Raw genomic sequence first — 198,484 nt, forward strand, 5'->3', positions numbered from 1 at the left:
CAGTTTCGATCCGCGCCCCCGTGAGAGGGCGACCCCGGCGCGCGGCGCGGCGATGCTGGTGGGCATCGCGTTTCGATCCGCGCCCCCGTGAGAGGGCGACCCCCGGCACACTAACCACTTGCGCTAAAAACGAAATACGACGATTCCGCGCGAACGTCCCAAGTTAGGGGCGGCCCGGGCCGCGGCGGGAACAGGCACGATGCCGGAAACCTCATCACCGCAACGGGTTCTTCGACGCGCGAATGCTGTGGGGAGAAGGCTGTGCGCTCGAGGTTCGCGCACATGGCTAGAAGAGCAGTGGGCCATCGAGATCGAGGATCGGCTTGGCGCCGACATGCTCGATTCGGCCGCGCGCATCGGAGCCCAGACGGTAGAAGCGGAGTGGGTCGTGCCCCGGGTCGATCTCGGCGACGAGGCGGGCACGCAGCTCCGTCCACTTGGCGGGCTCGACCTCGCACTCAAAGACCGAGTTCTGCACCCGCTGGCCGTAATCGAGGCAGGCCCGGGCGACGCGGCGCAGACGTCGCCGTCCCGCGGCGGATTCGGTGTTCACGTCGTAGGCCACGAGCATCAGCATGGCGCAGCATCACTTCCAGACAAAGGCCGGGTAGCCGTCGAGGTCGCCGCGCAGGTGCCGGGCGAGCATCTGCGCCTGGGCGTGGCAAACGAGGCCGAACGGCATGGTCTCGCCGAGGAAGGGGTGGCGCAACTCCTCGCGCTTGCGCTCTTGCCAGGCGATCAGGACGCGCTTGCGCGCCGCGTCGGTGAGGCGCACGCCGCCCGCTTCCTCGACGGTGAAGTCCTCCGCGCCGAGCTGCCGACGGTTGACGAGGCTGAGGGCGAGCCGGTCGGCCTGGACCGGGCGCAACTCCTCCATTAGGTCGAGGGCGAGGCTGGCGCGACCTGGGCGGTCGGCGTGCAGATACCCGACCTGCGGGTCGAGGCTGTGGGTCTCCAGTGCCGACCGGCAATCGTGACCGAGCAGCGCGTAGAGGAACGACAGGAGTGCGTTGATTCGATCGAGGGGCGGCCGCCGGGAGCGCCCGCCGAACGAGAGGGCCGGATCGTCGACGCGGATGAGATGCCGGAACATGGCGAAGTAGTGGGCGGCCGCCTCGCCCTCGAGCCCGCGCAGGCCTTCGACATCGTCTGCCACCAACGCGCGTCGTGCGATGTCGGTCAGGCGAGCTTCCGCCGCCGACAGGTTCGCCGCCGCCTCAGGCGTTAGGCGCTCGCCGTGGTCGCGCAGGGCCCGCCGCAGAACGGCCCGCTGGTTCGCGGTCTTGGCGGTGACGATGCCGCGCACGATCAGGGCGGCGCGCGGCGCATCGTCGGCGGCGCGATACTGGGCGCGGCGCAGCAGCACGTTGCCGCTGCGCGGTCCCTCGACCCGGGCAAGGAAGCGGCCGTTCGGGTCCAGATGCGAGACCGTGATCCCGGCCTCGGCGCAAGCCGCCAGCAGAGCCGGCGAGGCACCCGCTCGCCCGAAGCTCACGACTCCGTCGATCATGTGCAGCGGGGCGCGGCCGCGTTCGCGGCCTTCGACCTCGACGACGACGTTGGCGCCATCCTTGCGCAGCCAGGCATCCTCACTGGTGACGTAGATCGTGTTGCGCATCCGGCGCATGATGGACGTCCTCAGTTTGCGATCTGGCCCGCCAGCCACCGGGCGACCTTGGGCGGCTTCTCCAGGATGTGCGGTTTGCACAGTGATTCGAGCGAGCAACGGCGGCAGGCGGGCTTACGCGCCGGGGCCGGCGTCACCCCGCTGCCAATCATCGCATGGGCCGCGGCGGCGACCTCGGCAGTGATTGCGCGTAGGCCCTCGTCGAACACGACGCGCACGCGACGCCGCGTCTGGCCGTAGAATAGGAGGCCCTCGAGGATCGCAGTGCCGAACATCTCCTCCAAGCAGATCGCCTGGGCGCAGAGCTGAACCTCGTCGGCGCGATGCGCTTTCGGCTTGCCGCGCTTATATTCCACGGGGACGGGCCGCGCCGGCCGGCCCCGAAACTCCACCGCGTCGGCCCGGCCGGACACGCCGAGCGCGAAGGAGCGCAGCGCGACGCCGCGTGCGATGCGCAATCCTGGCCGGCTCTCGCACTTACCGGAATCGACGCGCTCGTGCAGGAGGCGCCCTTCCGCCGTCGCCTCGTCCTCGGCCCAGAGCTGCTCGACATGGATGAGCGCGCTCTGGCGCGGGCAGAACAGGTAGTGCTGGAGCGCCGAGAGCGGGATCAGCCCGTCCTCGGCCACCGCGGAGAGCGGTCGCGCTGTCATCCCGGACCTACGCGCTATTGCTCGATCACCTCGACCCCCGCCGGCAGCGCCTCCCGGTCTACCGTGACGCGGTAATCCGCGAAGCTGCGGGCAGGGGGACAGTTGTCGGTGGCGTCGGCGCCGATCTCGTGCGCCTCGCCCTTGTGCACCCGCAAGGTCCGCACCCGATCGAACAGCGCATGGGCAGGCGCGTTGCCCAAAGCCGTGGCGTGACGGAAGATCACCAGCTTGCGGGTAGCCATCTCACCGCGGGCGGCCGAGCGGTCGTGGTCGAACATCTGCCCGAGCGCCTCGAACAGCAATGCAAGGTCGTCGTCCGAAAACCCTGTGCCCTTCACCGGGTGCGAGGCCAGTGGCGCCGAGACGAAGCCGTGGGCCCGGTAGAGGCCGTAAGGCACGATGTGTTTGCGGCCCATTGTGCGCCCGCCCTTGGCGTCCGCGTCGGCCTCCGTGGTGGCGGCGAGCCGGGTGATGGCGATTTCGAGCGGCAGGACTGGCTCGACAGAGCGCGCGAAGGCGAGCTGCACCGGGCCGCGCACCTGGCCGGCATTGACCCCAGTGGTCATCACCGCCCCGAACGCCCGGATGTCCCAGAAATTGGCGCACATCCAGCGTGTGAGCTCACGCGCCTTGGCCTCCTTCGGCAGCTTCTTCTGATCCTCGGGCTTCGCCTCCGGCATCACGGCGGTCCAGGCCCGCCGGTGTTCGGCGTTCAGGGTGGCGCCGTCGCGCATGTAGATCTCGTGGCCCGGTGCGTCGGGACGCGCCAGCGCGACGTAGTTGCGGATCTTGCGCTTGAGGGCGACGTCCGAGACGAGGCCCTGATTGGTCTCGGGATCGAGCCGCGGCAGGTTGCCGGCATCCGGGTCTCCATTCGGGTTGCCGTTCTGCACGTCAAAGAACAGCACGAACTCGTGGCGGCGGGTCACGCCGACGGCCTCAGACGTCATCCTGGCTGTCCTCGATTGGGCTGTCTTGGTTCTGGCTATCTTTGGTCTCGTCGGCCTCGACGGCCGCGGCAAGGGCTGGCCTGCCGGCGAACTGCGCGTGGCGCTGGTGGTAGTAGCCGATGGCGAAGCGCCCCTGCGCCTCGAGGCGCAGCACACGGGGCAGCACGGGCGGCAGCCGCTCGACGATTTCGCCGATCTCGCGCTCGATCCAGTAATCCTTGCGGTCCTTGCGCAGGCGCCCGATGTGGTTTTGCGCCCCTCGCAGGAGCAGTGGGAAGACGCCCGCCGGCGTCGCCGAGGCCGCCCCGAAGTAGCGGTCGCGGATGGTCGCGTTGATCCCCCGGCCAAGGGCGAGGCGCTGAGCGGTTTCGAGTGCCGCGAACAGGCGCCCGAGCTGGTAGGCGGGGCTGGGATCGTCCTTGTCGAGGCTCACCGGAATCTCTCCTCGGTCTCCGTTCAGGCGCAGATCGCGCGTCAGGCATGCGCGGATGGCGGCGGCGTGCCAGCCGGTCGTGGGATCGTCCCCTGCTCGCAGCCGCACCAAGGCGGCGGTAAGCCAGCTGCGTGGATAGCGCGTGCCGGCGAGCACTGCCCGGGCGACCTCGCCGGCCAGCAGGGGCGGGATGTTGTCGAACTTCTCCTGCAGCGCCGTGGTCTTGACGAGTAGGCGTCCGATCGCGGGCGGCTTACCCCAGCCGCGGGGGCGGGGGGCGAGCGCGAGGTCGGCGTGGTGCTGAGCCAGGCGCCGTGCGAAGACCTCGAAGGAATCCTCCAGCCAGAACCGCACCGAGAGGCGCGCGGCGTTGGGTGCCAGCCCGAGCACGTGCAAGCGGGTGCCAGGCGCGACCTTGGGTGCCACCGCCTCGACCGGGCGGCCTGCCGCTAGGGTGGCGAGGGCATCGCGGATCAGCGCGGCCTCCGCAGCGTCTTGATCGGGAGCCGGGCTCGGGGGCGGATCGAACCACGACGCGAAGGCCTCCTCCGCTGCGGCGGCTGCCTCCTCACCGACCGTGGCCGAGGTGTCGGCCCAGAACACCACCGTGGCGTCGCCCAGCGGCCTACGCAGGCGGTTGCGGCTGTTGCGGTCGAGCATCCGGTTGAGGGCCGCGCCGTAGCGGAAGCCCGCCTCCGCCGAGACCGGCGCGTTGTCGCCCTGCACCTTGCCGTAGGACGTGAAGGCGTCCTTGTTGAAGGAGACGAGCGCGGCGCCGGAGGGTTGCGCGCCCTCCACGCCCTTAATGGTTGGATGGAGCCGCAAGGGGGCGGCGGGTCGGCCGGTGATGAGGCAGACCGGGCCGGTCGCGTCCGTGGACGGGGCACCTGTCACGAGGAGCCGAGCCGCGGACCGGTCGTGGATGTAGATGTGCTCGCCGGCCAGCCGGAAGACCATGTTGGCGTCGAGCATCTCCGGCTCGAACGGTGCCGCATCGAAGGCGGTCGGGTCCCATGATTCGAGGAAGCGGGCGAGTGCGAGGAGACCCGGGTCGTCAACGTCCGCCAGCAACTCGCGGTGCAGCGTCTTGAAGGCGGCGTGCTCCTCGGCCGTCCGACGGCCTGGGCCGGCAGTGCGGCCGAGAACGTAGGCGGTCTTGTCCCACAGCCGGTTCGGCAGAATGCCGGCGGTGCGCTTGACCGCGGCTGGAACGTCGAGGAGCCGGGGGTGGCGCTTGCGGCCCACAGTCTCGCGCAGGTCAATTACCTCTGTGACGGCGCCATCCGGCGTGAGCACGAGGCAGAAGCCGATCTTCTCGCGGGAGAAGCCCGGCGCCTCCGCCTCGCCTCGCGCCGCCATGCGGTCGTAGTAGCGGTCAAGGGCCTGCAGGACAGTCACGTCACTGTCCCTTCGGTGAGGCACGCCTGCACGTCGAGCACCCCACCTGTGAGGCGGGCGCGGAAGAACTGCGACACCCGCTTCGGCCCAACGATGTCGTGGAGCATCCAGCCAAGGTCACGATCGTGCTGCTCGGCGGGCAGCGTGCTCGCCGGCAGCGCCTCGTCATCGGCAATCAAGGCGAAGTCGGCCGGAAATTCGCGAGTGCCGAGGCAGGGTCGATGGAAACACTGACCCGCTGCCGCGCGGCGGTTGAACATGCTCAGATACTTGGCCGGTGTGTCGTCGCGGCCAGCCTTGTCGGTTAGCGCGAAATGCGCCTCGATGATGTAGGCGACGTTCGTAAGCAGTGTCGCGGCTCGCTGCTGGCGCTTCTCCTCGACGACAAGGCCGAGCCCTTCCGTCGAGCCCGCCTGCATGGCGCGCTCGGCGAGGGCCGACGACACCTTGTCCTCGACTTCGTTCCGCCGCAGCGACTGGAAACGAATCGGCCTGAGCACGTGGATGCGGTCGACGATCCAGCACATCTGCGGCTTCCAGAGAATAGACTCGAGAATACCGCGTGCGGCGGAGGGCGTCATGACGTCGTAGGAGACGCGTTCTACCTTCATTTCAGGTCGCGTGAAGCAGGCTCGATCACCCCAGACGTGAATCTTGATGCCGTATCCCACGCACGGTCTCCAATAAACCTAATGGTGCGTCTTGATTGCGATGTCCAGCCACTCGCCCAAGAACTATGACTCGCTGGCACATTTTACTGGATGATGAGCGTCGGCTGCTCATAGACCGGTATCGCGGACCAAATCTATCATTGGAGGCTTTGCCCCGCTACGAGTGTCACTAGGGCTAGGACTAAACGCGCCCGAATGCTAGCCCCTTGTAGCTCGTTGGATCGATGATTTTGGTTCGAGTGCCAAAGTTGCAACCCCAACAGGAGGCGCCGCTGTAAAATCTATGCCGTCTTGAGTGCCGCGACCCACTGCTCGGCCGGCTGCGCGCCGGAGACCGCCCACTTGCGGTCGATGATGAAGAACGGCACGCCCGCAACCTGCATCTCGGCGGCCTGCCGCTCGACGGCTTCGACGAGCTGTTGCAGCTGCTCGTTGCCGAGCGCGTCGTCAACGACGTCTCGCTTGAGCCCCGCTGCGACGCCGATCTCGCGCAGAACGTCGAAATCGCCGACATCCCGGCCCTCCTCGAAGTAGGCGCGGAACAGGGCGTCCACGACCGGGTCGGCCCGTCCGTGCTGCGCCGCGGCCGCGATCAACATGTGAGCGCGCCGCGTGCTCGGCGTGCGCGTCATCCGCTCGAACGCGAAATCGATGCCCTCCTGCCGCCCGATCTCGGCCATCTGCGCGTCGAGCTGCGCGCTGCGCTCCGCCCCGAACTTGCGGGCGCGATAGATGGCGCGTTCCATGCCGTCGGGCGGCATGGTTGGGTTCAGCTCGAACGGCAACCACTCGATGGCGGTGCTCTCGCGCAGGCCGAGTTGGTCGAGAGCGCGCTCGAGCCGGCGCTTGCCGATGAAGCACCAGGGGCAGATCACGTCGGAGAACAAGGAGATGGTCAGCGGCATGGTGTGACTTTGAGTTTGCATCATGCTTTTCGGAAGTGGGTAGCTGAACAAGAGGGGAGGGTCACGCCCGCGCGCCCATTCTGTCGCCCGTCTAAGCACACGCCGCGCGAGCCATGCATCAGTGACCATGTCCGCACGGGTATACCCTAGCGGATTTTGAGCGTCGTCTTGGGCCGCTTTCGACCCAAAGCGGTCGTATCTAATGTATGTGCACGGCTCGCTAGGAGGCGTTACCTGCTGCTTTCCGCACTTCACCCAAGAGGAAGCGGCGCTTAGAGGGGTCTTTGATCTGGAACCAAAGGCGTAGTAATTCCGACGTCTCGTCGCTGAACGTGCCTTTTTTCGCGTCCTCGATCAACGTCTCCGGTGACACCCCAAGGGCATCCGCAACCCTCTGAAGCGACGCGCGCAATCGCACCTGCCGCTGGGCAGACGCACCAATCATCAACGGCTCACACATGATCGATGCCTCAGACCCTTGATGAATCCTATGAAATGTAAACGCTGATTGTGCTCTAATTGCATCCGTGCAACAGATGAATGGCGTCAGCAGCCGCGCGTATCGGCGTGCCCCCAGAGGCCCCGATCATGACACAAGCTGAACTCGATGACATGACCACCAAGTGCATAGAGGCACATGAGGTGGTAATGGAGCATGGCACATCGGACATGCAGGCGTTTTCTACGGCGTTGATGCGTGCCCTCGCGGCTTTAATCGCCAGTGACATCCTTGGGTTGGCTGACGGCCACGGCATCGAGTGAGAAGGTCTATGGCCTAAGCGCCCGGGAGAAGCCACGGTCGCGGTGGACAGCAGGTTCACAGAACCCAAATCCACAAACAATCCGTTACGGATCTATGGTGCGAAATCATACCGAACATCAATCACCTTGGAGCGTTGGGGTCTAGGTGATCACAGCAGGGGACCCATGGCCCGCTACTACTTTGACATCCACGATGGGCAGCACCTGTCCCGAGACAACGTAGGCACCGAGTGTAGCGGTCAAGATGCCATTAGGGCTGAAGCCATGACAGCCCTTCCTGCGATCGCGCGAGACACCATTCCGAAGGATGGAGATCGGCAGGCGTTGACGGTCATCGTCCGAAACGCGAGCAACCTGACCGTCTATACGGCGACCCTGACCTTCGCGAGCATCTGGTTGGGAGAAGAGGTGCCGCCTGCGCTCGAGGACCCCGATTGAGCGGAGCACCAGCCTCTTCTCTGGGACTGGTGACCCACCTCGGCCGTCTGCTTTCCACCCGTAGGAGACCTTCGAAGGAAGTCCGCCTACGTCACCTTATGGCTTGACGGGCTCGACTTTCACGACGCCGGGGTGCTTTCGAAGGCGATCGGCGATCTCGTTGACCGAGGTGCGCGACAATCTCACGAACGAGATGCTGACCTCATCCATCTCCGGGTCCTCCTCGCTCTGCCGCACGATGAACTGGCGCACCCGCGACGAGCGGGGTCCGGCAACCTCTTGCAGCGCATCGATCGACAACGAGCCGCGTCGTGCTGTGAGGGTGATGGGTAGGGTCTGGAGGCGATCACGGTATCGCTCCTCAAGCGGCTTCACGCCCGCGAGAATGACAAGCACGATGACGGTCGTGGCGACGCCAGCCACGTAGAGGCCGCCGCCGATCGCCAAACCGATCCCGCCGATCGCCCAGAGGCTCGCGGCCGTGGTGAGGCCCTTCACCACCTCGCCGCGCAACAGGATGGTGCCCGCGCCGATGAAGCCGATGCCGGACACGACCTGCGCGGCGACGCGTGAAGGATCGAGCACGACGCCTTTCTGGCCGAGCACGTCGTTGAACCCGAAGGCCGACACCAGCATGATGAGGCAGGCACCGACGCACACGAGCATGTGCGTGCGGATGCCCGCGGCCCAGAGCAACCGCTCGCGCTCGAACCCGACCGCGCTGCCGAGCACGGCCGCGAGGGAGAGCCGTAGGATCAACTCGCCATTGCCCAGCATGGAAGGAGGCTCCTCATCTTTGTAGGTAAGCTCATTTCCAACGTGGCCTTGCCACCTCACATCCGGACCGATGGCAAAGAGCAAACGCGTCGCGCACCTTGTGCAGGTTGTCAGCAGGATCAATGGCTCGTCTGATAATGGCGAGCGCACGTTCTACGCGGTCCTGACGGCGAACGCTGATGACGCGCTCCGACAGGTGCAGGAGTTGTGCGGAGAGGGGGAGGAGGCCAGTCTTGCTCATGGCTTCCTCTCTGCTGCTACGGCTCGCGCACTGCGTCTAATATCTGACGAGCCGCATCGACTGTAGTGTATCAGTTCTCGGTCTTAGGCACGGACTTCGTGATGCGACCTGTCTTGGCATCCGCGTGGAACTCGACGATGCGGCCATCCTTGACGGCCTCGCCTTCCCAATGACCGTCGTCGGCTCCGACTACGATGGCGCTGTAGCCCTCGCTCTCCATGTGCTTCTTCAAGTCCGCCTTGGTCATCCAGTCCGCGCCGGGCTGGTCCTTGGCGAGGGCAGCGCCGCTGAAAAAGAGGCTGGCGACCAGGGCGAGAGCAAGGGATCGGTTCATCATCGTCTCCCGGCTGGGATTGATGATGGCGAAACGCACCAAGGGGCAGGCTTGTTTCGCTGGGTCAGATGCTGGTCCGCTTTCCACCCTGAGCGGACCGCAGCGTGGCGCTCCGAGGTCTGTTCGTTATTCCGGCCGTCCATAGGGGCATACCGCAGCGGACACCGCCTCAGTCGTCCGAAACGCCGTCCGTTAGGGTTGCTTTCGATCAACGGACATGTTTATATACGGACATTACCCCAGCGGACGGTTTCGCTTGATGTCCATGACTTTCTTCTACGCCCGCGTCTCCACCACGGACCAGACGGCCGCTCACCAGCGCATCCAGGCAGAGAAGGCGGGTTTCACGATCAACGAGGTGGTCGCGGACGAAGGCGTGAGCGGCGTCAGCACCAAGCTCGCCGATCGGCCGGGCGGGAGCCGGCTGCTCGGCAAGCTCCGCGAGGGTGACACCCTCGTGGTCCGGTGGGTCGACCGGCTCGGCCGCGACTACCAGGATGTGACGGACACCATCCAAGCTCTAATGAACCGTCGCATCGTCGTCCGCACCGTCATCAACGGGCTAGTGTTCGACGGCGCCGCCGCGGACCCGATGCAGCGGGCCGTGCGGGACGCCCTCATCTCGTTCATGGCCGCGACGGCGCAGGCGCAGGCAGAGGCGTCGAAGGAAGCCCAGCGCGCCGGTATCGCCCACGCCAAGGGCCGGGACGACGCCTACCGGGGCCGTAAGCCGTCCTACAGCCGCGCCCAGCTCGAAGCCGTGCGCGCACAGCTCGCCCAGGGCGCCAGCGTCTCCGCCATCGCCAGGGACACCGGCCTGTCGAGGCAGACCGTCTACCGCATCCAAGAGGATCCCGCCGAAGCCGAAGCCGCCCTGGCCCGGTGGAGTGCATGACCATGAAGGACAACGCCACCATGTCGAACGCCGCGGCCGGCAAGCGCCGCTACATCAAGCTCTCCGAGGATCGGTGGGTCGAGGTCGAGGCGCTGTGGTCGGCCGGAGCCGCGACGCTGGCAGAACTGTCGCAGCGTTTCGGCGTCACCGAGCGCACCCTTCAGGCGCGGTTCGCACGCCGCGGCATTGAGAAGGGCGCCAGCGCCAAGGCCCTCGCCATCGAGGTCACCGCCCGCGTCCAGGCCGAGCGGGCTGCCGACGTGGAAGACCTGACCACGAAGGCACGGCAGATCGGGGACGCAACCTTCGCTGCGGCCGAGAAGGTCGAGCGGATGATCGTCGTGAGCATCGATGCGGCTGCCGCTGATCCAGGCCAGATCTACGCCGCCGCTGCGAAGGTGAAGATGCTGACCAACGCCGCGGCTGCCCTTGAACGCCTCCACGCCTTGAAGAGGAAGTCGCTCGGCATCAACGACGATGACATGAGCAATGCCGATCTGCCGGTCTTGGTCATTCAAGACCTGTCAAAGGCCGCCATCGAGAGGATCCAGCGGGGGCACGACACCGACGATGCGGACTTCGCAGATACCGATGAGAACGACGTGATTGTTGAGGAGAAGTGAATGCACCCCATTGCGCGCTCGAGATCTGCTCCACGAAATCGTGCCATCGTGCTTTAGCGAAAGGCCGAAGTCCTAGAAAAAACGGCCCTTTTGCGAAGGGGGACAGCACTGTGGCCGGACCGATTTTTCGACCACGAAATTTAACTACGGCATGGATTTTCACTCCGATAAGAAAAAGGGGGAGCTAGGAACCCCCCTTTAGTAGATCAGTATCACAGGTCTGATCAGGCTATGTCGTTCTCTTTCGGGTTGAACGGCTTCCCAGCTTCATTACCCGGTGATTGTGCGTCTGGATTGAGGCGCCCGTCGACTAGGTCATTGTTCTCCGTAGTGCCGTCCACCTCGTGGCCTTGTACACGAGACCCACTCCTTTCGACCACAGGGCCGGCATTGCCCATGTCATTGCCACGCTTGGTAGTCCCAGTCCTTTCGACGATGGGGCCAGCGTTACCCATGTCGCCGCCGCGCTGGGTGGTCCCGGTCCTCTCGATCGTCGGGCGTGCGTTGCCCACGTCGATGCCGCTGGTGTGATGGCGCTCCTGGGTATCCTTGTTCTCGGCGTCGGTTATGGTGATCTCCTCAAGGCAGGAGAAACCATCTCCGAGCCCAAGAAGATCCGTCTCGGCCGGTAGCCTTTATGTGCCGCTACCCGCAGGCCTGAGTGGAGAAGCACCTCAGGTAACCGACACCTTCGTCGCCTGCGGCATCCCACCACACCCCAGATTGAGCGCATGCCGTCCCCTCGGCGCTATGAGGGCTGCATCGACATGAGGTTCTGGAAAGTCGAAGGGTGAGGCCCCGGCATCCGCGCCGGGGCCTTTATGCTTTCCCTTGTCTATGCGCCGCCGCGAGGCGCCCGCGAGACCTTCCGAGGACTTCCGGAAGGGGCTGATTTCGGTTCCACAAGGCCGCTTACGTGTCGCGTTAGAGGTTGTGCGAGAAGCTCGCGTGCAATACAATTGCCTTAGGCTTACCCTTGGCAATTGGATTGCTTGATGACCTCCCTCGAAATCACCACCATCTCGTCCCCGGCTTCCACGATCACGCTCCCGGCCGAGCGCCTCGAGCAGCTTCGCATGATCGCTGCTAGGCGCGGCGTGACGCTCGTCGGTCTCCTCGAGTCCGTGATCGCCGAGGCGATCGACTACGACGAGATCCCCGACACGCTGCCGACCTTCGACGTGCACGCCCATGACGATCACGTCGTCATCGACATGCGTGGGTGGGTGCTTCCCATGTTGCGCCGCGAGCAGGCCATCATGGTCGCCCACGGGCTCGAGGCCGCGGCCGGGAAGACGCCGCTCGTGCTCGATACGGGCGTGATGATGCCGGTCGGCCGCGTCGTGGGCTTCGCCATCCGCGAGGGCGACGCCCTGCACGAGCTCACCTTCGGCCGGCACGGTCGCGGCGTTTCTATCGGCTTCCGCAACAAGATCACGGGCGAGGCGACGAAGACCGCCCTCTCGCCGAGCATCGCCGTCGACCTCGCCCGGATCATCCGCAACCAGGCCGCCACGATGATCGTGCGGCCGTCCGACCTTGAGCAGGAGCTCGAGGCCGGCGCCGTCCACTCCTAACACGAAAAGGCCGCCGCGGTCGGGACACCGCGGCGGCTCGTCAACATTGATGGAGTGGCTCTATGAATAGCGATTGCTATGAATATTCACAAAGTGAATTTCTTGCCGCATCGGCTGAGCGGCTGTGGTTGCAGGAGACTTTTGCCGAGCTCGACGCCGTCATGGTCGAGCCGGCGCACCGCGATGTGCCAGCCGCCCCCGCGCCGGTTGTGTCGGACCTGCCGCCGGAGGTGCTGCGTATGACACTCGAGCACGGCCGAGCCTGGCAGCAACGGTTTGAGGAGGAGAAGGAGCGGAAGGCGCGCGAGCGGAAGCGTGACCGTGCCGAGGCCGAGCGGAGAAGAGAGGCGAAGAAGGAAGAGGCTCGCGAGCGCACCAAGGCGCGCAAGCGCTTGGAAAAGCGGACGCAGCGGGAGCGGGAGCGCGCCGCCCGCGTGGAGGCACAGCGCGCCGCTCGCGCAGATGTGCCCGCGATCCTCGCCAGGCTCGACGTGCCTCAGGTCGATGAGGCGCAGCTTGCCCGCGAGGCCGCAGTCCTCGAGACCTTTCTCGCGAGGCCGGGGCGTCGTCAGGGTGCGCTGAAGGGCAAGAACGGCGCGACGCTGAACGACCTGATGGAGACGCGGCGCCTCTACCTGGCCGCCTTCGCGATCGGCAATCCGGGCTACGGCGAGCTCGCGAAGCTGTTCTCGGCGAAGACCGGCCGGTCGTGGAGTCGGGACCAGGCGCGGCGGCGTGTGCAGTTGTTCCGGCAGCTCGAGGCGCCGGGCAGCCCGTGGACGTGCGGTGACAAGTAGGTATGCGGGTCTTTGGCAACCCGCGGACGTGGGCCAGTGACAGGCGGGTGTGCGGGTCTTGCCGGTGTGTGGGTCTTAGAGCCGAGCCGGGAAAAGCCGAGGCCGGAGCGTGGTTTAGAATGGAAATGACCAACCCACGGCCGGAGGGCTTCGGCCAAAGACCCGCACATCTGCCTGTCACCGCTGAGCTATATATAGAGAGATATAGTTTCTCTTCCTTCTCTCTTAGACATGGCTCGGCGGCGACAGGTAGGTGTGCGGGTCTTTCTCCCCACCTCCCGGCACAGGGTTCCCAGTTCCGAAGTTGGGAACGCCCCGGCCATGTGCTGCCCGGGTTTTCCTCGAGGGAACCCAGAGACCGCGTAGGAGACCCGCTGGGACTCGTGCGGCCTCTGCCATCTGAGTTTCTATCCTAGCGCCCGCCGGTGACGGTCGTGTCCCTTGGAGTGGTGTAGCTGGCCGAGAGCGGGAGAGCCCGCCTGCGCGCCCTCCACAGCGCTGTAGCAGGCGGGATCTCACGCGGGGGTGGCCATCGGCGGTGACGGGTTAGGATCGGGTTGCGAGCACCAACCCCGAACCCGGGAGACCCCCGATGACCGATGCCGTTATGAGCCTGCGGGCGCTGGCTGAGAAGAGCGCCGACGCGGACGTGCTGCGCGAGATGATCGGCTTTGCCGCGCAGCGTCTGATGGAACTGGAGGTGGCCGGTCTGACCGGTGCCGCCCACGGCGAGAAGACCCCGGAGCGCTTGGCGCAGCGCAACGGCTATCGTGACAGAGACTGGCAGACACGGGCCGGCACGGTCGAGCTGCGCATCCCGAAGCTGCGGACGGGCAGCTACTTCCCCAGTTTCCTGGAGCCCCGGCGCATGACCGAGAAGGCGCTCACGGCCGTGATCCAGGAGGCCTACATCCAGGGCATCTCGACCCGCGCGGTCGACAATCTGGTCCAGGCGATGGGCGGGACGGGCATCTCCCACAGCCAGGTCAGCCGGCTGTGCCAGGAGATCGACGAACGGGTGAACGCCTTCCTGGAGCGGCCGATCGAGGGCGAGTGGCCCTATCTGTGGATCGACGCCACTTACGTGAAGGTGCGCCAGGACCACCGCATCGTCTCGGTGGCGGTGATCGTAGCGGTCGGCGTCAACGCGGACGGACGGCGCGAGGTGCTGGGCCTCGACATCGGCCCGTCCGAAGCCGAGACCTTCTGGACCGAGTTCCTGCGTAAGCTGGCCCGGCGCGGTCTGCGCGGGGTCAAGCTGGTGATCTCGGACGCCCACGAGGGCATCAAGGCGTCCGTCGCCAAGGTGATGACCGCCTCCTGGCAGCGGTGCCGGGTGCACTTCATGCGCAGCGTTCTGGCCCATGCGGGTCGCTCGGGCCGGCGCGTCGTCTCGGCCTTCATCGCCACCGCCTTCGCCCAGGAGGACGCCGAGGCCGCCCGCCAGCAATGGCGGCGGGTGGCTGACCAACTCCGCCCCAAGGTCCCGAAGCTGGCCGCCCTGATGGACGCGGCCGAGACCGACGTCCTGGCCTACATGGGCTTCCCGGCCGCCCATCGCGCCAAGCTGCACTCGACCAACCCGCTCGAGCGCCTCAACGGCGAGATCAAGCGCCGCACCGAGGTCGTCGGCATCTTCCCCGACGAGCGCTCGATCCGCCGCTTGGTCGGCGCGATCTTGCTCGAGCAAAACGACGAATGGGCCGTGCAACGCTGCCGCTACATGACCCTGGAAAGCATCGCCCCAATCGGCGATGATCCCCTCGTCAGCCTGCCAACCTTGGCCGTCTGACCAGTCCGGCCCGGCCGGTCATCGTGGTGGACCACACTCAGCTACACCACGTCCTGGGACACGATCGCTGGTGACCCCTTTGAGGCGATCTAAAGGGCATCCCGTGGCTTACGCCCACCTGTCGAGATGCCGACACTGCCGGTCGCCGGCCGAGCCGGTTAGCGCAGCTCCTGCGATTTCCCCAATCTTTCTGCGATTTTCTGCGCGCAAATCCTCAGTGAGTTCGGCATCTGGAATGGGCCTACTCACTCAGGAAGCCCGATGGCTCACCACTTCTTGAGCTGCGGAACCTCGCTGTCTCATCAGAGGCGCGGGCAAGACGCCTCAAACAGCGCGCACTGAAAAGTTTTTGCTCGCAGCTGCCCGCATACCCGCCGAGCAAACGCTATAACTAAGGCAGAGTTGATGACCGGCAGGGTCGTCGGCAAAAATTGGGGACTTGATATGAACATCATCCATTTCGCCAGATATAAGAAGAATATTTCCGATAAAAAGGGAGCGGCAAAATTCACTTACGGCTCAAATGTCAGACCTCTTCCGCCGCTTAAATTCGATGGTGAGGCTTTAATTAGAGATATTAGAGATATATTTGGATCTAAATCAAATATGTTTGAGCATGACGCGGATTATAAATTCCTTGATGAGAAAATTTGAAAGCCCATAATCAATATTATCATGTCGAATTATTCGACATGACGTTATATATGTAAGTCAGCGGATTTTTTGCGCTGGCACACGCTCTAAGATTGCTTCTGGCGCTGGATCGAGAAGAACGTGTTCGAGATCCTGATGCGGGCTCCGGTCCGCCGCTAGTGTCGCCGCTGTGGTCACTGCTCGCAGCCGCGACTAGCAATCGCGGTGATGCGCACGGCGCCGATCGCGGTCGATGCGGCCTGGACGACGGGGACCAGGAAGCCGCTGGCCACGGCCCGCAGCTCGGCGCCCAGGCTGCCCGGCCGCAGCTTGGCGTCCTCGCCGTCCAGGTCGTGCCAATCGTGGCCTGAGACCGCCTGCAGTCAGCGCTGAATGAGCAACGCGCGCGGGGACCGCCCTCAGCGCGTTCGCACCCGGCCCTGATCAAACGCTTGCTCAAAGGCGAGGTCTCCGAACACAAACTGACCGCGTTGGCCGTTGCTGAGCGCCACGATGGCCGATCCGGTCATGAAGCCAGCCTGCCGCGTCACGATCGCCTCACCCCGCACCCGGGCGCCGCACGTCACCGGGATCACGATCGTGGGATTGGGATCACGCACCGACCACGAGCCGGTGCAGCGGATCGACCCCGGAAACGCCACCCAGAACTCGCCGACGCCGTTGTTGTAACCCGTGGCCTGCCCGGCCGCGGCTTTGCCGTTCGTGAGCTGCCCGGTGATCGGGATGGCGAAGATCGGTGCCGGCTGGGCGTTCGCCGCGCCGGCAAGCAGCGCAGGCAAGAGATTGAGGAGTGCGAGCTTCTTCATCTGGCGCGGGTAGCGAGCGGCGTTCAGGTTGTCACCGCAGCGACAGGAAAATCCTGTGAGCTGCCCGCGTGCCAAGCTGTGGGTATGGGTAGATCGTCCACCGCCGTCGTGATGTCGGCTTTGGGAGCGAGGAGAGCAGCGAGCACCCGCGGCCCGGTCTCCGCATAGTCAGCCCTGAAAGGTTCGGGAACCGCGCGCAGTAGCCGATCCGCATCGCGCTCCGGAGCAGGATCAAACACATGGGGAATGATGCCGTAACAGTAGGGGCAAAGAGGCCGTTGTGCTCCGGCCGTGGCACACGCCTGACTGTTACGACTGGGCGTCTCCAGAATCTCGCTAATCTGGCTTAAGTGCTTGATTCTTGTGAACAAAGCGCAAAGTGGCTGGGGCGCCAGGATTCGAACCTGGGAATGGCGGTACCAAAAACCGCTGCCTTACCGCTTGGCGACGCCCCAACGCGCGGCTGGCGCTTCCATAGCCGGGTGGGGCGATGCTGGCAACCGGGGCATTGCGTGTGCGGGGCACGGCCGGTTGTTGGAGGGGCTTTCGGGCTCGTGTATGCCGGGCCCTGCGAACGGTGCGGAACGCCGCAACCGTCAACGACCGAACGGCGCGAAGCGCCGCAACGACCACCGACAAGGGGAGGAGAGGGCCGATGAGCACGCAGAAGGTCGCGCTGGTGACCGGGGCTGGTTCGGGAGTGGGCCGCGCGGTGGCGCTCGGGCTGGCGGAGGCCGGCTACGACGTGGTCCTGTCGGGGCGCCGTCCCGAGCCGCTGCAGGCGGTCGCCGCCGAGATCGAGGCCAAGGGCCGGCGCGCGCTCGCGCAGCCGACCGATATCGGCGACGAGGCCTCGGTGGGCGCGCTGTTCGCCCGCGTCGAGGAGACGTTCGGCCGCCTCGACGTGCTGTTCAACAATGCCGGCATCGGCGCGCCGCCGGTCGAGCTCGACGAACTGCCCGTCGCGACCTGGAAGGCGGTGGTCGACACCAACCTCACCGGTGCCTTCCTGTGCACCCAGGGCGCGTTCCGGCTGATGAAGAAGCAGCAGCCGCGCGGCGGGCGCATCATCAACAACGGCTCGATCTCGGCCCACGTGCCGCGGCCGTTCTCGGCGCCCTACACCGCCACCAAGCACGCGATCACGGGTCTCACCCGCTCGACCTCTCTCGACGGGCGCGCCCACGACATCGCCTGCGGCCAGGTCGACATCGGCAACGCCGCCACCGACATGACCGTGCGCATGCAGGCCGGCGTGCCCCAGCCCGACGGCTCGACCCGCCCCGAGCCGACCATGGACGCCAAGCACGTCGCCGACGCGGTGGTCTACATGGCGAGCCTGCCGCTCGACGCCAACGTGCAGTTCATGACCGTGATGGCGACCAAGATGCCGTTCATCGGCCGCGGCTGACGCGGGCAGGGGCTCCCTCGGGACGCCCGGGGCCTCTGGCCCTCCGGCGCCGGCTTGGGGTAGAGAGGCGGCGTGGGCGCTGACGCGGCGCCCGCGCCTCCCCATATCGGGGATTCATCTCCTCACCGACGACCGGGCCCGACGGACCCGAGACGGCAAACCCGGGTCCGGGCCAGACACCTCCCATGCTGATGCAGACAGACGCCCCGCGCGCCCCCGCCGATCCGGTCGCCCGGCGCCGCACCTTCGCGATCATCTCGCACCCGGATGCCGGCAAGACCACGCTGACCGAGAAGCTGCTCCTGTTCGGCGGCGCGATCCAGCTCGCCGGCGAGGTCAAGGCCAAGCGCAACCGCGTCTCGACCCGCTCGGACTGGATGGGCATCGAGAAGGAGCGCGGCATCTCGGTCGTCACCTCGGTGATGACCTTCGAGTACGGCGACTGCGTCTTCAACCTGCTCGACACGCCGGGCCACGAGGACTTCTCGGAGGACACCTACCGGACGCTGACCGCGGTCGATTCCGCCGTGATGGTGATCGATGCGGCGAAGGGCATCGAGGCGCGCACCCGCAAGCTGTTCGAGGTCTGCCGCCTGCGCGACATCCCGATCGTCACCTTCGTCAACAAGCTCGACCGGGAGGCCCGCGATCCCTTCGACCTCCTCGACGAGATCGAGAAGACGCTCGCCCTCGACGTGGCGCCGGTCACCTGGCCGATCGGGCGCGGCCGGAGCTTTGCCGGCACCTACGACCTGCTGCGCCGCCGGGTGCGCCGGCTCGACGCGGCGGACGATGCCGGCACGGTGCCGGTCTCGGGGCTCGACGACCCGCTCTTCGACACCCTGCTGCCGGAGGCCAATGAGGCCGCGACCTGGCGCGAGGAGGCGGAGCTTGCGGAAGGCGGCTGCAAGCCGTTCGACCTCGACGCGTTCCGCGAGGGCCACCTGACCCCGGTCTTCTTCGGCTCTGCGCTGCGCAATTTCGGCGTGCGCGACCTGATCGACGGGCTCGCCGAGGTGGCGCCGCCGCCGCGCGGCCAGGACGCCGACACCCGCGCCGTCTCGCCGACCGAGCCGAAGATGACCGGCTTCGTGTTCAAGATCCAGGCGAACATGGACCCGAACCACCGGGACCGCATCGCCTTCATGCGGGTCTGCTCCGGCAAGCTCAGCCGCGGCATGAAGGCGCGGCTGGTGCGCACCGGCAAGCCGATCTCACTGTCCTCGCCGCAATTCTTCTTCGCCCAGGACCGGGCCATCGCCGACGAGGCCTATGCGGGCGACGTCGTCGGCATCCCCAACCACGGGACCCTGCGCATCGGCGACACGCTGACCGAGGGCGAGGAGCTGGTCTTTCGCGGCGTGCCGAGCTTCGCCCCCGAGCTCCTGCGCCGGATCAAGCTCACCGACGCGATGAAGGCCAAGAAGCTGCGCGAGGCGCTGCAGCAGATGGCCGAGGAAGGGGTGGTGCAGCTCTTCCTGCCGCAGGACGGCTCGAGCGCGATCGTCGGCGTCGTCGGTGCGCTGCAGCTCGACGTGCTCAAGGAGCGGCTCCAGGCCGAGTACGGCCTGCCGATCGACTACGAGCCGACCCGCTTCACCATCTGCCGCTGGATCGAGTCGGAGGATCAGGCCGAGCTCGACAAGTTCGTCGGCTCGCACGGCTCGTCGATGGCGAGCGACCTCGACGGGGCGCCGGTCTTCATGGCGACCACCGGATTCTCGCTGCGCTACGAGGAGGAGCGGGCGCCGGCGATCCGCTTCACCGACGTCAAGGACTACCAGAAGCGGCGGGCCTGAGGCCCGCCCGGTCCCGCCCCGTGACGGGGCGGCGCCGGTTGCCTAGAGCTTGCCGAGCAGCGGGAAGTCGACGTTGAGGCTCGAGATCGGGCCCACCGGCGTCTCGCGCTTGCGCGGCCGGCCGTTGAGCACCTGCTTCAGCTTCGTCTTCAGGAGCGACAGGTCGAACGGCTTGAGGATGAAGGCGTCGGCCCCGGCGAGGTGGGCGACGTTGATGTCCTCGAAGCTGAACGACGTCTCGGTAAGAATGAACGGCATGTTCATCAGCTGGTCGTCGGCCCGGATCTCGCGCAGGAGCTGGATCCCGTCCATCGGCTCCATTTCGAGGTCGGAGATCACCAGCCCGTAGCGCTTGACGCGCAACTGCTCGAGCGCCTGCGTCCCGTCGACCACGCCGTCGACATCAGGGAAGCCGAGGCGGCTCATCAGCTCGGTCACCAGGCGGACGAGTTTGACCTGGTCGTCGACGATCAGGATCGGAGGTGCTTCGCTCATCGGAACCAGCCAGCGGAATGAGGTTTCATGACGGATCACCGGGGGTTCCCGGCGGCCCCCGAACAGGCGCCTCGCGAAAATCGGTAGCCGGCTTCGCGACAGCCTGCGACGAAACGAGAAGCTGAGCGGACGGCGCGTGAGGCGTCCCCTGCGGGGCTGCCGATGCGGGCCGCTCAGACGAACAGATGGTCGATCCCCTGCTTGGCCATGGTGTCGGCCTGGAGGGCCTGGGCGAGGGCGTGGATCGTGCTCGCCTTCGGGGTACCGCGCTGGAGCATCGGCGCCAGGTTGGCCTTCTGGAACAGGGCGTCGTTGGCCGGCGTGCGCAGCACGTAGGCGAACGAGGTCACGAACTCGCGCTTGGCGATCTCGCGCCACTCGACGATGTGCACGTCGCGGTGGCGGATATCGCCGCCGATCCGCTGGAACGTCTCCTGCACCGACATCCGCTCCCCTTCGAGGATCTGGATGAAGTAGCCCTGATCGACGATCAGGATGCTGGTGATGACCGAGAACTCGTTCTTCTTCTGCGCGTGCCGGGCGATGTCGTTGACCTGGCGCGCGCGCTCGCGCGGCTCGGCGGAGAGCTGGGCGCGCGAGAAGTAGATCAGGTGAATGAGGCTGCTTCGCTTGCTCGTGCGCATGTCCCTGGTCCCATCGCGGTCCAGAAGGGCAGCTAAGGGCAAGAGCTTCAACAGCGCGTAAACACGACCCCTCGCATCCCACGGCAGATTTTGCCGCAGGTGACCGGACGCACCCGGCGGGTTTTGCCGCGCGGGGGCCATAGCTTCCAGCAAAATCAAGGACTTGAGCCTTGGCACACGGCTTGCGGACCCTCCCTCCGAGTGATCCTGACGGGATTTTCGGAGAGCTGGGGAAGATGGACGTTTTCAGCGCGCTGCAGACCTCGGTCTCGGGCCTCAAGGCCCAGGCCTTCAGCCTCGAGAACATCTCGGGCAACATCGCGAACTCGCAGACCGTCGGCTACAAGCGGATCGACACCGACTTCGTCGACATGCTGACCGAGCAGCCGGCCAGGCAGCAGGCCGCCGGCGGCGTCGCCGCCTTCTCGCAGCTGACCAACAGCCTGCAGGGCGGCGTGGCGGCCACCGGCGTCTCCACCAACATGGCGCTCAGCGGCGACGGCTTCTTCACGGTGCAGACCGCCGGGAGCAACGGCGGCGGCACGCCGACCTTCTCGGGCACCAACCTCTACACCCGCCGCGGCGACTTCTCGGTCGACCGCGACGGCTACCTCGTCAACGGCGCCGGCGCCTATCTCACCGGCCAGAGCCTCGACCCGGCGACCGGGCAATCGACCGGCACCGGGCCGATCAAGGTCTCCGACGCGACCCTGGCGGCCAAGCCGACGACGAGCATCGCCTACGCGGCGAACCTGCCGAGCAATCCGACCACCACCTCGGGCTCCTCGCTCCTCGCCACGCTGCCCGGCGGCGATCCCCGGGTGCTCTCGGGCACCGCGACGACGCCCCCGACGATCGCGGCGTCCGACTCGGCCGGCTTCGTCAATTCCAGCGTCGCGGGCGGCGAGCTCACGGCCTATTCGGGCACCGGCACCCCGGTGAGCGTGCAGATGCGCTGGGCCAAGGTCGCGAATGCCGACGCGACGGCCGGCACCGGCGACACCTGGAACCTGTACTACGCCAACCAGACCGCCACCGGCACCAATGCCGGAACCTGGCAGAACGTCGGCACCGCCTTCACCTTCAACGGCAGCGGCCAGCTCACCGCGCCGACCGGCACCAGCCTCAGCATCCCCGACGTGACGGTGAACGGGACCAATCTCGGGGCGGTGGCGCTGAACTTCGGCGCCGGCGGCCTGACCCAGTACGGCTCGTCGACCGGCCAGGTCACCACCAACACCCTGCAGCAGAACGGGTACGCCGCCGGCACCCTCAACTCGCTCGCGGTGACGAGCGACGGCAAGCTCACCGGCACCTATTCCAACGGCAGCAACGTGGCGCTGGCGCAGGTCGGGGTGGCGCGGTTCAACGCGCCCAACGCCCTCAAGGCGGTCTCGGGCGGCAACTACGCCCAGACGGCGGAATCCGGCGAGCCGCTGACCGGGCTGTCCGGCACCACGATCATCGGCGGCAACGTCGAGCAGTCGAACACCGACACGGCCGGCGAGTTCTCCAAGCTCATCGTCACCCAGCAGGCCTACTCGGCCAACACCCGGGTGATGTCGACCGCCCAGCAGATGATGTCCGACCTGATCAACGTCATCCGCTAGGGCAGTATCCCATCGCGCGGCCTTCGGGCCATGCTCAAGTTTATCGGTTTCGCTGCTTCGATTGCAACGGACCGTTAGCAACTTCGGTGAATACTACAAAAGGTAGGTTTCGCGAAGTGAGATCGTCGGGTTCGCGGCAAAAGGCTGCGGCACGACAGCAATCCGGGCGGAAGCGCATCGGCGTGCCGATGCGGATCCGCCTCGCGGCGGGCCCTCGTGCTCCGCCGCCCCGGACCCGTTCGGCCGCAAAAGGCGGCCCGGCCGGTTCCGGCCCGCCCGCGAGATGCCGGCCCGCGCGAGCCAGCCCCAAAACGGGGTGCGGCGGCGCGACCCGGCTCTCACCTCCCCACCCGGGATATCGACCGATGTCGCTCAACGCCCTCAACACCTCGACCGCCGGACTGCAGGTGACGCAGGCGGCGATCGGCCTCGTGTCGCAGAACGTCGCCAATTCCGGCACCGCCGGCTACGTCAAGCGCGTCCTCACCCCCGTCTCGACGCTCGGCAATTCCGGCGTCGCCACCGGCACGATCAGCCGCACCCTCGACGCGGTCTCGCTCAAGCAATTGCGGCTCGAGACCGCGGGGGCGTCCTATACCGGGCTGTCGGCCAAGGTGCAGGGCCAGCTGGACGCGCTCTACGGCACCCCGGGCAGCAGCTCCGCCCTCGACGGGGTGATGAACAGCTTCACGCAGTCGCTCCAGGCGCTGACGAGCGACCCGACCTCCGCCGCCTCGCGGGCGACCGCCGTGAGCGGCGCCAGGACCCTCGCCACCACGATCTCCGGGATCGCGCAGGGCGTGCAGGACCTGCGCACCGGCCTCGAATCGCAGCTCGGCGGCGACGTCGCCGCGGCGAGCGCGCTCCTGTCCAAGGTCGCCGGCCTCAACGGCAAGATCGCCGGCGCCTCGACGAGCGACCCCGGCACCGCCGACCTCCTCGACCAGCGCGACCAGGCGATCAACACGCTGTCGCAGTATCTCGACGTGCAGGTCAGCGACCAGCGCGACGGCTCGGTCACCCTGCTCACCGCCTCGGGCGCGACGCTCGTCGACCACACGGCCGCGGCGAGCCTGTCCTTCGACGGCCGCGGGACGTTGAGCGCCGAGGCACAGTACTCGGCCGATGCCAGCACCCGCGGCGTCGGCACCGTGACGGCGACGACGCCGGCGGGTGCCACGATCGACCTCGTCGCCACCGGGGCGATCCGCTCCGGCTCGATCGCCGCCGCGGTCTCGCTGCGCGACGACACCCTGGTCCAGGCGCAGCGCCAGCTCGACGACCTCGCCTCCGGCCTGTCGCGGGGGCTAAGCGACCGCACGGCGACCGGAACCGCCGTGTCCGACAACGGGCTCACCGGCTTCGACATCGATCTCACCGGGCTCCAGGCCGGCAACGCCGTGACGCTCGGCGTGCGCAACGCCGCGGGCGTCGGCCGCAACCTGATCCTGATGCCGACGAACGGCGCGGCGCCCGATCCCATCGACCCTGCGCTCACCGACGACCCGACGGCGCTGGTGGTGCCGGTCGACATCTCGGGCGGGTCCTCGACCTTCGCCGACAAGATCGGCGCGGTGCTCGGCACCGGCTTCACCGTCTCGGCCACGCCCGGGGGTGCCGCCGGCGCGGTGCGGATCCTGTCGGATCCGGCGAGCCTCGCGCTCACCGGTGCCGGCGCCTCGGTGACGGTGCCGACGAGCGCGTCCGACACGAAGACCGGCAGCAGCCAGTTCGCGCTGTTCGTCGATGCCGGGGTCGGCAACGGCGTGTTCACCGGCTCGTTCGAGGGCGGCTCGCACCTCACGGGCTTCGCCCAGCGCCTCGCGGTCAACCCGGCGGTCGCCGCCGATTCCTCCACCCTGGTGGATTACTCCGGCACCACCGCCTCGGGCGATACTGCTCGGCCGCAGGCCCTCGTCGACGCGCTGACGAGCGGCACCCGGACCTTCTCGGCGGGAAGCGGCATCGGCGGCGTCAGCGCCCCGCGCGTCGCCACGGTCGTGGGCTTCGCCCAGTCGGTCGTCGACGCCCGCGGCGCGGCCAGCGCCGAGGCGCAGCAGCTCGACGAGGGCCAGCAGATCGCCCTGTCCTCGGCCCAGAGCCGGTTCGGCAAGGAATCCGGCGTCAGCGTGGACGAGGAGATGTCCCGGCTCATCCAGCTCCAGACCGCCTACAGCGCCAATGCCCGGGTGCTGACCGCCGCCCGCGACATGCTCGACACCCTGCTCCGGATCTAGAAAGACCGACCGCGATGACGATCGCCCCCTTCGCGGCCGGCACCGCCGCCGCCGACCTCAACACCCAGCGCCTCGTCGCGATGAAGACGACGCTCGGCACGCTGTCGAACCAGATCGGCAGCGGCCGCACCGCCGAGACCTATGGCGGCCTCGGCACCGGGCGCACCCAGAGCCTGTCGGCCCACGCCCAGATCAGCGCGCTCGACGGCTACATCGTGGCGGCCGGCACCGGCGCGACCCGGGTGGCCCTGGCCTCGGCCAGCGTGCAGCAGATCGCGACCCTCGGTTCCTCGGCCTGGAACAGCCTCGTCAGCGCCCGCACCGGCGCCGGCACCACCGCCCGCTCGACCCTGCAGCAGGACGCGGCGGGCAACCTCGGCGGCGCCCTCGACGCCCTCAACCAGAGCACCGGCGGCCAGTACATCCTGGGCGGCCGGGTCACCGACCGGGCGCCGGTGGAGACAGCCTCCCGCATCCTCGACGGCGATCCGGCGTCGGGCCTCGACGGCGTGCGCACGGTGATCGCCGAGCGCCAGGCCGCCGACCTCGGCGCCGGCACGCCGAAGACCGGGCGGCTCGACCTCTCAGGCACGGGCGCGAGCATGAGCCTGTCGGAGAGCCAGTCTCCCGGCGTGCGGGCGAATTTCGGCTTCACGATCGCCCGAGCCGTCAGCTCGAACCCGGCCGGCCTCGCAGTCGCATTCCAGGCCGGAGCGCCGGCCGCTGCCACGCTGTCCTTCGCCAGCCAGCCCAAGGACGGCGACATCGTGCGGGTGAGCGTCCAGAATACGGACGGCAGCCAAGGCTTCGTCGATCTCACCGCCCGGGCGGCGGGCAGCGGCGGCGACGGCACCTTCACGATCGGGGCCGACGCGGCGGCGAGCGCGCAGAACCTCACCGCGGCTCTGGGGGGCAAGACCGTCACCGGCGTGCAGAGCGCGAACCCGCCGGGCGCGAGCGCGGCCCTGTCCGGCGGCATTCCGGCCTCCGCGACCGTGACGGTCGGGGCGGGGCTCCAGGCCGGCGACAGCGTGCAGATCACCGTGGGCTTGCGCGACGGCACCAGCCAGACGATCAGCCTGACGGCGTCCGCCGACGGCAAGGCCACCGGCTCTTTCGCGATCGGCGCGAGCGCGGACGACACCGCCACCAACCTCAAGGCGGCGCTCGCCACCGCGCTCGACGCCAGCGCCGGGACCGACCTCGCGGCGAGCTCCGCCACGCGGGCGGCGAGCGACTTCTTCGCCGGCTCGTCCTCGCCGGGCTTGAGCCCGCGTCGCGTGGCGACGGACGCATCCGGCAACGCGACCGGCTACGTCGCCGATCCGAGCGGCCGCACCCTGATCTGGTACAAGGGCGACGACACCTCCGCCGATCCGCGCCGGACCGCGACCGTGCCGGTCTCCGGCGACCGGTCGGTGGCGATCGGCGTCCAGGCCAACGAATCGGCCTTCCGCGGCACGCTGAGCGGCCTCGCGGTCCTGGCCACCACGCCGTTCGACGAGACCGACACCGACAACGCCCGCTTCGACGCCTATTCGGGCCGGGTGCAGACCCTGCTCAAGCCCGCCGACGGCCAGCCCTCCGTCCAGGGCATCGCCTCGGAGCTGAGCCTCGCCTCGGCCCAGATCGACACCCAGACGACCCAGAACAAGGCCACCAAGGCCGTGCTGCAGAAGACCGTGGACGGCGTCGAATCGGTCTCGACGGAGGAGGCGGCGACCAAGCTCTTGAGTTTGCAGACGCAGCTGCAGGCGAGCTATCAGGCGACGTCGATGCTGTCGAAGTTGACGCTGACGAGTTATCTGTAGGGTTTCGTGGGGAAGACTATCCCGGTCATCCCGGGGCTCGATGCAGTTGGGAACCGAGATCCATAACCGCTGACGCAGCCTGAAAGGACGGGCAGCGTTCCACTTCATCCTGCACCGTTAGTGGTTATGGATCCCCGGTTCCGCTGCGCGGCCCCGGGATGACACCGAGGGTAGCAGGATCGTCGGGCGAGTCGAACAGACCGTCAGTGAACCATGAATCGCATGGCCGCGATGAGGATGCCGGCGAAGGCCGCGAGCATCGCACCGAGCTTGATCGTCATGCGCTGCTCAAGAAGCTTCATCTCCGACCGGATGGCCGCGAACTCGTTCCTGACATCCTTCTGGTTGGCAGAAGACTCGGCCCGGATGGCCGCGAACTCGTTCCCGACATCCTTCTGGTGAGCTGAGGACTCGGCCCGAATGGCCGCGAACTCGTTCCTGACATCCTTCTGGTGGGCTGAGGACTCGGCCCGGATGGCCGCGAACTCGTTCTTGACATCCTTCTGAAACGCCGAGGCTTCCGCCCGGAGTGCGGCGAATTCCATCTTCATATCCGTCCGGAGCACTGCGATCTCCGACCGAACGGCAGCGAACTCGGCCGCCGTCTCGGATTTCGCCGGGACGTTGTCCTGGACGGCCGAGGAGATCGCCGCGGCCAACCCCTCTGCCTGCTCCGACGAGAAGGCGGCATTCTCGCGCAGGTCGCGAGCGAGCTTCAGTGTGTCGAAGGCGAACATCGGCGACGGCAGCTCCTTCCGCAGAGGATAGGGGGCAGCCGGGGAAAGGGGAAGCGTTGGAGCAGACGGTCAGACGGTCAGACGGCCTCCGGCGACGACGCGGATCCCTCAGCATGCCCACCCTTCACCCGCGCCAGCACCAACTCCGTGAAGATCCGCGGATGCGGCATCTCCGGCGCCGGCTGGCGCACCAGGGTCATTGGCGCGACTGGGGCCGGGCCGCGGATCTCGCGGTAGCGCACGCCCTCGGTCGCGAGACGCGCCATCGAGCGCGGCACGATGGCGAGCGCGATGCCGGTCGCCACGAGGTTGACCACCGAGGCGAGCTGGGGCGCGTTCTGGGCGATGCGGGGCGAGAACCCGACCGCCGCGCAGGCCGCCATGATGCCGTCGTAGAGCGCCCGGCCGTTGCGGCGCGGATAGACGATGAAGCCCTCGTTCGCGAGAGCGGAGAGCTCCACCCCGCCGGTCCCGGCGGCCAGCCGATGCGTCGCCGGCAGGGCCACCACCATCGGCTCGTCGAAGAGGTGGCGGGCCCAGAAATCGTCGACCTCGCCCTCGTCCGGGCGCATGAAGGCGACGTCGACCCGGCCGGCCCGGAAGGCGGCGAGCAGGCTCGCGGTCGTCTCCTCCAGAAGCTCGACCTGCACGTCCGGATAGGCGCTGCGGTAGTCGCGGATCGCCCCGGTCACCAGGGGGTGGAACGAGGCCGAGGAGGTGAAGCCGATGCGGATCTGGCCGACATCGCCGGTGGCGATGCGCCGGGCCCGGATCGTGGCCGCGTCGACCGCGGCGAGCACCGCGCGGGCATCGTCCGCGAAGGCGCGGCCGGGCTCGGTCAGCGCCACCCCGCGCGACAGGCGCTGGAGCAGAACAGTGCCGATCTCGGTCTCGAGGCTCTTGATCTGGTGGCTGAGCGCCGGCTGCGCGATGTTCAGCCGCTCCGCCGCCCGGGTGATGCTGAGATCGTCGGCCACCGCGACGAAGTAGCGAAGATGGCGAAGCTCCATCGCGCCGGTTTCCCCCTGATCCCCGGTTCCCGCCGGTGCCGACGGAGTCATGTCCGTCAGCCCTACGATAGAGGAGATCCGGGGGGACCGCATGGCGCGCGTCGGGAACGGCTTATCCGCGCGGCACGGTGTCCCGCACCGAGGGACGGTCGCCGTGCGCGTCGCGGAAGGCCGCGACCGTGGGGCAGAGGCCGCGCCAGTCGTGGTCGGGGAAGCGGAACACCAGGTAGTCCAAAGCCGTGATCGCGGCGATCGCCGGCAGGTCGAAGCCCTGGCTGCCGTCGAACGCTGCATCGAGGCGCCGCAGCCCCTCCTGCATGGTGCGGTAGCGCTTCCTGCCGACGAGGCCGGTGTCGAAGTCCGGCGCCGACTTGCGCCCGATGATCACCGCCACCGCGGCGTCGAACACCCCGATCGCCACCCCGGCGGCCGAGAGCGCGGCGGGTCCGCCGGCCAGCACGGCCGGCTTCGTGCCGGTCGCGTCGAGATGGCTGAGGATCAGCAGCGCTTCCGTCAGCCGCGCGCCGTCGTCGGTGACCAGCGTCGGCACGCGGCCGGCCGGGTTGGCGTCCAGGAAGGCCGGGTCGTCGGCCCAGGCATCGACGAAGGTGGTGTCGACGGCCTCGTTCAGGCCCTTCTCGATCAGTGCCATGCGGACGATGCGCACGAAGGGCGAGGTCGGGTTGGCGTAGAGCTTCATGATCGCGGATCCGGTCAGCCGGCGGTGGTCAGGGGGCAGCCGCTCTTGTCGGCGGGGGTGAACAGCTTGTCCCCGGGGATCGTTTCGATGACGCGGTAGAGATCGGCCTTGCTCTTCGAGTCTTTCGGGCTCTTCACCTCGACGAGCATCATGTCCATCACCACCCGGCCGTTGGCTTGGATGCGCGGGTTGCCGTAGAAGCCGTCGTCGATCGGCAGCTCCTTCATCGCCTTGTTGACGGCGCCCGCCTCGTCGGTGCCGGCCTTCTCGACGGCTCTGAGATAGTGCCTCACTGAGGAGTAGGCGGCGGCGTGGCCCATGGTCGGCACCACGTTGCCGTTGCGGGCCATCAGGCGCTTGGCCCAGGCGCGGCTCGCCTCGTTGGCATCCCAGTAAAAATTCACCGCCATGCGGATGCCCTGCGCCACGTCGAGGCCGAGCGCCACGGTGTTGTTGGTGAAGACCAGCATCGCCACCACCTTCGAGGTGATGCCGAATTCCCGCGCCTGCTTGATGGTGTTGACGAGGTCCGGCCCGGCATTGGCGAGCCCGATCACGTCGGCGCCGGAGGACTGCGCCTGGATTAGCTGCGAGGAGAGGTCGGTGGCGCCCAGCGGATGGCGGATGTCGCCGACCACCGTGCCGCCCGCGGCCTTCACCGCCTTGCCGGCATCCGCCGCGAGGCCGTGGCCGAAGACGTAGTCGGCGGTGATGAAGTACCACTTCTTGCCGCCGCTCTGCACCACGGCGCCCGCCACCGCGTTGGCGAGCTCGCCGGTCGAGGGCACCCACTGCGTGCCGTAGGGCGAGCAGCCGGGGCCGGAGAATTGCGAGGCGTAGCCGCCGGTCACCATCGTGGTGATCTTGCGCTCCCGGGCGTAGGCCTGCACGCCGAGGCCCACGGAGCTCGCGCCGCCGAGCACGAAGGCGGTGACGCCGCGCTGGTCGACGAGCTGGCGGGCGAGGCCGGAGCCGATATCGGGCTTGTTCTGGTGGTCGACGCCGATCACCTCGATCGGCCGACCCAGCACCTTGCCGCCGAAATCCTCCGCCGCCATCGTGGCGGCGAGCACCATGTTCGGCCCGCCATTGCCGGAATACATCCCCGACAGGTCCTCGATCACGCCGATGCGGAGCGGCGTCTCGGCGGCGATGGCGGGTGCGGTCAGGGCCGTGGCGAACAGGCCGGCGACGGCGAGGCGTCGCGTCAGGGGCGTGCGGAGCATGGGGCGTTTCCTCGGCAATCGCATCGGTCTTCTGGCGCCCGGCGAGGGGTGTCGGAGCGATGCTTGATGATGACCGGTTTATCGCGCCCCGGCGCAGTTGCCGTCCAATAGTTTGCGCATCGCTCCGCCATCGTTTCCCGGTATGGCAGGGCGTGACCTTGCGGACCTTGGCGGTGAGGACTCGGCGGGTGCGGCGCGCCGTCATCGTCGCCGGCTATGGCTGGCGCCCGATCTTTGTATTGGACGGCACGCCCGCCCGCGGGCGACACCGCCGGCACGACCGCGAGGGTTCGCATCGAAGCGCCCCGCACCCCGAGGAGACGCCCGCATGATCACCAGCTTCTACATGCCGACCCGGATCGTCTCAGGGTCCGGCGCGCTCGCCACCATCGGCACGCTCGCCCGCGACCTCGGGATGACGCGGGTGCTGGTCGTGTCCGATCCGGTCATCTCGGCGCAAGCGTTCCACGCCGACGCGCTGGCGGCCCTGGAGGGCGCCGGCCTGAAGGTCGCGCGCTTCGACGAGTGCGGGATCGATGCGCGCTGCTCGCACATCGATGACCAGGGCGAGCGGGTGCGTCGCGAGGGCATCGACGGGGTGGTGTGCATCGGCGGCGGCTCGGTGATGTGCACCGGCAAGGGCATCGCCATCGTGGCGACGAACCATAAACCCATGGCGGAGTGCACCGGCGTCGGCCGGTTCGACCGCAAGGCGCTGCCGATGATCATGGTGCCGACCACCGCCGGCTCCGGCTCGGAAGTGTCGCAATGGACCATTGTCAAGGACGAGGTGCGCCACCTCAAGCTCCTCGGCGGCGGCCCCTTGAGTTTTCCCGACGCGGCGATCCTCGATCCCGTGACCCTGCGCTCGCTGCCGATGCACGTCGCGGCCTTGCCGGCGGTCGACGCGCTGACCCACGGCGTCGAGGCCTATTTGAGCGGCATCGCCTCGCCGCTCACCGACGCGGTGGCGCTCGCCGCCGTGCGGCTCCAGGCCGCCTCCTTGCGCGCCTCGATCAATTCCGACGACGACCGCGCCCGCGAGGACAACCTCGTTGCCTCCTGCATGGCCAACATCGCCTGCGGCAATGCCCGGCTCGGCCACGGCCACGCCCTGTCGCTGCCGCTGGAGGGCCATCTCGACCTGCCCCATCCCTACGGCGTCGGGGTGCTGCTGCCGCACGTCATCGCGTTCAACCTCGCGGTGCTGCCGGCCAAGGTACGCCCCCTCGCCGAGGCCTTGGAGGTAGAGACCACGGGCCTGTCGCGCCAGGAGATGATCGCATCTTGCGCCGACGCGGTGCGGGCGCTCTACGCCGATATCGGCTTCCCGGAGCGCTTCACCCCTGAGCAATTGCCCCGCGACCGGGTCCGCGAGATGGCTTTGCGCGCCGTGCCGGGCCTCTATGCTGGCATTGCCGCCAAGGATTTCAACCCGGCGAGCGCCAACGACCGCACGATCATCGCGAGCCCGGCGGCGCGCAAGATGACGGTGAGGCAGGCGGAGGAGATTTTTGAGCGGTGCGTGGGGTGAGGGCTCGGCTCGCGCTGCGGATCTGAAACCCTCCGCGTCAGCCCGGGTCCGACAGAGCTGTATCCTGGCGGCGGACGAGATGGTTCAAGCTCCCCCTTTCCTGGACGACTGAAGCGACAGCGGAAGGAGATCCGGGATCCATCACAGGACGTGCCGCGAAGCGGCTCTGAATGCTGCACCGTTGCAGACACACGGACGCTTCGCGAGTTCTTGCGCTGGATCCCGGATCTCCTTCCACTTCGTTTCAGTCGTCCGGGAAAGGGGCAGCTTAGACGAAGTGACCGCTCAGCAGTACAGGCACCCGTTTGTGTTGCGTCGGACGATATTCGCGCACCAGGCAGGCTGATGAGTTCCCGCCCCAAGCGTGTCCCCCACGCCCTGGCGCACCATCCCCCGCCATGCTTCTCTCCACCCCGAACGGGAGGTTAGGCCTTGCGCACGACATCGATGATTTTGGCGGTCGCCGCCCTGTTCGCGGCGTCCTCCGCGGCCCTGCCGGCCCACGCGCTCGACGTGCGCGACCTCCCCATCGCCAAGGCGCCCGAGGCCTGCCCGCACGAGGGGCCCGGCTTCACCCGGGTCGTCCCCGGTGGTCCGTGCATGCGGATCAGCGGCCGGGTGCGGGCCGAGGTCGGCACGCCGGTCCCCGCCCGCCCCGGCGCAGGCCTGGACGGGGCGGCCCGCGGCGTGGTCAGCGCCTCGGGCCGGGTCGCGATCGATACGAGGACGCAGACCGAGTACGGCCCGGCCCGGGCCTATATCCGCCTCGGCACCAGCCACTAAGCAGAGTTGCCTGGCGCAACTCCGCTTAGTTTCTCGATTTTGCATCATTTTTGCCGCCGAACCGGTGACCACTTCGGCGAATGATGCTTAGCCTACAGGCTGCGCGACAGCACCAGCGGCGCGCTGCGGCGGTGGCCGTAGGGGGAAGGGGCCGGGCGGCTGCCGTAGCCGGACCCATAGCCCTTGGGCTCGGCGTTGCGGGTCAGCTCCGTCGAGAGGTTGCGCAGCAAGCCTTCCGAGATCGCCCGGGCGGTCGCCAGCACCGCCTGGTTGGCCGCGACCGTCTCCGAGAAGCGGCCATGCGCCTCGCGGAGCGCCGCGACGCCGTCGGGCGCGAAGCGGGCGAGCGCCACGGCATTCGCCTTCACCGCCTGCAGGCCCTGGAGGTAGGCGCCGGCGAGCGCCGTCTTCTGCGGGGCCTCGGCCAGGCCCTCGGCGAGGCGCCCGACCCGGATGTGGTCGCTCTCGCGACCGAGCAGGGTCTCGAGTTCGCGCATGGTGCTCAGCGTCTCGGCGACGAGGCGCTCGGCGGCCGCGGCATCCGCGACCGGGGCGGGGCGGGCGGCCTCAGCCATTGGCGCCCCCCTGGAGCCGCAGCATCTCGCGCATCACCTGGTCGCCGATGCCGATGCCGCCGCTCTTCACGATCGACTGGGCGTATTCCTTGTTGAGCATCGAGCGGTAGACGCCGCCGCCGGTGCCGTTCTCGCCGAGCGGACCGTCGGTGCCCTGCGAGCGGTTGAGCACGTCGAGGCTCTGCTCCAGGAACATCGCCTCGAAATCCTTGGCGGTCTTCTGAATCTTGGTCTTGTCGCCGGTGGGCGACGCCGTGTTGCCGGTGAGCGCCGACAGGCCGGAGGCGGCGGCCCCGGCGAGGGCCTGGCCGACCGCCATTCCGGCGGAGGCCGCGAGGGGAGCGAGGGGAAGCATCGGCGTTCAGTCCTCGGGTTCGACAGAAGAAGGGCAGGGAGGGGAGGCCGGCGTCACATCACTTCGATGTCGGCTTGCAGCGCGCCGGCGGTCTTGATCGCCTGGAGGATCGAGATCAGGTCGCGCGGGCCGATGCCCAGGGCGTTGAGCCCATCGACCAGCTCGCGCAGGGTCACGCCCTCCTTGACCAGGGCGAGCTTGTTCTTCTCGCCGGCATCGACCTTGAGGGCGGTGCGCGGCACCACCACGGTCTCGCCGTTGGAGAACGGCGCCGGCTGGCTCACCTGCGGCTGCTCGGTGATGGTGACGGTGAGGTTGCCCTGGGCGACCGCCACGGTGGAGACCCGCACGTCGCGGCCCATCACGATGATGCCGGAGCGCTCGTCGATCACCACCCGGGCGGTCTGGTCGGGCTCGACCTTCAGCTGCTCGACCTCGGTGAGCAGCCGGATCATGTTGCCCTGGTAGCGCGCCGGCACCTGCAGGGTGACGGTGGAGGGGTCGGTCGGCTCGGCGGTGTCGGCGCCCATGAAGTCGTTGATCGCCGCGGCGATGCGCTTCGAGGTGGTGAAGTCGGGGTTGCGCAGCGAGAGGCGCAGGCACTTCTGCTCGTTGAGCTTGAAGGCAATCTCGCGCTCGATCACCGCCCCGTTGGCGATGCGCCCGTTGGTCGGCACGCCGCGGGTGATCTTGGCCGCGTCGCCCTCGGCCTGGAAGCCCGCGATGGCGAGCGACCCTTGCGCCACCGCGTAGGCCTCGCCGTCGGCGGCGAGAAGCGGCGTGACCAGCAGCGTGCCGCCCTGGAGCGACTTGGCGTCGCCGAGCGACGACACCGTGACGTCGATGCGGGTCCCCTGCGCGGCGAAGGGGGGGAGGTTCGCCGTCACCATCACGGCGGCGAGGTTGGCGGTGCGCATGGTGGCGCCCCGCGTGTTGACGCCGAGCCGCTCCAGCATCGCCTGCACCGATTGCTTGGTGAAGGGCGCGTTGTTGAGCGTGTCGCCGGTGCCGTTGAGCCCGACCACGATGCCGTAGCCGATGAGCTGGTTGCTCCGCATGCCCTCGACGCTGGCGAGGTCCTTCACCCGCGACAGGGCGAGGGCGGGGCCGGCCGTCAGGAGGACGGGCAGAAGGCAGGAAAGACAGGCGAGGACGAGGAGGCGAAGGCACATGACGGGGTCCCGAAACTCAGGAGAGAGGATTGCCAGGACCGTGCCAGCCCCCGGACCACCCGTAAGTCTCTGGTAAGGTTACCGATCCGTTTCTCGGAGAGGCCGCCGGCGGGCGGTTCCGGCCCCGGTCGTTTTCGCCTCGCGGCAAGATCTGCCGCCTCGTTTACGGCGCATTCACCATACCGGGGCGAGGTTTGCGGGACAGAAGCGAACCTTCGTGACCCGGACCCGATCCCATGCGCGTCGACACCCGCCTCGCGGCCACCCCCCTGTCGGGGGCCGGCTCGCGCACCCTGCCGGCAGGCGGCGTGTTCACCCTCGCGACGGAGGGCGCGCGGGGACCGACCAGCGCCGGCAGCGCGATGCCGCTCGCCAACCTCAGCGCCATCCTGACCCTCCAGGGCCAGGACGAGATCGCCGCCGACCGTCGCCGCCGGGCGACGAAGCGCGGCCACGACCTCCTTGATTCCCTCGACCGCCTCAAGGCCGCCCTGCTCGGCGGCCGCGTCGCCGCGAGCGAATTACAGGCCATCGCCGGCCGCCTCGCCGAGCGCAACGGCACCACCGGCGACCCCCGCCTCGACGACCTGATCGGCCAGATCGAGCTGCGAGCGCAGGTCGAACTGGCGAAGCTCGGGATGGCGGGGGGGTGACGAGCCGACTGGCGGCGGGACACAGACCGTCCCCGCCCGGGCGGCGCGGGATGCCAAGGGCATATTGTCATCGAATAAGATTGTGTATAATTACACAAGAACGATCTCGGCGAGGCTGCGCTCCGTTCCCGTTCTGGAGAGGTCGAGCGATGTCACGCCGGTCGCGCAGCAACAAGGCGCGGGACGTGCTCGGAGCCTTGCGCGTTGATGGCTGGCAGCTCGTCCGAAAGGGGCCGGGTGACCACCTGCAGTTCCGGCACCCGATGAAGCCCGGCAAGGTGACGGTCGATACAGGAGAACCGGAGATCCCGAGTGGCACGCTTCGCAGCATCTATCGTCAAGCTGGCTGGGAGTGGTGAACGGGCGACAGGCCAGCGATAGGAGAGAGCGAATGACTCGCCTCGTCATGCTGATCCACGAAGAGAATGGGGTCTATGGCGCCTCATTCCCGGATTTTCCGGGCGCCACAACCGTCGCTCCGGATCTCGATACGCTCTACGTCAAGGCGGCGGAGATGCTGGCGTTCCACGTCGCCGGTATGATCGAGGACGGGGATGCGCTGCCGCCCCTGCGCAGCTTGCGGGAGATGCAGGCCGATCCGGCGTTCCGCGAGGATTCCGCCGGCGCGATGATCGGGCTGCTCGACGTCGAGCTTCCCGGCAAGGCCGTTCGGGTCAACATCTCGGTCGAGGAGAGCATCCTGCGCCGGATCGACCAAGCCGCCGCTCTGCGAGGCGAGACGCGGTCCGGCTTCCTGGTGGCTGCCGCCAAGGCGCGCCTGGCGGAAGGGGCGGCCCCCGGCCGTTGACGCCTCAACGCCGATCTCCCACAACGGCGCCCGTTCGAAGGCGGGCGGCCTTGCTGTCGCCGGATCCCCGCGTCACCCCCGGCCGCGATGCTGTTCAACTCCTTTCCGTTCCTGCTCGGCTTCCTGCCGGTCGCGCTCATCCTCCACGCCGTCGTGGCCCTGCACCGGCCGGGCTGGCGGCTGCCGCTGCTGGTCCTCCTGTCGCTCGTGTTCTACGGCTGGTGGGACCCGCGTTTCGTGCCGCTGCTGATGGCGTCGATCGGGCTGAACTGGCTCGTCGCGCGCTGGTTTGCGAGACGTCGCGCCGCCCTGCTGATCCCGCTCGCCATCGCGGCGAACCTCGCGGTGCTGGCCCTGTTCAAGTATGCGGGGTTCCTGGCCGGCCTCGCGGCGTACTTGCCGGGCCTCCACGACCTGCCCCGGCCGAGTCTTGCGCTGCCGCTCGGCATCTCGTTCTTCACCTTCCACCACGTGATGTACCTGACCGACCTGCGTGCCGGCCGGGCGCCGCAGATGGACCTGACGCGCTACGCCCTCTACATCGCGTTCTTCCCCCAGGTGCTCGCCGGGCCGCTGGTGCGCTGGAGCGAGATCCTCCACCAGTTCGACGAGAAGCCCTATGCCCGCCCCGACGCCGCCGAGCGGATCGGGCGCGGGCTGATGCTGCTCTGCATCGGCCTCGCCAAGAAGGTCTTCCTCGGCGACCCCCTCGCGGCCTACGCCAACCCGGTCTTCGAGGCCGCCGCCGCCGGCCAGGGGGTGAGCGTGGCGGAGGCCTGGCAGGGCACGCTCGCCTTCACGTTCCAGATCTACTTCGATTTCTCCGGCTACACCGACATGGCGCTGGGTCTCGCGCTGCTGTTCGGGATCGTGCTGCCGCAGAACTTCGACGTGCCCTACCGCGCCACCTCCCTGCGGGAATTCTGGCGGCGCTGGCACATGACCCTGTCGCGCTTCCTGCGCGACTACCTCTACATCCCGTTCGGCGGCAACCGCCGGGGGTTTGGCGTCCAGATCGCCGCGCTCTTCGCCACCATGACGCTCGGCGGCCTGTGGCACGGCGCCGGCCTGACCTTCGTCGCCTGGGGGGCGGCGCACGGCGCCGGGCTGGGGGCCGGCACCCTGTGGCGCCGGGCCGGGCTGCCGATGCCGGCGCTGCTCGGCTGGGCCCTCACCTTCGCCTTCGTGGCGCTGACCTGGGTGCTGTTTCGCGCCACCAGCTTCGAGGCGGCGGTCGCGGTGTTCAAGGGGCTGTTCGGCCTCGCGCCGGTCGGCCACGGCTTCAAGTGGCGCGCCTTCGTGCCCGCCGCCCTGGTGGCCCTCGTCGGGCCGACCGCCTGGGCGGCGGTCCACCGGCTGCCGCCGCGGCCGGCCCTGGCCCTCGCCTTCGCGGTGCTCCTCGTCGCGGTGCTGCTGCGCATCGGCGACGACGCCAATTACGAGTTCATCTACTTCCAGTTCTGAGGGGGCCGATCCGATGCGCGCTGACCCTCCCGCCTCGGCCGAGGCCGCGTGGCGCGGCTTTTCCGTCCGCCTCGTCGCCGCAGCCGTGCTTCTCCTCCTCGGGTATCTCGCGCTGGCGCTCGCGGTCGATCCCTACGACACCGGCCGGCCCCGGCTCCTCGACCGCGACGGCGTGCGCCCGCAGGGGCCGCGCACCGCCACGGCGAGCCGCGGGCGCGACCCCGCCTACGCGGCGGCGATCGTCGGCAACTCGCACATCCAGCTGATCAAGCCGGCGAACCTGCGCGAAGCGACCGGCCTCCCGTTCGTCCAGCTCGCGGTGCCGGGCACCGGCCCGGGCGAGCAACTGCTCATCGCTAATTACTTCCTGCGCCACCATCCGCGGGCGCGGGCCCTGGTGATCGGGGCCGATTCGTTCTGGTGCACCGGCGATTCCGCGCTGCCGATGCAGCGGCCCTTCCCGGCCTGGCTCCTCGCCGAGGACTGGGCGAGCTACCTGCGCGGCCTCCTGCGGGTGCGCGTCGTCGGCGAGGTCGTCAACCGCATCGGCTGGGCCCTGCGGACCGCGCCGCGCCGGGCCGCGCCGGACGGCTACTGGGATTACGAGCCGGATTACCTCGCCCTCGGCGATCCCGACATGCCGGCGCGGGTCGCCTCGCGCGCGAAGCAGGCCCCGGCCGATCCCGATCCGGGGGAGGGCGGGCCCGACTTCCCGGCGGCGGCCTCCTTACGCGCCCTGGCGGGGCGCTTGAGCCCGGACACGGCGCTCGTGCTGGTCTTCCCGCCGGTCTTCGCGGCGACGAAGGCCCGGTCCGGCACGCCCCGGGCCGCGGCGGAGGCCGCCTGCCGCGCCGCGCTCGCCGGCGCGGTCGCCCCGCGGGGCCGCGTCGTCGACTGGTCCGGCGACCGGCCCGAATCGCACGATTCCTCCCTGTTCTTCGATGCCAGCCACTACCGCCAGCCGCTCGCCCGCCGCATCGAGGCCGACATCGCCGCCGCCCTGCGGGAGGCGGGGGCGACCGGTACAGATGCTCCACGACCGTGACACGTTTGCAGCAGGGCGCCGGCGTCCCCTGGTCCGGTCCTTGCGTGCCGGTGCAGGGACATTGTGATGTCGTGCAGCCTCAATTATAGGGCTGCGCCAAGTGGGCCGCGGCCATGATGCCGGCTGCGGTCAGGACAACAGCGGTTTTCCGAGGGGCGCGATGGCGAAGATCGTGATCGAGGAGGGTTATGCCCCCAATGACGCCGAGCCCTTCATGAACGAGCGTCAGCGGGAGTATTTCCGGCGCAAGCTCCAGGGTTGGAAACAAGACATTCTGCGCGAGGCCCAGGACACCCTGGTGGCGCTGCAGAGCGAGAACGAGAATCACCCCGACCTGACCGACCGCGCCTCGTCGGAGACCGACCGGGCGATCGAGCTCAGGGCGCGGGACCGGCAGCGCAAGCTGATCGCCAAGATCGACTCCGCGCTCGCCCGGATCGAGGACGGCTCCTACGGCTATTGCGAGGAGACCGGCGAGCCGATCTCGCTCAAGCGCCTGGAGGCGCGGCCGATCGCGACCCTGTCGCTGGAGGCCCAGGAGCGCCACGAGCGCCGGGAGCGGGTGTACCGGGACGATTGAGACGACAAGATTTCGTCTCGATCGGTCCAATCAGGGCGCCGCGCATGAACCCTCCCCCCCTCTGCGGGGGAGGGTGCCCCACGGAGTGGGGCGGGAGAGGGGCAGCGCGACGCTGATCCAGGTGGCGCCCTTCACGAAAGGCGCGACCTCTCCGGAAGCGTGGTTCCCCTCTCCCGGCCCCTGCTGACGCAGGGACCACCCTCCCCCGCAGAGGGGGAGGGTTCATGCGCGGCGCCCGCGCGATTCATCCGTTTTGCACTGAGAAACGAGAGCGGCCCCGGCGGGGAGTGCCGGGGCCGCGCCGCGTCCGGGCGGCTCAAGGGGGGAGCGGGCCGACCGGTGCGGGATCTCTGGCGACCGCTCGTCAGAACGGCAGCACGATGTCCAGGAATTGCTGGCCGTAGCGCGGCTGCTGCACGTCGGTGATCTGGCCGCGGCCGCCATAGGCGATGCGGGCCTGGGCGATCTTGCTCGAATCAATGGTGTTGTCGGACTCGATGTCCTCCGGCCGCACCACGCCGCCGACGATCAGTTCGCGCACCTCGAAGTTGATGCGGATCTCCTGGCGGCCTTCCAGCACCAGGTTGCCGTTCGGCAGCACCTGCGTGACGATCGCCGCCACGTTGGTGGTCACCGTCTCGGCCCGCTGCACCGAGCCGGCGCCGTCGTTCGAGGTGGTGGAGTCGGTCGTCAGCATCTTCGCCGGGTCGACGCCGGCCAGAAGCTTGGTCTTGGTCTCCAGGCCGAAGGCGTTCGGCATCCCGAACGATTCGCTGTTCGAGCGCGAGCGCTTGGTCTCGTTGTTCAGGTTCGCCTTGTCGGTGACGTTGATCTTCACCGTGACGAGGTCGCCGACCTTGGCGGCGCGCTGGTCCTTGAAGAAGGCGCGCGAACCGGTGCGCCAGAGCGAGTTCGAGGCGTAGGAGACCGGCTGCACGTCCGGCATCGGCAGCCGCACCGGGCGGTAGCCCGGTTGCGCAGTCGGATCGTCGATCGCCGAGAGCACCGGCGTCGCGCCGATATTCGTGAGCCGGTCGGCGGTGTTGCAGCCGGCGAGCAGGCCCCCTGCCAGGCAGAGGAGGGCGAGGCGGGTCACGGTCATCGTCAACCTCCTCATGGCCGGGCCGAGGCGAGCCGGGCCGGGGCGGCCGGGGCCGCCGCCGCCACGGGCATGATCGGCGCCACGGTGACGCGGCCGGGGCCGATCACGGTGGCCTGGATCACCTTCTTGGAGACCGGGTTGATCACCCCGATCACCGCCCCGAGGGGACCGCCCTCGCGGGCCTGGCCGCGCAAGGCCAGGGCCACGCCGGGGGTCTCGTACACGATGGTGACCGCCTCGCCGCGGGCGACGAGGTCGGGCCGGTTCAGCTCGCCGGCGCGGAGCGCGGTGCCGGCGCCGAGCGACTTCTGCGCCACCTGGCCGATGAAGGCGGCGGCATCCGCCGCGCTGTCGGCCGGCAGGCCCTCGCGCGGGCGGCGCTCGACCGCGATGTCGGGGGCCGACAGCGTCTCGCCCCGGTTGACCGCCCGGGTGAGCACCGCGACGTCGGCCATCTCGACCACCTGGCCCGAGACCCGCAGCGAGGCCTGGCGCTCGCCCACCACCACCAGGGCGGAGACCCGGCGGCTGCGCGGATCGTAGGTGACTTCCTGCGCGGTCACCGCCGCGATCAGGTCCGGCGGCACGGTGAGCAGAGGCGGCTCGCCCTCGAAGGCGACCGTGACGAAGCCGGCATCGAGGCCGCGGACCTTGGCGAGCGCCGCCTTCACGGCGCCCTCGATCTCCGGGGCGGCGATGCGGCGGGCCGCGCGCTGGACCGAGATCTGAAGCCGGCCGCCGCTCTCCGGCGCGTCGAGCCCGAGCCCGGCCGTCGCCTCGACGATGCGCCGGACCTGGATCGTCCCGGAGGTGCCGAGCGCCGGCGCCCGGAACAGCGCCTTCTGGGCGAGCGCGGGAGGCGCCCCGGCGACGAGGTCGCCCAGCGTGATCACGTCGCGCTCGGCGGTGATGTCGCCCTTGAGCGCGAGGCGGGCGCCTTCCGCCAGCACCGGCAGGGTGAGGAAGCCGAGCGCGAGCAGCGTGAGCGCGGTGCGCGACAGGATGCCGGCCCCGAGCAGGGCGCGGCGGCCCTCGCGGGCGACCGGAGCGCGGACGGCGGGAGCGAGATCGATCATCGGGGCGCTCATCCGCGGAACATCTGCGAGGTGGTGGAGAGCATCTGGTCGGCGGCGGTCACGACCTTCGAGTTCATCTCGTAGGCGCGCTGCGCGGCGATCAGGGAGGAAATCTCCGAGACCGCGTTGACGTTGGCCTCTTCGAGGTAGCTCTGCTGCAGGTTGCCGAACCCGTCGGTGCCGGGATTGCCGGTGATCGGCGGGCCGGAGGCCAGGGTCTCGACGAACAGGTTGTCGCCGATCGATTCCAGGCCGACCTTGTTGACGAACCGGGCCATCTGGATCTGGCCGAGGTTCTGCGGCGCGGTCTGGCCCGGGATCTGCGCCTGCACGATGCCCGAGGCGCTGATCGTCACGCCGGTGGCGTTGTTCGGCACCGTGATGTTCGGGTTCATCAGGTAACCCTCGCGGGTCACGATCTGCCCCTGCGCGTCGAGGTCGAACGAGCCGTCGCGGGTGTAGGAGGTGCGCCCGTCCGGCATCGTGACCTGGAAGAAGCCCTCGCCGCGCACCGCGATGTCGTAGGTCTTCTCGGTCGAGGTGAGGGTGCCCTGCGACATCACCCGGGCGGTCGAGGTGGTCTTCACGCCCGAGCCGAGGGCGAGGCCCGCCGGCAGCTGGTTGTTCTGGTCCGAGGTCGCGGTGCCGGCCCGGCGCAGGTTCTGGTAGAGCAGATCCTGGAAATGCGCCTGCTGGCGCTTGTAGCCGGTGGTGCGCAGGTTCGCGATGTTGTTCGAGATGACCTGGACGTTGAGTTCCTGGGCCGCCATGCCGGTGGCGGCGGCGTAGAGCGCGCGCATCGTTCAGGCTCCCGTTTACGCGTTGCCGACGTCGGCGAGGCGCTGGATCGCCTGGCCGCGCATCGAATCGAGCCGCGAGACGGTGTCGGAGACGAGCTGGTAGACCCGGCTCACCTCCAGCATCCGGGTCATCGCCAGCACCGGGCGGACGTTCGAGCGCTCGAGCGCGCCGGGCTCGATCCGCCCCTGGGGTCCCGCCGGTTGGGCCGGCGTGTTCGATGAATAGAGGTTGGCGCCGGCATTCGTCAGCGCTTGCGGATCCGCGAAGGTGACGAGACGCAGCTTGCCGCGGGTGCCCTGGTTGGTCGAGACCGTGCCGTCCGGCCCGATCGCGAGCCCGGTCTCCTGCTGGCCGATCTGGATCGGGCCGCCGTCGCCGAGCACGGCGTAGCCGTCGCTCGTCACGATCTGCCCCTGCGCGTTCATCTCGAAGGCGCCGTTGCGGGTGTAGCGCTCGCCCTGCGGCGTCTGCACCGCGAAGAACGCCTCGCCGCGGATCGCCGCGTTGAGCGGGTTGCCGGTCGGCTCGATCGGCCCCTGCTGCAGGTCGAGGGGCGTCGCCGCGTCGATGACGTAGGACACCTTGCGGTCGGGGCGCTGGAAGGTCTCCGCGCTCGCCTTCGGCATCAGGTATTCCTGGAAGCGCGTCGAGCGCGCCTTGAAGCCCGTCGTGGTGACGTTGGCCATGTTGTTGGCGATGACCTCGAGCTCGCGCCCGAGGGCCATCTGGGACGAGAGCCCGATCAACTGAGCATTCTGCACCGGCTACTCCCCGACGATGCGTGGTGACGGGCCACCCCGCTCCCCAGCGGCGGACCCGGGAGAGTGATCGCAGGCTCCGTGCCAGGCCGGGGCGCCGGGATTTCTGCTGTCATGGCAAATGCTTGGTTAATCGCCGGCAGCGCCCGGGCCGGGCGGTTCGTGCCGACCCGGCAGGATCGACCGGGCAGAAATTGCCGCCTTAACGCGGCGTTAACCGTCTTCGCACACTCTCCGGCAACGGTCCGGTGACGGATTCTCAAGGGTTGGACGGCGGGCGATGGCCAAGAAGCCGAAGAAGGCCCCGGCTCCTGAGGCCGAGGGCGAAGGCGAGGAGGGGGCGGTCGCCGCTCCCAAGAGCCGGAAGAAGCTGATCCTCATCGGCGCCGCGGCCGTGCTGCTGGCGGCCGGGGGCGGCGGCGGCTTCATGGTGATGCGCAGCCGCGCGGCCCATGCCGAGAAGTCGGCCGCCGAGCAGAAGGTGCCGGTCGCGTTCATGGACATCCGCGAGATGACCATGAACCTGATGCCCGAGCCCGGGCAGACCCAGCCGCGCTTCGTGCGCCTGAAGATCGCGCTGGAGGTGCGGGACGCGAAGGTGGCCTCCGAGATCCAGCCGCTGATGCCGCGGGTGGAGGACACCTTCCAGGTCTTCGTGCGCGACCTGCGGGTCGGCGACTTCGAGGCCGCCGGCGGCACCTACCGCCTGCGCGAGGAGCTGCTGCGCCGGGTCAACGTGGCGGTCTACCCCGCCAAGGTCGACGCCGTGCTCTTCAAGGACTTCATCATCCAATAATACCCTCGAGCGGGATTTGGTGCTTCCGTGGCCGGACCTGACGACAACGACGACGACTGGGCCGCGGCCCTGATGGAGCAGGGCGGAGGCGGCGACGCCTCGCTCGCGGAGGAGTGGGGCGCGGCCCTGGCCGAGCAGGGGACCACCGCGCAATCGAGCGACATGGCGGCCGAATGGGCCAACATGATCGACGAGGGCGAGTCGGAGAACCTGCCCGAGCTCGCCGGCAACGACCGCATCCTGAACCAGGAGGAGATCGACCAGGTCCTCGGCTTCTCGCTGCGGGAGCTCTCGGCCTCGGGCGCGGGCGGCATCCGGGCCATCGTCGATTCGGGCGTCGTCTCGTACGAACGCCTGCCGATGCTCGAGATCGTCTTCGACCGGATGATCCGGTTGTTGTCGACCTCGCTGCGCAACTTCTTCCAGGACAACGTCGAGGTCACGCTCGACAACATCACCTCGGTGCGCTTCGGCGACTACCTGAACGCGATCCCGCTGCCGACCCTGCTCGGCGTGTTCCGGGCCGATGCCTGGGAGAATTCGGGCATCGTGACCGTGGAGTCGAACCTCGCCTACTCGACCCTCGACCTCCTGCTCGGCGGCAAGCGCGGCGGATCGAGCATCCGCCTCGACGGGCGGCCGTTCACGCCGATCGAGATGCAGCTGGTGCGGCGGATGGTCGAGATCATCCTGACCGACCTCGAGGCGTCGTTCCAGCCGCTCTCGCCGGTGCGCTTCCTCATCGACCGGATCGAGACCAACCCACGCTTCGCCACCATCACCCGGCCGGCCAACGCCGCGATCCTGATCGACCTCAAGCTCGACATGGAAGGCCGCGGCGGCCTGCTCCAGATCCTCTTCCCCTACGCGGCGATCGAGCCGATCCGCGACCTGCTGCTCCAGAGCTTCATGGGCGAGAAGCTCGGCCGCGACCACATCTGGGAGAGCCACCTCGCGACCGAGATCTTCCAGGCCGACGTCGCGGTCGAGGCGGTGCTGCACGAGATGTCGCTGCCGCTGCGCCGCGTGCTGTCGCTGGAGGTCGGCGACACCATCATGTTCGACGCCAAGCCCGCCGACCTCATCACCCTGCGCTGCGGCGACTGGGGGATGACGCAGGGCCGGATCGGCCGGCTCGAGGACAGCATCGCCGTGCAGGTGACCCGTCCCTTGCGCCGCGCCCGCACCACCCTCGCGGCCTTCGAGGCCTCGATGCAGAACCGCAACGACGGGTGACGCGCGTCATGCGTCCCGTCACCTCCTTCTTCTCCCGCAGCGAGGCCGTTTCGTGAGCCTGATCGTCAGCATCCTGGCCGACCTGCTGGTGGCGGTCCTCCTCGTCGCCTGCATCGCCACGTCGGTCAGCCTCGGCCGCCGCATCACCCGCCTCAAGGGCGACGAGAGCGCGATGCGCCAGACCATCGGCGACCTGATGGTGGCGACCGAATCCGCCGAGCGGGCGATCATCGGCCTGCGCACCACGCTGGCCGAGTGCGACCGCACGCTCGCCGAGCGTCTGCGGCTCGCCGAGCGCACCAATGCCGACCTCGCCGCCCAGCTCCAGGCCGGCGACGAGGTGCTCTCGCGCATCGGCCGCATCGTCGCCCAGTCCCGGGCGGCCATGCCCGGCGAGGCGGCGCCCCAGCCCGCCTTCGCGCAAGCGGCCTTCGCGCAGGCGCCCGTCGCGCCGCAGGCCGAGGCCGCGCCGGCCTACGCCGCGCCCGCGGCCCCCGTCCCGCCGCCCGCGCCCGAGCCGCGGCCGGTCTCCACCGGCGAGCGCCTCGGCGCCGCCGCCGCCGCCGCCCGCGCCCTGAGCGAGCGGGCCCTGAGCCGCCTGCAGGCCCAGGCCGCATGACCCTCGCGCTGCTCCTGCGCCGCTTCGCCGGGCTGCCTCCGACGGCAAGCCCGCCCGCCGCCACGGCCGGCACCACGCCCGGGGCTGCGGCACCGAAGGCCGCCGCCGCGGATCCCAGGGCGGCGACGGCTGCGGCACCGAGCGCCGCGGTGGCGAGGCAGGCGGGCGCCGGCTCCCCCGGTCCGGCCGCCGCGAAGCCCGCCGGCACGCTGCCCGCCCGGGTCCCGCAGGCGCCCCCCTCCGTCGCCGTGCTGGTGCAACGCCTGCTGGCGAACCCGGTCTGGCGCGGGCCGACGATCCGCCTGCGCCTCGTCGACGCCGTGGCGGTGGCGGCCGCGGGGCTGCTGCTCCTGAAGGTCCTCGCCCTCCTCGAGGCCGGGCCGTCCACCGGCGCCCGCTTCGCCGAGTTCCTGGTCCATGCCCGCTCCGGCTACGAGCCCCTCGACCCGACCATCACCGGATCGCTCTCACCGAAGGAGGCCGCGCCGGCGCCCGCATCCCCGCAGCCGGAGGCGCCCCGGCCGGCGCCCGAGCCGGCCTCGTCCTCCGAGCGGGCGATCCTGGAGAAGCTCGGCGCCCGGCGCGACGCCCTGCAGCAGCGCTCGCGCGACCTCGAGACCCGCGAGCAGCTGATCGAGAATGCCGAGCGCAAGCTCGAGACCCGCATCAACGACCTCAAGACCCTGGAGCAGAAGGGCGACGACGCGGCCGCCAAGCGCGCCGAGGCGGAAGCCGCAGGGCTCAAGTCCCTGGTGACGATGTACGAGACGATGAAGCCGAAGGAGGCCGCCCGAGTCTTCGACCGGCTGAAGCTCGAGGTGCTGGTGCCGGTGGTGGTCGGCATGAACCCGCGCAAGATGGCCGAGGTGCTGGCGGTGATGCAGCCCGAGGCGGCCGAGCGCCTGACCGTGGCCCTCGCCCAGCGCGCCCGCGGCGCCGGCGGGCCGAAGGCCGCCGCCATCGCCCCGGGCCTGCCGCCCGGCGAGCTGCCGGCGATCGACGGCGCGCGCTAGAGCGCCCCGGGCCCCGGGCCCCGGGATTAAGCGCTCATTAGCCCTGTGGCGGCATGGTACCGGCCTGAAGATGTACTCGGGCGGGTGCGATGGGTTCGACGGGCAGGAGCCGCCGCGCAGCGGCGCTGATCGCGCTGGCGGCTTTGGCCGTCGGGGCGGGCGCGGCCGACGCGGCGCAGCTCGTGGCGATCCAGGGCAGCGAGCAGAAGAATTTCGGGCGCATCGCGCTCACCTTCGACCACGGCGTGAAGGTCACCGCCAAGGTCACCGGCGGCGTGCTGGTGGTGAATTTCCGCGAGCCGGTGACCGGCCCGCGCGAGCGCCTGGCCGCCGAGATGCCGGCCTACGTGGCGCAGGTCCGGCGCGATCCGGACGGCGCCGGCCTGCGGGTCGCGCTCCAGGCCTCCTACAAGGTCAACGTGCTGGAAGCCGGCGAGCGGGTCTTCATCGACCTGATGCCCGAGGGCTGGACCGGCCTGCCGCCCGGTTTGCCGCCGGAGGTGCTGGCCGACCTGTCCCGCCGGTCCGAGGAGCTCAGCGAGCGCCTGCGCCGCGAGGCCGTTCGGACCCGGCGCACGGCGCTGCGCCTCGAAGTGGCGACCCTGCCGACCCTCACCCGCCTCTCGGTCCGCCTGCCGCAGGAGGCCGAGGTGGCGCTGGAGCGGGCCGGCGCGGAGGTCCGTCTTCGCATCCCCGGCGCCTACACGATCGACGCGACCGAGGCCCGCGCCGCCCTGCGGCCGGCCGCGACGGCGCTCGCGGCCGAGGCCGGGACCGATGCCGCCCGCCTGGCCGTGACGCTCGGCGAGGGTTTTACGGCGGAGGGCTACCGCGAGGACGATTCCTACGTCCTCGACCTCGTCAAGCCGGCGGGCCGCAAGCCGGACGACCGAAAGGCCGACGACAGGAAGCCGGACGACAGGAAGCCCGCGGCGGGAGCGCCGGATCCGTCGCCCGTCGCCGCGGTTCCGGCCGAATCCCGGCCTCAGGCCGCGTCCTCCCCGGCAACCGAGACGCCGGCACCCGCTCCGGCGGACCTGCCGGCGGGCCCGGTCCAGGCCCGGGTCGTCCGGGCGGTACAGGGAACCAGCCAACAAGGAACCAGCCAGGGCCTGCGGATCGCCTTCCCGTTCGCAGCCCGGCCGCCGGCGGCCCTGTTCGAGCGCGGCGGGGTCGCCACCCTGGTCTTCGAGTCCAATGCGGCGATCGCCCTGCCGTCCCTGCCGGCGGGGGCGCCGGCGAGCGTCGCCGAGGGACCGCGGGCCGAGGGCGCGTTCACGGTCTTGCGCCTGCGCCTCGAAGTCGGCGTGCTCGCCCAGCTCGCGGCGGGGGAGGGCCAGGGCTGGGACCTGGTGCTCGGCGACGCCGCCCTGCCGGGGGGCGACGTCCTGGCGCCGCAGCGCAGTGCCGATCCCACCGGCCGGCCGGCGGTGACGGTGCCGCTGGCGCGTCCCGGCGGCACCCTGTGGCTGGAGCGCGACGGCGAGCGCATCGCCGTGGCGACCGCCCGCGGTCCCCGCATCGCCGGGTTGCCGAAGCGCGGCCGCTTCGTCGAGTTCGAGCTGCTGCCGACCCGCCAGGGCGTCGCCGTGCTGGCGGCGGCGGACGACCTTGCCGTGCGCCAGGGCCTGGCCGAGGTGACGATCACCCGTCCCGGCGGCCTGTCGGTCTCCCCGACGGTGGTCGAGACGCCGGACGCCGCCCAAGCCGCCCAGGCCTCCGACCTGCTGGTGCAGCCCGACCGCTGGCGCGAGGACCAGCGCGGCGACGTGCGCGCGCGCCTGCGCGCCGCCGAGGCCGCGGCCGCCGCGGCCGAGCGGCCGGCCCGCTCCGCCGCGCGCCTCGACCTCGTCCGGGTGCTCCTCGCCAACGACTTCGCGGCCGAGGCCGCCGGGGTGCTCGCCCTGGCGGTCCGGGAGGATCCGCCTTTCGCCGCCGATCGGGCGGTGCGGCTCCTCTCGGCCATCGCCGCCCTGCGCCTGAACCAGGACGCGCGGGCGGCCGGCTTCCTCACCCCCGACGGCAAGCGGGCGCTCGATCCCGAGCTGCGGCTGTGGCGCGGCGTCGTCGACGCCCGCGGCCGGCGCAGCGCCGCGGCCATCACCGCCTTCAAGGCCGGGCTGCCGCTGATCGAGGCCTATCCGGACGACCTGCAGGTGGTGTTCTACCTCGCGGCGGTGGAGGCTGCCCTCGACGCCAAGGACCCGGCCTTCGCCCAGCGGGCGCTCACGGCGGTCGCGCCCCTCGCCGATTCGGGCCAGGCCCGCGACCGGCTGACCTTCCTCAAGGCGCGCTTCGCCGAGGCGATCGGCCAGGACGGCGAGGCGCGCCACGCCTACCAGCAGCTCGCCGAGACCGCGGCGCCGGCCATCGCCGCGGAGGCGACCCTGCGGGCGGTGGATCTCGGCCGGGCCACCGGCACGATGACGCCGGAGGCGGCGGTCGACCGGCTCGAGCGCCTGACCCTGACCTGGCACGGCGAGGCCGAGGCCGAGGCCCTGGCCCGGCTCGGCCGGCTCTATGCCGGGGTCGGCCGCTGGCGCGATGCCTTCGCGACCGCCCGCAAGGCCAACCGCCTCTTCCCCGACCACTCGGCGACCCGCGGGCTGCACGACGACACGGTGGCGTTGTTCTCCGCCCTGTTCCTGTCCGACAAGGGCGCCAGCCTCGGCAAGATCGAGGCCCTGGCCTTGTTCTACGACTTCAAGGAGTTCACGCCGATCGGCCGCCAGGGCGACGAGATCGTGCGGCGCCTGGCCGACCGCCTCGTCGCCCTCGACCTCCTCGACGCCGCCGGCGACCTGCTGCAGCACCAGGTCGACCACCGCCTCACCGGCGCGGCGCGGGCGAGCGTGGCGGCGCGCCTCGCGACCGTCCGGCTGATGGAGGGCGAGCCGCTGAAGGCCCTCAAGATCCTGCAGAACACCCGCCTGCCGGAATTGCCGGCACAGATCCGCGACGCGCGCCTGCTGCTCGAGGTCCGCGCCCTCTCCGACCTCTCGCGCACCGAGCTCGCCCTCGAGCTGCTCGAGGGCAACGCCACCCCGGAGGCGGCGCATTTGCGCGGCGACATCCTGTGGGGCGCGCGGCGCTGGCGCGAGGCCGGAGAGGCGCACGAGGCCCTGCTCGGCACCCGCTGGCGCGAGCCCGGCGCCTTGAGCGACGCCGAGCGCGGCGACGTGATGCGCGCGGCCATCGCCTACGCGCTGGCCGAGGATCCGCTGAGCCTCGACCGCCTGCGCACGAAATTCACCGCAAAGATGGCGGAGAGCCCGGACGCCCGCACCTTCGGCCTCGTCGCCGCGCCGAACGCCTCCGGCACCGCGGCCTTCCGCAGCCTGGTGCGCCAGGCGACCAGCGCCGAGACGCTGACCGACTTCCTGCGCGCCTACCGCGCCCGCTACCCCGAGAGCGCCGCGCCGGAGCGGCCGAAGCCGGAGGCGAGCCCGGCCCCCGCACCCGAGGCCCGCGGCGCTGGCGGGCCGTCGCCGGGCTGAGCCACCCCTCGGGCGCAGCCCTCTCCGGACGGTCGATGCGGGGCAGGCGCTGGCGGGCAGCCGGTCGTTGCGCGCATTCCAGCCGGGGCAGGGCCGCGATCCGGTTCAGCCGAGCCCGGATCGCCGGATGGCTCGTTGCGAAGTCGTCGTTGCGAAGTCGTCGTTGGTCCCGTCGGCCGGGTCACCCGAGCGAAACCTGTCCAGACCGGATTGGATGCTCCGCCGCACGGAGCCAGCATCAGCGCCAGCGTGTCGCTGTCGCCGGATTCGAGACAACTGTTGAGGTGGTGACGGCTCAGGGGCGAGTCTCCGCGTCGGATGGGCGGAGACATAACCGCGCGGTGGGGATCGTCCAGATCAGACCTCACCCTCGCCCGCCGGAGCCGGCCGGGGCCGCGGCTCGTCGCCGGTCGTGCTGGTGCCGGGATCGAGGGCATCGGGCTTGCGGGCCGCGTCGTGGTCGGCCGGGGTCACGCCGGCCTTGGCGGCGGCCGCGTCCTCGTCGCGGCGGGTCAGGTGCGGGCGGGCGGTGAGCAGGTCGTCGCGGCGCTCAGTCACGGGCGGATCCTCCGATGGGCGCAAGCCAACGCGAGGCAACCCCGACCGGTTCGCCGCCTCGCATAGCGTCGATCGCCTGCGGTGCCGAAGTCTTGTTGGGTAAGAGCGATTTCGCTGTGAGATCGTCTCGTGCCCCGCTCGGGGCCGGCATCAACACCGCTTGAGGGTGTTGGTGCCCAGGAGAGGACTCGAACCTCCACGGCTTGCACCACTGGTACCTGAAACCAGCGCGTCTACCAATTCCGCCACCTGGGCCCGAAGCACTGCTTGGCAGCGCCGCGGTGACAGTCGTTTAGAGGGCGGCGGGGGCGGCGTCAACGGGATTGAGCATCGTTCGGGAGGGGAGGGGTGTTTCATGATTGCGCCCCTCGGTCGATGGGCGGGGTGCGCTCGACCCGGCCTCGCCGATGACCGGCCTGCTCCAATCCACGACCTCACCCTGAGCTGCCCGGGCAGACCGGCAGGCCAGCATCACTCAGCGTCATCCCGGGGCTCGCCAACGGCGAGAACCCGGGATCCATAACCGCTAACGATCCCGGAAAACGCTGAGCCGGGATCCGCCTCATTCTCCAGCGTCAGCAGGTATGGATCCCGGGTTCCGCTGCGCGGCCCCGGGATGACGCAGCGGGTTCGGACTCGTTGGCGAGCTCGAACGGACGTCCGGCACCATCCGCTCGACAATCAGGCCATCGATCGAGGTTTCTGGGGGCTAAGGCGAATTCTCGACACGAACGTGAGAGCCGCCGCTCAATCACATCAACTGTCAAAAAAATCAGGATCGTTTCCGCGAACCGAAACTTTCGCGGACGGCATCAACACCGCTTGAGGGTGTTGGTGCCCAGGAGAGGACTCGAACCTCCACGGCTTGCACCACTGGTACCTGAAACCAGCGCGTCTACCAATTCCGCCACCTGGGCCCTAGAGCGTCGCGTTGGCGGCGCCCCGGTGTCAGTCGTTTAGTCGGCGGCGGAGCCGGCGTCAACGCCGAACTCCGCCGTTTCATGAGACGGGCTCAAACGCGACGTCTCAGGCTCCCTTGGGCCACTCGCGGATGTCGACGAAGTGGCCCGCGATGGCGGCGGCGGCGGCCATCGCCGGGGAGACGAGGTGCGTGCGGCCCTTGTGGCCCTGGCGGCCCTCGAAGTTGCGGTTCGAGGTCGAGGCGCAGCGCTCGTGGGGCTTGAGGCGGTCGGCGTTCATGCCGAGACACATCGAGCAGCCCGGCTCGCGCCAGTCGAAGCCGGCCTCGATCAGGATCCGGGCGAGGCCCTCCTCCTCGGCCTGCTGCTTCACCAGGCCCGAACCCGGCACCACCATGCCCGACACGTTCGGGTGGATCTTCTTCCCCTCGACCATCCGGGCGACGATCCGCAGGTCCTCGATCCGGCCGTTGGTGCAGGAGCCGATGAACACCTTGTCGAGGGCGATGTCGGTGATCCGCGTGCCGGGGGTCAGGCCCATGTAGGAGAGGGCCTTCTCCTTGGAGGAGCGCAGGTTCTCGTCCTCGATGGCGGCCGGATCCGGCACCCGACCCTGGACCGAGATCACGTCCTCAGGCGACGTGCCCCAGGTCACGATCGGCGGCAGGTTCGCCGCGTCGAGCCGGATCTCGCGGTCGAAATGCGCGCCCTCGTCCGAGACGAGGTTGCGCCAGTAGGCGACCGCGCGCTCGAACGCCTCGCCCTTCGGCGCCTTCGGCCGGTCCTTGATGTAGGTGAAGGTGGTCTCGTCGGGGGCGACCATGCCGGCGCGGGCGCCGCCCTCGATCGACATGTTGCAGATCGTCATCCGGCCCTCCATCGAGAGGCCGCGGATCGCCTCGCCGGCATATTCCAGCACGTGGCCGGTGCCGCCGGCGGTGCCGATCTCGCCGATGATCGCCAGGATGATGTCCTTGGCGCCGACGCCGGCGGGCAGGCGCCCGTCGACGACGGCGCGCATGTTCTTCGCCTTCTTCTGGATCAGCGTCTGGGTGGCGAGCACGTGCTCGACCTCCGAGGTGCCGATGCCGTGGGCGAGCGCCCCGAAGGCGCCGTGGGTCGAGGTGTGGGAATCGCCGCAGACGATCGTCTGGCCCGGCAGGGTGAAGCCCTGCTCCGGCCCGATGATGTGGACGATGCCCTGCCGCTTATCCAGCGCGTCGTAGTACTCGATGCCGAACTCGCGGACGTTCTCGGCCAGCGTGTCGATCTGCGTGCGGCTCTCGGGATCCTCGATGCCGAGGCTGCGGTCCGAGGTCTGGACGTTGTGGTCGACGACCGCCAGCGTCTTCTCCGGGTGGCGCACCTTGCGCCCGGCGAGACGAAGCCCCTCGAAGGCCTGGGGAGAGGTCACCTCGTGCACGAGGTGGCGGTCGATGTAGAGGAGGCAGGTGCCGTCCGGCTGACGATCGACGACGTGGTCGTCCCAGATCTTGTCGTAGAGGGTGCGGGGGGCAGTCATCGGGGTTCTTGCCTTGTCACGAAGACCTGTCGTGGAAGCCGGGCGCATGGCGTTCGCACCCGGCGGACCCGTCATGTAACCGGCTCGATCGCCGACGGGTAGACCCCTCGGCGCCGCAAGGGGATGCAGGCCTCGCAGGCATGCGGAATCTTGGCAGCGCGCCCCCGGACGCGGCGATCCGGGGGCGCAGGTTCCGTTACTCCTTCACCGCCCCGGTCATGGCCGAGACGTAGTGCTCGACGAAGAACGAGTAGAGGATCACCAGCGGCAGCGAGCCGACCAGCGCCCCCGCCATCAGCGAGCCCCAGCGGTAGATGTCGCCGTCGACGAACTCGCTCACCACCGCCACCGGCACCGTCTTGTTCTGGGTCGAGGACAGGAAGGTCAGCGCGTAGATGAACTCGTTCCAGCACAGGGTGAGCGAGAAGATGCCGGCCGAGATCAGCCCCGGCACCGCCAGCGGCAGGATGATCTTGAGCAGGATCTGCCAGCGGCTCGCCCCGTCGATGAGCGCGCATTCCTCCAGCTCGTAGGGGATGGTCTTGAAGTACCCCATCAGGAGCCAGGTCGAGAACGGGATCAGGATGGTGGGGTAGACCAGCACCAGGGCGAAGGGCGAATCGTAGAGCCCGTAGGCCTGGATGATGGTGGCGAGCGGGATGAACAGGATCGAGGGCGGCACCAGGTAGGCGAGGAAGATCGCCGCGCCGACCGCGACCGCGCCCTTGTAGCGGATTCGCACGATCGCGTAGGCGGCGAGCACGCTGGCGAACAGCGACAAAGCGGTCGCCGCCACCGAGATCATCATCGTGTTCCAGAGCCACAGCGGATAGTTGGTCTGGAACAAGAGCTTCGAGATGTGCTTGAGCGTCGGCGAGACCACCCAGAACGGGTTGTAGGTCTCCATGTCGATGAGCTGGTCGTCCGGTTTGATGGCGGTCAGGGCCATCCAGTAGAACGGGAAGAGCAGCACCACCAGGATGACGAAGAGCGGCAGGTAGACCGTCACGACGCGCTTCGGCAGCGTGTCGAGATAGGCCATGCCTTCGCTGTTGTCGGGGGTGTCGGCGGTCGTGGTCGCGGCCATTGTTGATGTTTCCTTTTCAGCCGGTCTGCCACTTGCGGTTCTGGAGGCCGAACCACGAGATCCCGATGGCGAAGATCAGGAACGGCACCATCGCGGTGGCGATGGCCGCGCCCTCGCCGAGATTCCCCGAGAGGATGCCGCGCTGGTAGGACAGGGTCGCCATCAGGTGGGTGGAGTTGACCGGGCCGCCGCGGGTCATCGCCCAGATCAGCTGGAAGTCGGTGAAGGTGAACAGCACCGAGAAGGTCATCACCACGGCGATGATCGGGGTGAGGAGCGGCAGGGTGATGTGGCGGAAGTTCTGCCACGGCGTCGCGCCGTCGATCGTCGCCGCCTCGTAGAGCGAGGGCGACACGGTCTGCAGGCCGGCCAGCAGCGTGATGGCGATGAACGGCACGCCGCGCCAGATATTGGCGAAGGTCACGCAGATCCGCGCCATCGTCGGATCGCCCAGGAAGTCGATGTTGCGGTCGAGCAGGCCGAGATGGCGCAGCGACCACGAGATGATCGAGAACTGGCTGTCGAAGATCCACCAGAAGGCCAGCGCCGACAGCACCGTCGGCACGACGAACGGGATCAGCACGATCGAGCGGATCAGCGCCTTGAACGGCAGCCGCTTGTTGAGGAGCAGCGCCAGGTAGAGGCCGATCCCGAACTTCGCCACCGAGGCGAAGCCGGTATAGACCAGCGTGTTGAACACCGAGAGCCAGAAGACGCTGTCGTCCGAGAGCCACTCGTAGTTCTCGAGCCCGACGAAGTTGCCGCCCCGCCCGATGCGTGTGTCGGTGAGCGAGAGCCAGATGCCCTTGCCGAGGGGATAGGCCAGGAACAGCAGCAGGATCGCGGCTGCCGGCAGCATGAACCAGAAGCCCAGCCAGCCGCGGCTCGTCCGCAACCGGCTCCAGGCCGAGCCGGTCGTGGGCGCCGCCGCGGCGGGGCGGGCGAGGGCGATATCGGCCACGGGGAGCCTCCTCCGGGTGTTGTTTGTATCTTGCCCCGCGAAAGGGGAACGAAAACAAAATTTCAGGAGCTGTAAAGCGTCCTCGACTGCATGGATGCAGGATAGACACTTACCTTCACGCTTCACAGGGTCATTCCGGGGCCGCGAAAGCGGAGCCCGGAATCCAGAAACTCAGGTGGTAGAGAATCGAACGGGACGCCGCTCGCCTTGGCCTGAGCCACCTGAGCGTCTGGGCGTGCCTGCGGCACTCCGGACTCTCGCCTTCGGCGAGCCCCGGAATGACGAGGAGGGTGTGAGATCCGTCGAGACCTCCGAGCGGGTTCTCACACCCTTGCACGGCCTAGCTCGGCGTCTCTCCCTGCTTGACGGGCAGAGACAGAGACTCCGTTTCCTCAGGCCGACCGGAAGATCCGCTGTGCCTGCCGCTCGGCCGTCTTGATCGCGCTCTTCAGGTCCTCGCGGCCGGTGCAGTAGGAAGCGAACATGTCGACGACGACGAAGTCGGCGAGCACGGCGGCCACCTTCTCGCTCACCGGGGCGAGGCCGCCGGCGGCCAGCGTCCGGGTCGAGGCCTCTCCGAAGACCTTGTTCTTCGGGTCGGCGGTCCAGATCGGGTTGTTGGCGTAGGCCTGGAGCGGGTGGCACAGGTAGCCCTGCGACGCCTCGAGCCAGGCATTGTAGTTCTGGGCCTCGAGCGCGAAGGCCATGAAGGCCTTACAGGCGTTCGGCGCCTTGGTGTAGGTGTAGGCCAGGATCGGGAAGGCGAGCTGGAACTCGGTCGGCTTGCCGGACTTGCCGACCGGATAGGCGGCATGGTCCATGTCCGCCGCGATGTCCTTCTTCTCGTTCTTGGCCGCGGCGTAGATCGAGATGCCGTTGTTGGTCAGGTACAGGTCGCCCGACAGGAACGCCTTGTTGTTCGACGAGTCGTTCCACGACACCGTGCCGGGCACGAAGGTCTCGTAGAGCGCCTTGACGTATTCGAGCGCCTTGGCGGTCTCCGGCGAGTTGATGACGATCTTCTCGTTGGCGTCGACCAGATAGGCGTCGTGCGACCACAGGGCCCAGTGGATCCACGAATTGGCGTCGCCCGTGGCGTGGCCGAGGGCGAAGCCGGCCGGCGTGTTGTTCTTCTTCATCGCCTTGCACAGTTCCAGGAAGCCGGCATGGTCCTCCGGGAACTTGGTGAAGCCGGCCTTGTTCATGGCCGAGATGCGGTAGTTGAGATAACCGCCGTTGAACGCCATCGGGATGGCGATCCACTTGCCCTTGACCTTGCCGTAGGCCTCGGCCGCGGGCAGCCAGCCGCCGTACTTCTTGCCGAGATAGTCCGCGACGTCGCCGACCTCGATGCATTTCGACGGGAACAGGGCCGGGAAGGAGTACAGGCCCCAGACCATGTCCGGGCCCTGGCCGGTATTGGCCGCCACCGAGGCCTTGGGCTGGATGTCGTCGAAGGACTCGCTCGTCACCGTCACCGGCACGCCGGTCGCCCTGGTGAAGGCGTCGACGAGGCGCATGAAGGCCTCGTCCTCGGACGGGATGAAGCGCTTCCAGCGCAGGAGCTTGAGCGAGGCGCCCTGTTCCGGCTTCCACTGGTTCTCCTGCGCCCAGGCGCGGGCGAAGCCCTCCAGGCCGGTGGCGGAGGCGAGGCCGAGGGCGGCACCCGCCTTGAGGAACTGGCGACGATCGAAGGCTGACATCGTGGCGTCTCTCCCGGGATGGTCTTTGTCGTTGATGCGGGCCGGCCGGCGGCGGGATGGCGTCCCGCCGCCGGCCGGGCAGGCGTCGTCAGTTCAGCCTGCGGCCGTTCTCGGCGTCGAACAGGTGGACGAGGGCGGGATCGGCCGTGATGTTGATCCGCTCGCCCGGGCCGGCGCCGATGCGGTCGCGGAACACGCAGGCGATGTCGCGCGCGACCTCCTTGGCGATGTCCTGTGCGCCGCCGCCCGGCGGGCGCACCAGCACCATGGTCTCGGAGCCGGTCGGCTCCACCACCGCCACTTCCACCGGCACGCCGTTCTCGGCGAGGCGCACGTGCTCCGGCCGCAGGCCGTAGACCGCCGGCATGCCGTCGGCGGGCCGCGCCCCGCGGGTCGGCAGCGGCAGGGTCAGGCCGCCCTCGGTGCGGAAGGTCTCGCCGGCGATCTTGCCCTTGAGGAAGTTCATCGCCGGCGAGCCGATGAAGCCGGCGACGAACATGTTGTCGGGCCGGTCGTAGAGCTCGAGCGGCGCGCCGACCTGCTCGACCACGCCGTCATGCATCACCACGATCTTGTCGGCCATGGTCATGGCCTCGATCTGGTCGTGGGTGACGTAGACCGTGGTGGTGCGCAGGCGCTGGTGCAGTTCCTTGATCTCGGCCCGCATCGCCACGCGCAGCTTGGCGTCGAGGTTCGAGAGCGGCTCGTCGAACAGGAAGACCTGCGGGTCGCGCACGATCGCCCGCCCCATGGCGACGCGCTGGCGCTGGCCGCCCGAGAGCTGGCGCGGGTAGCGGTCCAGAAGCTTCTCGAGGCCGAGGATCGCCGCGGCGCGGCCGACCCGGCTGTCGATCTCCTCCTTGGCGGCCTTCCGGAGCTTCAGCGAGAAGGCCATGTTGTCCCGCACCGTCATGTGCGGGTAGAGCGCGTAGTTCTGGAACACCATGGCGATGTCGCGCTCCTTCGGCGGCACCGCGTTGACGACGCGCGATCCGATCCGGATCTCGCCCGCCGTGATGTTCTCCAGCCCCGCGATCATGCGCAGCAGGGTCGACTTCCCGCAGCCCGAGGGGCCGACCAGGATGACGAACTCCCCGTCCTGAATGTCGATCGAGACGCCGTGCAGGATCGGGGTGGCCCCGAACGATTTGCGCACGTTCCTGATTTCCAGCCCGGCCATCGGCTCCTCGTTGTCGTGTGTCGATTCAGAATGGGGTCGCTCGCGGCGCGCCGACCGAAACGGCAGCGCTGCCACAGGCAAATGACGAACACACGACAGGCGGGCCCTCGGAGGGGCGTCTGGCGCTCATCTGGGTTGTTTCCTCGACCCGTAAGAACGGGGCGGCCTGGCTTGCCGCCTCTCGTGTTGGCGGCCATCATCGGGCGCGCGGGGCGCAAGATCAAGCGCCCTCGCCATGCGTCCATCGTCGGATGCGCGAGAAACGACCGGGAGACGGGTTTGAAGTCCACAGACGTGCTGATCATGCGGCCGATGATGCCGCTGGTGACCGACAGCCTGGAGAGGCTCTTCACCGTCCACCGCGGCGACAAGGCCGACGACAAGGAGCGCTTCCTGGACGAGGTGGCGCCCAAGATCCGCGGGATGGCTGTGAGCCATGTCCACGTGAACGACGCGCTGCTCGACCGGCTGCCGAACCTTGAGATCGTCGCTAATTTCGGCGTCGGCTACGACACGATCGACGCGGCGGCCTGCGGCCGGCGCGGCGTGATGGTGACCAATACGCCCGACGTCCTGACCGACGAGGTCGCGGACCTGGCGGTCGGCCTCCTGCTCGCCACCGTGCGGCAGATCCCGCAGGTCGACCGCTACCTGCGCCAAGGCAAGTGGCTGGAGAAGCCCTATCCGCTCACCGGCACCCTGCGCGGGCGCAAGGTCGGCATCCTCGGCCTCGGCCGCATCGGCCGGGCGATCGCCCACCGCCTCGTCGCCTTCGGCCTGCCGATCGCCTATCACGGCCGCACCAAGCAGGCGGACGTGCCCTACGAGTACTTCCCCTCGCTCATCGAGATGGCGAAGGCCTGCGACGTGCTGATGGTGGTCGCCCCCGGCGGCCCCGAGACGAAGAACATGATCGGCCGCGAGGTGCTGGAGGCCTTAGGGTCGGAGGGCGCGCTGATCAACGTCGCCCGCGGCACGCTGGTGGACGAGGACGCGCTGGCCGCGGCCCTCGCCGACGGCACGATCCAGAGCGCCGGCCTCGACGTGTTCGCCGAGGAGCCGAAGGTGCCCGACGCCCTGATCGCCCAGGAGCATGCGGTTCTCCTGCCGCATGTCGGCTCCGCGTCGCATCACACACGCAACGCAATGGGCCAACTCGTCGTTGATAACTTGACCTCCTGGTTCCAGGGCAAGGGTCCGGTGACGCCCGTGGCCGAGACTCCCTGGAAGGCCTGACCTTCGAGAGCCACGTCCATGCGCCTGCGCCGCCTCCTCCCGCTCCTCGGTCTCGCCGCCTGGGCAGGGAGCGCGGCGGCGCAGGAGGCGGCGGCACAGGAAGCGGCTCCCGCGCGGGACGCCGCCGGGCCGTGGGAGCTCGCCCTCGACGGCAGCTTCCGCCGCTGCGGCCTGATGCTGGCGGCGGAGCCCGGCCCGGTCGGCCAGGCCCTGCGCTTCCCGGCCGGCTGCCGGCGCGCGCTCCCGGTGGTCAACGGCATCGCAGGCTGGCGCGTCGAGGGAGGCCTGATCCAGCTCCTCGACCGCGAGGGCCAGCCGCTGCTGGCCTTCGCGGCCCCGGACGGCGAGGGCATCCGCAGCGCGGAGAGCCCGAGCGGCGAGCGCTACAACCTGGCCCAGGCCGGCACCCGTCCCGCCGCCGCCGAGACCCCGCTGGTGACCCAGGCGGCGCTCACGAGCCCACCGGGCCCGCGGGAGGCCTCGCGAGACAATTGGGCCGGCGCCCCCGCGACCGCGGCCGGAGTGACCGGGCTCTACACCCTCGACCGCTTCGTCGAGAAGGACGTCTGCCGGGTGATGCTCCGGGCCGAGGCGGCGCAGGTCCAGGAGGGCTGCCGCGACCCCGGTCTCGCCCTGTTCGATCCGACCGCCTGGCACTACGAGGCCGGCCGCCTCGTCCTCGTCGCAAGGCGCGGCCACAGCGTCGAGCTGGTTCCGGTGGGGGAGGGGCGCTGGCGCCGCGATCCGGAGATCGGGACGACCTTCGTGCTGCGGCGGGTGGAGCCGTGAGGGGGTAGGGCGGTTTCGCATGGCACGCCCTCTGCTCCACGCGATCGTGTCAGCGGAGGGAGGCTCCCGCTCCCTTGCTGATGCCCTCGCCGGTGGCGAGTGTATCCAGGACGGCACCCGGGGTCCCTTGCCAGGGGTGCTCCGCCGTCGGACAACCGGGGGATCAGCGACAGCGACCGGATTCCCCCATGCAGGCCTACCGCGCCCTCGAAGCCACCTTCGCTCGCATCAGCGCCCTCGAGGACGCCTCCGGCATCCTCGGCTGGGACGCGCAGACGCAGATGCCCGACGGGGCGGCGGAGGGGCGGGGCGACCAGATCGCGGTGCTGCGCGGGCTTGCCCACGACCTCCTGACCGATCCCGCCACCGCCGACCGGTTGGCGGCGGCCGGCGACGAGGAGGGCCTCGACGCGTGGAGCCAAGCGAACCTCGCCGAGATGCGCCGGGCCTACACTCATGCCGCGGCGGTGCCGCGCGACCTCGTCGAGGCGAGCTCGCGAGCGGTGTCGCGGGCCGAGATGACCTGGCGCGAGGCGCGCCGCACCAGCGACTTCGCCCTGCTGCGGCCCGACCTCGCCGAGGTGCTGCGGCTCCAGCGCGAGATCGGCCGGGCGAAGGGCGAGGCCTTGGGTCTCTCCCCCTACGACGCCCTCCTCGACAGCTACGATCCGGGGCTGCGGCAAGAGGCGATCGATCCGCTCTTTTCGGTGCTGGAGGCCGAGCTGCCGGGCTTGATCGCGCAAGCCGAGGCGCGTCAGGCGGCGGCGGGGCCCGCGGCGAAAGCCGAGGGTCTGTTCCCGGTCGAGACCCAGCGCCAGGTCGGGCTTACCCTGATGCGGGCGGCGGGGTTCGACTTCACCCGCGGCCGGCTCGACGTCAGCCTGCACCCGTTCTGCGGCGGCGCCACCGACGACGTGCGCATCACCACCCGCTACGACGAGGCCGACTTCGCCCGCGCCCTGATGGGCGTGCTGCACGAGACCGGCCACGCCCTCTACGAGCAGGGCCGCCCCGCTGCCTGGCGCCGCCAGCCCGTGGGGGCGGCCCGCGGCATGAGCCTGCACGAGAGCCAGTCGCTCACCCTGGAGATGCAGGCCGGCCGCAGCCGCGACTTCGTCGCCTGGCTGGCGCCGCTGGTGCGGGAGGCCTTCGGCGGCACCGGCCCGGCCTGGGAGGCCGAGGCTCTCTACCGGAACTACACGCATGTCGCGCCGGGCTTCATCCGGGTCGATGCCGACGAGTGCACCTACCCGGCCCACATCCTGCTGCGCTACCGGCTGGAGCGGGCGCTGATCCGGGGAGAGATGGAGATCGGCGACCTGCCGGGCGCCTTCAACGATGGCGTGCACCGGCTCCTCGGGCTCACCGTGCCGGACGATGCGCGGGGCTGCCTGCAGGACATCCACTGGCCCGGCGGTGCCTGGGGCTATTTCCCGACCTACACCCTCGGGGCGATGATGGCGGCGCAACTGTTCGACGCCGCCTGCCGGGCCGAGCCGGACCTGCGCCCCGGCCTCGCGCGGGGCGATTTCGCGCCGCTGGTCGGCTGGCTGCGGGCGAACGTGCACGGCAAGGGCAGCGCGTTCGGGACCCAGGAGATCCTGGAGGCCGCGACCGGGCGGCCGCTCTCGGCCGAGATCTTCCTCGGACACCTGCGCCGGCGCTACCTCGACGCGTGAGCGGCCCGGCCCGTCGCCGGGCCGGCCCTCAGGCCGCGGCCTTGAACCCCGTCTCCCCCGGCCCGACCACCCGCACCGGCTCGCCCGGGCGGGCGATGAGCGTGCCGCCCTTCGGCACCTCCGACCAGCCGGCGCGCAGGCCGTCGATCGGCTCGGAGACGACCGCGAGGCCGGTGCCGATCTCGCGCCAGTACAGGCTCGGCGGGCGGCCGTCGCAGGCCCAGCGATAGGCGGTGAGGCTCTCGCCGTCGGTGAGCACGCCCGTGAAGCGCAGGGGCTCGTCGATGCCGGCCTCGCGCATCAGCCCGCGGGCGGCCGACACGCTCGCCGCCATGCCGGCGACCGGGTCGCGGTCGAGGCCGTGCGCGAGGGCGAGGAGGAACAGGGCCTCCGAATCGGTGGTGCCCTGGCGCGCCTCGTAGAGATTGTCCGGGATCATCGCCTCGAGCCGCCGGCGGATGCGGGCGTAGCCGCCGATCTGGCCGTTATGCATGAACAGGTGGCGGCCATGGGCGAAGGGGTGGCAGTTCGCCCGGGTAGTCGCGGTGCCGGTCGCGGCGCGGACATGGGCGAAGAAGGTGCGGGCGCGGATCTGCCGCGAGAGGCTGCGCAGGTTCTCGTCGGACCAGGCCGGCCGCACGTCGCGGTAGAGCCCAGGCTCCGGCCGGTCGCCGTACCAGCCGATGCCGAAACCGTCGCCGTTGGTCTCGGTCTGGGCTTCCGTCGCGTGCAGCGACTGGTGCACGAGCGAGTGGGTCGGCGCGCAGACGAGCTCGTCGAGATAGACCGGGTCGCCGTGGTAGGCGAGGAAGCGGCACATCGGCTCTTCACCTCCCGCGGCGGGTGCCGGTCCCGCTCCGGGCCGTGCCTCGTCCGCCGCCTTCATCGAACGGTAACATTCTGCCTGAGACGGTGAACAGCCCGTTAATGCACCGCACCATGCGAGAAAGTTCCTCATTTGCCCAAGGCTCATGCCCACGGTGCGGGCAATGGCGTAGGGTCAGGAGGCGACATGCGTGTCGCGCATCGGTCGCCCGCACGAGGTAGACCTTTTGCCGGGATCAATGTCAGGATTGAGTCGTTGATGCTCACGCAGGCGTGTTCGCGTCGCTGAGTTGCGTCCCGTTCCGGCACGCGTGTCACGCTGCGCTCGGTTTTCCGTTCCCTCGGCCCCGCTCGCCCCCTGTGCATCCACATCGGGGAGCCTGCGGCGATTCGGCGGGCGGCCGATCGGCTCCGCATCAATCCCGAGCACTCACGAGGATCCGGGAATCAATAAGACCCTCAGGACATAACAGGAGGCTTCATGGGCAGAGCAGCACCCACCGCGCCGATCGCCGTCGTGGTGGAGGACGATGAGTCCGTTCGGGACTTCGCCGCGGCGATCCTGGAGGAGACCGATCTCGACGTGATCGCCTGCGACAGCGCCGCCGACGCGCTGGCGGTGATGCGGGAGCGCGGCTCCGAGGTCGCGCTGCTGTTCACGGAGATGCAGCTCTCCGGCGAGATCGACGGGGCGACCCTCGCCCGCACGGTCGAGCGGGATTGGCCGGACGTGCGCCTGGTGGTGACCTCGCGGCCGGGGGAGGCGCAGGCCGTGCCGGACCACGCCGTCTACATGCAGAAGCCCTGGCGGCCCCTCGACGTGCTGGTCGAGGCCGAGCGGGCGACCTACGCCGCGGCGGCCTGAGAAACGACAAGAGCCCGCACGCCTCGCGGCGTCGGGCTCACGTCTGGTCTGGAGCCCCGCCGGTGAGAGGCGGGGCGGGACCGGTCGCCGCTTACGCGGAGGCGGCCGGAGCGGCAGCCGGGGCCGCGGAGGGGGCCGGGCCGGGACGGCGGGGAGCGCCGACGCGCGGCTTCGGCTTCGGAGCGGCGATCAGACCCTCGCGGATGGCGGTCTTGCGGGCCTGCTTGCGGGCGCGGCGGACGGCTTCCGCCTTCTCGCGGGCCTTGCGCACCGACGGCTTCTCGTAGGCCTTGCGCTGCTTCATCTCGCGGAAGATGCCCTCGCGCTGCATCTTCTTCTTGAGGACGCGGAGAGCCTGATCGACGTTGTTGTCCCGAACGAGTACCTGCAAGGGTGTATGTCCTCTTGTCTAAATCCAGAATCGTGGCCGACCTTGCGCGGAACGCGCCCGGATGGCTGCCTGCCCGGCCAACCGAAATGCGCCCCGCGGCCCGGACCTGGAAGGACCGGGAGGGGCTTGGGTTGCATCGCGGTCGCACCGGAGCCCGGCGCAAGCTGTCGGCGCACGGTATGCGCCTGATCGGGGCCTTACACCACTCCGCTACGACTTCCAACCGGGGAGTGGTCGCCTGACCGAAATTTGAGCGGCAAAGCGTCCGGGCGGAGCCTCGTGCCGGGAGCCTCGTGCCGGGAGCCTCGTGCCGACGGTCTCCCAGCTAGGCCTGCGGCCTCGCGGATCAAGCGTTGGCCTGGATGAAATTGCGCACCAGGGGGTAGGTCTGCGCCTCCCACTTGCGGCCGGAGAACACGCCGTAATGGCCGACCCCGGCCTGGAGGTGGTGGCTCTTGCGGAAGGGTTTGAGGCCGATGCAAAGGTCGTGCGCCGCCACCGTCTGGCCGACGGCGCAGATGTCGTCGCGCTCGCCCTCCACCGTCATCAGGGCGGTCCTGCGGATCGCCCGCGTGTCGATCGGCGCTCCGCGGAAGGTCAGCTTGTTCTGCGCCAGCGTCGCGTCCTGGAACACGGTCTTGACCGTCTCGAGGTAGAACTCCGCTGCGAGGTCGAGGACGGCGAAATACTCGTCGTAGAAGGTCTCGATCTGCGCCGCCTTCGCCTGCGCCTCCCTGTTGGTCTCGCCCTCGGCGAGATGCCAGTAGAGGTCGAGATGGCCGTGCATGTGGCGCGCGGCGTTCATCGACATGAAGGCTCCTACCTGCATGAAGCCCGGATAGACCCGCCGCCCCGCCCCGGCATGGCGGCGCGGCACGGTGGCGATCAGGTTCTTCTCGAACCACGCGATCGGCTTCGAGGTGGCGAGCTCGTTGACCTTGGTCGGGTTGATCCGGGTGTCGACCGGGCCGGCCATCAGGGTCATGCTCGCCGGGTGGGCCGCGTTGCGGCTCTCGGCCATCACGGCGGCGGCGGCCAGCGCCTGCACGCAGGGCTGGCACACCGCCACGAGGTGGGCGCCCTCGCCGATCGCCTCCAGGAACTGCACCAGGTGGGCGACGTAGTCGTCGAAGCCGAAGCGGCCGGCGCTGAGCGGTACGTCGCGGGCATTGTGCCAGTCGGTGATGTAGACGTCGTGGTCGGCGAGCAGGGTGCGGACGGTGCCGCGCAGGAGCGTGCCGAAATGGCCCGACAGGGGCGCCACCACCAGCACCCGGGGCTGCTCGCTGACCAGGTCCTTGCGGAAGCGCAGCAGCGTGCCGAAGGGCGTCGAGAGCACCGGCTCTTCGGTCACCGGCACCTCGCGGTTGCCGGTTCCCACCGTCTCGATCCCGTAGGAGGGCCGCGCATGGGTGAGGCCGGCCCGCATCATCATCCGGGCGGCGGCCGCGACCCAGGTCGCCGGCGCGCCGTAGCCGGCCCCGATCCAGGGAGCGGCGCCCTCGTGGAGCACCCGCCCCCAGGCGCGCGTCGCGGCGGCGGCGTCCGACTGGACCTCGAAGGCATCGTACAGCATCGGCCCGGGCTCTCCCTCACGGACACGCGCGGGATTCGGCCCGCCGGCAAGCGTACGGCACGGCTTTCCCCACCCGCGACCGGACTTTCGGCGGAACGGCGGCAGCCATCCCCTGCGCTCGCGGGATGCGACCCTCGTGCCAAGTTTCTGTCCTCTGCAGTCTAGCTCCGCGCGACTTGTGCGAAGATTGCGCCCCGGCATCCTCGCGCCGAGGCCGACCGGCACGAGTCTTGGATCGCGGGGCCGTGAACCCAGGGGCAGACGGGCCGCGCGATGACGGCCCGGGGAGGACCGGATGGCCGAGGCGACGCTGACGATCTCAATCCGCAACTACTCGTCCTGGTCGCTGCGCGGCTGGCTCCTCTGCCGCATGGCGGGGCTCGACCTCGCCGTGGAGGTGCTGTCGGGCGATCCGGCGAGCCGGGCCGAGCTCCTGCACCTCTCGCCCTCGTTCCTGGTGCCGCGGCTGACCCACGGGTCGGTGCGGGTCTGGGACGTGCTCGCCATCGCCCAGTACCTCGCCGAGGTACGGCCGCAAGCCGGCCTCCTGCCCGCCGAACTCGCCGCCCGCGCCTGGTCGCACTCGATCTCGGGCGAGATGCATGGCGGCTTCGTCAACCTGCGCTCGGCCCTGCCGATGAACCTGCGCGCCCGCTACAACGACTTCAAGCTCTGGGGCGGCGCCCGGGCCGACATCGCCCGGGTGGTCGAGATCTGGCAGGAGGCGCTCCGGGCCCACGGGGGGCCGTTCCTGTTCGGCGAGCGGCCGGTGGTGGCGGACGCGATCTACGCCCCGGTCTGCACCCGCTTCGTCACCTACGGCGTCGACCTGCCGCCGGACTGCGCCGCCTACCGCGACCGGATCATGGACTGGGACCTGATGCGCGACTGGGTCGCCGCGGCGGCGGACGAGCCGGAGGAGATCGAGGAACTCGACATGGAGTTTTGAGGGCGGGCGCCGGAATTCTCTCCCTGCTTTTGTGTCTCAGAGTCCATTTGATCGATATCGCTCCCGATTTCCACATTCTCCGCGTCATTCCGGGGCCGCGAAGCGGAGCCCGGAATCCAGACACTCAGGTGATGCAGCACGAAGCGGCATGCTCTCCGCTTTATTCTGGACGACCTGAGGATCTGGACTCTGGGTTCCGCTGCGCGGCCCCGGGATGACCCGGAGGACGTCGATGCGGTCGAGGCTATCGACCATGCTCTCAGCGTCGTTCCTGTCTTTATCGCGCAGCCTGCGATGACGGTTGCACTCGGAAGCCTCGGTCTGGCGCCGGAGCGTGACGCGACGTGGTGGGCCGTTCCGGCGAACGATGCCCATCCGCGCGCCAACCCCGTTGTCGCCTAATCTCTGAGCATCACACCCCTGCCCATTCTCCATCCACCAGCCCATCATTTGTGCATCGCACCAATCGGCCAAGCCGCCCCACGATCTACCCCAGCCAAGCCGCGAATCGTTTCAATTCCAATGACTTGAACTGGCCGCCCGGCAGTTGGCACGGAACCTGCTTTTCCTCTCTCGTCCGTCAGCGTCGACGGACACCGACCGTCAGCAGAGCCGCTGACCCGAGTTCCCCTGTGGGCCCGCAACCGCGCGGCCGGCGGAAGACCTTGGGCAGCGGTTTTTTGCGTTTCGGCACCGGAATCCGCGCCACGACGGCGCAAGCGGCTTGAGGGCACGGCAAACGATGAGCAGCGTTGAGCACACCACGCGTCGCGGCATCCTCAAGGGGGCGGCGGGCGCCCTGTCCCTGGCGGCGGCGAGCCGCGTCGCCCTGCCGGGCGGCGCCTTCGCGCAGGGTGCGGGCCCCGAGGTGAAGGGCGCCAAGCTCGGCTTCATCGCGCTCACCGACGCCGCCCCCCTCTTCGTCGCCAAGGAGAAGGGGATCTTTGCGCGTCACGGCATGCCCGACGTCGAGGTACTGAAGCAGGCCTCCTGGGGCACCACCCGCGACAACCTGGTCCTCGGCTCCGAGGGCAACGGCATCGACGGGGCCCACATCCTGACCCCGATGCCCTACCTGATCAGCGCCGGCCGGGTGACGCAGAACAACGTGCCCGTCCCGATGTACATCCTGGCGCGGCTCAACCTCGCCGGGCAGTGCATCTCGGTTGCCAAGGAGCATATGGGCGACAAGGTCGCCCTCGACGCCAAGCCCTTCAAGGCGGCCCTGGAGCGCAAGAAGGCGTCCGGCAAGTCGGTGAAGGCGGCGATGACCTTCCCGGGTGGCACCCACGATCTCTGGATCCGCTACTGGCTCGCCGCCGGCGGCATTGATCCCGACAAGGACATTGAGACCATCGTCGTGCCGCCGCCCCAGATGGTGGCGAACATGAAGGTCGGCACGATGGATTGCTTCTGCGTCTGCGAGCCGTGGAACGAGCAGCTGATCACGCAGGGCATCGGCTACACCGCGCTGACCACCGGCGAGTTGTGGAAGGACCATCCGGAGAAGGCGCTCGGCATGCGCGCCGCCTGGGTCGACAAGTACCCGAACGCCGCCAAGGCGCTGTTGGCCGCTGTGATGGAGGCGCAACAATGGTGCGACAAGCCGGAGAACCGCGACGAGCTCGCCGGCATCGTCGCCAAGCGCCAGTGGATCAACGTCCCGGCCACCGACGTCGTCAAGCGGATGAAGGGCGAGTTCGATTACGGCGACGGCCGCAAGGTGTCGAACAGCCCGCACATCATGAAGTACTGGGCCGACAACGCGTCGTACCCGTTCAAGTCGCACGACCTGTGGTTCCTGACCGAGGACATCCGCTGGGGCAAGTTCGATCCCCAGACCGACACCAAGGCCCTCATCGAGAAGGTCAACCGCGAGGACATCTGGCGCGAGGTGGCGAAGGGCATGGGCGTCACGGCGCCCGCCTCGACGTCGCGCGGCAAGGAGACCTTCTTCGACGGCAAGGTCTTCGATCCGGCGGATCCCTCCGCCTACCTCAACAGCCTCGGCATCAAGAAGGTGGCGTGAGATGGCGCTCGGATTAAGCCTCGGGCGCCTCGGCGCCGCCAAAGCCGAGGGGGTGAAGCGCCCCCTCGTCACCCGCGCCGCCCTGAAGGGCTTGGCGCTCCGCATCGTGCCGCCGCTCGTCGTGCTGGCGGTCTTCCTGCTGCTCTGGGAGGTTTTGTGCCAGCGCCCCGGCGCCGGCCTGCCGCCGCCGTCGCGCGTCGTCACGGAAGCCTGGGAGATCATCGCCCACCCGTTCTACGACAATGGCGGCACCGATAAGGGCCTGTTCTGGCACATCTCGGCCAGCCTCCAGCGCGTCGCGCTCGGCTTCACCCTGGCGGTGATCGCCGGCGTGATGCTCGGGACGCTGGTCGGCCAGTCCGAATGGGCGATGCGCGGGCTCGACCCGATCTTCCAGGTCCTGCGCACCATCCCGCCGCTCGCCTGGCTGCCGCTCTCGCTCGCCGCCTTCCGGGACGGCCAGCCCTCGGCGATCTTCGTGATCTTCATCACCTCGATCTGGCCGATCATCATCAACACCGCGGTCGGCATCCGCAACATCCCGCAGGATTACCGCAACGTCGCGGCAGTACTTCGCCTCAACGCCTTCGAGTTCTTCGCCAAGGTGATGCTGCCCTCGGCGGCCCCGTACATCTTCACCGGCCTTCGCATCGGCGTCGGCCTGTCCTGGCTCGCCATCGTGGCGGCGGAGATGCTGATCGGCGGCGTCGGCATCGGCTTCTTCATCTGGGACGCCTGGAACTCCTCGCATATCAGCGAGATCATCGTGGCCCTGGTCTATGTCGGGGTGATCGGCTTCGTGCTCGACCGCCTCGTCGCCGGCCTCGGCCACCTCGTCACCCGCGGCACCGCCACGGCCTGAGGAGGCCAACCATGACCCATCTCAGCCTCGAACAGGTCGGCATCAGCTTCACGAGGGGCGGCCGCACCACGGAAGTCCTGCGCAACGTCAACCTGAAGATCGCCAAGGGCGAGTTCGTCTCGCTGATCGGCCATTCCGGCTGCGGCAAGTCGACGGTGCTCAACATCGTGGCGGGCCTGCTCAAGGCCTCGGCCGGCGGCGTCCTCCTCGACGGCAAGGAAGTCAACAGCCCCGGCCCCGAGCGCGCCGTGGTGTTCCAGAACCACTCGCTGCTGCCTTGGCTCACCGTGCGCGAGAACGTCGCGCTCGCGGTCGACAAGGTGCTGAAGTCGAAGAAGAGCCGGGCGGAGCGGCGCGACTGGATCGAGCACAACCTCGCGCTCGTCAACATGACCCACGCCGCCGAGAAGCGCCCGCACGAGATCTCCGGCGGCATGAAGCAGCGCGTCGGCATCGCCCGGGCGCTCGCGATGGAGCCGAAGGTGCTGCTGATGGACGAGCCCTTCGGTGCGCTGGACGCGCTGACCCGGGCGCATCTCCAGGACCAGCTGATGGAGATCCACCTGCGGCTCAAGAACACCGTCATCATGATCACCCACGACGTCGACGAGGCGGTGCTGCTCTCCGACCGGATCGTGATGATGACGAACGGTCCCTCGGCCACGATCGGGGAAGTCCTGACGGTGCCGCTCGCCCGGCCGCGCAAGCGCCTCGAGCTGGTCGAGGACCCGACCTACACCCATGCCCGGGCCGAGGTGCTGGAATTCCTCTACGCCCGTCACGCCAAGCCCGCGATCGCGGCCTGATCCCATGACCGAGCGTCTCGTCGTCATCGGCAACGGCATGGCCTCGCTCCGCTTCCTGGAGCGGCTGACCGAGGCCGCCCCCGGCCGCTTCGCGGTCACCTGCGTCGGCGCCGAGCCGGTGGCGGCGTATAACCGGGTGCTGCTGTCGTCGTTGCTCGGCGGCGAGGTCGACGAGGCGGCCTGCACCTTCCGCGGCCTCGACTGGTACGCCGAGCACGGCATCACCCTGGTCACCGGCGCGCCCGCCACCGCGATCGACACCGCGGAGCGCGTCGTGACGGTCGGCGAGGGGCTGGTGCTGCCGTTCGACAAGCTGGTCCTCGCCGTCGGCTCGGTGCCGATCCGGCTGCCGAAGCCCGGCATGGACCTGCCCGGCGTCATCACTTTTCGCGATCTCGCCGACGTGGCGGCGATCCGCCGGGCGGCGGTGGCGGGCGCGCGGGCGATCGTGATCGGCGGCGGGCTCCTCGGGCTCGAGGCGGCGGTCGGGCTGGCGCGGCTCGGCGTAGACACCACGCTCCTGCACGTCATGGACCGGCTGATGGAGCGCCAGCTCGACCACGCCGCCGCAGGGCTGGTGCGCGAGGCGATGGAGGCCCGCGGCGTCCGGGTGATCCTGAAGGCCGACACCGCCGCGATCGAGGGCGAGGGCAAGGTCGAGCGCCTTGTTCTCTCCGACGGTACGGTGCTGCCGGCCGACCTCGTGGTGATGTCGGTCGGCGTGCGCCCCTCGACGGCGCTGGCGGCCAGCGCCGGGCTCGATATCGGCCGCGGCATCCGGGTCGACGACACGATGACGACCTCGGTTCCGGGCATCTACGCGCTGGGCGAATGCGCCGAGCACCGGGGCCAAACCTACGGTCTCGTCGAGCCGGCCTACGAGCAGGCCGAGGTGCTGGCCCGCCACCTCTGCGGGGCCGACGCCGCGTATGCCGGCACCTCGCTCGCGACGAGCCTGAAGGTTTTGGGTCTGCCGGTCTTCTCCGCCGGTGCGGTCGACGTGCCGGACGGCGCCGAGGCCGTGACCTGGAGCGATCCGGCCGCGGGCCTCTACCGCAAGCTCGTGATCGACGGCGACCGCCTGATCGGCGCGGTCTTCGTCGGCGACGTCGCCGAGCAGGGCTGGTGCAAGACCCTGATCCGCACCGGCGACCCGATCGGTCCCGACGACCGGGACGACCTGATGTTCGGCCGTCCCGTCCCCCAACCCCTCGCAGCGTGAAGGAGCCCGCGATGGCCGACGACTTCAACGCCGAGCAGAAGCGCTACCTCGAAGGCTTCTCCCACGGCATCGCCGCAATCCGCATGACCGGCGGCCTCGCCGCCGGGGGCAGCGCCTCGGCGCCCGCCGCCGAGCCGACTGGGCCGGACGCGATCCACATCAAGGCGCAGGACCGCACCGTGAAGAACGGCGGCAAGCTCGCCGAGCAGGAGAAGTGGAAGCGGGCCGAGAACCCGTTCGACGGCCACAACCGGCTGATCGCCGAGGCCGAGACCGGCAAGGCCCCGAAGCCCGAGGACAATTTCCGCTGGCGTTATCACGGGCTGTTCTGGGTCGCGCCGGCCCAGAACTCCTACATGTGCCGGCTGCGGATCCCGAACGGCATTCTGCACCACTGGCAGTTCGCCGGCATCGCCGATCTCGCCGATGCCCATGGCGGGGGCTACAGCCACGTCACCACCCGGGCGAACCTCCAGGTCCGCGAGATCTCCCCTGAGCACGGCCAGCCCTTCCTCGACGGGCTGGTCGATCTCGGCCTCACCGCCCGGGGCGCCGGCGCCGACAACATCCGCAACGTCACCGGCTCGCCCACCGCCGGCATCGACGCCCAGGAACTGCTCGACACGCGGCCGCTCGCCAAGTCCTGGCACAACCACATCCTCAACGACCGCTCGCTCTTCGGCCTGCCGCGCAAGTTCAACGTCGCCTTCGACGGCGGCGGCGTGCTGCCGGTGCTGGAGGAGACCAACGACATCGGCTTCCAGGCGATCGAGGTGATGGAGGGCGCCGCGGTCGAGCCCGGGATCTGGATGCGTCTCGTGCTGGGCGGCATCACCGGCCACCGCGACATCGCCCGCGACACCGGCGTGGTGCTGCGGCCGAAGGAGTGCAACGCCGTCGCCGACGCGATCCTGCGGGTCTTCATCGAGAACGGCGACCGCACCAACCGCAACAAGGCGCGGATGAAGTACGTCCTCGACGCCTGGGGCTACGACAAGTACCTCGCCGCCGTGGAGGAGAAGCTCGGGCGCAAGCTGGAGCGGGTCGATCCGGCGCACGTGAAGCCCCGCGGCGGCTTCGACCGCTACGCCCATGTCGGCGTGCATAGCCAAGTGCAACCCGGCCTCAACTGGATCGGCGTGGTGCTCCCCGTGGGCAAGATGACCACCGACCAGATGCGGGCGCTCGCCGAGATCTCCCGCGAGTGCGGCGACGGCCAGATCCGTCTCACCGTCTGGCAGAATTTTCTCTTCTCCGGCGTGCCCGACGACAAGGTGGCGGAGGTCGAGGCCCGCGTGGCGGCCCTCGGGCTCTCCACCAAGGCGTCGAGCATCCGCGCCGGCCTCGTCGCCTGCACCGGCAACCGCGGCTGCAAGTTCGCGGCCTCCGACACCAAGGGCCACGCGCTGCTCATCGCCGACCACGTCGAGGCGGCGGTGCCGGGGCTCGACGTGCCGGTCAACGTCCACCTCACCGGCTGCCACCATTCCTGCGCCCAGCACTATATCGGCGATATCGGGCTGATCGGCGCCAAGGTGGTAGTGAGCGAGGAGGGCGACACCGTCGAGGGCTACGACATCGTGGTCGGCGGCGGCTTCGGCGAGGCGGCCAAGATCGGCACCGAGATCTGGAAGGCCGTGAAGGCCGAGGAGTGCCCCGGCCGGGTCGAGACCTTGCTCACCGATTACCTCCGGCACCGCACCGGCCCGGAGGAGACCTTCCAGGCCTACACCGCCCGCCGCGGGCCGGAGGCGCTGAAGGCCTTGGCCTCCGAGCGGATGCTCGAGGCTGCCGAGTAAGGCACCCTTTTCCTCTCCCCGCGGGCGGGGAGAGGGCTGCGTCCCCGTCCAGGGGATGCAGCGAGCCCGCAGGGCGAGGGTGAGGGGGTGTCTCCGCGTGAGACTCCTCCGGAAAGACCCCCTCATCCCCGCTCCGGCTTCGCCTCCGCTTGCTGTGTTCCCTGGATGGGAACACAGTCCTCTCCCCGCCCGCGGGGAGAGGAGACGGCCGGTGCATCACCGGCGGAACGCCACTCTTCTTCGGTAATCTCTCCGATGACCCAGCACGTCGCTCCCCCGCTCGTCCTGATCCCCGAATCCGCCCCCTTCAACACCGACCAGCGCGCCTGGCTGTCGGGTTACTTCGCGGCCCTGCTCGGGCCGGCGGTCGAGGGCGCGACGGCGCTTCCGGCCGGCGAGGCACCCGGCGGGCCGGCGCTGGCCGACAACGGCGATGCGCCTTGGCACGACCCGTCGATGGGCCTCGACGACCGCATGACCCTGGCCAAGGACCGCTCCGAGCCGCAGAAGCTGATGGCCGCCATGGCCCAGCAGGATTGCGGCCAGTGCGGATACAACTGCGCCGACTATGCCAACGCCATCTTCCTCAAGAAGGAGGAGCGCCTGAACCTGTGCCAGCCCGGCGGCAAGGAGACGCTCCGGATGCTGAAGAAGCTGGAGGCGGAGTTCGGCACCGAGGCCCCGGCCGGCGCGGCTGCCCCCGCCTCCGACAATGCCCCGAAGGCGGAGGCGCCGCTCGGCCCCTACGGTCTCTGCCGCGAGAACCCGGCCGAGGCGGTGTTCCTGTCGCGCCGCCGCCTCAACGCGCCGGGGGGCGAGAAGGAGACCTGGCACGTCGAGATCGATCTGACCGGCACGGGCATCGACTACGTCGTCGGCGATTCGCTGGGCCTGTTCCCCGCCAACGCCCCGGCTTTGGCGGATGCGGTGATCGCCGAGCTCGGTGCCCGGCCGGAGCGGATCATCGCCACCAAGCTCGGCGAGAAGACGCTGCGCGATCATCTCCTCACCAACTACTCCCTCGGCGGCGCGCCCGACGGGCTGTTCCAGCTCCTCTCGCTCCTCACCTCCGGCGCGCAGCGCAAGAAGGCCCAGGCGCTCAGCGCCGGCGAGGATCCGGACGGCGACGCGGCCTATCTCGACGTGCTCGGCGCGCTCCATAAATTCCCGGGCGCCCGGCCCGACGCCGAGGTCTTCCTCGAAGCCCTCGACGAGTTGCAGCCGCGGCTCTACTCGATCTCGTCCTCGCCCAAGGCCGATCCGGGCCGGGTCTCGCTCACCGTCGATGCGGTGCGCTACAGCCATCGCTCGCGCCTGCGCCTCGGCGTCGCCTCGACCCATCTCGGCGAGCGCCTCGCCGAGACCGCCAAGGTGAAGGTCTATCTCCAGAAGGCCCACGGCTTCGGCCTGCCTTCCACGCAGGAGACCCCGGTGATCATGGTCGGGCCGGGCACCGGCATCGCCCCGTTCCGCGCCTTCCTGCGCGAGCGCGCCGCCGTCAAGGCGCCGGGCAAGAACTGGCTGTTCTTCGGCCACCAGCGCCAGGCCTCGGACTTCTTCTACCGCGACGAGCTGAACGCGATGAAGGACGAGGGCGTGCTGACCCGCCTGTCGCTCGCCTGGTCGCGGGACGGTGGCGAGAAGACCTACGTCCAGGACCGGATGCGCGAGAACGGCCGCGAGCTGTGGCGCTGGCTTGAGGAGGGCGCCCACTTCTACGTCTGCGGCGACGCCAAGCGCATGGCCAAGGACGTCGAGCGCGCGATCATCGACGTGGCGGCGGCCCACGGCGGCAAGAGCGCGGAGGAGGCGGTAGCGTATCTCGCCGCGCTGAAGAAGGCGAACCGGTATCAGGCGGACGTGTACTGAAATCGTCCGAAACTTTATTCGTTGCTCCCCGCGCCAACCATCATCCTCCGCGTCATCCCGGGACCGCGACAGCGGAGCCCGGGATCCATAACCGCCGACGAAGCAGGAGGAAGCGGACCGCGTTCCGCCTGATTGTGCATCCTCGGCGGTTATGGATCCCGGGTTCTCGCCTTGCGGCGAGCCCCGGGATGACATGGAGGGTGGCAATTCTGTCGGATTGATCGATCGCAGGCTGGCGCTACGCAGCGTCACCCGATCGATCGTCTCAGGTGACCTGCGATCCGCCGGAGACGACCCGCGGCTTGAATATTGCTTGTCTCGGCCGACCGGCCCTCACCCCCACCCCCGGCGAAAGGCTCTTCCCATGAACCTGCACGTGCCGGCCCTCACGCCCGAGGCCGCTCCCGTCCGGACCACCTGCCCGTATTGCGGCGTCGGCTGCGGCGTGCTCGCCCGGCCGGACGGGCAGGGGGGCGCCAGCGTGGCGGGCGATCCGCAGCACCCGGCGAATTTCGGCCGGCTGTGCTCGAAGGGCTCGGCGCTCGGTGAGACCCTCTCCCTCGACGACCGGGTGCTGCACCCGCAGATCGCCGGGCGGCGGACGACCTGGGACGAGGCGCTGGACGCCGTGGCGGACGGTTTCAAGCGCACCATCGCGGCGCACGGGCCGGACTCGGTGGCGTTCTACCTCTCGGGCCAGTTGCTCACCGAGGATTACTACGTCGCCAACAAGCTCGCGAAGGGCTTCATCGGCACGCCGCACGTCGACACCAATTCACGCCTGTGCATGTCGTCCTCGGTGGCGGCCCACCGCCGCGCCTTCGGCTCCGACACCGTGCCGGGCTGCTACGAGGACCTCGACGAGGCCGACCTCCTGGTGCTGGTCGGCTCCAACACCGCCTGGTGCCACCCGATCCTGTTCCGCCGCATGCTCGACGCGCGGGAAAAGCGCGGCACGAAGATCGTCGCCATCGACCCCCGTCGTACCCAGACCGGCGAGGAGGCCGACCTCTTCCTCGGCCTCAAGCCCGGCACCGACACGGCCCTGTTCTCCGGCCTCCTGGTCCACCTCGCGGATCACGGCGCCCTCGACCCGCGCTACATCGCCGAGCACACCGCCGGCTTCGACCTCGCGCTCGAGCGCGCCCGCCAGATCGCCCCGAGCGTCGCCGCCACCGCCGCCGCGACCGGTCTCACCGAGGCCGAGGTCGCGACCTTCTTCGAGCTGTTCCGCGGCACGACGCGGGTCGTCACCGCCACCTCGCAGGGCGTCAACCAGTCGGCGCAAGGCACCGACAAGGCCAACGCGATCATCAACTGCCACCTCGCCACCGGCCGCATCGGGAAGCCCGGCATGGGCCCGTTCTCCCTCACCGGCCAGCCCAACGCCATGGGCGGGCGCGAGGTCGGCGGGCTCGCCAACATGCTGGCGGCGCATATGCACTTCACCCCCGAGGAGGTGGATCTGGTGCGCCGGTTCTGGAACGCGCCGAACATCATCACCGGCGAGGGGATGAAGGCGGTGGCGTTGTTCGAGGCGATCGAGCGCGGCAAGATCAAGGCGCTGTGGGTGATGGGCACCAACCCGGCGGTCTCGATGCCCCGGGCCGACCGGGTGCGGGCGGCGCTCCAGAAGCTCGATACCTACGTGGTCTCCGAGGTGGTGGCGGACACCGACACGGTGCGGGCGCGCAACGCGATCCTGCTGCCGGCCCTCGCCTGGGGCGAGAAGGACGGCACGGTGACCAATTCCGAGCGCCGCATCTCGCGCCAGCGCGCTTTCCTGACGGCCCCGGGCGAGGCGCGGGCCGATTGGTGGATCATGGCGCAGGTCGGTAAGCGGCTGGGCCATTCCAAGGCCTTCGCCTGGCCGAGTGCCGCCGCGGTGTTCCGCGAGCACGCCGCGCTGTCGGAATTCGAGAACCGCGGCACCCGCGACTTCGATCTCGGCGGGCTCTCCGACATCACGGATGCCGCCTACGCCGCCGCCGCGCCGGTGCAGTGGCCGCTGACCCGCAAGGCCAAGGCGCCGCAGACGCGGTTCTTCGCCAATGGCGGCTTCTTCACCCGCGATCGCAAGGCCCGCTTCGTCGCGGTGCAGAAGCCGGTCCTGGCGCAAGCGACCAGCGACGCGCTGCCCTTACGCCTCAATACCGGCCGGGTGCGCGACCACTGGCATACCCTGACCCGCACCGGGAAGAGCCCGCGCCTCTCGGCCCATCGCGCCATCCCCTTCGTCGAGATCCACCCCGACGACGCGGCGGCGGCCGGGCTCACCGACGGCGACCTCGCCCGGGTGCGCACCGCCCACGGCGCCGCGGTGCTGGAGGTGATGGTGACGCCGGGCGCCCAGCCCGGCATGCTGTTCGCCCCGATGCACTGGAGCGAGGCCAACACCTCGGACGGCCGCGTCGGCGCGCTGGCGCAGGGGGCGGTCGACCCGGTCTCGGGCCAGCCGGAGCTCAAGGCGACCCCGGCCTCGATCGCCCCCGAGCCCTACCGCTCCCGCGGCTACCTCATCACCCGCGAGAGCGTGGCAGCGTCCTTCGGCTGGTGGTGGGCGCGGGCGACGCTGGACGGCGCGACCGGCCTGATCTTCGCTGCCCAGGACGGCCCGAGCGAGGCCGCCGCCCTGATGCGCGAGCTGTTTGCCGGCGCCACCTTCAGCGAGTACGCCGATCCGGGCCGCGGCCGGTACCGCGCCGCCGCCTTCCGCGACGGGCAGCTCCTCGGCGTGATCGCCCTGGCGCCGGCCGCCGAGCGCCCGACCTGGGACGCCGCCAAAGCGTTCTTCCGCACCCAGGAGCTGCTGGAGCCCTCTGCGCGCCGGGCGCTCATCTCCGGCCGGGCGGAGAGCGCCGGCACCGGCCCGCTGGTCTGCGCCTGCCACACCGTCGGGCTCGACACGATCCGGGCGGCGATCAAGGGCGGGGCGCACGGGGTCGAGGCGGTGGGAGCCGCCTGCAAGGCCGGCACCAATTGCGGCTCGTGCATCCCTGAGATCCGCAAGCTGCTGGCCGCCGAACTTGCACCCGCTTCCGCATAGGCGCATCTGATGGCGCAGGATTTCCCGAGACTCGTGTCAGAAGCTTCCCTTTCCATGCGTACGCCCCGCGCTCCCCGCGAGACCCGCTCCCCGGGCCTCGAGCCCCTGGCCGTGCTCCCGGTCTTCGTGACGCTCACGGGCAAGCGCGCGGTTTTGGCCGGGGCCAATGGCGGCGCGGCCTGGAAGGTGAAGCTGCTCGCCGCCGCCGGCGCCCATGTCGACGTGTTTGCCCCCGAGCCCACCGACGAGATGCGCGGCGCCCCCGCCGAGGCGGTCGCCGGCAAGGTCGTGCTGTACGAGCGCGACTGGTCGCCGGCCGACCTGGTGGGAGCGGCCTTCGCCATCGCGGCCTTCGAGGATGAGGGCGAATGCGAGTGCTTCGTCGGCGCGGCCCGCGCCGCGGGCGCCATCGTCAACGCCATCGACCGGCCGCATCTGTGCGACGTCTCGTTCGGCGCCATCGTCAACCGGTCGCCCCTGGTCGTCGGCATCTCGACGGAGGGCGCCGCCCCGGTCTTCGGCCAGACCGTGCGGGCGCGCATCGAGGCGATGCTGCCCGCCGGCTTCAAGGCCTGGGTCGGGGCCGCCCGCGACTGGCGCGCCGAGGTGAGTGCGCGCTACCACGCCTTCGGCGAGCGCCGGGCGTTCTGGGAGCGGTTTACGGATCGTGCCTTCGCCGAGCCGGAGCGGGCGCCGGTCCGCGCCGACCTCGACGCGCTGCTCGCCGAGAACGACGCCGCGCCGACGGGCGGCAGCGTCGTCCTGGTTGGTGCGGGGCCGGGCGACGCCGAACTCCTGACCCTCAAGGCCCTGCGGGCCCTGCGCAGCGCCGACGTGATCCTGTACGACGACCTCGTCGCGCCGGAGATCCTCGATTACGCCCGGCGCGAGGCCCGCACGATGCTGGTCGGCAAGACCGGGCACGGCCCGTCCTGCCGCCAGGACGACATCAACGCCCTGATGGTGTCGCTGGCAAAGAGCGGCAAGCGGGTGGTGCGGCTCAAATCCGGCGACCCCCTGGTGTTCGGCCGCGCCGGCGAGGAGATCGATGCCTGCCGCGAGGCCGGAATCCCGGTCACGGTGGTGCCTGGCGTCACGGCGGCACAGGGGGCGGCGGCCTCGCTGGGCATCTCGCTCACCCACCGCGACGCAGCGCGGCGCCTGCAATACGTCACCGGCCACGACCGCCGCGGGGCGCTCCCCGACGACCTGAACTGGAAGGCGCTGGCCGATCCCACCGTGACCACGGTGGTCTACATGCCCAAGCGCACCCTGCGCAGCCTCCTCGCCCAGGCCGTGTCCGAGGGCCTGCCGCCCGCGACCCCGGCGCTGGTGGTATTCAACGCCACGCGGCCCGATCAGGCGGTGGTGCGCGGTGAGGCCCGCGACATCGCCGACCGGGTCGAGGCGGCCGGGCTCGAGGGGCCGGCGATCGTGATGGTGGGGGATGCCCTCGGGCGGGGCGTGCAGGCGGACGAAGTGCCAGTCATCCCGCCCGCGGTCCTGGCGGCGGCGGAGCGGGCGAGCGTCTGAGCGAGCGCCTGTTTACGCTGGCAAACCGAACTGAAACCCTCAATGTCATCCCGGGGCCGCGCAGCGGAACCCGGGATCCATAACCGCTGAGGTTTCAGGATGAAGCGGCACGCCGTCCGCCTCGTTCGGCACCCTCGGCGGTTATGGATCCCGGGTTCTCGACTTCGTCGAGCCCCGGGATGACGTTGTGGTTCTTGAGATCTTCGCTCGGACGCACCAGTCGATCGCAGCCGCGCCAAATTCGCTTTGTCTGATTGTTTGGCGGCGCCGCACATCGACAGTTGAGGGCATTGATGGCGCCGCCCCCACCCCTCAGCGGAGAAGGGACGGGGGCAGCGTCCGCACTGACGGGGATGACCCGTACGCGGCGTCAGCGCTGTTGCGGCTGCGGCGGTTGCTGCTGAGCCTGCTGCTGCTGGATCAGCGGGGTGATGCGTCGCACCGTCACCCGGCGGTTCTCCCGCGAGGCACTCTGGGTGTTCACCTTCAGGTACTGCTCGCCATAGCCCTGCGTGGTCAGGTTCTCGGGCGGCACCTTGAAGTCGCGGGTCAGCACCTCGGCCACTGACTGGGCGCGCCGGTCGGAGAGCGAGAGGTTGTCGACGTCGGCGCCGACCGCGTCGGTGTAGCCCTCGATCAGGAAGACCTCCTGCGGGTTGTTCTGGATCGCCTGGTTGATCGCCGCCGCGATGGTGGCGAGGCGCTGGGCCTGATCCGGCGTGACCTCCCACGAGCCGGTGTCGAAGGTGATCGTGTCGATGTCGACGCTGCGCATCCGGGCGCGCAGGGTCGGGCTGTAGCGCACCTGGTCGAGGGTGTAGCGCCGCTCGACCGGCGCGACCGGCGGGGCGGTCAGCGCCTCGTAGATCGCACCCTGGTCGGCCCGCTCCGCCTCGACCACGTAGCGGTCGCGGGGGATGCGGATGTCGGGCGGCGGCAGCACGACCACGTCCTGCTGGATCGACCGCGGCGGGCCCGCGTAGGAATTGTCGATCAGCACCACCTCGCGCCCGTCCGGGCCGCGGCGGTAGCGCCGCAGCAGCCGGCCGTCGTCGTCCACCACCGTGAAGACCTGGTAGCCGCCGGGGCGGTCGATGATCGTCACCGTGTCGCGGCCGCGGCGCTCGATGCGGGCGTCGCGATCGAGCAGGCGGAAGCGCTCGGTCTCGTCGTGGCGCAGGAAGTAGCGGTCGTCGTCGCGCACGATCACCCGGCCGGGCTCGCGGATGATCAGGCGGCCGTTCTCGTTGTACTCGCGCCGGGCGCGGCGGACGTCGTCGTAGCTGCGCACGTCGATATCGCCGCGGCGGAAGCCGCCCGGGACGTAGTCCGGCGCATCGCGGCGATAGCCGCCGGGCAGGTCGCCGCGGTCGTCGGGGCCGCGCCGGTCCAAGTCCCGCCGGTCCAAGTCCCGCCGGTCGAAGTCCCGCCGGTCGTCGCCGCGGCGATCGAAGTCGCGTCCGTCGCGACGGTCAAAATCGCGGCCGTCCCGCCGATCAAAATCCCGCCGGTCCTGATCGCGCGGATCGCGACGGTCGAGGTCGCGGCTGTCGGGCGGTGCGCCGGCTCCGCCGGGGACGAAGGGCCGGCCCGGCACGCCGGGCTGCTGGTTCGGCGGCAGCGGTGCGCCGTTCGGGCCGGCGCCGGGGGCGTCCGGCCGACTGGGTCCGCGACCCGGAGCACCCGGCAGCGGCTCGCCGGGCGCCGGCGGAGCCGCGCGGCCCGGGGCAGGGGGCTGGCCGGGAGGGGGTCCTTGACGATCGGGTCCTTGACGATCGGGACTTTGACCCGGCGCGGGCGGCTGGCCCGGGCTGCGCTGGCCCGGCCCGTCGGGTCCGCGGCGCTCGTCGCGTCCATCGGGGCGGTCGTCGCGGCGATCGGGCCGGGCGTCGGGCCCGCGGCGCTCGTCACGTGCATCGGGACGGTCGTCGCGGCGATCCGGCCGGGCATCGGGGGCAGGGCGCTCCCGCTGGTCGGGACGCGCGGCGGGGCCGCGATCCTGCTGCGGGGCCGGCGGACGGCCGGGCTCCTCGCCGCGCGGGCCGCGCGGCTCCTGGCGATCGGGGCGCTCCGGGCGGTCGGGACGGTCCGGCCGCTCTTGGCGATCAGGGCGCTCTTGGCGATCGGGCCGATCCGGACGGCCCTGCGGCCCGCGCTCCTGCGGTTCGGGCCGCTCCCGTTGCTGGGGCTCGGGCCGCTCGCGGGGCGGCGCCGGGCGCTCGCGCGGCTCCGGCCGCTCGGGACGTTCGCGCTGCGGCTCGGGCCGCTCCTGCCGAGGCTCGGGGCGTTCCTGTCGGGGTTCGGGCCGCTCGCGGGGTTCGGGTCGCGGCGCCTGCCGCTCCTGCCGGGGTTCGGGCCGCTCTTGCCGGGGCTCGGGGCGTTCGCGCGGCTCCGGCCGCTCGGCCGGGCCCCGCTCCGGGCGCGGGCCACCACCCGGGCCGCCGGGGCCACCTTGGCCGCCATGTCCGCGCTCGCCGCCGGGACCTCCGGGTCCGCCCGGACCACCGGGGCCTCCCGGCCCGCCAGGCCCCCGCTCTCCCGGTCCGCCCTGGGCCAGCCGGATCACGTCGTCGCCTCGCGCCGCCGACGGGCCAGCAAGGGAGTGGCCGGCAAGAGCTTGGCCGGCGAGAGCCTGGCTCGCCAGAATCGGCTGGAGCAGCAGCGCCGGCAGGATCGTGCCGGTCAGCAGCAGTGCGCGGGCAGGGCGCATCGGGTGGAACCTCTCGTCCGTCGTCGGTCCCTTCGAACACCTTGACGGCGAGTTGGTTCCCTGCGGTCAACCGGCCCGGGGCGCTCGCGCCGGGCGGGGCGGCGTCACGGGGTGGCGACGGGAGCGGCGCCCGGAGCCGGGACCGACGCCACGGCGGCCTGCGGGCCGTCCGCCTTGGCGGTGAGCGGCACCGGGATCAGGTTCGGGGCGATGATCCGCACCGCGGGACGCTCCTCGGGGGTGGCCGGGCGGGCGGAGTCCGCAGCCTCGGCGGTGCCGTCCTCGACCCGGGTGGCGGCGGTGGCCGCCAGGGTCGCGGCGGCCCGGTCGGCGCGGCCGACCAGGGTCAGCCGAACCTTCGGCCGCGACATCGCCTCGGCCTGGGCCGGGGTGACGAAGATGTCGCCCTTGTGGCGCACCAGCATGCTCTCGGCCTTGACCAGGGCCTGCGCCCAGGTCTGCGTGCCCTTGCACGAGCAGTTCGGCACGAAGGTCTTCTGGAACTTGAAGGCGTTCGCCAGAGCCGAGTAGGAGCGCTTGGTCTGGATCGCGGCGGCCTGGGTCAGGCCGCCGTCGCTCGGCGGCATCGAGTAGGCGGCGGCCTCGGCGCCGGGGCAGAGCGCCTGGCACATCTCGTCGGCGCCCTCCCGCCCGTCGGGCAGGTTCGGCATCGGGAAATAGGCCCCGTCGCACATCCGCACGCAGATCACCTGCGAGCCGCCGCGCCCGAACCCGTCGGCGGGCTTCGGCTGGGAGGCGGCGGCGCTCTGCAGGCCGGTGCAGGCGTCCTTCACGGCGGCGATCAGCTGCTCGCGGCGGGCATTCGAGACCTCGCGGGCGCCGGCGCCGTAGCCGGCATTGAGGGCGCGGATGCGCTGCTCGACCTGCGCGCATTGCGGCGGCCGCATGTCGAAGAACAGGAAGCGCCCGCCCTCGCAGCCGATCGACTGGCGGTAGGCGACGAGCTGCTGGATCTCCTCGATCTGGCCGCGGTTCGAATCCCGCTGCAGGCCGGCGAGCTCGGCGCGGAAGCGCTGACAGGCGGCTGCGTTGGGCTCGGCCAGGGCAGCCTGGCACAAGGAAAGGGTCGCAAGGACACCGGCGATGAGCCGGACCGTGAGGCGAAGCAGCGTCATGGCGTTCGGGAACCGGCCGTGATGCGAGGACGATCCGCCCTTGAGAGCAGGGCGGCGGACGAAAACGAGCCGCCCCGCGGGCGGGGACGCCAAGCGTGGCAGGACGGGACGGATCCGTTCTAACCGCCCTCGTCGCCGTGCGACAGCCTCCCTACATACGTTAAGCTTCTTCAAGGAAAGGTTGATGCGATGGTGTGGCGGCGGGGTCTCAGGGCTCTCTGCGGGGTCGCCTGTCTCGGGCTGGCGGCGGGCACGGCGCTCGCCCAGGAGCCGGACCGGATCTTCGACAAGTCGACGGTCTGGCGGCCGCTCACGCCCAACGACAAGCTGGTGGTCTACGGCATCGACGATCCTGACGTGGACGGCGTCGCCTGCCACTACACCCAGCCGGAGAAGGGCGGCATCAAGGGCACGCTCGGCCTCGCCGAGGAGGTCTCCGACATCTCGCTCTCCTGCCGCCAGGTCGGGCCGGTCAAGTTCAAGAGCAAGATGAAGCAGGGCGAAGTGGTGTTCAGCGAACGCCGCTCGCTGATCTTCAAGAGCATGCAGATCGTGCGCGGCTGCGACGCCAAGCGCAACACCCTGATCTACATGGTCTACTCGGACAAGGTGGTGCAGGGCTCGCCGAAGAACTCGACATCGACGGTGCCGCTGATGCCGTGGGGCACCGAGCCGCCGCCGAAATGCGGCGATTTCCTCGGCTGACGTTCCGCGCCGCCGCTTTCTGCTGATTCATATCCGGGCCCGCGCTTGCGCGGGCCTTTTTTTCGTGTGCGCCGAACTGTCGGCCTCGGGACCGGGACCGCCGCGCCTGTGCCCCGCCGGCCCGTCTCGCGGCGATTCCGGCCGGTTCGAGGCGGCATTAACGATCCGGTAACCATGCTGCGCGCTTCATGGCGTCCGGTAACAACTCGTCAACCGCCGTGACCAGCATCAGCCTCACTCGCCCCTCCCTCCCGCTGCGCGGCCGCTCCTTCCGGGCGCTCGTGCTCGCGCCGGAGACGCCGCTCGGCGACTGGTTCTCGCACCTGGATGCCCTGGTGCAGCGCTCGCCGACGCTCTTCTCCGAGCGCGCCGTGATTCTGGACGTCTCGGGCCTGGCCAAGGACTCCCTCCGGGGGGATGCGGCCGGACCCGAGGCGGCCGAGCCCGCCGAGGACGATCACGATGCCGCGGCGGCGACGCCCGACATCGCCGGCCTCGTCGACGAGCTCAAGCAGCGCGGCATCCGCATCATGGGCGTCGAGAAGGCCGAGCCGGCCTGGCTCGGCCCGGCGCTGCCGCCGCTGCTCAGCGGCGGCCGCCCGGCCGCGATGGCGGAGCCGGACGCCGACGTCGCCGAGGCCAAGGCACCGGAACCCGTCAAGCCGCCGGAGCCGCGCAAGCCGAACTCCCTCGTCCTGGAGACCCCGCTGCGCTCCGGCCAGTCGGTCTACCACCCCGAGGGCGACGTGACGGTGATGGGCTCGGTCGCCTCGGGCGCCGAGATCCTGGCCGGCGGCTCGATCCACGTCTACGGGGCGCTGCGCGGCCGCGCCATCGCGGGGGCGGGCGGCAACCCCCGGGCCCGGATCTGCTGCCGCAAGTTCGAGCCCGAACTGATCGGCATCGACGGCCTGTTCCGCACCGCCGACACCACCGACCCGAAGCTGCGCAAGAAGGCGGTCCAGGTCTGGCTCGAGGGGGAAACCCTCCGCATGGCCGCCCTCGACTGACGACGACGACCGGACGGGACGTCGCGGGCGCCTTGCGCGTCCCGGCCCGCCCGACCGACACGCCCGAACACGACACTCGAACAACCCCGTGAGCGCGCGACCCGGCATCCGGGGCGCCGCATCATCCCGATTGCTCGGGGGGAGCATTGTCCATGGCCAAGATCATAGTGGTGACGTCCGGCAAGGGCGGGGTGGGCAAGACCACCACGACCGCGGCCCTCGGGGCCGCCCTCGCCCAGGCCGGGCAGAACGTCTGCGTGGTCGACTTCGACGTCGGCCTGCGCAACCTCGACCTCATCATGGGCGCCGAGCGCCGGGTGGTCTACGACCTCATCAACGTCGTCCAGGGCGACGCCAAGCTGACCCAGGCGCTGATCCGCGACAAGCGCCTCGACACCCTCTCGCTGCTCCCCGCCTCGCAGACCCGCGACAAGGACGCGCTCACCGACGAGGGCGTCGCCCGCGTCATCGGCGAATTGCGCGAGAAGTTCGACTGGGTGATCTGCGACAGCCCGGCCGGCATCGAGCGCGGCGCGACGCTGGCGATGCGCCACGCCGACATCGCGGTCGTCGTCACCAATCCCGAGGTCTCCTCGGTGCGCGATTCGGACCGGATCATCGGCCTCCTCGATTCCAAGACCGAGCGCGCCAAGAACGGCGAGCGGCTGGAGAAGCACCTGATCCTCACCCGCTACGACCCCAACCGGGCCGAGCGCGGCGAGATGCTGAAGATCGACGACGTGCTGGAGATCCTGTCGATCCCGCTGCTTGCCGTGATCCCGGAGAGCGAGGAGGTTCTCAAGGCCTCGAACCTCGGCAGCCCGGTGACGCTGAACGCACCGCAGAGCGCGCCGGCCCGCGCCTACACCGACGCGGTCCGCCGGCTCAAGGGCGAGACCGTCGAGATGACCGTCCCGACCGAGAAGCGCTCGATCCTCGGCAAACTCTTCACCCGGAGGGCGGCATGAACCTGCTGAGCTTCCTGTCGCGGCGCGGCACGGCGCCGGTGGCGCGCGAGCGGCTCCAGATCCTTCTCGCGCACGAGCGCAACGGCTTCGGCCGCTCGGACCTGGTGGCGGTGCTGCGCGAAGAAATCCTGGCGGTGATCGCCAAGCACGTCGCCATCGACCAGGAGAAGGTGAAGATCACCATGGAGCGCGGCGACGCCGTCTCGACCCTGGAGATCGACGTCGAGCTGCCGAAGGCGGTCCACCGGGCGGCCTGATCCCCTGGGGATGGCCCCGGGGTCTTGCGCTCACGGCCGGCCCGGGCGATTCAATCGCCGACGGGCCGGACGGAGCGAGCTGTTGGCGGACGCCTTCCCACTGCACGACAAGCTGGCCCTGGTCACCGGGGCCGGCAGCGGCATCGGCGCGGCCCTGGCTCTCGGCCTCGCCCGGAAGGGGGCCCGCCTCGTCCTCGTCGACCGCGACCCAGACGGTCTCGCCCGCAGCGAGGCCGCCGTGCGGGCGCTCGGGCGCGACGTCGGCACGCATGCCTTCGACATCACGGATTTCGCGGCGGTCGCCGCGCTGCCTGAGGCGGTCGCCGCCCGGCACGGGCCCCTCGATCTTCTCATCAACAATGCCGGCGTGGCGCTCGCCGGCCGCTTCGCCGATGTCGAGCTCGACGATGTCGACTGGCTGATGGACGTCAATTTCCGCGCCGTGGTGCGGATGACCCGGGCCTTTCTCCCCGTCCTGGAGAGCCGGCCGGCGGCGCAGATCGTCAACCTGTCGAGCCTCTACGGCATCGTTGCCCCGCCGGGCCAGGCGGCCTACGCGGCGAGCAAGTTCGCGGTGCGCGGCTTCTCCGAGGCGCTGCGGCACGAATATGCCGGCACCAACCTCGGCGTGAGCGTCGTGCATCCGGGCGGCGTGGCCACGGCCATCGCCCGCAACGCCCGCGTCGGTCCGCGCCTCGATCCCGCCGAGGTGGCGAGCGGCAAGGCCGCCGTCGAGCGCCACCTGCGTCTTCCCCCCGAGGCGGCGGCGGCCCGCATCCTGCGCGGCATCGCCCGGCGGGAGCCCCGCATCATCGTCGGCCGCGACGCCGCCCAGGTGGCGCTGATCCAGCGCCTGATGCCGGTGCGGTACTGGTCGCTGATCGCCCGCGCCATGGAGTAGAGCATGCCGAGCCTGCGCGCCCACGTCTTCGACTGGATCATCCGCTGGCAGGTTCGGCCGAAGGTCGCCCGCGCCGGGGGCGACGTCGCGGCGATCCGCCGGGTCCTCAACTCGGGCAGCTTCCCCGAGCCGCCCGGCCTCGTCTTCCGCGAGGGCAGCGTCGGCGGGATCGCGGGCGAGTGGATCGAGCGCCCCGGCCTCGCGCCGGACGCCCCGCGGCTGTTCTACCTGCATGGCGGCGGCTTCATCGCCTGCTCGCCCCGCACCCACCGGCCGATCACCGGCGCCTTCGCGCTCAGGGGTTTCCGGGTGTTCTGCCCCGATTACCGACTCGCCCCCGAGCACCCCTTCCCGGCGGCCCTCGACGACGCGGCCGCCTGCTGGTCCGCCTTCGCGGCCTCGGGGCCTGCGGGGATCGCGGGCGATTCCGCCGGCGGCAACCTGGCGCTCGCCTTGATGCTGCGGGCGCGCCGGGACGGCCTGCCGCAACCGCAGGCCGCCGTTCTGTTCTCGCCTTCGACCGATATGCTGGGCGAGGGCGACTCGATGCGCAGCAATGCCCGCCGCGACGCGATGTTCGATCCGACGAAGCTGCAGCACCTCGTCGACCTCTATCTCGGCGGGCACGACCCCGCCGACCCGCTCGTCTCGCCCTTGCGCGGCGACCCTGCCGGGCTGCCGCCGCTGCTGTTCCATGTCGGCGCCCGCGAGGTTTTGCGCGACGATTCGGTGCGCTTCGCCGAGAAGGCCAAGGCCGCGGGCGGCTCCGCCACCGTGACGGTCTGGCCGGTGGTGCCGCATGCCTGGCAGCTGGCGCAGTCGTTCCTGCCGGAGGCGCGCCGCTCCCTGTCCGAGGCCGCCGCCTTCCTGAAGAGCCACGCCGCCACGCCGGAGGCGGTCCGGTGACGGACACGCCCGCCGCGCCGCAGCCGGCGCCCTGGCCGGACAAGCCCCTCGCGGTGCTGGTGATCGGGGCCGGCTTCTCCGGCCTCGCCATGGCGATCCGCTGCCGGCAATCCGGCATCGACGACCTCTTCGTCGTCGAGAAGGCGGACGCGGTCGGCGGCACTTGGCACGAGAACACCTATCCGGGCGCGGCCTGCGACATCCCGGCCCATCTCTACGCCCTGTCCTTCGCCCCGAAGTCCGACTGGACCCGCACCTTTGCCGGCCAGCCGGAGATCGCCGCCTACCTGCGCGAGCTGGTCGCGCGGTTCGATCTCGCCAAGCACATCGCCCTCTCCACCGCCGTCACCGGGGCCGTCTGGGACGGGGGACGCTCCCTGTGGCGGGTCGAGACCGATCGCGGTCCGCTGGAGGCGCGGGTGCTGGTCTCCGGCATGGGGGCGCTGCACTACCCGGCGGTCCCGGCGATTCCGGGCCTGCACACCTTCCTCGGCCCGCTCTTCCACACCGCCGCCTGGGATCACGGCGTCCCTCTGAAGGCCAGGCGCGTCGGGGTGATCGGCACGGGGGCGAGCGCGATCCAGGTCGTGCCGGCCATCGCCCCGGAGGTCGAGCGCCTGGTGCTGTTCCAGCGCACGCCGCCCTGGGTCATGCCGCGCAACGACCGGCCGATCGGCCCGCGGATGCAGGCGCTGTTCCGCCGCCTGCCGCCGGTGCGCCGCCTGTTGCGCGAGATCCAGTTCCGGGTGCGCGAGGCGCGGGCGGCTCTCGGCTTCACCCGGGTCTCCGGGCTCACCCGCCTCGCCGAGGCCGCGAGCCGGCACCACCTGCGCCGGCAGATCGCCGACCCCGCCTTGCGCGAAAAACTCACCCCGCCCTACCGCCTCGGCTGCAAGCGGGTGCTGATCTCCGACGAATTCTATCCGGCCCTGACGCGGCCGAACGTGACGCTGGAGGCCGGCCCGATCCGCGCCGTCACCCCGGACGGCGTGACGATGCAGGACGGCCGCCACCACCCCCTCGACGTGCTGGTGCTCGCCACCGGCTTCGACACCACCGCGTCGCTTGCCCGGGTGCCGGTGGTCGGCCGCGACGGGCTGATCCTCGCCCGCGCCTGGGGCGAGCGGGTGGCGGCGCATCGCGGCGTGGCGGTGGCGGGATTTCCCAACTTCTTCATGCTGCTCGGCCCCAATACGGGGCTCGGCCACAACTCGGTCGTGCTGATGATCGAGGCGCAGGTCGAGTACGTGCTCGCCTGCCTCGCCGAGATGAAGACCCGCAACCTCGCGGCGATCGAGCCCTCGCCGGAGGCGCAGGCGCGCTACCTCGCGGATCTCGAGCGGCGGCTCGCCGGCAGCATCTGGCAGCAGGGCGGCTGCGCCAGCTGGTACCAGGACGCGGCCGGGCGCAACATCGCCCTGTGGCCCGGCACGGTGCTGGCCTACCAGCGCGCGATGCGGGTGCCGGACTGGGGCGAGTTCGTCCTCACCCCGGCATAGGCCTGGTCCCGGCTGCAAGAGTCGTTGGACGCATCGCTGCGCTGCGGCGATAGCGCTTTGCGCCCGTCACAGACGCGTGCTATCGGCCGGTGCCAACTCAATCCAGGCTTTTGCCAGGCATTTGCCACGCAAATCGCCCGGGGCGACCCCGATTTGGCGGCTTCCGCAAGGGCCGCACGCACGAGGAGTTGGTTCATGGCCCGCATCGGCACCGACACGATCATCGAGGGCCTGACCTTCGACGACGTCCTGCTCCGCCCCGCCGCATCCTCGGTGATGCCGGCCGAGGTGAATCTCGGCACCCGCCTCACCCGCTCGATCCGGCTCAACATGCCGATCATCGCCTCGGCGATGGACACGGTGACCGAGGCCCGGATGGCCATCGCGATGGCGCAGAACGGCGGCCTCGGGGTGATCCACCGCAACCTCGAGCCGCCGGAGCAGGCCGAGCAGGTCCGCCTCGTCAAGAAGTACGAGTCCGGCATGGTGCTCAACCCGATCACCATCCACCCGGACGAGACCCTGGCCGACGCCTACGGGCTGATGCGCCAGCACGGCATCTCCGGCATCCCGGTGGTCGAGCGCGGGCCCAACGGCTCCCGCGGCAAGCTCGTCGGCATCCTGACCAACCGCGACACCCGCTTCGCCACCAACCAGGGTCAGCCCGTCGCCGAACTGATGACCCGCGACCGGCTGATCACCGTGCGCGAGGGCGTGACCCAGGACGAGGCCAAGCGCCTGCTGCACCAGTTCCGCATCGAGAAGCTGCTCGTCGTCGACGACCACTATCGCTGCATCGGGCTGATCACCGTCAAGGACATCGAGAAGCAGGTCGCCTACCCGAACGCGATCAAGGACGAGCAGGGCCGCCTGCGGTGCGCCGCCGCCACCACCACCGGCGACGGCGGGTTCGAGCGGGCCGAGCGCCTGATCGATGCCGGCTGCGACGTGATCGTGGTCGATACCGCCCACGGCCACTCGGCCAAGGTGCTGGAGAGCGTGCGCCGGGTGAAGACCCTGTCGAACGCCGTGCAGGTCATCGCCGGCAACGTCGCGACCCGCGAGGGCGCCCAGGCGCTGATCGATGCCGGCGCCGACGCGATCAAGGTCGGCATCGGCCCGGGCTCGATCTGCACCACCCGCATCGTCGCCGGCGTCGGCGTGCCCCAGCTCACCGCCATCATGGAGGCGGTCGAGGCCGGCAACGAGGCCGACGTGCCGGTGATCGCCGATGGCGGCATCAAGTATTCCGGCGACCTCGCCAAGGCGATCGCCGCCGGCGCCTCGGTGGCGATGCTGGGCTCGCTCTTGGCCGGCACCGACGAGGCCCCGGGCGAGGTCTTCCTGTACCAGGGCCGCTCGTACAAGAGCTACCGTGGCATGGGCTCGGTCGGCGCGATGGCGCGCGGCTCGGCCGACCGCTACTTCCAGGCCGAGGTCAGCGACACCCACAAGCTCGTGCCGGAGGGCATCGAGGGCCAGGTTCCCTACAAGGGCCCGGTGGCGGCCGTGCTGCACCAGCTCTCGGGGGGCCTGCGCGCCGCCATGGGTTATGTCGGCGCCCCGTCGATCCCCGAGATGCAGGAGAAGGCGCAGTTCATCCGCATCACCAATGCGGGCCTGCGCGAGAGCCACGTCCACGACGTGACCATCACCCGCGAGAGCCCGAACTATCCGGGGCGGGTGTAAGCGTAGAGGTGGCCGGCGGACCCGCGCGCAAAGCGAGTCCGCCGCACTCGATCGTTTTGAGATAAGATATACGGCACTGCCGGACGAGATATGTCGGCAGTCAGGCTATCACGAGCCACTCCCCTTTCCCGGACGACTGCAGCGTCAGCGGAAGGAGATCCGGGATCCAGGGGACAAGTGCCGCGAAACGGCTCTCTATGTGGCAACGGTGCAGACACAGAGACGCTTCGCGACTTTTTGCGCTGGATCCCGGATCTCCTTCCACTGCATTTCAGTCGTCCGGGAGAGGGCGGCGTGACTCTCGAAAAACCATTCGCGCGCGGCGCGCGGCGGGGCCGAGGAGTTCAAGCTCCGCGTGAGCCGCAGCCGGTCGCCCGACGATCCATCACGGCTTCTCCTCCGCCGGGCCGTGCTTCTGCGGACGGTGACCGTCCTGGCCCGGATGGTTGTGCTTGTTGTGGTCGCGGCTCTCCTGGTGGGCGGAGGGCGGCCGGGTCGGATCGGCGCTGGTGCGGATGCGGGCGCCGCCGCCGGCCGGGACGTTGGGTCCGTCCTTGCCCTCGATCAGGCGGATATTCTGCGCGTGGGTCTTGTCGCCGTGGGGCTTCTCGCCGGCCATGGGCTTCTCCTGTCGCGGATGAGCCCGGCCAACCCCCGCCGACTGGCCCTGTTCCTCACCAGGCCGGCGCGGCGGCGCCGAGAGGGCCGGCGGGCCGGTCCCAGGCCACCGGCACGCCGTCGAGGGCAAGCGGCGGGCGCAGGCGCAAGGCAGGGCCCCAGCCGGTCGGCTCCAGCGCCTCCGCGAAATCCGCCCGTCCGGGAGCGGCGGGCGCTTCCTCGGGTAGGGGCGCCGGCGCCGCCGCCAGCAGGGCGGCGGTGCGGGCGAGCGACAGGCGCGCCGTGGCGCCGTGCCCGGTCGCGAGGCGCCGCGCCAGCCCGTGCAGGCAGGCGGCGGCCATCAGGTACCCCGTCGCGTGGTCGAGGGCCTGGACCGGCAGCGGCACCGGCGTGTCGGCGCCGGCGCGGACCATCCCGGCCTCGGCGAGGCCGCTGCTCATCTGGACCAGGCTGTCGAAGCCGCGCCGCCCCCGCCAGGGCCCGGTCCAGCCATAGGCGTCGAGGCTGACGTCGATCAGGCCCGGCCGCAGGCGGGCGCGGGCCGCTGCGTCGAGCCCGAGGCGGGCCAGAGCGTCCGGCCGGTAGCCGTGGACCAGCACGTCCGCCGTCGCGAGCAACCCCTCGAACCGTGCCCGCCCGGCCGGGTCCGTCAGGTCGAGGCGGGCGCAGGCCTTGCCGAGGGTCGTCTCCGGCACCACGCCGGGCTCCTCCCAGCCCGGCGGGTCGAGGCGCAGCACGGTCGCACCGAACCCGGCGAGGAAGCGGGTCGCCACCGGGCCGGCGAGCACCCGCGTCAGGTCGAGGACGCGCAAGGAGGCGAGGGGGCGGTCGGGCCGCGCCTCCGTCAGCCCGGACTCGCCGGCCCCGCCCGCCTCCCAGGCGACCAGGGGCTCGGCCGCCACCGCCGCTCCCTGCGGATGGGCGGCCCAGGCCGCGGCCGTGCGCATCGCGGCGGCGCAGCCGCCGGCCGCGACGACCGCCGCCTCGAGCTCGTCCGCCCGCCACTCCGCCACGGCACCCGCCACCGCCTCCCGCTCCGGCGCGGTGCCGAGCACGGCCAGGGCCGCGTCGCGGTGATGCGGCGCGTTGGTGTGGAGGCGGATCCAGCCATCCGCCGCCCGGTAATCCCCCGCCACCGGGTCCCAGGGCGGCGGCAGCGCCCATCCGCGCGGGTGGAGCGAGCGGGCGAACCAGAACGCGGCGAGGCGGCGGTCGACCGTCACGCCCGGCTGCCGGCCGAAGCGGGTCTCCATCAGCTCGGCCAGCGCCAGCCCCGCCGCCGCGACCGAGGCCGCCGCGAGGTCGCTGACCGGGTAGGCCGACGGGAGGGCGCCCGCCCCGGTCACCGTCACCGGCGGCGCGGCCCCGGCGCCGAGGCCGCGCCGGATCGCCTCCAGGATCGCCGCGAAGGCTGGATTGCCCGTCCCGCTCGTCATCACCCGCTCCCGCATTCGCCTGTCGTGACAGGAGCGCGCCGACGGGGTCAGATCGTCAATCTTGATTACCCGAATCAACGTCACGTCCGCGAGCAGTCCCGTGACCGCCACCCTCACCGCCGCCGAGGCGGCCGCCCGCCTGGGGGTGAGCCGCCAGACCCTCTACGCCTATGTCAGCCGCGGCCTGATCGAGGCGCATCCGACCGCCGACCCGCGGGTGCGGGCCTACGCGGCGGACGCGGTCGCCCGCCTCGCCGCCGCCCGCCACCGCGGCCGGCGTCCGCGGGAGGTCGCCCGCGCCGCCCTCGACTGGGGCCTGCCGGTCATGGAGACCGCCGTGACCCTGATCCGCGACGGCCGCCTGTACTATCGCGGTACCGACGCCGTGGCTTTGTCGCAGACCGCGACCCTGGAGGAGGCGGCCGCCCGGCTCTGGGCCCTGCCGCAGGACGCCGCCTTCGGGCCGGAGGTTTTCGGAGCCGCGCCGCCCGGCGGCGACCTCGGCGGCGCCTTCGCGGGTGCGACGGAGGACGCGCCGACGGCGTCCTGGCAGCAGGATCCGGCCCGGCTCGCCGCGGGATGCGGCGCCCTGGTCCGCACGCTCGCGGCCTGCGTCACCGGACGCGCGCCGGACGCCGCGCCGCTCCACCGCCAATGCGCGACGGCCTGGGGCCTGGATCCCGCCGGGGCGGAGGCGGTCCGCCGCGCGCTCGTCCTGTGCGCCGACCACGAGCTGAACGCCTCGGGCTTCACCGCGCGCTGCGTCGCCTCAGCGGGGGCGAGCCTGCGCGCGGCGGTGATCGGCGGCCTCGCGGCGCTGAGCGGCAGCCGCCACGGCGGCATGACCGCGCGGGTGGAGGCCCTGTGGGACGCGATCGACGGCCCCGATCCGGCGGCGTCCCTGCGCCGCCAGCTCGCCGGCCGCGAGGCCCTGCCGGGGTTCGGCCATCCGCTCTATCCCGCCGGCGATCCGCGGGCCGCCGCCCTGCTCGCGCCGCTCCTCGCGGAGGATCCGCGCCTGCGGGCGATCACGGCCGCGGCCGAGGAGCTGACGGGCGCGAGGCCCGCCCTCGACGTCGCCCTCGTCGCCCTGCGCCGGCGGCTCGGGCTGCCGCGGGGCAGCGCCTTCGGGCTGTTCGCGCTCGGCCGCTCGGCCGGCTGGATCGCGCAGGGGCTCGAGCAGCGCGAGACCGGCGGGCTGATCCGCCCGCGGGCGGTCTATGTCGGGCCCGAGCCGTGATGCGGCGCGGTCAAGCGCCACCAAGGGGGAAGACCATCGACCATCGCGCCTGTGCTTAAAGGTCGGCCGTGCTTGACTTTCCGCCCCGCGGAAAAACACTTTGGCCCCAGGATCGAGGATGCGGGGGCGGGCGATGGTGCGCGGCGGAACCGGACGCTCCGCGTCGCGAGCGGGCGCGGCCCTCGCGGCCTGCCTGATGGCGGCGACGCCGGCCCGGGCCGAGATCCAGGTCCTGGCGGCGCGGATCACCGCCGGCGAACTCTGGGTGCTCGGCACCGCCGACGAGGCGGACACGGATGTCAGCCTCGACGGCCGCTTCACGGCACGCGCCGATTCCCGCGGCAAGTTCGAGTTCCGCCTCGTCTACCACCCGGCGACCTGCATCGTGACGCTGCGCGCCGGCCGCCAGGAGCGCGGCGCGGTAGTGGGCGAGTGCGGCCAGCAGGGACCCGCGGGCCCGGAAGGCCCCAAAGGCGCGGCCGGTCCCGAGGGCCGGGCCGAGGTCAGGACCGTGGCGGGTCCCCCGGGTCCCCGCGGCGAGGCCGGCCCACCGGGGCCGCGGGGCGAGGCCGGCGCGCGGGGCGAGGCCGGTCCTCCGGGGCCCGCCGGGGCGCGCGGCGAGGCGGGATCGCGCGGCGAGCCCGGCCCGGCCGGCACTCCGGGAGAGCCGGGCGCCCGGGGTGAGGCGGGTCCCGCGGGCGAACCCGGACCGCGCGGCGAGCCCGGCCCTGCGGGCGAGGCGGGACCGCGCGGCGAAGCGGGCCTGCCGGGCGCGCCGGGGGGGCGGGGCGAGACCGGTCCGCCGGGTCCGGCCGGCGCCCCCGGCAAGCCGGGTCCGCGCGGGCCGGCGGGCCTCGCAGGACCGCCCGGCCCGCGAGGGCCCGCGGGTCCGTCAGGCCCGGCCGCCCGCGCACCGGCTGCCGCGGCACGCCCCCAGGCCCCTGCCAGCCGAGCGGCGCCTGCCGCCGCCCCGGCGGAGGGCGACGTCTACTGATATCGACGGCCTACGCTACCGATGCACCGGGCCGTGCGGGCGGCCCGGGCGGGGGAGACCGGCCGGCGGGTGGACACACCGATGCGGCATCCGGCGCACCGACGTAAGACCGGTCCTCACGGCCGCGCTTTGGTGCTGTCGTACGCGTCGTTGGCCGCCTCGATCGCCGCACCGTGGTCGAGCGACCACGCGCACAGCGCCTCGAAGGGCTGGCGGAGCGAGTGGCCGAGCGGGGTGATCGCGTACTCGACGCCGATCGGTGCGGTCGGCAGCACGGTCCGGGTCACCAGACCGTTGCGCTCCAGCCGCTTCAGCGCGTCCGCCAGCGCCTTGTGCGTGATGCCGTCGAGCCGCCGCTTGATCGCGTTGAACCGCGACGGCCGCGGGCACAGCACCGTGAGGATCAGGATCGTCCACTTGTCGGCGATCTTGTCCAGCACCGGGCGGACCCGCGCCATGTCGGCGAGCGCGCAGGCGGACGCGGCATCGAGATCGGTATCGTCGACCATATCTAGGCTATCTCAAGTGCGTTCTTGATACCAGGTATACGATCTGTATCTCTTGCGCCATCGCAGACGAAGGGATGCCGCGATGGCTCGCATGGTGGACAAGGTTGCGCTCGTGGTCGGCGGGGCGAAGGGCATCGGTCTCGCGGTCGCCGAGCGGCTGGCGATCGAGGGCGCGTCGGTCGTCCTCACCGGACGGCACGCCGACGAGGTCGAGGCCGCTGCCGCGAGGATCGGACGCGGTGCGCGGGGGCTCGTCGCGGATGCGGCCCGACGCGAGGATCTGCAGCGCGTCGTGGCGATCGTCCGGGAGACGCATGGCCGGATCGACGCGCTGGTCCTCAACGCGGGCATCTCGGAGCCCGCGACCCTGCGTGACGGGACGCCCGAGCATTTCGACCGGCACTTCGCGGTCAACGTCCGCGGGGCCGTCTTCGGGTTGCAGGCGGCTCTGGGCGCGATGGGGCGGGGCGCGTCCGTCGTGCTGATGGGGTCGATCGCCGACGCCGCGGGCATCACGCCTTACGGCACCTACGCCGCGACGAAGGCGGCGCTGCGGTCCTACGCGCGCACCTGGACGGCGGAACTGGCCCCGCAAGGCATCCGCGTGAACGTGGTGGCCCCCGGCCCGACCGACACCGCCATGATGGCGAGCGTGCCGGAGGAAGGGCGGGCCGCCCTGATCGCGCCGATCCCGCTCGGCCGCATGGCGCGTCCGGAGGAGGTGGCGGCGGCCACGCTGTTCCTCCTGAGCGACGAGGCGAGCTTCGTCGCGGGGGCCGAACTCTGCGTCGACGGCGGGATGCGGCAAGTTTAGAGCGCTTCACGATCGCGTTGCAATCGAGAAGCTCTCTAAGTCTTTGTTTTGTCGCATTTCCTTCGACGAAGCGGTATCCACTTCGTCGGAAAATTCTCTAGTGTCCTGGCGCTGAAGTTCGGCGATGAACGAGGTCAGGTTTCTGCGAGCTGAGCGGTTCGGAGACAGAAGCGCTTGACCGATGCGATGATCTGGTCGGCGGACTTGGTCCAGCAAAACGGCTTGGGATCGGCGTTGTGAGCCTCAAGGAAGGCGCCGATCGCCTGCTCCAGATCCTCGACGCTGCGGTAGACGCCGCGCCGGATCTCGCGCTCGGTCAGCAGGGCAAAGAAGCGTTCGACCTGGTTGAGCCAGGAGGCGCTGGTGGGGGTGTGATGCACCTGCCAGCGCGGGCGGCGCGCCAGCCATTCCCGGACCTCGGGCGTGGTGTGGGTGGCGTAGTTGTCCATCACCAGATGCACGTCGAGGTCAGCGGGCACGGTGGCCTCGATCGTGTCGAGGAAGGTGAGGAACTCGCTGGCGCGATGGCGCGGCTGGCACTGCCCGATCACCCGCCCGGTGGCGATGTCGAGCGCGGCGAACAGGGACGTCGTGCCGTGGCGCTTGTAGTCGTGGGTGCGCCGCTCGACGTCGCCTGGCTGGAGCGGCACCACGGGCTGCGACCGGTCGAGCGCCTGGATCTGGCTCTTCTCGTCGACACACAGCACGACGGCACGGGTCGGCGGATCAAGGTAGAGCCCGACGATATCACGGACCTTGCCGACGAAGTCGGGGTCGGTGGAGAGCTTGAAGGTTTTGGTGCGGTGCGGCTTGAGCCCGAAGGCGTGCCAGATGCGCTGGACGCTGGTGTGAGAGAGGCCGTGGCGTTTGGCGATCAGGCGCGAACTCCAGTGCGTAGCTCCCTCGGGCCGGCGCTCCAGGGTGTCGAGCACGAGGGCCTCGACCTTGTCATCGTCGATGCGACGGGGAGCGCCGCTACGGGGCCGATCGTAGAGCCCCTCGACGCGGTCGCGCAGGAAACGGTTGCGCCACTTGCTGACGGTCGCCAGGTCGGCGGCGATGGCTTTGTTGGAGGCGCCTTCGTCGGCCAGCAGCAGGATGCGAGCGCGCGTGGCCAGGCCTTGCGCAGTCTTGCGACGCCCAGCCCATTTCTCAAGGGCGTCGCGCTCGGCCGGGCGCAAGTTCACCGCAGGCAGGGGACGAGGCATAGGAACGCTCCGTGGCAGGGGGGCTCCCCCTACAACGTTCGTCGCCAAACTTCGGTGCCAGGACACTAGCATCTCGACCAACGCGGCAGCGTGTCCGCTGCGGCCGGGACGAGCCGCTGGCGCGGACCGTCGCAACACCATCCGATCGCGCTACCGCACACTCGTGTGCCGTGGGATCGCCATCGGATGGTGTCGCAAGGCTTCGATGGCTGCCGCACGCCGTCGACGGAGCGGGATCCGCTTCGCCGGACAACCTTCTAAGGCAGCTCCCGCACCACCACGCGCCCGCCTTCCGCCGACAGCGCCAGACGCCCGGCCTTCAAGGCCAGCGCCTTCTCGCCGAACAGCCCGCGGCGCCAGCCGTGCAGCACCGGCACGTCGGCGGCGTCGTCCTCGGCCAGGGCCTCCAGGTCGTCGACGGTGGCGATGATCTTGGGCGCCACGCGCTCGTCTTCGCAGACCGCCTTCAGCAGCACCTTGAGGAGCTCGACCAGCGCGCCGTTGCCGCCGCTGCGGGCGCGGCCGCGCTCAGGCACCGGCACGCCCGCGGGGTCGCGCGATAGGCCGCGCTCGACGGCGGCCAGGATGTCGGCTCCGGTGCGCGAGCGCTCGAACCCGGCGGGGATCGTGCGCAATCGCCCGAGCGCCTCGACGCTGCGCGGCGCCGAGGTGGCGATGTCGATCACCGCCTCGTCCTTCAGGATGCGCCCGCGCGGCACGTTGCGGCTCTGCGCCTCGCGCTCGCGCCAGGCCGCCACCTCCATCAGCACCGCGATCTCGCGGGCCTTGCGCATCCGGCTGCTCAGCCGCCGCCAGGCCTGGTCCGGATCGGCCCGGTAGGTGTCGGGGGAGGTGAGGACCGCCATCTCCTCGTCGAGCCAGGCGCCGCGGTCGGTCGAGATCAGCTCGCGGGCCAGGGTCTCGTAGACCTTGATCAGGTGGGTGACGTCCGACAGCGCGTAGCTCAGCTGTGCGTCCGAGAGCGGGCGGCGCGACCAGTCGGTGAAGCGCGAGGACTTGTCGATCTTCGCCTTGGCGACGTCGTTGACCAGCTGCTCGTAGGAGACGGAATCGCCGTAGCCGCAGACCATCGCGGCGACCTGCGTGTCGAAGAAGGGCTGCGGCAGGAGCCCGCCGAGCAGCCAGATGATCTCGAGGTCCTGCCGCGCCGAATGGAAGACCTTCAGCACCCCCTCGTCGCCCATCAGGGCGAAGAACGGCGCGAGGTCGATGCCGGGCGCCAGCGGATCGACGAGCGCGGTCGACCCGTCCGGTGCCGCGATCTGGATCAGGCACAGCTTCGGATAGTAGGTCGTCTCGCGCATGAACTCCGTGTCGACGGTCACGAAGGGTTGCGTGGCGAAGCGCGCGCAGGCGGAGGCGAGTTCTTCCGTCGAAGTAATCAGCTTCATGACCATCGGCTATAGCGGAGCCGGCCGCCCAGCGCGAGAGACCGGTGCCGTGGGTTATGGGGATTGCGCGGCCCGGTCACCCGAAATCACGCCGCGCGCGGCCCGCTCCGCCGCGCCTCCCGGCGCAGGGCCGCGGCGCGGGCCCGCCGCGTCGCTTCCGCCCGGCGGGTGAGCCAGTCGAGGACGTTGCGTTCCACCTGCTCGCCGGTGTCCCGGTCGGTCAGGCGGTGGATGCGGTCGGCGCGAAAGCCCCGGTAGCCGTCCCGGTCGCGGTCGGTGCCGCCGACCAGCACCCGGCCCGGGCCGATCTTCAACTCGTGCGCCTGCAGCCGGCGCACGCTCCAGGCGCCGTTGCAATCCTCGTAGACGAGTTCGAACCGACCCTCGATCGGCAGGACCCGCCAGGCGCCGTCCTGGCGTTCAACGAACCTGTCGTGGATCTCGGTCGGCATGGCGCGGGCTTCCGGTCGCGTCGCCGGGAGCGCCGCGGGCGCGTCCCGCGGCGGATCCGGCAAGGTGTCTGGGTGCGGCTCGAAGGAGCCGAAAAAGCTGTGCTGATCCATGGGGATAATATAGTTGTTCGTTGTTTGTTCCACAAGCGCGAACGGGGCCGGATCGAGGCCCTGCGCTTGACTTCGCTCCCCCCTTCGCGAATGGGTGCCGGGAGCCATTTCCCGCCGGCGGCCCGCCCGCGCGCCCGGTTCCGGGCCCGGTCGAGACAGCCGCGCTTCTGGACAGTCAAGACACGCCCATGCACCGCTATCGTTCCCATACCTGCGGGGCGCTCCGCCCGTCCGACGTCGGCGCGACCGTCCGCCTCTCCGGCTGGTGCCACCGCGTCCGCGACCATGGCGGCGTGCTGTTCATCGACCTGCGCGACCATTACGGGATCACCCAATGCGTGATCGATCCCGATTCGGCGGCCTTCAAGGGCGCCGAGGCCGTGCGCTCGGAGTGGGTGATCCGCATCGACGGGCGGGTGCGCCAGCGGCCCGCCGGCACCGAGAACGCGGAACTCCCGACCGGCGCGGTCGAGGTCTACATCACCGACCTCGAGGTGCTGGGCGCCGCCGCCGAATTGCCGATGCCGGTCTTCGGCGACCAGGAATACCCGGAGGAGACGCGGCTCAAGTACCGCTTCCTCGACCTGCGCCGCGAGAAGCTGCACGCCAACATCATGCGCCGCGGCGCGATCATCGATTCGCTGCGGCGCCGGATGCGCGAGGGCGGGTTCTTCGAGTTCCAGACCCCGATCCTCACCGCCTCCTCGCCCGAGGGCGCCCGCGACTTCCTGGTGCCGTCGCGCCTGCATCCGGGCAAGTTCTACGCCCTGCCGCAGGCCCCGCAGCAGTTCAAGCAGCTGACGATGATCGCCGGCTTCGACCGGTACTTCCAGATCGCGCCGTGCTTCCGCGACGAGGACGCCCGGGCCGACCGCTCGCCGGGCGAGTTCTACCAGCTCGACATCGAGATGAGCTTCGTCACCCAGGAAGACGTCTTCCAGGCGGTGGAGCCGGTGCTGCGTTCGGTCTTCGAGGAATTCGCCGAGGGCAAGCGGGTCTCGCCGAGCTTCGTGCGCATCCCCTACGCCGAGGCGATGCTGAAATACGGCGTCGACAAGCCGGACCTGCGCAACCCGCTCGTGATCGCCGACGTGACGGACGAGTTCCTGCGCGAGGACGTGACCTTCAACGCGTTCAAGAACGCCATCAAGGCCGGCGGCGTGGTCCGCGCGGTGCCGGCTCCCGGCGCCGCTTCGCAGCCGCGCTCGTTCTTCGACAAGCTGAACGACTGGGCCCGCTCCGAGGGCGCGCCCGGCCTCGGCTACATCGTGTTCGAGGAGGAGGGCGGCCAGCTCACCGGCCGCGGGCCGATCGCCAAGTTCGTGCCGGCCGAGGCGCAAGCCGCCATCGCCGCGAAAGCCGGGCTCAAGGCCGGCGACGCGGTATTCTTCTCCGCCGGGCCGGAGGCCAAGGCGGCGGGGCTCGCCGGCAAGGCCCGCATCCGCGTTGGCGACGAGCTGAACCTATCCGACAAGGACCAGTTCGCCTTCTGCTGGATCACCGACTTCCCGATGTACGAGTGGAACGAGGACGAGAAGCGGGTCGATTTCTCGCACAACCCGTTCTCGATGCCGAACTTCGATCACGAGGCGTTCATGGCGCTGGATCCCGAGGACCACGCGACGATCCTCGGCATCAAGGCGTTCCAGTACGACATCGTCTGCAACGGCATCGAATTGTCGTCGGGCGCGATCCGCAACCACCGCCCCGAGGTGATGGAGAAGGCCTTCGGCCTCGCCGGCTACCCCAAGGAGGTTCTGGAGGCGAAGTTCGGCGGCATGCTGAACGCGCTGAAGCTCGGCGCCCCGCCGCACGGCGGCATCGCGCCCGGCGTCGACCGCATCGTGATGCTGCTCTGCAACGAGCCGAACATCCGCGAAGTGGTTCTGTTCCCGATGAACCAGCGCGCCGAGGACCTGATGATGGGCGCGCCCTCCGAGGTGGGCCCGAAGCAGCTGCGCGAGCTGCACATCCGCCTCAACCTGCCGCAGAAGCAGGGCTGATCGGAGCCGGTGCCCGGTCTCGTCGCGGTCGTCGTCGCGCATGACAGCGCCGGCGTGTTGCCGGCCTGTCTCGCCGCGCTCGCCCGCGAGCACGTGCCGGCGCTCGTCGTCGACAATGCGAGCCGCGACGGCTCGGCGGATCTCGCCGCCTCCCTCGGGGCGCGGGTGCTGCGGCTCCCCCGCAACGAGGGCTACGGCCGGGCCAACAATGCCGGAATCTGGGCGGCGGGCCGGGCCGAATACGCCCTGATCGTCAACCCGGACGTCGAGCTGCAGCCCGGCGCCGCCGACGCGCTGCTCGCCGCGGCCGCGGCCTATCCGGATGCGGGTCTGTTCGCGCCCCGCATCGTGGAGCCGGACGGGCGCTTCTTCTACCAGCCGCGCTCGCTGCTGGCGCCCTACCTCACCAACCCGCGCGGGCGCCTCCACCCGCCCGAGGGCGATGCCTGCGCGCCGTTCCTGTCCGGTGCGTGCCTGATGGTGCGCCGCGACCTGTTCCTGGCCCTCGGCGGATTCGATCCCGAGATCTTCCTGTTCTACGAGGACGACGACCTCTGCCGCCGCATCGCCGATGCGGGCAAGGCGCTGGTCCACGTCCACGGCGCGGTGGCGCTCCACGGCCGCGGCGCCTCGAGCGCGCCGGAGCGGGGACGCGTGCGCCGCTCGCGCTGGCACCAGGCCTGGTCGCGCGCCTACGTCTCGCGCAAGTACGGCCTGCCCGATCCGACCGGCGGCATGCTGGCGAAAAACGGCGTGAAGGCGCTGCTGGCGGCGCTCGCCTTCCGCCGCTCGGGCATCGAGCGCTACGGCGGCTCGGTCGCCGGCGCCTGGGCGGCGCGGCAGGGCCGCAGCGCGCTCGCCGAGGAGGGGTTGGCGCAGGATCCGGCCGTTCAGCCGGAGGCCGGCGCATGGTGACGGTCGCCGCCGGCCTCGCCCGGCTGCACAACGCCTTCGGGGCGGTGCGTCTGGCGCTCGCCCTCCTCGTCGTGGTCTCGCACGCCTTCAGCGTCACCACCGGCCACGTCCTCGACGAGCCGCTGACGCGCCTGACCGGCTACACGCTGGGCGAGCACGCGGTGAACGGCTTCTTCGCCGTCTCCGGCTTCCTCGTCACGATGAGCCTGATGCGGCGCGGTCCCCGCGACTACGTCGTCGCGCGGGCGTTGCGCATCGTGCCGGGGCTGGTGGCGGCGACGCTCGCCGTCGCGCTCGGCCTCGGCAGCCTGATGACCGATCGGCCGCTCTCCGCCTACTGGGCCGATCCCGGCCTGTGGCGGTTCGTCCAGGGCACGCTCACCACCTTCAAGAGCAACGCGGCGCTACCGGGCGTCTTCTCCGACAACCCGTTCCGCTTCCCGATGGGCACGGTCTGGACGCTCAAATACGAGGTCCTGTGCTATCTCGGCCTCCTAGCGGCGGGGCTGCTCGGCACCCTGCGCCGGCGCTGGCTCGCGCCGCTCCTCGTCGCCGGCCTGGCGGTGGCGCTGGCGGCGGCGGGCCTGCGCGACGGCGAGATGCCGAAGGCCCTCGAGACGAGCTTGCGCTTGCCGCTGATCTTCTCGGCCGGCGCTGCCCTGTTCCTCTACGCCGACCGGGCGCCCTTGAGCTGGCCGCTGGCGCTCGCGCTCCTCGTCCTCGCGGGCCTCGCCCACGGCACCGCCCTCTACGCGCCTCTGCTGTTCCTCGCCGAGGCCTACGGCGTGCTCTGCCTCGGCCTCACCCCCCCGGTTCGCCACCCGGCCCTCGATCCGCGGGCGGACCTGTCCTACGGCACCTACCTCTACGGCTGGCCTGTGCAGCAGAGCCTGCACGCCCTGTTCCCGACGGCCTCGGCGTGGTGGCTGCTCGCGCCGTCGCTGGTCCTGACGCTGGCGGTGGCGGCCCTGTCCTGGCGCCTCGTCGAGCGGCCGGCCCTGGGATGGAAGGCGCGGCTGATGGGGAAGCGGGAGGCGGTGGCCTGAGCCCGTGTGATCGCAGCCTGTGGCCTCGCGTCGAGCCGCGCTGTATCATGGCATCATGACTCGCGACGATGCGATCATCGAGCTCAAGGCACACGCCGACAGCGTGCGGGATCGGGGCGCGACGTCGCTCTCCCGGTTCGGACCGCCCGCCCGGGACGGTCCCCGGCCCGACAGCAAACTCGACCTGTTCATCGACGACGATCCCCAAGAGCCGCTTCAACGGCTTCGACCTCGTCGGCATCAAGCTCTTCCTCAAGGAGCAACTGGGGACCGAGGTTGACGTGACCACCCGCGACAGCCTGCATCCGCGGCTTCGCGTGCGTATTGAGTGATCGGCGGTCAAGGTCTTTTGAGTCGGCCGGCCGCTGGCGACTTAGAGCCTGTTTGACCGGTCGGCAGAACTTATCCCATCCACAACCTCATCCTGAGGTGTTAGTCGATTGAAAATCGACTGACCTCGAAGGAGGTCTCCAGATATCACCGAGGCAACTGGAGGCCTCCTTCGAGGCTCCCGTTGGTCGCAAATCAGGATGGGGTCGCGTGTGGGAAAAATCATCTTCGCGCAGTGCAATCTTTGCAAGTCAAACAATCTCTTACGGCTCCGGCTTGTTCTCCTGAGGCTGAGAAACCGCATGTTCGAGCACTCGGCGGATGAAGCGTTGGTACGGCAGGCCCTCCCGAGAAGCCGAAGCCTTGACGGCATCGAGCAGATCCTTCGGCAGACGCATGTTTACGCGCTCTGTCTTCGGCGCAAATTCAAACTGAACAGGCTTGAATTGCGAGAAATCGAGATCGGACAGATCCTGATCAAGAAATGTCTCGGCTTCGGTATCGGTTTTGAATTCAGGAATCCTGCTGTTCATAAGATTCCGCTTCCTTACGGTGCATGTAGCGGGCGCTGATCGGCCTGATTGACTGTCCACTGCCATGGTTTCGGACCGTGAAGGCAATGAAAAGGGGCCGCCCGGCGGGCGTACGGCCGATGGCGATCAAGCGTTGCTCCACCGCCGAATGCTTTAAGTCGGGCGCGATCCGCGGCCGGCCACGTAAGACGGCTTCGATCTCGGCGATCGAGACCCCGTGCTTCTGGCACTTCTCGCGATTGCCATCGTCCCATTCGATCCCGCCTGTCGGCACAAGCCGCTCCTGACGTTCATGTGCACAAACGTATGTACGTTATGGGTGCGATGCAAGGATGAACGAAATGGGAGGTGTGGTCCGACGCGACAGACTCGATCGGCGCCTGACGCCGCCCCCACGCTGCAGCCCCTCCATCGTGGGCGCTCACTGATCACGGCTTGTGGCCCCGCATCGGGTCGCGTGGTGCCACGCGCGGCACCGTATGAAGCGACGCGCGAGGTCGATCATCCCGCGTCGCTGAGGTAATCCGTCAAGATCTGGCGGCTCGTTTCCAGAGTGGCGATTTTTTCGGCGATGCGCCGCATCTCTCTTTCCAGGGCCGGGCGAACTTCCTTGCAGGCCTGGAAGCGCTGCCCCTGATCGTCGAGGCAGGGCAGGACGATCCGGGCGGTCGCGAGGGTGAGGCCGGCGGCACTCAGCGCGCGGATCCGCTCGACCAGGCGGACATCCTCCTCGTCGTAATCGCGGTAGCCGGAGGAGCGACGCGTCGGTTGCAGCAGGTGCTCCCGCTCGTAGTAGCGCAGCATCCGCACGCTGACCCCCGTCCGACGCGACAACTCGCCGATCTGCATCATCCCTCCGCCGCGGCTTGACCCTGACAGCGCTGTCACCCTTTAGCGGTCGGCGCATGCCCGGTTCAAGGAGTGACGGCATGTGGTCGAGAATCGCCCTTCTGGCAGTCGGTACCCTTGCGATCGGCACCGACGGGTTCATCGTGGCCGGTGTCCTGCAGGATATCGGTCGCCGGCTGGACGTGAGCGTGGCCGCCGCCGGTCAGCTGGTCACGGTCTTCGCGGTGGTCTACGCGATCAGCTCTCCCGTCTTGGCCTCCCTGACGGCGAACCTGCCGCGCCGCAGGCTGCTGCTATTCGCCCTGTCCGTCTTCATCGTCGGCAACGCGATGGCGGCCCTGGCCGAGAGCTACGCGATGCTGATGGCCGGCCGGGTCGTGGCGGCGATAGCGTCGGCGGCCTATACGCCCTGCGCCTCCGTCTCCGCCGCGATCCTGGCGGGGCCGACGCACCGGGGGCGGGCCCTGTCGGTGGTCATGGGCGGCATCACGGTCGCCACCATCGTCGGGGTTCCGGTCGGCACGTGGCTCGGCGAGGCCGGCGGCTTTCGCGCCGCCTTCTGGCTGGTCACGGGGCTCGGCGTGGCGGCGCTCATAGGGCTCGCCCTCCAGCTTCCCGAGCTCCCGGCTCCGCCGACGGTCACGCTCGGCGAGCGCGTGCGCTCCCTGCGGCTGCCGCAGGTCCCTGGAACGCTGATCGTCACGACCCTGGCGATGACCGCGGGCTTCACCGTCTACACCTATATCGGCCCGCTCCTGGCCGAGACGATGCACGCCGAGGGGAGGACCCTGAGCCTGGTCCTGTGCGCGTTCGGCATCGCCGGGACCATCGGCAACGGGCTCAGCGGCTGGCTCGCCGACCGGTGGGGCGCGAACCGCACGGTCGCGACGAGCCTGATCGTCGTCACGGGAATCCTCGCGGTGTTTCCCTCCGTGGCGACGACGCTGCCGGGCGCACTCTTCGGCGTCGCGGTCTGGAACGGCGCGGGGTGGCTGCTGCTGCCGGCGCAGCAGCATCGCCTGCTCTCCGCGACGCCGCAGGTCGGCCAGATCCTGGTGTCCCTGAACGCCTCCGCCCTGTATCTCGGCATCGGCGTGGCAGGTCTCCTCGGCGGCTGGGTCATCCAGCTCTGGCCGGCCCGTGCCCTGGGGCCCGTCGCGGCTCTGGTGGCGGCCCTGGCGCTGGTCGTTCACCTCCTGAACGCCCGTAAGGTGCGCCGCTCTGCGGCGGTGCGCGAGCAGGGTTAACGGAATGTGAGCCAACCTGCGGGCATGACAAGTCTCGATCCGCACCCGACGCCACCGCGCGCCGGGCGCCCTAAATCGAGCTCGAACACCGAGCCCCGCGTCACGAGCGTCCATGCCCTCCACCCGCGCCCCCGCCCTCGACGAGCTCGACCAGAAGAGCGCCCAGAGCCGCCATGCCGCCCTCTCGGCGGAGATCGCGGAGCACGACCGGCGCTACCACGGCGAGGATGCGCCGACGATCTCGGATGCCGAATACGACGCCCTGCGCCGGGAACTCGAGGCGATCGAGGCGCGCTTTCCCGATCTCGCCGGCACCGGCGCGGCCTCGGCCAGCGTCGGCGCCAAGGCGTCGGACAAGTTCGCCAAGGTGCGCCACGCCGCGCCGATGCTCTCGCTCGGCAACGCCTTCTCGGACGAGGAGATCGGCGAGTTCGTCGAGCGGGTGCGCCGCTTCCTCGGCCTCGCCGCGGGCGAGCCGGTCGCCTTCACGGCCGAGCCGAAGATCGACGGGCTGTCCCTGTCGCTGCGCTACGAGGACGGGCGCCTCGTCACCGCGGCGACCCGGGGCGACGGCGAGGTCGGCGAGGACGTGACCGCCAACGTCCGCACCATCAAGGAGATCCCGGAGGTTCTGGCCGGCGGGGACTGGCCGGCGATCTGCGAGGTGCGGGGCGAGGTCTACCTGTCGCACGCCGATTTCGCCGGCATCAACGCCCGCCAGGAGGCGGCCGGCAAGCCGCTCTTCGCCAACCCGCGCAACGCCGCCGCCGGCTCCCTGCGCCAGCTCGATTCCAGCATCACCGCCTCGCGTCCCTTGCGCTTCTTCGCCTACGCCGCCGGCGAGATGTCCGAGCCGCCGGCCGAGTCGCAGTTCGAGATGATCGAGGCCTTCAAGTCCTGGGGCCTGCCGGTGAACCCGCTGACGGTCCTGTGCATCGATGCGGCCGCGATGCTGGCCCATTACCGGATGATCGAGGCGCGGCGGGCCGAGCTCGGCTACGACATCGACGGCGTCGTCTACAAGGTCGATTCCTTCGCGCTCCAGCGCCGCCTCGGCTTCGTGGCGCGGGCGCCGCGCTGGGCGCTCGCCCACAAGTTCCCGGCCCAGCGCGCCACGACCGTGGTCGAGGCGATCGACATCAATGTCGGGCGCACCGGCTCGCTCAACCCGCTGGCGCGGCTGCGGCCGGTCACGGTCGGCGGCGTCGTGGTGTCGAACGCGACGCTCCACAACGAGGATTACGTCCACGGCGTCGATGCCGACGGGCAGCCGATCCGCAGCGGCGTGGCGATCTGGACCGGCCAGACCCTGCGCGACGACGTCGACCTCTCGCAGGGCTCGGACGTGCGCGTCGGCGATACGGTGGTGGTGCTTCGCGCCGGCGACGTGATCCCGAAGGTCGCCGACGTGGTGCTGGAGCGCCGGCCGAAGGACGCCGTGCCCTATCGCTTCCCCGAGACCTGTCCGGCCTGCGGCAGCCACGCGGTGCGGGGCCTGAACCCGCGCACGGGCAAGCTCGACGCGGTGCGCCGCTGCACCGGCGGCCTGATCTGCCCGGCGCAAGGCCAGGAGCGGCTGAAGCACTTCGTCTCGCGCAACGCCTTCGACATCGAGGGCTTCGGCGAGACCTACATCGAGACCCTGTTCGAGGCCGGCCTGGTGCGCCAGCCCGCCGACCTCTTTCGCCTCGACTTCGAGCCCCTGAAGGAAGCGGTGGTCGCCCGGCGCCAGGCGCTCTCGGCCGAGCGGGCGCTCGCCGCCGGCAAGGAGGTCAAGAAGGCGGCCAAGAAGAAGGACGACGAGGACAAGGCGATCAAGAACCTCCTCGCGGGGGTCGAGGCGCGGCGAACGATCCCGCTCAACCGGTTCATCTTCGCGCTCGGCATCGAGCAGGTCGGCGAGGCCACCGCCAAGGCGCTGGCCAAGCACTTTTCGGATATGCCGGCCCTGATGGCGGGCGTCGCTGCCGCGGCCTCCTGCCAGCCGGGAACGGACTGGATCGCGCTGGCGAGCCTCGACCGCGTCGGCGCCACCACCCGCGACCGGCTGCTCGCGGCGGCGGCCGAGGCGCCGGAGGCCGACCTGCTCGCCGGCGGCGCGGTGGCGCGCCTGTCGACGCCGCAGCGCGAATCCCTGATCGAGGCCTACGGCGATGCCGCCGGCGTGCGGGCGGCGGTGGAGCGCGCCGCGACCCAGGTGCCCGGCGATGCCTACCGGGCGCTCGCCGATGACGGCGAGATCGGCGCGGTCACCACCGCCTCGCTGATCCAGTTCTTCTCGGAAGGCCACAACGTCGCGGCGGTGGAGGCGCTGCTGGCCGAGGTCGCGACCGAGCGAGCGGCGCTCCCTGCGCAAGCCGCGGCCTTCAGCGGCAAGACCGTGGTGTTCACCGGCACCCTGGAGAAGATGACCCGCAGCGAGGCCAAGGCGACGGCCGAGCGCCTCGGCGCCAAGGTCTCGGGCTCGGTCTCGGCCAAGACCGACCTCGTGGTGGCCGGGCCGGGCGCCGGCAGCAAGCTCAAGGATGCCGAGAAGCACGGCGTGACGGTCGTCTCGGAGGAGGCGTGGCTGGCGATGGTGGCGTCCGCCTGAAATTCGGCGCCTTCGCGGGGAAGAGCGCGGGAATGACCTTCCCCCGCACCCTCGCGATCGACTTCGAGACCGCCAACGAGCGCCGCGACAGCCCCTGCGCCGTCGGGCTCGCCTGGATCGAGGGCGGGCGGGTGGTGCGGCGCGAATCGCGGCTGATCCGCCCGGCCGAGATGCGCTTCTCGCCCGGCAACATCCGGGTCCACGGCATCCGCCCGCGGGACGTCGCCGGCGCGCCGGCCTTTCCCGAGGTGATGGCGCCGTACCTCTCCGAGATCGCCGGCAGCCTGGTGCTCGCGCACAATGCCAGCTTCGACGTCGGGGTGCTCGCCGCCACGCTCCAGGCCTACGGCCTGCCCCAGCCCGCCTACGCCTCGCTCTGCACGGTGCAGCTCGCCCGCCGGCACTGGCCGGGGGAGGGCGGGCAGGGACAGGGCACCTACCGGCTCTCGGCGCTCGCCGCCCGGATCGGCGTGACGTTCCGCCACCACGATGCCGGCGAGGACGCCTATGCCTGCGCGGAGATCGCGCTCGCGGTGATGCGGGAGGCCGGCGCGCCCGACATCGCGAGCCTTGCCAAGGGACACGGCCTCCTCCGCGAGCGGGCCGGGGAGGGCGGGCGGGCGCCCGACGGGATCGCCGCCCGGGCCCTGCGCGGCGTGGCGCCGAGCCGCACCCGCGCGCCACTCCTGCACTTCGTCGTGCGCGGCAGCACCGGCACGCCCTACGACGTGCGGCTGATCGAGGGACGCGACGGCCCGCGCCTGCGCTGCTCCTGCGCCGGGGCACGGTTCCGGCCGGATTGCCGCCACGTCCGGGCGCTCGCGAACGGCGAGATCGACGCGCTCCTGTCGGACAATCCGGGGGACGTGGCGGCGCTGGCGGGGTTGTTGCGGATCGGGTGAGCGGCACCGTCCCGGCCTCTCGCCACACCCCAGACACGACAAAGGCGGGTCCGCGCTCGCGCGCGGCCCGCCTCGTACGGTGACGGCGGTCTATGAAGCCCGCGAAACCTCAGTGGGTCTCGCGAACGGCCACGGCATTCGGCGTCAGGCCGAAGCGCTCGGCGAGGTGCCAGCGCAGCTCGCGGGAGGAGTGGTAGCCGTAGCTCTTGTCGATCAGGTGGCTGACGTCGATCGGGCGTTTGCCGTCGCCGAAGCGGCTGATCTGGTCGACGTGGAAAGTCGTGCCGTCATTGAAGACGGACGGCGCGCCGTCGCGCCGGGTGAACTCGAACAACATGGATGTCTTTTCTTCTATCGTTGCGGCGCTCCTCGTCGGAGCGACTGTGCGTGGCAGGCGGCCAGATGGCCGCCGGCGGAGCGTGGTCTGAGCCCGCAGGCTTAGAACGCTCCAGTGCGGCCAAGGTTCCGTAACCTTAACGGTGTTATCGTTAAGGCCACGTAAACCCGGGCCGAAGGGCCGCCCTCAGGCGACCTGCAGGTTCACGGCCGACATCTTCGTGCTGTCGCGCCGGTCGGCCTGCAGCTCGTAGGAGACCTTCTGGCCCTCGACGAGGCCGCGCAGGCCAGCCCGCTCCACCGCGGAGATGTGGACGAAGACGTCCTTGCCCCCGTTATCCGGCTGGATGAAGCCGAAGCCCTTCTGGTCGTTGAACCACTTGACAGTACCAGTATTCACGCGGTCGTCCTCGTCTCGTTAGAAGTCGCAGCGGGCCGCCCTCGGGTCGAGAGCAGCGCGGCGCGACGGCGCCAATGTATCCGGGAGGGAACTCGTGTGCACAGAGCTCTCGGAGCCCTGCGGGGCGTGATCGCCCGGGCCACCCGCCCGTTGCCGCTGAGACCCATGTAGGAACCCAGTCTGGCCGGAACAAGGCAGGAGCCCCAAGATCGGCTCGCGGAGCGCGTGTCAGGGGTGGCTGCGCCCGCGCTGGTTGGGATCGATCCCGCCCTCCGGCGTGGTGTCGTTCGCGACGTCGCCCTCGTCGGTGTTCGCGCCGGCGAGGTCCTCCGGGTCGCCGCCGGAGATCGTCATGCCCTTCGAGCTGCCGATGCCGGGATTGCCCTTCAGGTCGGCGTCGGTGGGCGTCGTGGTCTTCGGCTGCTTCGAGGTCATGCGCGGTCTCCTGCAATGAGCCGCCCTAACGGTTGAGCGCCTGCTCGAGTTCGCCCCGGGTCATGCGGGAGCGCCCCTTGACGTCGCGGCGCTTCGCCTCGTCGTAGAGCGCGGCACGGGTCGCATGGGACCGCGTGTCGCGCTCCTTGGCCCGGGTGCGGCGGAAATTCGACCGGTTGTCGGCCGGGCTCTCCCGGTTCGAGGCGCCGGCCTCGCGCAGCGCGATGGCGATGGCCTGCCGGTGGTCGGTCACCGGCTCGCCGTCGCTGCGCTCCAGCTCGCCCTCCTTGAACTCGTGCATCACTCGGGCGATCGTGCCCTTCTGGGCCTCCGTGGTCCGGTTGCCGGTGGTCTTGGTGCCGGTCGTCCTGGTGCCGGTCGTCCTGGTGCTCTTGCGCGCGGCCATGGTCGTCATCCGCTCGTGCCGGGGCGCTCGCGCGCCCGTTTCATCACGGGATCAACGCCGCGGAAGGCCTCGGCGTTTCGGGCCTTGCAGGCCGGGTGTGCGTGGAATTCCCTGTCGCCTCCGGCAGATTGCTCCCATATACGGGCGACATCGTACAGTGTCGGACGCTCCATGGCGGGTATCTCGGTTTCCCTCGAAGGTTCCAACATCCAGCTCTCGTTCCAGAAGGACGACCAGGCGACCGCGGTCATCATGGATGCCAGCGCGGCCCGCGCCCTCGTGCGCGCGGTGGGCCAGCTCCTGACGGTCATGCACGAGCCGGACGAGGGCGATGCCGACGACCTCGGCGACGAGGATGCGGCTCTGCTGGACGTGACCTCGCCGGCGATCGAGGTCGGCACCGACGAGCAGGGCCAGGCGGTGGTGGCGCTTCAGGCCGGCGGGCTGCCGCCGTTCCAGCTCCGCCTCACCGACGAGGAGGCGCGGCACGTCGCCACCTCCCTCAACGAGATCCTCAACGCCCCGCGCGACGTGCGCAGCTCGCACGGCGGGCACTGAATGCGAGAAGGGCGCCCGGTCGGGGCGCCCTTCGGTTATCGTCAGATGCGAATGCCCGGGTTGGTCGGACCGCCCGGCAGGTAGTCCGGCTCGGAGCCCGGCCCGGTCGGGTCGGTGATGCCCGGGTCGTTGACCGGGTAGGGCGAGCGCGGGCCGGTCGGGCCGGTATCGGGCAATTCGTCGGGGGCGACCGGGGGCGGGATGTCGCCGGGAATGCCGCCGCCGGGGGTCGGCTCGTGGCCGGGCAGGCCTGGATTGGCCATGGTCGTGCCTCCTCTGAGGGTGCGGGTATGAGGGTTTAAACCGCCCGGCGCGGTGCGGTTCCGTCGGGGCAGGGTCCCGGAACCGGCGTTACCCAGGGTCGTTGCCAGGGCATTAGAACCCCCTTGGAGTAAGACCCGATGCCCGACATCAAGCAGGCCAAGATCCTCATCATGGCGACCGACGGCTTCGAGCAATCCGAGCTCGAAGTGCCGAAGGCCAAGCTCGGCGAGGCCGGCGCGCAGGTGACGGTGGCGGCGCCGAAATCCCGCCGGACGCCCGACAGCATCCGCGGCTGGGACGAGACCGACTGGGGCCGTCCGGTCAAGGTCGATGCCGACATCGAGAGCATCGACGCGTCCGCCTACGATGCCCTGGTGCTCCCCGGCGGGCAGATCAACCCGGACAAGCTGCGCCTGGAGCCGAAGGCACTGGAGATCCTGCGCAGCTTCCTGTCCGCCGGCAAAGTGGTGGCCGCGATCTGCCACGCGCCCTGGCTGCTGGTCGAGGTCGGCGCCGCCAAGGGCCGCAAGATGACTTCGTTCGCCTCGATCAAGACCGACGTGATCAATGCCGGCGCCGAGTGGCACGACCTTCCCGTGGTCACCGACAAGGGCATCGTGACCAGCCGCAACCCGGGCGACCTCGACGCCTTCTCGGCCAAGATCATCGAGGAGATCCAGGAGGGCCGCCACGACCGCGCCGCGGCGTAATCGAATGCTCACTGGTGGCGGGATCAATAAAATAATTATCAAGATAAGGCGCGGGATCCCCTCTCCCGTCTGGGAGAGGGGTAGGGGTGAGGGTGACACGCTTCCGTGTAAAGCTGAGAGCGTCGTGCTGGAAACGGAATGGTTCGAGCTAGAATCAGAACCGTAGCACCCTCACCCCTGGCCCCTCTCCCACACGGGAGAGGGGAACCGCGCTTTACTTTTCAGGCGGTTCCGAACTCGCACAATCTCTGGCGGCCCAGCGAACCCGGGCCGCCCGCCGTCGCGCCAGGACGCTACCCGATATTGCCCGCCCCGAAGGTGGTATCGCCGAAGGTCGAGCGCCCCTCCGTCGCGCCGTATTGCAGGTAGTGCTGCATCGGGTCGATCTTGGCCTGCGCCACGTCGCCGTAGGCCCCGAGATAGGCCGTCGAGTCGAAGCCCTTCGACGGGTCGCGGCCCTCCTTCCAGCCGTACTGGTCGTAATGCATCAGCGGATCGATCCCCGCTGCCTTTACGTCGCCATAGGCATTCAGGTAGCCCCTGGTGTCGAACACGGCGTTCGGGTTGCGCCCCTCCTTCCAGCCATAGGTCTGGTAGTGCTGGTAGGCGTAAACCGCGGAATCGCCGCCCACGGCGATGGCCGCGCGGGCCACGTCGGGGTTCGAGAGCAGGTAGTACTCGGCGTCGAAGCCCGGATGCACCGCGAGGTCGGCGGTCTTGCCGATCGCCGCGTAGATCTGCCGGCCCTCGCCCTGGCCGTACTCGATGTAGTGCTTGAGCGGATCGAGGCCGGCGGCGCGCACGTCCGGGTTGCGGGCGAGATACTGCTCGTTGTCGAAGGCGGCGGACGGGTCGCGGCCCTCCTTCCAGCCGGCCTGGTCGTAATGCTCCAGCGGATTCTGCCCGGAGGCGCGGACCGCCGGGTTGGCGGCGAGGTAGCCGGTGGTGGAGAACAGCGCGTTCGGGTCGCGGCCCTCGCGCCAGCCGTAGGTGGCGTAATGGGTGTCGGCGTCCTGGCCGGCCTCCAGCACGTCCTTGTAGTTCGCCAGATAGAACAGGTCGTCGACGAGCGGGGCGCCGTCGCCGGTCACCACCGTCGCGTCGGTGAACTGGTAGCGCTCGAAGCCGGTGACCCGGTCCTGGCCCTCCGGCCCGACGATCAGCGTGTAGGCGCCGTCGCGGGTGACCGTGGTGTCGGCGAGCCGCGAATTGAACACCAGCGTGTCGGTGCCGGTCGAACCGTCGGCGTTGCGCCCGCCGAGCAGGATGTCGTTGCCGGGCGAGTTGGTGATCGTGTCGTTGCCGGCCCCGCCCGTGATGATGTCGTCGAAGGCCGTGCCGGCCAGCGTGTCGTTGCCGCTCGTGCCGTTCCGGACCACGCCGCGGGCCAGCACCGTGTCGCTGCGGGCGGCGAGGTTCTGGATCCGGGTGTCGCCGGCGGGCGTGGTGTCGGCGGTGCCGTAGGGCGTGGTGGCGTAGAAGGCGCGCAGGTACTCGGCCATCGCGTCCTGCTCGGTGCCCTGCGCGGCGAAGGTCGCGGAGTTCGGCAGCGAGGCGCCCGGGGTGGCGGAGGCGAGCGCCACCTTGTTCTCGCCGTAGGCCGGGAACGGGTAATTGTCGCCCCCCAAGCCCGGCGCGGTCGAGGTGCCGGTCGCCAGGAAGTCGAGGGTGACGGTGCGGATGCTGCGGTTCGGGTCGCCGACGAGCTGGCCGTTCTGCACCAGGGTGTCGGTGATCCGGCCGTTCTCGTCGACGATCGCCGCGTTGAGGACGCGCTGGCCCTCGCGCGTCACGGTGCCGTTGGCGTCGAGGGTCTGGGCGGTCTTCGTGGCGTCGAAGGAGAAGCTCAGGCCCCCGATCTGCGGGAACTGGCCCGGGGTCGCGCCGGCGGCGGTCGCCGAGACCGCGTGCTCAAGGAGCCGCTTCATCTCCAGCGCCGAGACGGTGGTGACGGCGAGCGCGTTGTTGAAGCGCAGCGAGTTGGTGACGTCGAGCTGCGAGATGTCGCCCGACTGCTTGCCCGCGGAGGCGTTGGCGGCAGGCGGCAGTTCGGCGGTGCCGCCGCCGGCGGTCGAGAACGAGCCGATCGAGTCGCGGAGGCCGCCGCCATTCTTGATCGAGACCGCGACCGTCGGGTCGTACTGCCTGGCGTACCAGAGGTTGGCGTCGGCGGAGAGGTCGCCGAGGTTGGTCTCCTCGGTGCGGACCTCGCCGCGGCGCCCTTCGAGGTAGACGCTGGTGCGGCCGAGGATGTTGCCGTCCTGCTGGCGGATGATGTCAGCGACGCCGGCGGTCTCCTGGATGCCGTCGTTGTTGACGTCGAGGCCCTCGATCATCTCCTTGACCAGGTAGCCCTTGGTGCCGGGGGCGAAGGCCGCGTCCTTCGAGCCCCAGAGCTGCGCCACCGAGGTGTCGTCGACCGCGACCGCGCCCGAGTTCTGCGGCGTGACCGAGTCGCGGATGACGTTGCCCTGGTCGTCGAAGGTGACGGTCAGGCGGCCGACATAGGAGTATTCGGAGGCCGTGTTGACCAGCGCCAGGGTCTGGCCCGTGGCGTTGGTGAAGAATTGCGGGTAGGCGCCGCCCGCGGTGTCGCCCGGCAGCAGGCGGTCGTTCGAGTCGGACAGGAGCGTGTGCGAGCCGCCGCCGATCAGCACGTCGACGTTGCGCAGGAGCGGCGCGAGGGCCTGCTCGTTGGCGAGCTGCTGCAGGTGGGTGCCGACGATGACCTTGTTGAGGCCGGGATTGGCCGCGAGCACCCGGTCGACCTCGGCGTTGATCTGCTGGGCGAGCAGCGCGATCTCGTCGCGGCCGGTGAAGCCGTCGAGGGTGACGTTGCCGAGCGTGGTCAGCAGCGGCTCGAGCTGGGTGGTGGCGCCGATGAAGGCGATCTTCTCGCCGTTCTCGGTGATGATCGTCGATTTGGCGATCTTGTCGGCGCCGGTGCCGGTCTGGGTCGAGGTCGGGCCGGTCTGGGCGAAGGTTGCGGCGTCGCCGTCCTGGTGGACGAGGCCCGAGAGGGCCGATTCCCGCGAGAAGTTGAGGTTCGTCGAGAGGTAGGGGAACTGGGCGCCGACCCAGGTGTCGTCGGCGGCACCCGGGCTCGAGCCGAGGTTGGCGCCGATGATGTTGGCGACCTCGGTCGGCCCTGAGTCGAACTCGTGGTTGCCGAACACCGCGGCCTGGACGCCGATGATGTTCTGGATCGTGATGTCGGCCCGGCCCGGCGAGGCGGTGAGGCGGTTGTAGGCGCCCGCGCCCGACAGCCCGTAGAACTGGTTGTAGATGCCGTTATAGGTCGCGTTCAGCTGCGGATCGGCGCCGGCGATGAAGAACGGGCTCGGGATCCAGCCGTCGCCGGTCGAGAGGGTGATCGAGTTCGGGGTCGCGTCCTCGAGCTTGTCGACGATCGCCGCGAAGTTCGGCGCCCGCTGGGTCGCCAGGAGGCCGGCCTCCCAGTCGGAGGCGTGCAGGATCTGGAGCGTGTAGGTCATCGGGGCAGCCTGCTGGGTGGTGAAGTCGAGCTGGTCCTGCGCGAGGCCCGCGAAGGCGTTGCCGGCCGTGTCGGTGATCGCGCCCTTCGGCACGACGACGTCGTAGGCCTTGCCCGTCTTCAGGTCGGCGCTCGGGTCGATCGTCACGGTGTCGCCGGAGACGACGACCTGGGCGGCGTCGGCGACCGCGATGGCGCGGGTGTCGCCCGCCCCGTCGGTGAGGGTGATCGACCCGGTGCCGGCCTTCACCGCCTCGCTGAAGCGCAAGGTGATGTTGGCGCCCGTCGCCACGCCGGTGGCGTTGTCGGCGGGCGTGGCGGAAACCAGCGTCGGCGCGGTCTGGTCGAGCTTCAGCCCGACGAGGATCGGATCGTGGTCGGATTCGCGCGCCGCGACCCTGCCGTCGAAGTACGAGGCCGGCCGGCCGAAATCGAGGTTGTAGTCGATCGCGTCCGCCTCGTCGGCATTGACGTGCCACTCGGTCACGCCGGTGACCTGCCCGTTCAGGCTGGTGTTAGTAAAGGCGTGGTCGAGGGCGCCGTATGCCCCGTTGAAGACGTAGGAATACGGATTGGCGAGGCGGTCCTCGGCGAGGTTGGTGAAGCCCCCTTCCTTGATCGTGTCGAGGGCGTCCTCCTTGAGGTAGGCGTTGAAGTCGCCGAGCAGGATCGTGTCGGAATCCTGGGTGCCGGTCGGCTTCGTCGCGGCCCACTCGGTCAGCGCCTTGGCGGCGAGCTCCCGCTGCTGCTGCCAGGCGCCCTGGCCGTCGCCCTGGTCGGCATCGGCCCCGGTGCCATTGCCGCTCTTCGACTTCAGGTGGTTGATGATTGCGGTGAAGTCCTCGCCCGTCGTGGTCTCCCGGAAGGTCACCGCCAGGGAGGCGCGGCTGGTGTTCACCCCGTTGAAGACGTGGCCGATCGTGCTCTGCTGGAGAAGCGCGGGGTCGAAGCGCGCCACGTCCGCGTCGTCGAGCGTCTCGATCGTGGTGTTGAGCGCGACGCTGACCTTGGACGGCTTGTAGATGAAGCCGACCGCGATGGCGTCGCCGCCGAGGAACTGGCCGTTGTCGAGCTGGCTGCCCGGGTTGACGTAGGCGTAGGTCCCGGCGCCGGCCCGGGCGTTGAGCTGGCCGACGAGGTATTCGAGCGCGTTGCCCGGGTTGCCGGGCTGGAACTGGTTCTCGAGTTCCGTGAGGCCGAGCACGTCGGCGCCGGTACCGATCAGCGTGGTGACGAGCTTCTCGGTCTGCCGCGCCAGTTCCTCGCTCGTGTTGGCGCCCCGCGGCGCCTGGCCGATCGCGGTGAGCGCGCTCGACGAAGCATTGAGCGTCGTGAAGTAGTTGAGGACGTTGAGGCTGCCGACCTTGAGCGTGCCGCCGACCGCGTCCGGCGTCGCGGGCCGCGGGTTGGCCTTGGTGAAGGTGTTCGAGCCGTCCTCGATCGACCGCACCCGGAAGGCGTTGGACGGGCCGTAGCCGAGGGTCCCGGTGAGCCCGGTCACGGTGTCGCCCATCCGCGGGGCGGTGGCGGTGGAGTAGGTCGGACCGAAGCCGTCGAGAGTCTCGATCGGCAGGTTCTGGGTGTTCAGCCCGTCGTCGTAGGTGATCGAGCGCGCCGCCGTCTGGGCGAGATAGGCCGCGTAGGCTTGCGAGTTCGGCTCGAATTCGTTGCTGAAGGTCTCGGGCCGCCCGCCCGCCGCGAGGCGGATCTCGTTGAAGCGGTCGAGGTTGAACTGCTCCGAGATCGTCAGGGTCTGGGGCAGGCGGACCAGCATGCCCTCGTAGCGCTCGAGGTCCGGTTGCGCGGTGGTGCCGGTGCCGACCGTGCCGGCCGCCGGCAGGCTGACATCGACCGCCTGCGCCTTGACATCGGCCGCCGAGAGCGCGCCGGCCTGCACGACCTGGATGCCGGAGGCGGCGTTGACCGTGAGCTGCGTCTCGCCGTTGAACTCGGTGACCGTGCCGGTGACCCGGACCCGGTCGCCCTCGTTCACGTCGACGAGGCGGTTGCCGGTGCCCTCGTAGACGAACAGGCCCTCCGAGGTCAGCGGGCTGGCGTCCTGGTCGGCCTTCTCCTCCTGAAGGTAGAAGCCGCCGATGCTGCGCTTGGCATCGGCGTCGCCGTTCTGGAAGTCGCCGACGACGATCGCCTCGACCGTGACGGTCCGGCCGACGAGGGGGCTGGCGCTGCCCGCGCCCTGCACCGCCGAGATCAGGGTGACGTCGTCGTTGACGATGGTGCCGGTGGCGGTCGCGTTGGTGGCGCTCACCGCCGCGGCGATGCCGGCTTGGCTGGACGTGGCGCTGCGCAGCGTTAGGCCGAAGGTCTCGTTCGGCTCGGGCGTCACGTCGCCCTGCACGGTGACGCTGACCACCGCCGAGGCGGCGCCCGCCGGGATCGTGCCGGTAACGGTGAGCGGTAGGGCGGGGTTGCCGGCGAAGTCGGCGGCGTTCGCCGGGTTCGCGCCGGTGCCGGTGAGCTCGGCGGTGAAGGTCACCGCGCCGAGCGTGCCGTTCGTGCGCTGCACCGTGAAGCCGAGGGTCGTGGTGCCGCTATCGCCCTCCGCCCGGCTCACGCTGAGCGAATCGGCCGTAAAGGAGACCTCCTGCGTCGTGCCCTGCGGCAGCGCCGCGTAGAGGGTCGCGCCGCCATTCGCCACCTCGTTGGCCGAGACCACCAGGTTGGTGCCGGTCGGGTTGCGGTCGGCGGGGATGAAGGTCAGCACCTCCGGGCCGAGATCTGCGGCCGAGCCGGCGAGCGGCGGCACGTACGAGACGTAATTCGCGTTCGCCGGATCGGTCACGTCGTAGACCAGGATGCCGCTCTGGCGCTCCAGGCCGACGAAGGCGTAGATCCGGCCGTTGACCGTGCCGACCGTGATGCCCTCGGGCTCCGGACCCTTGTTGTCGGAGCGGTCGTCGGGCGTGTTGGGGATAGTCTGGTCGTTGTTGAAGCGCTCGGGCGCGATCTGGGCGAAGATCTTCTCGAATTCGCCGCCGGTCTCGCGCACCTTGGTGAGGGTGCCGTCTTGGTTCTGGCGGAAGATCGAGATGCCGCGGCCGCCGAGCGTGGTGAGCTGGTCGATCACCCCGTCGCCGTTGGTGTCGCCGCTGCGCAGCAGCACGTTGAGCCGGGCATAGGCCGCGTTGGACTTCAGCGCCTGCAACTCGGGCGTGAGCCGGTTGTTCGGGACCGCGCTCAGACGGGCGACGTCGCCGGTGTCGTCGGCGCCGCCGATGACCCGCTGGTCGCCCTCGTTCGCCGTGACGAAGTAGGTCGCCCCACCCGTCGTGAACGACGCGATGCTGTCGGGCTGGAGCAGGCCATAGATCGGGGTACTGGCCGGGGTGCTGGCGATCCGGATCGAGGCGGTGCCGTTCGGGCCGTCGCGGTCGGATGCGTCAAACTCGTTGCCGGGCAGCGCGTGGTTGACCGCGCCCAGCGGCTGGATCGCGATCGGCGCCGTGCCGGGGTTGGCGAGGTCGATCACCGCGACGCCGTTCACCTCCTGCAGGGTGACGTAGGCGAAGCGGTTGTCGGGCGAGATCGCGATGTATTCGGGCTCGATGTCGGCCGCGGCCGTATTGCCGGGCGTGATCGCGAGGCCGCGGGCGCGCAAGGTCGCCTCGCTGCCGTTCAGGCCGTCGAACCCGATGGTGGTGAGGACCGAGGCGCCCGCCGCCCCGCCCGAGACGTCGATGATCGAGATGCCGCCGACCGGGTTGCTGTTCTGGCTTGCCTGCTCGCCCTCGTTGGCGACGAGGAGGCGGGTGCCGTCGCGGTTGAACACCAGCTGATCGGGCCCGACCCCGACGGCGAGCGAGCGCAGCAGCGTGCCGTCGGCGTTGAACAGGGCGACACGGCCCGCCGCGTCCCCGGTCGCGTTGGCGTAGGCCACCGCCACGAGGCCGTTGGAGACCGCGACCGAGTTCACCGCGCCGTACTGCTCGAGACCCGACAGCAGGATCTCGCCGGACTTGCGCAAGCTGCCGGCGGCGTCGAGCGCGACGATCTCGATCCGGTTCTCGTTGGTGTTCTGGACGTAGAGGCGGCTGGTCGAGGAATCGTAGGCCACCACCTCGGCGTTCGGCGCCGCTTGCGTCGCCGCATCGTTGGTGGTCGCGTAGGCGCCGAGCCGCACGAGCTGGAGCGCGTTGGTGGCGGTCGGCGGGGTCGTCGCGGTCGCGCCCGACTGGCCCTGGAGCGAGGGCGCAGCGTCGAAGATCATGGTGCCGTTGACGAGCGTGGTGGCCATGGGGTCCAGTGTCTCCGGGCGCGCGGGAAAAGCGGTGGCGCGAGGGCGAGCGCCACCGTTCAGCGCGAACCTGTTAGGTCTTGAAGGGTTGGAGAAGCGCGCAGCGGCCCAGGGCTCGCCCGCGATCGTTCGACGTGTCGGAGCGAGTCGGGCGAGTCTGCCTTGTTACAGCATGTTTCGAACTGTGTTCGCTCTGTATGGGCGTTCTGCGACACTCCTGTGAAGGTTGCCGAGATCGCCGGCAGTCCTGCTTCCGGGACCGTGGCGGCCGGGAGCTATTGGTTGGTTGCCCGGCAAAAGATCGCCACGGATCCAGTTCCTTCCCGACGGCGTCGCCACGAAAAAAAGCCCCGCCGTCGATGCTCGACGGCGGGGCGCGATCGTCAGATAGTTGGTCGAGGAGGGTCGGAATTGCCGCCTACTGCGTCCCGCCCTTCGCTTCCTTCTGGAACTCCTCGATCACGTCCTTGCCGACGCGCTTGGCCATGTCGGCGGTGACCGGCTCGAGCGCCGCCTTCCAGGCCGCCTTCTCGTCGGCGTTGAGCGTGATGAAGGTGGTCTTGCCGGACTTCTTCATCTCCTCCAGCGCGTCGGCATTGTCCTTGTCGGCGACCTCGTTGGCGTAGGATGTGGCTTCCTTCATCGCCTTGTCGAGTTCGGTGCGGATCTCCGCCGGCAGGCCGTCCCAGAACTTCTTGTTGGTGATCACCGCGTAGCCGATATAGCCGTGGTCGGACAGCGTGATGAACTTCTGCACCTCGTGGTGCTTCTGGGTGAACATGTTCGAGGGCGTGTTCTCCGAGCCGTCGACCACGCCGGTCTGCATGCCCTGGTAGACTTCCGAGAAGGCCATCACCTGCGGGATCGCGCCGAGCGCGCGGAACTGCGCCTCCAGCACCTTCGAGGACTGGATCCGCATCTTCAGGCCGCGGAAGTCCGCCGGCATCTTCAGCGGCTTGTTGGCGCTCATCACCTTGAAGCCGTTGTCCCAGTAGGCGAGCCCGGTGATGCCCTTCGATTGCAGCTTGTCGAACAGCCGCTTGCCGAGCGCCCCGTCGGTCACCCGGCGCAGGGCCGCCTTGTCGGGCAGGATGTAGGGCAGGTCGAAGACCTCGAACTCCTTGGCGCCGAGCGGCCCGAACTTCGCCAGCGACGGCGCCAGCATCTGGACCGCGCCGAGCTGCAGCGCCTCGACCTCTTCCTTGTCCTTGAACAACTGCGAGTTCGGGTAGACCTCCACCTTCACTTTGCCGTTGGTGTATTTTTCCGCCAGTTCCTTGAACTTGTCGGCGCCGCGTCCCTTCGGCGTGTCCGGCGCGACGACGTGGCTGAACTTGATCACGATCGGCGCCTGGGCGAGCGCGGCGCCCGACAGGAGGAGCAGGGCGGTGCCGGCCGCGAGGGCGCGACGGGTGAGGCTCAGGGCAGGACGGGACGGCGTCGGCATGGCGTTTCCTCGTTGTCGTTGTTCGTTCGGCGGTGACCCTGACAGTTCGATTCCGCCGCCGCAATGCGCCGATCGCCTAACCTGCCTCCGCCTCCAAGACGGCCTCCGCCTCCAAGACGGCCTCCGCCTCCATGTGGACCGCGCCGCCGATCGCCGTCCAGCCGCGGAACTCGCCGCCCTCCGGCCGGCCGGCCACCGCGAAGCGGGATCCCGCGATCATCGGCGCGACGCCGCGGTAGCGGAAGCGCGCCGGCACCCGGCCGAGGCGGGCGGCGGCGAGGTTGAGAAGCAGGCTCGCCTGCATCGGCCCGTGCACGACGAGGCCGGCATAGCCTTCGACCTGCGTGGCATAGGGGTGGTCGTAGTGGAAGCGGTGGCCGTTGAAGGTCATCGCCGAGTAGCGGAACAGCAGCACGGAATCGGCCTCGACCGACCATGCCGCCTCGTCTTCGGCCGGCACCGGCTTCGGCGCCGGTGCGGCGTCGCCCGGCCGGCTCGCCTCGCGGTAGACGATGTCCTGCCGGTCGCGGATCGCCGGACCCCGCTCGGTCAGGTAGTCGTGCCGCACGGTGACGAAGCACAGCGTGCCGGTGCGCCCGTTTTTCACTGCCACGTCCGAGACGGTCTCGCGGCGCACCACCCGGTCGCCGACGCGCAGGGGGGCCAGCGTCTCGACCTCGCCGCCGGCCCACATCCGCCGCGGCAGCGGCACCGGGGGCAGGAACCCGCCCTTGGCCGCGTGGCCGTCCGGCCCGAGCGCGTCGGCCGCCGGGGTCTCCGGGCCGAGGCACCAGTGGATGGCGAGCGGCGCCTCGCCGTCGGCCACCGGAGCGAGATGGGGCGCCAGCGTCGCCCGGTATTCGGCGACGAGGCGCGGCGTCACGAAGTCCTCGACCTCCCGGGTGCGGCCGATCCAGCCGCGCAGGTGGTCGATGTCGATCTCGGGCATCGGGCGCTTCCCTGTCCTGGCCCGCGCGGGAGCGGGCCTTCCGGTGATCCTATATCGGCCCGTCTTCGCGCCTGCACACCTGCCGCCTGGACCCGGCTTCGTCCCGGTGCTCAAGCCGAGTTGCACGGGGCAACTCGGCTAAGCTTCTTACTTTTTGCATCATTTTCGCCGCCGAACCGGTGACCACTTCGGCGAATGATGCTTAACTCGCTGTCAACTAAAGACGAAGGTGGGAGACGTCACGTGGCTGCGCAGCACAGGTGCATCGCGATCGTCGGTCCGTTCCAGAGCGGCAAGACCGCCCTGCTCGAGGCCATCCTCCATCGCACCGGCGCGATCGACCGGCCCGGGCGCGCCGGCTCCCGGATCGGCGATACCTCGCCCGAGGCGCGGGCCCACGGCATGAGCGTGGAGCCGGCCTTCGCCACGACGCGCTTCCTCGGCGAGTCCTTCACCTTCGTCGATTGTCCCGGCTCGATCGAGTTCGCGCACGACCTGCGGGCGGTGCTGCCCGCATGCGACGCCGCGATCGTGGTCTGCGAGGCCGACGAGCGCAAGCTGCCGGCCTTGGAGCTGACCCTGCGCGAGCTCGAGGCCGCCGGTATCCCGCGTCTCCTGTTCATCAACAAGGCCGAGACCGCCCCCGGCTCGCTGCGCGACGCGCTCGCCCTGCTGCAACCCGCCTCGCGGGTGCCGCTACTGATGCGCCAGATCCCCCTGATCGAGGGCGAGGCGGCGGTCGGCTTCATCGATCTTGCCCTGGAGCGCGCCTTCATCTGGTGCGAGCAGGCGCAAAGCGAGGTGGTGGCCCTGCCCGACGTCGAGCTGCCGCGGGAGAAGGCCGAGCGCTACACCATGCTGGAGCGCCTCGCCGACCACGACGACGCCCTGATGGAGGACCTGATCGCGGAGGTCGAGCCGCAGGCCGACCGGGTCTTCGCCGACCTCGCCCGCGAGCTGCGCGACGGGCAAGCGGTGTCGGTGCTGTTCGGCTCGGCCGAGCACGGCCACGGCGTCACCCGCCTGCTGAAGGCGCTCCGGCACGAGGCGCCGGGGCTGCCCGAGACCCGCGCGCGTCTCGGGATCGACGGGGAGGGGACGCCGCTCGTCCAGGTGATGAAGACGCTCCATACCGGCTTCGGCGGCAAGCTCTCGGTCGGCCGCGTGCTGCGGGCGGCGATCCGCGAGGGCGACGCGGTGACGGGCTCCGCCGGCGGCACCGCCCGGGTGGCGGGGCTGAGCCAGCTCGCGGGCGCCGCCGGCCACCGCGTGCCCGAGGCGCAGGCGGGCGAGGTCGTGGGCCTCGCCAAGCTCGAGGGCATCGCCACCGCAGAGACCCTGGCGACCGGCTCCGAGGCGTCCGAAGCCCTGGTGAGCCTGCCGGCGCCCGAGCCGGTCCACGCCGTGGCGCTCCGGGTGCGCGACCGCAAGGACGACGTGCGCCTCTCGGCGGCGCTGACGAAGCTCGCCGACGAGGATCCGGCGCTGATCGTCGAGCACCGCGCCGAGCTCGGCGACCTGCGCCTGTCCGGCCAGGGCGAGATGCACCTGCGGGTCGCGGTCGAGCGGCTGGCCTCGCGCTTCGGCATCGGGGTCGAGACCGAGCGCGCCCGGATCGCCTATCGCGAGACGATCCGCGGCCCGGCCGAGGCGCGGGCGCGGCACAAGAAGCAGACCGGCGGCCACGGCCAGTTCGCCGACGTGGCTCTGGCGGTGCGGCCGCTGCCGCGGGGCGTGGGGTTCTCGTTCGAGGACGAGGTGGTGGGCGGCGCGGTGCCGCGCCAGTACATCGCCTCCGTCGAGGCCGGCGCCCGGGCCTTCACCGCCAAGGGGCCGCTCGGCTTCCCCGTCGTCGACATCGCGGTGACGCTCAAGGACGGGGCGGCGCACGCGGTCGATTCCTCGGACGCCGCCTTCCAGGCGGCGACGCGGCTGGCGCTGGAGGACGCGCTCGCCAAGGCCGGGCCGGTGCTGCTCGAACCGATCCTCGCGGTGTCGATGGCGGTGCCGAGCGGCGCCACCGCGAAGGCGACCGGCCTCGTCACCGCCCGCCGCGGCCAGATCCTCGGCTTCGACGCGCGGCCCGGCTGGTCCGGCTGGGACGTGGTCGAGGCGCTGATCCCCGAATCCGAGATGACCGACCTCATCGTCGAGCTGCGCTCGGCCACCGCCGGGGTCGGCACCTTCACCACCCGCTTCGATCATCGGGCGGAGCTGACGGGGCGTGCGGCGGAGGCGGTGCTGGCCCGCCAGCCGGTGCGCAAGGCGGGGTAGAATGGGGGGTGAGGGATAGCGCGCTGCATTAGGGTGCTATGCTGGCCGTGCCACCCTCTGCGTCATCCCGGGGCCGCGAAGCGGAACCCGGGATCCATAACCGCCGACGGTTCAGGATAGCGCGGAACGCGAGTCGCTCCATTCTCCAACCTCAGCGGTTATGGATCCCGGGTTCTCGCCTGCGGCGAGCCCCGGGATGACATCGAGGGTTGCAGGTCCGTCGTGCCCCACCCGTCCTGAGATGCATCAGATCACATGGTCCGGCGCCAGCGCACAGGCCGGCCCCCCCGCCAGCTCGACCTGCAGCGTCACGTGGGCGATGCCGAAGCGGGTCTTCAAGGCGGCGGCGCAGTCGTGCAGGAAGGCGTTGCCGGGATGGCCCTCCGGCATCACCAGATGGGCGGTGAGCGCCGTCTCGGTAGTGCTCATCGGCCAGACGTGAAGGTCGTGGACCTCCGCGACGCCTGGACGGTCGGCGAGGCAGGCTCGCACCGCCGCCGGGTCGATGCCGGGCGGCACGGCATCGAGCGACAGCACGACGCTGTCGCGCAGCAGCCCCCAGGTGCCGGCGACGATCACCGCCACGATGACGAGGCTGGTGAGAGGGTCGATCCAGGTCCAGCCGGTTCCCATGATGACGAGGCCCGCCACCACGACGCCGGCCGAGACCGCGGCGTCGGCCAGCATGTGCAGGTAGGCGCCGCGCACGTTGAGGTCGCCCTTGCTGCCGGAGGCGAACAGCCAGGCGGTGACGCCGTTCACCGCGATGCCGATCAGCGCCACGATCGTCACGGTGAGGCCCGGGACGGGGGCGGGTTCGCTGAACCGCTGCACCGCCTCCCAGGCGATGGCCCCGACCGCGACCAGCAGGAACACGGCGTTGAACAGGGCGGCCAGGATCGAGGACGAGCGCAGACCGTAGGTGAACCGCGCCGTCGGCCGGCGCTGCCCGAGCGTCGCCGCCGCCCAGGCGACGACGAGGCCGAGCACGTCCGAGAGGTTGTGGCCGGCATCGGCCAGCAGCGCCACCGAATCGGTCAGGAACCCGTAGGCGCCCTCGATCAGCACGAAGCCGGTGTTGAGCGCGATCCCGATCGCGAAGGCGCGGCCGAAATTCGCCGGGGCGTGGACGTGGCCCGGGCCATGATGATGGCCCGCGCCGTGATGATGGCCCGCGCCGTGGCCGTGCCCGTGGTCATGGCCGTGATGGTCGTGATCGCCATGCTCGTGCGCGTGGTCGTGATGCTGGCCCATGCCCGCTCTCTGTCGCTCGCGCGGGCCCGTGTCCGAGCCCGCACCGTCACCCTGGCGCGGTAGCTTTAGGGCGGGACCCGTGCCAGGGCGAGCCCCGCGTCACCCGGCGGCGAGCCGCAAAACCGCCTCGGTCAGCGCCCCGTCCGGCCGGATCATCTGGTCGAGCACGGTGAAGTGGTCGTCGCCGGGGAGCGGCAGCAGGTCGCCGGGGAGCCCGGTCCCGGCCCAGGCGGCGTGGTAGACCTGCGATTGCCGGCACAGCTCCGGCAGCTCGTCCGCCCCGTAGGCCACGGTGAGCGGCCCGGCCCGGCGCGGCAGGTGCCGGATCGGCGAGAGCGCGGCGACCTCGTCCTCGCCGAGGTGGAGCGCGTCGTCGAGGGCCGTGCGCCGGATCGGCGCGAGGTCGAAGACGCCGCTCAGCGCCAGGCCCGCATCGACCTCCGGGCAGGCCATGGCGAGGGCCGCGAGGTGGCCGCCGGCCGACCAGCCCGAGACGACGAGGCGCGGCGGGCTCGCATGGGCCCGCAAGGCCGCCAGCGCCGACGGGATCTCGGCGCAGAGCGCGGTCATCGTCGCCTCGGGGCAGAGGGTGTAGCCGATCATCGCCACGTCGAGGCCGCGGGCGAGCGGCCCCTCGGCCAGCGCGGAAAAGCCCTGCTTGTCGTTGCGCTGCCAGTAGCCGCCATGGATGAAGGCGAGGAGCGGAGCCTGCGGCCGGCCGCAGCGGAAGAGGTCGAAACGCTGCCGCGCGCCGTCGCCGTAGGGGATGTCGAGTTCGCCCGGATGCGCCTCGCGGAAGGCGGCGCTCCGCTCGCGTAAGGCAGCCATGAAGGCGCTGCTGCCGGCGACCGCGCCGGAATTGTCGTAGGCCTTGCTGAGCGTCGCGCGGTCCATCCCGCGCCAGTCGCCACCCGTCATCGTGGATCCTCCCGGAAACGAGGCCGGAGGATAGCCCGGAAAACGAGAAGGGCGGCCCCGCGCCGCGCGCAGGGCCGCCCCCATCCTGAACCCTGGGGCCGGAAGCCCCGGTTCGTCGCTTACTCGGCGGCCTGGAGGGCCGGGACCGGGGCGACCTCGTCGAGCGGCATCGGGTTGCCGTCGAGGGCGGCCTTCAGGCGGTCCATGTCGACCTCACCCTCCCAGCGGGCGACCACGATGCAGGCGACCGCGTTGCCGATGAAGTTGGTGAGCGCCCGGCACTCCGACATGAAGCGGTCGATGCCGAGGATCAGCGCCATGCCGACGACCGGCACGGAGGGGACCACCGCGAGGGTCGCCGCCAGGGTGATGAAGCCCGAGCCGGTGACGCCCGCCGCGCCCTTCGAGGACAGCATCGCGACGAGGAGCAGCAGGGCCTGCTCGCCGTAGGAGAGGGGCGTGTCCGTCGCCTGGGCGATGAACAGGGCCGCCATGGTCATATAGATGTTGGTGCCGTCGAGGTTGAACGAGTAGCCGGTCGGGACGACGAGGCCGACGACGGGCTTCGAGCAGCCGGCGCGCTCCATCTTCTCGAGCAGCGAGGGCAGGGCCGACTCGGAGGACGAGGTGCCCAGCACGAGCAGCAGCTCCTCCTTGATGTAGCGGACCAGCTTGACGATCGAGAAGCCGTTGTAGCGGGCGACCGCGCCGAGGACGCCGAAGATGAAGATCGCCGAGGTCAGGTAGAACGCGCCGACGAGGTAGGCGAGGTTGGCGAGCGAGGAGATGCCGTACTTGCCGATGGTGAAGGCCATGGCGCCGAAGGCGCCGATGGGGGCGACCTTCATGATGATGTGGACGACGCCGAAGACCGCCTCGGACAGGATCTTGATGAAGTCGAGCACCGGCTTGCCGCGGTCGCCCAGGAAGGCGAGGCCGAAGCCGAACAGGATCGAGAAGAACAGGACCTGCAGGATCTCGCCGCTCGTGAACGCACTCACCGCCGTATTCGGGATGATGTTCATCAGGAAGTCGGTGATCGACTGCGTCTTCGCCTTCTCGGCGTACATCGAGATCTGCTTGGGATCAAGCGACTTCGGGTCGATATGCATCCCTGCGCCCGGCTGGACGAGGTTCGCGATGATCAGCCCGACGATGAGCGCCAGCGTCGAGAAGGTGAGGAAGTAGATCAGCGCCTTGCCGCCGACCCGGCCGACCTTCTCGAGGTTGGTCATGCCGGCGATGCCGGAGACCACGGTGAGGAAGATCACCGGGGCGATGATCATCTTGACGAGCTTGATGAAGGCGTCGCCGAGCGGCTTCATGTCGGCGCCGAGCTGCGGGTAGAAATGCCCGAGCGTGATGCCGATCGCGACGGCGACCAGGACCTGGAAATAGAGGGTCTTGTAGATCGGCTTCGGGGCCGGCGGCGCGTGCGGCGCGGTCAGCGGGGACGGGATCGTAGCCATCGGACGTTCTCCCTATATGGCTCGTTGCAGGTCGACTTTTCGCGGTGGATCGCGGGGTTGCTCTTGGTCTTGGCCTTCAGGCGTCTTGGCCTCTCGGCGGGTATCGACCTTTTCGCAGGCCTGCCGCGTACCGGCGGGCCGCGGACGAACCCACAATGGCAACCGGCGTGCCAGCCGGAAAAATTTCGAAATTTTTTGTTAAGTACAGACGAATAAAAGGTTTTTCAGAATGATGGAGGAGACGGCCCGGTGGAGCCTTCCGGCGCGCCGCAACGAGGGCCCGGATCCGGTGCGGAAATCCGCAACCGGCCGGAACCAGATTCGCCGGGCCCGAATCCGCCGCCCCGCGGGGCGGCCGTGATCGGCTGGCGCGCGCTGCCGCGCTCCCCGGCGCTGCCGTGGCTCCTCGGGCTCGCGGCGGTGCTGGCCGCCTCGCTCTTCGCCGGCCGCACTGCCGAGCGGGCGGCGCTGACGGACCTGCGGCGCTCGGCCAACGCGACGCTGGCGCTCCACGTCGCCGCCTTCCGCACCGAGATGCAGAAGCAGGGCTCGCTGCCGCTGGCGCTCGCCAGCGACCCCGAGATCACCGCGGTGGTCGGGCCGGCGCCGGATCCGGCTCTGCTCGCCCGGGTCAACGACCGGCTGGCCGAGATCGCCCGGGCCTCGGGGGCGGCGGTGATCTACGTCATCCGCCAGGACGGGACCGCGGTGGCCGCGAGCAATGCCGGCGAGCCGGGCAGCTTCGTCGGGGCGTCCTACGCCTTCCGGCCCTATTTCCAGCAGGCGCAGAGCGAGGGGGCGGGCCGGCAATTCGCCCTCGGCACCGTCAGCGGCCGGCCCGGCCTCTATCTCAGCCGCCGGGTCGCCGGTCCCGGCGGGCGGACCGGGGTGGTCGTCGTCAAGGTCGAGTTCGACGGCATCGAGGCCGCCTGGCGCGAGGGCAGCCGGAAGGGCGGGGAGACCGTGATGGTCACCGATCCCCGCGGCATCGTGCTGATGGCGAGCGAGCCGGCCTGGCGCTTCGGGGCCCTGCGCCCGGTGCCGGACGAGGAGCGCCGGCTGATCCGCGAGCGGCTCGAATTCGGCGACGCCGCCCTCGAGCCTCTGCCGCTCCATCCGGCGGCGGACGGGTCCCTGGTGCGGGTCGGCAACGGGGCCGAGCCGGCGCGCCTGGCGCTTCCGCTCGACGCCCCGATCCCCGGCACGACCTGGCGGCTCCACACCCTGACCCGGATCGGCGTCGCGGTCGGGCGGGAGCGGGTCCAGGCCCAGGTCATCGCCGGGCTCGCGGTCGGCCTCGCGGCCCTGGGCCTCGCCGAGATCGCCGGCCGGCGCCGGCGCCTGCGAGCGAGCCTCGCCGAGGCGGCGGCGCGGCGCACCGAGCTGGAGGAGCGGGTGCGGGTGCGGACGCAGGCCCTTACCGAGGCCAACCGCCAGCTGAAGGCCGAGATCGCCGAGCGGCGGCTGGCGGAGGCCGAGCGCCAGCGCCTCGGGCGCGAGCTCGCCCATGCGGGGCGCCTCGCCGCGCTCGGCCAGTTCGCCGCCAGCATGGCGCACGAGATCAACCAGCCGCTCGCGGCGATCCGCTCCTACGCCGACAATGCCGGCATCCTGATCCAGCGCGGACGCCTGCCCGAGGCGACCGAGAATCTTTCGGCCGTCGGCCGCCTGACCGAGCGCATCGCCGGCCTGACCCGCCAGCTGAAGGGCTTCGCCCGCAAGGCCTCGGGCCGGCGCGATCCGGTGGCCCTGGCGGACGTCGTGCGGGCGAGCCTGGAGGTGGTGGAGGGGCGGCTGTCGGGCATCGATCTCGCCCTCGCTCTGCCCGAGCCGTCGCCTTATGTCCTGGGGGAAGGGCCGCGGCTGGAGCAGGTCGTGGTCAACCTGGTGCAGAACGCCCTCGACGCGGTCGCGGGCGTCAACGAGCCACGCATCGCCGTGACGGTGCGGGTCCTGGGGGGAAGCACAGTGGGAGAGCGCGCGGTGCTGGAGGTGAGCGACAACGGCAGCGGTCTGCCGGACGGAGGTGCGCAGGTCTTCGACGCCTTCTTCACCACCAAGGCCAGCGGCCTCGGCCTCGGCCTCGCGATCTCCCGCGGGATCGTCGAGGAGTGCGGCGGCACCCTCTCGGCCGGGGCAAGCCCTGAGGGCGGTGCGCTGTTCCGGGTCGAGCTGCCCCTCGCGCCCGCTGCCAACGCCGTTCCGGGAGCCGCCGCATGAGCGCGTCCTTGCAACGCGTGGTCTTCGTCGACGACGAGGAGGAGGTGCGCCGGGCCAACGGCCAGAGCCTCGATCTCGCGGGCTTCTCCGTCGAGACCCATGCCGACGCCGAATCGGCGCTCAAGGCGGTCCTGGCCGACCCGCCGGGGGTCGTCGTCACCGATGTGCGCCTGCCGGGGCTCGACGGGCTCGGCCTGTTCGCCGCACTCCAGGAGGCCGATCCCGAATTGCCGGTGATCCTGATCACCGGCCACGGTGACATCACCATGGCGGTGCGGGCGATGCGCGCCGGCGCCTACGACTTCCTCGCCAAGCCCTATCCGGCCGAGACCCTGGTCGCCTCGGTGCGTCGCGCCCTGGAGCGCCGCGCCCTGGTGCAGGAGAACCGGACCTTGCGCGCCCGCCTCGACGCCGCGGTGGCCGAGGATCCGGCCTTCCTCGGCGTGTCGCCGGGCATCACCCGCCTGCGCCAGTTCGTGCGCGAGGTGGCGGAGGCCGACGTCGACGTGCTGGTGCTCGGCGAGACGGGATCCGGCAAGGAGGTGGTGGCGAGTGCGCTCCACCGCTGGAGCCGGCGGGCCAAGGGCAACTTCGTGGCGATGAATTGCGGCGCGCTCCCCGACACGGTGGTGGAGAGCGAGCTGTTCGGCCACGAGGCCGGCGCCTTCACCGGCGCGCTCAAGAAGCGGGTTGGGCGCATCGCGCATGCCGACGGCGGCACGCTGTTCCTCGACGAGATCGAGAGCATGGCGCTGAACATCCAGGTCAAGCTCCTGCGGGTGCTGCAGGAGCGGGTGGTCGAGCCGCTCGGCACCAACGCGATCCAGCCCGTCGACATGCGGGTGGTCGCCGCCACCAAGATCGACCTCGGCCAAGCCGCCGCGCAGGGCACGTTCCGGGATGACCTCTATTACCGCCTGAACGTCGTCTCGGTGGCGATTCCGCCCTTGCGCGAGCGGCGCGAGGACGTGGCGCTCCTGTTCGAGCACTTCCTGCGCAAGGCCGCCGCCCGCTTCAACCGCGAGCCGCCGCCGGTGACGCCGTCGATCCGCGACCACCTGAGCCGGCACGACTGGCCCGGCAACGTGCGCGAACTCGGCCACTTCGCCGAGCGCTGCGCCCTCGGCCTCGCTCCCACCGGCCCGGCCCAGGCCGAGCCCGTGAGGCCGGCGACGCTCGCCGAGCAGATGGACCGGCACGAGCGCGGCCTGATCCGCGACGAGCTGATCATGGCCGGCGGCGACGTGCGGGTGGCGGCGGAGGCGCTGGGGACGCCGCGAAAGACCCTCTACGACAAGATCGCCCGCCACGGGCTCGATCCGAACGACTACCGGTGAGGAATCAGCCCCGCCGCGGGTGCTCCTTGAAGAACCGCCACATCTCCCGGGCCGCGTCGGGGCCCTGCGGATCGGTGTAGCTGCCGGCGGGGTTGCCGCCGGACCAGGCGTGGCCGGAGCCGTGGATCACCCAGTGCTCGTGGGCCGGGCGGCCGGTCTCGTCGGCGTAGAGGCTTTTCTCGAAGGCGCGGCCATTCGGGGAGCGTCCGTCCTCGCGCCGGATCAGGCGGCCGCCGGTGGCACTGATCAGCGCCGCGCCGTTCTTCGGATTCACGGTGGCGTCGCGGTCGCCGTGGAACACGATGGTGGGGATCGGCGGCGCCTGCCCGGCGGCGCCGTCGCGCATCGCCGCCAGCGCCCCCGGCAGGTCGCGGGCGGCCAGCGCGCACAGGCCCGAATGGACTCCGACAGCCGCGTAGAGGTCCGGATAGGCCGAGGCGACGTTGGCCGCCGCGGCGCCCCCGGCCGAGAGCCCGGCGATGTAGAGCCGCCGCGGATCGACCGCGTAGGCCGCCATCACCGCGCGGGTGATCCCGGCGATCACCCCGGTCTCGCCGCGGTCGCGAGGCTGGTCGGCCGGGCTGAACCAGTTCCAGCACAGGGCCTGGTTGGCGCGACGCGTCTGCTCCGGATAGGCGACGAGGAAAGTCTCGGCCTCGGCGAGGGCATTCATGCCGGTGCCGGCGGCGAAATCCTCGGGCGACTGGGTGCAGCCGTGCAGCATCACCACCAGCGGCACCGGCCGGCCGCGATAGCCGGCCGGCACGTAGAGCCGGTAGGCGCGCTGCCCCGGCGGACCCGCATAGGTCTCGGACAGGACGCGCCCGGCAGAGGACGCCGCCGCATCCGGGCGCGAGCCACCGCGAAGGCGGGTCAGACCGTCCCCGGCCCGGCGCGCGAGATCCCGCAGGCTCTCGGGCAGGACCGCCCAGGCGCCGGCGGGATCGCCCGCGCGAAGGCGGCGGACGGCGTCCGCGAGGGTTTTCGGCCGCGTGTCGCTCATGACGCCCAAGGTCTCCGGCAGGGCGCCCCGGCTCGAATGGGGCGGGGCGCCACGATTCGGCAGCGTGCCGCAGCGGCAAGCGGGCTTCAACGAGAAGGGATCCGCTCCTAGGGCGCGCCTCGTTCCGTCGTCGGTACGTCAAAAACGCGAAAAGCCCGGCCGTGAGGCCGGGCTCCGCGCCGTCGAGGTGACGGAGTGCGACGCTTAAAAAGCGTTGAACTTGTAGTTCAGGCCGGCGCGGACGACCGCGAACTCGGTCTCGCGACGGTACAGGGTGGCCGGGCCGACCGACACGACGCCCGGCGAGAACACCGAGTACTGCGTGCCGTTGGCGGTCTGGGCGAACACGCCGTTGTTGCGGTTGCCCTGGTCCAGCTTCACGTACAGACCTTCGACCTTCAGCGTCACCGCCGACGAACGGAAGAAGTTGAAGAACGAGTCGGTGGGCAGGGCGTACTCGACGCCGCCGCCGACGGTCCAGCCGGTCTGGAAGTCGTCACGCGAGCTGTTGGTCAGGCCGAAATCGCGACCGCCGCCCGAGCCGTAGGCGAAACCGCCGGTGGCGTACACGAGGGTGCGGTCCCAGGCGTAGCCGAGACGGCCGCGCACGGTGCCGAAGAAGTCCAGGCCCGAGATGCCGTTCGGGTTGAACACCAGGGCGCCCGGGGCGACGCTGCCGCCCGGAACGGTGGCGAAGGCGTAGCGGTTGCGGTCACGGCCGAAGTCGACGTACTGGGCGTCGGCCTCGATACCGAAGACCACGCCCGAGCCCGGGGTGAACTGGTAGTTGTAGCCGATCTGACCGCCGCCGACGAAGCCGTCGTTGCTGTTGCGGTTGCCAAAGGCGAGCACGCCGGTGGTGGGCACGCCGGCGCCGGTGACGAACACGCTGCTGGCGGCGGTGGCGCCGGCCGGCACGCCGACGACGGTCGGGGCGCGGGTGTCAGCGGTGTTGAAGCCGTAACCAGCGTTGAAACCGGCGTAGAAGCCGGTCCAGGTGAAGACCGGCACCGGCGTGAAGACCGGCGGCGGAGCAACGCGACGCGGCAGGTCCGCGGCCGAAGCGGCGGCGGTCAGCGCGGTGAAGGCAGCGAAAGCACTCAGGAGTTTCTTCATGATGGTCCCCAGCAGGTTCCCCGATCGAGGCCAAGCTAGACCATTTCCCTCGCACACGATGTAGCAGTTCAGCCACATCGGTGCGGCAACGACACGGGAGGGGACGGGAGGCCGGTCAATGTCAAGCCTGCCGGCAAACCATCCCGGGTTTCCCCGCTCATATAACCGTTGTCCCGTTCCCCGCGATTCAGCGTTCTGCAACGGGTCGTTGCAGGGCGGCCGTCATCTCAGGTCGGAGGGGTGCCGTTGGCGGAGAGCGCGGCGCCCGCGAGGTAGAGCGAGCCGCAGATCAGCACCCGCGGCGGGCGCTCCCAGGCCCGGTCGCTTAAGGAGACCAGGGCCGCCTCGAGGCTCGGCGCCGTCGCGGCGTTCAATCCCACCCGCCCGGCGATCTCCGCCACCTCCGCGGCCGGCCGCGCCGCCATCTGGCCCGGCAGCGGCACCGCCACCAGGAAGCGGGCGAGGCCGGCGAAGTTGGCCAGGAACCCTTCCGCGTCCTTGGTGCCGAGGAGAGCGGAGACGAGGACGAGCGGCGCGTCGCCGCGCTCCTGGAGGTCCGCCATCGCGGCTGCCAGGATTCGCCCGCCGTCGATGTTGTGGCCGCCGTCGAGCCAGAGCTCGGCCCCCGCCGGGACGAGGCCGGCGAGGCGGCCGCGGCGCAGGCGCTGCAGCCGGCCCGGCCACTCGATGGCGGACAACCCCGCCTCGAAGGCCTCGGTGCCGATATCGCCGAAGCCCGCGGCGCGGAGCGCCGCGATCGCCGTGCCGGCATTGACGATCTGGTGGCGCCCGGCGAGCTTCGGCCGCGGCAGATCGAGGAGCCCGTCCTCGTCCTGGTAGACCAGCCGGCCGCGCTCCTCGTGGGCGGAGAAATCCTGGTTGCCGACGAGGATCGGCCCGGCACCGACCGCCTCGGCTCGGGCGCAGAGCACCGCGTCGGCCTGGGCGTAGTCCTGGGGCGCGATCACCGCCGGGCAGCCGCGCTTGAAGATGCCGGCCTTCTCGCCGGCCACCGCCTCGACGGTGTCGCCGAGATACTCGGCGTGGTCGCGGCCGATCGGCGTCACCACGGCGCAGGCCGGCCGGTCGACGACGTTGGTGGCGTCGACCCGGCCCCCTAAGCCCACTTCCAGGAGCAGCACGTCGGCGGGCGCCTCGGAGAAGAGCAGCAGGGCCGCCGCGGTGGTGATCTCGAACACCGTGATCGGCGCCCCGGCATTCACCGCCTCGCAGCGGGCGAAGGCCTCCGCCAGCCGGTCCTCCGGCACGAAACGGCCGCCGCCGACGGCGCCGAGGCGGATGCGCTCGTGAAAGCGCACGAGGTGGGGCGAGGTGTAGACGTGGGCCGAGAGGCCGCCGGCCTCCAGGATCGCCCGCATCGTGGCGATGGTCGAGCCCTTGCCGTTGGTGCCGGCGACGTGGATCACCGGCGGCAGGCGCCGCTCCGGATGCCCGAGCGCCGCGAGCAGGCGTTCGATCCGGCCGAGCGACAGGTCGATGGTGCGCGGGTGCAGCGCGAGGAAGCGCGCCATCAGGGCGTCGGAGGATTCCATCGTCGGTCTCGCGGGGGGACTGGACGGACCGGGCCCGCCGCCGGACGGCGGCGGGACGCGAGAGGATCAGGGACGCCGCCTCACGCCGGGACGGGCTTGGCGTCCTGCCTGGCCTCTTGCCGGGCCTCAGGCTTCGCCTCGGCCTCCGCGGTCCCGGCCGGCACCTGCATCAAGAGCCCGCACAGGCCCGCGATCGTGCCCTTCAGGTCGCGCCGGTGCACGACCTGATCGACCATGCCATGCTCCTTCAGGTACTCGGCGCGCTGGAAGCCGTCGGGCAGCTTCTCGCGGATGGTCTGCTCGATCACCCGCGGGCCGGCGAATCCGATCAGCGCCCCGGGCTCGGCGAAGTGCACGTCGCCGAGCATCGCGTAGGATGCGGTGACGCCGCCGGTGGTCGGGTTCGTCAGCACCACGATGTAGGGCAGGCGGGCGTTGTTGAGCCGGCGCACCGCCACGGTGGTGCGGGGCATCTGCATGAGGGACAGGATACCCTCCTGCATCCGCGCGCCGCCGGAGGCCGCGAACAGCACGTAGGGCGTGCGCTTCTCCAGAGCCGTCTCGGCGCCGCGCACGAAGGCCTCGCCGGCCGCCATGCCGAGCGAGCCGCCCATGAAGCCGAAATCCTGCACCGCCAGCGTCATCGGCAGGCCGGCGACGCGCCCGAACCCGACCTTGAACGCGTCGGTCATGCCCGTCTTGGCGCGGGCGTCCTTCAGGCGGTCGGCGTAGCGCTTCTCGTCGCGGAACTTCAGCGGGTCGGGCGCCACCTCGGGCAGCGGCACGTCGAGCCAGGTGCCCTGGTCGAACATCAGCTTCAGGCGCTGCTGCGCGGTGATCCGCAGGTGGTGCTCCGAGCCCGGAATCACCCAGCCGTTGGCCTCCACCTCCTTGTGGAACACCATCTGGCCGGTCTCCGGGCACTTCACCCAGAGGTTCTCCGGCGTCTCGCGCTTGAACAGCGTCTTGATCTTCGGGCGCACGACCTCGGAGATCCAGTTCATCGCCTCGACCATGATCGCTCCTCGGTCGTCGATTCGTGTCGGTGATATGGGGATCGCGGCGCTGGAGCACCGCCCGATCGCGTTGCAATCGGGCGGTGCTCCGGTCATTGATTTTGCCGCATTTTCTTCGCCCAACCGGCGGCCACTTGGTCGGAAAATGCTCTAGTCCGCGCGTCCGGCGCGCACCCCGGCGGCGAGCTCGCGCACCAGCGTCGTCACCGCCTCGACCGAGCCGAGCCCTCCCCGGTCCTCGCCGTCGAGCGTGCCGGCGAGCGCGGCGACGATCGACGAGCCCACCACCACCCCGTCGGCGTGGCCGGCGAGCGCCGCGGCATGCGCGCCGGTCTTGACGCCGAAACCGACCACCACCGGCAGGTCGGTGTGGCGGCGGATCCGCTCGACCGCGGCGCCGACGGCGCCGAAATCCGGGGTCGCCGTGCCGGTGATCCCGGTGATCGACACGTAGTAGACGAAGCCCGCGGTGTTCGCGAGCACCGCGGGCAGCCGCGCCTCGTCGGTGGTCGGCGTGGCGAGGCGGACGAAGGCGAGGCCGGCTTCGATCGTCGGCAGGCAGAGCTCGTCGTCCTCCTCGGGCGGGAGGTCGACCACGATCAGCCCGTCGATCCCGGCGGCCTTGGCGTCGTCGAGGAAGCGGGCGACGCCGTAGGTGTAGATCGGGTTGTAGTAGCCCATCAGGATCACGGGCGTGCCGGTGTTCTCGGCCCGGAAGCGGCGCACCAGCTCCAGGGTGCCGGCCAGCGTCTGCCCGCCTTTGAGCGCCCGCAGGCCCGCCGCCTGGATCGCCGGCCCGTCCGCCATCGGGTCGGTGAAGGGCAGGCCGAACTCGACGATGTCGGCGCCCGCCTCCGGCAGGGCGCGCAGGATCCGGAGCGAGGTCTCGGCATCGGGGTCGCCCGCCATCACGTAGGTGACGAGGGCGGCGCGCTCTTCCGCGCGGCAGCGGGCGAAGGTGTCGGCGAGGCGGGTGGACATCGGGGGCGACCTCGGGGGCGGCGGCGCGCCCGCGGAGGAGCGCGCGCCGCGGACGGGCGGAACGGATCGCCGCGCCTACACCATCGGGGGCCGCAGATAAAGTTTCACGCCGGCGGAGCGGCCTCCGCCGCGGCGCGCAGGCGCGACAGGCTCACCGATCCCTCTTCCAGCCCGACCCGCTCCTGCCCGCTCGCCAGCATCAAGGCCAGGGCGTCCTTCAGCGAGGCGTCGGGAGACAGGCGCGGCGCGTCGCCCGCGGGATCCGGCTCGGCGTGGTCGCGCGCGGGCAGCAGGGAGAGGCGGCGCAGCAGCCGGTCGCCCCCGACGAACTCCGCCGCGAAGGCGTCGGCGGGGGCGGCGAGCAGGGCGGCGGGCGGCGCTGCCTGGACCAGGCGCCCGTCGCGCATCAGCGCGACCGTGTCGCCCATCCGCACCGCCTCGTCGATGTCGTGGGTGACCATCAGGACGGTCTTGTCGAGCTTGGCCAAAATCCCCCGGACCTCGTCCTGCAGGCGGGTGCGGGCGACCGGATCGACGGCGCCGAACGGCTCGTCCATCAGCAGCACCGGCGGGTCGGCGGCGAGCGCCCGGGCGACCCCGACGCGCTGGCGCTGGCCCCCCGAGAGCGCGTCCGGCCGCCTTTCGCGAAATTCCGTCGGGTCGAGGCCGACGAGGTCGAGCATCGCGTCGACCCGCTCTGCGATCCGCGCCCGCGCCCAGCCGAGGAGGCCCGGCACCGTCGCGACGTTCTGCGCCACCGTGCGGTGCGGAAACAGCCCGACGCCCTGGAGCACGTAGCCGATGCGGCGGCGCAACACGATCGGGTCGAGCCCGGCGACGTCCCGGCCCTCGACCAGGACCCGGCCCGTGCTCGGCACCACCAGGCGGTTGACCATCTGCAGGGCGGTCGACTTGCCGCAGCCCGACGGGCCGATCAGCACGCAGGTCGTGCCGGCCTCGACCGTGAGGTCGAGGGCGTCGAGCGCCGGCCTTGCCTGCCCGGGATAGGTTTTTCCCGCCCCCTCGAAGCGGATCATCGGCGGCGCCTCCGGTCGGGGCTCAGCAGCCGTGGCAGATCGATCCGAGGGTGCGCTTCATCCGGCTGTCCCAGGCCTTGTCGCGGGCCGCGGTGGCGGCCTGGGCCTTGCGGAGGGCATCCGCCGAGTCGGCCTTCGCGGGGGCCGGCTTCACCGCGGCGGCACCCGCGCCGCCAGAAGCCGCGCCGTCGACCCGGCGGGGCTGCCGCCGGCCGCCGGGCGCCGGCGTCGCGTCGGGAGCGGTCACGCCGGCGGGGGTGGATCCGAGCGGGGCGGTGGTCTCGGTCTGCGCCGCGGCGGTGCCGGCGGCGAGGGCGAGGAGGGCGGTAGCGAGGAGGAGGCGCATGGCGGGGTCTCGGGGCCGCCCGAGCGGGGTGCGGGCGGCCGAAAAAGGGGCGGTCGCTCACCTTATGCATGTTTTCCGCCCGGAGGGACACCGGCGCCGATCGGCGCATCCCGGGGGCGCCGGCCGGGTCGCGCGGCGATCGCGTGCCCGCTCAGGCCGTCCGGCGCAGGCCGTGGGACGGCGCCGGCATCTCGGACGGCGCCCGGTCCTGGGCCACGATCACCTCCGGCACCCCGGCGGCCTCGGCGGTGTCGTACAGGCCGACGAGGCGCGGATCGTCGGCCTCGGCGTTCGAGGCGATCACCACCGCGTCCATCCAGGCCGAGACCGCGCTCACCAGCGGCCAGGTCCCGGCGGCGAAGCCGTCGTCCATGCAGGCGATCACCCAGTCGTAGGCCTCGCCGAGGGCGTCGAAGGTGAGGCCGAGGGCGTCGCGCCCCGAGACCAGGGTCTCGGCGTCGCCGTGGCCGCGGCCGATCAGGTTCAGGCGCGGCCCGGCATCGGGCCGGATCACGGTGGTGAAGTCGGCCCGCCCGGCGACGAGGTCGATGAGGCCCGGACGGTCCTCCTGCGCCTCGTCGAGGCGCACCAGGAGGGCGCGGCCGTGCAGGGAGGCGACGCGGCCGAGGCTGCGGGCGAGGCCGTCGTGGTCGGTCTCGCCACCGGTGCCGACGAGGAGCACCCGCCGGCCGCCGCCCGCGGTCTCGATCGCGTCGAGGCGCGCCACCAGCACGTCGAGGTCGTAGCGGGCTTCGAAGGGCAGCCGGACCGGGGCGGGGGCAAGGAGGGCGTCCGCGACCGGCGGGACCGTCGCGGCGGGCACCTCCGGCGCGACCGGCGGGATCGGATCGGCGGGGGCGTGCGCGACGGCCGGCGGGACCGGCGCGACGGGCGGCATCGCCGGGGACGGTGCCGCCCGGGATGGCATCGCTTCGGACGGCGACGGCTCTGCGGCCGACGCTGGTTTCGCCGCCGGGACCGGCGCGGCGGCGAGGACCGGCTCCGCGGCCAGGGTCGGCGCGGCGGCGAGGACCGGCGCGGCGGCAACGAGCGGCGCGGCGGCCCCCTCCGGCTCGGCCGGACGGGTGGCGGAGGCCGCCGCCGGCATCGCCGGGGCGAAGGTGGGCGCCGTGGCGACGGGAGCCTCCGGCACCGGCTCGCTCTCCGGCCGCCGCACGGGCGGGCGGCCGCGGCCGCGGCCCGGCGGATCGCCGGCCAGCAGCGCCTTGGCGACCACGCTGCCGATGGCGAACAGCAGGGCGATCACCGTGGCGAAGAGGATGATCGGCAGCTTCTTGGGGAAGGACGGCAGGTCGGGCACCACCGCGCGGGAGACCACGCGGGCATCGGCCGGGGCGGCGCTCGCCGCGTCGCGGGCGGCGGCCTCGCGGAAGCGGCCGAGATAGGATTCGAGCTGCTCGCGCTGGGCCTTCGCCTCGCGCTCCAGGGCGCGCAGCTCGACCTCGTCGCCGTTCGCCTTGGCGACGACGGTGCGCTGCGCGTCCACCGCCGCCTGCAGGCTCTCGACCCGGCTGCCGGCGATGCGGGCATCGTTCTCGAGCGTGCGCACCGCGCGGTCGGCGGCGGCGCGGATCTGCCCTTCCAGTCCCTCCAGCTGGGCCCGCAGTTCCTTCATCCGCGGGTGCTGCGGCAGCAGCGTGCGCGCCTCGAGCGCGAGCTGCGCCTTGAGGCCGATGCGCTGCTCGACGAGGCGGCGGATCAGCTCGTTGTTGGCGACGTCCGGGATCTCGAAGCCGCGGCCGTCCCGCATCATCTCGCGGATCAGCTTGGCCTTGGCGCCGGCATCGGCCTGGGCGGCGCGGGCCTGGGTCAGCTGGGTCGAGATCTCGGCGAGCTGCTGGGCCGCCAGCGGCTGGTTGGCGGTGCCGCCGCTGCCGATCAGCCCGTTGCGCGCCCGGAACGCCTCGACCTTCCCCTCGGCCTCCGCGACGCGGCTGCGCAGGGTCTCGATGTTCGTGCCGAGCCAAGTCGAGGCGTAGCGGGCGGTGTCGACCTTGGCGGCGGCGAGGGAGGAGAGGTAGAGGTCCGAGATCGTATTGGCCGCCCTGGCGGCGAGTTCGGGATCCTTCGACCGGAACTCGATCGTCAGGATGCGCGACTTGCCGGCCGGATAGACCAGCAGCCGGTCGAAGTACTTCTCCAGCACCCGGTCGACCGGCTCGCGGTCGAGGGGATTCTGGGCGAGGCCCAGCATCACCAGCACCTGCTGCAGGCCGCCGACCCCGTTGACCATCGGGTCGAATTCGGGATTGCCGACGAGGCCGAGGCTCTTGATCGCCTCGCGGGCGATGTCGCGCGACATCACCACCTGGACCTGGCTCGCCACCGCCTGCTCGTCGATCGGCTGGGGCAGCTCCCCCCGGTCCTGCTGCAACCGGGTGAGGGCGCTGTCGCGGCTCTCGAGCAGGAGCTTGGCTTCCGCCGTGTAGCGCGGCGGCACGACCTGCACGAAGGTCACGGCGAGGCCGAAGGCCGCCACGGTCGGCAGGAGGATGACGAGCCAGCGCCGGCCCAGCAGCCGGCCGACATCGCCGAGGGTCAGGCCGTCCTCGCTTCCGCGCTCCCGGATCGCCGTGTCGGGCCTGTCGGTCCCGGTGAACTTCGCCTGCTTCCGTCCCATCCTGGTCCTTGCCGCAGTCTCGGTGCCGGGATCCTGCGAATCCTCGCTCTTGGCGACTTTGCTCTTGGCGTCCTTGCTCGTGGGCTCTTGGCGCCCCCGACCGGCCAGGCGGTCGGGCAGGCGGGCATGCGACCGCTCGGCGAAGGGAAAGACGCGGGGCATTGCGGACCGTCGATCAGGAGGCGGGGCTGGCCCGGACCGGGCCTTGCCGCCAGCACACTCGATTAAGGTTGCCGTGCAGTTAAGACCCGAATCCTCTGTGCCGGTCCGCCGGCCGGCCTCGACAGGTCAGAGTTCATTAACCACGGCACTCTAGGCCTGGGGACAAGACGACCGACACGACTTGAACTGGCCGGAAGCGATGAACCGACGCGCCCTTCTCACAGGTCTGGCGACCACGCTCGCGCTCGGCGGCTGCCTGCGTCCCGAGTACCGCACCGCGCTCCTCGACGAGACCGGCACCGGCTCGGTCGGCGCCGCCTACTCGCTCGCCGCCGGCGACCGCCTGCGGGTGATCGTGTTCGGGCAGGACAACCTCTCGAACATCTACGCGGTGGACGGGGCCGGGCGCATCGCCATGCCGCTGATCGGCCCGATCAAGGTCGCGGCCGGCTCGACCGCGCAGGCCGCCCGCGCCATCGAGGCGCGCCTGCGCGAGGGCTTCGTGCGCGAGCCGCACGTCACCGTCGAGGTCGAGGTCTACCGGCCGTTCTTCATCCTGGGCGAGGTCACCACCTCGGGCCAGTACCCCTATGTCAGCGGCATGACGGTCGAGACCGCGGTGGCGATCGCCGCGGGCTTCGGTCCCCGCGCCGCCCGCGACTACGCCGTGCTCACCCGCGAGGGGCCGACCGGCCTCGTCTCGGGCATCGTGCCGATGACCTACCCGGTCCGCCCCGGCGACACGATCGTCGTCAAGGAGCGGTGGTTCTGACACCTGACGGATCGCCAGAGCATTTTCCGACGAAGTGGACACCGGCTCGTCGAAGAAAATGCGGCAAAATCGAAGACCTGGAGCATCGTCCGATGGCAGCGCCATTGGATGATGCTCCAGAAGCCTCGGACTTGCGCTGACCGGCGGTTAACCACGCCCTCATCCATCGCGGTCCGCGTTGGTCTTCCCTCCCTCCGCTTAACCTCATGCCCACGGGCCTTGGGCGAGATATCGGCAGCCGCGCGCCGCGGCGCCGCCATCCGTCTCCGAGGACATGCCCGTGGCCGCCTCCCAACTCCGCCTCGACGCCGATCCCGCGCCCGTGGTGGCCGCGCCGGTGCCGCCGCCCGCGGCGGCCACGCGGGAGCGGATCCTGCACGTCTTCCGCGCCCCGGTCGGCGGCCTCTTCCGCCACGTCCTCGACGTCGCGCGGCTGCAGGCGGAGGCCGGCCACGCCGTCGGACTGTTCTGCGACGCCAGCACCGGGGGCGCCCGGGCCGAGGCGGTGCTCGCCGAGCTGGCGCCGCACCTCTCCCTCGGCATCACCCGGCTGCCGATGCGCCGCAACCCGCATCCGAGCGACCTCGCGGCGCTGGCGGCGCTCTCCGGCCTCGTGCGCCGCCTGGCTCCGACCGTGCTGCACGGGCACGGCTCCAAGGGCGGCCTGTTCGCCCGCCTGGTGCCGGCCCTGGGCGGGGCGGAGCCGGTGCGCGCCTACACGCCGCACGGGGGCAGCTTCAACTACCGCCCGGGCACGCCGCTCCATCGCCTCTACATGCTGGCGGAGGGCGTGCTGACCCGCCGCACCGACGTCTTCCTGTTCGAGAGCGATTACATCGCCGGGCGTTACCGGGCCTATGTCGGCCCGACCGAGCGGCTGGCGCGGGTGGTGCACAACGGCATCTCGGCCGCCGAGTTCGCCCCGATCACTCCGGACCCGGAGCCGTTCGACCTCGTCTATATCGGCGAGCTGCGCGAGGCGAAGGGCGTGCCGGTGCTGTTCGAGGCGCTGGCGCGCCTGCGCCGGGAGCAGGGGCGGCGCCTGACCCTGCTGGTGGTCGGCTCCGGCCCGGACGAGATCGCCTTGCGCGAGCGCGTCGCCGCCCTCGGTCTCGCCCAGGACGTGCAGTTCGAGCCGCCCCAGCCGATCCGCGCCGCCTTGAGCCGCGCCACTGTGATGGTGGTGCCCTCGCTCGCCGAGTCGCTGCCCTACGTCATCCTCGAGGCGGCCGCCGCCGCCCAGCCCCTGGTCTCGACCGATGTCGGCGGCATCCCGGAGATCTTCGGGCCCGCCGCGCCGGCCCTGGTGCCGCCGCGCGACGTCGCCGCCCTCGGCGGGGCGATCCTGCGCAAGATCGACCAGGATCCGGAGGAGCGCGCCGGCGAGGCGGCGGCGCTCAGCGCCTTCGTCCGCTGCCGCTTCTCGATGGACCGGATGGCCCAGGACGGGCTCGCCGGCTACGCCGCCGCCCGGGCCCGGCGCTAGCCGCGGCCCTGCCGGTTACGACCGATTTTCGACAAACCCGACGCGGTCGCCTTAAGCCTTCCCTCAGGGCTTCCCGGCAGGATCGCAATCCTAACCCCCGGACGATGCGTGATTTTCCCCGTCACGACCGAGACCGGAACCGTGTCATGAGAACCGTGCCATGAGTGCGTTCGACGTCCGCGACATCCTCAAGACGGTGGCGGCCGACCCGGCCGGGCCGCTCGGCCGCCCGGGCCCGGAGCGCGAGGCCGTGCCGCCCGCCGAGACGGTGGCGCCGGTCCGGCCGGACCCGGTCGTCTCGCCGGTGGTGTTCACCGGCTGCGTCCGGGCCGTCGAGTTCGTCCTCGTGGCGCTCGCCGGCCTGTGCGCCCAGCGCTGGCTCCTCGCCGGCGCGGTGCCGCTCCATCTCGGCTACGTCGGGGCGATCCTCGGGCTCGCCGGCCTCAACGTGCTGGTGCTGCAGGCGCTCGGGGCCTACGGCATCCGGGCGTTCCGAGCCTTCTTCAGCGTCGGCGCCCGAGTCGTGCTCGGCTGGTCGCTGGTGATGCTGCTCGCCGCGACCGTGCTGTTCTTCGCCAAGCTCGGCGACAACTACTCGCGGTTGTGGCTCGGCACCGTCTATGGCGGCGGGCTGGCGCTGCTCGTCGTCGAGCGGCTGGTCCTGTCGCTGGTGGTGAGCGCACAGATGCGCCGCGGCCGCTTCGACCGGCGCGTCGCCATCGTGGGCGGCGGCGAGCCGGCCGAGGCGCTGATCCGGGCCATCGAGGCGCAGGCCGATTCCGGCCTCAAGGTCGTCGGCCTGTTCGACGACCGCAACGACGGCCGCTCCTCCGACGTGGTCGCCGGCTACCCGAAGCTCGGCACGGTCAGCGACCTCGTCACCTTCGCCCGGCGCACCAAGGTCGACCTGATTGTCTTCACGCTGCCGATCTCGGCGGAGGCGCGCATCCTGCAGATGCTGGCCAAGCTCTGGGTCCTGCCGGTCGACATCCGCCTCTCGGCCCACGCCTCGAAGCTCCGGCTTCGCCCGCGCAGCTACTCCTATCTCGGCTCGGTGCCGGTGCTCGACGTGTTCGACCGCCCAATCGCCGACTGGGACGTCGTGGTGAAGGGCGTGTTCGACCGCATGGTCGGCGCCGTGCTGCTGCTCCTGCTCTCGCCGGTGATGCTGGCGGTGGGGCTCGCCGTGAAGCTCACCTCGCCGGGCCCGGTCTTCTTCCGGCAGAAGCGCCACGGCTTCAACAACGAGGTGATCGAGATCTACAAGTTCCGGTCGATGTACACCGACCAGTGCGACTACGCCGCGAACAAGATCGTCACCAAGGGCGATCCGCGGGTGACCCGGGTCGGCCGCTTCATCCGCAAGAGCTCGCTCGACGAGCTGCCCCAGCTGATCAACGTGGTGCGGGGCGAGCTGTCCCTGGTCGGGCCGCGCCCGCACGCCCTCCAGGCCAAGGCGGCCAACACCCTCTACGACCAGATCGTCGACGGCTACTTCGCCCGCCACAAGGTGAAGCCCGGGATGACCGGCTGGGCGCAGATCAACGGCTGGCGCGGCGAGACCGACACCAACGAGAAGATCCAGCGCCGCGTCGAGCACGACCTCTACTACATCGAGAACTGGTCGGTGTTCTTCGACCTGCAGATCCTGGCGATGACTCCGCTGGCGCTGTTCAAGACCGAGAACGCGTATTGAGCGGGGAGGGGACCCCCAAGTCCCCGCTTCCCTGTCGGCGCCGCCGGGGCGGCCCGGCGGCCATGCAGGGCCGGTCCCCTCGGGGCCGGCCTCTTTCGTCAGCCGATATAGGGCCACGCCCGCAGCGGGCAGGTGCTCTCCGAAGCCGGCACCTTCGCCGCGGTGCCGCCCGCCAGATCGATCGGGACGATATGGGCCGACCCGGCGGGGGTGAGGCCGGTCGGGCCGATCAGGATGACGGCGACGAACAGGATCCTTGCAACGTTCAGCATCGCTCTTCCTTCACCCGGCCGCGTCGGACCGTCGATGGAGGGACCTGTGCGATGGCGCCGTTGCAGGGTGATTGCGTGCCGTGTTGCGGCGGAGAGACCTCCGATCCGGTTCAAAGCCTCCGGACCGAATTCACATCCTCTTGTCATCCCGGGGCCGCGTAGCGGAACCCGGGATGACTCGGAGCTGCGCATTCCGGTGCGCCAGACCGACAGCGAGGGCTCCAGGCATCGCCAGCGAGCCCGGCCGGACGACCGGGCTCGCCGCTACTCCGCCGTGGCGTCGACCGTCAGGCGGTCGAAGATCTTGCCGGGGCTCGGGGCGGTGCTGAAATCCATCAGCCCGAGGCCGGCCGGATCCTTGGCGGCGGCGCTGACCGAGAGGCGGCCGGGCTTGACCACGAACCGCGACACGGCCTGGCCCAGCGCCTTGGCGGATGGCGAGCCGCCGAGGACCGCCGGGATCCCCAGCATCGCGGCGGTGCCGTATTCGCGCTGCAGCTCCTCGGGCTTGAGGCTCTGCGCCTTGGCCTGCTGATCGACGAAGCGCTGGAACAGGCCGCCATTCTCGAGGGTGAGGCCCAGGGACTTGGCGCTGGCGCCGAGCAGAGCCAGGGAGGAGACCATCGGCTCGGGGTCGAACACCTCCTTGCCGATCCCGCCGATCGTGCCGGTGATCCGGGCGGTGCCCATGTCCTTGCCGGTGAGCGTCACGTCCTTGACGATGACCTCGCGGGCGGCTTCGTCCCAGCGGGTCTCGGCGGTGCCGGAGAGGTCGAGGCTGGTATAGCCGAGGCCGGCGAGGTCGGCGAGGACCGGCGCCGTGGTGCCGGGCGGGACCGCGCAGGTGAAGCCGTCGAAGGCGAGGCGCGAGGCGGTCGGCACGCCGTCGCGCAGGTCGCTCATGGCGAGATCGGCGTTGCGCACGGCGAAGCGCATCGGGCCCGACGCCTTCAGCGGATCCTCGGCCGAGGGCTGCGCCGGCAGGTCGACGTCGAGCGTCTCCAGCGCGATGCGGCCGATCCCCGGGGCGTAGCGGCGCAGCTCGGCCTGGTCGAGCGGGCCGGCGGCGGCGCGGCGCAGACCCTCCAGCACCGGCTTGAGCGACAGGCCGGACAGCGTCAACCCCTTGAGGGCGACGCGGCCGGCCGGAGCATCGACGGACAGGCCCTCGGCCCTCATCCGGCCGGCCCCGTCCTCGAGCCCGTAGGTCACGCGGGCGAGGCTCGCCTGGACCGGGTTCGGTCGCTTGCCGCCGCCCGGCGCCGCGAAGGTGACGCCGCTGATCTCCAGCCCGCCGACGCCGATCCCGTCGACGAGGTCCGCGGCGAGGCCCGACAGGCGGGAGCGCTCCGGTCCCGCAGAATCCCCTTTTCCTCTGCCCGCTCCCTCCGCGAGCGCCCGCACCGACTCCGCCCACGGGATCGTGGTCGGCCGGCCGGTGAGGTCGCGGGCGTCGATGCGGGCGATGCGCAGGGCCGCCCCGTCGGGGTTGGTGAGCGCGATGTCCTCGGCGGTGACGCCGCCATAGATCCGGATCGGGGTCGCGTCGGGCCCGCCGGGCTCGGTGAACAGGCGCGCGAGGCCCGGCAGGTCGACCTCGCGGGCGCTCAGGCGGCCGTAGGCCCCGGCGGCGTCGGGGCCCGGCCCCTCGACCGTCAGGGTGGCGCCCCCGGCCTCCAGCGTGCCGATGCGGCCCGCCGCGACGTCGCGGGCGACGACGTCGTGGTAGACCGCGACCTGGACGCGCCCGCCGGCCGGCTGCTCGACCCGCAGCACCGGGATCACGATCTCGCGGGCGGAGAGTGTTTCGAGGCGGATCCGCCACGGCGCGGGCCCGGCCGGATCGAGGACGGCCCGCGCCTCGTCCCGGGACAGGGCGGTGCCGCGCAGTTCGAGCTTCGGCGCCTTCAGGGTGATCGGCCCCAGCGGCAGCACGACCTCGTCCAGGGCGACGGTGGCGCCCACCGCGGTGCCTTGGGCCGCCGCATCCTGGGTCGGCGTCGTCTGGGCCAGCGCCGGGCCGGCGAGGGGCGGCAGCACCGGCAGGGCGACCGTCAGCGTCGCGCAGGCGAGAGCGCCGAGCGCGGCCCGGGCCACGCCCGTTGTGGAGAAGCGGGTCATGGCGGAGCGTCCCGGGATCGTGAAGGCGGGATTACAGGGAGAACGAGGTGCCGCAGCCGCAGGAGGCGGTGGCCTGCGGGTTCTCGATCTTGAACGACTGGCCGATCAGGTCGTTGACGAAGTCGATCGTCGCGCCCTCCATGTACGGGAGCGAGGTCGGGTCGACCAGCACCGTGGCGCCGTCGACCTCCACCGCGAGGTCGTCCGCGGCGCGGTCCTTCGCGATGTCGAAGGCGTACTGGAACCCGGAGCAGCCGCCGCCATTCACGCTGATGCGCAGCATCGAGCCGGGGGGCTCGGCGCCCATGATCTCGTTGATGCGGCGGGCGGCGCGGGACGTCAGGGTGATCGGGGTCATCGACGGCTTCTCGGGTGGGGGTCCAGCGTGCGAAGGCAACATAAGAATGCCGGCCGTGAGCCGCAACTGCGGCGCATGAGAGGCAAGGGTGCCGTGCGCGTGCAACAGCGGCGCATGATGGGCAAGGGTGCCGTGCGCCCGCAACAGCGGCGCACGGATGACGAACGGGAGCTGCGACGTGAGACGGACAGGCGAGCGCTGGCGGGCCCCCTACGGCAGCGATCCGTTCGCGTCGCGCGGGCGGCTGATTCCCGAAAGCCCCTCCCCGACCCGGACCGACTTCCAGCGCGACCGTGACCGCATCGTGCATTCGGCCGCCTTCCGGCGCCTCAAGCACAAGACGCAGGTCTTCGTCCACCACGAGGGCGACCATTACCGCACCCGCCTGACCCACACCCTGGAGGTGAGCCAGATCGCGCGGGCGCTGGCCCGCGCGCTCGGCCTCGACGAGGACCTGGCCGAGGCCCTGGCGCTGGCCCACGACCTCGGCCACACCTGCTTCGGCCATACCGGCGAGGATGCGCTGCATGCCTGCATGCGCGATCACGGCGGCTTCGACCACAACGCCCAGGCCCTGCGGCTGGTGACCCGGCTGGAGCGGCGCTACGCCACCTTCGACGGGCTCAACCTGACCTGGGAGACGCTGGAGGGCCTCGTCAAGCACAACGGCCCGCTCCTGACCCGGGACGGCCGGCCGACGCCGCACTACGCGGCGAGCGGCATCCCGGTGGCGATCACCGAGTACAACCTCCAGAACGACCTGGAGCTCGCGACCTTCGCCGGCCCCGAGGCGCAGGTGGCGGCGCTCGCCGACGACATCGCCTACGACGCCCACGACCTCGACGACGGGCTGCGGGCCGATCTCTTCACCCTCGACGACCTCGAGGAGGTGCCATTCCTCGCCGGCCTCCTGGACGAGATCCGCCGCACCTATCCCGGCCTCGAGCGCTCGCGGGTGGTGCACGAGCTCGCCCGCCGGGTCATCACCCGCTTCGTCGAGGACGTGATCGCCGAGGCCGAGCGCCGCCTCTCGGCGTTGCAGCCCGTCGACGCCGCCGCGATCCGCCACGCCGCCGGCCCGGTGGTCGCCTTCTCGCCGGCGATGGCGGCGGCCGACCGGGACATCAAGACGTTCCTGTTCGCCCGGATGTACCGGCATCCCGGCGTGATGGCGGTGCGCCGGCGCGCCGCCTCGATCGTCGAGGACCTCTTTTCCACCTTCCGGCGCGACCCGACCCGGATGCCCGAGGAGTGGAGCGCCGGCCTCACCGGCTCCGACGACCCCCGCACCCCGCGCCGCGTCGCCGACTTCATCGCCGGCATGACCGACAACTACGCGGTGAGCCAGCACCGCCGGCTGTTTCCCGAGACGCCGGACCTGCATTGGGTGATCTGGCCGGGGCTGGATGGGTGAGGGGTCGTGCGAGCGCCTCTCGATCCGCGCGACAGGACTGCCATCCACCGGGTCATTCCGGGGTCGCGCAGCGGAGCCCGGAATCCAGAACCGCGGATGGTTCAGAAGAATTTGGAGACCGTCCCGTCTTCTTCTGAATTACCTGAGTTTCTGGATTCCGGGCTCCGCTGCGCGGCCCCGGAATGACGCGGAGGGCGTCAAGACTGTTGAACAGGCTCCGCCGCCGGTTCAAATCCCGATCACCCCTTCGCAATTACTTTCTGCAGGCAGACCGCGTTGGTGTCGCGATAGCCCAGGTGGTCGTAGAAGCCGAGGACGCCGTCATTCTCCCGGCGCACCAGCAGCTGCACCTTCCAGACCCCGCGCGCCGCGAGCCAGGCTTCCGCCGCCTCGACCATCCGCCGCCCGAGCCCGCTGCCCTGCTGCCCGGGCGCCACCGCGACGTAGTAGAGCCAGCCGCGATGTCCGTCCTCGCCGGCCATGGCGCTGGCGAGGATGCGCCCGTCGACCTCCGCCACCAGGACGGTGCCGTGCGGGCCGCGGCGGGCGAAGGCGATGTCGGTGGCCGGGTCGTTCCAGGGCCGCGCCACGCCGGCTTCGTGCCACAGGGCGATCACCGCCGGCACGTCGGCATCCTCGATCTCGCGAATCGTCGGGGTCATGTCGCGCAGCCGTCCCCGGTATCCCGCACGCTTGGATCCCGCACGTTCTAGCGGATCGTCGGGGCCGGTGTCGGGGAAGAAATCCTGGCGGAGAGAGAGGGATTCGAACCCTCGATACGGTTGCCCGTATACACGCGTTCCAGGCGTGCGCCTTCAACCACTCGGCCACCTCTCCGGGCCAGATCGGCGGGGCGGCGGAGCGCCCGTGCCGGTCAGGTGCCGTCCTCTAGCGGGGCGCGGGCCGCGACGCAAGCGCGAGATGGGCGGGAGGCCGTGGAAGCCCGAGAATTCCTCGTTGGACGGACACGGCGCCGCTGCAACCGGTGCAGGGTATCGGCCGTTTCGATCATCGGCCGGCGTGTGGGCGCCGGTCGGCCGGGATCGGCCGCCCGAACAACAGGAGACCGCCCGTTCCCTCGTGCCGCCTCCCGGCGGGTGTTGCGGACGGGCACGACCGGCGAGGACAGGCGACGTGGACAACGACACCGTGAAGGCCAAGGACGAGACCCAGCACGAGCGGCCCGTGATCCTGGTGGTGGAGGACGAGGCGCTGACGATCATGGATCTCAGCGACGTGCTGGATGCGGCCGGCTACGAGGCGCTGCAATCGGCCTCCGCCGAGCGCGCCCTCAGCCTGCTGACCGGGAGGTCGGACATCGTCGCGCTGATCACGGATGTCGAGCTCTCCGGCAAGACGGACGGCTTCGACCTCGCCCGCAGCGCGGCGCAGATGCGGCCGGACCTGCCGATCGTCGTCGTGTCCGGGCGCAGCAAGCCCGATCCCGACCGGATGCCCGCCCATGCCCGCTTCGTCGCGCGGCCCTGCCGCGGCGACGACATCCTGGAGGTGCTCAGGACCTTGATGAAGGGTTAGGGATGGGGAGCTGGGGACCCTGCGGCTCCGGCTCGGCCAGCCACACCTCGACCGGGGCGCAGGCCTGGCCGAAATCGAGGATCAGGTTGCGCAGCCGGCGCGCCGGGCTTCCGGGCGCGCCGGGCATCTCGACGAACTCGCCCACGGCCCGCAGGACACCCTCGATCCGGTGTCGACCCAGGGTCAAGCTCACGGGCGTCCCGCTGCTGGTGTCCACGCTGGATACTCCTCTCACTGTCAACCGGATAACGCGGTGCGGCGAGGGGTGGTCCATCGGTGAGTCGATCAAGGTTACGGTCTGGTCACCGACGTGCACGACCCGGAGATTTGCATCCCGAGGTTGCGCCGGCGCCGCCGGCGTCAGAAACCCTCCGCCTTGAGGGCGCGCAGGCGCCGGGCGCCCGTCTCGGCCGGGCTGCGGGCCGGGGAGAGGCGGCGCTCGATCGCCTCGAACTGGCGGCCCTGCGCCGCCAGGAGGAGGCGCAAGGCCGCGATGCTGGCGTGCAGGTCCCGGGCGTCGCTGAGCGGATCCGGGGAAAGGTTGGCTGTCAGAGGCTGAGTCGGCATGGCCGGCATCAGGAGCGGCCAGGGTTAACCGGAGGTAAAAAAACCTCGCCGCGCAGGCGGCGCGGCGAGGTCGTCGGCTCAAGGCGATCTCGGGCGGTTCAGCTGCCGGCGCGCTCGCGCAGGGCCGGGATGAACAGGTCCTGCCAGGTCGCCGGCTTGGTCTTCATGATGCCGGCCCGGTGCATGAAGGTGACGAACTCCATGATGCCGTGCGGCGTCGCCGAGAACTTGCTGTCCGGGTCCTCCAGGATCTGGGCGACGTCGGCCGGGCTCACCTTCACCTTCGAGGAGCGGGCGAAGATCTCGGCGGTCTCGGCCTTGTTGGTGATGATGAAGTCGCAGGCCTGGTCGAGGGCGGCCAGGAAGGCCAGGGTCGTCTTCGGGTTCGCCTCGGTGAAGCGCTTGAGCGCGAACACCACGTCGAGGGTGATGTTGCCGAAGATCTGCGAGGCCTTGAGGATCGTGCGCACCTTCGGGTCGGCACGCTCGACGCCGGTGAAGGGCGGCGAGGCGAAGTGTGCGACGATCTCGGTCTTGCCCGAGAGCAGGGCGGCGACCGCCTCCGGGTGGGGCAGGCCGACGGTGCTGGAATCGAGCTTGGTGTAGTTCTCGGGCCCGAACTGCTTGGCCACCGCCATCTGCAGCACCACCGCGGCGAGCGAGGTCTTGATGCCCGGGATGGCGATCTTGTCCTTCGGGGTGAAGTCGGCGAGCGACTTGATCTCGGGCTTGTTGACGTTGAGGTCGAGGGCGGTGGCCGACATGCCCGAGACGCCGATCACCTCGGTCTTCGGGCTGCCGCGGCCCTTCGACCACAGGGCGAGGAAGCCGGGCGCCCCGGTACCGGCGATGTCGAGGGAGCCGGCGATCATCGCGTCGTTGATGACGTTGCCGCCGTCGAGCGTCAGCCAGGTCACCTTGACGTCGCCGAGGCCCGCCTTGGCGGCCTGGGCTTCCAGGAACTTCTTCTCCTGCATCACGAAGAGCGGCAGGTAGAGGACGCCGTAGCCCTTCGAGATGCGGATCTCCGACACCTCGGCCCCGGCCGGGATCAGGCTCATGGAGAGCGCCAGGGCGGCGCCGGCGGCGAGGCCGAGGAGCTTGCGTGCGAACATGTGGTTTCCTCCCAAACTTTGTCGGTCATGCTCCCCGGGCCGTCGCCGGTCCAGGGGGCAAGGCTCCAGGGGGTTAAGGCGCAGGACCGCGGTTTTAGTGCTGCATGCCCCAGCGGCGGATCGTCTTCTTCTCGATGTTGGCGAAGATCACGTTCTCGACGAAGAGACCGATCATGATGACGGTGAACAGGCCGGCGAAGACGTTGGTGGTCTCGAGGGCGTTGCGATTCTCGAAGATGTACCAGCCGAGGCCGCCCGAGCCCGAGGAGACGCCGAAGACGAGTTCCGCGGCGATGAGCGTGCGCCAGGCGAAGGCCCAGCCGACCTTGAGGCCGGTGAGGATCGAGGGGAAGGCCGCCGGGATCAGGATCGCCCGCACCAGGCTCAGGTTGCGCAGGCCGTAATTGAGGCCGACCATCCGCAGCGTGTTCGAGACCGAGCGGAAACCCGCATGGGTGTTGAGCGCGATCGCCCACAAGACCGAGTGGACGAGGACGAAGACCACGCTACCCTGGCCGAGGCCGAACCAGATCAGCGCCAGCGGCAGGAGCGCGATCGCCGGCAACGGATTGAACATCGCCGTCAGCGTCTCGAGCAGGTCGGTGCCGATCCGCGAGCCGATGGCGAGCGTGGTGAGCAGCGCGGCGAGTACGATGCCGATGCCGTAGCCGATGGCCAGCGTCTGGAGCGAGACCAGGGCCTTGGTGGGGATCTCGCCGCTCAGGATCGCGGCGGCGAAGGCCTCGACCGTGGCGGAGAAGGTCGGGAACAGCAGCGGGTTGTCGAGCCAGCGGCCGTAAGTCTCCCAGATCACCGCGAGGACGGCGAGCACCAGCGCCTTGCGCAGCCAGCTCTGGCGATAGGCGAGCTCGGCGAAGGACAGGCGCTGCTCGACGCTGATCGCACCGGCGGCGGAGGTCTCGCGGACGATCTCGGGCCTTTGGGCCAGAGGCGTGGTGAGGGGGGCGAGGGTGGCGGTCACGGCGTGTCTCCCGGATTCTCTGTCGGTCAGGCGAACAGCATGTCGTTGATGCGGGTCTCGAGGGCGCCCTGCGCGGCGGTGCCGAGCTCCGAGGCCGGCAGGCTGTTGAGCTCCGCCTTGACCTGGCCCGGATGGGGCGAGAGCAGCAGGATGCGCGTGCCGACCTTGATCGCCTCCTCGATCGAGTGGGTGACGAACAGGACCGTGAACCGGGTGTCGTCCCACAGGCGCAAGAGCTCGTCCTGCATCTTGCGGCGGGTCAGCGCGTCGAGGGCGGCGAAGGGCTCGTCCATCAGGAGGATGTCGGGCTCCATCGCCATGCCGCGGGCGATCGCCACACGTTGCTTCATGCCGCCCGACAGCATGTGCGGGAAGGAATCGGTGAATTTCGCCAGGCCGACCTTCTCGATATAGGCCATCGCCCGGTCATCGGCCTCCGCGCCGGTGGCGCGGCCAGACGCGGTGAGCGCGAAGGCGACGTTCTGTCTGACCGTCTTCCACGGCAGGAGCTGGTCGAACTCCTGAAAGACCATCATCCGGTCGGAGCCCGGCTCGGTGACCTTGCGGCCCTTCAGCTTGATCTCGCCCTCGACGGGGGTCATGTAGCCGCCGATCGCCTTGAGCAGGGTGGACTTGCCGCAGCCCGACGGCCCGAGCAGGATGTAGCGGTCGCCCGGCATCACCTCGAAATCGACCCGGTAGGTCGCGGTGACCAGGTGATCGGTGGTCTTGTACTGGAGCGTGACGCCCTCGACCTGGAGCAGCGGCTCGGGGATGATGGTTGGGCGTGCGTTCATAGTGGGCCTCCCCTTACGTCCGTCGTCGTGCCGTTGGGCCGTGCGTTCGATCTGGCCGGGCGTTGGAGCGTGGGATAGGCTTCGAACCTGTTGCCAATCTGACAGATAGTTCCGGTCGGGATCGGGAGTGGAAATTTCGTGCGCATCCTGCTCGTCGAGGACACGCGGGACGTCGGCGAGGCCATCGCGGTCCGCCTGCGCGGGCTCGGCCACGCGGTCGACTGGGAGACCGACGGCGCGGCGGGGGACGCCGTGCTGGAGGTGCAGGCCTACGACCTCGTGATCCTCGACGTGAACCTGCCGGGCCTCGACGGTTTCGCGATCCTCAAGCGCCTCCGGGCGCGGCGCGGCCCGGTGCCGGTCCTGGTGCTCACCGCCCGCTCGGAGGTCGACGACCGGGTCGGCGCGCTCGATCTCGGCGCCGACGACTACCTGGTGAAGCCGTTCGACTTCCGCGAGCTGGAGGCGCGGGTGCGGGCGCTGCTGCGCCGCAACAGCGGCCACGCCGACAACGCCTTGAGCCTCGGCAACCTGCGCCTCGACCGGGAGGCCCGCAGCGCCAGCGTGGCGGGCGAGCCCTTGGACCTGACGCGGCGGGAATGGACCCTGATCGAGATCCTGGCGGCGCGGCCGGGCCGCATCTTCGCCAAGGGCGAATTGCTGGAGCGGGTCTTCGCCTTCGAGGAGGAATCGAGCGAGAACGCCGTCGAGCAGATCGTGGCGCGCCTGCGCCGCAAGCTCACCGCCGCCGGCGCCCAGGCCGAGATCCGCACCCTGCGGGGCCTGGGCTACCAGGTGGTGTGCCCGGATCCGTGATCCCGCCTCGATGATCCCTCTTCGATGATCTCCCGCACCTCCTCGCTGTTCTCGCGCCTCGTCGCGGTGCTGGCCCTGGTGCTCGCCGTCGGCGCAGCCCTGCTGCTCGTCGCCGCCTGGGCCTCGGCGCGGCTCGCGGCGGACGAGGCCTATGACCGGCTCCTCGTCGGCGCGGCGCTCCAGATCGCCGAGACCATCGCCAGCGACGGGCGCGCGATCTCGGTCGATCCGCCCTTCTCGGCCTTCGAGACGCTGGCGCTCAGCCCGCGCGACCGGATCTTCTACAAGGTGGTCGATCCCGGCGACCGGCTGCTCACGGGCGATGCCGACCTCAGGATCCCGGTCGACCGCGCCCGCCTCGCCGCCGGCCCGCTCCTCCTCGACGGGGAGCATCGCGGCCTCGCGGTGCGGGCGGTGGTGACGGGCCGCTACGTGCCGGACGCGACGCAGGCCGGGTTCGCCGCCGTGGTGGTGGCCCAGACCCGCGAGGCGCGGAGCAGCCTCACCCGTTCGCTGACGATCAAGGCGAGCCTGATGGTGCTGGCGATGAGCGCGCTGGCCCTCGGCGCCGTCGCGGTGGCGGTTCGGGGCGCCCTGCGGCCGCTCGGCGCCATCGAGGGCGTGCTGGCGGCGCGCGGGCCCAACGACCTCCAGCCCCTCGGCCTCGCCGCCCCGCAGGAGATCCACCTGCTCGTTGCCTCGATCGACCACTTCATGGGCCGGCTCTCGGGCCACGTCGCGGTGATGAAGCGCTTCATCGCCGATGCCGCGCACCAGATCCGCACGCCGCTGACGGCGCTGGCCGCCCAGCTCGACCTCCTGTCGGACGAGACCGACGAGGGCCGCCGACGCGACCAGCTCGCCCGCATCCGCGCGCGGATGGCCGAGCTCGGGCACCTGACGAACCAGCTCCTCAACCACGCCATGGTGATCCACCGCGCCCGGACGGCGGCCTTCGATCCGGTCGACGTGGCCGGGCTCGCCCGCCGCACCCTGATCGACGCCGTGCAGACGGCGGGCGACCGAGAGGTCGATATCGGCTACGAGGGGCCGGACCAGGCCGTGACCATCCCGGGCGACGCTATCGCCCTGCGCGAGGCCCTGGCGAACCTGATCCACAACGCCCTCAAGCACGGCGCGCCCGGCCGGCTCACCGTCCGGGTCGGGCGCGAGCGCGGCCGGGTGGTGCTGGCGGTGGAGGATGACGGGCCGGGCATCCCGGCGAGCGACTGGGCGCGGGTGCGCGAGCCGTTCCAGGCCGCTACCGGCGGCACCGTCGGGTCCGGCCTCGGCCTGTCGATCGCCGCCGAGGTGGCGGCGGCCCATGGCGGCGAGATGCGCTTCGAGTCGCACTCGGAGAGGGGGTTCTGCGTGATCCTGTCCCTGCCGGACGGGGAGGAGCGGCCGTGATCCGTCGCCTCGCCCTGCTCGTCTGCTTCGTTCTCGCGGGCCACGCGGTTGCCGAGGAGGCGACCCGCTTCCCCGCCAGCGAGCACGAGCGCACCACGCTCACGATCCGCTCCGCCGCCGACCTCGACGCGATGGCGCCGCTGATCCGCGACTACCAGCTGCTCTACCCGGACGTGACGGTGGTCTACCACGAGTACATCACCGCCGACCTGTTCGGCGAGATCGCGGCGTCCTGCGCCGCGGGCCGCGCCGAACGCGGCCGGGCGGCGGACGTGGTGATCTCCTCGTCGGTCGACCACCTGATCAAGCTCGCCAATGACGGCTGCGCCCGGTCACACCGCTCGATCGAGACCGGACGGCAGCCCGATTGGGCCGCCTGGCGCAACGAAGTGTTCGGCTTCACCACCGAACCGGCGGTGATCGCCTACCGGCCCGACCTCGTGCCGCGCGAGGACCTGCCGCAGAGCCGGGTCGAACTCGTCGACCTCCTGCGGCGCAAGCCCGAGACCTATGCCGGCAAGATCGGCTCCTACGACATCACGCTGTCGGGCATCGGCTACCTGTTCGCCGCGTATGACGGCCGCGCCGCCGCCGCCACCTACGGGCGCCTCGTCGAGGCGTTCGGGCGGGCGAATCTCCAGGTCCGTTGCTGCACCGGCGACCTGATCGCCGATCTCGAGGCCGGGCGCATCGCCATCGGCTACAACCTGCTCGGCTCCTACGTCTACCGGGCGATGAGGCGCGGCGCGCGCCTCGGCCTGATCGTGCCGCGGGACTACACCCTGGTCCTCGCCCGCGCCGCCCTCGTGCCGGTCACCGCCCGGGCGGTCGGGGACGCCTTCGCCTTCGTCGATTACCTCCTGTCCGAGCGCGGCCAGCGGGTCTCGCGTGAGGAGGCCTTCTTCTTCGACCGCACCGGCCCGCTGCCGCCCGGGATCAACGGCCCGCCGAGCCTGTCGGCCGCCGGCGCCTTCCGGCCGATCACCGTCGGGCCGGTGCTGCTCGCGGTGCAGGACCGGGCGAGGCGCGCCCGCTTCCTCGCCGAGTGGCGGCAATCGATCGGCGCGGCGGTGCCGAAGGGCGAGGGGGGCGGCCAGACCGGGGGACGGCGGGCGGAGGAGCCGTGATCCCGGCCGCAACTCCCCGAGGCCTCCGGCCGTTGACCCAGCGGAGGTGCTGATTGCGATGAAGGGATCCCCGTACAGCCTGTGGCTCTCCGCCGCCAACCGGGCCGCCGGCTTCTGGATGGGCCACGCGGCGAACGCCGTGCGGCGTCAGCAGCGCGCGGCGCTGGCCGAGATCGGCAAGGCCGCGGCGCCGAAGCCCAGGACGAAGCGTCGCCGCCGCACCCGGCGCCGCGCCGCCTGAAGCGGAGCCCTTCGCGGCCGCACCGAATCGGACTAATGTCTCCCCCGAGTCGGCTCGCACAGAACGGGCCGGCCCTGGAGGAGGCAGCCATGCAGGAGACGGTGCGCATCACGGTGCGGCCCGACGGCCGCTACACGCTCTATCGCGGCGAGACCCCGCTGATCTTCGGCCTGACCCGCGAGATGGCGTTCACCCTGGCCGAGAGCTGCGGCGTCGTCATCGAGCGCGCCTACAGCATCAATTAGCGGGTCACGCCTCGCCGCGGGTGCCGAGGCGGGGAAAGACCAGGCCGGCGGCGAGCGACGCCGCCGCGCCGACGCCGCAGCCGACCACCTTGACCATCAGGTCGGCGACGCGGCCGTGCCGGGTCGGCTCGAGCAGCTGGAACGCCTCGAGCGCGCCCGCCGCCACCACCGTCAGCACCAGAACCTGCCAGCGGTGGCGCGGATAGCCGAGCGCCAGCAGGAAGGCGAGCACCGCGAAGGCGCCGAACCGCTCGATCGAGACCGGCATGGTGCTGACCGGCCGGTACCCGATCGGCGCGATGGTCGCCACCGTGATGGCGGCCAGGATCAGCCAGCCGAGATAGCGCGACGCTCTGGACATGCGTGGGTGATCCGTGCGGGCCTCGCGGCCCGGTTCCGTCGAACGATGCCGGTGCCAGATCGCACCGCGCTCCGCAATCCTGGTCCGGAAGGTTTAATGTTCCGCCCGAGGAGAGTGCGGCACCGTGACATCGACTGTCTCGGCGGGCTTGGCCGGCGGCACCGGCGCGGCGGGTTCGCCACCGGGCTCCGGATCCTCGCGTCGCTCGATTGCGGCGAGGATCAGGGCGGCTTGCGCGCCGCACACCGTCGCCGTGAGGATCCCGAACACGATCGCCCAGCCGGTGCCGTATTGCAGCGTCCAGGCCAGGGCCGTCAGCCCGCCGCTGATCGTCGCCGAGACGATGAAGAACATCCGGCGCCTCCCGGTCACGCTCCGCCGGGTGACTCTATCTCAAGTTGTATGTTTGTGAAGGACAATCCGATAGCGACGGGTCGTCCGGTCTTCCCCTGCGGCTGACGTCGTGCCGGAGAGGGCTGGCGACTACATCGGTCTCCCGCCGCGGCAGTCGGTGCCGCGGGATGACCCGTCGAGGATCGCTCAAGGCCAGCAGAGCCCCACCCGATCGTCGGTGCGTCGACCCGGCACAACCGGGCGACCCGTTCGACGATTCGTCCGGGGGCGAACAGGACGCTGAGATACCGGGGCGCCTGCTCTTGTCGGCCCCCTGATCAGCCGAGGGCCGGCGCCACCAGGGCGCCCTCGGCGGCGCCGCTGCCCGGCGCGAACACCACCCGGCTCCCGTCGAGGCGGGCCCGCCCGCTCGCCACCAGGGCAAGCGCCGCCGGGTAGAGCCGGTGCTCCTGCACCAGCACCCGGGCGCTCAAGGAATCCTCGTCGTCCTCCGGCAGCACCGGCACGGCGGCTTGGGCGACGATCGGGCCGGCATCGAGCTCGGGCACCACGAAATGCACCGTGCAGCCATGGACGCGCACCCCGGCGGCGAGCGCCTGGGCGTGGGTGTGGGTGCCGCGGAACAGCGGCAGCAGGGAGGGGTGGATGTTGAGCATCCGCCCGGCCCAGGCCTCGACGAACCACGGCGTCAGCACCCGCATGAAACCGGCGAGCACCAGGAACTCGACGCCGTGGCGGCGCAAAGCCGCGTCCAAAGCCCGCTCGAAGGCGGCCCGGTCGGGATAGGCGCGGTGGTCGACCGCCTCGGTGGCGATCCCGGCTTCCGCCGCCCGGGCGAGGCCGGGCGCGGTCGGACGGTTCGAGGCGACGAGGACGATCTCCGCCGGGTAGTCCGGCCGCCTTGCGGCCTCGAGCAGCGTCGCCATGTTGGAGCCGCGGCCCGAGATCAGGACCGCGACCTTGGCGCGGGCGCTCATAGGCCGAGCCGGCCCGAATAGGTCACGGGCGCCTCGCCCCGCGCGGTGATCTGCCCGAGGCGGACCGGCGCCTCGCCGGCGGCCTGGAGCGCCTTGCTCACCGCCTCGGCCCGGGCGGGATCGACCACCACCACCATGCCGATGCCGCAATTGAAGGTGCGCAGCATCTCGGCCTCGGCGACGTTGCCCTGGCGGGCGAGCCAGCCGAAGACCGGTGGCACTGTCACCGCGTCGAGGTCGAGCGCGATGCCGACGCCGTCGGGCAGGACGCGGGGCAGGTTGTCGGGGAAGCCGCCGCCGGTGATGTGGGCGAGCGCCTTGATGGCGCCGTGGCCGGTCTCCTTCAGCGCCGCCAGCAGCGGCTTGACGTAGATGCGGGTCGGCGCGAGCAGCGCCTCGCCGAGGCTGACGCCCTCCGCGAACGGCGCCGGCGCGTCGTAGCCGAGGCCGGAGGCCGCCACGATCCGGCGCACCAGCGAGAACCCGTTCGAGTGCACGCCCGAGGAGGGGAGGCCGAGCACCACGTCGCCGGGCGCGATGCCGGCGACCGGCAGGAGCGCGCCGCGCTCGGCCGCACCCACCGCGAAGCCCGCGAGGTCGTAGTCGGAACCGTCGTAGAGGCCCGGCATCTCGGCGGTCTCGCCGCCGATGAGCGCGCAGCCGGCCTGTCGGCAGCCCTCGGCGATGCCCTTCACGATGTCGGCGCCGACCCCCGGCACCAATTTGCCGGTGGCGTAGTAGTCGAGGAAGAACAGGGGCTCGGCGCCCTGCACGATGATGTCGTTGACGCACATCGCCACGAGGTCGATGCCGATCGTGGCGTGGCGCCCGGTCTCGATCGCGATCTTGACCTTGGTGCCGACGCCGTCATTGGCCGCGACCAGGATCGCGTCCTTGAAGCCCGCCGCCTTCAGGTCGAACAGGCCGCCGAAGCCGCCGATCTCCGCATCGGCCCCCGGCCGGCGGGTCGCCCGCACCAGGGGCTTGATCGCCTCGACCATGGCGTTGCCGGCGTCGATGTCGACGCCCGCCTCCGCGTAGGTCATCCCGTTCTGGCGCTCGCCCGTCGTCATCCCTCGACCCTTCGCCTCGATCCTGCACCTGTTGCGACCGCTCTTAGCCGCTCTTGTGCGGGATCGCGAGTCGGGGCAGCCCGGAAGCCATGACTCCGCCGAAGACCTTGCCGAAGATCCTGCCGCCATCCGTGCCGAGATCCCTGCCGAACCTGATCACCGCGGCGCGCCTCGCCCTGGTGCCGGTCGTCGTCTGGGCGATCGCCCGCGAGGCCTGGGGCGCCGCCTTCCTGGTCTTCGCGCTCGCCGGGGTCTCCGACGGGATCGACGGGTTCCTCGCCCGCCGCTACGCGCTGACGAGCCGACTCGGCGCGATCCTCGATCCGCTCGCCGACAAGGCCCTGATGCTCGCGGTGCTGGTGAGCCTGACGCTGGCCGGCCTCGTGCCGGCCTGGTTTCCGGCCGTGCTGATCGCCCGCGACGGCCTGATGGTGACGGGCGCGGGCCTCGCCCGCCTCGCCGGCCGGCCGCTGGAGACCCCGCCGCTTCGCGTCGGCAAGCTCAACACCGCCTGCCAGATCGCCTTCCTGGCCTGGCTCCTCGGCAGCCGGGCGCTCGGGCTCGACGCCGCCGCCGCCGCCGCGGAGGCCTTGGCGATGCCGGCGCTGGCCGGCCTGTCGGTCGCCTCGGGCGTCGTCCAGGGCCTCGCCGGGTGGCGCGCCGGGACGTCCGATGAGCCTCGACGGCGTCGCCCGGCTTGACCCTGCGGCGGTCACCTTCCATCTCGGGCCGGCCGGGGCGCGACGGATTCGCGTGGTGGGACGAGGCCAGCGCGCATGCCGATCCAACGCCGGGCCGCCATCACCCTGGCCGTCCTCGCCCTCCTGGTCTTCCTGCTCTACCAGCTGCGCGACGTGCTCCTGCCCTTCGTGGCCGGCGCGGCGCTCGCCTACGCCCTCGATCCCGTCGCCGACCGGCTGGAGCGGCTCGGGGTCGGGCGGCTCGCCGCGACGCTGATCATCCTGGCGGTGTTCCTGCTCGGGCTGATCCTGGCCCTGATCCTGGTCGTGCCGCTCGCGGCGAACCAGGTCGCGGCGCTCGTCGCCTCGCTGCCGGCGATGATCGCCAAGCTCCAGGGGATCATCGCCGAGCGGGCGGGGCCGCTGATCGAGCGGGCCGGCGGCCACGGTGCGCTCCAGGAGCTGCAATCCTCGGTCGGCAACCTGATGGGCCAGGCGGTGGCCTGGATCCTCGGCTTCCTGCGCTCGCTGTGGTCGGGCAGCCAGGCGGTCGTCGGCATCGTCTCGCTGCTCGTGGTGACGCCGGTCGTCGCGTTCTACCTGCTCGTCGACTGGGACCGGATGATCGCGACCCTCGACCGCTGGGTGCCGCCGCGCCACCGCCCCACCGCCCGGATGCTCGCCACCGAGATCGACGGGGCGATCACCGCCTTCATCCGCGGCCAGAGCCTGGTCTGCCTGATCCTCGGCACGTTCTACGCGCTCGGCCTGTGGCTGGTCGGGCTCAATTTCGGCGTGCTGATCGGCCTGATGGCCGGCTTCCTCACCTTCATCCCGTATGTCGGCTCGCTCACCGGCTTCCTGCTCTCCACCGGCGTCGCCCTGGTGCAGTTCTGGCCCGACTGGGTCTCGGTGCTGCTGACGGTCGGGGTGTTCCTGGTCGGTCAGTTCCTGGAGGGCAACGTGCTCCAGCCGAAGCTCGTCGGCGACGCGGTGCGGCTGCACCCGGTCTGGCTGATGTTCGCGCTCCTCGCCTTCGGCTCGCTGTTCGGCTTCCTCGGCCTGCTGCTGGCGGTGCCGGTGGCGGCGGCGCTCGGGGTCGTCGCCCGCTTCGGGGTCAAGCGCTACCTCGCGAGCCGCCTCTACCACGACGGCACGCCGATCCTCGCCCCCGATGCGGGAGCCGCCACGGTCGTTGTGGCGAAACCCGCCCCGCCCGCCATATCGAAGCCCTGACCGCACGAGGCGCCCGACCCCGCATGCCCGACCAGCCGCGCCAGCTCGCCCTCGACCTGCCCGTCGCCCCCCGCTTCGGCTCCGAGGACTTCCTGGTCAGCCCCTCGAACGAGGCGGCCTATGCCCGCATCGAGTCCTGGCCCGACTGGCCGGATCGCGTCCTCGTGCTCACCGGCCCACCGGGCAGCGGCAAGAGCCATCTCGCGGCGATCTTCGCCGAGCGCGCGGGCGCGCTGACGGTGCCGGTCTCGGCCGTGACGGCGGAGGCGGTGCCGGATCTCAGCCGCGCCGAGGCCCTGGTGATCGAGGATGCCGACCGCGAGGCGGGCCGCGACGAGGCCGCCCTGTTCCACCTCCTCAACCTCGCCCGCGAGCGGTCCTCGAGCGTGGTGGTGACCGGCTCTGGCGCGGTCGAGGCCTGGGGGATCGCCACCCCCGACCTCCGCTCGCGCCTGCGACTCGCGCCCGGCGTCAGACTCGCGCCCCCGGACGAGGCCCTGCTCAAGGTCGTGCTGGTCAAGCTCTTCATCGATCGCCAGCTCGTCGTCGACACCAGCGTGGTCGACGCGCTGGCGCTCCGCCTCGACCGGTCGCTGGCCCGCGCCCGCGACGTGGTGGCGGTGCTCGACCGGGAGGGGTTGAGCCGGCGCCGGCGCATCACCCGGCCGCTGGCGCTCGCCACCCTGGCGGCACTGGAGGGGCAGGGGGACGGCGAGGGCGAGAGCGAGTCCGACGAAGCCGACGAGGAGTGAGACCGGGGAACCATCCGTGTGCGAACGGATAACTCCCGCACCGTTCATGCAAATGTCAAACTGACCTGTCACCGGGGAGGGCTGAGAGCCGCGCCCCGGCATCGATCCAAGGAGGAGCCATCGTGTCGGACACCGCTGCCGGAGCCAGTGCTATCCCGGTCCTCGACGAGACCGAGGCGACGCCGGAGAAGGTGGAGGGCGCTCGGCGCGACGAGGCGGAGATCCTCGCGGACGCCAAGGTCGAGGCCAAGACCGAGACCAAGACCAGCGACAAGGCCGATCCCGAGGCCCGCCGCGCCGCCGGCGCGGCCGCGCAGGACGCCGCCCGGAAGGCCAAGGCCGAGGCCGTCGCGGCCGGCCGGGCGCTCCGCCACGAGCCGGGCCGCTACGTCAACCGCGAATTGTCCTGGCTGCAATTCAACCGCCGGGTGCTGGAGGAGGCCTCGAATACCGGCCACCCGCTGCTGGAGCAGCTGCGGTTCCTGTCGATCTCGGCCAACAACCTCGACGAGTTCTTCATGGTGCGGGTCGCCGGCCTGCACGACCAGGTCCGCGCCGGGCTGACCGCGCCCTCCGCCGACGGCCTGTCGCCCTCCGAGCAGCTCGCCCGCATCGACGCCGAGGTCACCGGTCTCGCCCGCGACCAGCAGACCCGCTGGCGCGAGCTGCGCGAGGGGCTGCACCACGAGGGCATCGACCTCGTCGAGGCGATGGACCTCACCGCCGAGGAGGCGGCCTGGCTCGAGGATTACTTCCTCCAGCACATCTTCCCCGTCCTGACGCCGCTCGCCATCGACCCGGCGCATCCGTTCCCGTTCATCCCGAATCTCGGCTCGACCATCGCCCTGACCCTGGTGCGCCCGCGCGACGCCAGGACCCTGCGGGCGCTGATCCGCCTGCCCTCGATCATCGACCGCTTCGTGCGCCTGCCCGATCCCGGCGGCAGCGGCACCGCCCGCTTCATCGCCATCGAGCAGGTGATCGTGCTCTTCACCAGCCGCCTGTTCCCGGGCTACCTGGTGAAGGGCCAGGGCGGCTTCCGGGTGGTGCGCGATTCCGACCTCGAGATCGAGGAGGAGGCCGAGGACCTGGTGCGCCACTTCGAGACGGCGCTCAAGCAGCGCCGCCGCGGCGTGGTCATCCGCCTCGAAGTCGTCGCCACCATGCCGGAGGACCTGCGCACCTTCGTGGCCGACGAGCTCGAGATCTCGTCCGACGCGGTGTTCGTCGTCGAGGGGATGCTCGCCCTCAACGAACTCTCGCAGATCGTCGGGATCGACCGGCCGGACCTGAAGTTCAAGCCCTACAACCCGCGCTTCCCCGAGCGCATCCGCGAGAGCGGCGGCGACTGCTTCGCGGCGATCCGCCAGAAGGACTTCATCGTCCACCACCCCTACGAGTCGTTCGACTCGGTGGTGCAGTTCCTGGCCCAGGCCGCCCGCGACCCGAACGTGGTGGCGATCAAGCAGACGCTCTACCGCACCTCGTCGAACTCGCCCATCGTCGCGGCTCTGGCCGAGGCCGCGGAGGCCGGCAAGTCGGTGACGGCGCTCGTCGAACTGAAGGCGCGCTTCGACGAGGAAGCCAATATCCGCTGGGCCCGCAACCTCGAGAAGGCGGGCGCGCAGGTCGTGTTCGGCTTCATCGAGCTGAAGACCCACGCCAAGCTCTCGATGGTGGTGCGCCGCGAGGGCGACCGCCTGGTGAGCTACTGTCACGTCGGCACCGGCAACTACCACCCGATCACCGCGCGGATCTACACCGACCTGTCCTTCTTTACCGCCGACCCGGTGATCGGGCGCGACGTGTCGCGGATCTTCAACTTCATCACCGGCTATGCCGAGCCGGCGGAGCTGGAGCGGATGGCGGTCTCGCCGCTGACCCTGAAGGCGCGCCTCCTGGAGCACATCGCCGAGGAGATCGCCCACGCCAAGGCCGGACGCCCGGCGGCGATCTGGATCAAGTGCAACTCCCTCGTCGACACCCAGATCATCGACGCGCTCTACGACGCGAGCGAGGCCGGCGTCGCGATCGACTGCGTGGTGCGCGGCATCTGCTGCCTGCGCCCTGGGGTGCCGGGCCTGTCGGAGAACATCCGCGTCAAGTCGATCGTCGGGCGCTTCCTGGAGCACGGCCGGGTCTACGCCTTCGGCAACGGCGCCGGGCTGCCCCACCCGAAGGCGCGGGTCTACATCGCGTCGGCGGACCTGATGAGCCGCAACCTCGACCGCAGGGTGGAGGCGATGCTGCCGATCCTCAACCCGACGGTGCACCAGCAGGTGCTCGACCAGATCATGATGGCGAATCTCCTCGACAACCAGCAGAGCTGGCGTGTACTGGCGTCGGGCGCGAGCGAGCGGATCGAGCCCGCGGAGGGCGAGGAACCCTTCAACGCGCACAAGTATTTCATGACCAACCCGAGCCTGTCGGGCCGCGGGAAGGCATCGAAGAAATCGAGTCCGCGCGCGCTCAGCCGGCGCGCCCAGCGCGCCTGATCGGAGAGGCCCGGGCGGGTTCCAGGGTCCTCCGGGTCGGGTGGCGCTTCCGTCATGAGGACCTGGATGGGCCTGGATCGTACCGCCCTCGATGAGGCCGCGCTCGCTCGGATCGAGCCCGGCACCCCCGTCGCCATCATCGATATCGGCTCGAACTCCGTCCGGCTGGTCGCCTATTCGGGCATCAGCCGGGCGCCGACGCCGCTCTACAACGAGAAGGTCCTGTGCGGCCTCGGCCGCAACGTGCTGACCACCGGCCGCCTCAACGAGGAGGCGGTGCGCCGCGCCCTCCAGGCTCTGGCCCGGTTCCGGGTCCTGTGCGAGACCATGCATGTCGGCCAGGTCTTCGTGCTGGCCACCGCCGCCGCCCGCGACGCCGAGAACGGCCCGGCCTTCCTCGAAGCGGCCGAGGCCGCCTGCGGCCACCCGATCGAGCTTCTCTCCGGCCGGCGCGAAGCGGAACTCTCGGCCTACGGCATCATCTCGGGCTTTCACGCGCCGGACGGCGTGGTCGGCGACCTCGGCGGCGGCAGCCTGGAGCTCGTCGACCTGCGCGGCTCGGCGGTCGGCAGCGGCGTGACCATGCCGCTGGGCGGCCTCGCCCTCCAGGACCTCAGCGGCGGCTCGCTCAAGAAGGCCCGCAAGATCGCCGCCGACGCGCTGAAGAAGGCGGGTCCGCAACTCGACACGCTCAAGGGCCGCACCTTCTACGCCGTCGGCGGCACCTGGCGGGCGCTCGCCCGCCTGCATCAGGCAGCGCGGGACTACCGCCTGCACGTGATGCACGGCTACACGATCGAGCCCAACGACGAAGTCTCCTTCCTCCAGGTCGTCGAGCAGTCGGATGCCGCGACGCTCGCCGCGGTCGAGAGCGTGTCCGAGGCGCGCCGGCCGCTGCTGGCCTACGGCGCGGTGGTGCTCGAGGAGGTGATCCGCTCCGGCCGCCCGCGCGAGATCGCGATCTCGGCCACCGGCGTGCGCGAGGGCCTGCTCTACGAGAAGCTCGACGACGCGGCGCGCGCCCGCGACCCGCTGCTGATGGCGGCGGCCGAGCTCAACCGCCTGCGCTGCCGCAGCCCCGGCCACGGCCCCGAATTGCAGGCCTGGACCGACGCCTTCATGGCGAGCCTGTCGACGCCGGAGACCGCCGACGAGCGGCGCCTGCGCCACGCCGCCTGCCTGCTCGCCGATGTCGGCTGGCGCACCCATCCGGATTACCGCGGCGAGCAGAGCCTCAACGTCATCGCCCACGCCTCCTTCACCGGCATCGACCATCCGGGCCGGGCCTACCTCGCGGTGTCGGTGTTCTTCCGCCACGAGGGCGTCGCGCCCGAGAAGGCGAGCCCGCTCCTGCGCCAGCTCGCCGGCCCGCGGCTGTTCGAGCAGGCCCGGCTCCTCGGCGCGGTCCTGCGCGTCGCCTTCCCGGTCTCGGTGGCGATGGAGGGCATCCTGCCGCGCACGCCGCTCGCGATGCGCGACGGCGCCGTCGTGCTGACCCTGCCGCACTCCCTGCGCGACCTCGCCAGCGACCGCCTGTCGAACCGCCTGCGCGGGCTCGGGCGCCTGCTCGGGGTCGAGGCGCGGATCGAGATCGCGGAGTGACGCTACCGAATCTTCGTAAGTCTCGCCCTTTCCCGGATGACTGAAGCGTCAGCGGAAGGAGATCCGGGATCCAGCACGAGAAGTCGCGAAGCGTCCTGTTATCTGCAACGACGCAGCATACAGAGCCGCTTCGCGGCACTTCCCCCTCTGGATCCCGGATCTCCTTCCGCTGTCGCTCCAGTCGTCCGGGAAAGGGGAGGAGCGGAGAACGGATCGTCTGAGCGGGAAAGCGCGATGCGGAAGGCGAGCGACCTCGGCACCGAAGCCTCACGCCGGCGCTGATCCGGAGCGATCGGTTCCGGGCGCCGCCGGAACGCGGGGCCCGCCCGCGATTCCTGCTTCAGCGCAGGGCGATCGCCAGCAGCGATCCGGCGATCACCCACAGCGCCAGGGTCGACCACACCATCCGCTTGGTCTCGGTGCGGATGCGACGCTCCACGCGAGACACCTCGCGCAGGCCCTCCTCGTCGAGGCGCACCAGCACGCGCTTGGCGCGTTGCGCCAGGTCGGGCACGTCCGCCACCACGTCGGCGAGCGTCAGCACCGCCCGGCGGGCCTGGTCGGCCCGGCCGATCGGCCCGAGGTTGCGGGTGAGCCAGGCGCGCACCACCGGCTCGGCGGTGGTCCACATGTCGAGCCGCGGATCGAGCGAGCGGGCGACGCCCTCGACCACCACCATCGTCTTCTGGAGCATCACCAGCTCGGTGCGGGTGCTCATGTCGAAGAGCGCGGTGACGTCGAAGAGCAGCGTCAGCACCTTCGCCATCGAGATCTCGTCGGCCCGGCGCTGGTGGATCGGCTCGCCGATCGCCCGGATCGCCTGCGCGAAATCGTCGACGGAGTGGTGCGAGGGCACGTAGCCGGCCTCGAAATGCACCTCCGCGACCCGGCGGTAGTCGCGCAGGATGAAGCCCAGAAGAATCTCCGCCAGGAAGCGGCGCTCCTTGATCCCGAGCCGGCCCATGATGCCGAAATCGACCGCGACGAGCCGCCCGGCCGGATCGACGAACAGGTTCCCCGGGTGCATGTCCGCGTGGAAGAATCCGTCCCGGATCGCGTGGCGCAGGAAGGACTGGATCACCGTCCGACCGAGCGCCGCCGTGTCGTGGCCGGCGGCCACGATCGCCTGCCGGTCGTTGAGGCGGATGCCGTCGATCCACTCGCTCGCCAGTACGTCGCGGCCGGTCAGCTCCCAGACCGGCTGCGGCACCCGGAACTCGGGATCGTCCTTGATGTTCTCGGCGAGCTCCGAGAGGGCGGCGGCCTCGAGCCGCAGATCCATCTCCATCGCGACGGAGCGGGCGAGCGTCTCCACCACCTCGCGCGGGCGCAGGCGCTCGGCTTCGGGGCGTAGCGCCTCGACCACCCGGGCCATGAAGCGCATCGCCTGGATGTCGCGGGCGAAGCGCTCGCGCACCCCCGGCCGCATGATCTTGACCGCGACCACCCGCTCGGTCCCGTCGGGCTCGTGCAGGTGCGCCTTGTGGACCTGGGCGATCGAGGCGGCGGCGATCGGCTCGCTGAACGAGGTGAACAGCTCGTGGACCGGCTTGCCGAGGGTCGCCTCCAGGGTCGCGACCGCCACGGCCTGCGGGAAGGGCGGCACGCGGTCCTGCAGCCGCTCCAGGTCGCGCGCCGCCGCCATGCCGACGATGTCGGGCCGCGTCGCCAGGAACTGGCCGAACTTGACGTAGGAGGGCCCGAGCCGCGTCAGCGCGGCGGGCAGGCGGCCGGGGCCGAGGCCGGGACGCTCCAGCTTGCGGCCGAGCCGCAGGACGAGGCGCAGGTGCGGCGGCAGCTCGGCGGCGTCGACGAAGGCGAGGGCGCCCTCGCGGGCCATCACCCAGCCGACATGGATGCCCCGCGCGAGGTGGGCGACGAGGCTCAGCACGGGGAATGCCTCACGCGAGCTTCCAGCCGGAATGGATGGCGCAGATGCCGCCCGAGAGCGGCCGGTGGGTGACGTGGCCGAAGCCCGCCTCCTCGATCATCCGGGCGAAGGAGCCCGGCGTCGGGAAGCGGCGGATCGACTCGACGAGGTACTGGTAGGATTCCTTGTCGCCGGCGACGAGCGAGCCGAGGCGCGGGATGACCTTGAACGAGTAGGCCTCGTAGATCTTGTCGAGCCCCGGCACGTCGACATGCGAGAATTCGAGGCACAGGAAGCGCCCGCCGACCTTGAGCACCCTATGGGCCTCCTGGAGCGCCAGCTCGATCCGCGGCACGTTCCGGATGCCGAAGGCGATGGTGTAGGCGTCGAAGGTCTCGGACGGCAGCGGCAGCGACTCGGCGTTGCCGGCGACGAAATCGATCCGCGAGCCGTACCGATGGCCCGCCCGCTCGCGGCCGACGCCGAGCATCGCGTCGTTGATGTCGAGGACCGTGACCTTGGTGTCGGGCCCGCCGGCTTCCAGCGTGCGGAACGCGATGTCGCCGGTGCCGCCGGCGACGTCGAGCAGCCGGAACGGCCGGGTGCGCGAGGGCCGTAAGCTCGACACAAAGGCGCTCTTCCACGCCCGGTGCAGGCCCCCCGACATCAGGTCGTTCATCAGGTCGTAGCGCTTGGCCACCGAGCGGAAGACCTCGTTGACGCGGTCCTGCTTCTCCGCGAGCCGGACGCGCTCGAAGCCGAAATCGGTGCTGGTCTCGTCGCCGGCCATGCCATCAGGTCCCCTGTCGTGGCGGCCTGCATAGCGAAGGCGAGGGGAAAGCACCATCTTGGCCAGCATCTGCGAGGGGAGCGCTTCGTCGCGCCCACCGCCTTCTCCACGGAAGAGCGATGCCCGAACTGCCCGAAGTCGAGACCGTGCGCCGCGGCCTGGAGCCGGCGATGGTCGGCGCCCACTTCACCGAGGTCGTGCTGAACCGGCCGAACCTGCGCTTTCCCTTCCCGTCGCGCTTCGCCGAGCGGGTGCGCGGCCAGGAGGTGACCGCCCTGTCGCGGCGCGCCAAGTATCTGGTGGCCGATCTCTCCTCCGGCGAGGCGCTGATCATGCATCTCGGGATGAGCGGGCGCTTCGACGTGCAACTGCCCGATGGCCGCACCGTGTCGCCCGGCGACTTCTACCTGGAGGGCGCGCAGGGTCAGTCGAAGCACGACCACGTCCGGTTCGCGCTCTCGAACGGCGCCCGGGTCGTCTACAACGACGCCCGCCGCTTCGGCTTCATGGACCTCGTGCCGTCGGCAGACCTCGCGACCTGCCGCCACTTCGCCGGCATGGGCATCGAGCCGCTCGGCAACGAGCTCTCGGGCGAAACGATCGCGGATCTGTTTGCGGGCAAGCGCACGCCGCTCAAGGCCGCGCTCCTGGACCAGCGGCTGATCGCGGGCCTCGGCAACATCTACGTCTGCGAGGCCCTGCACCGGGCAAAGCTCCACCCGGAGGCGCCGGCCGGCACCCTGGCCGACGCCGCCGGCCGCCCGACCGCGAAGGCCAAGCGCCTCGCCACCGTGATCCGCGACGTGCTCACCGAGGCGGTGGCGGCGGGCGGCTCCACCTTGCGCGACTACGTCCATACCGACGGCAGCGCGGGCGCGTTCCAGCATGCGTTCCGGGTCTATGACCGGGAGGGGCTGGGCTGCACGGCGAAGGGGTGCCGCGGGGTGGTGCGGCGGCTGGTGCAGTCCGGGCGCTCGACGTTCTATTGCGAGACGTGCCAGCCGCGGTGAGGGCGAGAGAGCGGTGCAGGCGCGATGTCGGAATCAGGCGACCTCATTGCTTGCGACCTGCTCACGGTCGCGGACGGCAACCGGATCTATTGGGAAAGCTACGTCCATCCGGACGGTCGTCCGGCCCTCTACCTGAACGGCGGTCCCGGCAGCGGCCTCGGGACCGGCAGCTATCGCCGCATTCCCGGACCGGGGGATGCGGGCCCTCGACTTTGGTGAGCAAGGCACGTATTTCAATCCATGTCAATTTAAACTTAAATTATTGATAAGCAGTGTCTGCTATAATTTTATGTATTTGCATTCTGCAATATTAAAGAAACTGTCATTTCGTATGATTAACGCAAGTCTGAAATCATTGCAAATGACTCGGGATCCGCAAATGAACATAAAATATTTTTTTGTTAAAAGCACGCTATTCAGATCATTTAGAACAGTTTTAATAATTTCTATAATTTCCCTACTGATCAATGTTCGTCGCTCGGATGATGATTATATATCCGCTCTTTTCTTGCAACATCCGCATGATGAATATTACATAATAATTAATCACATCATACCTGATATTGTGACCATAATAATATGTATCATAGGTCACATTGCTCCATGTCTTATATTATTTTTCTGTTTAATAATTATGAACATGGATCCATGGACTCCATTAATCAGAAGCATGCAGAGCCAAGGCAGGGTTCCGCCAGCACCAATGATAAAGAACACATTAGCATACTATATTCCGTATCAATTTATGGCCTATTTATTGATTATTTATATCATCACTTATCTTGTATACAAAATATATGCGATACATAAAAATCATAGAACGCGATAACTATTATCTATGTATTGCCGTTTTGTTCTCTACGATCAAGAAAGGACGTCTGACTTCATTCACGGAACATGACACAGCAGGTTGTGCGGTGCAGGTACGATGGCCGCCGCGCAAGCTGCTGTGTCGTGTCCCGTGGGTTCGATTCTCGAATTTTCGTCAAACATCTGGCTTGTCATCGAGGATTCGAGATAGTTCAACGGCCTCGTCGATCTCGGGCCTGCCCGAGATCGAGTTGATGCGTCAGCATCTTAGGCCGTTGGCGTCAGACCGTCCGCCCCCCATCGATCGGCATCTCCACCCCCGTGATGAACTCCGCCTCGTCGGAGGCCAGGAACAACGCCACGTTGGCGATGTCCGAGGCCCGCGACATCCGGCCGAGCGGGATCGTGGCGACGAACTTCGCCCGGTTCTCCGGGGTGTCGGGCACGCCCATGAAGGCTTCGAGCAGGCCGGTCTCGCCCATCACCGGGCAGAGGGCGTTGACGCGGATCTTCCACGGTGCCAGCTCGACGGCGAGCGACTTCGACATCAGGTTCACCGCCCCCTTCGAGGCGTTGTACCAGGTCAGGCCGGGACGGGGCCGGATGCCGGCGGTCGAACCGACGTTGAGGATCACGCCGCCGCCATTGTCGCGCATCGCCGGCGCCAGCGCCCGGACGAAGTGGAAGATCGACTTCACGTTGACCCGGAAGACCCGGTCGAAGGCCTCCTCGTCGACCTCCATCAGCGGCTGGTTGCGGTGGGTGGTGCCGGCATTGTTGACGAGGATCTGCGGCGTGCCAAAAGCCTCGGTTGTACGTGCGACGGCTGCCTGCACGTCCTCGGCGCTGCCGACATCCGCCGCGATGGCGATCGCCGACGCGCCGATCTCGCCTGCGACGCGCTCGGCGGCGTCGCCGCGCAGGTCGAGCACTGCGACCTTGGCGCCTTCCTCGGCGTAGCGCTTGGCGATGCCCTCGCCGAAGCCGCCGCCGGCGCCGGTGACGATCGCGACCTTGCCGTTCAGCCTCATGGGAAACACTCCTTGGTCACGCGGCCGAGATCTCGCCGCGCTCGATCTGGATGGTGGTGTCGACCAGCGCCCGCAGCAGGTCCGGGCTGCTCTCGGTGATCAGGATCGCGACGTCGGGGAGCGCGGCCCGCAGGCGGGCCAGGGCCTCGGCGTAGCGAAGGGCGAGAGCCGGGGCGAGGCCCTGGAACGGCTCGTCGAGGAGCACCGCGCGGGTGCCGACCATCAGGGCCCGGCCGAGCGCCACCATCTTGCCCTGGCCGCCCGACAGGCCCGCCGCCTTGCGGGGGGCGAAGTCCTTCAGTTCCGGCAAGAGCGCGTAGACGGAATCGAGCCGCCGCGCGACCTCCGCCTTCGGCAGTCCCAGCACTTGCGCGGGCAGCAGCAGGTTGTCCTGCACCGTGAAGCTGCCGAACAGCTTGCGCTCCTCCGGGGCGTAGCCGATGCCGAGCCGCGCGCGGTGATGCGCCGGGACGGCGCCGGCCTCCTGCCCGTCGAGGACGAGACGGCCGGCCTGGAGGGGGAGGAGCCCCATCAGGGCGCGGAGCGTCGTGGTCTTGCCGGCGCCGTTGCGGCCGATGAGCGCCACGCGCCCGCCCGGCGGCACCTGGAGCGAGACGCCGCGCAGCACCGGCGCCCCGGCGATCGCGACCGCCGCCCCCTCAAGCCGCAGCATGGGCGCCTCCCGCGGGTGCGATGCCGATCACCGTGCGCTGCACCTCCGGGTCGTTGAGGATCTGGGCCGGCGGGCCGAGCGCCGCGATCTTGCCCTGGCCCCAGACCGCCACCCGGTCGGCGAAGCGTCCGACCACCTCCATGTCGTGCTCCACGAACACCGCCGTGACGCGCGCCTCGCGCAGGACCCGCACCAGGGTCTCGACGATGGCCATCTTCTCGGCCGCGGCGACGCCGCTCGTCGGCTCGTCCATCAGGAGGAGGCGGGGGCGGAGCGCCACCGCCATGGCGATGTCGACGAGCTTGCGCGCGCCCTCGTTGAGGGCGTCGGCCCGCACATCCAGGATGCGGGTGAGGCCGAAGCGCCCGATCAGCTCCGCCGCCTCGTCGCGGAAGCGCGGGCGCAGGAGCGGGTTCAGCACCGACCACACGCCCTCGCGGGCCGCCACCGCGAGCGCCACGTTCTGCAAGACGGTGTGCTCGGTGAAGAGCTGCGGCAGCTGGAAGCTGCGCGCCACGCCGAGATCGACGATGCGGCGCGGCGACAGGCCGAGGATCGGCTTGCCCTCGAAGGCGATCGAGCCGCTCTGCGGCTTCAGGTAGCCGGTCGTCATGTTGATGAAGGTGGTCTTGCCGGCGCCGTTCGGGCCGATGATCGCCAGGAACTCGCCGGCCTCGACGTCGAGGTCGATCCCGTCGGCGGCCTTGAGGCCGCCGAAGGCGAGACGCAGGTCCCGGGCCTGGAGGAGCGCGGTCATGCGGCCCTCCTGCGGCTCGCGATCATGCCCCAGAGGCCGCCCGGCGCGAACACGATGACCCCGAGAAGCACGAGGCCGAGCACCAATTGCCAGGCGTTGGCGAAGGTGGCCGCCGCGTAGACCCGGGTCAGTTCGTAGGCCGCCGCGCCCAGGAACGGCCCGATCACGCTGCCGGCGCCGCCGAGGATCGCGATGAAGACGAGCTCGCCGGACGTGGTCCAGTAGCTGAGCGCCGGCGTCACGTGGCGGGTGGTGAGCGCGATGATCGCCCCGGCGAAGCCCGCCATCACGGCGGAGGCCACGTAGGCGGCGAGCAGCACGCGCTTGGGCGACACGCCCATGAAGTCGAGCCGGGTCTCACGGGTCTTGATGCCGGCGAGCGCCTCGCCGAGGGGGGAGGCGAGCGCCACCCGCACCAGGGCGCCGCAGGCCAGAGCCAGGACGAGGGCGATCCCCAGCACCGTCCACTCGCCCGCCTCGCCGGCGAGCGGCCGGCCGAGGAAGGTCACCGGCGGGAGCCGGATTCCGTCGGCGCCGTGCGTCAAGGAATAGAACTTCTCCAGCACCGAGTAGAACACCATGCTGAGCGCGAGATTCAGCATGCCGAAGAAGATCTCGCGGTAGCGCACCACGAAGAGCCCGATGAGCAGGCCGAGCAGGCCGGCGAGCACGCCTGCGAAGGGCACGAGCAGCAGGGCCTCCGGCACGGCCATGGCCCCGAACGCCACCGTGTAGGCGGCGAGCGCGAGGTAGAGCGCGTGGCCGAAGCTGACCTGGCCGGCGCGCAGCAGCAGCAGGATGCCGAGCACCGCGAGCCCCTTGGCGAGCGCGATGGTGAGGACGAAGCGCAGCCACGGCACCGCGTAGGCAAGCGCGACGACCAGCACGGCGCCGGCGAACGCGAGCAGGGTTTCGGAGCGGCGGGTCATGGCGCCACGCCTCCTTCAAGGATGCAGGTCATATCCGCCGGGTCTCCGCCACGCCGAACAGGCCTTGGGGCCGGAACAGCAGCACCGCCACCATGATGGCGTAGGGCACCACCACCTCGAATTCCGGCGCGACGTAGACCGCGAAGGAGCGGCCGAGGCCGATGAGGAGGGCCGCCACCGCCGCGCCCTCGATCTGGCCGAGGCCCGCGGTCGCGACCACGGCGAAGGAGAGCACGATGGTCGAGGCGCCGACGCCCGGCACCAGCGAGACGGTGGGCGCCGCGAGCGCGCCGCCGAGCGCCGCGAGCGCGGCGCCCACCGTGAAGGTCAGCATCGTCACCTTGGCGGCGTCGATGCCCATGGCGCGGGCCGCCTCGCGGTCGACCGTGACCGCGACGACCATCCGGCCGGTCAGCGTGTAGCGCAGCACGTAGGCGAGGATCGCGAGGGTGGCGAGCGCCACCCCCGGCAGCACGTAGAGCTGGTAGGCGGTGAACGGGATCACGTCCTGGCCGAACGGCACGTCGACGGTGCCGAGCCACTTCAGCGGCGCGTCGAACACCACCGGCTGCACGCCCCAGACCAGCTTCTGCAGGTCCTCCAGGATCATGAACAGCGCGAAGGTGACGAGGAGCTGCAGCACCGGCTCGCGGTCCTGCATCCGGCGCAGCAGCAGCCGCTCGATCACCGGCCCGAGCACCACGCCGACTAGCACGGAGGCCGCGAGCAGGATCGGCAGGCCGAGCCAGGGCGGGGCGCCGAGGGAGGCGGCGAACAGCCCGAGGGAGGCCGCGGCGTAGCCGCCGATGGCGTAGAGGCTGCCATGGGCGACGTTGAGCACCCGCAGCACGCCGAACACCAGGTTCAGCCCCACCGCCACCATGAACACGGCGGCGGCGTAGGACAGCCCGTCGAGCAACGCCAGCCCGACGAGGATCCCGTTCTCCGACAACCAGGCCATCAGCTCTTGAAGGCCTGCGCCTGCGGCAGCTTGCCCACCATGTCGGGGGTCAGCGTCTTCAGCCAGTCCGCGCTCTTCTGGCCGACCGGCGTCGTGACAGAGTCGGCCGGGAAGACGATCATGTCGGTGAGCACCGGGAACGGGTACTTGTCGGAGTGCAGCGTGGTGCCGATGAGCTGGTTCTCGAGGCCCTGGCCGTCCTCGCGGATGCGCACGCTCGCCGTCGGCGAGGGGAATTCCAGGCCCTTGAAGGCGGCCGCCAGCTCCGCGTCGGTCGGCCAGCCGCCGCCCTTCGCCGCCACCGCCTTCTCGATGCCGGCCTTCATCGCCGAGACGGCCTGGGCCATATGGAAGCAGGGGTAGATCGGCCAGGCATTGTACTTGGCGCGGTAATTGTCGCTGAAGCGCTTCAGCCGCTCCGGGTCGGCCGGCGACGGGTGCAGGAACCAGTGGTCGCCGCGGGCGCCGACAATGTGGCCGGCCGGCAGCGCCTTGCCGACGCGCTGGAGCGAGGATTCGGCGAGCGGCATCACGAAGGTCGAGCGCTCGAACAGCTTGCGGTCCGAGGCCTGGCGGATCAGCGCGTCGAGGTCGCCGCCCCAGGAGGTCGAGAGGACCACGTCGGGCCTGAGCGCCAGCACGCGGGTGATCTCGGTCGAGAAGTCGGTGGCGCCGAACCGGGGGAACAGCTCGGCCGAGACCTTCACACCCGGCTTCAGGGTGTTCATCGCTGTCCGGAAGATGTCCCAGGAATCGCGGCCCCAGGCGTAATCCTGGTTGATCACGGCGATGGACTTGAAGTCGGGCTTCACCTTCAGGAGGTAGAGGAGCGCCGCCAGGATCTCCGGCGTCGCGTTGGCCTGGGTGCGGAAGGCGTAATTGTAGCGGTTGTCCTCGAAGATGCGCTGGGTGCCGCAATCCCACAGCAGCGTCGGCCGCTTCAGCTCGTCGGCGAGCGGCGCGCAGGCGATGCAGTCGGCGGACGAGATCGCCGCGAAGATCAGGTGCACGCCCTCCGACTGCACCAGCCGGCGGTACTCGCCGACGACGTGATCGACGCCCGGGCCCTCGTCGACGAAGATCGGCCGTACCTTGACGCCCGCGATGCCGCCGGCGGCGTTGATCTCGTCGAACAGCATCTCGGCGGTCTGGCGGCCGGGGACGCCGAAGACGCTCGCCGGGCCGGACAGGTAGGTGGCGATGCCGACCTTCAGCTCGGCGGGCTTCGCCCCTTGCGCGAAAGCAGAGCCGCCCGGCAGCATCAGGCTCGCTCCCGCAGCGCCTGCACCGACCAGCGCCTCGCGCCGCGTGAGCATCCCGGCACGACCCGTCCCAGCCATCGGCTTCCTCCCTGACTTCAACACCGCGCACGGGCCCCTCTGGAGTTTGGCGTCGGGGGCCTCGCCGCGGCGCGGATCATGGGGGTGCGGTGACCGCCTGTCCAATAGCTTGTGCGGGCGCGTGCCAGAGGTTCGAGATATGGCTGGGGACGGCCGGCTCGATCGTGGCGCAGAGCGGTGGGAGATCGGAGAGGTGGATCGCGCCCGGGCAGCCGGCCTTCCGAAAAAAATCACCACGCCCTTTCCCGGACGACTGAAACGCAGTGGAAGGAGATCCGGGATCCAGCGCGAAAAGTCGCGAAGCGTCTTTATGTCTGCAACGTCGCAAAGACAGAGCCGCTTCGCGGCACGTCTCGTGCTGGATCCCGGATCTCCCTCCGCTTCGCTTCAGTCGTCCGGGAAAGGGGAGGAGACGGGATCGGCGGCGCGTGGCCGCCGGCACGAGCACCGCCATCGATGGATTGAACGAAGCGCGCCCGTCATCGTTAGGGCCTGGATACCCCCATCCTGTACGGAGGATTCCATGAGCCACGCCCACAAGCCCCTCGGCGAGCAGGTGATCGTCATCACCGGCGGCTCCAGCGGCATCGGGCTCGCCACGGCCCGGATGGCGGCGCGGGCGGGCGCCCGGGTGGTGCTCGCCGCGCGCAACGCCGAGGCGTTGGCGACGATCCAGGAGGAGATCGAGGCTGCGGGCGGGCAGGCGACCCACGTCGTCGCCGATGTCGGCCGGCGCGAGGACGTGCAGGCCATCGCCGACAAGGCGGTGCAGCGCTTCGGCGGCTTCGACACCTGGGTCAACGATGCCGGCATCTCGATCTACGGCCGGCTGGAGGAGGTCTCGGACGAGGACCACGACCGCCTGTTCCAGACCAATTTCTGGGGCGTGGTCTACGGTTCGCTGGTGGCCGCACCCCATCTTCGCCGGCGCGGCGGCGCGATCATCAACCTCGGCAGCATCGCCTCCGACCTCGCGATCCCGCTCCAGGGCATGTACTCGGCGAGCAAACACGCGATCCGCGGCTTCACCGACGCGCTCCGGTCCGAGCTGGACCTCGACCGCGCCCCGGTCTCGGTGACGCTGATCAAGCCGGCGGCGATCGACACCCCGTTCCCGCAGCACGCCCGCAACTACCTCGACCGCGAGCCGAAGCTGCCGCCGCCGGTCTACCACCCGGACGAGGTCGCCCACGCGATCCTGCACGCCGCGGTCTACCCGCAGCGCGAGATCATCGTCGGCGGCGGCGGCCGGGCGATGACCGGCCTCAAGAAGCTCGCGCCCGGCACCTTCGACCGCCTCGGCGGCGTGATGGCGGACCAGCAGCTGCGCGCCGAGCCGCCGCGCGATCCCAACGGCGCCCTCCACCGGCCGGCCCAGGACGGCCACGTGCGCGGCGACCATCCGGGGATGGTGCGCCATACCAGCACCTACACGCGGGCTGCGCTCAACCCCCTGACCACCGGCGCGGTGATGGCCGGCATCGGCCTCGCCGCGGCGGCCCTGATGAAGCGGCGGGCCTGACCTTTCCAGCAGCGGCATGGCGTGGAAGAAGCCCTGTCATGCCGACTGTCCTTCTCTACGCCGCCGCCGCGCTCGCCGAGATCGCCGGGTGCTTCTCGGTCTGGGCCTGGTGGCGGCTCTCGGCCTCGGCCCTGTGGCTCGTGCCGGGGGGCCTGGCGCTCGGCGCCTTCGCGTTCCTGCTGGCGCTGACCGAATCGGACGCCGCCGGCCGCGCCTTCGCGGCTTATGGCGGCATCTACATCGCGGCCTCGCTCGCCTGGCTGTGGGTCGCGGAAGGGCAGCGGCCGGACCGGTTCGATTGCGCCGGAGCTGCGCTCTGCCTCGCGGGGGCGGTGGTGATCGTGCTGGCGCCGCGGGGATAGTCTCGTTCGGCCGGGCAGGAGGATGGATCTTTCGACCTCCACCTCACAGGGGCATCCCGGGGCCGCGCAGCGGAACCCGGGATCCATAGCCGCTGACGATGCAAGATGAAGCGGAACGCGGTCCGCTCTTTCAGGCATCCTCAGCGGTTATGGATCCCGGGTTCCGCTGCGCGGCCCCGGGATGACAAGGAGGGTGGGAGAAGCATCGTTTCCTTTGAAATAAAGAAGACTATCCGGCAGCCCGCAGCACCGATTTCGGCATCACCCCGTACGCCTTCTTGAACGCCCGGCTGAAATGCGAGAAGTCGCTGAAGCCGCACTGCATCACCACTTGCCCGACATTGCGGGCCTGGCCCTCCTCGAGCAGCCGGTGGGCCAGCGCCAGCCGCTGCTGCCACAGCCAGCGGATCGCCGTGGTGCCGTCCGCCGCGAAGGCGCGGCAGAGGGTGCGCAGCGACACGCCGAGGCGGTTGGCCACCGTGGCGAGGTCGAGGTCGGGGTCCTCGATATGAGCGAGCAGGAAGGTCTTGGCCTGGCGCACGAGGTCGTCCTCGGCGACTTTGCGCCCCGGCGCCGTCAGGCTCGCCTCCAGCGAGGCGGTGAGCAGTTCGAGGAACGCGTTGCCCATGCGCTGCGAGCTGCTCTCGCTCAGCGGGCTCTCCAGTTCGACGATGTCGGTCAGGGTGTGGGCGAGGGTCGAGGCCAGCGGCTGGTCAGGCCGGATGATCCGCGCGGCGAGATGCTCGAAGTCGGGCAGCCGCGCCGCGATCTGGCGCCGGGCCATCCGGGCGACGATCATCCGGGTGTCCTGCTCGAACTCCCACAGGAACGGCCGGGCCGAGTCGTAGATCACGAGATCGCCCACGGCGGGAAGCGCGCAGCGATCGTCCTGCACCAGCCGGCCGGTACCGCTCTTCATCAGCGCCACGAACACGTCGTCGTCCGGCATCCGCCGCAGGCAGGCGGCGTCGCGGCGGTTCTCCATCGGCGAAAACCGGATGTCGCAGACGTTGACCTTGCCGAGCGCCACCTTGCGCAGGCGCGCCGAGAACGGTCCGCCGTCGATCTTCCGCATCGTCTCCGACGGGCTCAGATGCGCGCAGATCGCGTCGCGCCAGTAGGAGAAGCGGTACTGCTCGGCGAGCACGTTGGTGTCGAAGGTGGTGATCGGGGCGGGCGAAGGGGCCGGGAAGTAGGCCGACGGCGGCGAGGCGGTGAGCGATGCCATGACTGTCCCTCCGGCGGATCCGGGCCTCGGGCGGGCCCGCGATGCGTGTCGCGTCCGGACCGGCTCAAGCAACGACGGTGCCAGCCGGGACCGGGACGGCCGGTCATAGGCCGAGTGGACTGGTCCGCCGGGGCAGGACGAGCATAGCCGTCGTCGGGAACGTGACGACCGCTCGACCGGGGATTCTCGACGGCGCGGTGCTCATCTCCGCCGGCCTTCGCGTCACCCCGCCAGCGCTCTTGCCGCCCGCTCGGCCACCAGGATCACCGTCGCGTTGAGATTGGCCGAGATCATCCGCGGAAACACCGAGGCGTCGGCGACGAACAGGCCGTCGAGCCCGTGCACCGCGAAGCTCCGCGGGTCGACGACCGCGCCGGGATCGGTGCCCATCCGGCAAGTGCTCGACGGGTGGTAGAGCGAGGTAAGGTGGCCGCGCACGTGCCGGGCGATGCCGGCCTCGTCCCGGCATTCGGCCGAGGGGCTGAGCTCGTGGGCGATCACCGCGGCGAGCGGACCGGCCGCCGCGATGGCCCGGTTGATCCGCACCCCCTCGACCAGGGTGGCGAGGTCGCGGCCGCCCTCGTCCGAGAGGTAGCGCGGGTCGATCGCCGGCGCCGCGAGCGGATCGGCCGAGCGCAGGCGGATCTCGCCGCGGCTCTCGGGCCGTTGCAGCACCGCGAACAGGGTGAAGCCGGAGCCCGGATAGAGGAACCGGCCATAATCGCGATGCGGGGCGGCGATGCCGTAGAGCTGGAGGTCGGGTTCGATGCCGGCCCGCGTGGCGACGTGGCCGCCGGCCGCGGCCCAGTTCGAGGTCCGCGGGCCGGTGCGGTGCGCCTGCCATTCCGCGAGGCTCTCGGCCGCGCGCACCGCGCCGAGGCCGACCGGGCGCGTGGCCGCGAAGGCGAGGGTGATCGCCGGGTGGTCCTGCAGGTCCTGGCCGACACCGGGGAGGTCGTGCAACGGCGCGACCCCGGCCGCCCTCAGCGCGTCCGCCGGGCCGATGCCGGAGAGCATCAGGAGGTGGGGCGAGGCGATGGCGCCGGCCGCGAGCACGACCTGCCCGGCCCGTACCCGCTCGGGCCGGCCGTTGCGCAGGTACTCGACGCCGACGGCGCGGCCTTGCTCGATCACGAGGCGGGTGACGAGCACGCCGGTCTCGATCGTGAGGTTTGGCTGCTCCCGCGCCGGGTCGAGATAGGCCCGCTTGGTGCCGAAGCGCTCGCCGCCCCGGGTGGTCAGCTGGAAGAAGCCGACGCCCTCCTGGCTTGCGCCGTTGAAGTCCGGGTTCGCCGGATGGCCGGCCGCCAGTGCGGCCTCGTGCCAGAGCGTCTCGCCCTCGTCGCGATACGGGCAATCCTCGACCGGCAACGGACCGCCGGTGCCGTGCAGCGGGTGGTTGCCGAAGCGGCGATTGTCCTCGGACGAGAGGAAATCCGGCAGCACGTCGCGCCAGCCCCAGCCGGGGCAGCCCATCGCCTCCCAGGTATCGTAGTCCGAGGGCAGGCCGCGCAGGTAGATCATGGCGTTGAGCGAGCCGGAGCCGCCGAGCATGCGGCCGCGGGGCCAGAAGATCCGGCGGTCGCGGCATTCGACTTGAGGCTCGGTGTGGAAGCCCCAGTCGGCGCCGGTGTTGAACAAGCTCGGCCAGTCGGACGGGACGACGGCGCCGAGGGGCGGCTCGCCGCCGGATTCCAGCAGCAGCACCCGGCGCGCCGGGTCGGCGCTGAGCCGCCCGGCGAGCACGCAGCCGGCGCTGCCCGCGCCGACGATCACGGTGTCGTAGGAGGTCATCGGCGGGAGGTCATCGTTCCGAGATCTCGTCGGCGGTCACCAGGACGACCTCGCCGTCGAGGATCGGCTGCGCGATGGCGAAGAACCGCGCCACCGCCGCCGAGCCGTTGTGCCGGTCCATCGCCGCCTGATCGACGAACCGCTCGTAGGTGGTGAAGCGGGCGGGATCGCCCGCATCCTGCGAGACGAAGAAGCCGACCGTGTCCGGCTCGTTGTCTGCGACGTGGGCCGCCACGTCGAGGAGGGCGGCCCGCAGGGTCGCCTCCGCACCCGGCTTGGCGCGGAGGATGGCGCTGATGGTCTTCATGGGCCCGCCTTCAGAAGGTCTTCCAGTCGCCGGCGGCCTCGAAGGCGTGGGCGGCCTGGTAGATCGCGCTCTCGTTCCAGTCGCGTGCTGTCAGCATCAGCCCGACCGGCAGGCCGTCGACGAGGCCGCAGGGGATCGACATCGAGGGATTGCCGGTGACGTCCATCGGCGAGGTCGAGGCGACCATCTCGAAGGCGCGGACGATGATTTCTTCGAGCGGCGCGCCCTTCTCCGGCAGCTTGGTGGCGGTGCAGGGCAGGGTCGGGCACAGCAGCAGGTCGTAGGTCTTGAAGCACTCCGAAAAATCCTCCCGCACCTTGCGGGCGAGGTTCTGCGCCTTGGCGTAGTAGCGGCCGCGGTAATGGGTCAGGCCCCACTGGCCGATCAGCATCGAGATCTTCAGCGTCTCGGAGAGATCGTCGGCCTTGGCGCGCCAAGCCGAGTGGGCGTCGAACAGGCCGACGTCGTAGGCGCCCTTCCAGTTGAAGCCCATGCCGTTGCCGAGCATCATCTGCTGGGTCAGGCCCTCGAGCCCGATCGGCGTCCAGACCGAGGCCGCCGTCCGGTAGGCCGGCAGCGAGACCTCCTCGACCGTGGCACCCAGGGCCTCGAACCGGGCCGCCGCCGCCCGGACCTTGTCGGCCACCGCCTCCTGCATGCCGGGAGCGGAGAACCCCTCCAGCAGGAGGCCGATCTTCAGGCCCCTCGCGCCCTTCTTCAGCGCCTCCGTGTAGGCGGCGACCTGCGGCGCGTATTGGCGCGGATCGAGCCCGTCGGGCCCGGCCAGGACTTCGAGCAGCAGGGCGTTGTCGGCGACGCTCGCGGTCATCGGGCCGGTATGGTCGATCGTGGTCTCGATCGGCATCACGCCGGTATAGGGGACGAGGCCGTGGGTCGGCTTCATCCCGTAGATCCCGCAATACGCGGCCGGGATGCGGATCGACCCGCCCTGGTCGCCGCCGATCGCCATGTCGACCTCGCCGGCCGCCACCAGCGCGCCGCTGCCGGAGGACGAGCCGCCGGCCGAGTAGCCCATCCGGTGGGGGTTGTGGACCGGCCCCGGATCCGAGGTGTGGCTGCCGCCGGACAGGCAGAAATGCTCGCACACCGCCTTGCCGAGGATCGTCGCGCCGGCATCCAGCATCCGGGTCACGATGGTGGCGTCCGTGGCCGGCACGAAGCCTTCGAGGGTCGAGGCGCCGTTCATCATCGGCACGCCGGCCAGCGCGACGTTGTCCTTCAGCGCCACGGTCTTGCCCGCCAGCTTGCCGGTGTCGGCGCCCTTCACCTCGCTCTTCCAGTACCAGGCGCCGAGGGGGTTCTCCTCAGGGCTCGGCCGGGTGCCGGGGGTGCGGGGATACTTCACCGGGGGGATGTGGTCGGGCAGGGCGTCGACCACGTCGTAGGCGTCGAACGAGGCGTCCATCAGGGCGCGGTAGGCGGCGGCCTCCTCGGGCGACAGCGACATGTGGAGGCTGGCGGCGAGCTCGCGGACCTGATCGGCGCTCGGGCGGGTGATGGCCATGGGGCGTCTCCTGTTGGTTGTAGCGGGTTGGGAACGTTCACGCTCCCCTTTCCCGGACGACTGTAACGAAGTGGAAGGAGATCCGGGATCCAGGGGAGAAGTGCCGCGAAGCGGCTCTATAGTTGCAATGTTGCAGACACACGGTCGCTTCGCGAGTCCTTGCGCTGGATCCCGGATCTCCTTCCGCTTCGCTGTTCTCGTCCGGGAAAGGAGTGGGGGGCGAGTAAGGGCGGGTATTACCCCCTTAGGCCGCCGCCATGCCGATCCGCCCCGCCAGCAGGTCCTCGCGCGAGACCTCGCCGGTGATGCGGCCCTTCTGGATGCCGAGCACCCGGTCGGACAGCGAGGTGATGAAGTCGAGGTTCTGCTCGACGATGATCATCGACAGGTCCCAGCGCTTCTTCAAGGCGAGCAGCGTCTCGATGATCTCCTCGATGATCGAGGGCTGGATGCCCTCCGTCGGCTCGTCGAGGAGGACGAGCTTCGGCCGGGTGCAGAGGCAGCGGGCGAGCGCCAGCAATTGCTGCTCGCCGCCCGAGAGGGCGCCGCCGCGCCGGTCGAGCAGGCGCACGAGGCGGGGAAAGTCGGCCAGCACGTCGTCGATGATGCGGGGATCCTCCTTCGGCGCGCTGGCGAGCCCCATGCGCAGGTTCTCGCGCACGCTGAGGGTGGCGAAGATCTCGCGGCCCTGCGGTACGAGGCCCATCCCGAGACGGGCACGCTGGTGGATGGGCAGCCGCGTGACCTCGGTGCCGGCAAAGCGCACCGTGCCGGCGGTCGCCGGGATGTGGCCCATCAGGGTCCGCATCAGGGTGGTCTTGCCCATGCCGTTATGGCCGAGGATGCCGAGATACTCTCCGGGCGCCAGGCTGAAATCGACGCCCATCAGGATCGGCACCCGGCCGTAGCTCGCCCGCAGGTCTTCGACGTCGAGAAGCGCGCTCATGCCACCCCCTTCATGCCGCCACCTTCTTGCCGAGATAGACGTCGCGCACCCGCCGGTCGGCGAGCACGGCGTCGATCCCGTCCTCCATCATGATTCGGCCCTGGTGGAACACCGTGACCGTGCGGGCGATCATCTTGATGAACGCCATGTCGTGCTCGACCACGACGATCGCCCGGCTCTTGTTGATCTCGCGGATGATCTCGGCGGTGCGGTGGGTCTCCTCGTCGGTCATGCCGGCGGCCGGCTCGTCGAGGAGGATGAGGTCGGGATCGCCCGCCAGCACCGTGCCGATCTCGACCCATTGCCGCTGGCCGTGCGAGAGCTGCCCGACGGTGGCCCCGGCGAGATGCGTCAGCCGGATTTTTTCCAGGATCTCGTCGACGAGGGGCCCGGTGAATTTCGGCGTCGTCTTGCGCCGGGCAGAGAGCCAGATGTTCTCGCGCACCGATAGTCCGTTGAACACGTTCGGCACCTGCGTCTTGATGCCGATGCCGAGCCGGGCGATCTGGTGGCTCTGCAATCCCGTCAGAGGCTTGCCCCGGAACGCGATGGTGCCGGAGGTGGGCGTGAGCTGGCCGGTGAGCATCTTGAAGAAGGTGCTCTTGCCGGCGCCGTTCGGGCCGATCAGGCAGCGCAGCTCCATCTCGCCGAGGGTGAAGCTGACGTCGTCGTTGGCGACGACGCCGCCGAAGCGCATCGTCAGGTGCTCGGTCTTCAGGAGGGGGACGAGGGGGTCCATCAGTGCACCTCACGAAACTCCCGTGGCGCCGACGCTGCCACGGCGAGAGATGACGGTGATCGGGAGTTTCGTGAGAGACACTATTCGGCTCCCGCGATCTGGGTCCGGGCGGCGGTGACGGCGGCCGGGCGCCGTCTGGCCTTGCGGCCGAGCCCGAGGAGGGCGTTCTTCAGGGTCGGCACGATGCCCTTCGGCAGGAGCAGCACGAAGCCGACCAGGATCGCGCCCAGGACGAGATTGGCGTTGAAGGCCTGCTGCGAGCCGATCTTGGCGGTGAGGAACTGGATCAGGACACACCCGACCACCGGGCCGATCAGGGTGCCGAGGCCCCCCACGGTGATCCAGATGATGATCTCGGCCGAGAGCGACAGGGAGAAGATCGTCGGGCCGACGAAGGCGCCCCAGTTGACGTAGAGCGCCCCGGCGAGCCCCGCGACCGCGCCGCCGACCATGAACACCCCGAGCTTGACCAGCCGCGGATCGTAGCCGAGCAAAGCCGCCCGGGTCTCGTTCTCGCGCACGGCGACCGCGATGCGGCCGAAGGGGCTCGCCAGCAGGAGCCGCATCAGCAGGTAGACGGCGATCAAGGCGCCGCCGGTGACCCACCATCCGGCCTCGGGGCTCAGCACCGCGTCCGGGGTGTAGGGCGCGTTGAAGGTCGGCACCGAGGGGATGCCGTTGAAGCCGCCGAGGCGAGCCTGGCCGATCGTGTAGGCGTCGCCCGCCGTCGAGTTGACGACGTTGAATAGGATCAGCGTGACGGTGAGGGTGATGACCCCGAGATAGACCTCGCTGATCCGGCCGTAGAACACGAAGTAGCCGAGCGCCGCGGCGAAGAGGGCGGGAAAGAGGATCGCCAGCAGGACCGCGTTGGTGGAGTCTCCAAAGTTGATCGCCGCGATCGCGTAGGTGTAGCCCCCGAGACCGAAGAACGCGGTCTGGCCGAAGGACAGGATGCCGCCGAAGCCCCAGATGAAGCCGAGGCTGAGCGCCAGCACGCCCATGGCGGCGAACAGCGTCAGCTGCATCAGGGTGAAGAGTTCGAGATAGGTGGGTAACACGGCCACCAGGGCGATTGCGGCGATGACGGCGAGAGCCTGGAGGGCGCGCGATAGGGCGGCGGGCATGTCAGAGCGTCCCCTTGAAGAAGCGGCCGGAGATGCCCTGGGGCAAGAGGCGGATCAGCAGGATCGCGGAGAGGAAGAGGATCACCTCGCCGTAGACCGGGGTGGTGAAGTAGGCGCCGAGCTGGTTGACGAAGCCGAACAGTCCGGCGGCCGAGAGCGTGCCCGAGATGATCGCCGCGCCGCCGCCGACGACCGTGATGAAGCACTTGGCGACGAAGGCGGTGCCCATCACCGGCGTGATGCCCGAGACCGGCGCCAGCAGCCCGCCGGCAAGCCCCGTGATGGCCGCACCGATGCCGAAGGTCGCCATGTAGATCTTCGCCGGATTGACCCCGAGGGTCGCGGCCATGCCGGGATTCAGCATGACGGCCCGGGCGACGAGGCCGAAGCGGGTGAAGCGGAGCACGCCGTAGACCAGGGCCATCATCACGACGGCCATGGCGAGGAGGAAGATCGTGTACCAGCTCGACCGGTAGGCCCCGACCTGGAACCCGCCGAGCGGCGTCGGCACGCCGTTGATGGTGTTGCCGAAGATCGTGGTGACGAGACCGATGAGGCAGAGGCTCAGGCCCCAGGTCGCCAGCATCGAGTCGACGAGGCGCCCGTACAGGAAGCGGATCAGGCAGCGCTCGATGACGAGACCGACGAGGCCGACGAAGAGCGGGGCCACCACCAGCATGGCGATCCAGATGTTGAGCCCGGCATTGGCCGAGATCACCGTGGCGTAGGCCCCCAGCATCACGAACTCGCCGTGGGCGAGGTTGATGATCTTCATCATCCCGAAGATGATCGCGAGGCCAAGGCAGAGCAGGAACAGGGAGGCGGCCCCGTTTACCACGTCGAGCGCGATGATGAGCGACAGGTCCATGACGTCATCCGGGTGGGGAAGGGGAGGGTCGTGTGTCTTTCGGGCCTTCGGTCCTGCCACCCTCCGCGTCATCCCGGGGCCGCGCAGCGGAGCCCGGGATCCAGAACCGCGGATCTTTCAGGAAAGAGCAGGCAGCGTGCCGCTTCGTTCTGCATCACCTGAGTGTCTGGATTCCGGGCTCCGCTGCGCGGCCCCGGAATGACGATGGAGGAGATGAGTCACGTCGGTTGATCGACCCGATCCTCAGATCGAGATCTCGTACTGCTTGTTGTCCCGCGGGTTCTTGATCAGGTTGCACACCGCCGCGGTGTCCTGCGGCTTGGCATCGGGGAAGGTCTCCCGCACCGCCCATTTCCGGTCCTTGACCGCCGCCAGGTAGGCGTTGCGGGTGACGTGGTGGGTGGCGTGGTCGATCGTCACCTTGCCGGTCGGCCCGTCGAAGGACAGCCCCGTCTCCAGCGCCTCGGTCACCGCCATCCGGTCGATGGAACCTGCCTTCTTCACCCCCTCGACCCAGAGGTAGAACCCCTCGTAGGTCGCCGCCGCCAGTTCGCTGATGTAGGGAATGCTCGGCGACTGCTTCTTCAGCTTGGCGACGTAGGCCGTGCTCGCCGGCGTCGTCAGTTCCTCGAAGTAGCCGTAGGCGCCGAGCACGCCGTCGCTCTCGGCGGCGTTGAGGGTCGAGGGCTCGTTGACGAGGCCGAAGGTGGTCGAGGCGATCGGGATCTGGCCCTTCATGCCGGCCGAGGTCCATTGCCGATAGAACGCCGTGTGGTTGCCGCCGACCAGCGCCGAGAGCAGCAGGTCGGGCTTCGCCGCCTGGATCTTCGAGATCGTCGGGCCGAAATTCGTCACGTCGAGCGGGAAGAAGTCGACCGAGACCGTCTCGCCGCCCTGGTCCTTGACGTATTTCTGCATCCACTTGGCGGTGATCTGACCGTAGTTGTAATCGGCCGCGATGATGTAGACCTTCTTCTTGTCCTTCCCCATCGCGTAAGGCACCAGCTTCTCGACGGTCTGGGCCGGGGTGGTGCCGGTGCAGAAGGTGTTGCGGTCGCAGACCCCGCCCTCGTACAAAACGTTGTAGAAGTACAGCACCCGGAAGCGGTTGAAGGTCGGGCGGATCGCCTCGCGCGAGGCCGAGGTGATGCCGCCATGGACCACCGCCACCTTGTCGCGCACGGCGAGCTGCTGGGCGTATTGCGAATACATCTGGATGTTGGACTGGGTGTCGTAGTGCACGAGCTGCAGCGGCCGGCCGAGCAGGCCGCCCGCGGCGTTCACCTCCTCGATCCCGAGCTTCAGGCTCTCGACCATCGGCGTGCCGGAGGCGGCGATCGGGCCGGACTGGTCGTGCAGCGAGCCGACGAGAATCGGCGTCTCGCCCCGGGCGGACCGGAGCACGGCCGGCATCGCCAGGGTGGAGAGCGGAACGGCGGCCGCGGTACGGAGGAGGTCACGACGCGAGAGGGCCATCCTGGTCCGGGCTCCTGTTGCAGCACGCGGCACGTTGCCGACGACCCAAGGTTAGAAGAGGCCGGAGTGCCTGTGCTTGCCTGTGCTGACCAAAAAATTGGACTGGCCGTGCCAGGGGTGGGGAGGGCGCCCCCGGGCCGATCCCGGAGGTTCTTCTCCGTGAAAGCGGCGAAGGAGAATTCCCTGCTGCCATACACCTGTATTTTAGATAGATTTTCTTAGTTGCGCGCCGTTCTTGCACGTTCGCAGGAGGATGCCCTAAGCGGAGGCGATCCTTCCCCACAGACGGCCGGCCATGACCATCACGCGACGCAGCATCCTCGGGGCAGCCCCGGTCCTCGCCGCCGGCGCGGCCCTCGGACGGGTGACGCCGGTGCTCGCCGAAGGCCGCGCCGCGCCGCTGCGGGTCGGCGTGATCCCGATCCTCGCCGCGGCGCCGATCTACGTCGCCGAGAAGGAGGGCTGGCTGAAGCAGGCCGGCCTGTCGCTCGCGGTGACGACCTTCGAGTCGGGCCCCAACATGATCCAGGCGCTGGCGTCGGGTACCCTCGACGTCTACGTCGCGGGCGTGGCGCCGCTCGGCGTCGCGCGCTCGAAGGGAATCGACGTGAAGGTGGTGGCCGCCACCTCGGTCGAGGAGAACGTCTTCGTCGCCGGCCCCAAGCTCGCCCGCTTCGCCGAGACCGGAATCGCCCCGGCCGAGGTCTTCCGGCGCTACCGCGAATCCACCGGCACCCCGGCGCGGCTCGCCACCCAGCCCCTCGGCTCGGTGCCGAACACCACCCTGCAGCACTGGCTGTGGGAGGTGGCGAAGGCCGACCCGAAGGACGTGACGATCGTCTCGATGGGGATCGACGCGACCCAGCAGGCGGTGCTCGCCGGCGCGGTCGAGGGCGGAACCTTGCGCGAGCCCGCGGTCTCGATCGTCACCGGCCGCAACCCGGCGATCCGCCTGATGGCGCTCGGCGGCGAGATGTTCCCGAGCCAGCCCGGCACCGTCGTCGCCGTCACCCGCGCCCTCCTCGACAAGGAGCCCGAGGTCGCCCAGGCGATCGTGACCGGCGTCGTGCGGGCGGTCGACCTGATCGGCCGCGATCCGGAGCGCGTCGCGCCGATCGTCGAGGCCTCGCTCGGCAAGGGCCTCGTCGACACCGCCACCATCCGCCGGGCGCTGGCCTCGCCGGCGACGCGCTTCGCCGCCGATCCCCGCCGCATCGTCGAGGCGACGGCGGCGATGCAGCGCTACCAGGTGAAGATCGGCGCGCTGGAGCGCGAGGTGCCGCTCGACGGGCTGTTCGAGCCGCGGCTCTACGAGCGCGCCGTCGCCGGCAAGTGAGAGTCAACCCGTGAGATCCCGCCCCGCGGCGCTGCTGCTTCCGCTCCTGGGGCTCGCCGCCTTCTTCGCCCTGTGGGAGGCCGTGCCCCGGCTCGGCCTCGTCAACCCGGCTTTCCTGCCGCCGCCCTCGGTGCTGCCGGAAGCGTTCCTGCGCGAGCTGCGCTCCGGCCAGTGGCTCGCCGCCATCGGCGGCAGCCTCGGGCATTACCTCGTCGGCCTTGGCCTGGGCATCGGCCTCGGCATCGCCGCCGGCACGCTGACGGGGATGTCGCGCACGGCAGAGGGCCTGACCGCCTGGGTGGTGCGGGTGCTGCGCCCGGTGCCGGGCCTCGCATGGGTGCCCTTCGCGATCATCTGGTTCGGGGTCAGCCCGGAGGCGGCCCTGTTCATCGTGGCGATCGGGGTGTTCTGGATCGTCTACTTCGCGAGCCACGGGGCGATCCGCGGCGTCGACCGCGACCTGATCGAGCTCGCTGCCGCCTTCGGCTTCCGCTCCGCCCCCGAGCGCCTGGTCACGGTGGTGTGGCCCGCCGCCATGCCGGGGATCCTGGTCGGCGTGCGCACCGCCATCGGCCAAGCCTGGATGGCGGTGGTGGCGGCCGAGATCTTCGGGGTCGCCGGCCTCGGCCAGCGGATGATGCAGGCCTCGACGCTGCTCGCGACCGACATCGTGGTCGTCTACATGCTCACCATGGCGCTGCTCTACGGCGTGTTCGACGCCGCCTTCACCGCCCTTCAAGGCTGGATGCTCCGATGGCGGGCCTGATCGCGATCCAGGGCCTCGCCCTCACCTTCACCCGCGACGGCACCCGCACCACGGTGCTCTCCGGTCTCGATCTCGACATCGAGCCAGGGGAATTCCTGGCGATCGTCGGCGCCTCCGGCGTCGGCAAGTCGACGCTGCTGCGCGTGATCGCCGACCTCGTGCGCCCGAGTGCCGGCACCGTCTCGGTCAGCGCGCCCGAGCCGGGCCGCCGGGCCGTCGCCCTGGTGTTCCAGGATTCGCGCCTGCTGCCCTGGCGCCGGGTCCTCGACAACGTCGCCTTCGGGCTCGAGAAGCTGAGACTGCCCCGGGCCGAGCGGCGCCGGCGGGCGCAAGCCGCCCTGGACCGGGTGGGTCTCGGGGCGCTCGCCGGGCGCTGGCCGTTCCAGCTCTCCGGCGGCCAGCGCCAGCGGGTGTCGCTCGCTCGCGCCCTGGCGGTCGAGCCGCACGTCCTGCTCATGGACGAGCCGTTCTCGGCCCTCGACGCGCTCACCCGCGAGACCCTGCAGGACGAGCTCGCCCGGCTCTGCCGCGCCTCGGGCCAGACCGTGCTGTTCGTCACCCACGACATCGAGGAGGCGGTCTACCTCGCCGACCGGGTCGTAGTCCTGGCAGGGAGCCCGGGCCGCATCGTCGCCGCCCACCGCATCGCGGCGGGCCAGCCGCGGGACCGGGCGGCGCCGGAGCTGAAGGCGATCACGCAAGCGATCCGGGAGGATCTGGCGGGGGTGGCGGGCGAGAGGCGGGTGGACTTGCCGGACGCGCGGTGACGATGTCGCTCGGGCCGCGCGTCTTCGACATGGCTGGATAGGAAAACAACCTCCGCTCCCACGCTCGCCCCTTTCCCGGATCTCCTTCCGCTGACGCTGCAGTCGTCCGGGAAAGGGCGGAGGGTTATCGATGGGCGGCAGTTCGAGCCACAAGGCTATGGATGGCAGCGCTCGGATGCCGCGCCTCACCCAACCCCCGGCAAGCACCCTTCCGTCACCCGCCAGCCCCGCATCTCCACCGCCGTACCGGCCGGCCCCGCCAGCATCAGGCCGACCGTGGCCTCGCTCTGGCGCTTGCGCATCCGGGTGGCGCCGTAGATCGTCTGCCAGCTGCCGCGGCGGGTGAGATCCGCCTCCCGGCGGGCATGGGGTGCGGCGTCGACGAAGGCGAGGGCGGCCCGCGTCCCGGAAAAGTCCTCGGGCAGCCGGATCTCCGCCGCGACGACGTGGAGGCGGTTCGGCCGCAGGCCCTCGACCGGGTAGGAGGCGGCGAGCGCGCCCGGCTCGGGCGCGGCGACCGCCAGCGCGGGGCGGGTGGTGTCGGCCGCTTCGAAGAGCGGCGGGCCGTCGGGCGCCAGGGCAGGGGGCTCGACCAGGCTGTGGCGCAGGGCGTAGGCCCGGCCGCAGACCGCGAGCCAGCCCGGCAGGTCGGCGTCGGTGGCCGCGGCGTAGGGCGCGAAATGGGGCAGCGCGCCCTGCATCAGGCCCTCGCCGCGCCAGACCACCCGGCCGGGCGGCGCTTCCGCCGCCGCGCAGACCCGCAGCAGGGTCACCGGGCCGATCGCCCGCAGGGCGCCGAACAGGCGGCGCACCGCGCCCTCGCTCTCCCCGGGCGGTCCCTTGCGGACCAGGATCTTGTCCCCCGCCGCGAGGTCGGCGAGCAGCCGCTCCTTCAGGTAGTCGACCCGGCGGATCTCCCGCGCCAGGATGTCGGCGGGCTTCACGCGGGGCGCGGTGTCGCCGGTGTGATAGGCGAAGCCGTACCGGCGACTGTGGCAGAACAGGTAGCCGCCGGCGCCGACCCGGACCTCGATGTCGTCCGCCCCGCCGTAATGGGCAAATCGCGTCTCGACCGCGTGGACGAGGTCGGCGATCGGCGCCGAGGAGAGGCGGAACAGCCCGAGGGGGTCGGCGCCGGCATAGCGCTGGGCGATGCCGAACTCGCAATTGTCGCCGAGGCTCTCGAAGGCGCCGAGCAGGGCGGCCGCGCTGAGGCCGACAGGTGCCGGAGCGGCCTGGCGAAACAACGCGATCATGCGGCCGAGGCTTTGCCCGGGAACGACTCAGGCGCGCCGTCCCCGGCCAGGACCTTGCCGGGATTCAGGATGCCGAGCGGGTCGAGGGCGCCCTTGAGGCGGCGCATCAGGTCGAGGGCGACCGGGTCCTTGTAGCGGGTCAGCTCGTCCCGCTTGATCAGGCCGACGCCGTGCTCGGCGGCGATCGAGCCGTCCATGGCGTGGACGATGTCGTGGACGATGCGGTTGAAGCGCGGCCACTCGGCGAGGAAGGCCGCCTTCTCGGCCCCGACCGGCTGGGTCAGGTTGAAGTGGATGTTGCCGTCGCCGAAATGCCCGAAGGCGCAGACCCGCACCCCCGGCAGGGCCGCCTCGCAGGCACTGCCCGCCCGCTCCAGGAACTCCGCCACCCGGGAGACCGGCACCGAGACGTCGTGCTTGATCGAGCCGCCCTCGTAGCCTTGCATCTCCGACAGGCTCTCGCGCAGGCGCCACAGGGCGGCCCCTTGCGCCGCGCTCTGGGCCAGCACCGCGTCCTCGGCGAGCCCGGCCTCGATCAGGTCGGCCGCTTGCGCCTCCAGCTCCTCGGGCGCGTCGGATGCCGGCGAGGAGATCTCGACGAGGGCGTAGGAGTGATGGTCGCCGGCGAGCGGCCGCACCGCGCCGGGCAGGTGGCGCAGCACCACCTCCAGGGGGAAGCGCGGCACGTACTCGAAGGCCGTGAGCCGGGGCCCGAGCCGGTCGCGCAGGCGCCCGAAAGCGTCGAGCGCCGCGCGCGCCGAGGCGAGGCCGAGGAAGGCGGTGGCCTTCGAGACGGGCTTCGGATGCAGCCGCAGCACCGCGGCGGTGATGATGCCGAGCGTGCCCTCCGAACCGACGAAGAGGTTCTTCAGGTCGTAGCCGGAATTGTCCTTGCGCAGGGCCCGCAGGCCGTTCCAGACCTGCCCGTCGGCCAGCACCACCTCGAGGCCGAGGGTCAGCTCGCGGGCATTGCCGTAGGCGAGCACCGCGGTGCCGCCGGCATTGGTGGCGAGGTTGCCGCCGATGTGGCACGAGCCCTCGGAAGCGAGCGAGAGCGGAAACAGCATCCCGGCGGCGTCGGCAGCCGCCTGGACGTTGGCGAGCACGCAGCCGGCCTCGACCGTGATGGTGGAATCCAGCGGATCGACCGCCCGCACCCGGTCGAGGCGGGCGAGCGAGATCACCACGCCGCCGAACGGCACGCCGCCGCCGACGAGCCCGGTATTGCCGCCATGGGCCACCACCGGCACCCGCGCGGCGGCGCAAGTCCCCACCACGAAGGCGACCTCCTGCGTGTCGCGCGGGCGCACGACCGCCAGCGCCTCGCCCCGGTAGAGGCCGCGGGTCTCGGCGAGATGGGGGGCGAGGTCCGTCGCCTCGGTGAGGACGTGCGCCGGCCCGAGACGGGCCGCGATCGTGTCGAGCAGGCTGTGGGTCACGGAAGCGCGCATCTCGAGGCAGGAGGGTTGCGGCGGGACGGGATGGCGCACCGCGGCACCGCCCTCTAGATAGCGGTCGGCCGGCCCCTTTTCCAAGATGCGCGGCCCTTCGCGAAACTTCGCCCGAGACAGCAGCCCCATGCTCTCCGTGATCCCGAACCCGCCGCGCACCGCGCTCCCGATCCATGGCACCGACGACCTGTTTCCCGTGCGCCGGGTCTACTGCGTCGGGCGCAACTTCGCCGCCCATGCCCGGGAGATGGGCGCCGACCCGACCCGCGAGCCGCCGTTCTTCTTCATGAAACCCGCCGACGCCCTCCAGGTGGTGCCGGACGGCCAGACCGTGGAGCATCCCTACCCGCCGAAGACCGCGAACTACCACCACGAGGTCGAGATGGTGGTGGCGATCGCCAAGGGCGGCCGCGACATCCCGGTGGAAGAGGCCCTCGACCACGTCTACGGCTACGCCGTCGGCCTCGACATGACCCGCCGCGACGTCCAGGAAGAGGCCAAGGCCCTGCGCCGGCCGTGGGAGCTCGGCAAGGCCGCGGACCTGTCGGGCCCGGTCGGCACGCTCAAGCCCGCTTCGGTCATCGGCCACCCGGACAAGGGCGCGATCACCCTGTCGGTCGACGGAACCGTCCGCCAGACGGGCGACCTCTCCGACATGATCTGGTCGGTGGCCGAGCAGATCGCCTACCTCTCGACCTACTTCGTGCTGGAGCCCGGCGACGTGATCTTCGCCGGCACGCCGGAGGGCGTCGGCGCGGTGACCCGCGGCCAGACCATGGTCGGGGCGATCGAGGGCGTGGGCGAGATCCGCCTGACCGTCGTCTGAGGAGGAACGCGGGATGACGCGCCGACAGGCCCTGCTGATGCGGGGCGCCCACCTCGTCTGGCGCTTCACCCGCGGGATGACCCTGGGGGTGCGCGGGGCGGCGATCGATCCGGAGAACCGGGTCTGCCTCGTGCGCCACACCTACATGGACGGCTGGCACTTGCCGGGCGGCGGCGTCGAGCCGGGCGAGACGGCGCTCGCGGCCATCGCCCGCGAGTTCCGCGAGGAGACGGGAATCGTCCTCGATCCGGACGCGACGCCGGCCCTGCACGGCTTCTACTTCAACGACCGCGCCTCGAAGCGCGACCACGTCGCGCTCTACGTCGCCCGCGCCTTCACGGTGCCGGTGCCGAAGACGCCCGACCGCGAGATCGCGGCCGCGGCCTTCTTCCCCCTCGACGCCCTGCCGCCGGAGACCTCCCCGGCGACCTGGGCGCGGCTGGCCGAGATCCGCGACGGAACGGCGCCCGCCGCGACCTGGTAGGGATCCCCGAAGCCGGCTCCGCAACCGACGCCGCAACCTCTTGCGCTCCCCGGCGGAATGGTGTTTATGCCGCTCATCGGCGCCGCCACGGTGACGCCGGCGGAAAACAGCGAGCGGGTGTAGCTCAGGGGTAGAGCACAACCTTGCCAAGGTTGGGGTCGAGGGTTCGAATCCCTTCGCCCGCTCCA

180 protein-coding genes and 5 tRNA genes are annotated in these 198,484 nt (G+C 70.5%); 86 read left to right on the forward strand and 99 right to left on the reverse strand.

Going from position 1 to position 198,484, the window contains the following annotated elements:
- Positions 1-286: 286 nt before the first annotated feature.
- The 7 genes from cas2 to BM430_RS05180 form a co-directional block, all read right to left on the reverse strand.
- Positions 287-577, reverse strand: a complete 291-nt coding sequence (gene cas2 / locus BM430_RS05150; RefSeq protein WP_093566081.1) for a CRISPR-associated endonuclease Cas2 — start codon at positions 575-577, stop codon at positions 287-289.
- Between the two features lie 9 nt (positions 578-586).
- A complete protein-coding gene (gene cas1c, locus BM430_RS05155) occupies positions 587-1,627 on the reverse strand; it encodes a type I-C CRISPR-associated endonuclease Cas1c (RefSeq protein ID WP_093566083.1) in 1,041 nt (346 codons plus the stop codon).
- Between the two features lie 11 nt (positions 1,628-1,638).
- Complete coding sequence (cas4, locus tag BM430_RS05160) at positions 1,639-2,256, reverse strand: CRISPR-associated protein Cas4 (RefSeq protein ID WP_244539335.1); 618 nt, start codon at positions 2,254-2,256, stop codon at positions 1,639-1,641.
- Between the two features lie 38 nt (positions 2,257-2,294).
- Positions 2,295-3,230, reverse strand: coding sequence for a type I-C CRISPR-associated protein Cas7/Csd2 (gene cas7c / locus BM430_RS05165; RefSeq protein ID WP_093566087.1), 936 nt, complete (start codon positions 3,228-3,230; stop codon positions 2,295-2,297).
- The gene (cas8c, locus tag BM430_RS05170) at positions 3,220-5,061 is read right to left on the reverse strand and encodes a type I-C CRISPR-associated protein Cas8c/Csd1 (protein WP_093566088.1); all 1,842 of its coding nucleotides are present in this window, start codon (positions 5,059-5,061) and stop codon (positions 3,220-3,222) included. The genes cas7c and cas8c overlap by 11 nt, the downstream gene beginning before the upstream one ends.
- Positions 5,058-5,732: a type I-C CRISPR-associated protein Cas5c gene (gene cas5c / locus BM430_RS05175; RefSeq protein WP_093566089.1), complete on the reverse strand. Its 675-nt coding sequence runs from the start codon at positions 5,730-5,732 to the stop codon at positions 5,058-5,060. Before cas5c ends, cas8c begins: the two co-directional genes overlap by 4 nt.
- Before the next feature lie 281 nt (positions 5,733-6,013).
- Positions 6,014-6,637 carry a DsbA family oxidoreductase gene (locus BM430_RS05180; RefSeq protein WP_093566093.1) on the reverse strand — a complete coding sequence of 208 codons (624 nt, stop codon included), beginning with the start codon at positions 6,635-6,637 and terminating at the stop codon, positions 6,014-6,016.
- Positions 6,638-7,225: 588 nt separating this feature from the next.
- Between BM430_RS05180 and BM430_RS34565 the strand changes: the two genes are divergently transcribed.
- Positions 7,226-7,399, forward strand: coding sequence for a hypothetical protein (locus BM430_RS34565; protein WP_177302946.1), 174 nt, complete (start codon positions 7,226-7,228; stop codon positions 7,397-7,399).
- A gap of 165 nt (positions 7,400-7,564) precedes the next feature.
- Entirely contained in the window at positions 7,565-7,837 is a 273-nt protein-coding gene (locus BM430_RS05185; protein ID WP_093566095.1) for a DUF6894 family protein, read from the forward strand.
- A gap of 96 nt (positions 7,838-7,933) precedes the next feature.
- Here BM430_RS05185 and BM430_RS05190 read toward each other — a convergent pair whose 3' ends face one another.
- The 3 genes from BM430_RS05190 to BM430_RS05195 all read right to left on the reverse strand — a co-directional run bounded on the left by BM430_RS05190 (position 7,934) and on the right by BM430_RS05195 (position 9,228).
- Positions 7,934-8,614: an MgtC/SapB family protein gene (locus BM430_RS05190; RefSeq protein ID WP_093566097.1), complete on the reverse strand. Its 681-nt coding sequence runs from the start codon at positions 8,612-8,614 to the stop codon at positions 7,934-7,936.
- A gap of 31 nt (positions 8,615-8,645) precedes the next feature.
- Entirely contained in the window at positions 8,646-8,855 is a 210-nt protein-coding gene (locus BM430_RS33820; protein ID WP_143131965.1) for a hypothetical protein, read from the reverse strand.
- Positions 8,856-8,925: 70 nt separating this feature from the next.
- The gene (locus tag BM430_RS05195) at positions 8,926-9,228 is read right to left on the reverse strand and encodes a PepSY domain-containing protein (protein WP_244539336.1); all 303 of its coding nucleotides are present in this window, start codon (positions 9,226-9,228) and stop codon (positions 8,926-8,928) included.
- A 220-nt stretch (positions 9,229-9,448) separates the two neighbouring features.
- On the opposite strand from BM430_RS05195, the gene BM430_RS05200 reads away from it, so the two are divergent.
- The 6 genes from BM430_RS05200 to BM430_RS33825 all read left to right on the forward strand — a co-directional run bounded on the left by BM430_RS05200 (position 9,449) and on the right by BM430_RS33825 (position 15,527).
- Complete coding sequence (locus BM430_RS05200; RefSeq protein WP_093566415.1) at positions 9,449-10,084, forward strand: recombinase family protein; 636 nt, start codon at positions 9,449-9,451, stop codon at positions 10,082-10,084.
- Positions 10,085-10,086: 2 nt separating this feature from the next.
- Positions 10,087-10,707 (forward strand): hypothetical protein, encoded by a 621-nt coding sequence (locus BM430_RS05205; RefSeq protein ID WP_093566101.1) that lies wholly within the window; start codon positions 10,087-10,089, stop codon positions 10,705-10,707.
- A 995-nt stretch (positions 10,708-11,702) separates the two neighbouring features.
- Entirely contained in the window at positions 11,703-12,284 is a 582-nt protein-coding gene (locus tag BM430_RS05210; RefSeq protein WP_093566103.1) for a hypothetical protein, read from the forward strand.
- Positions 12,285-12,346: 62 nt separating this feature from the next.
- Positions 12,347-13,081, forward strand: a complete 735-nt coding sequence (locus BM430_RS05215) for a hypothetical protein (protein ID WP_143131966.1) — start codon at positions 12,347-12,349, stop codon at positions 13,079-13,081.
- Positions 13,082-13,673: 592 nt separating this feature from the next.
- A complete protein-coding gene (locus tag BM430_RS05220) occupies positions 13,674-14,873 on the forward strand; it encodes an IS256 family transposase (protein WP_093566106.1) in 1,200 nt (399 codons plus the stop codon).
- A gap of 405 nt (positions 14,874-15,278) precedes the next feature.
- Positions 15,279-15,527, forward strand: coding sequence for a hypothetical protein (locus tag BM430_RS33825; RefSeq protein ID WP_143131967.1), 249 nt, complete (start codon positions 15,279-15,281; stop codon positions 15,525-15,527).
- A 398-nt stretch (positions 15,528-15,925) separates the two neighbouring features.
- Here the strand turns inward: BM430_RS33825 and BM430_RS05225 are convergent, their stop codons facing one another.
- Positions 15,926-16,333, reverse strand: a complete 408-nt coding sequence (locus BM430_RS05225; RefSeq protein ID WP_093566107.1) for a hypothetical protein — start codon at positions 16,331-16,333, stop codon at positions 15,926-15,928.
- A gap of 380 nt (positions 16,334-16,713) precedes the next feature.
- A tRNA-Gln gene (locus tag BM430_RS05230) sits at positions 16,714-16,788 on the reverse strand.
- A gap of 200 nt (positions 16,789-16,988) precedes the next feature.
- Between BM430_RS05230 and BM430_RS05235 the strand changes: the two genes are divergently transcribed.
- Positions 16,989-17,744: an SDR family oxidoreductase gene (locus tag BM430_RS05235; RefSeq protein WP_093566109.1), complete on the forward strand. Its 756-nt coding sequence runs from the start codon at positions 16,989-16,991 to the stop codon at positions 17,742-17,744.
- A 185-nt stretch (positions 17,745-17,929) separates the two neighbouring features.
- Positions 17,930-19,543 carry a peptide chain release factor 3 gene (locus BM430_RS05240; protein ID WP_093566111.1) on the forward strand — a complete coding sequence of 538 codons (1,614 nt, stop codon included), beginning with the start codon at positions 17,930-17,932 and terminating at the stop codon, positions 19,541-19,543.
- Positions 19,544-19,585: 42 nt separating this feature from the next.
- On the opposite strand, the gene BM430_RS05245 is transcribed toward BM430_RS05240, so the two are convergent.
- Both BM430_RS05245 and BM430_RS05250 read right to left on the reverse strand, forming a co-directional pair.
- The gene (locus BM430_RS05245) at positions 19,586-20,038 is read right to left on the reverse strand and encodes a response regulator (RefSeq protein WP_093566113.1); all 453 of its coding nucleotides are present in this window, start codon (positions 20,036-20,038) and stop codon (positions 19,586-19,588) included.
- Between the two features lie 173 nt (positions 20,039-20,211).
- Positions 20,212-20,682 carry a BLUF domain-containing protein gene (locus BM430_RS05250; protein WP_093566115.1) on the reverse strand — a complete coding sequence of 157 codons (471 nt, stop codon included), beginning with the start codon at positions 20,680-20,682 and terminating at the stop codon, positions 20,212-20,214.
- A 236-nt stretch (positions 20,683-20,918) separates the two neighbouring features.
- Here BM430_RS05250 and BM430_RS05255 point away from each other — a divergent pair, with 236 nt between their 5' ends.
- From BM430_RS05255 to BM430_RS05265, 3 genes are all read left to right on the forward strand, one after another.
- Entirely contained in the window at positions 20,919-22,292 is a 1,374-nt protein-coding gene (locus BM430_RS05255; RefSeq protein ID WP_093566116.1) for a flagellar hook protein FlgE, read from the forward strand.
- A 365-nt stretch (positions 22,293-22,657) separates the two neighbouring features.
- Positions 22,658-24,529 carry a flagellar hook-associated protein FlgK gene (gene flgK, locus BM430_RS05260; RefSeq protein WP_093566117.1) on the forward strand — a complete coding sequence of 624 codons (1,872 nt, stop codon included), beginning with the start codon at positions 22,658-22,660 and terminating at the stop codon, positions 24,527-24,529.
- A gap of 14 nt (positions 24,530-24,543) precedes the next feature.
- Positions 24,544-26,340 (forward strand): flagellin, encoded by a 1,797-nt coding sequence (locus tag BM430_RS05265; RefSeq protein WP_093566119.1) that lies wholly within the window; start codon positions 24,544-24,546, stop codon positions 26,338-26,340.
- Positions 26,341-26,543: 203 nt separating this feature from the next.
- Here BM430_RS05265 and BM430_RS05270 read toward each other — a convergent pair whose 3' ends face one another.
- The 4 genes from BM430_RS05270 to BM430_RS05285 form a co-directional block, all read right to left on the reverse strand.
- Positions 26,544-27,077: a coiled-coil domain-containing protein gene (locus tag BM430_RS05270; RefSeq protein WP_093566121.1), complete on the reverse strand. Its 534-nt coding sequence runs from the start codon at positions 27,075-27,077 to the stop codon at positions 26,544-26,546.
- Between the two features lie 77 nt (positions 27,078-27,154).
- The gene (locus tag BM430_RS05275; RefSeq protein WP_093566123.1) at positions 27,155-28,087 is read right to left on the reverse strand and encodes a LysR substrate-binding domain-containing protein; all 933 of its coding nucleotides are present in this window, start codon (positions 28,085-28,087) and stop codon (positions 27,155-27,157) included.
- A gap of 112 nt (positions 28,088-28,199) precedes the next feature.
- On the reverse strand, positions 28,200-28,787 hold the full coding sequence (locus BM430_RS05280; protein WP_093566125.1) for a glutathione S-transferase family protein: 588 nt from the start codon (positions 28,785-28,787) through the stop codon (positions 28,200-28,202).
- A 14-nt stretch (positions 28,788-28,801) separates the two neighbouring features.
- Positions 28,802-30,013, reverse strand: a complete 1,212-nt coding sequence (locus BM430_RS05285; protein WP_093566127.1) for an ABC transporter substrate-binding protein — start codon at positions 30,011-30,013, stop codon at positions 28,802-28,804.
- Between the two features lie 328 nt (positions 30,014-30,341).
- Between BM430_RS05285 and BM430_RS05290 the strand changes: the two genes are divergently transcribed.
- Complete coding sequence (locus BM430_RS05290; protein WP_093566129.1) at positions 30,342-31,547, forward strand: iron-containing alcohol dehydrogenase; 1,206 nt, start codon at positions 30,342-30,344, stop codon at positions 31,545-31,547.
- Between the two features lie 432 nt (positions 31,548-31,979).
- Positions 31,980-32,330 carry a porin gene (locus tag BM430_RS05295; protein ID WP_244539337.1) on the forward strand — a complete coding sequence of 117 codons (351 nt, stop codon included), beginning with the start codon at positions 31,980-31,982 and terminating at the stop codon, positions 32,328-32,330.
- Positions 32,331-32,422: 92 nt separating this feature from the next.
- Here BM430_RS05295 and BM430_RS05300 read toward each other — a convergent pair whose 3' ends face one another.
- Genes BM430_RS05300 through BM430_RS05310 form a run of 3 tightly spaced genes read right to left on the reverse strand, consistent with a single transcriptional unit; the run spans position 32,423 to position 34,432 of the window.
- Entirely contained in the window at positions 32,423-32,905 is a 483-nt protein-coding gene (locus BM430_RS05300) for a hypothetical protein (protein WP_093566133.1), read from the reverse strand.
- Positions 32,898-33,260, reverse strand: a complete 363-nt coding sequence (locus BM430_RS05305) for a rod-binding protein (RefSeq protein ID WP_093566135.1) — start codon at positions 33,258-33,260, stop codon at positions 32,898-32,900. The genes BM430_RS05300 and BM430_RS05305 overlap by 8 nt, the downstream gene beginning before the upstream one ends.
- Positions 33,261-33,313: 53 nt before the next feature.
- The gene (locus BM430_RS05310; RefSeq protein ID WP_093566137.1) at positions 33,314-34,432 is read right to left on the reverse strand and encodes a flagellar basal body P-ring protein FlgI; all 1,119 of its coding nucleotides are present in this window, start codon (positions 34,430-34,432) and stop codon (positions 33,314-33,316) included.
- Between the two features lie 236 nt (positions 34,433-34,668).
- Here BM430_RS05310 and BM430_RS05315 point away from each other — a divergent pair, with 236 nt between their 5' ends.
- From BM430_RS05315 to dksA, 6 genes are all read left to right on the forward strand, one after another.
- On the forward strand, positions 34,669-35,085 hold the full coding sequence (locus tag BM430_RS05315) for a flagellar assembly protein FliX (protein WP_093566139.1): 417 nt from the start codon (positions 34,669-34,671) through the stop codon (positions 35,083-35,085).
- Positions 35,086-35,234: 149 nt separating this feature from the next.
- Positions 35,235-35,444, forward strand: a complete 210-nt coding sequence (locus BM430_RS05320; protein WP_093566141.1) for a type II toxin-antitoxin system HicA family toxin — start codon at positions 35,235-35,237, stop codon at positions 35,442-35,444.
- A 32-nt stretch (positions 35,445-35,476) separates the two neighbouring features.
- Complete coding sequence (locus BM430_RS05325) at positions 35,477-35,893, forward strand: type II toxin-antitoxin system HicB family antitoxin (RefSeq protein ID WP_093566143.1); 417 nt, start codon at positions 35,477-35,479, stop codon at positions 35,891-35,893.
- 87 nt (positions 35,894-35,980) lie between these two features.
- Positions 35,981-37,357, forward strand: a complete 1,377-nt coding sequence (locus BM430_RS05330) for an MBOAT family O-acyltransferase (protein WP_093566146.1) — start codon at positions 35,981-35,983, stop codon at positions 37,355-37,357.
- A gap of 13 nt (positions 37,358-37,370) precedes the next feature.
- The gene (locus BM430_RS05335; RefSeq protein ID WP_093566148.1) at positions 37,371-38,402 is read left to right on the forward strand and encodes a hypothetical protein; all 1,032 of its coding nucleotides are present in this window, start codon (positions 37,371-37,373) and stop codon (positions 38,400-38,402) included.
- A gap of 160 nt (positions 38,403-38,562) precedes the next feature.
- Positions 38,563-38,982: an RNA polymerase-binding protein DksA gene (gene dksA / locus BM430_RS05340; protein ID WP_048436190.1), complete on the forward strand. Its 420-nt coding sequence runs from the start codon at positions 38,563-38,565 to the stop codon at positions 38,980-38,982.
- A gap of 364 nt (positions 38,983-39,346) precedes the next feature.
- On the opposite strand, the gene flgH is transcribed toward dksA, so the two are convergent.
- Genes flgH through flgF form a run of 4 tightly spaced genes read right to left on the reverse strand, consistent with a single transcriptional unit; the run spans position 39,347 to position 42,722 of the window.
- Positions 39,347-40,084 (reverse strand): flagellar basal body L-ring protein FlgH, encoded by a 738-nt coding sequence (gene flgH / locus BM430_RS05350; protein ID WP_244539338.1) that lies wholly within the window; start codon positions 40,082-40,084, stop codon positions 39,347-39,349.
- Between the two features lie 11 nt (positions 40,085-40,095).
- Positions 40,096-41,160, reverse strand: a complete 1,065-nt coding sequence (gene flgA, locus BM430_RS05355; protein ID WP_093566151.1) for a flagellar basal body P-ring formation chaperone FlgA — start codon at positions 41,158-41,160, stop codon at positions 40,096-40,098.
- An 8-nt stretch (positions 41,161-41,168) separates the two neighbouring features.
- Positions 41,169-41,960 (reverse strand): flagellar basal-body rod protein FlgG, encoded by a 792-nt coding sequence (gene flgG, locus BM430_RS05360; protein ID WP_093566153.1) that lies wholly within the window; start codon positions 41,958-41,960, stop codon positions 41,169-41,171.
- A gap of 15 nt (positions 41,961-41,975) precedes the next feature.
- Positions 41,976-42,722 carry a flagellar basal-body rod protein FlgF gene (flgF, locus tag BM430_RS05365; RefSeq protein WP_093566155.1) on the reverse strand — a complete coding sequence of 249 codons (747 nt, stop codon included), beginning with the start codon at positions 42,720-42,722 and terminating at the stop codon, positions 41,976-41,978.
- A gap of 277 nt (positions 42,723-42,999) precedes the next feature.
- Here flgF and fliL point away from each other — a divergent pair, with 277 nt between their 5' ends.
- The 5 genes from fliL to BM430_RS05390 all read left to right on the forward strand — a co-directional run bounded on the left by fliL (position 43,000) and on the right by BM430_RS05390 (position 49,880).
- Positions 43,000-43,515 (forward strand): flagellar basal body-associated protein FliL, encoded by a 516-nt coding sequence (gene fliL, locus BM430_RS05370; RefSeq protein WP_093566157.1) that lies wholly within the window; start codon positions 43,000-43,002, stop codon positions 43,513-43,515.
- Positions 43,516-43,542: 27 nt separating this feature from the next.
- Positions 43,543-44,751, forward strand: a complete 1,209-nt coding sequence (gene fliM, locus BM430_RS05375; protein ID WP_093566161.1) for a flagellar motor switch protein FliM — start codon at positions 43,543-43,545, stop codon at positions 44,749-44,751.
- A gap of 52 nt (positions 44,752-44,803) precedes the next feature.
- Positions 44,804-45,370, forward strand: coding sequence for a DUF6468 domain-containing protein (locus tag BM430_RS05380; protein ID WP_093566163.1), 567 nt, complete (start codon positions 44,804-44,806; stop codon positions 45,368-45,370).
- Complete coding sequence (locus tag BM430_RS05385) at positions 45,367-46,383, forward strand: MotE family protein (protein ID WP_348273072.1); 1,017 nt, start codon at positions 45,367-45,369, stop codon at positions 46,381-46,383. Before BM430_RS05380 ends, BM430_RS05385 begins: the two co-directional genes overlap by 4 nt.
- 89 nt (positions 46,384-46,472) lie before the next feature.
- Positions 46,473-49,880, forward strand: coding sequence for a hypothetical protein (locus tag BM430_RS05390; protein ID WP_093566165.1), 3,408 nt, complete (start codon positions 46,473-46,475; stop codon positions 49,878-49,880).
- Positions 49,881-50,237: 357 nt separating this feature from the next.
- Here the strand turns inward: BM430_RS05390 and BM430_RS05395 are convergent, their stop codons facing one another.
- From BM430_RS05395 to ugpC, 8 genes are all read right to left on the reverse strand, one after another.
- Positions 50,238-50,438, reverse strand: a complete 201-nt coding sequence (locus BM430_RS05395; protein WP_093566167.1) for a hypothetical protein — start codon at positions 50,436-50,438, stop codon at positions 50,238-50,240.
- Between the two features lie 170 nt (positions 50,439-50,608).
- Positions 50,609-50,693: transfer RNA gene (locus BM430_RS05400), tRNA-Leu, on the reverse strand.
- A gap of 577 nt (positions 50,694-51,270) precedes the next feature.
- Positions 51,271-51,355: transfer RNA gene (locus tag BM430_RS05405), tRNA-Leu, on the reverse strand.
- Between the two features lie 109 nt (positions 51,356-51,464).
- Entirely contained in the window at positions 51,465-52,880 is a 1,416-nt protein-coding gene (gene leuC / locus BM430_RS05410) for a 3-isopropylmalate dehydratase large subunit (protein WP_093566169.1), read from the reverse strand.
- Positions 52,881-53,076: 196 nt separating this feature from the next.
- Complete coding sequence (locus BM430_RS05415) at positions 53,077-53,967, reverse strand: carbohydrate ABC transporter permease (RefSeq protein WP_093566171.1); 891 nt, start codon at positions 53,965-53,967, stop codon at positions 53,077-53,079.
- Between the two features lie 16 nt (positions 53,968-53,983).
- The gene (locus BM430_RS05420; RefSeq protein WP_093566173.1) at positions 53,984-54,928 is read right to left on the reverse strand and encodes a carbohydrate ABC transporter permease; all 945 of its coding nucleotides are present in this window, start codon (positions 54,926-54,928) and stop codon (positions 53,984-53,986) included.
- Between the two features lie 392 nt (positions 54,929-55,320).
- Positions 55,321-56,631 carry an ABC transporter substrate-binding protein gene (locus BM430_RS05425; protein ID WP_093566175.1) on the reverse strand — a complete coding sequence of 437 codons (1,311 nt, stop codon included), beginning with the start codon at positions 56,629-56,631 and terminating at the stop codon, positions 55,321-55,323.
- Positions 56,632-56,719: 88 nt separating this feature from the next.
- The gene (gene ugpC / locus BM430_RS05430; protein ID WP_093566178.1) at positions 56,720-57,811 is read right to left on the reverse strand and encodes an ABC transporter ATP-binding protein; all 1,092 of its coding nucleotides are present in this window, start codon (positions 57,809-57,811) and stop codon (positions 56,720-56,722) included.
- Positions 57,812-58,090: 279 nt separating this feature from the next.
- Here ugpC and BM430_RS05435 point away from each other — a divergent pair, with 279 nt between their 5' ends.
- The 3 genes from BM430_RS05435 (at position 58,091) to BM430_RS05445 (ending at position 61,515) form a co-directional block, all read left to right on the forward strand.
- Entirely contained in the window at positions 58,091-59,047 is a 957-nt protein-coding gene (locus BM430_RS05435) for a 2-hydroxyacid dehydrogenase (RefSeq protein ID WP_177302947.1), read from the forward strand.
- A gap of 18 nt (positions 59,048-59,065) precedes the next feature.
- Positions 59,066-59,836, forward strand: coding sequence for an AprI/Inh family metalloprotease inhibitor (locus BM430_RS05440; protein ID WP_093566180.1), 771 nt, complete (start codon positions 59,066-59,068; stop codon positions 59,834-59,836).
- Between the two features lie 188 nt (positions 59,837-60,024).
- The gene (locus BM430_RS05445) at positions 60,025-61,515 is read left to right on the forward strand and encodes a carboxypeptidase M32 (RefSeq protein ID WP_093566181.1); all 1,491 of its coding nucleotides are present in this window, start codon (positions 60,025-60,027) and stop codon (positions 61,513-61,515) included.
- Between the two features lie 28 nt (positions 61,516-61,543).
- Here BM430_RS05445 and BM430_RS05450 read toward each other — a convergent pair whose 3' ends face one another.
- Positions 61,544-62,335: a class II glutamine amidotransferase gene (locus BM430_RS05450; protein WP_093566183.1), complete on the reverse strand. Its 792-nt coding sequence runs from the start codon at positions 62,333-62,335 to the stop codon at positions 61,544-61,546.
- 486 nt (positions 62,336-62,821) lie between these two features.
- On the opposite strand from BM430_RS05450, the gene BM430_RS05455 reads away from it, so the two are divergent.
- Positions 62,822-63,205: a response regulator gene (locus BM430_RS05455; RefSeq protein ID WP_093566185.1), complete on the forward strand. Its 384-nt coding sequence runs from the start codon at positions 62,822-62,824 to the stop codon at positions 63,203-63,205.
- Between the two features lie 91 nt (positions 63,206-63,296).
- Here BM430_RS05455 and rpsU read toward each other — a convergent pair whose 3' ends face one another.
- Complete coding sequence (gene rpsU, locus BM430_RS05460) at positions 63,297-63,596, reverse strand: 30S ribosomal protein S21 (protein ID WP_093566187.1); 300 nt, start codon at positions 63,594-63,596, stop codon at positions 63,297-63,299.
- A gap of 346 nt (positions 63,597-63,942) precedes the next feature.
- Complete coding sequence (gene phaZ / locus BM430_RS05465) at positions 63,943-65,172, reverse strand: polyhydroxyalkanoate depolymerase (protein WP_093566189.1); 1,230 nt, start codon at positions 65,170-65,172, stop codon at positions 63,943-63,945.
- 295 nt (positions 65,173-65,467) lie between these two features.
- Between phaZ and BM430_RS05470 the strand changes: the two genes are divergently transcribed.
- From BM430_RS05470 to cysG, 9 genes are all read left to right on the forward strand, one after another.
- Positions 65,468-66,121, forward strand: coding sequence for a glutathione S-transferase (locus BM430_RS05470; RefSeq protein WP_093566191.1), 654 nt, complete (start codon positions 65,468-65,470; stop codon positions 66,119-66,121).
- A gap of 742 nt (positions 66,122-66,863) precedes the next feature.
- On the forward strand, positions 66,864-68,150 hold the full coding sequence (locus tag BM430_RS05475; protein WP_093566193.1) for a CmpA/NrtA family ABC transporter substrate-binding protein: 1,287 nt from the start codon (positions 66,864-66,866) through the stop codon (positions 68,148-68,150).
- A gap of 1 nt (position 68,151) precedes the next feature.
- On the forward strand, positions 68,152-69,012 hold the full coding sequence (ntrB, locus tag BM430_RS05480; RefSeq protein ID WP_093566194.1) for a nitrate ABC transporter permease: 861 nt from the start codon (positions 68,152-68,154) through the stop codon (positions 69,010-69,012).
- 11 nt (positions 69,013-69,023) lie between these two features.
- A complete protein-coding gene (locus BM430_RS05485) occupies positions 69,024-69,818 on the forward strand; it encodes an ABC transporter ATP-binding protein (RefSeq protein WP_093566196.1) in 795 nt (264 codons plus the stop codon).
- 4 nt (positions 69,819-69,822) lie between these two features.
- Positions 69,823-71,040, forward strand: a complete 1,218-nt coding sequence (locus tag BM430_RS05490) for an NAD(P)/FAD-dependent oxidoreductase (RefSeq protein WP_093566198.1) — start codon at positions 69,823-69,825, stop codon at positions 71,038-71,040.
- A gap of 11 nt (positions 71,041-71,051) precedes the next feature.
- Positions 71,052-72,839, forward strand: a complete 1,788-nt coding sequence (locus BM430_RS05495; protein WP_093566204.1) for a NirA family protein — start codon at positions 71,052-71,054, stop codon at positions 72,837-72,839.
- Positions 72,840-73,094: 255 nt separating this feature from the next.
- Complete coding sequence (locus tag BM430_RS05500) at positions 73,095-74,708, forward strand: sulfite reductase subunit alpha (RefSeq protein WP_093566206.1); 1,614 nt, start codon at positions 73,095-73,097, stop codon at positions 74,706-74,708.
- 364 nt (positions 74,709-75,072) lie between these two features.
- Entirely contained in the window at positions 75,073-77,754 is a 2,682-nt protein-coding gene (locus BM430_RS05505; RefSeq protein WP_093566209.1) for a nitrate reductase, read from the forward strand.
- A gap of 54 nt (positions 77,755-77,808) precedes the next feature.
- The gene (gene cysG, locus BM430_RS05510) at positions 77,809-79,287 is read left to right on the forward strand and encodes a siroheme synthase CysG (protein ID WP_093566211.1); all 1,479 of its coding nucleotides are present in this window, start codon (positions 77,809-77,811) and stop codon (positions 79,285-79,287) included.
- 370 nt (positions 79,288-79,657) lie between these two features.
- On the opposite strand, the gene BM430_RS35665 is transcribed toward cysG, so the two are convergent.
- Entirely contained in the window at positions 79,658-80,680 is a 1,023-nt protein-coding gene (locus BM430_RS35665) for an OmpA family protein (protein WP_348273073.1), read from the reverse strand.
- A 360-nt stretch (positions 80,681-81,040) separates the two neighbouring features.
- Between BM430_RS35665 and BM430_RS35670 the strand changes: the two genes are divergently transcribed.
- The gene (locus BM430_RS35670) at positions 81,041-82,042 is read left to right on the forward strand and encodes a hypothetical protein (protein ID WP_348273074.1); all 1,002 of its coding nucleotides are present in this window, start codon (positions 81,041-81,043) and stop codon (positions 82,040-82,042) included.
- A 59-nt stretch (positions 82,043-82,101) separates the two neighbouring features.
- Here BM430_RS35670 and BM430_RS05520 read toward each other — a convergent pair whose 3' ends face one another.
- A complete protein-coding gene (locus BM430_RS05520) occupies positions 82,102-83,133 on the reverse strand; it encodes a DUF2865 domain-containing protein (RefSeq protein ID WP_093566213.1) in 1,032 nt (343 codons plus the stop codon).
- Positions 83,134-83,322: 189 nt separating this feature from the next.
- Between BM430_RS05520 and BM430_RS05525 the strand changes: the two genes are divergently transcribed.
- The 8 genes from BM430_RS05525 (at position 83,323) to guaB (ending at position 91,068) form a co-directional block, all read left to right on the forward strand.
- A complete protein-coding gene (locus tag BM430_RS05525; RefSeq protein WP_093566215.1) occupies positions 83,323-83,838 on the forward strand; it encodes a CreA family protein in 516 nt (171 codons plus the stop codon).
- Between the two features lie 218 nt (positions 83,839-84,056).
- Positions 84,057-84,848 carry a septum site-determining protein MinC gene (gene minC, locus BM430_RS05530; protein WP_093566418.1) on the forward strand — a complete coding sequence of 264 codons (792 nt, stop codon included), beginning with the start codon at positions 84,057-84,059 and terminating at the stop codon, positions 84,846-84,848.
- Positions 84,849-85,000: 152 nt separating this feature from the next.
- A complete protein-coding gene (gene minD, locus BM430_RS05535) occupies positions 85,001-85,816 on the forward strand; it encodes a septum site-determining protein MinD (protein ID WP_093566217.1) in 816 nt (271 codons plus the stop codon).
- Positions 85,813-86,073 (forward strand): cell division topological specificity factor MinE, encoded by a 261-nt coding sequence (gene minE / locus BM430_RS05540; protein WP_093566219.1) that lies wholly within the window; start codon positions 85,813-85,815, stop codon positions 86,071-86,073. The genes minD and minE overlap by 4 nt, the downstream gene beginning before the upstream one ends.
- An 82-nt stretch (positions 86,074-86,155) precedes the next feature.
- On the forward strand, positions 86,156-86,974 hold the full coding sequence (locus BM430_RS05545) for an SDR family NAD(P)-dependent oxidoreductase (RefSeq protein ID WP_093566221.1): 819 nt from the start codon (positions 86,156-86,158) through the stop codon (positions 86,972-86,974).
- A gap of 3 nt (positions 86,975-86,977) precedes the next feature.
- The gene (locus tag BM430_RS05550; RefSeq protein WP_093566222.1) at positions 86,978-87,880 is read left to right on the forward strand and encodes an alpha/beta hydrolase; all 903 of its coding nucleotides are present in this window, start codon (positions 86,978-86,980) and stop codon (positions 87,878-87,880) included.
- A complete protein-coding gene (locus BM430_RS05555; RefSeq protein ID WP_244539339.1) occupies positions 87,877-89,379 on the forward strand; it encodes a flavin-containing monooxygenase in 1,503 nt (500 codons plus the stop codon). Before BM430_RS05550 ends, BM430_RS05555 begins: the two co-directional genes overlap by 4 nt.
- Positions 89,380-89,574: 195 nt before the next feature.
- Positions 89,575-91,068 (forward strand): IMP dehydrogenase, encoded by a 1,494-nt coding sequence (gene guaB, locus BM430_RS05560; RefSeq protein WP_093566224.1) that lies wholly within the window; start codon positions 89,575-89,577, stop codon positions 91,066-91,068.
- Positions 91,069-91,453: 385 nt separating this feature from the next.
- On the opposite strand, the gene BM430_RS05565 is transcribed toward guaB, so the two are convergent.
- Together BM430_RS05565 and BM430_RS05570 are read right to left on the reverse strand one after the other, a co-directional pair.
- Positions 91,454-91,687, reverse strand: a complete 234-nt coding sequence (locus BM430_RS05565; RefSeq protein ID WP_093566226.1) for a hypothetical protein — start codon at positions 91,685-91,687, stop codon at positions 91,454-91,456.
- Between the two features lie 55 nt (positions 91,688-91,742).
- Entirely contained in the window at positions 91,743-93,122 is a 1,380-nt protein-coding gene (locus tag BM430_RS05570) for a CoA transferase (RefSeq protein WP_093566420.1), read from the reverse strand.
- 100 nt (positions 93,123-93,222) lie between these two features.
- Here BM430_RS05570 and BM430_RS05575 point away from each other — a divergent pair, with 100 nt between their 5' ends.
- Together BM430_RS05575 and BM430_RS05580 are read left to right on the forward strand one after the other, a co-directional pair.
- Positions 93,223-94,362, forward strand: a complete 1,140-nt coding sequence (locus BM430_RS05575) for a citrate synthase (RefSeq protein ID WP_093566228.1) — start codon at positions 93,223-93,225, stop codon at positions 94,360-94,362.
- Between the two features lie 118 nt (positions 94,363-94,480).
- The gene (locus BM430_RS05580) at positions 94,481-95,356 is read left to right on the forward strand and encodes a collagen-like domain-containing protein (protein WP_244539340.1); all 876 of its coding nucleotides are present in this window, start codon (positions 94,481-94,483) and stop codon (positions 95,354-95,356) included.
- Between the two features lie 116 nt (positions 95,357-95,472).
- On the opposite strand, the gene BM430_RS05585 is transcribed toward BM430_RS05580, so the two are convergent.
- Positions 95,473-95,865, reverse strand: coding sequence for a winged helix-turn-helix transcriptional regulator (locus BM430_RS05585; RefSeq protein WP_093566232.1), 393 nt, complete (start codon positions 95,863-95,865; stop codon positions 95,473-95,475).
- A gap of 82 nt (positions 95,866-95,947) precedes the next feature.
- Here BM430_RS05585 and BM430_RS05590 point away from each other — a divergent pair, with 82 nt between their 5' ends.
- Positions 95,948-96,679 (forward strand): SDR family NAD(P)-dependent oxidoreductase, encoded by a 732-nt coding sequence (locus tag BM430_RS05590; RefSeq protein ID WP_093566233.1) that lies wholly within the window; start codon positions 95,948-95,950, stop codon positions 96,677-96,679.
- A 134-nt stretch (positions 96,680-96,813) separates the two neighbouring features.
- On the opposite strand, the gene BM430_RS05595 is transcribed toward BM430_RS05590, so the two are convergent.
- From BM430_RS05595 to BM430_RS05605, 3 genes are all read right to left on the reverse strand, one after another.
- A complete protein-coding gene (locus BM430_RS05595; RefSeq protein WP_093566234.1) occupies positions 96,814-97,887 on the reverse strand; it encodes an IS630 family transposase in 1,074 nt (357 codons plus the stop codon).
- Positions 97,888-98,144: 257 nt separating this feature from the next.
- A complete protein-coding gene (rnd, locus tag BM430_RS05600; protein ID WP_093566236.1) occupies positions 98,145-99,299 on the reverse strand; it encodes a ribonuclease D in 1,155 nt (384 codons plus the stop codon).
- A gap of 86 nt (positions 99,300-99,385) precedes the next feature.
- Positions 99,386-99,751 carry a hypothetical protein gene (locus BM430_RS05605; protein WP_093566421.1) on the reverse strand — a complete coding sequence of 122 codons (366 nt, stop codon included), beginning with the start codon at positions 99,749-99,751 and terminating at the stop codon, positions 99,386-99,388.
- Positions 99,752-100,050: 299 nt separating this feature from the next.
- Between BM430_RS05605 and aspS the strand changes: the two genes are divergently transcribed.
- Genes aspS through BM430_RS05620 form a run of 3 tightly spaced genes read left to right on the forward strand, consistent with a single transcriptional unit; the run spans position 100,051 to position 103,826 of the window.
- Complete coding sequence (gene aspS / locus BM430_RS05610; RefSeq protein ID WP_093566238.1) at positions 100,051-101,865, forward strand: aspartate--tRNA ligase; 1,815 nt, start codon at positions 100,051-100,053, stop codon at positions 101,863-101,865.
- Positions 101,866-101,874: 9 nt separating this feature from the next.
- A complete protein-coding gene (locus BM430_RS05615) occupies positions 101,875-102,780 on the forward strand; it encodes a glycosyltransferase family 2 protein (RefSeq protein WP_093566241.1) in 906 nt (301 codons plus the stop codon).
- Entirely contained in the window at positions 102,774-103,826 is a 1,053-nt protein-coding gene (locus BM430_RS05620) for an acyltransferase family protein (RefSeq protein ID WP_093566243.1), read from the forward strand. The genes BM430_RS05615 and BM430_RS05620 overlap by 7 nt, the downstream gene beginning before the upstream one ends.
- 593 nt (positions 103,827-104,419) lie before the next feature.
- Here the strand turns inward: BM430_RS05620 and BM430_RS05630 are convergent.
- From BM430_RS05630 to BM430_RS05640, 3 genes are all read right to left on the reverse strand, one after another.
- Positions 104,420-104,689, reverse strand: a complete 270-nt coding sequence (locus BM430_RS05630; RefSeq protein ID WP_093566245.1) for a CopG family antitoxin — start codon at positions 104,687-104,689, stop codon at positions 104,420-104,422.
- A complete protein-coding gene (locus BM430_RS05635; RefSeq protein ID WP_093566246.1) occupies positions 104,670-104,963 on the reverse strand; it encodes a BrnT family toxin in 294 nt (97 codons plus the stop codon). Before BM430_RS05635 ends, BM430_RS05630 begins: the two co-directional genes overlap by 20 nt.
- A 227-nt stretch (positions 104,964-105,190) precedes the next feature.
- Positions 105,191-105,538 carry a MerR family transcriptional regulator gene (locus BM430_RS05640; RefSeq protein ID WP_093566422.1) on the reverse strand — a complete coding sequence of 116 codons (348 nt, stop codon included), beginning with the start codon at positions 105,536-105,538 and terminating at the stop codon, positions 105,191-105,193.
- A gap of 80 nt (positions 105,539-105,618) precedes the next feature.
- Here BM430_RS05640 and BM430_RS05645 point away from each other — a divergent pair, with 80 nt between their 5' ends.
- The 3 genes from BM430_RS05645 (at position 105,619) to BM430_RS05655 (ending at position 110,280) form a co-directional block, all read left to right on the forward strand.
- Complete coding sequence (locus BM430_RS05645; RefSeq protein ID WP_177302950.1) at positions 105,619-106,785, forward strand: MFS transporter; 1,167 nt, start codon at positions 105,619-105,621, stop codon at positions 106,783-106,785.
- Between the two features lie 112 nt (positions 106,786-106,897).
- Positions 106,898-109,378 (forward strand): NAD-dependent DNA ligase LigA, encoded by a 2,481-nt coding sequence (gene ligA, locus BM430_RS05650; protein ID WP_093566249.1) that lies wholly within the window; start codon positions 106,898-106,900, stop codon positions 109,376-109,378.
- 32 nt (positions 109,379-109,410) lie between these two features.
- The gene (locus BM430_RS05655) at positions 109,411-110,280 is read left to right on the forward strand and encodes a 3'-5' exonuclease (RefSeq protein ID WP_093566423.1); all 870 of its coding nucleotides are present in this window, start codon (positions 109,411-109,413) and stop codon (positions 110,278-110,280) included.
- Positions 110,281-110,389: 109 nt separating this feature from the next.
- Here the strand turns inward: BM430_RS05655 and BM430_RS05660 are convergent, their stop codons facing one another.
- The 4 genes from BM430_RS05660 to BM430_RS05675 form a co-directional block, all read right to left on the reverse strand.
- On the reverse strand, positions 110,390-110,617 hold the full coding sequence (locus BM430_RS05660) for an AsnC family transcriptional regulator (protein WP_093566250.1): 228 nt from the start codon (positions 110,615-110,617) through the stop codon (positions 110,390-110,392).
- A gap of 186 nt (positions 110,618-110,803) precedes the next feature.
- Positions 110,804-111,016: a cold-shock protein gene (locus BM430_RS05665; protein ID WP_048429112.1), complete on the reverse strand. Its 213-nt coding sequence runs from the start codon at positions 111,014-111,016 to the stop codon at positions 110,804-110,806.
- A gap of 228 nt (positions 111,017-111,244) precedes the next feature.
- On the reverse strand, positions 111,245-111,451 hold the full coding sequence (locus tag BM430_RS05670; protein WP_093566252.1) for a hypothetical protein: 207 nt from the start codon (positions 111,449-111,451) through the stop codon (positions 111,245-111,247).
- A 25-nt stretch (positions 111,452-111,476) separates the two neighbouring features.
- Positions 111,477-111,857, reverse strand: a complete 381-nt coding sequence (locus BM430_RS05675) for a DUF6496 domain-containing protein (RefSeq protein WP_244539341.1) — start codon at positions 111,855-111,857, stop codon at positions 111,477-111,479.
- Between the two features lie 171 nt (positions 111,858-112,028).
- On the opposite strand from BM430_RS05675, the gene BM430_RS05680 reads away from it, so the two are divergent.
- Complete coding sequence (locus tag BM430_RS05680) at positions 112,029-112,415, forward strand: hypothetical protein (RefSeq protein ID WP_093566255.1); 387 nt, start codon at positions 112,029-112,031, stop codon at positions 112,413-112,415.
- Positions 112,416-112,456: 41 nt separating this feature from the next.
- Here BM430_RS05680 and BM430_RS05685 read toward each other — a convergent pair whose 3' ends face one another.
- On the reverse strand, positions 112,457-112,678 hold the full coding sequence (locus BM430_RS05685) for a hypothetical protein (protein WP_093566257.1): 222 nt from the start codon (positions 112,676-112,678) through the stop codon (positions 112,457-112,459).
- A 138-nt stretch (positions 112,679-112,816) separates the two neighbouring features.
- Here BM430_RS05685 and BM430_RS05690 point away from each other — a divergent pair, with 138 nt between their 5' ends.
- Positions 112,817-113,389: a type 1 glutamine amidotransferase domain-containing protein gene (locus tag BM430_RS05690; RefSeq protein WP_093566259.1), complete on the forward strand. Its 573-nt coding sequence runs from the start codon at positions 112,817-112,819 to the stop codon at positions 113,387-113,389.
- Positions 113,390-113,682: 293 nt separating this feature from the next.
- Here BM430_RS05690 and BM430_RS05695 read toward each other — a convergent pair whose 3' ends face one another.
- The 3 genes from BM430_RS05695 to BM430_RS05705 form a co-directional block, all read right to left on the reverse strand.
- Positions 113,683-121,137 carry an ExeM/NucH family extracellular endonuclease gene (locus tag BM430_RS05695; RefSeq protein WP_348273075.1) on the reverse strand — a complete coding sequence of 2,485 codons (7,455 nt, stop codon included), beginning with the start codon at positions 121,135-121,137 and terminating at the stop codon, positions 113,683-113,685.
- A 418-nt stretch (positions 121,138-121,555) separates the two neighbouring features.
- Positions 121,556-122,584, reverse strand: coding sequence for a TRAP transporter substrate-binding protein (locus tag BM430_RS05700; RefSeq protein ID WP_093566261.1), 1,029 nt, complete (start codon positions 122,582-122,584; stop codon positions 121,556-121,558).
- A 76-nt stretch (positions 122,585-122,660) separates the two neighbouring features.
- Complete coding sequence (locus BM430_RS05705) at positions 122,661-123,533, reverse strand: HTD2 family dehydratase (RefSeq protein WP_093566263.1); 873 nt, start codon at positions 123,531-123,533, stop codon at positions 122,661-122,663.
- 243 nt (positions 123,534-123,776) lie between these two features.
- Here BM430_RS05705 and BM430_RS05710 point away from each other — a divergent pair, with 243 nt between their 5' ends.
- Positions 123,777-125,807, forward strand: a complete 2,031-nt coding sequence (locus BM430_RS05710; RefSeq protein WP_093566265.1) for an elongation factor G — start codon at positions 123,777-123,779, stop codon at positions 125,805-125,807.
- A gap of 246 nt (positions 125,808-126,053) precedes the next feature.
- Here BM430_RS05710 and BM430_RS05715 read toward each other — a convergent pair whose 3' ends face one another.
- The 3 genes from BM430_RS05715 to BM430_RS05725 all read right to left on the reverse strand — a co-directional run bounded on the left by BM430_RS05715 (position 126,054) and on the right by BM430_RS05725 (position 129,448).
- Complete coding sequence (locus BM430_RS05715) at positions 126,054-127,061, reverse strand: cation diffusion facilitator family transporter (RefSeq protein ID WP_093566267.1); 1,008 nt, start codon at positions 127,059-127,061, stop codon at positions 126,054-126,056.
- A 99-nt stretch (positions 127,062-127,160) separates the two neighbouring features.
- Entirely contained in the window at positions 127,161-127,979 is an 819-nt protein-coding gene (locus BM430_RS05720; protein WP_210188416.1) for an alpha/beta hydrolase, read from the reverse strand.
- Positions 127,980-128,098: 119 nt separating this feature from the next.
- Positions 128,099-129,448 (reverse strand): dicarboxylate/amino acid:cation symporter, encoded by a 1,350-nt coding sequence (locus tag BM430_RS05725; protein ID WP_093566271.1) that lies wholly within the window; start codon positions 129,446-129,448, stop codon positions 128,099-128,101.
- A gap of 357 nt (positions 129,449-129,805) precedes the next feature.
- Between BM430_RS05725 and BM430_RS05730 the strand changes: the two genes are divergently transcribed.
- Together BM430_RS05730 and BM430_RS05735 are read left to right on the forward strand one after the other, a co-directional pair.
- Positions 129,806-131,668: a sensor histidine kinase gene (locus BM430_RS05730; RefSeq protein WP_177302951.1), complete on the forward strand. Its 1,863-nt coding sequence runs from the start codon at positions 129,806-129,808 to the stop codon at positions 131,666-131,668.
- Positions 131,665-133,005 carry a sigma-54-dependent transcriptional regulator gene (locus BM430_RS05735; protein WP_093566273.1) on the forward strand — a complete coding sequence of 447 codons (1,341 nt, stop codon included), beginning with the start codon at positions 131,665-131,667 and terminating at the stop codon, positions 133,003-133,005. Before BM430_RS05730 ends, BM430_RS05735 begins: the two co-directional genes overlap by 4 nt.
- Positions 133,006-133,009: 4 nt before the next feature.
- Here BM430_RS05735 and BM430_RS05740 read toward each other — a convergent pair whose 3' ends face one another.
- The 8 genes from BM430_RS05740 to BM430_RS05775 all read right to left on the reverse strand — a co-directional run bounded on the left by BM430_RS05740 (position 133,010) and on the right by BM430_RS05775 (position 142,698).
- A complete protein-coding gene (locus BM430_RS05740; RefSeq protein WP_093566275.1) occupies positions 133,010-134,008 on the reverse strand; it encodes an extracellular catalytic domain type 1 short-chain-length polyhydroxyalkanoate depolymerase in 999 nt (332 codons plus the stop codon).
- Positions 134,009-134,212: 204 nt separating this feature from the next.
- Positions 134,213-135,124, reverse strand: a complete 912-nt coding sequence (locus tag BM430_RS05745) for an outer membrane protein (protein ID WP_093566276.1) — start codon at positions 135,122-135,124, stop codon at positions 134,213-134,215.
- A gap of 227 nt (positions 135,125-135,351) precedes the next feature.
- Positions 135,352-136,677 carry a bifunctional folylpolyglutamate synthase/dihydrofolate synthase gene (locus BM430_RS05750; RefSeq protein ID WP_093566278.1) on the reverse strand — a complete coding sequence of 442 codons (1,326 nt, stop codon included), beginning with the start codon at positions 136,675-136,677 and terminating at the stop codon, positions 135,352-135,354.
- Between the two features lie 80 nt (positions 136,678-136,757).
- Entirely contained in the window at positions 136,758-137,693 is a 936-nt protein-coding gene (gene accD, locus BM430_RS05755; RefSeq protein WP_244539342.1) for an acetyl-CoA carboxylase, carboxyltransferase subunit beta, read from the reverse strand.
- Between the two features lie 150 nt (positions 137,694-137,843).
- On the reverse strand, positions 137,844-138,674 hold the full coding sequence (gene trpA, locus BM430_RS05760; protein ID WP_093566280.1) for a tryptophan synthase subunit alpha: 831 nt from the start codon (positions 138,672-138,674) through the stop codon (positions 137,844-137,846).
- Positions 138,675-138,778: 104 nt separating this feature from the next.
- Complete coding sequence (locus BM430_RS05765; RefSeq protein WP_093566282.1) at positions 138,779-139,711, reverse strand: ABC transporter ATP-binding protein; 933 nt, start codon at positions 139,709-139,711, stop codon at positions 138,779-138,781.
- Positions 139,712-139,733: 22 nt separating this feature from the next.
- Positions 139,734-140,057: a hypothetical protein gene (locus tag BM430_RS05770; protein WP_093566284.1), complete on the reverse strand. Its 324-nt coding sequence runs from the start codon at positions 140,055-140,057 to the stop codon at positions 139,734-139,736.
- 151 nt (positions 140,058-140,208) lie between these two features.
- Positions 140,209-142,698: a GumC family protein gene (locus tag BM430_RS05775; RefSeq protein WP_093566427.1), complete on the reverse strand. Its 2,490-nt coding sequence runs from the start codon at positions 142,696-142,698 to the stop codon at positions 140,209-140,211.
- Between the two features lie 361 nt (positions 142,699-143,059).
- On the opposite strand from BM430_RS05775, the gene BM430_RS05780 reads away from it, so the two are divergent.
- The 3 genes from BM430_RS05780 to BM430_RS05790 all read left to right on the forward strand — a co-directional run bounded on the left by BM430_RS05780 (position 143,060) and on the right by BM430_RS05790 (position 146,814).
- On the forward strand, positions 143,060-143,632 hold the full coding sequence (locus BM430_RS05780) for a polysaccharide biosynthesis/export family protein (protein WP_093566286.1): 573 nt from the start codon (positions 143,060-143,062) through the stop codon (positions 143,630-143,632).
- Positions 143,633-143,957: 325 nt separating this feature from the next.
- The gene (locus BM430_RS05785; RefSeq protein WP_244539349.1) at positions 143,958-145,118 is read left to right on the forward strand and encodes a glycosyltransferase family 4 protein; all 1,161 of its coding nucleotides are present in this window, start codon (positions 143,958-143,960) and stop codon (positions 145,116-145,118) included.
- Between the two features lie 160 nt (positions 145,119-145,278).
- Positions 145,279-146,814, forward strand: a complete 1,536-nt coding sequence (locus BM430_RS05790; protein WP_093566290.1) for an undecaprenyl-phosphate glucose phosphotransferase — start codon at positions 145,279-145,281, stop codon at positions 146,812-146,814.
- 98 nt (positions 146,815-146,912) lie between these two features.
- On the opposite strand, the gene BM430_RS34570 is transcribed toward BM430_RS05790, so the two are convergent.
- The 3 genes from BM430_RS34570 to BM430_RS05800 all read right to left on the reverse strand — a co-directional run bounded on the left by BM430_RS34570 (position 146,913) and on the right by BM430_RS05800 (position 149,565).
- A complete protein-coding gene (locus tag BM430_RS34570) occupies positions 146,913-147,086 on the reverse strand; it encodes a hypothetical protein (protein WP_177302952.1) in 174 nt (57 codons plus the stop codon).
- 264 nt (positions 147,087-147,350) lie between these two features.
- Positions 147,351-149,207, reverse strand: a complete 1,857-nt coding sequence (locus BM430_RS05795) for a hypothetical protein (RefSeq protein ID WP_093566292.1) — start codon at positions 149,205-149,207, stop codon at positions 147,351-147,353.
- Positions 149,208-149,238: 31 nt separating this feature from the next.
- Positions 149,239-149,565 carry a HesB/IscA family protein gene (locus BM430_RS05800; protein ID WP_093566294.1) on the reverse strand — a complete coding sequence of 109 codons (327 nt, stop codon included), beginning with the start codon at positions 149,563-149,565 and terminating at the stop codon, positions 149,239-149,241.
- Positions 149,566-149,722: 157 nt separating this feature from the next.
- On the opposite strand from BM430_RS05800, the gene BM430_RS05805 reads away from it, so the two are divergent.
- Entirely contained in the window at positions 149,723-150,979 is a 1,257-nt protein-coding gene (locus tag BM430_RS05805) for a deoxyguanosinetriphosphate triphosphohydrolase (RefSeq protein WP_093566295.1), read from the forward strand.
- A gap of 239 nt (positions 150,980-151,218) precedes the next feature.
- On the opposite strand, the gene BM430_RS05810 is transcribed toward BM430_RS05805, so the two are convergent.
- Complete coding sequence (locus tag BM430_RS05810) at positions 151,219-151,641, reverse strand: GNAT family acetyltransferase (protein WP_093566296.1); 423 nt, start codon at positions 151,639-151,641, stop codon at positions 151,219-151,221.
- Between the two features lie 85 nt (positions 151,642-151,726).
- A tRNA-Ser gene (locus BM430_RS05815) sits at positions 151,727-151,816 on the reverse strand.
- A 312-nt stretch (positions 151,817-152,128) separates the two neighbouring features.
- Here BM430_RS05815 and BM430_RS05820 point away from each other — a divergent pair.
- Positions 152,129-152,515 carry a response regulator gene (locus BM430_RS05820; protein ID WP_093566428.1) on the forward strand — a complete coding sequence of 129 codons (387 nt, stop codon included), beginning with the start codon at positions 152,129-152,131 and terminating at the stop codon, positions 152,513-152,515.
- Here BM430_RS05820 and BM430_RS05825 read toward each other — a convergent pair.
- From BM430_RS05825 to BM430_RS05845, 5 genes are all read right to left on the reverse strand, one after another.
- The gene (locus BM430_RS05825; RefSeq protein WP_093566297.1) at positions 152,493-152,732 is read right to left on the reverse strand and encodes a hypothetical protein; all 240 of its coding nucleotides are present in this window, start codon (positions 152,730-152,732) and stop codon (positions 152,493-152,495) included. The genes BM430_RS05820 and BM430_RS05825 overlap by 23 nt on opposite strands.
- Positions 152,733-152,875: 143 nt before the next feature.
- Positions 152,876-153,082: a hypothetical protein gene (locus tag BM430_RS05830; protein WP_093566429.1), complete on the reverse strand. Its 207-nt coding sequence runs from the start codon at positions 153,080-153,082 to the stop codon at positions 152,876-152,878.
- 98 nt (positions 153,083-153,180) lie between these two features.
- Positions 153,181-154,197: an ABC transporter substrate-binding protein gene (locus BM430_RS05835; protein WP_093566298.1), complete on the reverse strand. Its 1,017-nt coding sequence runs from the start codon at positions 154,195-154,197 to the stop codon at positions 153,181-153,183.
- A gap of 94 nt (positions 154,198-154,291) precedes the next feature.
- On the reverse strand, positions 154,292-155,179 hold the full coding sequence (locus tag BM430_RS05840) for an ABC transporter permease (RefSeq protein WP_093566299.1): 888 nt from the start codon (positions 155,177-155,179) through the stop codon (positions 154,292-154,294).
- A 26-nt stretch (positions 155,180-155,205) separates the two neighbouring features.
- A complete protein-coding gene (locus BM430_RS05845) occupies positions 155,206-155,976 on the reverse strand; it encodes an ABC transporter ATP-binding protein (RefSeq protein WP_093566300.1) in 771 nt (256 codons plus the stop codon).
- Positions 155,977-156,114: 138 nt separating this feature from the next.
- On the opposite strand from BM430_RS05845, the gene BM430_RS05850 reads away from it, so the two are divergent.
- From BM430_RS05850 to BM430_RS34575, 5 genes are all read left to right on the forward strand, one after another.
- Entirely contained in the window at positions 156,115-156,792 is a 678-nt protein-coding gene (locus BM430_RS05850; protein WP_093566301.1) for a response regulator transcription factor, read from the forward strand.
- 24 nt (positions 156,793-156,816) lie between these two features.
- Positions 156,817-158,202 carry a sensor histidine kinase gene (locus BM430_RS05855; protein WP_093566302.1) on the forward strand — a complete coding sequence of 462 codons (1,386 nt, stop codon included), beginning with the start codon at positions 156,817-156,819 and terminating at the stop codon, positions 158,200-158,202.
- Entirely contained in the window at positions 158,199-159,329 is a 1,131-nt protein-coding gene (locus BM430_RS05860; RefSeq protein WP_093566303.1) for an ABC transporter substrate-binding protein, read from the forward strand. Before BM430_RS05855 ends, BM430_RS05860 begins: the two co-directional genes overlap by 4 nt.
- Positions 159,330-159,387: 58 nt before the next feature.
- Positions 159,388-159,570, forward strand: a complete 183-nt coding sequence (locus tag BM430_RS05865; protein ID WP_093566304.1) for a hypothetical protein — start codon at positions 159,388-159,390, stop codon at positions 159,568-159,570.
- Positions 159,571-159,659: 89 nt separating this feature from the next.
- Complete coding sequence (locus tag BM430_RS34575; protein ID WP_177302953.1) at positions 159,660-159,815, forward strand: hypothetical protein; 156 nt, start codon at positions 159,660-159,662, stop codon at positions 159,813-159,815.
- Positions 159,816-159,819: 4 nt separating this feature from the next.
- Here the strand turns inward: BM430_RS34575 and BM430_RS05870 are convergent, their stop codons facing one another.
- The 4 genes from BM430_RS05870 to purM form a co-directional block, all read right to left on the reverse strand.
- The gene (locus BM430_RS05870) at positions 159,820-160,176 is read right to left on the reverse strand and encodes a VanZ family protein (RefSeq protein WP_093566305.1); all 357 of its coding nucleotides are present in this window, start codon (positions 160,174-160,176) and stop codon (positions 159,820-159,822) included.
- 93 nt (positions 160,177-160,269) lie between these two features.
- Positions 160,270-160,530 carry a hypothetical protein gene (locus tag BM430_RS05875; protein ID WP_093566306.1) on the reverse strand — a complete coding sequence of 87 codons (261 nt, stop codon included), beginning with the start codon at positions 160,528-160,530 and terminating at the stop codon, positions 160,270-160,272.
- Between the two features lie 317 nt (positions 160,531-160,847).
- Positions 160,848-161,507, reverse strand: a complete 660-nt coding sequence (gene purN, locus BM430_RS05880; protein WP_093566307.1) for a phosphoribosylglycinamide formyltransferase — start codon at positions 161,505-161,507, stop codon at positions 160,848-160,850.
- Entirely contained in the window at positions 161,504-162,580 is a 1,077-nt protein-coding gene (gene purM / locus BM430_RS05885) for a phosphoribosylformylglycinamidine cyclo-ligase (protein WP_093566308.1), read from the reverse strand. The genes purN and purM overlap by 4 nt, the downstream gene beginning before the upstream one ends.
- Positions 162,581-162,669: 89 nt before the next feature.
- Here purM and BM430_RS05890 point away from each other — a divergent pair, with 89 nt between their 5' ends.
- The 5 genes from BM430_RS05890 (at position 162,670) to ppx (ending at position 169,345) form a co-directional block, all read left to right on the forward strand.
- Entirely contained in the window at positions 162,670-163,281 is a 612-nt protein-coding gene (locus BM430_RS05890; RefSeq protein ID WP_093566309.1) for a CDP-alcohol phosphatidyltransferase family protein, read from the forward strand.
- Positions 163,282-163,362: 81 nt separating this feature from the next.
- A complete protein-coding gene (locus tag BM430_RS05895) occupies positions 163,363-164,496 on the forward strand; it encodes an AI-2E family transporter (protein WP_093566430.1) in 1,134 nt (377 codons plus the stop codon).
- 23 nt (positions 164,497-164,519) lie between these two features.
- Positions 164,520-165,248, forward strand: coding sequence for a P-loop NTPase family protein (locus BM430_RS05900; RefSeq protein ID WP_093566310.1), 729 nt, complete (start codon positions 164,520-164,522; stop codon positions 165,246-165,248).
- A 221-nt stretch (positions 165,249-165,469) separates the two neighbouring features.
- Positions 165,470-167,743 carry an RNA degradosome polyphosphate kinase gene (locus BM430_RS05905; protein WP_244539350.1) on the forward strand — a complete coding sequence of 758 codons (2,274 nt, stop codon included), beginning with the start codon at positions 165,470-165,472 and terminating at the stop codon, positions 167,741-167,743.
- Between the two features lie 66 nt (positions 167,744-167,809).
- Positions 167,810-169,345: an exopolyphosphatase gene (ppx, locus tag BM430_RS05910; protein ID WP_093566311.1), complete on the forward strand. Its 1,536-nt coding sequence runs from the start codon at positions 167,810-167,812 to the stop codon at positions 169,343-169,345.
- Positions 169,346-169,685: 340 nt separating this feature from the next.
- Here ppx and ubiB read toward each other — a convergent pair whose 3' ends face one another.
- Both ubiB and ubiE read right to left on the reverse strand, forming a co-directional pair.
- Entirely contained in the window at positions 169,686-171,236 is a 1,551-nt protein-coding gene (ubiB, locus tag BM430_RS05915) for a 2-polyprenylphenol 6-hydroxylase (RefSeq protein WP_093566312.1), read from the reverse strand.
- Positions 171,237-171,246: 10 nt separating this feature from the next.
- On the reverse strand, positions 171,247-172,005 hold the full coding sequence (gene ubiE / locus BM430_RS05920) for a bifunctional demethylmenaquinone methyltransferase/2-methoxy-6-polyprenyl-1,4-benzoquinol methylase UbiE (protein WP_093566313.1): 759 nt from the start codon (positions 172,003-172,005) through the stop codon (positions 171,247-171,249).
- Between the two features lie 119 nt (positions 172,006-172,124).
- Between ubiE and mutM the strand changes: the two genes are divergently transcribed.
- A complete protein-coding gene (gene mutM, locus BM430_RS05925) occupies positions 172,125-173,015 on the forward strand; it encodes a bifunctional DNA-formamidopyrimidine glycosylase/DNA-(apurinic or apyrimidinic site) lyase (RefSeq protein WP_093566314.1) in 891 nt (296 codons plus the stop codon).
- Between the two features lie 1,091 nt (positions 173,016-174,106).
- Here the strand turns inward: mutM and BM430_RS05930 are convergent.
- The 6 genes from BM430_RS05930 to BM430_RS05955 are packed head-to-tail and all read right to left on the reverse strand — an operon-like array spanning position 174,107 to position 179,516.
- Entirely contained in the window at positions 174,107-174,856 is a 750-nt protein-coding gene (locus tag BM430_RS05930; RefSeq protein ID WP_093566315.1) for an SDR family oxidoreductase, read from the reverse strand.
- A gap of 16 nt (positions 174,857-174,872) precedes the next feature.
- The gene (locus BM430_RS05935) at positions 174,873-175,529 is read right to left on the reverse strand and encodes an ABC transporter ATP-binding protein (RefSeq protein ID WP_093566316.1); all 657 of its coding nucleotides are present in this window, start codon (positions 175,527-175,529) and stop codon (positions 174,873-174,875) included.
- Positions 175,516-176,286: an ABC transporter ATP-binding protein gene (locus BM430_RS05940; RefSeq protein WP_093566317.1), complete on the reverse strand. Its 771-nt coding sequence runs from the start codon at positions 176,284-176,286 to the stop codon at positions 175,516-175,518. Before BM430_RS05940 ends, BM430_RS05935 begins: the two co-directional genes overlap by 14 nt.
- Positions 176,283-177,215: a branched-chain amino acid ABC transporter permease gene (locus BM430_RS05945; protein WP_093566318.1), complete on the reverse strand. Its 933-nt coding sequence runs from the start codon at positions 177,213-177,215 to the stop codon at positions 176,283-176,285. Before BM430_RS05945 ends, BM430_RS05940 begins: the two co-directional genes overlap by 4 nt.
- Positions 177,216-177,243: 28 nt before the next feature.
- Positions 177,244-178,176 carry a branched-chain amino acid ABC transporter permease gene (locus BM430_RS05950; RefSeq protein WP_093566319.1) on the reverse strand — a complete coding sequence of 311 codons (933 nt, stop codon included), beginning with the start codon at positions 178,174-178,176 and terminating at the stop codon, positions 177,244-177,246.
- The gene (locus tag BM430_RS05955; RefSeq protein WP_093566320.1) at positions 178,176-179,516 is read right to left on the reverse strand and encodes an ABC transporter substrate-binding protein; all 1,341 of its coding nucleotides are present in this window, start codon (positions 179,514-179,516) and stop codon (positions 178,176-178,178) included. Before BM430_RS05955 ends, BM430_RS05950 begins: the two co-directional genes overlap by 1 nt.
- 523 nt (positions 179,517-180,039) lie before the next feature.
- Here BM430_RS05955 and BM430_RS05960 point away from each other — a divergent pair.
- A complete protein-coding gene (locus BM430_RS05960) occupies positions 180,040-181,038 on the forward strand; it encodes an SDR family oxidoreductase (RefSeq protein WP_093566321.1) in 999 nt (332 codons plus the stop codon).
- 38 nt (positions 181,039-181,076) lie between these two features.
- Entirely contained in the window at positions 181,077-181,400 is a 324-nt protein-coding gene (locus BM430_RS05965) for a YnfA family protein (protein WP_093566322.1), read from the forward strand.
- 229 nt (positions 181,401-181,629) lie between these two features.
- Here the strand turns inward: BM430_RS05965 and BM430_RS05970 are convergent, their stop codons facing one another.
- The 9 genes from BM430_RS05970 to BM430_RS06010 form a co-directional block, all read right to left on the reverse strand.
- Positions 181,630-182,628, reverse strand: a complete 999-nt coding sequence (locus BM430_RS05970) for a helix-turn-helix domain-containing protein (protein WP_093566323.1) — start codon at positions 182,626-182,628, stop codon at positions 181,630-181,632.
- A gap of 222 nt (positions 182,629-182,850) precedes the next feature.
- On the reverse strand, positions 182,851-184,422 hold the full coding sequence (locus BM430_RS05975) for a GMC family oxidoreductase (protein ID WP_093566324.1): 1,572 nt from the start codon (positions 184,420-184,422) through the stop codon (positions 182,851-182,853).
- 10 nt (positions 184,423-184,432) lie between these two features.
- Entirely contained in the window at positions 184,433-184,729 is a 297-nt protein-coding gene (locus tag BM430_RS05980) for a putative quinol monooxygenase (RefSeq protein ID WP_093566325.1), read from the reverse strand.
- 10 nt (positions 184,730-184,739) lie between these two features.
- On the reverse strand, positions 184,740-186,254 hold the full coding sequence (locus BM430_RS05985) for an amidase (RefSeq protein ID WP_093566326.1): 1,515 nt from the start codon (positions 186,252-186,254) through the stop codon (positions 184,740-184,742).
- 244 nt (positions 186,255-186,498) lie between these two features.
- Positions 186,499-187,200 (reverse strand): ABC transporter ATP-binding protein, encoded by a 702-nt coding sequence (locus BM430_RS05990; protein ID WP_093566327.1) that lies wholly within the window; start codon positions 187,198-187,200, stop codon positions 186,499-186,501.
- 10 nt (positions 187,201-187,210) lie between these two features.
- Entirely contained in the window at positions 187,211-187,939 is a 729-nt protein-coding gene (locus tag BM430_RS05995) for an ATP-binding cassette domain-containing protein (protein WP_093566328.1), read from the reverse strand.
- An 80-nt stretch (positions 187,940-188,019) separates the two neighbouring features.
- On the reverse strand, positions 188,020-189,066 hold the full coding sequence (locus tag BM430_RS06000; RefSeq protein WP_093566329.1) for an ABC transporter permease subunit: 1,047 nt from the start codon (positions 189,064-189,066) through the stop codon (positions 188,020-188,022).
- Position 189,067: 1 nt separating this feature from the next.
- Positions 189,068-189,934: a branched-chain amino acid ABC transporter permease gene (locus tag BM430_RS06005; protein WP_093566330.1), complete on the reverse strand. Its 867-nt coding sequence runs from the start codon at positions 189,932-189,934 to the stop codon at positions 189,068-189,070.
- 243 nt (positions 189,935-190,177) lie between these two features.
- Positions 190,178-191,410: an urea ABC transporter substrate-binding protein gene (locus BM430_RS06010; protein WP_093566331.1), complete on the reverse strand. Its 1,233-nt coding sequence runs from the start codon at positions 191,408-191,410 to the stop codon at positions 190,178-190,180.
- Between the two features lie 295 nt (positions 191,411-191,705).
- Between BM430_RS06010 and BM430_RS06015 the strand changes: the two genes are divergently transcribed.
- From BM430_RS06015 to BM430_RS06025, 3 genes are read left to right on the forward strand one after another with little or no spacing between them, the layout of a single operon-like run.
- Positions 191,706-192,746 (forward strand): ABC transporter substrate-binding protein, encoded by a 1,041-nt coding sequence (locus tag BM430_RS06015; RefSeq protein ID WP_093566332.1) that lies wholly within the window; start codon positions 191,706-191,708, stop codon positions 192,744-192,746.
- A gap of 10 nt (positions 192,747-192,756) precedes the next feature.
- A complete protein-coding gene (locus BM430_RS06020; protein ID WP_093566333.1) occupies positions 192,757-193,512 on the forward strand; it encodes an ABC transporter permease in 756 nt (251 codons plus the stop codon).
- On the forward strand, positions 193,500-194,279 hold the full coding sequence (locus tag BM430_RS06025) for an ABC transporter ATP-binding protein (protein WP_093566334.1): 780 nt from the start codon (positions 193,500-193,502) through the stop codon (positions 194,277-194,279). The genes BM430_RS06020 and BM430_RS06025 overlap by 13 nt, the downstream gene beginning before the upstream one ends.
- A gap of 185 nt (positions 194,280-194,464) precedes the next feature.
- Here BM430_RS06025 and BM430_RS06030 read toward each other — a convergent pair whose 3' ends face one another.
- The gene (locus BM430_RS06030; protein WP_093566335.1) at positions 194,465-195,535 is read right to left on the reverse strand and encodes a hypothetical protein; all 1,071 of its coding nucleotides are present in this window, start codon (positions 195,533-195,535) and stop codon (positions 194,465-194,467) included.
- On the reverse strand, positions 195,532-196,986 hold the full coding sequence (locus tag BM430_RS06035; RefSeq protein ID WP_093566431.1) for an FAD-binding oxidoreductase: 1,455 nt from the start codon (positions 196,984-196,986) through the stop codon (positions 195,532-195,534). The genes BM430_RS06030 and BM430_RS06035 overlap by 4 nt, the downstream gene beginning before the upstream one ends.
- 127 nt (positions 196,987-197,113) lie before the next feature.
- Here BM430_RS06035 and BM430_RS06040 point away from each other — a divergent pair, with 127 nt between their 5' ends.
- The 3 genes from BM430_RS06040 to BM430_RS06050 all read left to right on the forward strand — a co-directional run bounded on the left by BM430_RS06040 (position 197,114) and on the right by BM430_RS06050 (position 198,484).
- Positions 197,114-197,812, forward strand: a complete 699-nt coding sequence (locus BM430_RS06040) for a fumarylacetoacetate hydrolase family protein (protein ID WP_093566336.1) — start codon at positions 197,114-197,116, stop codon at positions 197,810-197,812.
- A gap of 13 nt (positions 197,813-197,825) precedes the next feature.
- On the forward strand, positions 197,826-198,296 hold the full coding sequence (locus tag BM430_RS06045; RefSeq protein WP_093566337.1) for an NUDIX domain-containing protein: 471 nt from the start codon (positions 197,826-197,828) through the stop codon (positions 198,294-198,296).
- A gap of 113 nt (positions 198,297-198,409) precedes the next feature.
- A tRNA-Gly gene (locus tag BM430_RS06050) sits at positions 198,410-198,484 on the forward strand.

It is taken from the genome of Methylobacterium sp. 174MFSha1.1 (assembly GCF_900116815.1).
GTDB lineage: Bacteria > Pseudomonadota > Alphaproteobacteria > Rhizobiales > Beijerinckiaceae > Methylobacterium.

What these genes read in the sequence shown, in the direction of transcription:
- cas2 (WP_093566081.1), bottom strand. Translation starts at nt 577, where the DNA reads ATGCTGATGCTCGTGGCCTACGACGTGAACACCGAATCCGCCGCGGGA.
- cas1c (WP_093566083.1), bottom strand. Translation starts at nt 1,627, where the DNA reads ATGCGCCGGATGCGCAACACGATCTACGTCACCAGTGAGGATGCCTGG.
- cas7c (WP_093566087.1), bottom strand. Translation starts at nt 3,230, where the DNA reads ATGACGTCTGAGGCCGTCGGCGTGACCCGCCGCCACGAGTTCGTGCTG.
- BM430_RS05180 (WP_093566093.1), bottom strand. Translation starts at nt 6,637, where the DNA reads ATGCCGCTGACCATCTCCTTGTTCTCCGACGTGATCTGCCCCTGGTGC.
- BM430_RS34565 (WP_177302946.1), top strand. Translation starts at nt 7,226, where the DNA reads ATGACACAAGCTGAACTCGATGACATGACCACCAAGTGCATAGAGGCA.
- BM430_RS05185 (WP_093566095.1), top strand. Translation starts at nt 7,565, where the DNA reads ATGGCCCGCTACTACTTTGACATCCACGATGGGCAGCACCTGTCCCGA.
- BM430_RS05190 (WP_093566097.1), bottom strand. Translation starts at nt 8,614, where the DNA reads ATGCTGGGCAATGGCGAGTTGATCCTACGGCTCTCCCTCGCGGCCGTG.
- BM430_RS33820 (WP_143131965.1), bottom strand. Translation starts at nt 8,855, where the DNA reads ATGAGCAAGACTGGCCTCCTCCCCCTCTCCGCACAACTCCTGCACCTG.
- BM430_RS05200 (WP_093566415.1), top strand. Translation starts at nt 9,449, where the DNA reads ATGTCCATGACTTTCTTCTACGCCCGCGTCTCCACCACGGACCAGACG.
- BM430_RS05205 (WP_093566101.1), top strand. Translation starts at nt 10,087, where the DNA reads ATGAAGGACAACGCCACCATGTCGAACGCCGCGGCCGGCAAGCGCCGC.
- BM430_RS05210 (WP_093566103.1), top strand. Translation starts at nt 11,703, where the DNA reads ATGACCTCCCTCGAAATCACCACCATCTCGTCCCCGGCTTCCACGATC.
- BM430_RS05215 (WP_143131966.1), top strand. Translation starts at nt 12,347, where the DNA reads ATGAATAGCGATTGCTATGAATATTCACAAAGTGAATTTCTTGCCGCA.
- BM430_RS05220 (WP_093566106.1), top strand. Translation starts at nt 13,674, where the DNA reads ATGACCGATGCCGTTATGAGCCTGCGGGCGCTGGCTGAGAAGAGCGCC.
- BM430_RS33825 (WP_143131967.1), top strand. Translation starts at nt 15,279, where the DNA reads ATGACCGGCAGGGTCGTCGGCAAAAATTGGGGACTTGATATGAACATC.
- BM430_RS05225 (WP_093566107.1), bottom strand. Translation starts at nt 16,333, where the DNA reads ATGAAGAAGCTCGCACTCCTCAATCTCTTGCCTGCGCTGCTTGCCGGC.
- BM430_RS05235 (WP_093566109.1), top strand. Translation starts at nt 16,989, where the DNA reads ATGAGCACGCAGAAGGTCGCGCTGGTGACCGGGGCTGGTTCGGGAGTG.
- BM430_RS05240 (WP_093566111.1), top strand. Translation starts at nt 17,930, where the DNA reads ATGCTGATGCAGACAGACGCCCCGCGCGCCCCCGCCGATCCGGTCGCC.
- BM430_RS05245 (WP_093566113.1), bottom strand. Translation starts at nt 20,038, where the DNA reads ATGAGCGAAGCACCTCCGATCCTGATCGTCGACGACCAGGTCAAACTC.
- BM430_RS05250 (WP_093566115.1), bottom strand. Translation starts at nt 20,682, where the DNA reads ATGCGCACGAGCAAGCGAAGCAGCCTCATTCACCTGATCTACTTCTCG.
- BM430_RS05255 (WP_093566116.1), top strand. Translation starts at nt 20,919, where the DNA reads ATGGACGTTTTCAGCGCGCTGCAGACCTCGGTCTCGGGCCTCAAGGCC.
- flgK (WP_093566117.1), top strand. Translation starts at nt 22,658, where the DNA reads ATGTCGCTCAACGCCCTCAACACCTCGACCGCCGGACTGCAGGTGACG.
- BM430_RS05265 (WP_093566119.1), top strand. Translation starts at nt 24,544, where the DNA reads ATGACGATCGCCCCCTTCGCGGCCGGCACCGCCGCCGCCGACCTCAAC.
- BM430_RS05270 (WP_093566121.1), bottom strand. Translation starts at nt 27,077, where the DNA reads ATGTTCGCCTTCGACACACTGAAGCTCGCTCGCGACCTGCGCGAGAAT.
- BM430_RS05275 (WP_093566123.1), bottom strand. Translation starts at nt 28,087, where the DNA reads ATGGAGCTTCGCCATCTTCGCTACTTCGTCGCGGTGGCCGACGATCTC.
- BM430_RS05280 (WP_093566125.1), bottom strand. Translation starts at nt 28,787, where the DNA reads ATGAAGCTCTACGCCAACCCGACCTCGCCCTTCGTGCGCATCGTCCGC.
- BM430_RS05285 (WP_093566127.1), bottom strand. Translation starts at nt 30,013, where the DNA reads ATGCTCCGCACGCCCCTGACGCGACGCCTCGCCGTCGCCGGCCTGTTC.
- BM430_RS05290 (WP_093566129.1), top strand. Translation starts at nt 30,342, where the DNA reads ATGATCACCAGCTTCTACATGCCGACCCGGATCGTCTCAGGGTCCGGC.
- BM430_RS05300 (WP_093566133.1), bottom strand. Translation starts at nt 32,905, where the DNA reads ATGGCTGAGGCCGCCCGCCCCGCCCCGGTCGCGGATGCCGCGGCCGCC.
- BM430_RS05305 (WP_093566135.1), bottom strand. Translation starts at nt 33,260, where the DNA reads ATGCTTCCCCTCGCTCCCCTCGCGGCCTCCGCCGGAATGGCGGTCGGC.
- BM430_RS05310 (WP_093566137.1), bottom strand. Translation starts at nt 34,432, where the DNA reads ATGTGCCTTCGCCTCCTCGTCCTCGCCTGTCTTTCCTGCCTTCTGCCC.
- BM430_RS05315 (WP_093566139.1), top strand. Translation starts at nt 34,669, where the DNA reads ATGCGCGTCGACACCCGCCTCGCGGCCACCCCCCTGTCGGGGGCCGGC.
- BM430_RS05320 (WP_093566141.1), top strand. Translation starts at nt 35,235, where the DNA reads ATGTCACGCCGGTCGCGCAGCAACAAGGCGCGGGACGTGCTCGGAGCC.
- BM430_RS05325 (WP_093566143.1), top strand. Translation starts at nt 35,477, where the DNA reads ATGACTCGCCTCGTCATGCTGATCCACGAAGAGAATGGGGTCTATGGC.
- BM430_RS05330 (WP_093566146.1), top strand. Translation starts at nt 35,981, where the DNA reads ATGCTGTTCAACTCCTTTCCGTTCCTGCTCGGCTTCCTGCCGGTCGCG.
- BM430_RS05335 (WP_093566148.1), top strand. Translation starts at nt 37,371, where the DNA reads ATGCGCGCTGACCCTCCCGCCTCGGCCGAGGCCGCGTGGCGCGGCTTT.
- dksA (WP_048436190.1), top strand. Translation starts at nt 38,563, where the DNA reads ATGGCGAAGATCGTGATCGAGGAGGGTTATGCCCCCAATGACGCCGAG.
- flgH (WP_244539338.1), bottom strand. Translation starts at nt 40,084, where the DNA reads ATGACCGTGACCCGCCTCGCCCTCCTCTGCCTGGCAGGGGGCCTGCTC.
- flgA (WP_093566151.1), bottom strand. Translation starts at nt 41,160, where the DNA reads ATGATCGATCTCGCTCCCGCCGTCCGCGCTCCGGTCGCCCGCGAGGGC.
- flgG (WP_093566153.1), bottom strand. Translation starts at nt 41,960, where the DNA reads ATGCGCGCGCTCTACGCCGCCGCCACCGGCATGGCGGCCCAGGAACTC.
- fliL (WP_093566157.1), top strand. Translation starts at nt 43,000, where the DNA reads ATGGCCAAGAAGCCGAAGAAGGCCCCGGCTCCTGAGGCCGAGGGCGAA.
- BM430_RS05385 (WP_348273072.1), top strand. Translation starts at nt 45,367, where the DNA reads ATGACCCTCGCGCTGCTCCTGCGCCGCTTCGCCGGGCTGCCTCCGACG.
- BM430_RS05390 (WP_093566165.1), top strand. Translation starts at nt 46,473, where the DNA reads ATGGGTTCGACGGGCAGGAGCCGCCGCGCAGCGGCGCTGATCGCGCTG.
- leuC (WP_093566169.1), bottom strand. Translation starts at nt 52,880, where the DNA reads ATGACTGCCCCCCGCACCCTCTACGACAAGATCTGGGACGACCACGTC.
- BM430_RS05415 (WP_093566171.1), bottom strand. Translation starts at nt 53,967, where the DNA reads ATGGCCGCGACCACGACCGCCGACACCCCCGACAACAGCGAAGGCATG.
- BM430_RS05425 (WP_093566175.1), bottom strand. Translation starts at nt 56,631, where the DNA reads ATGTCAGCCTTCGATCGTCGCCAGTTCCTCAAGGCGGGTGCCGCCCTC.
- ugpC (WP_093566178.1), bottom strand. Translation starts at nt 57,811, where the DNA reads ATGGCCGGGCTGGAAATCAGGAACGTGCGCAAATCGTTCGGGGCCACC.
- BM430_RS05440 (WP_093566180.1), top strand. Translation starts at nt 59,066, where the DNA reads ATGCGCCTGCGCCGCCTCCTCCCGCTCCTCGGTCTCGCCGCCTGGGCA.
- BM430_RS05445 (WP_093566181.1), top strand. Translation starts at nt 60,025, where the DNA reads ATGCAGGCCTACCGCGCCCTCGAAGCCACCTTCGCTCGCATCAGCGCC.
- BM430_RS05450 (WP_093566183.1), bottom strand. Translation starts at nt 62,335, where the DNA reads ATGTGCCGCTTCCTCGCCTACCACGGCGACCCGGTCTATCTCGACGAG.
- BM430_RS05455 (WP_093566185.1), top strand. Translation starts at nt 62,822, where the DNA reads ATGGGCAGAGCAGCACCCACCGCGCCGATCGCCGTCGTGGTGGAGGAC.
- phaZ (WP_093566189.1), bottom strand. Translation starts at nt 65,172, where the DNA reads ATGCTGTACGATGCCTTCGAGGTCCAGTCGGACGCCGCCGCCGCGACG.
- BM430_RS05470 (WP_093566191.1), top strand. Translation starts at nt 65,468, where the DNA reads ATGGCCGAGGCGACGCTGACGATCTCAATCCGCAACTACTCGTCCTGG.
- BM430_RS05475 (WP_093566193.1), top strand. Translation starts at nt 66,864, where the DNA reads ATGAGCAGCGTTGAGCACACCACGCGTCGCGGCATCCTCAAGGGGGCG.
- ntrB (WP_093566194.1), top strand. Translation starts at nt 68,152, where the DNA reads ATGGCGCTCGGATTAAGCCTCGGGCGCCTCGGCGCCGCCAAAGCCGAG.
- BM430_RS05485 (WP_093566196.1), top strand. Translation starts at nt 69,024, where the DNA reads ATGACCCATCTCAGCCTCGAACAGGTCGGCATCAGCTTCACGAGGGGC.
- BM430_RS05490 (WP_093566198.1), top strand. Translation starts at nt 69,823, where the DNA reads ATGACCGAGCGTCTCGTCGTCATCGGCAACGGCATGGCCTCGCTCCGC.
- BM430_RS05495 (WP_093566204.1), top strand. Translation starts at nt 71,052, where the DNA reads ATGGCCGACGACTTCAACGCCGAGCAGAAGCGCTACCTCGAAGGCTTC.
- BM430_RS05500 (WP_093566206.1), top strand. Translation starts at nt 73,095, where the DNA reads ATGACCCAGCACGTCGCTCCCCCGCTCGTCCTGATCCCCGAATCCGCC.
- BM430_RS05505 (WP_093566209.1), top strand. Translation starts at nt 75,073, where the DNA reads ATGAACCTGCACGTGCCGGCCCTCACGCCCGAGGCCGCTCCCGTCCGG.
- cysG (WP_093566211.1), top strand. Translation starts at nt 77,809, where the DNA reads ATGCGTACGCCCCGCGCTCCCCGCGAGACCCGCTCCCCGGGCCTCGAG.
- BM430_RS05520 (WP_093566213.1), bottom strand. Translation starts at nt 83,133, where the DNA reads ATGACGCTGCTTCGCCTCACGGTCCGGCTCATCGCCGGTGTCCTTGCG.
- BM430_RS05525 (WP_093566215.1), top strand. Translation starts at nt 83,323, where the DNA reads ATGGTGTGGCGGCGGGGTCTCAGGGCTCTCTGCGGGGTCGCCTGTCTC.
- minD (WP_093566217.1), top strand. Translation starts at nt 85,001, where the DNA reads ATGGCCAAGATCATAGTGGTGACGTCCGGCAAGGGCGGGGTGGGCAAG.
- minE (WP_093566219.1), top strand. Translation starts at nt 85,813, where the DNA reads ATGAACCTGCTGAGCTTCCTGTCGCGGCGCGGCACGGCGCCGGTGGCG.
- BM430_RS05550 (WP_093566222.1), top strand. Translation starts at nt 86,978, where the DNA reads ATGCCGAGCCTGCGCGCCCACGTCTTCGACTGGATCATCCGCTGGCAG.
- guaB (WP_093566224.1), top strand. Translation starts at nt 89,575, where the DNA reads ATGGCCCGCATCGGCACCGACACGATCATCGAGGGCCTGACCTTCGAC.
- BM430_RS05565 (WP_093566226.1), bottom strand. Translation starts at nt 91,687, where the DNA reads ATGGCCGGCGAGAAGCCCCACGGCGACAAGACCCACGCGCAGAATATC.
- BM430_RS05570 (WP_093566420.1), bottom strand. Translation starts at nt 93,122, where the DNA reads ATGACGAGCGGGACGGGCAATCCAGCCTTCGCGGCGATCCTGGAGGCG.
- BM430_RS05580 (WP_244539340.1), top strand. Translation starts at nt 94,481, where the DNA reads ATGCGGGGGCGGGCGATGGTGCGCGGCGGAACCGGACGCTCCGCGTCG.
- BM430_RS05585 (WP_093566232.1), bottom strand. Translation starts at nt 95,865, where the DNA reads ATGGTCGACGATACCGATCTCGATGCCGCGTCCGCCTGCGCGCTCGCC.
- BM430_RS05590 (WP_093566233.1), top strand. Translation starts at nt 95,948, where the DNA reads ATGGCTCGCATGGTGGACAAGGTTGCGCTCGTGGTCGGCGGGGCGAAG.
- BM430_RS05595 (WP_093566234.1), bottom strand. Translation starts at nt 97,887, where the DNA reads ATGCCTCGTCCCCTGCCTGCGGTGAACTTGCGCCCGGCCGAGCGCGAC.
- rnd (WP_093566236.1), bottom strand. Translation starts at nt 99,299, where the DNA reads ATGAAGCTGATTACTTCGACGGAAGAACTCGCCTCCGCCTGCGCGCGC.
- BM430_RS05605 (WP_093566421.1), bottom strand. Translation starts at nt 99,751, where the DNA reads ATGCCGACCGAGATCCACGACAGGTTCGTTGAACGCCAGGACGGCGCC.
- aspS (WP_093566238.1), top strand. Translation starts at nt 100,051, where the DNA reads ATGCACCGCTATCGTTCCCATACCTGCGGGGCGCTCCGCCCGTCCGAC.
- BM430_RS05620 (WP_093566243.1), top strand. Translation starts at nt 102,774, where the DNA reads ATGGTGACGGTCGCCGCCGGCCTCGCCCGGCTGCACAACGCCTTCGGG.
- BM430_RS05630 (WP_093566245.1), bottom strand. Translation starts at nt 104,689, where the DNA reads ATGAACAGCAGGATTCCTGAATTCAAAACCGATACCGAAGCCGAGACA.
- BM430_RS05640 (WP_093566422.1), bottom strand. Translation starts at nt 105,538, where the DNA reads ATGCAGATCGGCGAGTTGTCGCGTCGGACGGGGGTCAGCGTGCGGATG.
- BM430_RS05645 (WP_177302950.1), top strand. Translation starts at nt 105,619, where the DNA reads ATGTGGTCGAGAATCGCCCTTCTGGCAGTCGGTACCCTTGCGATCGGC.
- ligA (WP_093566249.1), top strand. Translation starts at nt 106,898, where the DNA reads ATGCCCTCCACCCGCGCCCCCGCCCTCGACGAGCTCGACCAGAAGAGC.
- BM430_RS05655 (WP_093566423.1), top strand. Translation starts at nt 109,411, where the DNA reads ATGACCTTCCCCCGCACCCTCGCGATCGACTTCGAGACCGCCAACGAG.
- BM430_RS05660 (WP_093566250.1), bottom strand. Translation starts at nt 110,617, where the DNA reads ATGTTGTTCGAGTTCACCCGGCGCGACGGCGCGCCGTCCGTCTTCAAT.
- BM430_RS05670 (WP_093566252.1), bottom strand. Translation starts at nt 111,451, where the DNA reads ATGACCTCGAAGCAGCCGAAGACCACGACGCCCACCGACGCCGACCTG.
- BM430_RS05675 (WP_244539341.1), bottom strand. Translation starts at nt 111,857, where the DNA reads ATGGCCGCGCGCAAGAGCACCAGGACGACCGGCACCAGGACGACCGGC.
- BM430_RS05680 (WP_093566255.1), top strand. Translation starts at nt 112,029, where the DNA reads ATGGCGGGTATCTCGGTTTCCCTCGAAGGTTCCAACATCCAGCTCTCG.
- BM430_RS05685 (WP_093566257.1), bottom strand. Translation starts at nt 112,678, where the DNA reads ATGGCCAATCCAGGCCTGCCCGGCCACGAGCCGACCCCCGGCGGCGGC.
- BM430_RS05690 (WP_093566259.1), top strand. Translation starts at nt 112,817, where the DNA reads ATGCCCGACATCAAGCAGGCCAAGATCCTCATCATGGCGACCGACGGC.
- BM430_RS05695 (WP_348273075.1), bottom strand. Translation starts at nt 121,137, where the DNA reads ATGGCCACCACGCTCGTCAACGGCACCATGATCTTCGACGCTGCGCCC.
- BM430_RS05700 (WP_093566261.1), bottom strand. Translation starts at nt 122,584, where the DNA reads ATGCCGACGCCGTCCCGTCCTGCCCTGAGCCTCACCCGTCGCGCCCTC.
- BM430_RS05705 (WP_093566263.1), bottom strand. Translation starts at nt 123,533, where the DNA reads ATGCCCGAGATCGACATCGACCACCTGCGCGGCTGGATCGGCCGCACC.
- BM430_RS05715 (WP_093566267.1), bottom strand. Translation starts at nt 127,061, where the DNA reads ATGGGCCAGCATCACGACCACGCGCACGAGCATGGCGATCACGACCAT.
- BM430_RS05720 (WP_210188416.1), bottom strand. Translation starts at nt 127,979, where the DNA reads ATGACGGGTGGCGACTGGCGCGGGATGGACCGCGCGACGCTCAGCAAG.
- BM430_RS05725 (WP_093566271.1), bottom strand. Translation starts at nt 129,448, where the DNA reads ATGGCTACGATCCCGTCCCCGCTGACCGCGCCGCACGCGCCGCCGGCC.
- BM430_RS05735 (WP_093566273.1), top strand. Translation starts at nt 131,665, where the DNA reads ATGAGCGCGTCCTTGCAACGCGTGGTCTTCGTCGACGACGAGGAGGAG.
- BM430_RS05740 (WP_093566275.1), bottom strand. Translation starts at nt 134,008, where the DNA reads ATGAGCGACACGCGGCCGAAAACCCTCGCGGACGCCGTCCGCCGCCTT.
- BM430_RS05745 (WP_093566276.1), bottom strand. Translation starts at nt 135,124, where the DNA reads ATGAAGAAACTCCTGAGTGCTTTCGCTGCCTTCACCGCGCTGACCGCC.
- BM430_RS05750 (WP_093566278.1), bottom strand. Translation starts at nt 136,677, where the DNA reads ATGGAATCCTCCGACGCCCTGATGGCGCGCTTCCTCGCGCTGCACCCG.
- accD (WP_244539342.1), bottom strand. Translation starts at nt 137,693, where the DNA reads ATGGTCGAGGCGATGAACTGGATCTCCGAGGTCGTGCGCCCGAAGATC.
- trpA (WP_093566280.1), bottom strand. Translation starts at nt 138,674, where the DNA reads ATGTCCACCCGCCTCGCCGACACCTTCGCCCGCTGCCGCGCGGAAGAG.
- BM430_RS05765 (WP_093566282.1), bottom strand. Translation starts at nt 139,711, where the DNA reads ATGATCCGCTTCGAGGGGGCGGGAAAAACCTATCCCGGGCAGGCAAGG.
- BM430_RS05770 (WP_093566284.1), bottom strand. Translation starts at nt 140,057, where the DNA reads ATGCGCCTCCTCCTCGCTACCGCCCTCCTCGCCCTCGCCGCCGGCACC.
- BM430_RS05775 (WP_093566427.1), bottom strand. Translation starts at nt 142,698, where the DNA reads ATGGGACGGAAGCAGGCGAAGTTCACCGGGACCGACAGGCCCGACACG.
- BM430_RS05780 (WP_093566286.1), top strand. Translation starts at nt 143,060, where the DNA reads ATGAACCGACGCGCCCTTCTCACAGGTCTGGCGACCACGCTCGCGCTC.
- BM430_RS05790 (WP_093566290.1), top strand. Translation starts at nt 145,279, where the DNA reads ATGAGTGCGTTCGACGTCCGCGACATCCTCAAGACGGTGGCGGCCGAC.
- BM430_RS34570 (WP_177302952.1), bottom strand. Translation starts at nt 147,086, where the DNA reads ATGCTGAACGTTGCAAGGATCCTGTTCGTCGCCGTCATCCTGATCGGC.
- BM430_RS05795 (WP_093566292.1), bottom strand. Translation starts at nt 149,207, where the DNA reads ATGACCCGCTTCTCCACAACGGGCGTGGCCCGGGCCGCGCTCGGCGCT.
- BM430_RS05800 (WP_093566294.1), bottom strand. Translation starts at nt 149,565, where the DNA reads ATGACCCCGATCACCCTGACGTCCCGCGCCGCCCGCCGCATCAACGAG.
- BM430_RS05805 (WP_093566295.1), top strand. Translation starts at nt 149,723, where the DNA reads ATGACGAACGGGAGCTGCGACGTGAGACGGACAGGCGAGCGCTGGCGG.
- BM430_RS05810 (WP_093566296.1), bottom strand. Translation starts at nt 151,641, where the DNA reads ATGACCCCGACGATTCGCGAGATCGAGGATGCCGACGTGCCGGCGGTG.
- BM430_RS05830 (WP_093566429.1), bottom strand. Translation starts at nt 153,082, where the DNA reads ATGCCGACTCAGCCTCTGACAGCCAACCTTTCCCCGGATCCGCTCAGC.
- BM430_RS05835 (WP_093566298.1), bottom strand. Translation starts at nt 154,197, where the DNA reads ATGTTCGCACGCAAGCTCCTCGGCCTCGCCGCCGGCGCCGCCCTGGCG.
- BM430_RS05845 (WP_093566300.1), bottom strand. Translation starts at nt 155,976, where the DNA reads ATGAACGCACGCCCAACCATCATCCCCGAGCCGCTGCTCCAGGTCGAG.
- BM430_RS05855 (WP_093566302.1), top strand. Translation starts at nt 156,817, where the DNA reads ATGATCTCCCGCACCTCCTCGCTGTTCTCGCGCCTCGTCGCGGTGCTG.
- BM430_RS05865 (WP_093566304.1), top strand. Translation starts at nt 159,388, where the DNA reads ATGAAGGGATCCCCGTACAGCCTGTGGCTCTCCGCCGCCAACCGGGCC.
- BM430_RS34575 (WP_177302953.1), top strand. Translation starts at nt 159,660, where the DNA reads ATGCAGGAGACGGTGCGCATCACGGTGCGGCCCGACGGCCGCTACACG.
- BM430_RS05870 (WP_093566305.1), bottom strand. Translation starts at nt 160,176, where the DNA reads ATGTCCAGAGCGTCGCGCTATCTCGGCTGGCTGATCCTGGCCGCCATC.
- BM430_RS05875 (WP_093566306.1), bottom strand. Translation starts at nt 160,530, where the DNA reads ATGTTCTTCATCGTCTCGGCGACGATCAGCGGCGGGCTGACGGCCCTG.
- purN (WP_093566307.1), bottom strand. Translation starts at nt 161,507, where the DNA reads ATGAGCGCCCGCGCCAAGGTCGCGGTCCTGATCTCGGGCCGCGGCTCC.
- purM (WP_093566308.1), bottom strand. Translation starts at nt 162,580, where the DNA reads ATGACGACGGGCGAGCGCCAGAACGGGATGACCTACGCGGAGGCGGGC.
- BM430_RS05890 (WP_093566309.1), top strand. Translation starts at nt 162,670, where the DNA reads ATGACTCCGCCGAAGACCTTGCCGAAGATCCTGCCGCCATCCGTGCCG.
- BM430_RS05900 (WP_093566310.1), top strand. Translation starts at nt 164,520, where the DNA reads ATGCCCGACCAGCCGCGCCAGCTCGCCCTCGACCTGCCCGTCGCCCCC.
- ppx (WP_093566311.1), top strand. Translation starts at nt 167,810, where the DNA reads ATGGGCCTGGATCGTACCGCCCTCGATGAGGCCGCGCTCGCTCGGATC.
- ubiE (WP_093566313.1), bottom strand. Translation starts at nt 172,005, where the DNA reads ATGGCCGGCGACGAGACCAGCACCGATTTCGGCTTCGAGCGCGTCCGG.
- mutM (WP_093566314.1), top strand. Translation starts at nt 172,125, where the DNA reads ATGCCCGAACTGCCCGAAGTCGAGACCGTGCGCCGCGGCCTGGAGCCG.
- BM430_RS05930 (WP_093566315.1), bottom strand. Translation starts at nt 174,856, where the DNA reads ATGAGGCTGAACGGCAAGGTCGCGATCGTCACCGGCGCCGGCGGCGGC.
- BM430_RS05935 (WP_093566316.1), bottom strand. Translation starts at nt 175,529, where the DNA reads ATGCTGCGGCTTGAGGGGGCGGCGGTCGCGATCGCCGGGGCGCCGGTG.
- BM430_RS05940 (WP_093566317.1), bottom strand. Translation starts at nt 176,286, where the DNA reads ATGACCGCGCTCCTCCAGGCCCGGGACCTGCGTCTCGCCTTCGGCGGC.
- BM430_RS05945 (WP_093566318.1), bottom strand. Translation starts at nt 177,215, where the DNA reads ATGACCCGCCGCTCCGAAACCCTGCTCGCGTTCGCCGGCGCCGTGCTG.
- BM430_RS05950 (WP_093566319.1), bottom strand. Translation starts at nt 178,176, where the DNA reads ATGGCCTGGTTGTCGGAGAACGGGATCCTCGTCGGGCTGGCGTTGCTC.
- BM430_RS05955 (WP_093566320.1), bottom strand. Translation starts at nt 179,516, where the DNA reads ATGGCTGGGACGGGTCGTGCCGGGATGCTCACGCGGCGCGAGGCGCTG.
- BM430_RS05960 (WP_093566321.1), top strand. Translation starts at nt 180,040, where the DNA reads ATGAGCCACGCCCACAAGCCCCTCGGCGAGCAGGTGATCGTCATCACC.
- BM430_RS05965 (WP_093566322.1), top strand. Translation starts at nt 181,077, where the DNA reads ATGCCGACTGTCCTTCTCTACGCCGCCGCCGCGCTCGCCGAGATCGCC.
- BM430_RS05970 (WP_093566323.1), bottom strand. Translation starts at nt 182,628, where the DNA reads ATGGCATCGCTCACCGCCTCGCCGCCGTCGGCCTACTTCCCGGCCCCT.
- BM430_RS05975 (WP_093566324.1), bottom strand. Translation starts at nt 184,422, where the DNA reads ATGACCTCCTACGACACCGTGATCGTCGGCGCGGGCAGCGCCGGCTGC.
- BM430_RS05980 (WP_093566325.1), bottom strand. Translation starts at nt 184,729, where the DNA reads ATGAAGACCATCAGCGCCATCCTCCGCGCCAAGCCGGGTGCGGAGGCG.
- BM430_RS05985 (WP_093566326.1), bottom strand. Translation starts at nt 186,254, where the DNA reads ATGGCCATCACCCGCCCGAGCGCCGATCAGGTCCGCGAGCTCGCCGCC.
- BM430_RS05990 (WP_093566327.1), bottom strand. Translation starts at nt 187,200, where the DNA reads ATGAGCGCGCTTCTCGACGTCGAAGACCTGCGGGCGAGCTACGGCCGG.
- BM430_RS05995 (WP_093566328.1), bottom strand. Translation starts at nt 187,939, where the DNA reads ATGGACCCCCTCGTCCCCCTCCTGAAGACCGAGCACCTGACGATGCGC.
- BM430_RS06000 (WP_093566329.1), bottom strand. Translation starts at nt 189,066, where the DNA reads ATGCCCGCCGCCCTATCGCGCGCCCTCCAGGCTCTCGCCGTCATCGCC.
- BM430_RS06005 (WP_093566330.1), bottom strand. Translation starts at nt 189,934, where the DNA reads ATGGACCTGTCGCTCATCATCGCGCTCGACGTGGTAAACGGGGCCGCC.
- BM430_RS06010 (WP_093566331.1), bottom strand. Translation starts at nt 191,410, where the DNA reads ATGGCCCTCTCGCGTCGTGACCTCCTCCGTACCGCGGCCGCCGTTCCG.
- BM430_RS06015 (WP_093566332.1), top strand. Translation starts at nt 191,706, where the DNA reads ATGACCATCACGCGACGCAGCATCCTCGGGGCAGCCCCGGTCCTCGCC.
- BM430_RS06025 (WP_093566334.1), top strand. Translation starts at nt 193,500, where the DNA reads ATGGCGGGCCTGATCGCGATCCAGGGCCTCGCCCTCACCTTCACCCGC.
- BM430_RS06030 (WP_093566335.1), bottom strand. Translation starts at nt 195,535, where the DNA reads ATGATCGCGTTGTTTCGCCAGGCCGCTCCGGCACCTGTCGGCCTCAGC.
- BM430_RS06035 (WP_093566431.1), bottom strand. Translation starts at nt 196,986, where the DNA reads ATGCGCGCTTCCGTGACCCACAGCCTGCTCGACACGATCGCGGCCCGT.
- BM430_RS06040 (WP_093566336.1), top strand. Translation starts at nt 197,114, where the DNA reads ATGCTCTCCGTGATCCCGAACCCGCCGCGCACCGCGCTCCCGATCCAT.
- BM430_RS06045 (WP_093566337.1), top strand. Translation starts at nt 197,826, where the DNA reads ATGACGCGCCGACAGGCCCTGCTGATGCGGGGCGCCCACCTCGTCTGG.